Source organism: Bacillus sp. FSL R9-9410, from assembly GCF_038050385.1.
Classification (GTDB): domain Bacteria; phylum Bacillota; class Bacilli; order Bacillales; family Bacillaceae_G; genus Bacillus_A; species Bacillus_A cereus_U.
The window spans coordinates 3,340,821-3,571,506 of sequence record NZ_JBBOTV010000001.1; the positions used below are offsets into that span (position 1 = coordinate 3,340,821).

The window sequence follows — 230,686 nt, forward strand, 5'->3', positions numbered from 1 at the left end:
ATTGCTTGCTCATATGCTCTTTTTATTTTCTGAAGCATTTTTGCTGAACATTTTCGTTTCTCTGGATACATAACCATTCCCATAAACTTATTCCCAGCTCTATCTTTCCACATGTAATCCCAATGTGGCAATATGCCTTGTTTAAAATCCCCCATAATTCTCCTCTCCTTTATCTTCTCTATTTATGAACGTGGTGTTTCTGAATATGTATAAATTACCTGTCCACCGCGCTGTGCGTTCCCGATAATATGTTTAAAATCTTCTCGATTTACAACAACTTCTCTGAACGTATAAAATACATCTTTCGTCGCAACATACTCCTTTATTTCACCATTTTTCAGCTGATCCAAAATTGTATTTGCTAATTGTTCATCCATGTATTTCACCTCTCTGCAATAGTTTATTTTATCGCATCTTCTATAGGTCGACAACGGTAAAATTATCCCTTTATTATTATGTAATTCACTTTCATTATTTTTATATCTATATCACTTTATTATATTCGCACTAAATATCATATACTAACATAGCTACTTCTCTATATCAAACTTTTTGACACTCTGTATAACAAAGTTCCAAGCCACTGTTTGTTATTTTATTTTATGCTACAATATACACATAGAACTAGGAGGGATACTATGATTCGGAAAGCAAAAAAGACAGATGCGGTAGGAGTAGCACCTTTACTATATGACGCTCTGCACGAAATTGCTGAAAAAATCACTGGTAGCACAATTGAAGCAAAAGTAATACTAGGACTTGAAACATGGTTCGCAAAAGAAAATAATCGATTGAGCTATGAAAACTGTTTAGTGGCTGAACAAGATGGAAAGATAGTTGGGGTTATTGTCGTTTATCACGGTAGTGACACTGAACAACTTGATGCACCAATCGTACACTACTTAAGAGAACTACATGAAGACGAATCCATTACGTTAGAAAAAGAAGCTGAACTTGATGAGTATTATATTGACACGTTGTCAGTTTCAAATATGTACAGTGGACGTGGCATTGGCTCTAAATTAATCGATACAGCTGAACTTTATGCAACTGAAAAAGGGCATGAAAAAATCGCCTTACTTGTTAATTTAGAAAACAAACGCGCTTTTTCACTATATGAAAAACTTGGTTACAAAGAAGATAAAACCGTTATGCTCGTTGGTGAACCGTATGCCCATCTCATAAAACCATTACGGTCATTGGTTTCTATATCTTAAAAGGACAATTCTTTTTTACTTGTTATGTAGAGAAAGAGGCTGCCAAATGGACAGCCTCTTTTAAATTAATTTTGTATTTAATACATTTCCATCCATCGCCTCATGAAATGTATACGTTGTACATCCCCATGGCTTCCTATGGAAAATAGGCGAACCAGACCATCCCATTGCCCTCAGTTCAGTCCCAATCATCGCATTAAAATAACTATGACCTACAAGGGCAATACGTCCATGTACGAGCGCATAGCGGTGCAACATATTAGCAGCTTTCCTTGCTCTTTCTCGTACTTCCTTATAAGACTCAACCTCTTTACTATAACCAACTATCCATCGTGTACGTCCAATAAACATCCATACATTCGGTTTACATTTCAACCATTTTGGAGCATAAAAACTCGTTGGAATTTCAGCTTCCCTAAAAAGAGGATTTTGCACAAAAGATAGGGAATCCAATAACTCAGCCGCTGACTGTACAGCACGCCTTTGATCACTCGTTACAGCCAGTTTCGCTGATTCAATTGCCTCAATTGTTTCAATTGGTATAGGAGTTTCTTTTACTGTAGTCCCTAAATCATATTGCTTCATCCATTCACGAAATGAAATAATTGTCATTGGCTCTATAGTACCGTCCAAACGACCATGACGAATAAAAGAAATTCGCATTCTTTCCACTCCCCATTCATCACTTACGAACTATATTACGTACTATTTCTTATTGCCATCATACCATGCATAAAAAGAAAGTTATATATCCCCACCACTATCATGTGTTATCGAAGTGTGCACACCATCCAGTCCATCAAAATATGTAGTTGTTTCATGGTGACGCACTTTCTTTAACTGTATATATGAAAATAAAAATAATAAAATCGCTATAAAGCTCCCCACAATTTCAAACATCATTTTCCCGCCCCTAATTTCTCCCACTTTAGTAGGTTATTGTATCTTTCATTATACTCCTATATAAAGATGTATGCACTTTCATCATTCCTCTCCTAAACAATATTTTTTACATATTTCCTTACAAAAAGTGAATATTTTTCGAATTTTTACTTTGGAAACATTTACAAAGTAGTAAATATAGTTCAAAATAAGAGGAAATAAAAAAGCCCAAATTATTCTTTTTTTGGGAAAACTGGAACAAGGAGAGTTGCTTATGCAAATCGCAGAAACTGGAGATATCATTGAATTTAAAGGTGGAATGCAAGGCCGTGTTCAAAAGGTAAATCAAAACTCCGTTATTGTTGATATAACAATTATGGAGAATTTTAGAGAACTAGATATGGAACCTCTTACAGTTGTAAGCCATAAAAACTATACTGTCATTAATCAACATGCATAATATAATAGAAAGAAAGGATCTGTATATCATACAGATCCTTTCTTTCTATATTAACGATTATCGATCTTTTCTGGATATAAATCGTGATTCATCATACGGTGGTCTGCCATTTTCTCATACTTAGTTCCTGGGCGGCCGTAGTTACAGTAAGGATCGATTGAAATACCACCACGTGGTGTGAATTTCCCCCATACCTCAATATAGCGTGGATCCATTAATTTAATTAAATCATTCATAATAACGTTCATGCAATCTTCGTGGAAGTCACCATGATTTCGGAAGCTAAATAAATATAGCTTTAAAGATTTACTCTCTACCATTCTTTGTTCTGGAATGTAGCTAATATAAATTGTTGCAAAATCTGGTTGTCCTGTTTTCGGACATAAACTTGTAAATTCAGGACAATTGAATTTTACAAAGTAATCACGGTTTGGATGGTTATTATCAAATACCTCTAAAATTCCCGGGCTATATTCAAATAAATATTTTGTATTTTGATTTCCTAATAATGTTACATCTTTTAAATCTTCATCTAATCTTCCTGCCATTTTAAACATCCCTTCTCATTATACCCCTCGTTTATTTCCCCATACTAACGCATGAAGCTGAGGCAGTACTTTCGCATCATTCATTTCTTTACAATTCACAGCTTTTTCAATAAGCCACTCATATTTTTCTAATAGTTTTTTTATAAGCACCGCATCATCCACTGTTTTCGTATCATCATTTCCTACTTGTAAGAAAAATGGTACATTCGGATAACGCTCGTGCATCTTAACTGCATATTCAAAATCTTGATCATCGAATACTACTACTTTTAAACTAAAATCTTTCTCTGCTAGTTTATGAATAACAGAATCTAACATCTGAAAATCTGTTTTCATAGCTGAACTTGGTGGTTTTGGAGAAATCGTTACCTCATCAATTTGAAGCAACCAATCTTGCCATTTACTCCCTTGCGTTTCTACCGCTGTTCGCATTCCATTCTCCTTTAATATAGAAAGAAGAAATTGCATATTTTTCAGCAAAACAGGATTTCCACCCGAAATCGTAACATGAGAAAAATTTTCTCCACCAATTTCTACAAGCTCATTCCAAATGTCTTCCGGTGTCATTTGTTTAATTTGATCTTTGGCCGATCCATCCCATGTAAAAGCAGAATCACACCAAGCACAGCTATAATCACAGCCCGCTGTACGGATAAACATTGTCTTTTGCCCTACAACCATCCCTTCTCCTTGAATGGTCGGACCAAATATTTCTAAGACGGGGATTTTACTCATCGAGCATCCACTCCCGTCTTACTTCCGCATAACTAGTCGGCGTCTCAAAAAGACGAACAAATTCAACACGAGCTCCCTTGTATTCGTTCGCACGATTATCTTTCGTTAATGCTTCTGCCATCTTTTCATAAATCCAAACGACCATATTTTCAGCAGTCGTATTCATTTCTGGCAATGTTTCGTTTAAATAACGATGATCTAAATAAATTTCTATTTCATTTTTCCAAATCTCTTTTATATCGCCAAAGTCAATTGCAAGGCCTATTTCATTTACATATCCGCTAATTCCAAATACGACTTTATATGTGTGTCCATGTAAATTTTTACATTTCCCTTCATAGCAGTGTAAATGGTGCGCTGCGTCAAATGTAAATTCCTTGCTGACCATTACTCTTTTATTATGATATTTGAGTTGTTCACGCTGAATATCCTTGTCCATTTTTTGCAAATTTTCTACGATGCGAAATCCAAAAAAGTTATCCATTAGTTGCTCGCTCCTTCGCGTTCTTGTAGATACGTATCTAATCCTGCTTTACGAAGTTGACATGCTGGACATTCACCGCAACCATCTCCAATGATTCCGTTATAACATGTTAATGTTTTTTCTCTAACAAACTCAAATGCTCCAAGTTCATCAGATAATTTCCATGTCTCTGCTTTATCAATCCACATAAGTGGTGTATGAATAACAAACGGATAATCCATAGATAAATTTAATGTAACGTTTAATGATTTCACAAACACGTCACGACAATCTGGATAACCACTGAAATCAGTTTCACATACACCCGTTACAATATGACGTGCTCCAACTTGTTTTGCTAATACAGCCGCAAATGATAAAAATAGTAAATTTCGTCCATCTACAAATGTTGATGGCAATTCACCTTCTTCATGTGTAATCTCCATATCCGTTCTCGTTAACGCATTTGGAGCAAGTTGATTTAATAAACTCATATCTAGTACCGTATGTTTAATTCCTAACTCTTTCGCGATTTCCACTGCACAATCAATTTCTAACTTATGACGTTGATTGTAATTAAACGTTACAGCTTCCACTTCTGCAAACTGTTGTATTGCCCAAAATAAACATGTTGTACTATCTTGTCCACCACTAAAAACAACAACTGCTTTTTCTTTTTTCATTTCACTCATTCTCCTTCTCTACTACGAATAAGAAGAAAGAACGTTCTTGAACTGTCACAATAAAAAAACAAAACAATACCTAATGATATTGTTGTTTCCATAGTTTTTTATAGAGGGAGTTCGCGAACCTCTCCCATGCAGTGCACGGAATTTCTTCTTTCATTGACAAAGATTATTGTAACATATTGTATACTACCAGAAAAAATTTCTGATTTTTTCCGCTATTTCATATTTCATTTCTTTCATTTTATAGTATGATTAATTTAATGTTAGAAGAGAGGAGACATCCCACTGAAACTCTTTATTATTTATCTCTTTTTAAATATATTATCCATCCTTGTTACAATGCTTTTATATCATTTATTTTGGAATCAAAAAGGGAAACGCTCTCCTAAATTAAATTCAGCTATGTTTATTGTATTATGTTGCCTCGCTACCATACTATGTATCACTTTCGCAGCAAAAACAAACTATGGATTTCAATTTGATATGCGTCATATCGTATTAATTGTCGGTACATTAACAGGAGGTCCTATTGCCGGTGCTTCCATCTTAGCTGTATTAAACATATATCGCTTTTTATTAGGAGGGATAGGTGTTTTCCCATCCTTTATAGCTTCGGTTCTACTATTCATTGTTCTACTATTAACATACAAACTGTTTAACCGAAGTTCTAATCGTATAAAAATAGCACTCGCTATCTTTTACAGCCTCATATTCGGATTTGGCTGGATACCATTTTTCCTTTCAGAGGTTACAAATACGGCAGATTATATACCACATATTATCGTGTACGAACTATGTACGATGCTTGGTACAATCCTTATTTTATATTTGCTACACATATTACAAACGCAAGTTCGTCTCCAAAATGAACTTATGAATGCTGAAAAATTTCATTTAATCGGTGAAATGGCAGCTTCTATCTCTCATGAAATTCGCAACCCTTTAACTTCAACGAAAGGATTTTTGCAACTTTTACAGTCAGATACATGTTCTGAGAAGGAACGAAAATTATATATCGACATAGCCATTAATGGTATCGAACAAGCAAATCATGTTCTTACAGACTACTTAACTTTTGCAAAACCGAGTATTGAAAAAGAACAACAATTACAAGTAGAGGAAGAATTACTCCATGCGTTATCTTTAATTACACCTCTCGCCAATTTAACAAATGTTCGTATACATTACATAAAGCAAAGTACATCCTTCTTTATAGCTGGTGAAAAGCAAAAGCTGAACCAATGCTTATTAAATATTTTAAAAAACTGTATTGAGGCTATGCCTAACGGTGGTGACCTTATTCTTACATTAGTTCCAGATCATAAACATATACAATTATATATAAAAGATACAGGTATTGGTATGGATCAAGAACAAGTAAAACGCCTCGGGTCACCTTTCTACTCGACGAAAGAAAAAGGGACCGGACTCGGGATGATGGTCGTCTTCAGTGTTATTCAAGCAATGAATGGAAAGGTTGATATTATTAGTGAAAAAGGAACAGGTACAACATTTTTATTAACTTTCCCGATCATACAAAAAACGTGATGAAGTTCATCACGTTTTTTCTGTTCCTTCAACTAATTCTGCAAAAGCTTTCACCTTTCCATGCGGCTTTTGATTTTCTTTCCGAGCTTTCCAAGCGCGCTCTTCTTCTCTCTTTTTCTTTGACATACTTTTCAACTCCTTTTTCTCTTCCTCATGTAGTATTCCAAAATAAGAAATAAAACTATGCATGAGTAAAAAAGGAAAAGAAGCGGTTCGCCGCTTCTTTTCCTTTTTCCCGCTATTTGAGGGCAGCCCGATTGTTGCGGACTAATAATCAGTGATATGCCCCCTTGATTAAAGTTTCACTTTACCGCTGTAAAATTGCATGTTTCGCTTCTTTTAGCTGTGTAAGATGTCTTTGTTCGTGTAAATCCAGAAATTGAACCCATTGATATAAATTCAAATCATTAAAAATAGGATGTTTTAATCCATTTTCAAATAATTCTTTTTCATCTATCACACTATGAAGTGCATGAAATAATTCTTGTCGTGAATGTTCTAGTAATTGAATTCCTTGCAGTTTTTTCATTAATGTTTCTGTTGGTTTCATTTGTTGAGGAGCTTCTCGTTTATGCGTGCGATCAAGCGTAAGTTGGAGGTCTTTAAATGGAGCAAGTTTTCTTTCTTTTTTTTGCAAAGCATATACAAGGGCAGATGTGACAGACTGTTCAACTAAATGCAAATGATGCAAAATTTGAATAATACTCCATTTATCACGGCGTGGCTTTACATTCACCTCTGTATCATTTAACATTTCAATTTCTGATAACAGCGTGCTTCGTGTAGACTGTAATGAGTGGACTAAAGTTTCTAAACTAACATCCATATTAGATTGAAGCATAGTGCTTTCCCCCTTTTGTTGGTGAAAAGGGGCGCTCCCCATTAGAAACACCCCTCAAATAATTCTGAATTTTCTTTTATTATCTCATCATTCTTCCATTATGTCGATGTTAAACATGTGAAAAAAGTGCATGTTTTTTACAATTTTGTGTCGTCAACAGCACGTAACCACGCTTCAATTTCTGTAATTACACTTTTTACACACCCTTCAGCGAATGGTGATGTTAAATTTGCAACTTCTACTAATTCTAAGAATGATTTACTTCCACCTTGTTGACAAAGATTCACATAATCTTCCCAAGCCTCTTGTCTATTATCTCTTGCACGTTTCCAAAATTGCAGTGCACAAATTTGAGCTAACGTGTAGTCAATATAATAGAACGGTGAGCTATAAATATGGCCTTGACGTTGCCAGAAACCACCACGCTCTAAATAATCATTATCTTCATAATCACGATGTGGTAAATACTTCTTCTCTATGTTACGCCATGCTGACTTACGTTCTGCTGGCGATGCTTCTGGATTTTCATATACATAATGTTGATATTCATCTACAGATACACCGTACGGTAAAAATAGAAGTGCTGAACTTAAGTGTGAGAAGTAATATTTATCCGCATCTTCTTCAAAGAATAACTTCATCCATGGCCATGTAAAGAATTCCATACTCATTGAATGGATTTCACACGCTTCATATGTTGGCCAATTATATTCTGGAATTTCATACTTACGACTTTCATATACTTGGAAAGCATGACCAGCTTCATGTGTTAATACATCAATATCACCAGACGTTCCATTAAAGTTTGAGAAGATGAATGGTGCTTTATAATTCTCGATATATGTACAATATCCACCACCAGCTTTTCCTTTTTTCGCAACTAAATCTAATAAATCATTATCTAGCATGAAATTAAAAAATTCATCTGTTTCAGCTGATAATTCTTTATACATCGTTTTCCCGTGATTAATAATCCAATCGGCATCGCCTTTTGGAGTTGGATTACCTGTAGCAAACTCAAAGTTTTCATCATAATAAGCGAGCTTTTCTACACCAATGCGTGCTTTTTGTCTATTTCTTAACTCTGTTGCAACCGGAACGATATAATCTAATACTTGCTGACGATAGTTCGCTACCATTTCAGCATTATAATCTGTACGATACATTCTTGCATATCCTAATTCAACAAAGTTTTTAAAACCAAGTGTTTTTGCGATTTTCGTTCTCACTTTAACAAGCTCATCATAAATACGATCTAACTCTTCCTCATTCTCAGCTAAAAATCCGTAGTATGCTTCACTTGCTGCTTTACGTTCGCTTCTTTCTTTTCCTTGCATAAACGGAATAAGTTGCGATAATGTTCTCTCTTCTCCTGCAAAATCAATTTTTGCAGATGCTAATAACTGTGTATATTGTGAAGACAATTTATTCTCTAATTGTAAATCTTTCACTACTTCATCTGAATATGTTTTTAAATCACATTCAGCTAGAGCAAATAATTGCTTTCCATAATACGCTTCTAATTCTTCACGGAATGGAGAATTAATTAACGCCTTATAATATTTTGTTCCATAGCCTTGTACAACTGGTGAGTATTCATCAAAGAAATCTTGCTCTTCCTTATAAAAAGCATCTGTCGTATCAACAGAATGGCGAATGTAACAAAGATTCCCCATTGTACCAAAATCATTACGAATTTCATTAATTGAATTAATTACTTGTTGCTGTTCTTCAAGCGTTTTTGCCTTATCGAATTTTTCTAAAGCAACAATAAACTTCTCTTTTAATTCTTCAATATTTGGCCGTTTATATTCATAGTCTTTAAATGACATGAACGAGCCCCCTCTCCATTATATGCATCATTACTATAATTCAATGCTTACTTACAAATCTCCTCTTATTCTTCAGCAAAATGCGGTAGATGATGTCATGAATATATGCACACAAAAAAGCCTTGGATTTCTTTATCCAAAGCTTCTTTGGAACATATCATCATTTTTCATACTTTCCAATTTTTTTTAATAGATCAAGTAATTCATCCTTCTCATCCTTCGTTAACATTTCAAAAGACTGATGTATAACTTGCTCATGGCCTGGAAAAATAGAAGCAATAAAGCTCTCTCCAGACTCCGTTAATTGCGCATAAATAACACGCCTATCATTTGGGCATGGAATTCGTTTTACAAGCCCTTTTTTCTCTAGCTTATCTACAACGTATGTAATGCTGCCACTAGCTATTAAAATACGCTCACCGATTTGCTGAAGTGGTTGGCCTCCTTTATGATATAGTAATTCTAATACAGCAAACTCAGTTGGATTTAATCCGTTACTTTGTATGGATTTATTTGTAGTATCCATAACAGAACGATGTACACGGGATAGTGCAATAAATACTTTTAAAGATTGAGAAATGTCTTCTCGCTCATTATTTGATGTCATACCATTTCAACCCTTCACTTAAATTCTCCGCAACAAAAAGAAAAGCAACGTAGCGCTTCATTACAACTGCCGAATGAATATTCACTCATCCCTTTTCCTTTCCCTAATGTAATGCAAATGATTCTTGAATAAAAACATGACAATTTTAACATAGTTTATATATAATGATAATAAAAAAAGAAGGAGTACCAAATTTGAAAGTCAAATTACAAAGCATAGTTTTTTACATACTGCTTGTTATACTGCCAACGATAGGGATTGGTGCCACATTTTTTTCGTATCACACTTATCAAATGAAACAAGCAAACAAACTATCTGCTCACACTGTTCTCTTCTTATATAGAGACTATTTAGACCATCACCTTGGTGAAGCTATATCTGCCTTAGAAATGCTCGCAAAAGTCGTAGGGACCGAAACTGGAAACATCAATGGGATTAAACAAATTGTACATGATACCGATGGAAATGATGAACGTTTTTCTGGTCTATATTACGCTACGACAGATGGGATGATTACAATCGCATCCCAAGGCGATTCTCCGCCTATTGACGTTTCTGACCGCCAATACATCCACGATGCATTGCAATCTAAGAAAACAACTGTATCATCAGTTATTACAGATCGCGTTCTTGGGCATCAAGCTATTATGATTGCTTCTCCAATATTTAATAGACAAAAGGAACTCTCAGGCTTATTATTAGCAAGTTTACGATTTGACTACATTTCGGCCTCTTTAAATGCTATTAAACCACAATATCATTTCGAAGTGACTGATAAACATGATGTAGTTTTTCTAACCGATGATAATAACGAAACAAGCGACGGACATTCTAACATGCTTACTACCCCACTCCAAAGATTAAATTGGAAAGTCTCTGTTTCTCCGTTACCTATTCATCAACAAATTTTATACCAGTTAGTTTCAATAGAGTGTATAGCTACTTTATTTTTAATGTCTATTTTATTTTTACTTGCTCAATATATGTTATTAAAACGTCAAACAAAACTAGAAAGACAACAAAATGAACTACAAAAAATTGAATTGGTTGGAACTTTTGCAGCTAGTACAGCTCATGAAATCCGTAACCCTCTTACTGGAATTAAAGGCCTCGTTGCTCTGTTAAAAGAGAAATATAAAGATGAAAAGGATCAGTTCTACTTTTCCATAATCGAACAAGAAATAGAACGGATTAATGAAATTGTAAGCGAATTTCTTATTCTTGGAAAACCAACTGCCATCATTGAACAAACATATGATGTAAGAACGATTCTTAATGAGGTCGCATTAATTATCCAATCTGAAGCGAATCTACATAACATTGTATTTCATTTACATTTGCCAGACCATCCTGTTCATATACGTTGCTCAAAAGACCATATGAAACAAGTGGTTTTAAACATTACAAAAAATGCAATTGAAGCTATGGCTTCTGGTGATACATTAACCATTGTGGTAACAAACAACGAAAAACACGCACAATTGCAAATTATTGATACTGGAAAAGGGATTCCAAAACATATTCAAAAACACCTCTTTCATCCGTTCTTTACTAATAAAGATACTGGAACAGGTCTTGGGCTTGTTATATGTAAACGAATTGTAGAGATGTACAATGGGCATATATTTATTGATAGTAAAGAAAACAAAGGAACGACAGTTCATATAGAGATTCCATTACACATAGTATAATTATCCTTATCCTAAAAGGGTAATTATACTTATTTCATAAAACCAGCTACAAACATTCTCCAAAAATTGTTCGATTTCCCTTCATACCCAATTTGAAAAATAGGAACCTTTATAATTGAAAACCATTTCGGTGTTTGTTTTTCTTTGTAACGCTGATACTGTACGATAAGCTTGTCCAATTCTTGACTAACTTGAATTGTCTCCATACTATTTAACCCACTTGTTAATCCTAAATGAATCATTTCTTCACGTTTCATATGAATATCATGCGAAAGCTTTTCTAATGTGTACTTCCTTTTTACAGTAAACATCCATATCCCCCTTATTTTTCTTCCATACTCTCAACGCCTCTTCTACTTTAGCCCTTTAAACACTTAACCCTATTTGAATTTGAAGAATCAGAAAATTTAACATTTTCCCCCTGTAATTTACAAATCTTTACCCTCACTTTGAGAATTATTACAAATTATTCTATCTTTGTAAATACATTCGCAATAATAGACATTTTTTTCATCTTCTTTTTTGTAAATACTCAGTAAACAGTGGATTCTCTATTTTCAATGTACTTTTCTTCGACATTTTTTGTTTAATTTATGTAAAAACGCAAAACATAATGATGATTGATAAAGTGAAACTTGAATCAGTGGAGATTTTGTTCATCCCCCACTGATTATTAGCCTTCACCAATCGGGTGTTTACCGGCAGTGGATCTCCCACCTAACTTCTTTGCTCCAGCCGAATTTTGAGGTGGGAGTCTTACTGCCCGCAAATAGCAGGATAAAATAGAAAGGAAATATTTATATGCGCAAATATACTATTACATTTCTCGTCTTCACCCTGTTCATACCCTTCTTCTTCTTTCCTATTCAAGCAAATGCTCATACGAATAAGGTTGCTATTGTCATCGATGATTTCGGCAATAATATGAAAGGCACAGATAAGATGTTATCACTTCCTATTCCACTCACTGTTGCTGTTATGCCATTTCTTCCTTCTACTAAACAAGATGCAATAGCTGCCCATAAAAAAGGGCATGAAGTTATTATACATATGCCAATGGAACCAATTAGAGGAAAAAAAGAGTGGCTTGGACCAAAAGCGATTACAACAGATTTAAGCGATGAAGAAATAAACAACCGACTCGAACAAGCAATTCAAGAAATACCTCATGCAATAGGTATGAACAATCATATGGGATCAAAAGTAACCGCTGATGAAAGGATTGTACGTCTTATACTTTCTGCCTGTAAAAAACACGGTTTATTTTATTTAGATAGTAAAACAAACCCTAATAGTGTTGTCCCAAAAATCGGGAAAGAATTAGGCGTGCCTATTATTGAAAACCAATTATTTTTTGATGATGTATATACGGTAAGTCACATTTCAAAACAAGCACAATTACTCATAAAAAAAATCCAAGACAAACCCATTATGGTAGCTATCGGACACGTTGGGGCTCCAGGTGAAATTACATCACGTGTTATAGAAACTTCTATTCCTAAAATTCGTGAGCATGCAGACTTTATTTTTTTATCTGATTTAGTATTGTCTCCACCTTCTGTTTCAAAATAAGATTCATTTCTCACACTAAACAAGGTACCTATCTACATATAGCAGATAGGTACCTTGCTTAACTTAAATATAATCTACATGACTCACCCTAAATCCCTTTTTCTCTATCTTTTCAATTAATTGCTTTAATTTTTTTTCATTTAACTCATCCGATATATTTACGATAACACGGCGAATATATTGATCACCGTTATCAAGCGTAAACAGTCCACCGATATTATATGCTTTTAATAATGTCCCAAGCTCTTTAATTGTTCCCTTACAATCTTGTGTTGCAATTGTTAATATATAACCACCCGTCCGCATACCGAACGAATCCTCAATGACATCAAATACATTAGAATGTGTTAAAATGCCGACAAATTCATTATACTCATTTAAAACCGCTAAAAACGGGAGACGACGAATAACGTAAAAAGCTCTAAAAAAAGAATCCTTTTCAAAAATAAACGAATTTGGATTTTCCAGTACATCTTCTGTACTTACATCCTCTAATCTGCTATTACACTTCTTTTCTAAAAGATCTACTTTATAAATAATCCCCGTGAATTCCTTCTCATTTTCTGCTAATACAGGGATTGCGCGGAATCCCGTTTCATTCATAATTTGTAACGCCTTTTCACCAGAATCATTCGTTTTGCAAAATGTCACCTGCTGTTTTGGCAGAAAATGATATTTAACTCGCAAAATATGTTCCTCCTTACATGTCAACATGTAATCTATATATAATAAGGAGACCTATATTTTATGAGTGAAATTTCTTTTTAAAACGCTTTCATTTTTATGGAATGGTAATCTCTGTGAATACATCTTTATATAACAGAACTTTTTGCCCCTTTTATCATTAAAAGCTTTACGTGATAGTTCATTAAATACTCTATACCTTCCAACCATTTTTTCGCTTCTTCTGGGGTTTTCCCCCACACAATCATTCCGTAATTATGAACAAGGACTACTCCGCCACCTTCAATAAAGTTTGGAACATTATTTTCTAATAAATTAGCGAATTTCTTTTCATCTTCTACAATTGGAATTGTCATTTCTGTAATACCATCTTTTCCAAAAACACGTTCCACACTGCGTTTTTCGAATGTTACTTCTCCTTCTTTCCCATATAGCTCTGACATTAAATGACTATCTACAGTTTGCACTTGTAAAATGCATTCTGCACTACTTTTTTTATAAATATCCGCATGCATAAATGACTCTGTAGCTGGTTTTTCTTCGTTTTCAAATACTGGCTCACACATGCAATTTACGACAATAAAATCTTCTTCAGAAAATACCCCTTTATCTCTTCCCTCTACATTCACTAAAAATGTTAATGGCTCTTTTGACGTACACATCGATAAACTAATTTTTGTACCATAAAACCAATCGCGAAGTGCCAATTCTGCTTTCACATCTTTTAATTCGTTCCATTTCTTCAGAAAAAATAACATTTCGTCACCCCCGGCGTAATATTAATATAATGTTAAAATCCTTTCTATGTAAAAGGAATGTTTTTTGATTATTCTAAAAATTTAATTGAATTATCACACGAGAATACCTTTTTGTCAATACGGTTTCAGCACCTGTCGGAAAAATAGGCATATCACATGTAAGCACTCCTGTCTATTTCGCACCTGATTTTGTACATATAAAAAATACGTTATTCTTCTTATTAAAGAATAACGTATTTTTCTCATTTATTATTTTTTTATTGCCTTATACAGAAATTGCGCATATTGCTCCCGTGTTACGAAATCATCCCCTAAAAAGTTCCCATTCCCGTCACCTTTTGATATATTATTATCCACTAAAACTTTCACATATCCTTTTGCCCAATGACCTGTTGGTACGTCTGTAAAGTTCTCCAAATTATTTTCATTTTCCTTTAACTGAAATAATTTTTGTAATACTACTGACATCTCGTACCTAGTTAATACTCCTTCAGGACGAAACTTCCCTGTACCATCTCCTTGCATAATTCCAGCTTGTGCAACTGTAGCAATATCTTGCTCAAACATATGCCCTTTCGTATCAGTAAACATCTCTTTCTGCTCTACTTTATTTTCTAATTTCAAGTACCTTTGTACTAAAGACGCAACTTGTCCACGAGTAATATTATCCCCAAATCCAAATTGTCCATTTCCATATCCTTTAAAAATATTTTCTTTCGCTAAATAATTAATTGCTGCTTCTGACCAATGTCCTTTCGGCACATCTTTAAATTCTATTATTGCTTCTATTTCCTCGTCTTCTTTAGAAGTATTGTCCTCTTTACTTTCTACCACATTTTGAATAACAGATCCTGTAAAGAAGATTCCTGTATCTGCAAATGGGTCTTTCACACCAAATTCATATACTTTCTCACCTGGTGTACTCCACTTAACTACATCGTTACTATACATACCACCTTCACTCTTCAAACGAATTTTTGTAGAGATTTTACCATCTTTTTCGTATACAGGTACTTTCACTTCTTTATTTACTTCTGTTTCCTCTAAAAATACTTTTTGATTTTGAACATTGATGTAAGCTGTTTTACTTAGTTCTATAACTGGTCGAACATCGCGGATTTCATTTGCAACAAAACTTAAAAATACTAACTTTTTCAAATTACTAACTGGCGATAAGTCTGAAATATAATTTGCCTCTAAATCAAGTTTTTGTAAGTTTACTAGACTTGATAATGGAGTAATATCTTTTAACTCATTGTTAGGTAAGTTTAAAACTTTCAACTGTGTCATCTTACTTAGAGGAGTAGCATCTGTTATTTCATTTTTCCCTATCCATAACTCTTGTAATTGATTCAATTGATCAATACCTGATAAATCTTTAACTTTATTACGCGTTAATACTAAATCTTTTAACGGTAGCGCATAAAGCGGTTTAATATCTTCAATTTGATTTCCTGCTAAAGATAAGTATGTTACATTTTTTAGCTTACTTAACGGAGCAACATTCATAATTTTATTATTTGCTACATTCAAGTAATCTAGTTGTTCCATTTTCGCTAATTCTGTTATATCTTCAATTTGATTTCCTGCTAAATATAAACTTGTTACATTTTTCATTTCCGTTAGTGGTGCAACGTTCGTAATTTTATTATTACTTAAATCAAGAGAATCTAAATTATCCATCTTCACAAGTGGTGTTACATCTACAATTTCATTAGCGCGTAAAGCCAAATGTTTCAATTGCTTTAAGTTCGTAAAGAACGACGGATCTTTTATCTTCGCATTTGCAACTGTTAAAGATTTCAAATTTGGCATATATTTTAATGCACTATAATCAAGAATCTCATTCGTATTTAAAAACAAGTCCTTTACTTGTAATAACTCTTCTTTCGTAATTGGTGTATTTAAATCTTTTCTATTAAATACTTTTTTATTAACAAGTTCTCTTAGTTTCTTATCTGTTATCATGTTTTGACTATCAACTGGATTATCCGTTTCCGTATTGCCTGAATTAGAGTTATCATCTGGTTTCTCTGTTTCTTTGTCACCTAAAGTTGGATCTTTAATTTCAAATTGAATTTGATATTTGTGATCATATCCAATAGCCGGAATAAGTATATGCATTTGCATATTGTGCTTCTGCTCAAATTCGCCAATTTCAAATTGGACTACTTTCGTTCCATTTTTCCTCTTATCTTCTGATAATACTTTCACATCATGAAATACACCAGGTTGGTTTTTATCCTCTATTCTAAGATATTGAAAATAATCGCTATCTTGTACGGTTACAGTAACAATCTTTTTCCCATCTTCAATTGCTACTTTAGGATTTTTTATGTACTGAGAAACCATAGATGGCTCATCTTTTTGATCCTTATATATTTTAATCTCAGTATCATACGTGCGATCACTGGCTGCTGCTACCGACTGGTTTGCTTCAATTTTTATTGCTGCTAACGCTGGAGTAGAATACGCAGCAAATGGAATAGCTAATGTTGTTGCTACTACTAGAGCTTTAATATAACTTTTTTTCAAAATAATATCCCCTTATCTTATATATATTTCAATTGATAATTCATATCAATTACTAACACAATAAATGATAATGAATCTCATTATCATTGTCAATAGGAATATTACATTAAGTTTATATTCCCATAGATAAAAAATAAAAAACCCTTTACTCAAAGGGCTTTTTTACCTATCGTATGAAGGATTTCACTTTTTTCTTTTTCATTAATAACACCAATTTTTTGCAAAATGTTTGCATACAATACAAGTTTATTATATATCCGTTCTGACATACTTCCCCTTCTTTCCTTCGACCAACTTTTTTTGTATTGGTAAATTATATGAATGAGATGAGAAAATGTGTCCACTTTTTGCATAAATACAAATCTTTTATTTTGTTACTTGCTGATAGTAAAACTCCCACCTAAAAATTAGGTGGGAGTCTAGATGTATTCAATTCATTTAGCAAACTGTCCATTGAATATTATTCTTTTTAACTTCTTCTTCAAAACTATATGGCATTTTCTTATCACAAATAACATGTTGAATACGCGAAAATCCTGCTATTCGGTAGTTCCCTTTTACGCCTATCTTTGTATGATCACATAAAATATACGTTTTCTCTGATAATTTAATCATCGCTTCTGACAGTTTCGCTTTTTCTAATTCAAAGCTAGAAACCCCAAAGCTAGGTAACAATCCATCAATCGAAACGAATGCTTTATGAAAATGAAATTGATGAATTACTTGCTGCGAAATAGACCCCGACACACGTGAATGTTTTGGAGATACTTTCCCGCCTATAAATAAAACCTCACCGTGAAACATCTTTTTATTAATAGAAGATATTAATTGTGTCGCTACTGGAAAAGAGCTCGTAACAATCGTTAAATTTTTACGATGAACAAGATATGGCACCATTTGAAGTGGTGTACTTCCATCATCAATCGCAATAACATCTCCATCTTCCACAAACGTTGCTGCTTTATACCCAATTCTTTTCTTCGCTTCTATATGCAGCATCTCTCGTTCTAACATCGGCGCCTCTATTCCAGCTCCCGGAAGTTGAACGGCTCCACCATACACTTTCTTCAATTTTTTTTCACGATCTAATTCTTCTAAATACCGACGAATCGTCTCTGTTGATACTGCGAACTCTCTCGCTAATTCTGAAACTTTTACTTTCCCTTTAAACTCTACCTTCTCAAGAATCGTCCTCTTTCTCTCTTCACCTACTACAGACATAGCCTCACCCCATTTATATCTACCTCATAAACTGTCTTACTTATACAAAGTTATAAATTTCTTTTTCAGTGAAAATTTCTTCATGAATATGAATACCACGCTTTTCTAGTTCGTCAAAAATAATTTGTGGATTTTCAAAAGCTTCTTCAGGAGTAATAACACCGACTTTATTAACTACTCCTTTTGCAATTAACTCTGTAGCAACTCCAAATGGGATACCAACATTTCTTGTATAGGCTCTCAATTTCTCCCAACCTACTACAGAACCGTCAGATAGCGGATGTATATGGTGTAATACATGTCGCTGTTTTTGATTATTTTTCATACCTATTACTTCTACATGAAGTGCATAACCATAAAGCTCTGTTGCTTGCCCTTCTTTCGATTTTAATAGATACTTCGAAATACAATCCATAATACCAATTTCTTTACCGTTTATTTCAATTTGATCATTACGCAATATACCATAATCATATAAAGCACGAACGAGCTGCATATTTTGCTCTGGCCAAGTTCCTCTTGTTTCAATAAGCTGTACACCTTTATCTTCCAGTGCCTTCGCTAACGTAATCGTTTCTGAATGCGGGATGATATACTGCATTGTTTTTCCGTAAGGCGCTGGTAATTCAATTTCTCTTGGGCGCGCAAACGGAGGTACTTGCTTAAATTCACCATCTTCATACACTGTACGCGATGGTAAATGTGGATCATATTCATATGTCGTTGTTTCTGTAATTGATGCAGAAAAAGCAATCGGACGATATGAGCCATGGCTTACTCGAACTGACTCTACAGTATCTAGCTGATTTGCTGCATGCATAGCCATCATTTGCGTTACACCTGGCGTCATACCAAACCCAGGTAAACATGTTTTTCCGTTTTGAACAAATATAGAATGGGATTTATTTTCTTCACCAAATCCATTTAAGTTCACACCGTGACAGCCGGCATCTGCGATACAGCGAGTAGACAAGCCATTTAACTTTATCGTCGTGCCATCCATTACAATGTCATAGCCCTTCATTTTTGCAACCGTATCTTCATGGTTTGTCACGTCGACTTTCACAAAATCAACACGAGGATCGTTTAACCACTCTACTACTTTTCGGCCTTCCTCTTCATTAAAATCGGCTACCGTAATCGTCTCAAAAGATGAAAATTGAACTAAATCTAAAATTGCTTCACGACAAATTTTACCTGCTCCACCTAAGCAAAATACTTTCACCCTATAACAACCCCTTTAGCAATACTATCAACTAAGCGATTAATATCTTCTTCATGTACATCACCAATATTTCCAATGCGGAACGTATCTACTTTCGAAATTTTACCAGGATAAATAACAAATCCATACTGCTTTAATTCGTTATATAAGTGCTGAAATTCAAATCCTTCACCTGGATAAATGAAAGATGTAATAATAGGAGATTGATATTTTTCATCTACTAACGCTCGAAAACCAATTTCTTTCATTCTATTAACTAATAGTTTTTGATTGTTATAATAGCGATTGTAACGGGCTCTTACCCCGCCTTCTTCTTCTAATTCAAGCAATGCCTGATAGAAAGCACGTACAATATGGGTTGGTGAGGTAAAACGCCATTTCCCATTTTGCTCTTCCATCGTTTCCCACTGATCATATAAATCTAATGATAAAGAACGGGCTTGCCCTTTGTATTTCAATAATTCATCACGATTTGCGATGACAAAACCGAATCCGGGAACACCTTGAATACATTTATTCGCACTACTAATTAGAAAGTCAATTTGCAACTCAGCGATATCCATTTCAATACCACCGAAACTACTCATCGCATCAACCAGTGTAACTTTTCCGTATTGTTTTCCCAATTTACATACATCTACAATTGGATTAATAATACCTGTAGTTGTTTCACAATGAACAACTACAATATGCGTAATCTCTTTATCTTGTTGCAGTAACTTTTCTACTTCTGCAATATTAGTAGGCTCCCACTCTTCTGTTTGACTGAACACCACATCTATATGTAACATCTCTGCCATTTGTACAATCCGCTTACCGTACGCACCATTTGTACAAACTAGCAGCTTTCCGTTTCTAGGAATAACAGAACCAATTACTGCTTCAACCGCAAACGTACCGCTTCCCTGCATTAAAACTGTTGTGTACTTTTCTTCTTCCTTTGTCGCTAACGATACAAGCCTATTTCTTACATCTTGCACCATCGTGTTATATTCAACATCCCACGTACACCAATCGTATAACATAACTTCTTTTACAGTTTTTGTTGTCGTTAATGGTCCTGGCGTTAATAATAAATAGTGATTTTCATTCATGACCCTATGCCTCCTTTATGAAATAATAAGTTCTTGTTTCTCGATATGTTCAATTACGCTTTCGAGCTCCTGCATCGTTTCAATTGTAAAATGAGCCCCATTTTCAATGAAACGATTACGAACTACTTCTATTTTTTCACGAAGCTCTAACGGATCCATATTCTCAACTTCCTCTTCCGTTAAACCGAGCTCACTACTACCGAGGATTACACCAACTGTCCACATTCCAGCATTTCTGCCCTCTTTCATATCTGACACGGTGTCTCCAACTTTTATCATATGATTCATTGGATATACACCTAATTCCATCGCATTTTTATAACACATCCACGGATATGGACGACCTGCTGGAACATCATTTGGCGTCACAAGAAAATCAGGTTTATACCCTTGTATTTCTGCTTCTTTTGCAACAATGTCCATCATTTCTCTCGTATAACCAGTTGTTGATCCAATTTTAATACCTCTTTCACGTAGTGAAGAAACCACTACTTTTACTCCATCAATTGGTGTGGCATAGTACGGTAAAATAGCAAAGAGAATTTCTTCAAATTCTTCATACATCTCATTAATGTCTGCTTCTGTTGGTAATTGTCCGAAAACACGCTTCCACTCATTTGCAATACGAGGCATTTCTGTTAGTGCCCTTACATGATCTATTTTTAATAATCCCATTGGCTTACGTGCTTCTTCTGCTGTAATTTCAACACCGTGTTTATGAAAAATCTTCATGAATACTTCTAATGGTGCAAAACATCCGTAATCAACTGTCGTACCTGCCCAATCAAAAATAACTGCTTCAATTTTCATTCTATCCATCACCCTTCTTACTTATCTTTTTTGCCATTGTGACGTTCGGTTACGAAGTGCTTTCGTTCCCCATTCATATACAACTCTCACTACAATATTTGTAACAACAATAAGTACACTCATTGCAGCTGCTGGTGCTACATTTCCTGCATCATCCATATTTACAATTGATACAGCAGCTAGTTTAAAATCAGCCGCATATAAGAACACTACTGCCGATACAGTTACCATTGAATTTACGAAATAGTACATAACCATTTCTAAAATAGCTGGTAAACACATCGGTACCGTTACTCGAAAGAAAGTTTTATAGAATGGTACACTCATCGACTGTGAAACAAGTTCAAACTCTCGGTCCAGTTTCTTTAAAGCAGTCGTTGCGGTAACAAACGTTACAGAGTAAAAATGAATGATATTTACTAATATTAAAACAGCAATTGTGCCATATAAGGAATGAAACGGATTTGTTACTGAAAGTCCTAGAATTTGAATTGTTGGTTGACTGAAGAAAAAGACATATCCTAATCCAAGTACTAATCCAGGAATCGCTAACGGTACAATAGAGAAAAAGTAACCTACTTTTCTGAAAAAATGTAGCTGTTCTATTTTTTCAATCGCATAAGCGAACACAAATGTTAAAATCGCCCCGATAACTGCCGTAATAGCTGAGACAATTACACTATTTTTAAATGCTTCAATTCCGTCTCCTGTCAAACTTGAAAAATTAAAATGCTCAAGTGTAAAACTCATATTGTATGGCCATACTTTCACACTTGCAGCAATACCAACTGCCACAAATAAAAGAATGATCATAAAGGTGACTACGCTACAATATACGAATGAAATAACATCTCTTTTCTTATTATTTATTATTCTGTAAGGTACTGCTTTTGAAGATAAGAGATTCGCCTGTTTTCTTTGCGTAATACGATCAACTGCAAATGCGAAAATAGCTGGGATTAATAAAATCATTCCGACAGTTGCGCCCATGGACATATTTTGCTGTCCAATTACTTGCTTATATACGTCAGTAGCAAGTACGTTGTATTGTCCTCCAACAATTTTAGGTGCCCCAAAATCAGTGAAACTAAGTGTAAATACAACGAACATCGCACTAATTAATCCGTATTTCACACTAGGTAAAGTAACCGTAAGAAACTGTTTCACTTTACTTGCACCTAACATATTAGAAGCTTCATATAAACGATAATCAGAACCTTGGAGAGCAATTAATAAAATAAGGAATGCTTGCGGAAATGTATACATAACTTCAGCTATTACAATTCCTACTGGTCCATATAACGGTATTTGTATTCCTTCAAATAAACCAAACATCCCTTTTGTTATTAACCCTTGATTACCAAATAAATATGTAAGCGCAATACCGTGCATCATCGTTGGTGCGAATAATGGTAATAATGCTATGTATTGAAATACGCGCTTTCCAAAAACATTTGTACGAGCGATCGCATATGCGTAAACGAAAGCGAGTGTAACCGAAATAATTGTTGCAGCGCCCGAAATCCATATCGTATTTTGTAGTGATTGAACTAGCGTTGGTGTTGTGAAATATTTACTGAAATTCGCAACACCAACAAAAGCTCCTTCTTTATCATAAAAGGCTTGTGTAAACAGTTGTAATAAAGGCAATACAAGCATGATAAAAAATGAAAGAAGCATAACAATAATTAATAGTCTTTGTATCCACTCTTCTTTACCGATACGTCTCTTAATCTTTTTTTTCGTACTTTCTGCCTTAAAGTTTTCCAACATCTCCATCTATACAATGACCTTCTTTCCATATGACAACATATGATTTTCTGAGAAAGAGATTTGAATTGGTTTTCCTTTTCTAATAGCAGTTTCCTCTACTTCTGATGCCAATATATCCACTACAATTTTCTCATTATAAAGGTGTGTTTTCTCTTCTATGACCCGCACTTCCGTCCGGTACACAGACCCGCGAAATTCCATGCTTTCTACAACTGTTTTAATACCATTATTTTGTACAATAGTTACATGTTCAGGACGAATTGCATGTTCTTCGTTATTTTTCGAAAAGAAATTAATAGAACCAATAAAATCTGCCACAAACGGATTGGCTGGTCTTTGATAAATCTCCTCTGGTGTTCCAATCTGCATAATTTCCGCATGATTCATTACAACAATTTTATCAGCCATCGTTAATGCCTCTTCTTGATCATGCGTTACCATAATAGTTGTTACTCCCACTTTTTCCTGCAAATCACGCATTTCTCTGCGCAACTTTTCACGCACTTTTGCATCTAAAGCAGATAACGGCTCATCAAGTAACAAAATATCGGGAGACAGAGCGAGCGCACGTGCAAGTGCTACTCGCTGCTGCTGTCCACCAGACATTTGAGCAGGATATTTATCTTTTACATTCAGCAAATCAACAAGTTCTAACGCCAATAGCGCTTTCTCTTTTACTTCTGCTTTTCCATATTTTTTTGTCTTTAAGCCATATGCAATGTTTTCAAGTGCAGTTAAATTCGGAAATAATGCATACGATTGAAAAACCATTCCGAAATTCCTCTTTCCAGGTGATAATGCTGTAATATCTTTTCCATTCACAGCAATACTACCTGTTGTTGCCTCTTCTAGTCCTGCTAAAATTCTGAGCAACGTCGTTTTCCCACAACCACTTGGGCCTAATAAACAAACAAACTCATTTTTTTTCACAGTAAAAGAAATATCTTTTAACGCTGTAAATGCATCAAACTGTTTTTGAATGTGTTGAATTGATAAATATTCGCTCATTTTTCTCTCTCCCACTCACTTACTTTTTCGGTTCTGCTTTTTGGCCAAACTCTTTTTCCCATTTTTCTAAAATTTTATCACGATTTTCTGCTGCCCATTTAAAGTCATTCTTTTTATATAACTTTTCTGTCACATCTTTAGGGAATCCATCTGGAAGTTTATAATCATTTTTAATTGTCGCAAATCCATTTTTCTCGAAGTATAACTTCATTACATCATCTGTAATTGCCCAATCTAAAAATGCTTGTGCTAATTTATCATTTTTTGCATTATCTTTTTTAATAAGTGCGTTCGCTTCTACTTCCCAACCTAAGCCTTCTTTCGGCAGTACAACTTCAACTGGTGCACCTTTTTGTTTCTCTTTCAAAGCACTATAAACCATTGACACACCAACTGGATATTCACCTGCACCTGCTAGTTTCGCTGGTTTTGAACCTGAATGAGTATAAGTTGCCATATTATCATGAAGTTTCTTCATGTAATCCCAGCCCTTATCTTCTCCCATAATTTGTAACCATGCAGAAACTGTTAAAAATCCTGTTCCAGAAGAAGCCGGATGCGGCATAACTAGCGTTCCTTTATATTCTGGTTTCGTTAAATCTTCATATGATTCTGGCATCGGTAAATTTTTCTTCTTTAATTCTTCTTTATTTACAGCAATCCCCGTCATAAATGCCGTATTACCTACCCATTTTTCTGGTTGCTTATCATCTTTAAATTGCGGAAGAACACGATCTGCTCCTTTTGGAGAGTATCCTTTTAACATATCTTTTTTATCTAAAGCTAATAGACTAGACGCTGCAGTTCCCCATACAACATCTGCTTGTGTATTTTTTCCTTCAGCTAGCAATTTCGCTGTAATAACTCCAGTTGAATCACGAACAATGTTCAACTTCACGTCTGGGTACTTCTGTTTAAAAGAATCAAGATAAATCGGTACAAGCTCTTCTTCAATCGCTGTGTAAATAGTTAATGATCCAGATAATTTATCATCTTTCACTTTTGCTCCAGCACTTTCTTCTTTCTTTGCACCACACCCCATTAATAACGAAAATACCATTCCAGTTGCTACAGCCTTAAAGATTGTTTTTTTCACTGTCTCTCTCTCCTTTTACAAATCTTATGTACAACTCAAATATAAACAACTAGTGTAAAAGCAGTATTAAACCAACATTAATCTTTTGTTTGTTGTTTGTTTTTGTGTAATACGTTGCTACTTCTATGTTTTTTCGCATTTTTCCGCTAATATCAAACGTGAAATTTACAAATAATTAAAAAAACCTTTATAATCCCACAAAAAAATGAGGCGTTTGTAAAAAACGCCTCATTTTTGTTTACCTTTTTTTGAATTACGATTTGCGTACTTCGCACTATTTTCTCCTTCATACTCTAATGCAAATTCTGCATCTGGTAAGCTTTCTTTCGGAGTTTTATTATTATTAATTGCTGCATTTTGTTTTACTTTTCTTTTTACCAACATACTCACCTGCTCTCACGAAATAACTTTCTATTCTAGTTTGAAACAACTTACAGTAATTATTACTGGGAAGTGTTAACAAGTACATAAGAGCTTATAGATGGAAATACTACATACGAACAAGCCATTACAAAAAGGAGCGATTACTTTGAAAGAAAAAGAAACGATACAATCGCCAATTTTAGACGAGACGCTCCCACATCAAATGAATTTCCCATCATTTAAAGGCACAGGAAAACAAATGCAACAACCTTTTATTAATCAATACGATGTTGTAATTGGAGACAGTAAATACGATTCCACTAACAGTCCTCTTAATAATTGGAGTGATGAAATAGATCCTGCCGTTATGGCTGGAGAAGAATGGATCCATCCTACAAATGATATCGGATGGATCTCAGAAGAAAATCAAGACCTACTAAAAAACGAAGTTGATAACAAAAATGATGCTTTTATGCACCCTCAATTTGGAATTAACGATTAAAAAAACCATTCTACCTAACGTAGGTAGAATGGTCTCATACTATCCAATAATAATTCTCTCTTTCGGATATTTATAGCGAGGTGGTTGTTCTCTTCCACCACTAGCTAATATAAATGTTAAAATACCGACGCGTCCGATAAACATAAGTACAATGAGTACAAGTTTACCAACAGTTGTTAACTCTGGAGTAATACCTGTTGATAGTCCAGTCGTCCCGAAAGCAGAACAAACTTCAACTATTAAACTCATAAGTGGTACATTTTCCGTAATGGATAAAATAAATAGCGCTGATGCACATAATAAAATCCCCATTGTCATAACGACAGATGCTTTCAACACGTCCTCTTCATGTAGCTGACGTTTGAAAACACGGACTGTTCTCCCGCCCCTTGCAAATGTATATAACGATAATATACTAACAGCAAATGTTGTTGTACGTATCCCGCCCCCAACTGAACTTGGAGATGCTCCAATGAACATTAATATACTCATAAATAAAAGCGTTGGTTGGGATAATTCACGTATGTCCATTGTAGCGAGTCCACCACTTCGCGTCGTCACAGATTGGAATAATGTATAAAATACAGTTTCATGCCATGACTTTCCTACTAAAAAATGATTTCGTTCTAATAGAAAAATCATAATTGTTCCAACAGTAACGAGTGCAAAAAATGTCATTGTCGTCAATTTTGTAAATAATGAAAAGCGAAATAGTTGTTGTCGCCTTTTACTAAGGAATTGCTTTACTTCCATTAGCACTGGGAAACCGATAGCTCCTAAAATAATAAGCAACATATGAATCATTTGAACAATATAATCTTTTTTGTACGGAATAAGTGATTGTCCTGTTAAATCAAATCCTCCGTTCGTTGTTGCACTCACAGCGGCAAAGAAACCGTGAAAATAAGCTTCTTGCCAAGTCGGGAAATATAGTAAAAATCTTGTACCTAATAGTATTGCTCCAATGAGTTCTATTGAAATAATGACAATTATTATAGAGCGCATCAACTCTACAAGACCTGCCAAATTTCCTTGGTTATGATCTGCCATAATTAACCTTCTTCGCTGCAAACCAATCTTTTTACCCGTTATAATCCAAACGAATGTACCAAGTGCCATAATTCCTAATCCGCCTAATTGTAAAATCAGGGCTAAAACAATAATTCCTGCTGTTGTAAACGTATCTGAAATAGTAACAACAGACAGTCCTGTAACGCTTACAGCACTAACAGATGTAAACAGCGCATCTATAAATGTCCATTTCACGCCAGGCTTCGTAACAAATGGTAAACTAAGTAAAATCACCGATACAACTACCGCTAGTAAATAAAATACAACGATAAGTTGCACGGGACGTAACTTTTGTAAAAACTTTTTTATATCTCTCATTCCATCACTTCGCTACCTTTTTTCTATCGATTAAATAAAGAAAAATCATCACTTTCTTCATTTGTAAATAACTGCTGAAATAATTTCGCAAATACCATTCCATATACAGTTCCATTTCCCCCATACGGCAGTGCGTAATATAAATTATGTATGTTTTTATCTTCTTTTAAAATAGGAAGACCGTCATGACTGCCACCAAATGCTGCTGCCCAATAGTACTCTGCCTGTATATTTTTATACTGCGGGAACATTTCTTTTACAATGTTAATAAGGAGATTACGCTTATGCAATAATTTCGTATCGCCGATTTTTTGAATTTTCAGCGCCTCATCTAATCCGCCTACAATAATGCGATTTTGATACGTTCGACAATACAAATACGGACGTGCTGTTTCCCAAATTAATGATTGCTCATGCCAGCCTTCAAAATGATCTATCTTATTTGTCACAATGGCATAAGACGTTTCTACTGTTGTATTTTTTTCTTTCTTTCCAAAAATTGCTTCATAACCTGTCGCCATAATAATATTCTTTGCTACGATTTTATTTCCTGTATTCGTGTAACAAATTAAATCATTTTGGATTTGTTTAATATGTAATGCCTCTGTATGTTCATATATAGTAGTGCCCATTTGTTTCGCTTTATGCAAAAGACTATGCGCTAATAAATACGGATTCACTTCTGCATCACCGCTTGTATATAACGCTGCTTGTTTTGCAAATGAATAACGTTTCTTAATATCAGACTCTGTAAAATATTCAACCGGAAATCCATAATGACGTAACGTATTATATTCTTCTTGTAAAAATGAAATATCCTCATCTCTACTTGCATAATACAAACTATTTCGCGGAATAAAATGGGGATCAATATCGAGAGTTGGCACAACCTTCTCCATTGTTTGCAGCGCTTCATAACAAAGTCTATATGCTCGTACCCCTTTCTCTTCACCAAATGTATGAATAAGAGAGGTCAATGATTTATCATGAACAAATTGTAATAATCCTGTATTTGCAGCTGTGCTACCACATGCAATTGCTCTTTTTTCAATGAGCATAACACGCATTCCAATTTTAGCTAATGAATACGCTATATGAGCACCTGCTTCTCCACTTCCAATTACTAGCACATCACATATCATATCATTTCCTAACGTTGGATAACAAGGTACAGAAACTCCAGCACTCCAAAACAATTTACCAGTCATAAGCTTCATAATTATACTCCTACAATGTATTTTTCTCCTTCCTATGTTTCGTCATTTCCCATAAAAAAATCCAACTAACATACGCTAGTTGGATTTCTTCTCTTTAATTAGAACGCTCTTCAAGCCAATTCCCAACCGTCGGATATGTTTGCTTTACAGCCGTTCCACCATACACGATAGACATATGTCCTGTCGGCAAACATACATACTCTTTATCTGTGCTAGAAATATGATCAAGTAAAGCTTCTACTTGACATGGCAGAGCAATGTGATCACGTTTCGCAGAAATATTTAGGACATTCGCCTTAATATTTGCAAGGTCTACCTTTTGTCCGCGAATAACGAGTTCACCCTTCACTAATTTATTATTTTGATAAAAATCACGAATCCATTGTCTATAAGATTCACCTGGGAACGGAATACCATCGCCTACCCACTTTTGAACTAATTTCCAACTTTCGACGAAGCGCTCATTTTCTGAACGATCGACTAAAGCAACATATGGGCCGACAAAGTTTGTAATTGGTTTTAACATCTTATTTCCGAAATCAATCATTTCTGGCGGAATATTTCCGAATGTATCCACCGCTTTATCTAAATTGAAATATTTCTCATCTAATAAAGGACCGTATAATCCTGTTTCAGAGAAATCAAAAGGACTTGTCATAAAAATCAAGTTACGAATTGGCATGTCCGGATGAAGCGCTGCATAAATAGATGTTAACGTTCCACCCATGCAATAACCAAGTAAAGAAATCTCGTCCGATTTTGCAGTTCTCATTACCTTTTTCACTGCTTTTGCAATATAATCGAACACGAAATCATCAAATTTCAAATGACTATCTTCTAAACCAAATGTGCCCCAATCAAGCATATACACATCAAAACCACGATCTACTAAATATTCCACTAAACTATTACCTGGAGTTAAATCCATAATATACGGTTTATTAATAAGAGCGTATATTAATAAGATTGGAACTCTCTGTGTTTTTTCTTGTTTTGGAATGTAACGATAAAGCTTCGTTTTATTCTTCGTCCAAATAACCTCTTTCGGCGTTAAACCAACTTGTGGTTCTGGTTCGCGTAATAAAACTTCGCTCGCTCTTTTCACACGGCGATATGCTTTACGATATTCTTCTGGGTACAACTCCAATTGCTTTTCCCATTCCGTTACGAATGTAGTCATTTTTTCTATCTCCTTTTCGGTCAATTTCTTTCTAAAAAAAGAAGTGCATTCCTGCTATGGATATGCACTTTTTTCTTACTTCATTACATGTATAATCCGCCGTTAATGTTTAATTGCTGACCTGTGATATACGCACCGTCACGGCATAGATATACTACACCTCTTGCAATTTCATCAGCTTGACCAAAACGTTTTTTCGGGATTTTCGCAACGATTTTTTGACGCACTTCTTCTGGTACTTCTGCTACCATTTCAGTATCAATAAATCCTGGGCAAATTGCGTTTACAGTTACATTTGTTCTTGCAAGTTCTAACGCTAATGATTTTGTAAATCCTAACATACCTGCTTTTGCTGCTGAGTAGTTTGTTTGTCCAAATCCACCAGCTTGGCCAATAATAGACGAAATACTAATGATTCTACCTTCTTCTGCTTCCGATATGTATGGAAGTACAGCGCTTGTTGTATTAAATACACTGCTTAAGTTCACGTCAATTACGCGCTCCCAATCTTCACGATTTAACTTTTTGAATGTACGATCTCTTGTAATACCAGCATTATTAACAAGGATATCAACTTTACCAAAATGATTCACAGCTTCTTCTACAAGTCTGTTTGCATCTTCTACTTTAGAAACATCCGCTTGAACTGCATAAACATCATGTCCTTCTTTTCCTAATTCATTTACTAAGTTTTCAGCTGCTTCTTTACTGCTGTTATAGTTAATAACTACTTTTGCTCCCTCTTGTGCTAATGCTACTGTAATTGCTTTTCCAATTCCTTTTGCCCCACCTGTTACGATTGCTACTTTGCCATTTAATTGAACCATTTCTTTTCCCCCTTAAATGAATTTGTGAACGATTGTTATGAATCATTTTGGTACTCATACTAATTGAGTCCATATATTAATTATGTTTCGTTGTTTATATATGAAAAGAGATTCTCCCTCTCTCTTTTACACGTTATAAACAAACGCGATTATCATTTTTTATTTTCTGGCTTATTTACAGGCTTTACTTCTTCTTTTACAGGTACTTGTAGTTTAGCTAGTACTGCATTTTGCTTTTCTAGCAATTCTAAAATTTGATCAACTTTCGTTTCTAATGTGCGCATATCTTGTTTTACTTTCGTAACATCACGCTTTAATGTAGGAGCTTGTCCTAATGAATCCACTTTCTCTTCTAGAATTTCCTCGATGTTATCAACTTTATTTTCTAAGTTAATAACAAGCGTAGCTACTCTAGCGATATCCTCTCTCGTCGGCACATTCACCTGTTCTAAATAATTTTTTGTCGTATCATTTAATGCTTTCTGATAAAACAAATTCAAATCTAGAACGCTGCCCATCCAAGCAGAATATTCTTCTGTTTTAATTGTTTCATTGAGCGCTTTTCCCCAAAATGTTTCGGTTTGTTCATAAGCATTTTTCCATGCTTGCAATGGATCGAATTTTTGATCAATCACTTCGACTACACTCCCTTTTTCGTTTTTGAAACAATTCAACCTATTCACTATTTTCTAATATTCCGAATAGAAATTCAAGTATATATTTTATTTTTCTTTATTTTCCAACAAATGTATTGACATTAAAAACAGATAGGTGTAAATTGCACTTATAAGCAAAAAATTCCATCTAACTGATTCATGAGGTGATGCACAATCATGCTACATAATGAACCAGAACACCCAGAAAGTTTGGAAAAAAACCAAGCGAAACAACCAAACTCCATGCCAAAAAACTTCTTAGTTCCTTTCTTACTTCTCTGTCTAAAAGACTGGAGTCTTCATGGTTACAAACTTATTCAAATGCTAATGGACATCGGCTTTTCTTCTGTTGACCAAGGTAATGTGTATAGGACACTACGCAAATTAGAAAAAGAAAATCTTATTTCTTCTACTTGGGATACAAGCGAAGGCGGGCCAGCGAAACGAATTTATTCTTTAACAGAATATGGAGAGCAATATTTAACAACATGTGCGACTTCTTTTGAACATTATCAAAATATGTTGCGGACGTTTTTCACGTTATACACCAATGCATTCTTTCCATTTTCTACTTCTCCAGAAAAGGATGAAAAGGATTCTTCATCTTCACCTGGTGGTACAGCAGAGTAATCTGCGTTCATAATATGCAAAAAAACATTTGGAGGTCACACAATGGAAACTAAGCCATACGAATTAGTCGATGCATTTTGGAAAAACTGGTCTCAATCTCTTTCCCTCTTCTCTTCAGCTGGGAAGCAATTAGAGCAACTTACTTTAGAAACGTTAAAACAACAACAAGACGCTTTGCATAAATTAACATCAGGAGTAGATGAACTAGAAAAAGAACTACATCAATTCACTGCTCAGTTCAATAACCAATATACAGACTATGTGAAGCAATTAACTGGAAACTCCTTAAATGATCAAATTAACGAGTGGCAAGAAAAGTGGAATGAGCTTTCTAATCAAATGCACCAACTTACTGTTTCGCCTACGAAAACATCTTTGTCTATTCTTACTCAAACTAGCGGCCAATTTGAAGAAACAACAAAACACTTTATCGAACAACAACAGTCGCAGCGTGTAGAGGTTCAAAAACAGTTAGACGTTTTTTTGGGAGAGTTCAAGTCCAAACAACTAGAACTCGCAAAGCAGTTCGAGGAAAACTCAAAAAATCTATTTACTTCCATCAAGTAAGAAAAATGTGGCAACTAACTGCAGCACAAACAAAACTCTTTCTTCCTCCTACTACATCAAGATGGCTTACATTTTTCGATATGGAAAAGAAGGAGGACAAAATGAATCCATTTCAAGAAGCACAAACTGTTCCAGAGCTTCGTTACGATGAGATTCAAGTCGGTGATCAAGCATCACTTACAAAAAAAATTACGGATGAGGACGTTATCAATTTTGCAAAATTGACTGGAGATGTAAATCCTATTCACATTTTAGACTCTTTTGCAAAAACGACAATGTTCAAAGAACGTATTGCCCATGGCATGCTCGTTTCAAGTTTTATCTCTACCATTCTTGGAACGAAACTCCCTGGCAAAAATACGATTTATTTATCACAAAACGTTTCATTCCGTGCTCCTGTCAAAATCGGTGATACACTTCGCGTTGTGGCAGAAGTTATTAAAAAGCGGGACGATAAAAAAATCATCACATTGCAAACAAACATATATAATCAATCTGATGATATTGTCGTAGAAGGTACAGCGACAATACTGAAAAAAGAGTAGCAAATTTGCTACTCTTTTTTCTATCCAAGAACTTCTAATCACACCGTTTACTTCCGGGTATGAGTACGTCGTTTACACATAAAATAACATTACCAGATAGCACTTAGCTAAACTGGATTACTCTTTAAGGATGTGTATCAACATGGTGAAAACAAACAAATTACTAGTTCCGGGTGCAGAGCAAGCACTTGAACAATTCAAATATGAAATCGCACAAGAATTCGGTGTAAGCTTAGGATCTAATACAGCTTCTCGTTCTAACGGATCAGTTGGCGGTGAAGTAACGAAACGTCTTGTTGCTTTAGCTCAACAACAATTACGCGGATAACTATATAACCTATGGCTTAGAGGCAGATATTCTCTGCCTCTTTCTCTTTTAACATACATAATAGTGCTTCTCCACATACTAGTAAGAGCAAATCGAAAGGAACGATATGTGAAATGAAACGGATTAACATTAGCATGAGTCCTCCCCGTGTTCTTACTGTATCTTTTATTACGCTATCGATTATCGGTACATGCCTATTGAAATTGCCAATTGCTACAACAACGTCTATTTCATGGCTCGATGCCTTATTTACAACGGTTTCTGCTTGTACGGTTACAGGGCTTGGTGTTGTGGACACTGGTAAAGTATTTACCCTATTTGGCCAATGTGTCATTTTAACACTTATACAAGTTGGCGGGCTTGGCATTATGAGCTTTGCTGTTTTAATCGCAATTATGCTCGGCAGAAAAATCGGCCTTCAAAACCGGATTTTATTACAACAAGCATTAAACCAAACAAATGTCGGCGGAATAATTCGTCTTGCAAAAGCATTATTTTTATTTTCTTTTACTGTAGAATGTATCGCTACTTTATTTCTCTCCTTTGAATGGGTACCCAAATACGGGGTTGCCAAAGGGATATATTACAGCTTTTTTCATTCTATCTCAGCCTTTAACAATGCTGGATTTTCTGTGTGGAGCGATAATTTAATGTCGCACTCCCATAGTATTCTCGTCAATCTCGTTATTTCTTCCCTCATTATTTTAGGTGGGATTGGTTTTACGGTTATCGTAGATATAAAAAGAAAGAAAAACTTTAAAAACCTTACTTTACACTCAAAGCTTATGCTCTCTTCTACTCTTATCGTCAATATTATTGCTACAGTTTTTATTTTCACATTCGAGTTTCATAATTCAATTTCCATGAGAGGTTTTACACCATTTGAGGAAGGTATGGCTGCTTATTTTCAAGCGGTTTCAACGCGTACTGCCGGGTTTAATACTGTTGATATCTCTGCATTATCAAAACCTTCTCTTTTATTAATGATGCTTCTTATGTTTATTGGTGCTGGCAGTGCTTCTACTGGTGGCGGGATTAAGTTAACAACTTTTTTAATTATGTTTTTCGGCGTATTTAAATTTTTGCAAGAACAAGATGATATTGTCGTGTTTAAAAAATCCATTAAAGATGCGCTCATTGTCAAATCATTAACGATTACTATTATTTCAATTTCGTTTATTTTTCTTTCTATTTTAATTTTAAGCATCACTGAGAAAGTTTCTTTATTAATGAGTGCTTTTGAAGTATTTTCAGCATTTGGAACTGTCGGCCTTAGCATGAATTTGACGCCACACTTAACAATCATCGGCAAAACAATTATTATCTTTATGATGTTTTTTGGAAAGATGGGGCCTTTAACATTAGCCTTTTCATTTGCACGTAAAAAACAAAGAAAAATAAAATATCCCAACGAAGATATTTTAACAGGTTGACAACCGTATAATTTATCCATATAATGAGAATACAATAGCATATCTCCAAAGGGGAGTAGCGTCCAAGAACTATTTCTTGGAAACAAAGTCGTCATTACGTAGAACTTAGTTCTTCCGGCTTTGTTGGCATTTTCATTACATATGTCTAGCAAGACCTTTGCCTATCAACGGCAGAGGTCTTTTTTGTTTTCAAATTCCTTCCACCGTTGATACGCAGGAGTATGGGGAAACTAAACAGTGGGGAACTTCTTCACTTGTTTAGTCTTTATAGAAATGAGAGGAGAATGTACATGGATGTATCATTATTATTGGAGTATGGTTGGGTATTACTCATCCTAATTGCACTAGAGGGGATTTTAGCAGCTGATAACGCTCTCGTTCTCGCAATTATGGTAAAACATTTACCAGAAGAAAAACGAAAGAAAGCACTATTTTATGGATTAGCAGGAGCGTTCGTTTTCCGCTTCGGATCACTATTTATGATTTCGTTCCTAGTCGATGTATGGCAAGTGCAAGCAATTGGTGCGATTTATCTTATGTTTATCGCGGGGAATCACTTATTTAAAACGTATGTTAAAAAGAATACACATGAAGAAACAGAAGAAAAAGAAGCAAAGAAAAAACAAGAGAACTTTTGGTGGACTGTATTTAAAGTCGAAGTTGCTGATATCGCCTTCGCTGTTGATTCAATTTTAGCTGCTGTTGCATTAGCAGTGACTTTACCGAAAACAGGATTAGGTACGATTGGTAGTCTTGATACAGGTCAATTTATCGTTATCTTTACAGGTGGACTTATCGGATTAGTTATAATGCGATTTGCAGCAACTGCTTTCGTACAAATATTAAAACGTAAACCAGGACTTGAAACTGCAGCATTTTTAATTGTAGGTTGGGTTGGTGTGAAATTAACAGTTTATACGCTAGCACACCCTGCTTTAAATGTCCTTCCACATTCATTCCCAGAATCTACTCCGTGGAAGCTTACATTCTGGATTGTATTAATTGGAATCGCAGTTTGCGGTTGGTTCTTCTCGAAAGAAGTAGAAGTAAAAGTAGAAAAGAATTTAGACGAAAAAGCGCTGTAATTACAGCGCTTTTTCTTTTTCCCTCGTTCCAATCCCCTCTCTATTTTTAAAAAAATTCCATTATACTACCTTTTGTAAGCGCTTCCCCTCTGGATGTATGTCCTTTTTGTGAAACATTGCACAAACTTATTGAAACTATGAACAAATCCATGTACTTTATTTATATAAGGAGTATTTATAGACGATGTACTAAAGGAGCGTATTACTCATGCTAGAACAAGGATTAGATTACGTTGTAAAACTGGCTAAGAGCAAAAAGCAAATGCTAGATATAAATCCAATGCAATATTTCATTCGTGCTGCACTTGCTGGCATTTATATTGGATTTATTATTGTACTATGTTTCAAGTTAGGTAATTTCTTTCATATTGCAGATTCACCAGCAACATATTTAGCTTCCTCCATGTTTTTCGGAATTGCTCTGGTACTTATTATATATGGCGGCGCTGAATTATTTACTGGCAATACAATGTACTTCACAGTGGCAACTTTGAGAAAAGAAACAACTATTTCTGATACACTTCGCAACTGGATTGCTTGTTATGCAGGTAACTTAGCTGGCGCTTTATTCTTTGCCTTACTATTTTACGCAACTGGAATTTTCGAAGCAATTGATCACGGTCATTTAATGAATAAAGTTGTTGAAGGAAAGATGAATACACCTACTATGCAATTATTCTTTAAAGCAATTTTATGTAACTGGCTCGTATGTCTTGCTTGCTTCTTACCTTCTCAAGTAAAAGGTGACACAGCAAAAATAATGATGATGATGATGCTCGTTTTCACATTCTTCTTATCTGGTTACGAGCATAGCATTGCAAACTTATCATTGTTTGCCTTATCTTTAGTTTCACCACATCCTGATACAATTACTTTCGCTGGAGCTATTCATAACTTAATTCCAGTTACAATAGGTAACATTATTGGCGGATCGGTATTCGTCGGTATGGTATATCATTACTTAACAAAGAAAGCACCTGATGTTAAACAAGAGAAAACTGAATTAGTAGCAGCTCAAACAGAGGAAATTATTCCTTTACAAGCACATATGAAACATTAAAACCTCCAAAGTTTTACTTTGGAGGTTTTAGCTCCCTACATATTTCAAGGCAGATTCTGCTGTAGTTGCCAAAACATATCCGTACGTGCAACTTCTTTGATCATCCATATATACATTCATGTTCTATCTCCTCTTTATTTTGCACATGTGACCAACACATAACATATTGCCCCAAGGCTAATAAAAGGTCCAAACGGAATTGGAGTTTTTATTTTTATACGTTTTAACGCTATACCTATTCCGAAAAAACAAAGGCTAAAGCAAGATGCTAAAAATAAAGTTATAAAAATACCTTTCACTCCTATTATAAATCCGAGTAATGAAAGTAATTTTACATCACCTCCGCCAAGACCATCTGGGTAAATCCTTTGCATGCAATATAATAAAATGAATATAGTTCCACTACCAGCTATACTATCTATCCAAGTAACTAACGGTACAAAAATACATTCTAAAATAAGCAAAAGCCCAAACCAAATTAAAATACGATTAGGTATTAGCATATATACTAAATCTGTAACTGAAATAATAAGAAGTAAAGAAAAGAGCGATAAAATGATGATGAGCTCTCGTTCTATTCCAATTACATATACAGTAAGAAAAAATAAACTCCCTGTAACAAATTCAAATACTATGTACAAACTTGAGATTTTTCTTTTACAACTTGTACAACGCCCTTTTTGTATACAAAATGAAATGATTGGAATCAGTTCTTTCGGCTGTAACGTATACTTGCAGTAGTGACAATACGAACGCGGTGTAATAATAGATTCACCTACTGGAACCCTCATTGCGATTACCATAAAAAAAGAACCAAACACCATACCCACTAACAATGCATATAAATAAGTGAACATCCCTTCCTCTCCTTTCCAAAAGAACATAACAAAAAAAGGAGAGAACTTCTACTTCATATTATCTTTATTCTATTAAAAAAGCAGGCCGTTTTCCGGCCTGCTTTCCCCTATTTTATACGATGAAATATACTGCTTTTAATGGTCCATGTACTCCGACCACAAGATTCATTTCAATATCCGCTGAGTTACTTGGTCCTGTAATAAAGTTAATACAAGATGCGACTGCTTCACCTTTTTCCACACGAGAGTTCATATGTTGAACTGCTTGTGTAATACGAGGTACAAGTGTTTCACGTGGAATAATAGCAAAATATACAGTCGGTAAAAAGTGTAAAGAACGCCCTTGTCCTTTATGACTTTGTACAACAATCGTACCCGATTCCGCTAAAGTATAATCACTAAATGCGATTCCAATATTCGCTTTTTCCGCTATACGCATATTCTCTTCTTTTTTCTCAGGATCCCATATATTTACTTCAACATTTTGCTTTGGAAGCTCTTCTTTAAATAAAGAAGTCAATCCATAGGAATCAAAACGCTCATCTGCTGATAATATAATAGGTCCTCCGCCGTTTTCAACGATTACTTTTTGAATATCTTCACGTAAACAGTCGTTTGTCGTTTCCACAACAGTTGTATGAATGTTTGTACATTGATTTTTAAATACTTCTAACAGTTCTTCTTGTGAATAATCTTTTAACGTTTCTTCATTCACATTACTTTTCCATGCTGGACGTTCTACGCCTTCCGTTTTACGCGCGCGCCCAAGTTCTTTTGCGATATTATCTAGAAAGGACTCACGGTTTTGAATTAATCCTGTCATTATTTGTCCCCGCCTTTCTTATGATCTTTATACCAATCACGGAATCGTTCTTTACTTGGAGCCGGGAATTCACGAATATCCGTCCAGTTTTTAAGTGGTCCAACACCTTTTGATACACGGTTACCAGATGTAAATGGACTCATTGCTGCCGGTGCTATTTTTGATCCCATTTTATATAAAGCTGCTGAAGATGCGCCCATACTAAACATTTTCATTGCTAATTTCTCTGCAAGTGGGGCACGTCCTTCTTGCTCAACGATAACTTGACGATGTTTTAATAATAAATCATGTAACGGAATCTTTACTGGACAAGCTTCTGTACATGCTCCGCATAAACTAGATGCATAAGGAAGCTCTTTGTAATCGTCATACCCACCTAAAAGTGGTGTTAACACTGCACCAATTGGTCCTGAATAAATAGAACCATATGAATGTCCACCAACGTGACGATACACAGGACATACATTTACACAAGCAGCACAACGAATACATTGCAATATTGAACGGAATTCCGATCCAAGAATTTGAGAGCGTCCATTATCAACAACGACTAAATGAAACTCTTCTGGTCCATCTACCTCTTCCTCTTGAATTGGTCCTGCTACTGTTACATAACTTGTTAGCTTTTGACCTACTGCACTACGACATAGTAAACCAACTAAAACATCTAATTCTTCCATTGTCGGAACCATACGTTCCATACCCATTACTGCAATTTGTGTTTTCGGAATCGACATAACAAGATCGGCATTACCTTCGTTCGTTACTAAACAAAGAGAGCCCGTATTTGCAACAGCGAAGTTACAACCTGTCACACCAATTTCTGCATCCATAAATTTCTCACGAAGTTGTTTACGAACAAACTTTGTCATTTCGTATGGATCATCAGAATTTTCATATCCAAGTTTTTCTTTAAATACATCACGAATTTGCGTTCTGTTTTTATGAAGCGCAGGTGCAATAATATGTGATGGTGGATCGTTATCTACTTGTAAGATATACTCTCCTAAGTCACTCTCTAACACTTCACAACCAATCTCTTCAAGGGCATGATTCATACTAATTTCTTCAGTTACCATTGATTTTGATTTTACAACTTTCTTCGCTTGTTTCTTTTTTGCAACGTCTTGAATGTACTTTGCTGCATCCTCTTTCGTTTTCGCAAAGTAAACGTGACCGCCTCTTTTTGATACATTTTCACTTAACTGCATTAAGTAATAATCAAGATTTTCTAACGTATGTTGACGAATTTGTTCACCTAGTTCACGCCACTCTTCCCAGTTCCCTAACTCTTCAGCTGCTTTCAATCGATTTGTATATAAACGCGTTTGTGCAGAAGATACTGCGCCACGCATAAACGAATCTTGAATTCCATCGCCAACGCGATCATTAAATTTTTTCTCACTGATTTTCATAGACATAGCTTATGTTCCCCCTTCATGAGCGACTATTCAAGACCTCAGCAATATGCATTACTTTTACTTCTTTTCCTAAACGCTCAATACGTCCGCCAATGTTTAACAAACACCCACAATCTGCACCAATTAAATAATCAGCACCTGTTTCCATTACACTATCTACTTTTTCATCTACCATTTGCTCAGAAATTGGAGTCATCTTAACTGAAAACGTTCCCCCAAACCCACAACAATTTTGCACGTTTGGCAGTTCTCTCACAATTAATCCTTTTACGTTTGATAATAAAATTCCTGGTGCCTCTTTTACTCCAAGCAGGCGTGTCATATGACAAGATTTATGAATAGTAGCTATCCCTGGTAAACTTGCACCAACATCTGTAACTTTTAAAACATCTACAATAAATTGTGTGAATTCATATGTTTTATCAGCAACCTTTTGTGCACGTTTAGCCCACTTCGGATCATCTTTAAAAACATGCGGATACTCATGAAACATTGTCGCACAAGAGCCAGATGGCGTAACGATATATTCTGCATCTTCGAAAGTTTCAATCATATGTTTCATCGCTTCTTTTGCTGCTTCTACATGGCCGCTATTATATGCAGGCTGACCACAACAAACTTGTGCTTCTGGAAATTCAATTTCACAACCTAAACGCTCCAATACTTCAACTGTTGCTTTGCCGACGTTTGTTTCAAACATATCGACTATACAAGTAACAAATAAAGTAACTTTCATAACTATAATTCCCCCTCATTACAACTTCGCCAACAATCATATGGTCATCAGATGACTAAGATTAGAAGAAGTAGGCTCAACCATAGCCTATCCTCTCCCTCTTCTAAAGAAAACGTTTACTTAATCTCTCTCTATTTTATCAGAAAATTAGAATTTTAAAAGATTAAATTACGAATTTATGTCACTTTTACCTGTGACAATATGTTCTACATTTGTTAAATGATTTAGCATTGCTTGCTGCGCTAATTCCACATCTTGCTTTAACACCGCATTATATATAGATTGATGCTCTTCTAAAAGTCGTTCTGATGTTGTTTGTTCACCATATAAAATAATGCGTCTTGATTCACCAATCGTTTCGGCAATCATCTCTGAAACATGATTCATGAGCTCAAGTAAGATGTTATTATGCGAAGATTCTGCAATTCCCATATGAAAATGAAAGTCTGCTTTTTCGCCAGCCTTCTCATCTCCAATGCTCTTTGCCATTTCATCTAACCAATACTTCATATTTTGCAAATTAGCTTCCGTACGTTTTGCCGCTGCCGCTCGAACTGCCCCCACTTCGAGCACCTTACGTACTTCTAATAAATTCAAAATATCCTCTTTCTTCATTAATAACTTGTTATTTAGTGATTTTGTTAATGAAGAAGGATCGAAATTCCTTACATATGTACCTTCTCCTTGTTTCATTTCAATTAAGCCCATTGCTCTTAGCGCACTTAGCGCTTCACGAACAGCAGATCTGCCAACTTGAAACTGCTCAGCTAATTGATGAACAGGAAGTAGTTTGTCACCAGGTTTTAACGTACCATTTTTAATCATTGTTAAAATAGCTTCAGATACTTCTTCGTAAATTTTTTTCGGTTTAATAGATTTGTACTCCAGTTAAATCACCTCAGTATCTTCCAAACAACAATTGTAACGTTTTATAAGAACTTAGCATCCATAACTATTTTAGAACGAATTAGTAAGAAGTACAAATGTTTTGTTCATAAAATAGTCAAATTTTTGATATTAATTAATACATTTACGCGTAACTATTTACCTTCAATATGAAGAGCATATTCCAAAAGTTAGAATATGCTCTCCTCATCTTGTGCTTTTAATTTAATAATAACTGTCGTTCCCTTACCTTTTTCACTTTCTATTCTCCACTCACCATCATGTATATGAACAATTTGCCTAACAATTGCAAGACCTAAACCTGTTCCACCGTGTTGACGACTTCTCGCTTTATCTACTCGGTAAAAGCGTTCCCCGAGATTTTCTAAATGCTCTCTATCAATACCTATTCCTGTATCTTTTATGTGCAATTCACAATAATCATCGATTTGCTTTAATGTTATTATGATATCCCCGTTTTGATTTGTATAACGTATCGCATTATCTAACACATTATGAAGTACTTGTTGCATACGATCCTCATCAATCATTACGATAATTTCAGGATTTAAATTCGTTGAAATACGAATTTTTTTTTCTATAAACTGTAACTCGTACGTATCTAGTACATCTTCAATAAGCTGTGAAAAAACGATAGGTTGTTTCTTTAGGGGAAAGTGTTCCCCTTCTAGCTGTGCTAGATCTAATAAATCATGAACGAGGCGCTGCATGCGACCTGCTTCTTTATGAATAAGTTGCGTTACTTTTTCCTGCTGCGGCCCCTTCGCTACACCGTCTAAAATAGCTTCACTATATCCTTTAATATAACTAAGCGGTGTTCTAAGTTCATGCGAAACATTAGCTAAAAATTCCTTACGCTTTACATCTTCTGTTTCTAAGGAATTTGCCATTTTATTAAAAGCTTTTCCCAATCGTCCAATTTCATCTTCTGAAGAAATTGTAATCCGCTCTGAGAAATCTCCAGTAGCCAAATGATTTGCAACTCGTTCCATTTGCGAAAGTGGTCTCGTAATAGCGATAATAATTTTTCTACCAATCCATATTGTAATTAAAATCATTGCAAGTGCTAACGGCGCTAAAATAAGACCCATATCAAATATTAAGTCTTTTATACTTTTTAAAGGAATATAAGAGTATACAATACCAACTAATTTTTTATTATCTAAAACAGGGATGACAACACCCATAATATTACGATCAAAATGTTCTTCATACCCTATCTTTGTCACAGTTTTCCCATCTAATAGCGCCTGTCTATCCCCTTCACTTATAAGAGAATGATGGTGAACATCAAAAGGCAAACATGCGCTTAAATCACGCGGATTGTATACGAAAAGGACATCTGAACTAGATATTTGATCATATGCCCTTACTTTCTCTTCAAAAGTGGATACTCCTTCACGTTTATCATATTGCGTGGCAAGACGTTTCCCTTCCATTACTAATGAATCTTTTAAATTATCAACGTATAACTTTTCATATGAGTATAAAGATACAAAATAAAGAAAGGAAACTGTTACACATACTGCACATACTACTGTAAGCCAAAGCTTTTGTACCATCGTAAACATACGTTACACCTCAAATTTATAACCTACACCCCAAACGGTTTGAATGTAGTTTCCACTTTCTCCTAGCTTTAGACGCATCGTTTTCACATGCGTATCTACCGTTCTTGTACTTCCTGCATAATCATATCCCCACACCTTTTCAAGCAATTGTTCCCGGCTAAATACTTGTCCATTATGTTGGCAAAGAAAATATAGTAAATCGAACTCTTTTACCGTAAGAGGAATCGTCTCACCATTCGTCTCGACCCTCCTACTTTTTTCATTAATAAGAATCGGTCCAAATTGAATCTCTTCTTGCTGTTCTTGCTTTGTATATCGTCTTAAAACAGCTTCCATACGAGCAATTAGTTCCCCGGGACTAAATGGCTTTACAATATAATCATCTGCCCCCATCCGTAAGCCGTTCACCCTATTCCACTCTTCACCTTTTGCTGTTAAAAATATAATAGGTACATCCGACGTTTTTCGAATCTCTTTACAAACTAAAAGCCCATCCATCTCAGGCATCATAATATCTAGTACAACGAAATCGTAATGATCCGTCTCTAATTTTCGAAGTGCCTCTTTTCCATTTTCAGCTTCTCCCCACTCGTATCCGAAGTTATCTAAGTACATTCCGACAAGTTGCCTCATATCACTTTCGTCATCTACGACTAGCACGTTATATTTACTCATTGTCCTTCCCCTTCTCTCTCTATGAGTTGAAACGGTCCTTTTCCGACTTTAATTGTTTGTTTTATTTTCATATTCTTCATATCCATTACGCATACTTCATCGCTATCATAACTAGCTACATATCCTTCTGCACCGCTTTTCAAAAATGCAAATGGATTAGATCCTACTTCTGCAAATCCTACCTCTTGATACGTACTTGCATCAAACTTTCTAAGCGTATTTGAACCGTGACTTAGCGCATATACATACTTATCATCCTTTGTTATATTCACAGGCATAAACGGAGCATGTAAAGAACGCATCATCTCTCCGCTCTGTAAAGAATACACTAATACTTTCTCATTCACTTGACTTCCATCACCATGTCCACCAATCCATATTTCTTTCCCATCAGCGCTAACCGTCGCTCCTGTTGATGCTGGCGGAATCATAAAGGACTGTATCACTTCTTTTTTCTTTGTATCAATGGTCGTTAGTTTCGTATCATAAAAGTTTAGTACAGATAACTGGTTATGATGCTCTACCATCGTTATCGGCCCTTTTCCTGTTGAAACACTCCCTGTCTCTTTTCCTTTTATCGTAAAGAACCTTACCTTTTGTTCATTTTGATCGGCAGCAAATAATTGTTTTCCATCATCTGATGCGATAACATTAGCAATTCCTTTTCCAGTCTTATACTTGTCCACTTGTCTTCCTTCTGCTAGTGAATATACATACATATATTCTAATTGCTTACCATAAACGAGTATTTCCTCGCCATTTGGAAGTAGCGTAACCCCCGCAATCGGCTCATTTAATTCCCATGTTGTTAATAGCTTCTTTGTTTTTTTATCAATAAAACTAATACTACCTTCCTTTATATTCGTTGTTATAATAACACTTTTATCTTTAGCAATCGGTGTATACGAACTTCCTTGACACCCTACTAATAGAAATAAAAAACAGAGAAGAAAAACATACTTTCTCAAAAGATTCCCTCCATCTTCGGATGATTTCGTTATAATTGTAAAGTAACAAATAAATGTGTGGAAAATGTGAAATCTTCCTTTATTAATAAACTTACATATATAATGTACAACAAATAGAATTTGAGGTGTGCAAATTATGCTTTTTCCTGATTTAGCGAATAAAATTGTACGTGAAGTACGCAGATTAATTACTGAAAACATTATTATTATTAATATACAAGGCGTTATTATCGCAAGTACAGATGCGGAAAGAATCGGTCAATTTCATGAAGGTGCACTCCGCTGTGCGAAACAAAAGAGAACTGTCATTATTACAAAAGATGATGAACAACGACTGCAAGGTGTAAAAGCTGGGATGAATCTTCCTTTACTATTCCATGACGAAGTAATCGGCGTGATTGGAATTACAGGAGAACCTGAAAATATTTCACAATACGGAGAAATATTACGTAAGATGACCGAATTATTAATTCATGAAAACTACTTTTTAGAACAACTAGAACTTGAGCACCTTTCTTATGAAGCATTTGTCTTTGATTGGCTTCAAAATACAGACTGGTCTCCAAGTTTTCTCGATCGTGCCCAAACGCTTGGCATTGATTTATATAAGAAGAAACAACTTATTTTATTATCAATCGCCCAAGATAATACGATGCTCCAGCGTAAAATTTGGCAACATATGCGCAATATTGTAGCAAAAGAAAATTTATTTGTTCGCTGGGGAAATGATCGGTTTATTTTGTTTACCACAATGCAATCCAAAGAGCAAACCTTTCAATTTTTAAAACGGTTAAAAAAAGACTGTGAAACTTTATTTTCTATTACTTTATATATCGGGATTGGACAAACAGTTACGCCAAGCAATATGAACTTATCGTACGAACAAGCACTACGCGCCCTTTCAGTATCACTTGAAACGAAAGAAATTGTATTTAATGAAGATTTACGTTTAGAAATGTGCTTACAAGATATTTCTACTGAAACTCGGGAACAGTTTCTAGAGCGTACCATTGAAAACTTAGTATCATCTCCTGAGCTTATGCACACTTTACGTTTATTTATCGATTATAACCAATCTTATAAGCAGACAGCTGGGCAATTACATATACACATTAACACATTGCATTACAGGCTAAAAAAGATTGAAGAGCATACAGGACTTGACCCGAAACAATTCAAAGATTTAAATATTTTATACTTCGCACTCCTCTTATTAGATAATCATATAAAAAATAACGATAAAATATATTAATCTTTAGATGATTGTACATAGAAAGAATCCCCCAACTTTTTTATCATTATAACGAAAGCACTGTTACAACGTTTTTTATTATGACGAAATACGTTAACAGTTTGAGGGGGATTTCCAATGTTAGAAAAACAAATTATTGATTCATTCGTATCTATTGTTGGTGAAGATAATGTAGATACATCCAATATGGGGCGTTTAACTTATAGTTATGATGCCACTCCAAACTTCCAAGCGATGCCTGATGCAGTCATTGCTCCTCGTAATACAAATGAAATAGCTGAAGTGTTAAAAGTGTGTAACACTCATAAAATCCCTGTATATGTTCGCGGGTCTGGAACAAATCTTTGCGCTGGAACGTGTCCACTTGAAGGTGGTATCGTCCTTATTTTCCGCCATATGAACAATATTTTAGAAATTGACGAAGAGAATTTAACAATTACTGTACAAGCTGGTGTTATTACACTTGATATTATTAAAGCAGTAGAAGAAAAAGGTTTATTTTATCCACCAGATCCAAGCTCTATGAAAATTTCTACAATCGGCGGTAACATTAATGAAAACTCCGGCGGATTACGTGGTTTAAAATATGGCGTAACACGTGATTATGTAATGGGGCTTGAAATTGTCTTACCGAACGGCGATATCATTCGCACTGGCGGTAAATTAGCAAAAGATGTAGCTGGTTATGATTTAACTCGTTTATTTATTGGTTCTGAAGGAACACTTGGTGTTGTTACGGAAGCTATATTAAAACTTGTCCCTATGCCTGAAACGAAGAAAACGATGCTTGCGCTATATGAAGATATTAACGAAGCTGCTCGAGCTGTTTCTGCTATTATTGCAAATAAAATTATTCCGGCGACACTTGAGTTTTTAGATCAACCAACAATTGAAGTTGTAGAAGAGTTTGCACAAATCGGTTTACCAACTGACGTCAAAGCAATTTTATTAATTGAACAAGATGGCCCGCCCGAGGTTGTCAATCGAGATATTGAAAAAATGGCTAACGTTTGCCGTGCTATGAATGCGGTCGATGTTCGCGTTGCAAAAGATGAAGCCGAAGCAGATGCGCTTCGTACAGCACGCCGTAGTGCACTATCAGCACTTGCAAGACTAAAACCGACAACAATATTAGAAGATGCAACTGTACCACGTTCACAAATCGCTCCAATGGTTGAAGCAATTAATGCAATTGCAAAGAAATATAATATTCCTATTTGTACTTTTGGTCATGCTGGTGATGGTAATTTGCACCCAACTTGTATGACAGATGCCCGTAATGAAGAAGAAATGCACCGTGCTGAACAGGCTTTTGCTGAAATATTTGCGAAAGCGATTGAGCTTGGTGGTACGATTACCGGCGAACATGGTGTTGGCGCGATGAAAGCTCCTTATTTAGAAATGAAATTAGGTAAAGAAGGTATTGCTGCTATGCAAGGGATTAAACAAGCCTTCGACCCAAACAACATTATGAATCCTGGAAAGATGTTCGCGAAAGACTCTCGTAAAAGAGTGGTGGTTGAGCGATGACCACATTAAATAAAGAAAACATTCAAAAGGAATTTAAAGAACGATTAAGTGAAGATGAACTACTAAACTGTATGCGATGCGGTTTTTGTTTACCGACTTGTCCTACTTACATTCAATCTGGATATAAAGAATCACATTCACCACGCGGACGTATCGCCTTAATGAAAGCCGTCGCTGATGGTTTAATTGAGCCAGATGAAGATGTTGAAAATACATTAAATGTTTGCCTAGGCTGCCGTGCTTGTGAACCTGTTTGTCCATCTGGTGTGAATTATGGACATTTATTAGAAGAAGCTCGTGATATTATTAATCAAAATAAAAAGTTCTCAGTGCCCGTGAGAGCTGTTCGTAAAGTCGTTTTTGAAGGACTATTCCCGCATCAAAACCGAATGAGAACATTAACAGGGCTAATCGGATTTTACCAGCGTTCTGGTTTACAAACGCTAACACATAAAACAGGTATTATGAAGTTATTCCCTGAAACACTTGCAACGATAGATCTCGTTTTGCCAAAAGTTCCTAAAATGAAAGCAATGAAAGATCGTCCTGAATTTTTACCTGCTGAGGTGGCAAAGAAGAAACAAGTTGCATTCTTCACAGGTTGTTTAATGGATACGATGTTTTTAGAAACAAATAACGCAACGATGAAACTTCTTCAGTTAGCTGGTTGTGATATCGTTATTCCGAAAACACAAAGTTGCTGCGGGGCATTACATGGGCATGCTGGTGAAAAGAGTGGAGCGAAAGAATTAGCAAAACGAAATATAAAAGCATTCGAAGATTTAAACATCGACTATATTATTACCAATGCAGGTGGTTGCGGAGCTTATCTCGTAGATTATGATTATTTATTAAAAGATGACCCTAAGTGGGCTGAACAAGCAAAGCAATTTGTTTCTAAAATTAAAGATATTACTGCTATACTAGTAGAACTAGATTTCCATAAACGTAATGACTTACGACTTCCACCGCAAATCATTACGTATCAAGACTCTTGTCATTTACGCAATGTTATGCGAACATCTTCTGAACCTCGTATGTTACTAGAAGCCATCCAAGGCTCAACATATCGCGAAATGAAAGATGCGGACCGTTGCTGTGGTTCTGCTGGTATTTACAATATTGTTCATTCAGAGTTATCAATGGAATTTCTAGATTATAAAATGGACCGTGTGCATGAAACAGACGCGGCGACAATTGTTACTGCAAATCCAGGTTGTCTATTACAAATGAAATTAGGTATTGAACGAGAAGATCTTTCTCATAAAATGAGAGGAATTCACATTGTAGATTTATTATTAGAAGCAATTGAAACCAACTCGTAATAACTCGTAACATACGTAATAATAGGAAAACGGCTATCTCCTTCGTCTATGTAAAGAGATAGCCGCTTTTTTGTCTGCTACAACATTAAAAATATGTTACTTTATTATAAAAAAGAACAACAGAAACATTACAGTTTTGTAAAAATCAATCCAGTATATTCCTCAAAAAAATGTTCAAACCATTGATACAATAGGATTCTTTATTTTCCATTTAGGTAAATCTATCCAAAAACCCTCTCTTAAAACCAAGTATAAAAATGCAAAAATTCCTTTTATACTCTATGTTTCTCTTATTTCTTCCCTTTTCTTCTCTTAGGATAAATTAGGTAATTTCAAAGTCTATGAATTTTTTTCCATCTTTTTTCTCGCAAATTGTATGCTACGATGGATTTGTCAGTCAGACAGGCTGTCAAAAACAAATCGTGTGAAAACAAATTAAAACTTTATATAGGGGGACACACATCATGAAAAAGCGTGTTTTATTATCTGTAGCTGCTGCAACAGCTCTTACTTTAGGAGTATCATCTTTAGATGCACAAGCTGCAACAGTACAACCATCTAACATAAAGGTTCAAAATATTCAGCATTCAAAAGTAATGATGAAACAAATGAGCCAACAAGAATTACAAGCATTCTTACAATCTATGGGAGTTGAGTCATTAGCACAATGGAATCAAGGTCAATTCCAACAAGATTGCTTCATTCCTGGTCAACAGCCTACTGAAAATGTTGTAACTGAACAACCAACAGCTAAGCCAGAAGCTCAAAAGCCTGCTGAGGAAACACAAAAACCAGCTGAACAAAAGCCTGCTGAAGAAGTTGCTAAACCAGAAGCTCAAAAACCAGCTGAAAACAATAATACTCAAAACGAAACACAAAAACCTGCTGAGCAAAAGCCTGCTGAAGAAGCAAAATCTTTAAGCGAATTCGAACAACGTGTTGTTGAATTAACAAATGCAGAGCGTACAAAACAAGGCTTACCAGCATTACAAATCGATACTGAATTAAGCAAAGTAGCACGCATTAAGTCTGAAGATATGCAGAAAAACAACTACTTTGATCATAACAGCCCTACATACGGGTCTCCGTTTGACATGATGAAGAAGTTTGGTATTTCTTATAAATCTGCAGGTGAAAACATCGCCCAAGGTCAACGTACTCCAGAAGAAGTTGTACAAGCTTGGATGAACAGTGCTGGACACCGTGCAAACATCTTAAATAGTGGCTTCACTCATATCGGTGTTGGCTATGTAGAAAGCGGCAACTACTGGACACAACAATTTATTACGAAGTAAATAGAAAAAAGAGTCTTCTCCTAGAAGACTCTTTTTTATGTTTCATAGCTTTCTAATATGTATGCGTATAAAATGTAGAACATAAACAAAATAGATCCGCAGCTTATTACACTAATTAACAAATAAAATCCCCACTTCAGGCTCAAAAGCAATGAAAATAATATGCTACATGCCATCACTTGAAAGATTCGCCCACTGACTAAACGGATTTTTTGTAATTTGATCGGTTCTTTCTCTCTATCCTTCACCTTTTTAAACACTTTACTAAACATAAAAAGAAACATACTAATTCCAATCGTTAGTCCTGTCTGAAAGGATATAATACTTCCAATATTAATAAAGAGAATTAGTATATGGACAAACATCATAAATAAAGTAATACTCTTTATAAATCCACTTATAATGAAATGCTCTCCTTCGTTAAACTTATATATATTATGCGAAATAACATATATTAATCCATGTACAATAATAATAAGGACAGGAATAAATAATACGACGCCTTGTTTACTCATAAACTCGTTCGCTCCACCATTCTCGTTCCAATGCACAGCCATACGAGTTGGTAAATATGGATAAATACATAGAGTAAGTAAAAGACAAGCGAAAAATATCCCTAGCATATATTTATATTTGATCAAGTAATTCTCACCCCTCTTTTCTCTTAACGGCTTCGCCTCTTTTAGAGAAATCCCTGCAAAAATCTACCTTTTTCAACTTTAAACTTACACTTTACCCATTTTCTCTTTCAAATTTTTTCATTATATCGTTTAAATTTGTAGGGAAAGGTACGTCAACCGTGATCTCTTCTTTCGTAATCGGATGCAAAAAATTAATCTTCATCGCATGTAACGCTTGCCCGGACATATATGTTGTTTGCCCACCATATAATACATCCCCAACTAATGGATTTCCATTATAGCTCATATGAACGCGAATTTGATGCGTCCTACCGGTTTCTAACTGTAACGTTACGAGCGTCGCATCTTGTTTTTTAAAATATTTCTCTACTTTATAATACGTTATAGCTTGGTCTCCCTTTGGAGAAACACGGCGCCTTGTAGCATGATGTCGATCTCTTCCGATGGCCGCGTCAATTGTCCCCTGCTTCTTTTTTACTTTTCCTTCAACAAGTGCCGTATACGTTCTTTTAATTTTCCGTTCCATTAATAAACGATCCATAATTGCACCCGCAATTCTATGTTTTGCGAATACAACACCACCTGTCGTATCTTTATCTAACCTATGGATATGACGAACCTTCGTCTCTAAACCTTGCATTTGAAAATGAAAAGCAACAAGATTGGCAAGTGTTCCCGTCCCATTTTTTTCAGAAGGATGTGTATCCATTTGCTCGGGCTTATTTACAATGAGTACGTGATCGTCTTCAAACACTACATTTAATTCACCGTATTCCGGCTCTACGCCGTACTCCTCCTCCATAAACATATGAACTTGTAACTTATCTCCTTCTTTTAAAAGTTCATTCCATCTCCTCTGTTCTCCGTTAACCGTAACACCCTTTTCCATACGAAGCTGATGTAATAACTTTTTTGGTACTTCCCATTCTACTTTTAACAACGTATCAATACTTATACCATTCCACGTCGCTGGAACCGTGATTTCACACCATTCGCCCTTTTTCTTTGTTTCCATACTATAATCACCTTATTTCTATTGATTCTCTCATTGTAACGGAAAACATAATTTGATGCACCGTCAAAAATAGAGGACAGTCTTATAATCGACTGCCCCCCTCACGCTCTAAGCTTTTTCATTTCCTGCAACACTTCTTCAGCTTTTTGTTCATACAATAAATCTTTAAAGAAATCCGCCAATCGTTTATAGTCGTTGTATGTATCTAATAAGTCGTCTATTTTCTCTCCTTTCATAACTTGCTGCTTTTGCTTCATTTTTACTGGATAGCGATACCCCGATACTTCTTGTATTTTGTAATACTCATCCTCTACTTGAATAACTTTTACAATTTCCTCTTCTTCCGCATCCATCGTATACCCGTCAAATTCTCTAAGCAGTTCATAAATAATATGAGTCCATTCATCTTTTGGGTAAAACCCTTTCTCCAACCGATAACCGACAATGCGATACAAATGCCCATCTTTTTCAGTAAACTGTACTGTATCATTTAGCTTAAACTTAAAATAACGAAACATTGCCTTCACCTACTTGTATGTAATGTTCTTATCACATACTATTTGCAAAATGTAGGCTTTGCTATTCATAAAAAAACGCTCATCAATATGATGAGCGTTTTTCACGATGATTTTTCTCGTTTTTTTCGAAATGGCAGCCACCAATTCCAGTCTCCAAACAACTTCATCAAGCTTGGTACGAGCATTAGACGAATAATTGTTGCATCAAGAAATATCGCTAATGCCACACCAAGACCCATTTGCCTTACTGGTAAAATATCAGTAAATGCGAACGCACCAGTTACAACGATCATAATTAAAGCAGCTGACGTAATGATTCTACTTGTCGATACAAGCCCTTCTAACGTGGCCTGATCATTATCTCCTGTTTCTTCATAGAGCTCATGAATACGTGAAATAAGAAATACTTCATAATCCATGCTAAGCCCAAATACGAGGCCGAAAATGAAGATCGGTAATACAAATAAAACGGAACTCTCTTCTAATCCGAAATGACCACCTTCAAATAACCAAATAACAATTCCAATTGTTGCACTTAAACTAAGTACGTTCATAATAATAGCTTTAATTGGAATGAGTATAGAGCGGAATGCGAATAATAAAATAACAAAGGTTGATCCAAATATAACAGACATACCAATTGCAACTTTATCTTTAATTTCATCTTCTAACTCTTGCTGGAACGTTGTCATACCGCCCATATAATAAGTAACATCATTTTCTTTATAATTCTTTTTAAAATCACGAACCCATTGTTTTGCAGTTTCTGTACTTGGCTTCGTATCCAAAAAGACTTCCATTGTTGTTTTATTTCCTTTCGTATACGCTTCAAATACAGGAGCTATTTTCGCCGCTTCTGGCGACTGCAATATTCCAGCAACTTGATCTGCTTTCATTCCATTTAGCCCGTCATATACACTTTTCACCTTATATACTTGCTTATCATCTTTTAACTTTTGAACAACAGCTTCTATCTTTTGTAAACTTTCTTTTTCTGTTATATCTTTCTTCGTCTCTACTACTAATGTAACATCAGCGTGTGTTTGGACAGTTTTATTAAAGGCTTCTTCATACTTCTCAAATGCAACTCTCGTATCACTCTTTTCAGGTAAAGCTTCAACACCAGGAAACTGCAAGTTAGCTGTACGTAGCGGTAATAAACAAATAACAATAAATGTTATAACAACAATAATCATGACAACTGGATGCTTCATTACAAACTGTGCAAATTTACGCCATACCTTTGATGGCGTAGGCGCCGCCTGATTCTTTTTCAATATCTTTTTACCAATTAAAGATAATAGTGCCGGAAGAAGTGTGAGCGAAAACAAAATACTCATAATAACGACAATCATCCCGCTAATAGCCACAGACTGAATATAATCTATCTTAAAGAAAAATAAGCCTGATAAACCGACGAATACACATAACCCTGAAAATACGATAGCACGCCCTGCCGTTTGATACGTAATTGCTATCGCTTCTTTCACAGTTCTCTTCGCAACTTCTTCTCGAAAGCGATTTACAAATAACAGTGCGAAATCAATTGATAATGCGAGCCCAATCATCGGCGCAACATTTAACACGAAAATAGATAGCTCTTTTTCACTACCTATAAAATATAAAATCCCCATCGTACTAATTACACTTAGCGCGCCATTTATAATCGGTAAAATAGACGCAAGCAGACTACCAAATGAGAATAATAGTACGAGAAATGCAATAGGTAATCCAATCATCTCTGCTACTTTTAAATCATTTTGCGTTCTTTCATTAATCTCTTGATTAATTTTCGGATATCCTGTCGGTGTTACTTTTAATACGCTATTACTTTCCTTCTCGATTTTTCCGGCGAATTGTAATGTCTTTTCCATTCGTTCTTTATTTGTTTTCCCGGAAAATAAAATCGTCGCATAACCGATATCATCTTGTAACATCTCTTTATTTTGCATTGGATGATGGAAAGATTCGTATGTTTCCGTCTCTTGAATTTGATTTATTATCCCCTCTATACGCTTTTGGAAATCCTCATGCGAAGTATTCTTTTCCTTCTCAAAAACGAGTAAAAGTGTATCTTGAGATTGCTTAAAATCTTTATCTAAAATTTCTTTCGTCTTTTGATAATCCCCTTCTGTTTGGAAACCATCACCGCCCAATACTCCTGGAAGTTTTGGAGCAAAAATACCGAGCACTATCGCAAGTAGTAGTAATGCTACAATTACTGTATAACGAAATTGATACAAAAAAGTTCCTAACTTCCCCCACTTATCAATTTTATGTACATTTGTCTTCACACATTTTCACCTACTTTATATAATTTACTTATCATTTATACTGTATCACATCTCCCCATAAACAAAAAACGTCTAGAAAAACTATAATACTAGTTTTTCTAGACGTTTTTCTATCTCTCGTTATTAAGTCCCAATCTCTCGGTGAGTAAACGATGACAATAAATTGCAATGATTAACAAAATGCCCCCTGCGCAATAACCAGCTAAAATATCAGTTGGGTAATGAACATTTAAAATAACTCTACTTAATCCAATCAATATAATTAATATACCCATCGAAATCGTAATACCACATTTTCCAGCTGTACTTTTCAAATTCGCAGCAATGATATAGGCAAGAAAACCGAATGTTATGATAGATAGCATTGCATGTCCACTTGGGAAGCTATACCCAAGTGCGTCAAGTGCCTCATTTAATGATGGGCGGTCTCTTTTTGCAATTTCTTTTATCCCCTTATTAACAAGGTGTGTCGTTAATATAGCCATTGGATACACAATCATAGCAGCATAATAACGCTTTTTCCAAAAAACGAGCAAGCTTATAATTAGTGTCGTTATAACTCCAACTGCAGATCCTAGCTTTGTAAAGTAGGAGAAAAATGTAAGTGAGCTTTCCGTTTGTAATCCTTTTACCATATCACGTACGTATGTATCCATCATTGTAACACCACCTACATGTACCCTCCAAGCGATGATGCTAAATAGAACAAACAATAAAACGATACACATTAACTCATACTGATGTAACTTTTTCTTCAATCGATTTCCTCCTACTATGAAAAAATGCGATTTCTACTTTAGAAACCGCATTTCCTTACTTATTTACCTTTTGTTTTCAGCTCTGTCCAGTAGCGATCGTAGTCTTTTAACTTATCGTCTACATCAACAAGCCATTCTGTACGATCTAATTCTTCTTTTGTTAAGAAGATCATGTGATTATCACGATATTCTTTACTATGAAGAGGATGAGCTTTTTCATTTGGATTACTGTAACCAATTGACTCGTAGTTTTTCACACTTACTTTTTCATCTAATAAGTAGTTCATAAACTTCTCTGCAAGTTCTTTATTTTTCGCACCTTTTGGAATTGCTAACGTATCAGCCCAAATTGTGCCGCCTTCTTTTGGTACAACGTATCCTACATCTTTATTGTCTTTCGCGATGAATGCTGCGTCTCCAGACCAAACTGTCCCGATCCAAGCATCTTCTGTAATGAATTTTTGTTTAATGTTATCTGTATCGAATGCTAATAAGTTTGGAAGTAGCTTCTGTAAATCATTTGACGCTGTCTTTAACTGTGCATCCTCTTTCGTACTATTAGAGAAACCATTTTTCTTAAGTCCCATTCCTAATACTTCACGAGAATCGTTTAATAAAGTAACATGTCCTTTATATTTCTCGTTCCATAAATCATTCCAGCTTGTAGGTGCTTCTTTCACATACTTTTTATTGTATGCAATTCCTGTTACACCCCAAGTATATACTAAAGAATACTTATTCTCTGGATCAAACGCAGGTGTTTTAAAGTTAGAAACAAGATTCTCGATGTTCGGGATGTTCTTCTTATCTAAAGGTGCCAATAAGTCCATCTTCGCCATCGTTTTCACCATGTAATCAGACGGCTGAATCAAATCATATGTTGCGCCACCAGCTTGTAATTTCGCAAGCATTTCTTCATTACTTGCATATTTATCATAGTTAATTTTCACGTTATATTTCTTTTCAAAATCTCTTAAAACTTGCTCATCAAAATTGTCAGCCCAGCTATAAATGTTTAATTCTTCTTTTTTCTCACCGCAACCAGCAAGTACACCTGCAGCAAGACTGAAGCTAATTGCTATACCAGCTAATCTCTTCACTAATTTCATCGGTTTATTGCCTCCTCGTTCTTTCTATATCATTCGTATTATAAAGGAAGGTGTCCTCCAGAGTTTTCTTCACCGTCTGCACCTTTATTACGGAAGATTTCCGATAGCACCATTAATCCTACAATTACAACAATTAATATTGTAGAAAGAGCATTAATTTCAGGTGATACTCCGCGCTTAACCATACTATAAATGTATAATGGCAATGTTGTTGATCCTGGTCCTGATACGAAGAAACTAATTACAAAATCATCAATCGATAATGTGAATGTTAATAATGCGGCTGAAATAACTCCTGGTGCAATTGCTGGTAACGTTACATAACGAAACGTTTGCCACGGCGTTGCTCCTAAATCGTTTGCAGCCTCTTCTAAATCACGTCCCATACCAGAAAGACGTGCGGCTAAAATAACAACAACAAATGAAATACTGAATGTAATGTGTGCAATAATAATTGTTGTTTTTCCAAGTTCCATACCTAATTGACTAAATAGGATAAGTAAAGATAACCCCATTAAAATATCAGGAATTAAAATTGGTAAATATACAAGACCGTTAATGGCCCCTTCAAAACGATATTTGTAACGGTGCAATGCAATAGCAAAAATCACACCAAGAACTGTCGTCACAATTGTCGTTATAAGAGCAATCGTAATACTATTTACAAACGCATCAATAACATCTTGTTTTTGAAATAAATCTGTATACCAATGGAGTGTAAAGCCCTCCCATTCCGCATTAATGCGAGAATCGTTGAAGGAATATACCATTAAAACCATCATTGGAAAATACAAAAACAATAAGATTAACCAAGAATAAGAAACTAAAAACTTCTTCATTTTTGCCTATTCCCCTCCGTTTCCATCATATTTATATACTTTCGTTGCACGATAATATAAGTAAATTAACAGAACAGAGAATAGAACAACAATCATAGATAACGCAGAACCAAACGGCCAGTCACGTGAACCTAAGAATTGGTTTTGAATTACGTTTCCAATTAATGCTACTTTCGATCCACCCATAACGTCTGATACAACAAACATTCCGATAGACGAAACGAATACTAAAATAGAACCAGTGGTAATCCCTGACATCGTCATCGGTACTGTTACATTCCAAAATGCCTTTACTGGTGTTGCTCCTAAATCATAAGCTGCCTCTAGCTTACGCTTATCAAGCTGCTCAATTGCTGCATACACTGGTAAAATCATAAATGGTAATAAAGAATATACCATTCCGAGTATTACAGAAGGTGTATTGTATAACAGATTTAAAGGTTCACTAATAATACCTAGTTTCAATAGCAATGTGTTTACAAGTCCTTGTGAACGTAAAATAACAATCCATGCGTATGAACGAACAAGAAAGTTAATCCAGAACGGAATCGTTGCCAATAATAGAAGGATAGAACGATATTTACGATCAACAATTGTAATTGTATAGGCAAATGGATAACCGATTAATAAACATAGTACTGTCGTAATAACCGCAATTTTCACTGTTTCCCATAACGTCCCCATATATAATGGATCAAACACACGCACTATGTTATCTAATGTAAATTTCATTTCCACTGTCCCGTATGCTCCGCGCTGCATGAAGGCAAATGCTAATACGAACAGAAGTGGAATTAGGAAGAAGAGTAACAGCCATACGACTGTAGGTAATGCGAGTAATTTCCCTTTCTTCAATTTAAGGTCACCTCGTCCTCTTGCTCCCAGCCTACATATACATTATCTCCAATGCTCCACTGCGTTGCTTCTTCAGCAGTTTGGTATGCCATTAGTAATTCCGATGTTTTCTCCTCACGTACATATAGCTTTTCCATATTTCCAACAAATTCAATATCTTCAATATGCCCAAGGTGGTATTCTTTTAAAATTGGCTCTTCAACCGAGCGAACTTTTACATTTTCAGGGCGAACTGCTACGTAGTTTTCCCCATTTTTCACGATATTATTTTCACCGATGAACGTCGCAACAAACAATGTTTTCGGTTGATTGTAAATTTCTTTAGGCGTGCCAACTTGTTCGATATGCCCTTTATTCATAACGACAATACGATCACTCATACTCATCGCTTCTTCTTGATCGTGCGTTACATATATGAACGTAATTCCTAAATTACGTTGTAAGTTTTTCAATTCACGTTGCAAATCTTTTCTTAACTTAAAGTCAAGCGCTCCAAGTGGCTCATCTAATAGTAATACACGTGGGTTGTTTACAATTGCTCTTGCAATTGCTACACGCTGCTGCTGTCCACCAGAAAGCTTCGTAGGTTTACGATTACGGAACTCAAGTAACTGCGTTAAACGCATTGCCTCTTCCGCACGTTCTTTCTGTTCTGCTGCTGATACTTTTTGCATTTTCATACCGAAACAAATATTTTTTTCAACATTCATATGTGGGAATAGTGCGTAATGTTGGAACACTAAATTCATATGACGCTTGTATGGCGGCAAATCGTTAATCTTTTCATCATCTAATAAAAGATTCCCTTTAGTTAGCGTTTCAAATCCTGCGATCATACGAAGTAAAGTCGTTTTCCCGCAACCACTCGGTCCTAAAATTGTTAAAAATTCTCCTTCTTTAATATCTAAAGAAAGAGGGGGGATAATCACTTGATTTCCAAAATGTTTTTCTACTGCTTCAACTTTAATAATCTTTTTCATTTTCCCGTCCTATCTACCTTAAATTTTAATTTTTATATTCATGAATAAATATTTATGTTCTATAGACTATTTTTTGTTTCGATCCAAACAAAAATGGTTGTTTAGCAGCGTTCTCTTCTATTCTTTATGTAGTATGTTTGATTCATTTTTGCATGATACATATGTCGAACAGAAAAACCCCTTCAGTTGCGAAGGGGTTTTTATCATACGGCTACGCCTACTGATAAACACCATCATCATTTTAACAACTTTCGTATGAATTTTAAAGCACTTTTTGTAGAAGAGTAACGAATTTTCATATCGAATGCTGTAGATTGGGACAAAATGCTTTTATAATGGGAAAAAGTCCGAAAACTTTGTTCACCATGATAGCTGCCCAACCCACTACTTCCAACGCCCCCAAAAGGTAAATATGGCGTTGCAAGATGATATACGACATCATTTATACATCCTCCGCCATATGAAATATTACTCGTCACTTTCTTTTGCACTTTTCTATCTTCAGAAAATACATATAGCGCTAACGGCTTTGGATGGTGCTGAATCGTTTCAATTACCTCTTCTATTTTGTCATATTCTATAATTGGTAAAATCGGCCCAAAAATTTCATCTTCCATCACAGCACTTTGCCATGTAACATTCGTTAATACTGTAGGCTCGATGTGTAATGTTTCTTTCGTATAATTCCCGCCAATCACAGGTTTACCGTCTTGTAAAAATGTACATAAACGTTCGAAATGACGCTCACTCACAATTCGTACATAATTGTCATTTTGTAAAGCATCTTTTCCATATTGCTCTGCGATTTCATGTCGTAATGCCTCGATTAATTGCTCTTTCACTGAAGAATGAACGTACATATAATCAGGTGCTACACACGTCTGTCCAGCATTCAAAAACTTGCCCCAAACGATACGTCTTGCGGTTACATCTAGCTTTGCATCTTTATGTACAATACATGGACTTTTCCCGCCAAGTTCTAACGTAAGAGGCGTTAATTTTTTCGCCGCTGCTTCCATCACAACTTTTCCAACACCAACACTACCTGTAAAGAAAATATAGTCAAACGGTTCCTTTAAAAGTGCTGTGCTTTCCTCAGCACCGCCTTCTACTACCGATACAAGCTCTTCTGGGAATAATTCACCTAACATTCTCGTAAGCACTTTTGAAACGTTTGGCGTTAACTCTGACGGCTTTAAAACGACTGTATTACCAGCTGCCAACGCTCCTACGAGTGGTGCAATTGCTAATTGAAACGGATAGTTCCACGGTGCGATAATAAGCGTCACACCATACGGTTCTGGCACTACTTTCCCCTTCGATCCAAAATGAGTAAGAGCTGTGCGAACACGCTTTGGTTTACTCCAAGATGAAATATGCTTCATTTGAAAAGAAATCTCTTTTAGTACATATCCAATTTCTGTTGTAAATGATTCGTGAACTGATTTATTCAAATCTAATTTCAACGCTTGAAAAATCTCATCCTCAAAATGCTGAATCCCTTCATAAAGCTTCTTCAAATTATTCTTTCTCGTCTCTACACTTCTCGTATGTCCTTTATAAAAATATTCCTTTTGTTTATTTACAATAGAGGAAATACTCATTCACTCACCTTCTCCCACTATGTTTATTCCGCTATTAACGAGCAGTAAGACTCTCACCTCAAAATCCAGCGAATTCAAGGAAGTTAGGCGAGGTCGTGCTAATAATCAGTGGGGATGGACAAAACCCCCACCGATTAAAGTTTCACTTTATACAATTCTTTCGTTATTTATATAGACTTTATATGTAACAAATTTCTATTCGTAAAGTTACATTATATATGACTTTTTACTTTATATAAAATTCATTGCTCACAAAAAAACTACCGAAAGAACATCTCTCGGTAGTTTTACTGTATTAACGGTATAAACGAACAGCACCTGCAGAATTATCATCAGCTTGTCCTACTACTTCAAACTTCAGACCAAGCTTCGGTAAAATACGTCCTGCATCTGGAATCTGCTCATTAATATACTTTTTAGAGTCATCGAACTTCGGTACCCCTGGTAATCCATCGTATACGAATGTTCCACGCGTTGGAGATACAACTTTCCAAGCTGGCGTTTTGTCGAATGAGAACGCCGAATCAGCAATTTGGAATCGCGTACTGCTTGTAAATGTTGGTTTGCCATTTAAAGTTCCTGCAATTGCTTCTGGATGAGAGTCAACTACACCAAGGAAACCATGTCCCGGATGTATACCAACCCAGTTATCTGTGTAAGCTGAATCCGCATACCATACAACCATACCAGTGTTATATACTGGACCGCGAGCAAATTTCAATGCGTTATCTGAACCAGCATAGTTTCTCCACTCAACATAGTAGTTATGTTTTTTCTTATCCATTCCGTTAGATGCAACGAAACCGTCCAATTTGAATTGTGGTGTACCTTCTGCATCATCAGAGAATGCAACATTTCCATCTACAGTTAGTGACGCATTATCAAGTGTAAATCCATTTAACGCCAATCCACCGTCTGTAATATATTCAAATACTAGTTTCACTTTCTTACCTTTGAATTGACTTAAATCATATGATTTATCAACCCATTTTCCATTTGTCGTAGCTGCATTTCCACTATTTGCTTTCTCACCAATTCTTTCAATTAACGTTTTTTGACCGTCTTCTGTTACAGCGTGCACTTCAAGGAAATCGTACTCTGCTTCGATTTCATACAATGACTTATAATCGAATTTTGCAGTCGTTGCTTTCGTTAAATCGAATAGTGGCGTTTCCATCGTTGTATGAAGGTCATCACCTTTTGTGCTGTAGTAATACTGTTTACCAAATGCAGGCTGAATTCCTTTTACATCTTTATCTGGTAAGTTAACACGAATCAGACCTGGACGATCTGACTTCGTAACACTTTGGTCTAAGTATGTTGCAAGACCGATACCTTTATTTAATTTCTCGTAATCTACTTCTACGATATTCGCCCAGTTACCACCGATTGTTTTTTGGAAAAACTCTTTATTTTGTGGTGATAAACTCGTTGGCGTTGTTCCTGCGATTTTACCAGCCCAGCTTCCGCCACTCATAATAGACCAAGCTTCAACCGGTTCACCATCACCGCTATATTGTGTATCATACTCATCTGGAAGACCTAAATCATGGCCATATTCATGTGCGAATACACCAACCGCGCCATCTTCTGGTTCAATTGTGTAGTCGAATGCTGCCATATTTCCGCCCCAATATGGAACTTTCGCTTGTGTACCTTCAATTGCGAATGGTTTTGGTCCAACTGTCCAGCGATGTGACCAAATTGCATCATCGCCTAATTTACCGCCACCTGCTTCTTGTCCAACACCCGCATGAATAATCATTAAGTGATCGATTAAACCGTCCGGTTGATTTTGATTCCCATCACCATTTACATCATATTGATCGAACTGATCAAACTGTGATAAATCAAGTCCGCTATCTACAGCCGCTTTTAATGCATCTTTTACTAGATCACGTGGTCCTTTTGGTCCTTTATTATCATGACCTGTTGCTGCATCAGCACCGTAATCAGCTGCTTTACCAGGAACCGTTAACCATTTTGTAACAGTTCCGTCCACTGTGTAGCTACCACCAGATTGCTCTTCATAATATTGTTTAAACGTTTCAATTTTACTTCCATCATCTAGTGTAAAAGGTTCGTTACCAAATAACATTTTTTCATAATGCTCTTTATTAAAATCGTTGGAATACATGTAACCAGGCTCTTTATCAATATTGTTATGCTTGAAATCAGCGTACTCTACAAGTAAAACAAGTACTTTATCTTTACGAACTTCACCGTTATACTCTTTTTGCTTAGCAGGTGAAGTTGGTACTTTCCCATTTAAGCCTCCTCTAACTGGACCTGTTCCTGCTGTAGTCCCGTTTGCTGGCTGCTCTGATTTTTCTTTCGTGTCTGCTTTCGCATCTTTCACTTTCTTTAAAAAGTCAGATGCATCTTTCGTAAGTGGGTCCCCATTTGTCTCTTCTTTTCCAGGATTTTCTCCCTTTTTCTTCTCTACATATTTCTCAACAGCTTTCTTTGTTTCTGTCTCTGAAGCCGATGAATCAATTACCCCACGTTCTTTTAGCGCATTTGCTAATCTCTCTTCTGGGATTAAGTGATCATCAACTGGGCTTGTAGCTGTCTTGTTCTCAGGCTTTTCAGCATAAGCAGACTGGCCCCCAGCGCCTAATGATATGCCTAGAACAGCTGTCAAAGCAATTGTTGATAACACTTTAAATGGTTTCTTTTTCATCCCTTATTTCCTCCCCTAATATAAAATATGTATTACATATTTTATATTATTAAAAATTCAGTATTTTTTCAATATTTAGTCACATTATGTAATTTTTTTAATATATTTGTAAAAATCCCATAGTTAGCATACGAATATATCACAATTCATCAATGTTTTCAGAAAATATTGAAAAGTTTCGCCGAACACTTTATAATTTCTATTGAGGGAATTTAATGGGGATTTTATCTTTGTTTTATCTACACAATATTCGATAATTTGACATATAAAATATACAATTCGATTCAATTATCGTCTACTATGTAGCAGCAATTATGACCGATAATTAGGGAGGAATCACATTTGTACAAAGATAAGGCTGACTCACTAGATCAAGAATGGATTGATTTAATACTTGAAGCTCTAGATGCTGGCATTGCCCTGCAAGATATTGAACACTTTTTCCAACGTATGAAGCATACGAGCCAGGCTCAATAGCCTCGTTCTTTTTAACGAAGTTTATGTTATAATAATCACATCATAAGACGACTACATATTGATAGAAAGGTGCGCAAATATGATAGGAGAACGTATAAAACGCCTTCGTTTACAAAAAGGCATTTCACTAACAGAACTCGCCGAAAAAGCTGGTGTAGCTAAATCTTACATTAGTTCTATAGAACGGAATTTACAAAAAAACCCTTCCATTCAGTTTCTTGAAAAAATTTCAGCTGTTCTACAAATTCCAGTTGATACTTTACTTCACGATGAAACAACAACAGAAAGTCATCTAGACTCCGAATGGACACAACTCGTTAAAGATGCGATGAGCTCCGGTGTCTCAAAAGAACAGTTTCGTGAATTTCTCGAATTTACACAATGGAAGAAAAATCAACAATAATACATATGAAAGAGTGCTTAAAACAAGCACTTCTTTTTTTCTTTATAAAAAAAAGCGGGGAATCCCCGCTTTTTGATTTATTATTTTTCTTCGCCATCTGTTTGGCTTGCGTTGAATGTCCATTCTAAGTTCAATGAATCGCCTTGGAATTTGTTTTGATCTTTACCATCATCTTCGAATACAAATTGTACCCATAGATAGTCTTCTGAATTTGGTGCTAGACCACCATTCTCTGCCCACTCTGGAGCAAAGATGTCTTTAGCTAAAACATCTGGATCCACATTTTGTAAATCAGCTAAAGTTGTTTCATATACAGGCTCACTTTGTTTATCCCAGTTCCAAAGGAATTTCACTTTAATGTGCTTACCAAAGTCTTCACCAGCATTATCACCTTTTGCATCTGTAATAGTATACTTTGTCGCTAATTTAACGTCTTTAATTGCTAAAGTACCGTCGTTCTTTAATAAGAACTCTTTCTTAACAGAATCCCCTGGTTTTAAATCTTTAATATCTACAAGCGTTTTAGGGTTTAATGTAAGATCTAACGTCCCAGCTGCAAATGTATTGTTCGATACTTCTTTATCGCTAAAGTAAGCGAATGTTCCTCCACCAATTAAAGATAACCCCAATGCTGCTGATGCAACTCCCATACCTAATTTCTTTTTCAGACTCACAATCAATTCCCCCTAGCTGTTTTTTGTATTTTTATCTCTTATTTCAAAATAAGAGGTGTAACTAAAACTATATTAGCTTAGCTAATATTTGTTCTTTTTTTAAAACCTTAAGTTCATTATAACGAACAAACCTATATAAATACAACAATATTTTTTTAGTATTTTCAATTATTTTTATTTCTCAATATTGTTTTGATTTTTCAGATTTTTTAGCTCATTCCAACACATTTTCTATTAGAAGCACACGAGAGCAAGACAATAAGTGCGAGGATAAATACTCCCCCACACTTATATACATTATTCTCTTTCATGACAATCTCTAAGTTGTGCTAGCCACAATATTATTGGTTAGTTGAAGTAGCATTCTCATTAAATCACTTGCTCAGGCTACTTAGCTGTTTCTGTTTGTTTCTGTTCTTCTACCTTCTTTTTCTCTTCTGCTTTCTTTTGTTCTTCTATCTTCTTCTGTTCTTCTACTTTCTTTTGTTCTTCTATCTTCTTCTGTTCTTCTACTTTCTTCTGTTCTTCTATCTTCTTCTGTTCTTCTATCTTCTTCTGTTCTTCTATCTTCTTCTGTTCTTCTATCTTCTTCTGTTCTTCTGCTTTCTTCTGTTCTTCTGCTTTCTTCTGTTCTTCTGCTTTCTTCTGTTCTTCTACTTTCTTCTGTTCTTCTACTTTCTTTTGTTCTTCTGCTTTCTTCTGTTCTTCTACTTTCTTTTGCCCTTCCGCTTCAATTGCAACATTTAATTGTTGCTGGAGAGCCTGGATCTGTTCATCAATAGCTTGCAAGCTAACTTCTTTCTCAATATAATCGCGCTTCTCTTTTATACTGCGAAAGCCTTCATTCACATATAAAGCTACTTGCTGAATCGACTCATCTTTATTTCCCTTTAATTCTTCTTGTATTTGATTATAAGGAGTTTCTATTGCAGTATATACATTTTGTAAAGCTTCCTTCTCAGAAGTAATTTTCTCACGTCCTTGCTGCCATACTACAATTGCCTGTTCTATTTCTTCAATAGAAGTTGCTTTCAATTTCCCCTTCATTGTTCCATACTCATGCTCAATAAACTGTTTATGTTGCTCAGCTTGCTCTTTTAACGTATTAACTGTTTTCGGAAATATAATTGCTGTAGAAAGCGTCGCTTCTACTTTCGTTTCATGAATAAATGCCGCTTCTGTATGCGTCATGACTTGAGATCCTAAATAAAACGTAATAGAGCACACACACGGCAATATAAGCATCTTTTTTAAATTACGCGGTCTTTTCAGCATCTTAATCTCTCCCATCGAACAATACGTTCTTTATACAGAACATTATCTTTATTATAATAAAGAACTATACAAAATGATAGCCATATGCTAGAAAAATAGAAAAAGGGCTATCCATGTGATAGCCCTTTTTTATTATTATCTTGCTTCACCTTCTGTTTGTTGTGCATCAAACGTCCAAGTTAAATTTAGTTTATCGCCTTGGAATTCATTTTGGTCTTTTTTATTATCAACAAACTCGAATTTCACTGTAAATTTATCTGACTTACCTGCAGAAATACCTTTTTCATCCCAGAACCAAGCAGATAAATCATTGTCTACCGCTGTAAGTGTGTCACCCTTCAATTTATCTAGCGTTGTTTCTTTTACAATTGTTTCATGCTTATCTACATTTTTTAAGAATGTTACTTTAATATGTTTACCAAAATCATCTTTATTGTCGCCCTTCGCATCGGTTACTTTGTAATCTGTTTTTAGTAAAACTTTTTTAATGTCTAAAGAGCCTTTATTTTCTAGTTTAAAATCTCTTTTAATTGTATCGCCAGGCTTTAAATTCGATACATCAACAACTGTCGATGGGTTTGCCGCTAAATCAAGTGTACCAGCCGCAAATGTATTGTTTGACACTTCTTTGTCGCTAAAGAATGCAAATGTTCCTCCACCAACTAATGCTGCTCCTAGTACTGCTGATGCGATACCCATTCCTAATTTTTTCTTTAAAGTCATGTCCATATCCCCTTAATATATATATTTGTTAACTTCCTAAACGGAAAGTATAACCAAACGAACTAGACGGATTGTTCTACTTTTTTATCTTTCTTTTCTCCGTCAATGCTACGAATAGCGCCAAAAATAGAAATTGCGGAATAGCCAAGTAAAAAGACTCCAGGAATAATGAGAAGTAATGCTGCTCCCGCTTTTGAACTCGCATAATTCAGTCCATAACCAACGTATGGGACTGTAATATCTGCATACTTTCCGATTACATTCTCTGCAAGTACTGGTGCTAAATCTGGTCCGTTGTTGTTATCCCCTTTTGTTTCATACATTACTTTTCCATTTGTATCTTTCGCACCGATAATACGGTGAGTGATAATTTTGTCATCTTTCTCTTTAAACGTAATAACATCACCTTTTTTATATTTAGAACCATCTTTCGTTGGCTCTATCGCAATGATTGATCCTGTTAAAAATGTTGGTTCCATCGATCCTGAAAGAACGCTCTTAAATTGATATCCCATCACTGTTGGATCACCACCACTCGCTTTTGAAGAAATAACTACAAAAGCTAAACAAACCATTACCGCAAATAAAACAAATGAGATAACGTTGCTAATCACCTTCCAAATTAATTTCATCGTCTCTCTCCCTCTCCGTTGTTTTATATTATTTGAAGTATGCAACATTCATTTTCGTTCTTTAACAAGAACACAAGTAAATAATATAACGAACGATGCGGAAATGCAATAAGAAAATTTACAATTATTAGTTAAATTACTTTTGAAATGCATACAAAAAAGACCGTGACAAAATCTCATCACGGTCTACTAGCAATTTATTTTTCTTCTGATTTCATCCCTTGGTTATTTCGGCGCAGCACTACATATAAAATCGCTCCAAATAATACAATCGCACCTATTCCAACACTTATCACTTTCACATTCGATTCCTTTACTTCAGGTGCAACTGTATCTTTTTTAGGCATCGCAAAAGTAACATCTTCTTTCGAAAGAACATTTATAGTCGCAATCGTTTGATTATTTTTTATAATATCTACCGCACCAACTACTTCACCGCGATGAATTCCTTTTTGGTACAAAGCTTCTTTATCCACTGAATTAACCCGAAAAGCCGTTTTTACATTTTTCCCTTCATCTTTCTTTAACATAAGCTCAGCACTGTTTTCGAGCTCAGAATCAACATCTTTATTTAAATACGTTGTCTTTTGATGCCAACTATGTTTATCTAGTACCGTTTGCTTCGTAAATTGCCCGAAAGAATATTCCGTCATCTGCTTCAAATCTTCATAAATTTCAGGTCTTTGAGAAGCCATTACTACATTTATAATACGATTTCCATCCTTCTCATTTAATAAAACGAGCGTATTGCGCGCTTCATTCGTAAATCCTGTCTTACCACCAATGCTATATGGATTTTCAAAATAAGTAGACTTATTAAAAATAGAAACTGTTTGCCTAGATGTCGTAACCGTCGTTCTTTTCGTATTCATCGCTTGTAAAATTTCAGGATACTTTTGCACACCTCTCGTAATCATCGCCATATCATATGGCGTCGTATAATGATTTGGATCATGCAATCCATTTGGCGTTACAAAATGGCTATCTTTAGCCCCTAATTGCTTCGCCCTTTCATTCATCATATTGGCGAAATTTTCAACACTTCCTCCAATATGCTCCGCAATCGCATAGGACACATCATTCGCACTCAGCACCATTAAAATCATAAGTGCAGTATTTCTATTAATAGTCTCACCAGGTTGAAACTCAATTTGATAATTACTCTTCTCTTGATCTAATGCTAGTTGTGAAAACGTAAATTGATCCTCTGGCTTCGTATGCTCCATCAGTAAAATCGCCGTTAACACTTTCGTCATACTAGCAGGATACGCACGATGATGTGCATTTTTGTCGTACAACATATCTCCTGTTTTCGCATCAATCGTAGTCGCAAACTGACTAAAAACATTCGGCCCTTCCGCAGGTGGAGGTGCCACTTGCTCCGGATTTACTCCAATATTCGTCTCAGCATATAACGTCATAGGTGTCAAAAAAAATAAACAAATAACCATAATAAAAACCGAAATTTTCTTAAAATTTACCATATGACTCTCCCTTTTCACTTTACTTTCACATTCTATAAAATAACTCTACCAATCCATATGTAATTTGTATTAAATTGGAAGAATATTCACTATTTTTTACTATATCACACTTTTACGATAAGGAACATAAATATACAACAAAAAATAAGAAGGAATTACTCTTTCTTATCCTTCTCATCAATCAACGAATCTATTAACTTTTGCCCAGCTTCCTCAGCTGTAATCTCATCCGTCATACCCATAAACGACCAACCTTTAGAATCGACCCACTCAACGAACTCTTGTAAAAACTCATCATGCGTCACATCCACATCAAGAATCGAACCATCAATCGAAATCGTTCTATTTCTAGACACACGCATCTTAAACGTTTTTCTTACCATTACAATTATTCTCCCTCTACTCCTGAATATTTATAAATATCTTGTACTTCTTTTATACATGATTTCTTAAAAATTGTAAAAAGGATATATTGGCCAATTTGCATATTAAAAATGAAAATCTCTTATTATATAACCCTCACACTATATTCACTTAGTCATAAATTACGGAATACATCCATATAAAAAAACAAACCAACTTACATTCTATCACACCAACTACACTTGACTTTAGTACGATCAAATAGAATATATTAGAAAACACCTTAAAATGAGGAGGAACTCCATGGCGCGTTGTACGTATTGTAAAACGAAGTGGAAAATAAAAGATGTATGGTCGATACTCGTGACATTTGAAAAAGATTGTCCGTATTGTTTCGGACGGCAATATCTATCAAAGAAAACATTGAGCGCTATGCCAGAATTTATAAGCTTACCTTTACACTTCTTATTCCCTTTTCTTGTTGACTTAAGCGATGAAGGTTCTTTGGATTGGTATCGAAAATCATAATATAACCGGTTTATTCAAAATCCACTTTCAATTAAATGTTCTTCTTATATATTCCTTAATACACTACTAGCGTGATTCCAAATACTTTCCCTTTAAAAGATTACTATAAAATATTGTAAAATTTCAGTTAATTATATATAATTGCTTTAGCATAATGATTAAAGATGCTATTACATAAGCATTTTTGAAGATCCCGTAGCTCAGCAGGGAGAGCGCCACCTTGACAGGGTGGAGGTCGCTGGTTCGAACCCAGTCGGGATCATAAAACTCAAGAGTATCAAGGCTTGAGAGGACATTCTCAAAAGCTAAAACTGTGGAGGTCTCCATCAGACACCACAAGTTAAAAGAGGACTACTTCTAGTCAGCTAATCAGCTGGCTCAGAGGTAGTCCTCTTTTTTGTTTCTATAAAACTGAGAAAGGACTGATAAGAAAATGCTACTTAAGTTTGCTATGAAGGACTTTAAGGAGGAAAAAGAGTTCGCTAATCTGTCTCCTCGTACAATCCAATCTTATATGGCTACCATGCATGAGTTCCAAACGTTCTGCTCTGAGAGAGAACTGATAGATACACGAGATATTAGAGAAGCAACTGTTAAGAGCTACCTCATGTATTGTCAACGAACAAGAAAAAACAATGTAGTAACAAGAAACACAAAGCTTCATCACCTAAAGATATTCTTTAACTATTTACAACATGAGGACATTATCACTGAGAAAGAAAACCCTATTCGTAAAATGAAGCTGGCTAAAGAGGATATAAAAATTGAGGTATTCCAAGATGAACATATCAAACAAATGCTTCGCTACTATAGGAGACTTAAAGCAAGAAATAAAAGCTTTTACGCTTATCGAGATCACACTATTATTGTTTTCCTTTTAGGAACTGGCTCGAGGTTAGGGGAGCTTATCAATATACGCTGGAGTGAATTGGACTTAGTAAACCAAACCGTAACCCTATTTGGTAAAGCTCGAAAGCAGCAGACTGTCCCTCTCACGGACAAACTTGTAAAAGAACTTTGTGAGTACAAGGTATTTGCAGAACGTGAGCTAGGTAAAATCCCTGAGTACGTATTTACCACACGAGAAGGAAAACAAATGAGTCCTAATGGTATCAAACTCATATTTAAACGACTCAAAGCGGTAATGAACTTTACTGATGTTCGCTTATCAGCTCATACTTTCCGTCACACTTTTGCTCATCGTTGCTTAATGGCTGGTATGGATGTTTTCACTCTCCAAAGAATGCTGAGACATAGCAATTTGAGAATGACTGAGAGGTATCTTGCTCTTTGGGGAACTGCCTTGAAAGAGCAAAACGATAAGTTTAATCCACTTAATTCACTTGAGATTTAAAACAAATAAAAAGAGAGCCCTCCTAGTTTGGCGACCGGAAAGGACTCTCTTACAGCTACAGAAACTCGAAGGAGCTTCCTTGTTTGCTATTGTATCATGCTTATTGGTACTAGCTCAAGAGGTCTTCCTTCTTGATTATATAGGAGGAATAACTATGAAGGAATTACGTAAGTATCAATCGTTTAATTCAGTAGCTGAGATGGACAATTCTATTAGTGAATACCTGTCAGTGTACAAGCTTAAGGAGTCTGAATACACAGTACTATGGAAGATTGCTAGTTATAGTTGTAAATTTGTAGGAGTTAGCTACCTCAAAGTACAAACATTAGCTGATCTAGTACACTACTCTAAGCGTACTATTCAGCGTTGCCTAAAACGTTTATCCGAGTTAGGTATCATTACTCGGATAGAGAGTTTTAAACCTGTTAGAGGTGGTCATTCAGCATTCATTAATGTGATCAATCCCTTTGATAGTCACACTGTTTTGTCACCCCAAGAGGAAGCCGAGGAGCCTACCCCTGAGTGTACTGATGAGGTGCCAGCTCATACAGATACAATTCCTTCTAAAGCTAAAATATCTAATAATAAAACATACGTAGTGCACGAGTTAGGTATTAACCATTTAGTATCTGCTGGTGTTCCTATGGAGTTCGCTATCTCTACATTACCTTATTTCGATGTAACTAAAGTGTTCAAACTATGGAGTAAAGTATGTATGGCAACCAAGAAACATGCACCTGATTTAGTGGATACTTTAGAGATTGCTATCTCAAGTGTACAAGCCTCGGTATTGGCTTCAAAGGTTAAACGTGTACGTGATTTCACAGGCTACTTCTATGGAGTTCTGGCTCAGAAGTTATCTACTGCTCAGCGATCTCTTAAGTGCAAACTTTTCAACTTTCTCCAGTAGCATTACTGTAGGTAATAATCCCTGCTATCTGGTTGCTGTCCTATCTCGGTTAACCCCAGAGGTAGCATCTGTCCAGTAATGCTCGATGGGTTACACCTGTTAGCATTCAATCTGGTTATTGTCCGTTCTCTGTAGGTACAAGGATATGTACATTATAAATACCCTTTGAGCTGGCAACTAATCAGGTATATGCTCGATGAAATGCTGTATGAGACAGAAACGTCCTCTCAAAGAGATTTGTCGCTATGAAAAAAAGCTCCAGATTAACCCATACGAACTTATATAAGGACGACTAATACATTTGCATCTATGTAGGTTACCTGCTCAGCACGCGCCTTGTATGAGGTCTAGTGAATTTTACCTACTCGTGTGAAATAATCTAAAAAGTTTACAAATAAGTATTGACGGTTCAGGAACTTCTAATGTAGTATGTAATTAAGCCACTAAGGAAACGAGGTGAGCAAACAAAGTGGAAACTAAACAGCAACGATTCTACGGCAGGATCATGGAGTACTACGAGTTGGATAACATAGAGGATGCTAAGAGGATGTACAACGCATATAATCAGCTAAAGAAGATTGAGACTCCTCACAAGGCAACTATCGTAGACAACATGCTAACTCGTTTGTACGCCGGTAAGAAGATTATCGAGTAACGCAAAATAGCCCTACTCCCTCAAGTTTTGGCGAACTAGGAGTAAGGCTACGCAATTCAGTCGAACCTATAAGGCTCTTTCCTCCCTATGGTATCACGAGCAGGAATAGCTGTAAAGGTTCGACTCCACAGGAGGCGAATAAGTTGAAACTTAAAGATTGGGTTATGTCGACCTTGGTAGCTAGTGGCAGCATTACCTTTCTTTACGCAGTCGGTTACATCGTTTCACTCATGATTGTACACCTGTAGTATTACCTTTCTCGTGTAAACAAACAAAAACTAAAGGGAGAGATTATTTATGACAACAAACACTATTCAACCAACTAATTTAGATATCGTTATGGAGGAGATCGATACTCTAGTATCTAACTTCCAAGACTCACTTTCTCGTATCACTAATAAAGTTTGCAAAGTAGATACATTTCAACTAGGTCTTACGTATGTAGTTATCTTACACGCTGGCAAAATCTCTAAAACTCTTAGTTTTAATCTCAATGAATTAACCGAGGAGTTAAACCCAGAAGCAATCAATGATATATTTAACAGATAATAAACACCGAGCTGGCCCCCTGAGTCGGCTCTTTTGTTTTCCTCCTCAGGTTTACCATTACGGTAATTGAAATTATAAGTTTATAAAATCATGCTAACTCTGCTTTATTTATTTTGGAAGTCGGAATAAGATTCAACTCTAGTACCACCTTCAAAACAAACCTTTTCCCCTTGCTCCACGTCCCTTTGAATTAACCTTTTCATATGTGTGCTAAAATACATTTGCCTTTCCATATGATTGTATAAACGCCTGTCCAGCGGATCAAGCATATTAAACGCAACCGTTTTAACTTTCTTCATCTCAGTTATCTCCTAACAGTTATTTATATAGATCTACCACAGAACTTAATAACTCCTTGCGCTTGCTCAGGGGTTAACACAAATCCATCCTTTTTACTTCTCCCTTTTATATCTACAGCTAAATAGTTACCATTGAGAGGAGCAAAAGAAATTATTTCACCTTCCAAACCCAAAAGTTCAGCACTCTGCTTTTGCTCTAATTTTCTTATCACCTGTTGAGATTGACTAAGCAATAACTCAGTTTGTATAACTCCTCCCATTTCAGTTCGTATAGTGAAGCGAATTTTACTCCCTATTGATTCCACCTCAAGTCTCACATATCCATCTATAAAAACAATTGAATCAAACAAAACAAAACACCCCCTCACCTAGTACCACTTTCCAAATCTGATTATAGAGTAGTCAATCTAGAAAGAAAACACCTTTTGTAAAGTTGGTTTACTGTGGTAATACCCGATGTTTCAACTATCTATCTTCTCTATAAGGCCGTATCCCGCTTGCGCACCCTCCCTTTAGTTATAATTCTAGAGAGACAGACGAAAAGGTGACTTACACAAAAAAATACCGAGATAGCACTTCTACAGAGTTAGCCCTACCTAGTATCAACTAAGTAAAGATAATCTCCTCAAAAATGCTATCTCGGTATTGTACTTTCTAGATATACCTACATGAGTACGAACATGACAAGACACCCCAGTAGACCATACATGAGTAAGTAAAGCCACAGCGACCATCTCAGTTGGTTCTCTTTACGGTTATTTCTCATTAGCTACTATCTCCTCTACTTCCACATTTATTAGTTTTCCATCTATGGTGTATCTCAATTGGTTGTTATAACTCTTTGTGATATCACTATGGAGCCAGCTAACCCCACTGTCTGTCTCAGTGGTAAAGTTACTTAGGTATTCTTTGCCTCCACTAGTCCATCTAACATAACATCTATACTTACACATATAGCATTCCCCCTCGGATGGATTAGTTATCAAATAACATTGATGGATCAAACGTATTAGGATTCTCAATATTACCCTTAGACAAGCGGTACTTACGGGATAGTCCTAATTCGTCTATTAATCTAATATAGCGACTCTCGAAGTCTGCCATACTTACCTTCTCATTGACTGCATACTCCATAGTTACATTCTTACGTCTAGCCTTAATGAGGTTAATCAGAGCTAGGTCAAGTGTTTCTAAATCTAGCTTGTCCAACTCGTATTTCTCTTGATAGTGTTCGAACGTTTCTTTATACCATTGGTTCTCCTCCTCAGTTAGATCCGCTTTAAAGTCCTTCAGATACAACCCGTGAATGTAGTTACCTGGAGTTAGATTCTTTAACGCTTTCGCTTTCCCCTCAGGAGTGCGTGGCCCTCCAGTGGGATTATGAGGTCTAGCCATATTAATTTCCCTCCTTAGTTACACTGAATAGTAATACAGATACATTCGTTAGATTAATCTCCCTGTGCTTGTCTACCTCTATAGTGAACAATGAGCTAGATTCACTTTCTAGCCATTCTTTGAACTCCTGCAACTTAATATCTGAGAGCTGGACTTCTAGAGTGCCACCTGATGAGGTTACGATCTTTACTTTATTCATTTAGCCTACCTCCTATTTGATTCCTAATGATTTAACATACTGTTTGTATTCTTCCTCAAAGGATTTCTCTTCCCGAGCTATTGCCTCCATAGTCACCGAAAAGGCTTTGTATACTTCTTGAGGGCTGTACTTTAGGGGTTCTTCCTGCTCGGAGAATAGTTGAGCACCTTTTAGTTGCGGGAATGCTACAAGGCTTACTTCTCGAATCCGTGAGGGGTTGCCTTTCTGGTCAGTGTAGAATGAGATAGACACCTTCTTGGCTAATCCCTTTTGAACACGCTGTTTAATGGAGTCCTCGATAATACGAACGGTTCCCATCAGCTTTTCACCTACTACCTTCACGCTCTCGAGTAGTCCAACGGTATCTTTTGCACTCTCACTGTGGTCTAACTGGATTGGTATCATGTCCTCTTTGTTAAACGAGCTAGCCAAAGCATGCAAGTCCTTACTTGTGTAGTTTCGTCCTCTGTGTTTACCTGTGGAGAATAACTCTGCATCCTTCATTAGGTCTTGTCCTTCCTCGGAGAACGACTCCGTTAAATGACCTGTATTGTTAAACTTCATAAGTTGCATATATTTCACCTCATTAGTTTAAATAAAAATAGGGAGCAACCCATAATGGCTACTCCCTATTAGGTTGTACTAGGCAATAATATTTTTAAGTAAGTATACGCCTTTAGGATCCGTCACGTATGACTCTGTGAAGCGTAACGCTCTCACAACTGTAGTCATGTCCTCATCTTGGTTGTACTGGCTCGTAGATAATGGAACTGCATCAGCAATATCTCCGATAGCTCCACGTTGAACTAACAGTACATCCTTATCAGCGAACATTTCATCTACAATTAGGTCTAAACCTAAGAAGTTACCGCGGTAACCAGCCAATTGTTTTAAGTCCTGATTGATGTATTCTGGAGAAGCATCACTATTGTTAGAGATGATTCCAAAAGTAGCTGGAGAGACAACCATCGTGTCTAACACGTAGCCAAACTTTGCAGCTTCAACCTGTGCAGTCGTTAAATCACTACGAATAGCAATAGCGCCCTTAGTGGTCTGTCCCTTAGCTGATTGACCAGCAGTTACATCACTCCAGTATAAATCTGAGCCAGTACCTGTTTTAGTACGCTTGTTAATATTTGCATCATTTAGAATGCGATCATAAGTCATTGCGTTAACCATATTACTAACCGAGTTAGCAAGCTTATTGAACACTCGCTCAAAGTAACTGTCAGCTCCAAAGCGTTGTTGCTCGTACGAGATAGCAGCCTCTAAGCCATACTTACGGATTAAAGCAAGTTGCGCCTTCTCGCTGATACCAATACGTTTGAATCCTGAGCCTTCACCTACCTCAGGTACTTCTTCGTAAGCATAACGACCGTTAGCATCTGCATCAGCATCTTTGAAGAATTTAACTGATAGAGCATCAACTGAGGTTTTAGTCATAAGTAAGTCAGCGATCATCTTGCGACCTGCTAAGTCCTTAATACGACGATCTACAAATTGTTTCTTTAAATTGGAGTGTTGTCCTAAAATAATATCACTCATGTGTTTCCTCCTTGTATATCCTCTCATGAGAATATTTCCATTTAGTTGATTTGTTGGGATAACCGTAAGAGTACGGTCTCCGCTGGGGTTGGTAATGACGAAATAGTGCTACCCAGTAGCTAAGCCATTATAGAAGGAACAAATGAGGAAACCCTCAGGAGGTAAAACTCACTTATTCCCTCTATAACAACAACGAGACAGCAACCTCCGTAGGCTTGTCATTTCCTACTTCAGCAGTTGCCAGCTCATTGGTTATTGATTTCGTTTTACTTTAAATGCTTCTCAGTTGCTCTTGAGTGCTACCAATAATGAACTGTATATGCTCTAGACTCTGCTGAGAAAAATCGAACTTTCCAGCAAGCCAATTCTGAATCGTACATCTACCAAATCCCACCTTCACAGCAAAAGCTGTATTAGAGCACCCTGTGATTTCTTTATATTTGAGGTACCTCTCTCGAGTAGCCTGATTCATAGCAACCTTTACGTCTGCTTCCTCAACAGTTAATTTCTTAAATGGCATATTCATCACCCTTTACGGTTATTTGTCTAGCTATCTATTGGTCTATACTTGTGTAATTAAAAGAAGACTCCACCAGCTCGTACCAGTGGAGTTAGCCATAAGAGATGTTCCCCAACATCAAACCCTCAGGAGGTTACATATGGCTGATTTAATCTTAGGACTTTGGAGAGATTAGCTCTCCATTGCGATTACCGAGGAAGTGATTTTTCTCTCTGGAGGAGACTCGATAAGCGCAACGCAAAGTTAAAAAAGGTGATCTACCGAAGTTTTCCGTTCTCCAGTAGATCCAATGAAAGGAGATTAATACATGAGTAAAATGGGGAGGACAACTGCTGAGTAACTGAAGGGGGTAAGCTTCTCAGCAGTTCAGTGTGATATCCTCTAATTTGTTTCCTACATATATAGAGTAGTAAACCTACTACCAATTTTGTTTCCTTACCTAACTTAGGCTCTATTTTAGTAGGGGTCATTTTGCCACTTACTAAAATTTCTCTAATTTCTTTACCTTCTATCGACTTATAACCATCAAGCTCAATTTCTTCCTTGGGTTGTTGATATTTTCTTTAGGTGTGTTTTATCACTCAAGAAACCCATCACTTCTTTTTCACTGTTTGGCGATTGGCTTACGGGAAATCATTAACAACTCGTATATTCCGTCCTCGGTGAGGAACCATTGCTTATGGCTACTTCCGTCCACTCTATATATTGTATACAGTGCCTTTTCATCTTCGTCCTTCATTTTGAAACCATCTAGTCTAGGCGTAATATTTAGGGAGGGTACATCTTGTCCCCGTCCTTAGACAAACCAAAAAAAGCCAGCTCTCAGTGAGCCAGCCAAGTATAAATATTATCCTTTTTAGTCATTTTCCTTGGTTGTACTTTTATTGGTGTAACCTGAGCCAGTGCATTATCGAGAGAACCAAATTCAGACTCGATAGCTACAAACAACTGGGGACGATCTCTGGAGAACGCTACCTCGCTTATATTTTTACCGTAGTATTTCAATTCAGCTAGTATCTCTAGGATTATATCTTTCGAGTAAATGCTCATTTGTTTTCCTCCTTGGGGGGGTAATGTGGTGGGGTGTACCCTGTGGATCATTGGTAGGGGATTACTTTTTGAAGTTATCTTTAGAGAAGGAAGCCAGCTCGATAGCATCAGCCAGCTCTCTTATGTTTGGAGTTCTAAGCTTTTTACTAACTAGTTGTGGATTCAAGATGATTACCTTCTTAACGGAATTAATCTCCATTAGTAATCCTGCTCGTATTAACTTAGGGATAGCTCTCTTTGTGAAATCAGCTGAGCAACCAACCGAGAGAGCAATGTGTTTTCTACTCCATATTTCTAACTCTGATACATTCACCTCGTGAGGGTTGTCCACCAATATATGCAACTCATAATGGAAGTGACTAAGTAGTTTAAAGAAGAGCCCTAACTCCGAGAAGGTAATCTTTTTAGCTACCTCTAGGAGCTTACCTTTGTACACTTTTGTGAACATATCCTTACTCTCGTAGTTCCCTATATTGAAGAACTGCTCCCCTAGTGAGATAACTGTGTTGCGCCCCTGTTTAGTTCTAACAATGAGACTTAACTTCTCCAGCTCTGCTAAAATATTCTTTACTTGAGTTGGCTTCTTTCCGAGTAGCTCTGCTAGTTTGCTAGTGGAAAGTAACTCTGATTCTTTTCCTTCCTCACGATAATACAAGACTCCATTTTTACCTAACTTGGCAAACCCCAGCAGGAACATCATTACTCCTGAGTTCTCTAATGATAGGTAATCATTTACCTCTCTTATTTCATCTCTCACCATAGTAAACTGGGTATTACCTTCTTTGTAACTCTCCTTAGGTTTTCCTTTTCTCGCTTGCTTCTGAGCTGGACTAATGATGTCAGCTCCCGAGATTATCGCTTCCTCTACTGTCATTCCTCTTAGTTCATTGATCGTTAGTTGATTGCTCATTTGTTTACCTCCATTATTTTTATTTGACGAGACAGTTAACTATATGATATAATTATTAGTTTCTTATTTTCTATTTATATTGTATTACGTTTCAAAATAAGACACAAGATATATGTATAAATTCTTTCTTTTTTTACACATATAGTGTTATACACTGTAGAGGTTGTCCTCATTTTGGTGTATGAGACTGGCTCTATTAGCCCTTTTTGGTGTATGAGACTGGCTCTATTAATTTACCATCAACCTTACTCCCACAAGGGATTGAGCCTATTTTTGTTATTCGTTTCTCTGTATCTGTGTACCTACTAGGCTATCTCAGCAAGGACCTCTCCTGAGTCAAACTCCTTTGTCCGTCCTCGTTAGGCATAACAAAAGGAGGCAAACCTGATTGGCTGCCTCCTGGGATATTCCTAATTAGATTCTACTTTCTCAATACATAAATACAAAAACCTGAGACGGAGATCTATTAGGCTATTCTATCAAGGCTTGTCTATCTCGTTTACGAGAAGATTATAACCTGATAGCTTAACCTCTATTGCTGCTTCCTCATAGTTATTGTTTTAAAATCATTTAATACCTAATACCTATATGAGCTGGCATCTCTTAGTTTATCCTATCAGGGTTATTCTTTCCGATTCATCGGATAGTTACTACTTGATAGGTTACTCTTAGAGCTACTCCTCTTATAGACCTTTTTTATTTTTCTTTCTCTATGATTACCTATTGGTTATTCCTAATTAGGTATTTCTATCAAGTGGTACCTATCGAGTTAACTCTTTTTAGATATTGTAGTAAAACAACTACCTCAGGGGGCGTATACTGTGTATTTCACTCCTATGTATCAACACTTGAGGTAGACTATACGGTAACTTAGGAGTTAATTTCTACACCTTACTGGGTTTGTCTCATCTCACAAGTTAACTTAGGTAGTGATATGATGAGAGGTAGTAAAACTAACTCTCCGTTTAACGGATACTTCAAGTAGGTTGCCGACTCTAGTGGTTGCTATCTCATATATGAATATATTTAAATACCTTATGAGGACGACCTATGTTGAGCATAGTCCCTGAGTAATACCTGAGATAGCCGATCTCTGTAGGTGAAACTTAGGGGGTTGCTACTGGGGGCTGACTCTAGGGGTTCAACTTTGGGAGATAAATATTTTATAAAACCCTGTAGGTGTCCTGTTAGGTGGTTGCATCTTGCAACTCCCTAAGGCTCGATGTTGGGAGAAAACTTTTTAAATTTACTGCTGAGGTGGAAAACTCTAGGTGTACTGGCTCATGGGGTAAAACTTTGGGGTCGATTTTCCTAATAAATTTCTACTACATATGTTTACATGCGTATACGTACACCCCCCTACGCCTCCTGATTGTGAGAGCACCCACTGAGCACGCCACCACCAGAGGAGCTACTGACAGTCAGCCAACGAGAAAGCGACCAACAGGAATAGCCCTGAGAAGACCCAAGTTGCCCCGTGAGATACTTTACCCCTAGAGGTGGTACAAATTGGTTACTGACTCCACAGAGAAGCTCACAGGCGTTCCTGCTCGTTCATCCTCTCCACTGTTACATCTAACACGTATACGTCCTCTAGTTAACATAATACCGATTATACAAAGCTAACTATGAGTAGACTAAAGAGGTGTCAGCCTTAGAGCCACAAAGAGTTAGCTACCCCTAGTAGGTATTGACTGCATAATTATTGCTGTGTAGTAGGTTGTATATGAGTGTATACTTATGAGGTGGGAATGCAGTAACATCAACTAAGTGGGTAGTTATTATGCAGGATTCTATAAAGGGGTTATTACTTCCGAGGTGGGGATATGTAGCAGTTTACTATGGAGGTGTTCCTGCTCATGTGTACCTATAATAGTTATACTTTCATAACTGTTCGATATTGTAACTTGGGAGAAACGACCACAGAGAGGGGTGCGTGAAACCATTTAGTGTGAAGCATTATAGCTGGATCCATTAGTTTCCTACCTCCCCAGTTGATACTTTATAAGTTGTTCTCTTGTAGGTACTTACATGAAACACCCTAAATCGTATATTCGTTCCAGTTAATTTATTTTCAACATATAGAGTTTCGTATTTCTTATTAAAGTTAGCTATAAAGTTCATTGCATCAGCACCTATGAGAACGACTCTATCGTCACCGATATAAAACTCAATAGCAGCCTGAGCCTGATCTAGATTATCGTGCCAGTTAACCCACTTCTTAAACCACTTAAACATTTTATATTCCTCCTCTTATTTTTCATAAATAGTTATTCTATTTATTCCCAATTTTTCCCTATCAATACCACCTGAGACGGCACCTATTTTAGTCTCCTACTTTTGTCGAATACTAGCTCACAAGTTTTGTCTGAATAGTACACCTTGTTAGTTTGCTGTCTCAGTGAATCTATTAGTTAATAATCATTTACAATATCTCCCTTGAGAACGTTAACTCAAAAGCTAAAACTGTGGAGGTCGTAGCAAAAGAGGGTTGACTAAATATTAAAACTACTTTAGTATTTTCCGTAAGAAACTCTAACTGAAGTGGTTCTCAATGAGGATAATAACTTGAGAGCCTTGATACATATAAGTTTTACGGATCCCAAACCTCTACAGTCCACTGGGAAGTTCCCTTGACAGGGTGGAGGTCGCTGGTTCGAACCCAGTCGGGATCATATGAGAAACCCTTTGATAAGTCAAGGGGCTTTCTTTATGTAGCAAATCAATATATTATTTTTATAATAAATTTTTTATATACTGTTCAAGATTTGATCAATAGCTCTCTTTTGGTCAACGATTAATTTTTCATATGAAAATAAACTTATGATTTTAAATCTCTTATTAGATTTGATTCAATATTTTAGACAAAAAAGTTCAATCTTAGCTAGCTTTATTTTATTTGATTTACTGCTATTTATAATATCGTTCACCGTGATATAGCAAAGTGCGATTCTAAACTTGTAATATTCAACATGTCTTCAAAAACCAGTAAATATATCCTTTTCTTTCAACTTATATTCATTTCGATTGAAACATTGCGTAAGATTCTGTGAAACTTCCAGTTCATCAATCGCTAATATTATATTTATACCATTTCCCCTACTTCTTTTCCTCAATTTTTGAGAAAGACATAAATTATATCAATCATAGCTCTGCGTTGTTCGCCAGAACTCAATTCTTCACTCTTTTCTTGGGAGCTTTTTAAAGTTTTCTTTAAAAAATAGCCTAATACAATAATTTATATATAAAAATTATTGTAACAACAAAGAACTACATAGATTAACTATGTAGTCTTTTAAAATATGAATAAGCCAATCTTATTTTTCCCCTAACTTGATTGCCCTTTTGATATTACTAAATGCGCCTTTACCATATAATAATACGCCACCACGGTAAACACGACTCGTTAAACCAATCATCATACATATTGTTGCGATTAGAATCGCTAATGCAAGCGCAATCTCCCATACTGGGATATTGAGGAATCCAATTCGAACGAGCATAACAATAGGAGTAAAGAAAGGTATATAGCTAGTAATGGTAACAACCGTGCTGCTTGGATTTGACATTCCATAAAGTGCGATATACAAAGCAGCAATTAACATAAATGTCAGCGGCATAACAGCTTGAGAAGATTCCTCTATACGACTAATAACAGAGCCGAGTAGACAAGATAATGAGCCATATAATAAGAATCCTAATGTGAAGAATAGAATCCCATAAAACACTAGAGTAGGAGCAACAGAATTTAAATCAATACTATTTAAAATATCATTTTTCGAATCATTAATTGCTGTTTTATACCCTACAGTTGCGACCAAGCCCCAAATTATTATTTGTGTAATACCTGCCAATAATGTTGAGAAGAGCTTCGCATATAAATGTTTTGTAGGCGAAATACTTGAAACAACTAACTCCATGACACGAGAAGATTTCTCTGTTGCAACATCTGTAGCTAATTGTGCAGCATACAATAATATCATTACATAATTTAGCATGATAAAGGTATTAATTAAAATCCCTACACCCTCTGTATGTTTTCCATCTTTAACCTTATCTGATATAGTTTTGGTATGAATTTCTACTGGCGTTGTTAACACCTTTAATTCATCTTGTGATAGATTTAATTGCTGCGCGAAATTAGAAGATTGTATTTGAGATAAAATCGTTTGAACCTTACTAACATCTTGCTGATTTGTATCTGTCTCAGTTATATACGTAGCCTTTAGTTGCTTATTATCCAATTCCTCTACAACGATTGCATATGTATAATCACCATCTTTAACACCTGATTCTGCTTTTTGTTTATCCGTACTATGTTTAACATGTATCTTACTATCGACATTTTTAAACACTTGTTGAATTGTTGTATATAATTCTTCTTTTTCTGTAACAACGACAACTTGCTCTTCCTCGTTACCTACAAAATAGTTATAAATTTTTTCAAAATTCATCATTCCTATAATTAACATAGAAATCATGATTGTAATAACAATATATGATGTAGCTTTTACCTTAGATTTATAGTTTTGTAAAAAAATCGTCCAGAAACTATTCATGCTGTGCACCTACTTTCTCAATAAAGATGTCATTTAATGTAGGTTCCTCTACTGCGAATTTTTTAACAAAACCTAATTTCGTTATCTCTTTAAATAAAACATGCGAAACTTCTTCATATGAAATTTTAAGAGTAACTGCATTTTTACGTTTTTTCATACTTTCTACACCTTTTATTTCTTTCAAATGATCAAAGTCATGATCGCCAACGATTACAACATTCTTTTTACCAAATTCACTTTTAATTTTGGCAATGTCTCCTTGAACAACAGGTACTCCTTTGTTCATGATACAAATGTGTTGGCATAACTCTTCCACATGTTCCATACGATGTGAACTAAAAAGTATCGACGCCCCTTGTTTTTGCATATCAAGAACAGCTTCTTTTAACATTTCAACATTTACTGGATCTAAACCACTAAATGGTTCATCTAAAATTAAGAGTTCAGGCTTATGTATAATCGCTGTTATCAGCTGAATTTTTTGCTGATTCCCTTTTGAAAGTTCTCCTACCTTTTTGTTCAGATGCTCAGTAATATTAAAACGCTCCAGCCAATAGTGAAGTTCTTTTTCTGCATCTTTACTTTTCATGTTCTTTAATTTTGCAAAAAAGTTAACTTGTTCTTTGACAGTCATTTTCGCATAAAGCCCACGTTCTTCGGGTAAATACCCAATCTTATCCGTTACATCATAATTTATAGGCTTACCATTCCATGAAATGGTTCCGCTTGATTTCGATAAAAGGCCAAGTATCATTCGAAATGTAGTCGTTTTACCTGCTCCATTCCCGCCCAAGAATCCAAAAATTTCACCTTTTGGTATCTCAATATTCAAATTATTCACTGCAACATGCTCGTCAAATTTCTTTGTTAAATCTTTAATTAATAAACTCATTATCCACACCCTTAATTCCCAAGATGATTTATTTATACAATTGTATATCCATAGTCAACCACAATATTTTGCCCTCTGATGGCATCACTTTTATCAGACATTAAAAATAAGATGACATTTGTAACATCTGAAATTCTAACAATTTCCCTATATGGTATCTTTTTTCAATAACTTATTTCCTTCAAAAATCATTCATTACCAACAAATGTTATATTTATCATTATAAGGTTAGCATAAGATTTAGAATAACCAATATGTAATTTTGCATATTTTAATATTTTCATAAAGTATTTCTTCGAAAAAAATTTTCGTTATGTACTTTAAAACAACTTATAGGCACATTTAAGCTGCTCAATAGATAAATCATTCGTTTCTATTTTTTCAAAAGTTCCTGCTTTCCATCTCATACCGCTCACTACTCTCTATTAAAAATTTGTTTCTTCATTTATATTATAATACTTGTTTTAACATCGGTCTTACGATTCTATATTCGTCACCAAAAGGCTCCTTTATGATTAATGGCGAGTGATCATCTTTTTCTTCTTCAATCATTGTAAATATTTCTGTTTTTTCTTGTAATATATTAGATTCGCTATTTTTAGTAGGTTTTTTGCTTGTTTCAATTTTCTTCGTCACTTCTCCAAGTTTTTGCCCGGCTTCTTCTGCTTTGGCAGGTTCATTCGTAACGTAGTATTCATGCCCCTCCTATACTAATATAGGTGGAACTTGTTCTCATTTGTTACATATTATATAAGTAATACTAGCTATAGGTAGTATACATATCGCTACAAAGAGGATAGCTTTTTTATTCATTTACTATTCTCCTTATCTATCATTTCATTGGATTATATAATGTAAGGTATAGATAGCAAATGGATTTCATGGTTATTTTTAGTTTTATTTCTAAAAGAAAAACCTTACAAAAGTAAGGTTCCATTTTTAAGTTCTATAGTGACTGATTTATTAAAACGATCATTACGATAATCGCTATAAACATAACAACTAAACAGCCGATCATTTTATAAAATCCTCGTTTCGTTAACGTCCCGCCTTGAACGTCTTTACGAATGAATAGGAACACTGCTAAAAATAAAACGATCCCCATGCCAAAAGCGTACATCATTTGCATATGTTAATCTTCCTTTCTCTCTTACATCTTAATATCTTTTCGACAAAACAACAAACGAGATAAAGACTGTACTCATCGTTAATGCCATTAATATGTTCAATAGTTCAACCGCAGATAGTGTAATTACTTTTAAGTTTAAGCCAATAGAGAAAAGAAGATAATATGCCGTTAGCGCAAAAAAGCTGAAGAACATTCCTTTATAACGAATGAGTTTCATTCGCTCATCTTTTTCTTTAAATTGCGGGTGCAAGTAGCTTAGGCAAAAACACATGATCATCATTGCAAGTACTGTATAGGTTGGACTTGGCGGTGCAGAATGCGTCATTATACCTGCTAATATCATAGTTCCACTCATAATTAAAAAGATAATCCCCATAATTACAAAGTACTTTTGTGAATAATTCATCCTTTCTCCTCCTCTTCTTTTCCTTCATAAATAAACACATGTTCTATCGTTGTTTGAAATGTTTTCGCTATTTCAAATGCTAATGGAAGTGATGGATCATATTTCCCTTTTTCAATTGAGATAATGGTTTGTCTGGAAACTCCAAGTTTCTCAGCCAATTTTTCTTGAGATAGTCCAAATTTTTTTCGGTATTCGACCATTTTATTTTCCAAGGAAATTTCTCCCTCCTTCCTTATACTGAGTATATACGTAAAGGAAACTTTACGTCAAGGTTCCTTTACATCCATTAAATTATTTTGTGTTTTATTTATATAGAAGAAACTTTTTCAATTTCAGCATGTCTATTTTGAAATGAAACATGGAACAATGTATATATATCCGTTACTATATCTCCTCCCCGCTTTTGTGAAAATTTAATATCTCCATATTTGTTTTATCCTTTTAAAATATTTCATTCTTCTCTTTATTGGGTAAAATGCGCTATTGTTTTCACGTTGTTTTTCGCCATATTTATAGAAACTAACGGTTTATGAAGCATTTTTTATGTATAGCCACTTTTTTTGTAGAAATCCTTCATTTTCCTTTCAATATTTAACACTATCGATATAAAGTTTATGGTAAATTCATAATTTTTTATTTTTTAAACTATATTCCGTTATATTGTTGTATAATATCAATGAAAGCGCTTATTATTTCAATATACATAATTCGAACTAAACTTTATCGAAACATTCTGACAGTTATACTTATATTTAAATTCAACAATTATAGTTATTAATGTAGGTATACCAAATATATCCACCCCATTTTTTCGCGTAATTACTTTATAACATGAAAGATTAACTTGGGTGATAAGTTATTGTGAATGTTTTTTTACAAAACAGATAAGTAATAGTGTTTGGCATTATGTAAATTATTGTAATAACATAAGAGTAAAGAAAAACATTTACATTGATTATTGGTTCATCAATTATTGAAAAGAGCAAAATGCACCTTTTTGTATGGAAAAAGGATTATATGCATTGGGAGGTTTAAACAAATGACGAGGAAGAATACAACGACAAACCCTTGGGCCAAGTTCCATGGTCCGAACCTTGGTTATGTTATTGAACAGTATGATCTTTACGTAACTGGAGCAGGTTCTGTTGATCCGGAATTACAAGAGCTTTTTGAAATTTTTGGAGCTCCTTCGTTTCAAGATGATGTCGTAACAGGGGACAACACAGCAACACATTTTTCTCCTCAAAACACAGGGAACATTGAAAAGATTCTTAAAGTCGTTCAACTTGTTGAACAGATTCGTTCTTTCGGGCATACATTGGCTCACATTAATCCGATGGAAGATGCTGCAAATGGACAATCTCTTATCGAGAAAACAATGAACGAACTGAGCGATGCTGATTTGAAAGCGATTCCAGCTAAAACAGTATGGCAAGATGCACCAGAGGGTATTCACACTGCACTTGATGTAATTCATAGATTAAAAGACGTTTATACAAAATCTTTAGCTTATGAATTCTCACATATACAAGATAGTGAAGAACGCGCGTGGTTGCATCAAATGGTGGAATCAAATTCATTGCGTCAACCATTATCAAATAAAAAACGAACTGCTCTTTTAAAACGTTTAACTGCTGTTGAAGGTTTCGAGCAATTCTTGCATAAAACATTCGTTGGTCAAAAACGTTTCTCTATCGAGGGCGTTGATATGCTTGTACCTGTACTAGATGAAATTGTTTCGGAAGGTGCTAAAGGCGGCGTTGAAGATGTCATGATTGGTATGGCTCACCGTGGTCGTCTAAGCGTACTCGCTCACGTACTAGAAAAGCCATATAATCACATGTTTGCAGAATTCAAACATGCAAAAATAGAAGGTGCAGTGGCAAATGCTGGCTGGACTGGTGACGTGAAATACCATTTAGGTAGAGAACAAGTCGTTGGTAATGAAGAAGTTAGCACTCGTGTTACATTAGCAAATAATCCGAGTCATCTTGAGTTCGTTAACCCTGTTGTTGAAGGTTTCGCACGTGCAGCTCAAGAGAATCGTAAAAAATCTGGTCTTCCAGAACAAGATACTACAAAATCATTCGTAATTTTAGTTCATGGTGATGCTGCATTCCCTGGTCAAGGTGTTGTGTCTGAAACATTGAACTTAAGTAGATTGAATGCATACCAAACTGGCGGAACTATTCATGTTATCGCAAATAATGCAGTCGGCTTTACGACTGATAGCTATGATTCTCGTTCTACTAAATATTCAAGCGACCTTGCAAAAGGTTTCGATATTCCGATTGTTCACGTGAATGCAGATGATCCGGAAGCTTGTCTTGCTGCTGCAAACCTTGCGATCCAATATCGTACGCTGTTCAAAAAGGACTTCTTAATCGATTTAATCGGTTACCGCCGATATGGTCATAACGAAATGGATGATCCAGCAGTTACGCAACCACAAGTGTACAAAAAAATTAAAAATCACCCAACTGTAAGAGCAATTTATGCAGATCAATTACAATCTGCTGGCGTTCTGAATGCAGATGAGGTTGAAACAATTACTCAGTTTATACAAGAGGAATTAAAGGCTGAATACGCACAAGTGCCACCAGCTGATACGAGTGCTGCAACAATTCACGTTAAAGTTCCAGAGGTTGTTGCAAAAGGAATCCAGCCGATTGACACTGGTGTTTCAATTGACTCACTTCGTGCAATTAATGAAGGACTATTATCTTGGCCTGAAGGCTTTAACGTATATCCAAAAGTGAAGAAAATTCTTGAGCGCCGTAAAGATGCTCTTGAAGAGAACGGTAAAATTGAATGGGCACTTGCTGAATCGTTAGCATTCGCTTCTATTTTACAAGAAGGTACGCCAATTCGTTTAACTGGTCAAGATTCACAGCGTGGTACATTCGCGCATCGTCATATCGTATTACACGATACTGATACAAACGAAACATATTCACCATTACATCGTTTACCGAACATTAACGCATCATTCTCTGTTCATAACAGTCCGTTATCAGAAGCTGCTGTTGTCGGTTACGAATATGGTTATAACGTATTTGCTCCCGAAACTCTTGTGATGTGGGAAGCGCAATACGGTGACTTCTCAAATACTGCGCAAGCATTATTTGATCAATATGTTTCAGCAGGAAGAGCGAAATGGGGTCAAAAATCAGGTCTAGTTCTTCTATTACCACACGGTTATGAAGGTCAAGGACCGGAGCATTCTAGTGCACGTCCAGAGCGTTTCTTACAATTAGCTGCTGAGAACAACTGGACAGTTGCAAACTTAACAAGCGCGGCACAATACTTCCATATCTTGCGTCGTCAAGCATCTATCTTAGGAACAGAAGCTGTTCGACCGTTAATAATTATGACGCCGAAAAGCTTATTACGTCACCCACTTACACTTTCTACAGGTAGTGAGTTAAGTGAAGGACGTTTCCAACCTGCTTTAGAACAAGGAAACCTTGGTGCGAAACCAAGCAAAGTAAAACGTCTTGTTTTAAGTACAGGTAAAATGGCAATTGACTTAGCAGCAGAAATCGAAAGTGGTAAGCATGAGTACAGCCTGGATGAGGTTCATATGGTTCGTATCGAGCAGTTGTACCCATTCCCTGCTGAAAAAGTTCAATCTATTATTAAACGCTTTAAAAACTTAGAAGAAATCATTTGGGTTCAAGAAGAACCTCGTAATATGGGCGCATGGCATTACATGGCTCCAATTCTGTTCGAACTAGCTGGGGATAAAGTGAAAACAGGTTACATTGGACGCCCGGATCGTTCTAGCCCATCTGGTGGCGATCCATTCGCTCACAAAGCTGAGCAAGAATTAATCGTTGCACACGCTTTAGATGTGAAGTACAACTTCCGTCAAGATAAACAAGAAATTGAAGTTTTCAGCAACTGAAAGTAACAATGAGTTTTTCAGGCTCAGCTGTGGCAGATAGTCTGCCACAGCCGGGCTAACAAATGGAGATTACCGAAGATTAAAGAAGACAAAACACACCGTTAGGCAAATAAGGGGAGGACATTTAAAATGATCGAAATTAAAGTACCTGAGCTTGCAGAATCTATTTCAGAAGGAACTATCTCACAATGGCTTATCAACGTAGGCGACAAAGTTGAGAAAGGTAGCAGCGTTGTTGAGCTTGAGACTGACAAAGTCAATGTAGAAATCATTGCAGAAGATTCAGGTATTGTATCGAAGTTACTAGGCGAACCTGGAGATACAGTTGAAGTTGGCGCTACTATCGCAATTTTAGATGCAAACGGCGCAGCAGTTGCAGTAAGCACACCTGCTCCAGCTAATGAGCAACCAAAACAAGAAACTACTGAAGCACCGAAAGCAGCAGCTCCAAGTGCTGAACAAAATAAAGCGTTGCAAGGTTTACCAAATACAAATCGTCCTATCGCATCACCAGCTGCTCGCAAAATGGCTCGTGAATTAGGAATCGACTTAAACGACGTACGTAGTACAGATTTACTTGGACGTGTGAGACCACATGATGTACAAGCTCACGCTGCAGCTCCAAAAGAAGCACCAGCTGCTCCAAAACAAAGTCCGGCTCCAGTTGCAAAAACTGAATTCGAAAAACCAGTTGAGCGTGTGAAAATGTCCCGCCGCCGTCAAACAATTGCAAAACGTCTTGTAGAAGTTCAACAAACATCTGCAATGTTAACTACATTTAACGAAGTTGATATGAGTGCAATCATGGAATTACGTAAAGAACGCAAAGATGCTTTCGAGAAAAAACATGATGTACGTCTTGGCTTTATGTCATTCTTCACAAAAGCAGTTGTTGCAGCATTAAAACAATTCCCATTATTAAATGCTGAAATTCAAGGCGACGAGCTTATCATTAAAAAATTCTATGATATCGGTATTGCAGTAGCAGCTCCAGATGGATTAGTTGTTCCAGTTGTACGCGATGCTAACCAATTGAACTTCGCTGAAATTGAAAGCGAGATTCGTAATTTAGGTCTGAAAGCACGCGATAATAAACTTTCATTAAAAGAGCTACAAGGTGGTACATTTACAATTACAAACGGTGGCGTGTTCGGTTCTCTAATGTCGACACCAATCCTAAATAGTCCACAAGTAGGTATTCTAGGGATGCATAAAATCCAAGTACGTCCAGTTGCGATCGATAACGAGCGTATGGAAAACCGTCCAATGATGTACCTTGCACTATCTTACGATCACCGTATTGTTGATGGTAAAGAAGCAGTTAGCTTCCTTGTTGCTGTTAAAGATATGCTTGAAGATCCAAAATCATTATTATTAGAAGGTTGATAGATTATTAATCTATTAAAGGCTGTAGAATGAAACATTCTACAGCCTTTTTTATTGTATTCATACGGGACAAATCACACCACATAGACTAATAATGTATGCCTAAAGCGTAAGGGGGATAAACATGAATAACCTTCCAGCTCATGCAAAGCTTAAAGCAAATAAGGATACTTTCTTCCTCCCCGATTCAAACGGGGGTGTTTACTTTCGAAATAACTCCAGTTCATTCCGTATGGATGGTGATGGAATTTATGACTGGATTGAGAAATTAATGCCTATGTTTAACGGTAATCATTCTTTGACAGAAATAACCAATGGTCTCCCTCTCCCCTATCAAAATCGTGTATTTGAAATTGGAGAGATTTTATATGAAAATGGTTTCATTCGTGATGTAAGCCAAGATGCTCCCCACGAATTAAACAATGCATTACTCGACAGATACGCTTCGCAAATTGAGTTTTTAGAAGCTGATTCCCATTCAGGCGCTTTAAAATTCGAAAGGTACCGCGCAGCAAATGTGCTTATAATTGGTTCTGGCGATATGCTTACTTCCCTAGTTTCTTCTTTATTAGAATCTGGTTTACCTACATTTCATTACCTTGTTACAGATCGTGCTGAAACAAACTACAATCGAATTCATGAACTAAGCGAACGTGCATATGCAAATGATGACAATGTACTCATTCAAGAAATAGATATTGCAATTGATCGTCCTTTACATGAAGTATTCGAGCCTTTCGACTGGATTTTATACGTTTCCCAAAATGGAGATATTGAGAGTTTAAGAGCCATCCATACTATTTGTAGAGATGTTGGAAAAAATTTCATACCAGCTATTTGCTTATCAAGAATTGGTTTAGCTGGACCTGTCGTAACCGCAGATCGTGAAGAATGCTGGGAATCAGCTTGGCATCGTCTACACGAAACTACTTTACAAAGCGAAAATCCACCTGAACCTTTCTCACCAATTACATCTGCAATGTTAGCAAATATTATCGTTTTTGAGTTATTTAAACATGTCGCTGAAGATTCACACAGGCAGCATAATCCTCAATTCTTTTTATTAAACTTGGAAACACTTGAAGGAAAGTGGCACCCTTTCATAAAACATCTTCTCGCAACCGATGAAATCTTTACAATTGATACGGTGCAAAATCTTCAAGAAAACCTTGCCCATCGTTCCGGACAATATACTTCAACTGAACTTTTTCGTTTTTTTGATACATTAACTTCTAAAGAAGCTGGCATATTCCACATGTGGGATGAACAAGATTTACACCAATTGCCTTTATCACAGTGCTATATTCAAGTTGCAAATCCATTATCAGACGGACCTACCTCTCCCCTTCCTACTATAGCTTGCGGTGGATTAACTCATAATGAAGCACGCCGCGAAGCTGGTTTAACAGGAGTTGAAACATATGTAGCTGAAATGATTCATCGTCTTATCCCCGAACATACTGATATCGGTATTGGTGCTGGGGAAACGATGGCAGAAGGTGTATACCGAGCACTACAAAAACATTTAAATAATAAGTTATATGAACGCCAATCACATATGCTAGAAGAGATTACAGAGCTTGATTTAACCGAAATTCATGATAAACATTGTAGGTTTTACTACGATGCTCTCTCTACAATTCATGAAATACCTAAAGTAGGAATGAGTGAGGAGTTACTTGGTTTTCCTGTCGTTTGGATCGGTATAAATGATAGATGGTATGGTGCGGCAAATATTAATATAACACTCGCGTTAAGAAATGCTCTGCAACAAGCACTCCTTCATATTCAAAATGAAGAGATTCCTTATAAAGCTAATATGTTACCAGAATCATCCATTGTTTTATATAGTACGGATTCTGTTAGAGTAGCAATACAAGAAGAGGAAGAAGTTCCAGGCGTACAATCTCTACAAGTTGCTTTGCAAAATTTAGCGGAAAACAATTTTTATCCATTCGTTTTTGACTTAGCCATTGAGTCATTTTTAAGAGACAACTTAGACGGTGTATATGGGGTATTAATTGCAAAGGAGGATGACCAATGACTCAAAACATATTACTTATAGGAGATGGCCTACTCACAGACTATGTACATGAGCAATTGTGTAAGCAATATTCACCCATCCGCCAGCATACAATTACAGAAGCTCTTCCTGAAAACATTCATCTTGCTCTTGTCTTACATGACGGGTCTCCTTCTTCCGTACATCATGATGCTGAGCTTATCTTTCGCTCAAATAATATTCCGTGGCTTCGCGCGTTTACTTCGTTTGGTGAAGGTATTATCGGTCCTTACGTGCAGCCTTTTACAACTGGATGTTCCCACTGCGCTGATGGCCGCCGGTTTATAGCTGGCTTTGATCAAAAAGAAATGTGGGAACTACAACGGAAATATGCATTAAAAGCAGATAACGTGACGAGGCGTGATGTACGCGCCACCCAAAATGGAATGTTACAAATGTGCCAGCTCATTCATGCTGAAACAGAGAAAATATTAGCTCATGGATATTCTTCTTTAGAAAACGAACTCATTTTATTAGACCTACAAACGTTACAATGTAATCGGCATTCCTTTCTTCCAGATCCTCTCTGTCCGGTATGTAGCAATTTGTCTGATGATACAGCGGATGCAGCAGAACTTTCTTTACAACCGAGTTTAAAAACGAGCAACGAAGCGTATCGCTGCCGTTCGATTCATGAGCTAAACACATTTTTAACTAGAGACTATTTAGATTACCGGACTGGTATTTTAAACGGAAAAATGCAACATTCTTTATTACCGTTTGCTGATGTTATTATAAACATGCCGTTACTGTTCGGAAATGAAGGTGTCGCGGGCCGGACTCAGTCATTCGCACTTAGTGAAGCAACCGCTATTTTAGAAGGATTAGAACGCTATTGCGGTATGTCGCCTCGTGGAAAAAAAACAAATGTACATGGTAGTTTTCGTGAGCTAGAAGATATTGCACTGAATCCCCTCACACTTGGTGTACATACAAATGGACACTATAATCGTGATACCTTTCCGTTTAAACCGTTTGATCCTGATTATGAGCAAAGCTGGGTATGGGGATATTCTTTATTACAAAACCGACCACTTCTAGTTCCAGAATCAATCGCTTATTATAGCCTTGGTCATAGAGATGCTTTCGTATATGAAACATCAAATGGATGTGCCATTGGCGGTAGTTTAGAAGAGGCAATTTTTCATGGCATTTTAGAAATTGTAGAACGTGATGCCTTCTTACTCACTTGGTATGCCGAATTACCTCTTCCCCGCCTTGATCTTAGTTCAGCAAATGATACGGAATTACAATTAATGATCCAGCGGTTACACACGATTACCGGGTATGAATTACATGCTTTTAACGCGACGATGGAACATGGTATCCCTAGCCTATGGGTCATCGCAAAAAATACGCGTGAAAATGGAATGAACGTTGTTTGTGCAGGAGGCTCTCATTTAGATCCAATCCGAGCTCTAAAGAGTGCAATTCACGAAATAGCGGGCATGTTACTTATAGCAGATGAAGAGCTTGAACAAAAAAGAGAGAAATATGAAAACTGTTTACAAGATCCATATCTTGTTTCGCAAATGGAAGATCATAGTATGCTGTACGGATTGAAAGAAGCGGAAGAACGTCTTCACTTCCTTTTACGTGAAGATGCTCCGGTGCAAACGTTCCAAGAAATGAATGCATTACAATCATTTGATATGGATTTAACATCTGATCTTCATCAACTTTTAAACCGGCTACATCAATCTAGACTTGAAGTAATCGTTGTAGATCAAACAGTCCCCCTTATAGAAAAGAACGGCTTACATTGTGTAAAAGTAATTATTCCAGGCATGTTACCGATGACGTTCGGTCACCATCTCACTCGGGTTACAGGACTGGATAGAGTGTATACCGTACCGATGACACTTGGATATAGGGCTGAGCCTTTAACGAATGAAAGTTTAAACCCACATCCGCATCCGTTTCCATAATTCATAGCGAGGGGGAAATTTGATGCAACTGGATACTTTTTTACATCATCTCCATTTTTCTATTAATGAAATTATGTCGTCCGATAAAGAGATTGATTGGGAAGACGCACCACTTCCTTATAAATTATATCGAAATTTACCAGTCATCCCTCTCTCTTTAGAAATCCCTTTAACTTTGCGGAATTCTTCTACTAAACCTAACTTAGAGGAAATCGGTCATTATCTTTGGTACTCATTTGGTTTAACACAATTATGTCAGCCTACTACTAATCTAGAAAATAATAAAACAACGACTCTATTTCGAAGATTCATCCCTTCTGGGGGTGCTTTATATCCAAATGAATTATATATGTATTTAAAAATTGATCATTATCCAGACGGCATTTACCATTACGACGCCGCACATCACCGTCTTATCTTACTTCGCGAAGGAAATTTCGATTCTTATCTTACAGAAGCACTCGGCAATCGTTGCAACATACATTCATGTTTTGGTGCTGCATTCGTATCCACTATGTTTTGGAAAAACTTCTTTAAATACAATAACTTTTCGTATCGTCTGCAAGGATTAGATAGCGGTGTTCTCATCGGTCAATTACTTGAATGTGCAAAACAATTTGGTTATACAAATGGTGTATATTTTCAGTTTCTAGACCGGGCAATGAATCATTTACTTGGACTGTCAGAAGGTGAAGAAAGTGTATACGCAGTTATTCCTTTAAGTACAGAACCGAATACAGATTGGTTTCATGATGATCATCGTGAAAATAAAACTATTACTTCACATGACTTGTTGCAGCAAATCCCGCTGTTAACACATGAGCATTTCGTTCGTTCAAAACATGTAGATGACTATCCGATGATAAAAAAAATAAACGCGGCATCTATGATTGAATCAACAGAACACTTCCAAACATTTACCTGTGAAGAACGACAACAATATAGTGCACACGCTGTACAGCTACCTAAAGTGGAACGTTTATCATATGATTTTTTACAACTTTGTAAAAAACGATATTCACCTGATTCTGACTTCATTTTAACGAAATGGGATGCAGCCGAGCTCGCTACTCTACTACAAACAGCGAGCCTCTCCTTCCCTTATTACAACGACCTTGATGGCAAGTATGTAAATGAAAACGCACGCGTCTCTTTATATGGATGTTTTTATAACGTAAAAGACATAGAAAACGGCGCTTACGCTTATAACAGCAGGACACATTCCATACAGCCAATTCGGTACGGAGACCTTCGTTATTCGCTTCAATCTAGTATGACGATGGATAACGTAAATCTTTTTCAAGTACCACTTTGTCTACATGTAATCGGAAATAAAGATTACTATAAAAGTAAATTAGGTTATAGAGGATATCGAATTCATCAAATGGAAGCTGGCATGCTCGTTCATAAACTTGTTTTAGCTGCGAACGCTATGGGGATGGGCGGGCATCCGTTACTAAGTTTTGATACAAATTCATGCGATCAATTGTACGGGATTGATGCCGGAAATGAAACTTCACTCATTCAAATTCCAGTTGGGGCGTATCGGGCGCGGAATTGGCTAAAGGGGTATTTGCATAATTAGAAGCACGCCGATGGACGGCGTGCTTTTTTTACTAAATTAATTTAAAAATACTCTTAATTTGTCTTGCAAATAACCAGTTTTTCGTACCGTAGTTATCATTTAGACTATCTAAATTGATAGATTTCCCGTTAGCAAACTTTAATTCTAACGTTGTATTTTTATCATTTGTTTTTAAGTTACTATTTGTAATATCATCATACTTTAATTTTTCAATCTCAATATACTCTTCCTTCTCTTCTCCGATAACGACGTGATCTTGGAAGAAGAACAATACTTCTACTTTCTTACCGAAACAAAATACGTTTTTCGTATAAATTAATGTCGCATTATCAAGTCCGACACATACTTCTTTCATCTCTTCAACAACGTTTCCTAAGTTTTCTTCGTTTCTTGCATTTGATTCAGCAATCCATTCTTCGATTGTATTCATGTTAATTGCCATACTGTGCCCCCTGGTTCGTTCATTGCTTTATTAAAAAATAAATACTATATGACAATATAAGCGATACGTACTATGTTTTCAAGGGCGAACGGTATATTCAAAATAAAGTGAAACTTTATTTATTTCCCTTTCACAAAAAAATAGCACTTAAAAAAGTGCTATTCCGCTCGCCTTGCTGCTTGTTGAATTGGATCCCAAACGCTGTTATATGGGGGTGCGTAACTTAAATCGACATCTTCTAAATCGTGAATACTCATTTTATTGAAAAGCGCCATCGCGATAACATCAATACGTTTATCTACGCCCTCTTCTCCAATTACTTGACCGCCTAACAATTGTTTCGTATTGGCATGATATAGTAATTTCAAGTGAAGTGGCGAAGCACCTGGGTAATAGCCCGCCATATTTGTTGAATCTACTTTGACCGTCTTATACGGGATGTTTAACCCTTTCGCTTCTTTTTCATTTAAGCCTGTTCTTGCGAGCGTCAGATTCATAAATTTAATAATGCCTGTACCTAACGTACCTTTAAATGCTCTTCGTTTATCAACCATATTGAGTCCGGCAAGTCGCCCTTGTTTATTCGCAGTCGTTCCAAGCGGGATATGGTCATGCATTTCCTTTATTACATGGTAATGCGTTGCACAATCACCTGCTGCATATACGTCTTGTACATTCGTTTGCATATAAGCATTTACTTCAATTGCACCTTTAGGATTTTTACGTATATTTGTCCCTTCAAGAAAATCAGTATTTGACTGTACACCGACAGATACTAAAACGAGATCTGTTTTATACGTACCTTTATCTGTTTCAATTTGTTCGACTCTTTCTTTTCCTTTAAACGCTTTTACATTTTCATTTGTTAAAATTTCAATACTATGTTTATCTGCTTCTTTATGTATGTATTCCGCCATATCGGCATCATAAATTGTGCCAATGTGATCGTTTCGCTCAATCATTCTTACTTTCTTACCAAGTTCGACGAATGTTTCTGCCATCTCTAGACCAATCGCACCACCGCCAATAATCGTTACGTGCTCAACGCTATTTGTTTGTAATGTGTCTACTATACGCTCAGCATCCGGAATTGTTTTTAAAAGATGAACACCTTGTAAATCTTTACCTTCCCAATCCGGCATAACAGGGCGTACACCAGTCGCAATTAATAAACGGTCATATGAAAATTCAAATACATCTTTCGTCTTCGTATGTACTGCATATACAATTTTCTTTTCTGTATCTACTTTCGTTACTTCATGACGCACTTTCGCATCAATTCCATATTTATCACGAAACGTTTTTACATCGCGTGCAATTAACTTTTCAGTAGAGGCGATAACACCACTAATCACATACGGTAATCCGCACTGAGCGTATGAATAGATTTCACCTTTTTCTAACGTTACAACATTTGCAGTTTCATCGTTTCTAACAATTTGCATTGCTGCACTCATACCCGCTGCATCTCCGCCAATAATGACATAGTTCACTTTACCACTCCTTCTTTTTTACATACTCTTTACGATTTCCATATTTTATAAAAATAACACCTACTTCCATTTTATAGAAAGAGAATTCAATCTACAAATTTGGTGCACAAGACTATGCGTTACTAGGTATCCGTCGTGTCTTATAAACAAGATGTTTAATATGCTATAACAGTTACTATTGAAAGTAGGTGAAACATACATGTGCGCCGGCCTTCTCGCCCAGCTTCCAGAAGAACCGAAAGAACCGAAAGCCGCCATGCCACTTGACCAAGAATTTTCCATTAACGCAACACTTTATAGTGCTCGTGCTTGGTTATCTAATGATGAGACTTTCGCACAAACTATTTGGAAAGGCTCTCGCTTCGCTTCAGCATCACACGCTGGCAAGTCCATCTTACCAATTGGTACTGTTAAAATTGTAAACTTATCTGATGATACAATAACAGTTACTGCATCATCAGAATCAGATGATGCCCTCAAAATAGTCGTACCGCCTCATTCTGAAGGTGTTTTAACGTCCAGTTCTTTATCTGATGTGCAAGCTAGTACATCAGGAGGAGCAAGTAAAGTCACATTCCTCTTTCACATCTTCTTCTCAAGGGATCCTGGTCCAGCTAAACAACCATAGAAAAGGTACAGTAATACACACTGTACCTTTTTCATGCACTCTATTCTCTTGATTTAATCAGTTCAACATTATAAGATTCCACACTCGTTAACGTTCCTGTAAAATACGGATTTTCTCTGTACCAAGACTGTTTTGAAAAATATGTCCATGTTTTGCGTATATTTCATTTCTAGCAATTTTTAACTGTTCTTTCGATAAATATGTTAAGTCCGCACTCGTTAATTTTCGAATATCACTATTAGGGAAGATGAAACCATTATATACATACCCAGTCGTAGGCGGCGGGGTGACATTGTAAACAACTGTTTTTTCTACACTTTTCTTTTGAAATGGAAGATTATAAGCCGAAAGTGCCGTTACCGTTTCTACCTTTGTCGTTTCCCTTCCGGTTTCTCCATTTCGTTCTAAATAAATCGCCGCACTTCCATCAGTCGCTACCGGTCCCCACGTAATTTCTTCTCCGGTCAACGCTGTAACTGGCTTTTGATTCACGTATAATGTCGCACCAGGCGCATTCGTTTGAACTGTAATATATTGCCCTTGTAACGTTAAGTCTATCGTTACATTATTTTGACTTTGTTTCATAAGTACAACCTTTTCCTCACGTGATAGTTTTACATAGTCATTTTTATATTCGGATTGAAATACTTGAGTTCCTGGAAGAAACGGTCCATATTGCTTCTCAAACTTTTTATCATTTGTCTTATCAATTTCTTTTCCGTTCAATTTTAAAGATGTACCTTTTTCATTTGTAAGCAGAGTCGTATAATACGTCTTCGCTTTCAATTTAAACCGATCAAATATAACGAAATACTTCCCGTCTTTCGTTAAAGAAAAATCTGCTCTTTCTATTCCATCCCCTTGTTTTTCACCTTGCTTCAAATATTCTTTCAATTCATTCACGTAAGATGGATTTTCTTTTATATATGAAAATAGAGGCGTTAAACTCTCTCTCGTTACAATAACGGCTGGGTCATCTGTCGTGACGATCTCAGCTAATTTCTCCCCGTCCCTCTCTTGTAAAACAGTAATAATTCTCTCTACTTGCGATGATTGTGAGTAATATGAAGATCCATACGCATATAATCCGCCCAATACTATAATAAAAAATGTTAAAAGTGTAATTCCAATTATTGCCCCTTTGCTCATTTTCTGCTTCTTTACTACAGGATTCCCCCTCTTCGTCCCGCAGTTTTGACAGAATTGCACACTGTCTTCAAAATGAGTCCCACACTTTGTGCATACATTCATCCGTTCAACCACCTTTTCGTTAGAAGCCTGTTAATCCCCCGATAAAGGTTTGAATCATCGTTTTAATGTAAGACCAAAGCACGATAAAAGTTGCAATTCCGATTAAAACATTTGCGATAATAAGTGTATAAACAGGATCTACTCCGCCGTTGTCTAGTTTTAATATAGCTACAATTATGCTAACTCCCATATACGTTGTAGCCAGCCCTAGTAATATTGGTAAAAAAAAGATCAATAGGAAACTAAATAGAAAAGAAAGAACTAGTATAGCAATAGCTGGCGTCGCTATCGTTCCCCATATACCGAATGCTTCAAGAAACGAAAAAGATGATTTCATCATCTTACCACTTACAAAAATAATAAATCCGACAAATAAAGTTAAAATTAATAAAAAGAAAAAGACCATTACAGATTCTCCAAAGAAAGTAGGAGTAGTTATATCTGGTACTAATGTCCTCGTAACAGTCACCGCTGTGCTCATCATTCTATAAAAAATACATGCTACTAAAAAGCAAATAAGCACAAGACTTACAATTCCATTTCGCACTTCAATATTTCCACTTTTCATAATGGCCGATGGTGATTTAAAAGCACTTTTAAAGAACTGAAAATAGCCACTTGCAAATTGTTTCGCTTGTTCTACCGTTTCATTCGGGCGACTTTCCTTTACTTGTGCTGCGCGCGCTTGTTGCTGTCCTTCTTCCTGTGCACCACTTGCTACCACTTCTTCCGTTAACGAATGTCCACAATTCCCGCAAAACCTTGCTTCCGCTGCATTTTCTGTTTGACACGCCGGACATTTCATTCTCTCATCCCTCCTTAAGCATATACCTTATAGGGTGTTACAAATTCAATATATGACTTTGTACATAAAACATGACTACAAGAAAAAGAATATGAAATCCTTCTTTTAAACGAAACTATGTGTGCTAGTAATATAGAAAAATAATGTTATTATGAAACAGAGCAACTAACATTTTTAACAGATTGGATGAAGACAGTGGAATTTGTAAACTCGATTTTTCAAACACTCCTTACAAGCGTGATCCAATTATTTTCTTTAATTGGTGTCATCATTGTAATTGGATTTATATTAGGTTATTTAGAATCTCTCACACGAACGTATTGGTCGAGAGCTTTCGGAAGGAAAGGCTTTCTTTTGACTGCATGGATCGGTGTCCCTATTCATGAGCTTGGACATGCAATTATGTGTCTATTATTTCGTCATAAAATTGTAGCAACGCAGTTCTTCCCAACAGATACAAGTCAGGGAGCTTTAGGTTACGTACAACACCAATACAATCAAAAAAGTATATATCAACGAATTGGGAATTTCTTCATCGGAATCGGCCCTATCATTTCAGGCATTACTGCATTAATCCTTTTAATGCGCTATTTCGTACCAGAGTCATATTATGTATTTAATACAACTCTCGAAAAAACAATTGCCTCTACTTCTATTAATTTAGAAATGATCCAAAACATGCTCTTGTCGACATTCTTTTTATTGAAAAGCTTATTTACAATCAACAACTTATTGAACCCTTCTTTTTGGTTATTTTTATTTATCGCTATTTGTATTTCCGCACATATCGCTTTAAGTAAACCAGATATTAAAGGATCAATAGACGGTGTTATCGTCATGTTTATCATGTTATTTTTATTCAATATAATTACAGGACTTTTTCAGTACGACAGTAACCAACTCATCGGAAAAATGATGAAGTATAATATGTATCTCATCGCGTTTTCTAGTGTAGCGCTTCTTTTCTCTTGTATTTCTACACTTGTGAGTTTTGGGTTTTATAAAATGAGAGGAGGACGTTCGTTGTGAACGTCCTCCTCTATCTTTAGAAAATTATTTATCAGATTTAATAAGCTATTGAATCTGAATAGATGGTCCAATTACTTTGTTTTCTTCACCCGAATACGGTACAAGTGAATATTTACCCACCGCTAGATCAATTCCATCAAATCTACTAAAAGAAATACCGCCATCTTTATTCGATATAACTACCTCTTTAAATGTATGTGCTTCTCCAGATTCTGATTCGATTTTAAAATAAATACCTTCATTTGCACTTTGTGTCACATCATAATAAATCGTTGTGGAAATCGGCGTAGAAACTACTTTTTTAACAGTTACTTTATTGCCATCGTATAAAGCAATTGTTTCATTTAATTCAAACGTCTGCTTCTCTTTCATCAACTTAGCTTGCGATACTTCAATATCAAATATCCATGGTTGCTTAATTACAGTATCCCTGTTGAATGTATTATAAGTAATTTCGATTTGAAGTGCATCAGTTTCTGGCATTTCGCTAAAATCGACGGCACCGTAGATTGTAAACATAGAATCATTTACTTCAATTGACTGTGCATCCTTTGTATTAGAAAAGTCACGGCCATTTATTCGCACCTGTGGAATTAAAAATGTTTGATAATCAAAATTCACACCCTTTGCTGGCTCAAATGTTGAACTAATGAGCAGTTTATTCTCATCCACTAATACCTCATTTAAAGTCAGTTTACCGTATTTATTTTCAGCAGTTTTCCCAATAGCAGTCTTATACGATGAATAGTCTAGTGGTTGCTCTTCATCAATATATTTTTCAATCAATCCCGCAAAAAATGGTGTATTTGCTAAAGAAGATTGTCCAAGTGGCACTATAATACTGACAATTAGCATGCAAACTGCAGCGACTCCGAACAATTTTTTTGATTGTTTGTTTTTACGGAGCTTTTTTTTCACACGCTTTTCCCACTGCTTTTCCTCTATTTTGGTTAAGGAAACCTCCTCAAATTCTGTAATATCCAACTGAATGTCATTTAGCTCTTTATAAATAGACATGTCCTCACACCCCATTTTTAAAAATAAAAATCTGTTTGAGCTTTTTTCGTCCGCGTGACAGTTTGTTATGAATCCATGATTCTTTCACGTTAAGATGGGAAGCAATTTCACGAGACGGTACACCTTCTAAATAATACTTTTCAAAAATGTTTCGCTCCGTTGCTGACAGCTCATTGAGCAATTCCTGTACGTCTAAGAAATCATTTGATTTTCTTTGTTCTTGATACAGATGGTCATTAATCTCCGTACAGACAGTTTGTTGCTGATTTCTCGCATTTTTCCGCTGATAATCAATTGCTCGATATTTAGCAATGGCTGCTATCCATTGTTTAAACGTATTTTTACTTGGATCGAATGAATCGATATGAAACCAAATGGCTAATAATACATCATCTAAACATTCTTCATAATCCTGCTGATTACTATGTACATATCGTTTAATAATAGCGCTGAGTAAACCTCCATATGTTTGGATAATGAATGTAATGCTCTTTTCATTACGTTGTTTAATTTGTTGCACAACATTTTCTTCTGTTATCTTCAAAAATAGACCTCCTCGCACTGCTAATTGGTATCTACTTTCTAATACGAATGAAAAACAATAACCCTATCACTGTTTTGAAATATTGCGAACATAATCTCATCATAAGTACTACTCCCTCACAATCTTGACAATCCTTGTTCACGATAAGAAGAGCTAGTCCATTTAGAACTAGCTCTCCTAATCACTTCTCCCTCTTATAATCACAATGCTCAACCGGAACACGAGCATGCCCTTCTTCATCTGTACACCATGACTGTGACTGAAAGGCAAGAAAAATACCAATCCACTCTTCCTTCTTCTCAAAGTGAATCAATATCCCACCGTCTTGCCATTTGCCATCATCACCTTGCCATTTCTCTACATTCCCTTGATTCATATGAATATCGTGTATACCGTTTCCAGGTGTAAAATGAAAATACGAATCTGGAACCTTTTCTTCTGGTCCCCACCTTTCACCAAACGCATAAATAATCGCTTTCTCATCTATTGCTCGTTTTATATAACGTTCTATCTTTTCATTTAAATCATTATCAGATCCCGTTTTTTCAGCTGGCAAAGGAATCATTTGCTTCGAATCAAATAAATTACCTCTTACATAATCTAAAGCCACTTTCGGCTCATTGTTTTTCACTTCCGTAAAACCGAACGGTAATGTCGGTAAAATATGAATCGCCTCTGATCGAATATTGTTACTCGCAAAATATAAAACTTCCGACGGATAGCTTTGTGATTTCACGTTAATTGCAATGCGATAATTAACTCCTGCTTCGCCTTGTAAATGAACTTGATAATGAGGTGTTTTACCTTTTCCAATCTTTGATTGTATAACGATACCTTTTAACACACCATAGTTTTTTAAGGGCATACCTTTCATCTCCTATTCATTTAGTAGAAGCTTTTCATACTTAAGGCATTATCCATATAAAAAGAAAACCCTCCTTTGCCAGGAGGATTTTCTTATTTTTCCCCGCATTAACGGGCAGTAAGACTCCCACCAAAAAATCTAACTGGAGCCTAACTGCCCATAAAAGCCCGATTGGTGAAGCTAATAATTAGTGGGGTTGAAAAACACTCCCCACTAATTAAAGTTTCACTTTATCAACATATACCAAAAAATCACCTCTACGACTACAAGCAACACCGCACCAGAAATCATTAACGTCGTTTTCTTTAATAGTTCATTTTCACGATAAGGGATATTACATAAATAAGCACCAAGTGTAATCCGTGATGGGCAAGCGATTGTCGCTACTGATGATGCGGTGTTTTGAAGTGTTGTGACGTATTGCCACGGAAGTGCTACGTTTTGCGCTGTTTGCATTTGGAGTTTAATAAACATCGCATTTGATCCTGCGTTACTACCTGTTAAAAAGCCACCGATTCCTCCAATGAACGGAGCAACGAAAACGAAAAAGGTACCAAATGTTTCACCAGCTGTCTTTGCGAGTAATGAATGCATACCAGATGCCCCCATTAGCTCTGAAATCGCAATGAACATTGTCGTTGTAATTGCGAATGGAATCCATTGTTTTATCGTTTGCGAGATTGATTGTTTAATAATATTAGATGGAATGCGGAAGAAAATAATTGTAAATAAACAAGTCATGGCGAGCCAAAATCCTGGCGAATATAGTAGCTCTAGTTTGTAAGAATATGATTTTAAATCGAGAACTGCATATGACCTGAGCAGATCGTGTAATGCTGGAACGAGGCGGGAAAGTAAAATACAAACTGTTAAAAAGATATAAGGGCTAATAATTTTTATAATCGATATTTCCCTCTCCGTAGCTGCCGCATGCTCTGTTAGAAGTTTTTGCTCATTTTCCCCTTTTAATTTAATGATTAGAAAGCCAAATATAATGGTAACGATAGAACTTAATATTCCTGCTAGTTCAACACTTACGTATGCGTTAGAAAGATAGATTCCGAGAGAAAATAATAGAAAGAACCCTATCCCTTCCTTCCACTTTTCTATAACTGCCTGAAAGCCACCGACAACGTATAAAGAAAGGATGATAAAGTATGCGAAAATCGGGATGCTTAATAATGCTGTGTTTGTACCAAGAGTTGTGAGTGGCATGTTAATAAGCTGAGAACCGATAATCGTACCCGTTGCCATCGCGCCCCATGAACTTGCAAGTAGACCGATAAATGAAAGTAGCACAGCTTGAAACGGTTTATAACCGAGAGAAAGAAAAATAGGTGCTGCGACCATAAAACCAATTCCGAACCCACTCACTGACTCAATAAGTGGACAAATACCAAAACACATAAGAAGCATTTGTAATAATCGATCGCGCGTGACTTGTTCTAGAAATCGTGCTACTTGATCGATGTACCCCATTTTGTTCATGAGGTGAAATAAAAAAATACCGAAAAACAAAACGTATCCAACAATAAAACAAATTAACCAACCTTTAATCGTTGCGTGTACAGTTTCACTTATCCCTAATTGAAACGTTGGCGAGAGTAAAACAATTCCGACAGAAACGGCATAAGAGATTAATGATGCTCTTAATGACGTTTGTTTAAATAAAAATAAACAAATAAAAATCATCATAATCGGGATAAGTGCCAACAATATGGCCATGCTATCATCTCTTTTCGTAAAAAGTGCAATTTTTTTACTATTATATAACAGATGTTGTGATTTTCAATTATTTTTATCCCGCAGTAACGGGCAGTAAAACTCTCACCTCAAAATTCGGCTGGAGCAAAGAAGTTAGGTGGGAGTCGGGCTGCCCGTAAACGCCCGATTGGTGAAGGCTAATAATCAGTGGGGGATGAACACCCCCCACTGATTATAGTTTCACTTTATAACAGATTTAAAAAAGGAGCCAAGCGGCTCCTTTTTTTGAATAACTATTTTATCTTTTATCCTGAAAAACCGTCTGCTGCCCCAGCATCTTTTCTAAAACAGCAAACACAATATAAACACATACTACTTGCAATGCAACATTCCAAAATTTCATTAAAGAAAATGAATGTATCCACTGAAATAATTCATTTAGCATTACAACTGAAACGATAGTAAATACTCCTATAATAGCTGAAAATATACATACTTCTAAAATAGATTGCTCTTGTATTCGATTTAAACTGGAAAAGATGAATAAATATCCTAGAAATAGAGCCAGTAATTCTATTTTTGTCATGCTAATTAGCCAAGCGTATAGTGGCACGGTTAAAAGAAGATATAATAGTTTACGTCTTAGCATGCCTTCTCCCCCTCTAAGTTAGAAGTAATCTTTTGTATATTTTAACATTTTTTATATGAAACAAACAGAAGAGACTTACGCCTCTTCTGTTTGTTTGACTGCCCCTATTAACTCACATATTTCCTCTTGCTTTTCATTTTCTAACAGCTCAATGACTTTACTTCCAACGACAACACCGTCGCATATTGTAATCATTTCTTCTATTTGCTCTCGTGTGGAAATACCGAATCCTGCGACTACTGGTAAGTGGACATGTGATTTTACTTTTTCTAAGTAACTATGAATTTCGTTTTTAAAGTTTTGACGTACTCCTGTTACGCCCGCTACCGTAACGGCATAGACGAATCCTTGTGATTCCCTTGTGATTTTTTCGATTCGCTCAATTGAGCTCGTTACAGTTACGAGTGGAATTAATGCAATGTTTGCATCGCGAAGTAACGGTGCAATAATGTCTTGTTCTTCATACGGTAAGTCTGGAACGATAATGCCATCCACACCTGCTTCAAGACAGCTCTCGATGAAACGTTCTTTTCCGAATGCGAGTACTGGATTTAAATATGTCATGAGTACAAATGGAATTTGAACTTCCTGCCTCACTTCTACTAATGCATGAAAAATCCCTTTTAATGTTACACCGCTATCTAATGCTCGTTTTCCTGCCCTTTGAATAGTTGGACCGTCTGCGACTGGATCTGAAAACGGAATACCGATTTCAACGATGCTTGCTCCCGCTTCATCTAAAAAGCGGATTCTTTCTTTTAACTTTTCAAGTCCACCATCTCCGCCCATTACGTACGGAATAAATGCTTTCTTGCCATTTTCAAACGCTGCTGTAATTTTTTCTACTCCCATTTTTTACACCTCTTCCATATAACGTTTTATACTCTCTACATCTTTATCGCCGCGGCCAGATAAACAAATAACAAGTCCTTCGTCTTTCTTCATTTTCGGCGCTAGTTTTAAAGCATATGCAACAGCATGTGAGCTTTCTAACGCCGGGATAATCCCTTCTTTTTTCGTTAATAATTGAAACGCATCTAACGCTTCGTCATCTGTGATTGAATGATAAGAAACGCGTCCAATATCTTTTAGCAAACTATGTTCTGGTCCAACACCTGGATAATCTAATCCAGCTGAAATAGAGTGTGCTTCTTGAATTTGTCCTTCTTCATTTTGCAGAAGATACATCATCGATCCATGTAAAACACCGACGCTTCCTTTCGTTAAAGTCGCTGCGTGCTTTTCTGTATGAACGCCTTTTCCAGCTGCTTCTACGCCGTAAAGAGCAACTTCTTCATCGTGTACGAACGGATAAAACATTCCCATTGCGTTACTACCACCACCAATACAAGCAACGACTGCTTCTGGTAATTTCCCCTCTAACTCCTCGTATTGTTTTTTCGTTTCTTTTCCAATTACACTTTGAAAATCACGGACAATTTGCGGGAATGGATGTGGCCCGAGAACTGATCCCATAATGTAGTGCGTATCGTGTACATGTGAAACCCAGTAACGGAGCGCCTCGTTTACCGCATCTTTTAACGTGCCGCTACCTGCCGCTACGCTTTCTACTTTTGCTCCGAGTAATTCCATTCGGAACACGTTTAATTTTTGTCGTCTCACATCTTCTTCTCCCATGAAGATGACGCATTCTAAACCGAAAAGTGCACATACAGTAGCTGTTGCAACTCCGTGTTGTCCTGCTCCTGTTTCAGCGACAACTTTTTTCTTACCCATTCTTACCGCAAGAAGCGCCTGACCGATTGTATTGTTAATTTTATGAGCTCCCGTATGGTTCAAATCTTCACGCTTTAAATAAATCTTTGCTCCGCCGCAATACTTCGTCATATTTTCAGCGAAATAAAGCGGTGTTTCTCTTCCAACGTACGTTTGTAAATAATGATTTAATTCCTTTTGAAATGCTTCATCTTGCATCGCTTCTTTATATGCTTCTTCTAGCTCTAGTACGGATTGCATTAACGTTTCTGGAACGTATCGCCCCCCGTATATACCGTAATGACCTTTTTCATCTGGATATGTGTAGTTCATTTGGAACACTCCTTCGCTTTTTTAATAAATTGTTTTATTTTCTCCAAATCTTTCTTTCCTTCTGTCTCTACCCCGCTACTTACATCGACCATATATGGCTGAACGGTTTGAATTGCTTCTTCTATATTAAGGATGTTTAATCCGCCAGCTAATATCGTTTTCTCTCGCAACTCGTTTGGCATATGTGCGAGTAACTCCCATGAGAATGTCTTTCCGTTTCCTCCGTGGAACTTTTCTTTCGGGCTATCAAATAACAGATAATCTGTTTCATATTTTTTCGCACGTTCAATATCTTTCTCTAAAGCTACTCCTAACGCTTTTATAGACGGAATGTTCAATCTTCTAATGTGATGGTTGTCTTCATCCCCATGTAGTTGCACATGCGTTAACTCGCACTCCTCTACAATTTTCTGGATCACTTCTACCGATTCATTTACGAAAACACCAACCTTGAAAACGTGTGCTGGAATTTCCCCAATAATTTCTTTCGCTTGCTCTGGAGTGATTTGGCGTTTACTTTCTGCAAAAACGAATCCGATTGCATCTGCTCCGTATTCACACGCACTTTTCGCCGTTTCCATATCAGTGATGCCGCAAATCTTCACTTTCATATGCACACCTTACAGTCTTCAAAAAAGGTACTGATAGAAGATGATGTCATAAGCGCTTCTCCGACTAACACACCTTTTGCACCAGCTCGTTTGACGCGAATAATATCTTCTTTTGAATGAATACCACTTTCACTAATCCAAAGTAGATTTTCCTCATTCAGTCGTTTTCCGAGTTTTTCAGTTTGGCTTAAATCTACTTCAAACGTTTTTAAATTACGGTTATTAATTCCGATAACGTGCGGATTTAATCGGGTTGCAATTTCTAATTCCTGTTCATCATGAACTTCAACAATCGCTTCTAATCCCATTTCTAGTACGTAGTTATAAAGCTCTTTTAGCTTCTCTTTCGTTAACGCTGCAACGATTAATAAAATAAGATCTGCACCAGCTTCATAAGCTCTATCAATTTGAATCTTATCAATTATAAAATCTTTACATAAAAGAGGAATGTTACTTTCTGCTCTTGCAGTTTGTAAGTCGTGAAACGATCCTTTAAAAAATTGACCGTCTGTTAAAACCGAAACTGCTCCAGCGCCGCATTCTTCATATGTTTTTACTTGTTTTGGTACATCAACGTGTAAGTTTATATCGCCTTTTGATGGCGACGCTCGCTTCACCTCGGCGATTACAGTAAACTGCTCTAAAGCTTTTACAAGTGAGTATGTTTTCCTTTTTTCTTTCACTGGTGAATATGTTTCATATAACTCCGCAACTTCTACTTTCTTCTGCGCTACAATTTTGTCTAAAATCGTCCCCACTTTAATTCACCCTTTCTAATTTTTCATGACTCGCTGTAATTAATAAGTTTAATTTTTCTAATGCTTTTCCAGAATCAATGCTATGCGTTGCTAGTTTAATTCCTTCTTCAATCGTTTCCGCTTTTCCGTTTGCGAAAAGAGCAAGCCCTGCATTTAGTAAAACGGTATCGCGGTATACACTTTTTTCTCCACTCAATACTCCGAGCGTAATTTTTGCGTTTTCTTTTGAATTTCCGCCTCTAATTTCCTCATTTTTCACTCTTGAAAAACCGTAGTTTTCTGGTGCAATACTCATTTCAATTATTTCATTGTCTTTTAAAATAGCGACGCAGTTTTCTCCTTGTAAGGATGCTTCATCTAAAAATCCACTTCCGTTTACGACGAGCGCTTGTTTTCTGCCTAGTTTCTGCAATACTTCCGCTACCGGCAATAACATATCTCGTTTATAAATACCGACAAATTGTGTTTCTAAATTAACCGGATTCGTCAGCGGTCCAATTAAGTTAAAGATCGTCGGAACGTTTAATTCTTTTCTTATTTTCATAATGCGTCTTAATGCTGGATGCATCGCTGGTGCGAATAAGAAGGCAATCCCTACATTTTCTAATAAGGAGTCAATCTCACCTGGCGTACAACTAATGTTTACACCGAGTTCTTCTAATAAATCAGCACTTCCTGTTTTACTAGAAACAGCGCGGTTTCCATGTTTCGCAACCTTTACACCAGCTCCGGCAAGTACAAATGCCGATGTTGTACTAATATTGAATGTTTGCGCACCGTCACCACCCGTTCCGCAATTGTCCATCGCGCCTTTTATATGATTTGAAAACGGTAATGCCTTTTCGCGAAGAGCACGAACGAGACCGTATATTTCTTCTGCTGTTTCGCCTTTCGCTTTCAGCAATACTAAGAAAGCTGCAACTTCACTTTCCAATATGTTGTCACTTAATAAAAGAAGTCCCGCTTCATACATTTCCTCTTCTGTTAAATGTTGTCCCTCTACTAACTTTCGAAGATAACTGTTCATACTCTCTCCTCCTCTTTCACTTCTGCTAAAAAGGCACGTATTAACTTCCCGCCTTCTTCTGTTGCAATTGATTCTGGGTGAAACTGTAATCCGAAGAGCGGATAATAGTTGTGACGAACTGCCATGATTTCTCCGTCATCCATCGCTGTCGCGAGTATGTCAAAACACTGCGGCAAACTATTTTGCGCTGCGACGAGTGAATGGTAACGCATCGCTGTTAGCGGCTGCGTAACGTACGAAAAGATTGACGTTCCGTTATGTTTCACACGCGATGTTTTTCCGTGTTTAATGCGCTCTGCTCTAACAATTTCTCCTCCAAATGCGGATATAATTGCTTGATGGCCAAGGCAAATTCCTAAGATGGGAACGTTCTTATAAAAGTGACGAATAACATCGATACAAACCCCAGCATCTTCTGGTTTTCCAGGTCCTGGTGATAGCACAATTCCTTTCGGCCTCATCTCCTCTAATTGTTCAATTGTTATTTGATCATTTCTTACGACAACAATTTCTTCCTCGTACTCGCCTAATAGTTGATACAAGTTATATGTGAATGAATCATAATTATCGATCAGTACAATCATTTCATAACCTCCAAAAGCGCTCTCGCTTTATTTAATGTTTCTTCATATTCAGCTACAGGGTCTGAATCGTAGACGATACCCGCTCCTGCCTGAACGTACGCTTTCTCATCTTTCACAACCATCGTTCGAATTGCTAGCGCCATATCAAGGTTTCCTGAGAATGAAATATATCCAACTGCTCCGGCGTATACATTTCTTTTTTCATGCTCTAACGTATTAATAATTTCCATCGCCCTTATTTTCGGAGCTCCTGACACTGTACCAGCTGGTAAACAATACGCTAATGCATCAAATCCACTCATTTGTTTTCGCAATGTTCCGTAAACTTCGGATACAATGTGCATAACGTGAGAGTATTTCTCTACTTTCATATATTTATCTATCGTCACAGAGCCAATTTCACTTACTCTGCCAATATCATTCCGCCCTAGATCCACAAGCATCATATGCTCCGCCCGCTCTTTCTCATTTCCTAACAGTTCTTTTTCGATTTCCTCATCTTCCTGCTTCGTTTTCCCTCTCGGCCTCGTGCCGGCAATTGGATTTGTCATTACCTTATCATCTCTTACTGATAGTAAACTTTCTGGCGAAGAGCCTAGTACAACATAATCTTGAAAATCGATATAGAACATATATGGTGATGGATTCGCAATTCGAAGTTTCCTGTATAATGCGAACGGATCTCCTTTACACTCACTTTTTAATCGCTGGGATAATACAACTTGAAAAATATCTCCGGCCCGAATGTATTCTTTCGCTGTTTCTACCATTTCACAAAATTCTTTTTCCGTTACTGAAGAAGTGAATGATAAAGATGATATTACTTCACTCACCTTCTCTTCTTCTACATTTAGCACTTCCTCTTTGTATCGTTGCAATCTCTCGTATACTTCTTCATAAGAAGCTGATTCATCTTCCTTGCATACATATACAAACGATAGTTTTTGGCGTAAATGATCGTAAACGATAAACTCGCGATACAGTAAAAGGTGTACTTCTGGAATATTTAATGGATCATGTAAGTCTACTCCTATATTTTCATACTGCCGAATTACGTCGTAGCCGATATATCCAACTGCTCCCCCGCAAAACGGGAATGGACTGTCTACTTGCGCTGGTGCGATTACCTCTTCTAACAATTGCAGTACGTTACCTTGCAGCTTTTCTTTTTTCCCATACATCGTTCGCTCTACTTCTATACCAACACTTTTCACTTCTCCATAAGGATTACACCCTAAGTAAGAATAGCGCCCTTTATCTTGATGAAGCTGCGAGCTTTCTAGTAAAAACTTGTTCTTCCCCTTCATACGTCTATATAAAGAAATTGGCGTAATGCTATCTCCTTCTTCTTCAGCGATTACTAAAAATGTTTTTCCTTGTTCTTTTTGCTTCATAAATTCTTCTTTCGTCATCATGCCTTTCACCTCACTCTGAAAAATAAAAAAGTCCCCTACATATCGAAATATGTAGAGGACGATAAATTTACCGTGGTACCACCTCAGGTTGGACGCAAAAGCATCCCGCTTTATTCAGGTACAAAATATATACCTTATCCTTGTAACGGCGGAACCCGGGTTGCCTACTGAAAACAATTGTTCAGCATACCTCTCGTAAGCCCATTCCGTATATGGCACCGCACCGGGCTCCCACCTGTCCCCGGCTCTCTGAAACGTCTCCATTATACGTACTCTTCTTACTTAAACGATTTAACATATTTAATTTTTTGTACACAAAAAGGGAGTACTCATCCTATAGAAAGGACGGGTACTCCCGTGGTGCCACCTTAATTCGTTACGAATGTAACGCACTTTGCCGTATCAAAAAATAATACGTGTCTCTTGTATCGATGAGATCATGTCGCCAAAGCCTACTTCTTTCGTTTCGGTTTGGAAGCTCCGAAGCCCATTCCACATCAATCCCATACTGATTCGCACCAACCATCAGCTCTCTGACATGTTCATCATGTGTACTCTTCTTCATCAACGCTTGCATTTTTTTAAGTTGCACTCATTATATTCCTCGCATTTCTAATAAGTCAATACTTTTTCCGAAAAAAATATTTTTTCTTCGTTCAATATTATATTGACAAAACAACCTGTTTTTATGTAAAAATAATAAATACTCTATTAAGATTAAGGTTTTTTGCCAAAAAGTTATATATCCCAAAAGTAAAGAGCTGTCAAAAAACGCTTAAATTTCAGAAAATTCTTATTTGCGCATGGATTTTTCTGAATAATCATGATAGATTATAAATATGCAAAATGCATCAAAAGACATGACAAAAGGAAGGGGAACTACATGAGTACGCAGATGTTAACTTTAACTTCTATCTCTATTTACATGCTCGGGATGTTAGTAATCGGCTATTTCGCCTACAAACGAACGTCCAACTTAACAGATTATATGCTTGGCGGGCGTACACTAGGCCCCGCAGTAACAGCATTAAGTGCTGGAGCATCCGATATGAGTGGTTGGCTTTTAATGGGATTACCCGGTGCAATGTTTAGCGTTGGATTAAGTAGTAGTTGGATTGCGATCGGCCTAACACTAGGCGCATACGCAAACTGGCTTTATGTCGCTCCTCGCTTACGTACCTACTCTGAAATTGCAAACAACTCTATTACTATCCCAGAATTTTTGGAACACCGCTTCCACGACAAATCTCACATGCTACGCTTAGTATCCGGACTTGTTATTATGATTTTCTTTACTTTCTATGTAGCTTCAGGACTAGTTTCAGGCGCTGTATTATTTGAAAATTCATTTGGTATGAACTATCATGTTGGATTACTCATTGTAGCAGGCGTTGTTGTAGCTTACACACTATTTGGTGGTTTCTTAGCAGTAAGTTGGACAGATTTCGTGCAAGGAATCATTATGGTAATTGCTCTTATTCTTGTTCCTATTGTAACAATTATGAATTCAAACGGACTTGGACCTGCATTTGATACAATTCGATCTGTAGATCCAACACGTTTAGATATTTTTAAAGGTGCCTCTACTTTAGGAATGATTTCTTTATTCGCATGGGGCCTTGGTTATGTTGGACAACCTCATATTATCGTACGCTTTATGGCCATTTCGTCTGTAAAAGAAATTAAAAGCGCACGAAGAATTGGTATGAGCTGGATGATTTTCTCTGTTGTCGGAGCTATGTTTACTGGTCTTATCGGTATTGCTTACTATTCACAACAAGGTTTGACATTATCTAACCCAGAGACAATTTTCCTTGAACTTGGAAAAATTTTATTCCATCCACTTATTACTGGATTTTTATTAGCGGCTATTTTAGCAGCTATTATGAGCACAATCTCTTCTCAGCTTCTCGTTACTTCAAGTGCAGTAACAGAAGACTTATATAGAACATTCTTTAAGCGTGATGCTTCTGATAAAGAACTTGTATTTGTCGGTCGTATGGCTGTTCTTGGCGTTGCTTTAATTGGATGTGCATTAGCGCTTAAACAAAATGATACGATTTTAGCTCTTGTTGGATATGCTTGGGCTGGATTTGGTTCTTCATTTGGACCTGCTATTTTATTAAGCTTATATTGGAAACGTATGACGAAATGGGGCGCGCTTGCTGGTATGATTTCAGGTGCAGCCACAGTAATTATTTGGACACAGTTTACATTCTTAAAAGATTTCTTATATGAAATGATTCCTGGTTTCGCTATTAGTTTAATAGTGATCATAATTGTTAGTTTACTAACTAAACCTTCAAAAGAAGTTGAAGAGCAATTTGAGAATTTTGAAAAACAACATATTCATAATCTATAAAAAGAAAGCTCTGCTGTTACGATAACAGCAGAGCTTTCTTTTAACCGCAGTTCGACAATATTCTTCTCGAATTTAACAATTTCTTTATGTTCCGTTAAATTTACTATAACATTCTTCCTTTATATTATTAGTATCGACACCTATACAGAAAGGGGACTCCACAATGTTAGCACCTTTACAGCAACAAAATACAAGAAAATTTTCACCTATCACAAACACTTCTACTTCTCGTTTAAACATACAACCTAATCCGCCCAAAATTTCAATTGCTCCTTCTGTTATATCTGTAATTGGTATTCATATACAGAAAAATAAGCTTAAAATAAAAACCGGACAAAGTGCCGATTTATCAGCTTCCGTTTTGCCAATGCAGGCAAAGAATCAAGAGCTTATTTGGACAAATATGAATTCCGAAATCATCACCATCTATCCGAAAGGCGAGACAGTAACGATTACAGGAAAAAGTGCGGGAAGAGCAGTTGTTATTGTCACAACTGCTGAAGGAAAATTCCGCGACTTATGTGTCGTTCACGTACAACCTTATATGACAAATCCAAAGTGACATAAAGAGAGTGGATATGAATCCACTCTCTTACTTTATCCCGCTATTTGCGGGCAGTAAGACTCCCACCTCAAAATTCGGCTGGAGCAAAGAAGTTAGGTGGGAGTCGGGCTAATAGTGGGGGATGAACAAAACCCCCACTGATTAAAGTTTCACTTTATCTCAATCCCAGAATTTTTTCTTTTTAACAACAAAATAAATTCTTCTTTATTTCTTGGAGAAATAAGTTCTGTTTCATATGATCCGTATAGAATTTCTAATCGATCGAATGATAGTGCATGAGCTGCGATTGGATTTTTTGTATTGGAAATTCGTTTTATGTCTCGTATAAATATACGTTTTTTAACGGGACCTGATGTAATAGTAATCTCTTCTTCTCCTACAATATATTTTGTTGAAAACCAACTCCAAGAAAATAGTATTGCTAACGGAATTGTGAAAAACAGGAGGAAATATTCCTGCCCTGCAAATATTGGAGCGAAACAGGCGCCTAAAACAATGAAAAAGATTGGATATAACCATACATCTTTTTTTGATGGAAATTCCATTAAACTCCTCCTCTCTTGATTTAAGTCAATGAATTCCCCTCCTTCTCTTATTAAAATAAAAGTAATATTGAAATAGGAGGACGACATATGAATGAACGAAAGTTTGCCTTATTTGCTGGTACTTCTCTTCTTATTATGGCATTCGCTGCATTTTTTTCTTACGGTTTTGTTCACGGAAATCTCGTTGTACAAGGAGATTCGAGCACGACACTCCATAATATTCAAACTTCCAGTTCACTTTTCAAAGCAGAAATTTTTGGATGGATTATCATTTTCATTACGGATATTATCACCTCGTGGGCTCTTTATTTCTTTCTAAAACCTATCCATGCTAGCCTCTCATTACTAGCTACCTGTCTTCGTCTTATGTATACAGCTATACTTGGGATTGCTATATTCAATTTAACATTTGTATTACTTCTTTCAAAAAGCACAGTTGCTCATTCAGAAGCATATACAATGTTATTTCTAGAAGCTTTTGAATACATTTGGTCTGTAGGATTAATCATTTTCGGTTTACATCTTCTCACCTTAGGATACGTAACCTTTCAATCTAAAAACATACCGAAAACTATTAGTATATTACTGCTCATTGCTGCAATCGGCTATATCATCATTAACGTAATGAATACGATGTTTTCACAATATGATGCGATTATTTCCATTCTTAACGTTGTCTTTCCACTACCGATGATCGCAGGTGAACTAGGATTTAGTATATGGCTATTGCTTAGAGGTGGAAAAAACTCTACTGTTTGAGTCGTTTCTTAATTCTGCTTAATGATTCTGGCGTAATACCTAGATAACTTGCCAATTGATATTGAGGAACACGATGAATTAAATGAGGTCGTTTTTGTAATAATGATTTGTAGCGCTCTTCTGGTGTCGATGCAATAAATAATGTAAGTTCTTCTTGTACTTCACCAAAATTGTATTCAATCATTTGGCGCGTCATTTCTTCTAACTGTGAATATTTCTTATACATGTCCTTTTCACTATACAGATCGCCAACTACAACTATACAATCTTCTAGGCACGTTAACGTATGCGGGGATGATTTATCTTGTTTATGATGATTAAAATTTACGATTGCTTGTTCTTCTGTATAAAAATTTGATGTAACCTCTCTCCCTGCTTCATCTATACAGTGCTGCCTCACGCATCCTTTTAATACAAAATAACATTTAGACGGAACATCTCCTTGTCTTAGGAGCACTGTTCCTTTTTTATATTCTTCAATTTGTAATTCACTGAGGATCAGTTGCTGCTCTTCTTCACTTAATGTTGTAAAACTCTTCATATACTTCTTTAATATCTCTTCCATTTCTCTCCCCCTTCTTCACTTAAATTTCTATAAAACAAAAAGAGAAGTATCACAACTTCTCTTTTCTCCCCTAACATTATAATTCCTGTGTATACATCGGTTCGTTCACCACATTTTTTGCTGTTCGCTTTTGTTGCTGTAGTAAGAAAACAGATACACCAAACAATACGAGCATGCTACCGATAATTTGCATTGCATTTAATTTTTCTCCAAGTAAGAAGAACGCTAGTATAGATGCCCCAACTGGTTCTCCTAAAATGCTCATTGAAATCGTTGTTGCATTTACGTAATTTAATAACCAATTATTAATGACGTGTGACACTGTCGGTACAATCGCAAGTAAAAGAAAAATACTCCAATCCCACTTCGTATAGCCTGTAAATGGCACTTGAAGTATAACGTTATAAATCGCTATAAATATACCCGCGAAGGCAAATACAGTGAAACTATAAATCCAATGAGATACTTTCTTTACTGTCGTTTGTCCGATAAATAAATAACCAACAACTGCTATTACACTTAAAAAGGATAATATATCCCCATAAATTGCTTGCTCACTTAGCCCTAAATCTCCCCAGCCAATACACATTACGCCTAGTATCGCAATTCCCATCGTCGCAATTGCTGAATAGGTTGTTCTTTCTTTAAATAAGAAAAAACCTCCCACTAAAGATACGATTGGTTGAAGTGCTAAAATAATCGTCGAACTAGCAACTGTCGTATGCTTTAAGGATTCAAACCATAAAAGAAAATGAAGAGCTAAAAAGAAACCAGATCCAATTAAAAATCCCCAATCTTTCATTTGAATCCTACTAAACTCTTCCCGTTTTTTCCAAACGATAGGCAGCATAATAAGTACGATAATCCATAATCGATACATACTTAAAATTGAAGATGGTGCTGAGGACATCTTTGCAAAAACAGCTGCGAATGAAATTGCTATAATGGAAATTGCTAATGGTAGTGCGATTGATTTTTCTTGTTTCAAATCCTGTCTCCCCTCTCACCTGTAAAAAATCCCACTTCATTATATCCGTTTTCTTTCATAACTTAAATACTAATTTTTTAGATTCTTCGTACCATTATGGTAAAATAGAAATCAAGGCACCTATTAGTGATTATTTCTTTCCTTTTCACTACAAGCGTCGCTCTTACAATCATTACAGTAAATTTTTATTTAGGGGGATATACATGAATCAAACAATAGGGAGAATTGAAGAAATTTCATTTTTTAGTACATCACTTCAAGAGGAGCTTACACTTCTTGTTTATTTACCAGTAAATTACACACCTCTCCATAAGCATACGGTTGTTATTGCACAAGATGGTAGAGATTATTTTCAGCTCGGTAAAGCGCACCGTGTAATTGAGCGTCTTCGTGAAACTGAAGAAATCGACCGCACAATTATTGTCGGTATTCCATATAAAAATGTACACGATCGTAAGGAAAAATATTTCCCGAGCGATGTAAAGAATGCCGCTTACATTCGTTTCCTTGCTCATGAGCTTGCTCCATATATTGATGAAAATTATCCAACGTATCAAATGGGTAAAGGGCGCGTTTTAATTGGAGATTCTCTCGGCGGTACAGTTTCCTTCATGACCGCACTTATGTATCCGCATACATTTGGTAAGGTCGTTATGCAATCACCATTTGTTGATGAAACAGTCATGAACTTAGCAAAAGATTTCAAAAATCCGGGGGCGCTAGATCTTTATCACGTAATTGGGACCGAAGAAACAGCTGTCAAGCGTACAGACGGACAAGTATCTGATTTCGTAGAACCAAATCGCGAGTTAAATAAACTACTTACAGATAGAAATTTCATCACGCATTATGAAGAGTTTGAAGGGAATCACACATGGAAATATTGGCAAGCAGATTTACCGAAAGCATTTTCTCATATTCTATCAATGAAATAATAGAGAGCGGTATTCAGAATAATTTGATATAATAGATAAAGAGATTTATTCTCAAAATCTAACCAGACTTGCAAAGGGAGGAATTGGAACATGAAATTAGGAATTGTAATTTTCCCATCAAAAATGATTCAAGATAAAGCGAACGGATTGCGTAAACGTTATGATCCACATTACTCATTAGTTCCACCACATATTACATTGAAAACACCCTTTGAGACGCAAGATGATGAACAATTAGAATCGATTGTGAATGAGTTACATACAATCGCAAACAAAACGAACCCTTTCACCCTTCATGTTGGAAAAGTTGGTTCATTCGCACCTGTTAATAATGTTCTTTATTTTAAAGTAGAAAAAACACCTGAACTTACTTTCTTAAATGAAGAAATGCATAATGGTTTCTTTACACAAGAGCGCGAGTACTCTTTCGTACCCCATTTAACAATCGGTCAAAGCCTATCAGATGCAGAGCACGCTGATGTATTAGGTCGATTACGTATGAAAGATTTCTATTATGAGCAACCAATCGATCGTTTCCACCTTCTATATCAATTAGAAAACGGAACATGGACTGTACATGAAACATTCCATCTTGGAAAGGGGAACAACTAATTTGCACGCACAAATCGTACAAACAGACGAGCAGCTAAGTGATGCATTCTCTGTACGTAAACAGGTTTTTGTAGAAGAACAACGTGTTTCTTCTGAAGAAGAGTATGATGAATTTGAAGATACTTCGGCGCACGTTGTTGTATATGATAATGACATTCCAGTCGGTGCGGGCCGCTTTCGCATTGTTGATGGAGTTGGGAAAATGGAACGCATTTGCGTACTAGCCTCCCATCGCAAAAAAGGCATTGGCAAAATCATTATGGATGCACTTGAAGCGTATGCAAAAGAAGAGTCTCTACCGAAATTGAAACTCCATGCTCAAACACATGCTGAATTTTTCTATAAAAAGCTAGGATACGTGACGGCTTCTGATGTGTTTATGGAAGCAAATATCCCGCACGTCGTAATGATAAAAGAATTATAATTTTGTAGCAGGAGGTAGCCCCTCCTGTTTTTTACATTGCTATTTTCTTTTTCTTCCGCTAAAGTTAAATGTTGATGCTATAGTTTTGAAGGTGAATATATGACACAAGAAAAATTTTCACAAAAATCGTTAACACACGCTGGCATTCCGCAAGCGACGTATCATATTCCGAAAACATCTACCCATTTAATTAGGGAAGAAGATGCAGATGCGGCGTATTTCCGCGCTTTAGAACAGCAAGGTGTTTATTTAAATGAAAAACAGTTAGAAGCAGTGCAAACGACAGAAGGACCTGTTCTTACACTAGCTGGTGCTGGAAGTGGTAAAACATCTGTTTTAACAACTCGCGTTGGTTATTTAGTTAATGTAAAACATGTCCATCCGCGAAATATTTTGCTACTGACATTTACACAAAAAGCAGCTGAAGAAATTCGAAGCCGTGTAGCGAATTTACCCGGTATGAATCATGCCGCAAGTAACTATGTCGTTGCTGGTACATTCCACTCTGTCTTTTTAAAATTGCTTCGTAGTCAAGGATATAATCAGCAAATTTTAGCAAATGAAAAACATAAACAAATTATGATAAAGAAAATTTTGAAAGAATTGCGCTTAAAAGACGATTATGATGCCGAAACGATACTCGCTATGATTTCACTTGAGAAAAACAAATTGAATCGTCCGAAAGATGTAAAAGCGAAAACACCAGTTGAACAAGAGTTCAAAGAAGTATACGAACGTTTCGAAGAGGTAAAACAACGACACAATTATATCGATTTTGACGACATCTTATTAGAAATGTATTATATGTTAGAAAATAACGCTCCCCTGCTTACTCAATTACAAGAGCGTTTTCATTACATTGAAGTAGATGAGTTTCAAGATACGTCGTATGCACAATATGAAATTGTAAAATTGTTAGCCACGCCGAGAAATAATTTATTTATCGCAGGTGATGACGATCAAGCGATTTACGGCTGGCGAGGGGCAAGTCACCAAATTATTTTATCTTTTCCAAAGGAATTTGAAAATACAACGATTATCGCACTTAATACGAATTATCGATCTAATCCATTTATCGTCGGACTTGGAAATGAAGTTATTAAGCTCAATCAAGAACGTTTTGATAAAGAGCTATATTCTGTTCGTAACGATGGCATGCAGCCGTTTTATGCACGACCTGCGACAACTCTTGATGAAGCAAATCAAATTTTGCAACTCATTCAGGAAAAAGTAGATAGTGGTGAACGAAATTATAAAGATTTTTGTTTATTATATCGTACACATTCTGTAAGCCGTTCTTTACTTGATCAGCTTACAATTCACAAGATTCCATTTATTAAACATGGAGCGAGCCAATCGTTCTACGAACATTCTTTAATTAGGCCCGTATTAGATCACTTACGACTCGTACTAGAACCGTTCCGCCTCGAATCACTTTCAAATATATTACCAACAATGTATATTGGCCGTGATGAGTGCATTTCATTTATTGAACGTGAACAATGGAAATATGGTGAGGGCCGGTTCCCTTCCCTTCTTCATTTCCTATTACTAAACCCAAGCTTGAAACCTTTTCAAGTTAAAAAGGTAAATGAGCGAATCGATTTTATTAAGTTTATAAAAGAACTTGAACCGAAAAAAGCATTGAAAGAAATTATTCATGGTAAAGGAAAGTATTTAGAGTACTTACAAAGTAATGATCGTTCTTCCTTTACGATGCATAAGGACATACAAGAAGAAATGTTAGAAGAATTAATGGAATCAGCAACTCGCTTTACGGATATTCCAGCTTACTTACAATTTATTAATGAGGCCATTCAAGGTCAAAAAGAAATGGAAGCATTAAAAACAATGCCGCAAAAAGATGCTGTATCGCTTATGTCAATTCATAACGCGAAAGGCCTTGAGTTTCCATGCGTCTTTTTACTCGGAGCAAGCGATGGTATATTGCCGCATACTTCTTCTTTAAAAGATGCAAATGACCGTGTGACAGAGACTTCTGAAGCATTAGAAGAAGAACGACGATTACTCTATGTCGCCATTACACGCGCAAAAGAAGAACTTTACATTTCCTCCCCGCAATTTTTCAGAGGAAAGAAATTAGATATATCTCGTTTTTTATATACTGCGGGAAAAGATTTACCTGAAAAGACATCCATTAAATAATGGGTGTCTTTTTCCATATCAAGATATGTACATCCCCTCTATATAAATTCCCTGTTTCTATCCTGAGAATTAACGTAATATCAATCATATCCCGTTCATATTGTAATAGTGTATGTCAGAACTCACGATAAGGAGTGAACATAATGAGCTGCAATTGTAATGAAGATCATCATCACCATGATTGTGATTTTAACTGTGTATCAAATGTCGTTCGTTTTATACATGAACTACAAGAATGCGCAACTACAACATGCGGATCTGGTTGCGAAGTTCCATTTTTAGGAGCACATAACACTGCATCAGTAGCGAATACACGTCCTTTTATTTTATACACAAAAGCTGGAACACCTTTTGAAGCATTTGCACCATCTGCAAGCCTTACTAGCTGCCAATCTCCAATTTTCCGTGTAGAGAGTATAGATGATGATGACTGTGCTGTATTGCGTGTATTAACTGTAGTTTTAGGTGATGGTACCTCTGTACCACCTGGTGACGATCCAATCTGTACATTTTTAGCTGTACCAAATGCAAGATTAGTATCAACCTCCTCTTGTATTACTGTTGATTTAAGTTGCTTCTGCGCTATTCAATGCTTACGCGATGTTTCTATATAAAACTGAATACTAATTTAAGCATGGATTGGGTGGCAGATGATTCTGCCACCCAATCCATGCTTAAAAGGTATTATTATGTATTTTTTATAAAATTGGGAACTTGTCTAGAACATAGAACCTGTCCTTTTCATTAACTAGAAGTAGAAACAGATAAAGGAGTGAAAAACATGTTCTCTTCTGATTGCGAATTTAATAACATTGATTGTGAGGCGAAACCAGCTAGTACACTACCTGCCTTCGGTTTTGCTTTCAACGCTTCTGCACCTCAGTTCGCTTCACTATTCACACCACTACTATTACCTAGCGTAAGTCCAAACCCAAATATTACTGTTCCTGTAATAAATAATACAGTAAGTGTCGGAGACGGTATTCGAATTCAAGTAGCTGGTATTTATCAAATCAGTTATACATTAACGATCAGTCTTGATAACGTTCCTACTGCACCAGAAGCTGGTCGTTTCTTCTTATCATTAGGTACACCAGCTAACATTATTCCTGGATCAGGTACAGCGGTTCGCTCTAACGTTATTGGTACTGGTGAAGTAGACGTATCCAGTGGTGTTATTCTTATTAACTTAAACCCTGGTGACTTAATTCAAATTGTACCAGTTGAACTGCTTGGAACTGTAGACATCCGTGCTGCAGCATTAACAGTTGCACAAATTAGCTAGTAAAAAGCGGTATTTCTTAATTGAAATACCGCTTTTTATTTTTACAATAAAAAACACTCACCGTAACATGAGTGTTTCATTCTTCATATTGTTTTATTGTATTCTTCTTTTTCCCACAGTTGCATCCCTTTTTTTTCACAAACCCTTGTTGCTGTAACTGTTCTTGATATGCCTGTTGGTGTGCTTGTTGCTGTTGCTGTATGTTATACCACTGCTGTAGATCATATGAATTTCGCCTTGGATTATTGCTCACAGCAAACATCTCCTCTACTGTCAATTCTGTCTATTTACTATATGAACAACTCTTTATTTCCGTTCCCGCATCCTCTTAAACTCCGCTTTTTCTAACATCATGAAGATTTATCACGATTGGTGCGGGCTAATAACAAGCGGGCAATGCCCCCACTGATTAGAGTTTCACTTTATTATTCTCCCATAAAATATCCTGTAATTGTTTCAATGATCGCTGCTGCACCTGCAATGGCTAATAATGCTAGTACAGGCTCTGCAACAATAGGAATCCATTTATATAAAACTAATAAAAAAGCACTAACCCACACACCTGTACACCAATAGCAGCTTAATAATTCTCCAATCCACTTTCTTAATCCTTTCCCTTTCACCTTTGTAAAAGTCGATACACTTCCATCAGGCTCTGTAATCTCTAACTCATCAATAAACGGTCTTCGCAAAAAAGCTGTAATTTTATCATAAACAATAAGACGAGTTAACCTAAAAGCAGCTAGCGCAAAAATAAAAAATAAAAGCCAGCTTGTAAATAACATAATTCCACCTTCCCTATCCTCTTTAGCCTATTTAAAAAAAAAGGTCTTAAGATTGTGACCAAATCTCCCCCACTCCAATATCTTATTAATGTAAATACAAACAAGAAGATAAGGAGTGACATTAATGAGTTGTAACGAAAATAAACACCATAGCTCTTCTCACTGCGTAGTTGACGTCGTAAAATTCATCAATGAACTACAAGATTGCTCTAGTTCAACATGTGGTTCTGGTTGTGAAATCCCATTTTTAGGAGCACACAATACTGCAGCAGTAGCAAATACACGCCCTTTTATTTTATACACAAAAGCTGGAACGCCATTTGAAGCATTTGCACCATCTTCAAGCCTTACTAGCTGCCAATCTCCAATTTTCCGTGTAGAAAGCGTAGATGACGATAGCTGTGCTGTCCTACGTGTGTTAACTGTAGTATTAGGTGATGGGTCTCCTGTACCACCTAACGACGATCCAATTTGTACGTTTTTAGCTGTACCAAATGCAAGATTAATATCGACATCTACTTGCATTACTGTTGATTTAAGCTGTTTCTGTGCTATTCAGTGCTTACGCGACGTTTCTATAGTTAAGTAAACTAAAAAACTATTGGGGTGGTAGAAGCTTTCTACCACCTTTACATATTTAAAAACCGGCCATATCAATCGTTTTGATGTCTTCTATAGATAACCGAACATCTCTCATACTATTTGGTGGCATAATGGATACAATGCCATTACGATAAGATATAATCGATCCTATATATGAGACGGTAGTCGTTCTTATCCTACATCTTACTTTTGGAATGTAATGAGGACGATTTAATAAAAAATGAATTTTTTCTTCATTATTCATATCCTTAAAGGATTTATTGTAAGGGACCGTTCTCACTTGCTCTTCCTCTACTTTTTCTTCCACCTCCACTTGAGGCTCCTCTCGTGGTTCTTGTTTCTCTTGTTCTACCACTTCTTCCACAGCACTACTTACAATAGTTTCATTTCTATTACTTTGCTCTTTTTGATCCTCATCTTCAAAATTCGTTAAAATAATTCTTTTTATTTTCGGTGCAGCGAGTTCTAAATTTACTTGTGCAATATATAACAACGGTTTTCCAACTGTTGAACTTTTATTTTTATTCTTCACACTCGTCCCTCCCACTTCCATACGTAGCTGGATAAATCGTGTACTATTATAGTTATATTCATAACGTGGCTAGAACTTTCGTTAAAAATCGTTCTTTCTGGGAACAATTAAAAAGGACAGTCTCAACGTTTAGAGACTGTCCTTTAAAAATTAAAATTATATTTACCCTAGAATATGATATCCTGAATCAACATGAATGTTTTCACCTGTTACTCCGCGTGCTAAATCACTGAATAAGAATACTGCTGTATCTCCAACTTCTTCTGGAGTCGTCGCACGACGAAGTGGTGCGCGCTCCTCAATTTCTTTTAAGATTGAGTTAAAGTCGCCTACACCTTTCGCAGATAACGTACGAATTGGTCCTGCAGAAATAGCGTTAACGCGAATGCCATGTTGTCCTAAATCGTTCGCTAAATATTTCACGCTAGCTTCTAATGAAGCTTTCGCAACACCCATAACGTTATAGTTTTTCACAACGCGCTCGCCGCCAAGGTATGTTAAAGTTAAAATATTTCCGCCTTCTGTCATCACTTTCTTCGCTTCTCTTGCTACAGCTGTTAAAGAGAATGCACTAATATTTTGTGCAAGTAAAAATCCATCGCGAGAAGTATCTACAAATTCGCCTTTTAAATCATCACGATTTGCAAAAGCAATACAGTGTGCAACACCGTGAATTGTACCAACTTCTTGCTTAATAGTTTCAAAGCAAGCTGTAAGTTCCTCATCATTCGTTACATCACAAGGTAATACAAGTGATTCTTGTCCTTCTAATGTTTCCGCTAGTTCACGAACGTTTCTTTCTAAACGCTCTCCTGCATATGTGAATATTAATTTTGCACCTGCATTATGCAAAGAGCGAGCAATTCCCCATGCAATACTTCTTTGGTTCGCAACGCCCATAACAACAAATGTTTTCCCTTGTAATAGTTCCATGATATATCCTCCCAGAAATACTTATACTTGTTATTAGTACCTGATACTATAATTATAGTACCATAAAACCTCTTAAAGGCAAACAAAAAAGTCACTAACATAAATTTGTTAATGACTTTTTGTTTCTATAAAAAACCTTTCTAATCCTTCTTCCCAAGTAGGCATTTGTAAAAAACCATTTAATCGTAGCATGTTATGTTGAAAGATAGAATATTTTGGTCTCGCAGCCGCCGATCCGAATTCTTCAGTTGAAACAGGTAATACATTCACTTTCATATTTGCATACGAAAATATTTTTTGGGCAAATTCAAACCAAGAACATGATCCTCTATTAGATACGTGATACGTACCGTATAAAGAAGTGTGAATGAGCTTATTAATCATCATATTTAAATCTGCCACGTACGTAGGAGAGCCAATTTGATCCGCTACAACAGATATGTTTTCTCTCTCTTTTCCTAATCGTAGCATCGTTTTCACAAAATTATTTCCATACTTACCATACAACCACGATGTACGAACTATAAAATATTTATTATGTAACTCTTTTACGAACTGCTCTCCTGCAAATTTAGAAGCTCCATATATATTTATCGGTGCTGGATTATGAAATTCATGATAGCCATCCGGTTTGTCACCTGGAAATACATAATCGGTACTGACATACACTAACTTAGCCCCTACTAATTGTGAAGCAACCGCTACATTTCGAGCTCCAATCGCATTTATTAAGTAAGCAAGATCCTCTTCTTTCTCAGCACCATCTACCTTCGTATACGCTGCACAATGAACAATTGTATGTGGCTTTATTTCTTGTACCACTTGCTTAATTCGGGATATATTTGTTACATCTAATAACTTTTTATCAAATGGATATATGTCATATTCCTCAGAATTCAACTCTTCTTGTAGTTGCTTCCCTAGCTGACCGTTCGCTCCCGTTATGATAATCCGTTCTTTCATCTACATGCCCCTTACTTTTCTTTTAGTGGTTTCCACCAGTCCACATTGTTTTTATACCATTCCACCGTTTCTTTTAATCCTTGTTCGAACGTATACTTCGGTTCCCATTCAAACTCATTCTTCATTTTTTGTGCATCAATCGCATAACGACGGTCGTGACCTAAACGGTCTGTTACAAATTCAATATCTTTTTTCGTTTTTCCTAAAAGTTTTATAATTTGTTCCACAACATCTACATTTGTTTTTTCGTTATTTCCGCCGATATTATACACCTCTCCTACACATCCCTTATGCAAAACGGTGTCAATTGCACTACAATGATCCGTTACATGCAGCCAATCCCTTACATTCAATCCATCACCATATAATGGTAGTTTCTTTCCTTCAAGCGCATTCGTAACCATTAACGGAATTAATTTCTCAGGATATTGGTACGGTCCGTAGTTATTAGAACAACGCGTTATAATAACTGGTAATTGATACGTTTCATAATAAGATAAGGCTATCATGTCGCTACTCGCTTTACTTGAAGAATATGGACTATTAGGAGCTAGCGGGGTTTCCTCGGTAAACTTTCCTGTTTTCCCTAAAGAACCGTATACTTCATCTGTTGATACTTGCACGAGTTTAATATGTGAATATTTTTTCACTAACTCCAACAGCGTGACTGTACCTATTACATTCGTATCATAAAAAGGAATTGGGTTTTCAATACTACGATCCACATGTGATTCAGCTGCGAAATTTACAATTACTTGCACGTCACGTTCCTTAACAACATGTTCCAGCAGCTCTCCATTTTGGATTTTCCCTTTTACAAATGAGTAGTTAGGATTGTCTTGAATAGACTTTACATTATTTAAATTCCCGCTATATGTTAATGCATCGTAATTAATGATTTTATATGTTTCATAGTTTTTTAACATATAGTGAATGAAATTACTTCCAATAAATCCAGCTCCACCTGTAACTAATATATTCATAAACAACTCTCCTACTTAAAAACTATCTTCATATTCCTGAAGTAATGGTAATATTCGATCCTTATCGGACAAGATAGGATTTGTTACCGGCCATGGAATTGATAATTCTTTATCTTCCCAAAGCAAACCGGAATCGTGATTAGCACTATAATACTCATCTACTTTATACATAACAATTGTATGAGGTACAATTGTACAAAAACCATGAGCAAATCCTTTCGGCACTAATAATTGCCTATGATTATCTGCGCTTAAAATATAACCTCTCCACTTTTTAAATGTAGGTGAATCTTTTCGCAAATCAACGATAACATCATATATTGCACCTTGCATAACTTGAATGAGTTTCGTTTGTGCTTTCGGATTTTTTTGAAAGTGTAGCCCTCGAATCGTCCCCGAATGCGCTGAATAAGATACGTTATCTTGCACAAATGAATGCGTAATCCCTAACGTTTCTAGCATCTTCTTATTATAACTTTCAGTAAAAAAACCTCGCTCGTCTTCAAACAATCTCGGTTCTAACAATTTCGCATCGGTAAAATTTGTTTCTACAACTTTCATATTTTCACCTATTCTCCATTAAACTGTTTCCCAAAGTTTATATCCCGCGCTAACGTATTCGCTCTTTGAAGAGAAGCATGCGTTCCCGCATCAGTCCACCAGCCGCTCATTTCATTATAAGTAAGTACTCCTCGTTTTAAATACCAATTATTTATATCTGTAATTTCAAGTTCCCCTCTTGCGGAAGGTTTTAATTCTTTTATATAAGAAAAGACTTTCGAATCATACAAATAAATTCCCGTAACAGCATAAGAACTTTTCGGCTCATTCGGCTTTTCTTCAATTTCAATTATTTTTCGGCCTTGAATATGCGCTACACCAAATCGCTCGGGATCTTCTACAGATTGAAGCAGCACTTTAGCCCCTTCTTTTTGACTTGCAAACTCTTCAACATACGGGCGAATATCATCTGAAAAGATATTATCTCCTAATATAACTATCATCCGATCATTTCCTACGAAATCTTCACAAAGTCCTAGCGCCTGCGCAATCCCGCCCGCCTTATCTTGCACACGATACGTAAAGGACACACCAAATTCTTGACCACTTCCTAGGAAGCTCACAACATCTCCCATATGCTCTTTACCGGTAATAATCATAATATCTGTAATTTCACATCGCTTCAGCTTATATACCGCATGATAAATCATCGGATACCGCCCAACGGGAAGTAAATGTTTATTTGTTACTTTCGTTATTGGATATAATCTCGACCCTGTCCCGCCTGCTAAAATAATCCCTTTCATCCTTCATCTCTCCCTTATGATGGAGATAGCACATCTTTATAATGTTCCACAAAAATTTCCCGGTATTTCTCATATGTATCCGCATCAAACTCATCTCCGTTGTAATGAATACACCATAAATTTGCTTGATTAGGGATACCAATTAAATATCCAGCCTTTTGAAATTCTAAAGACTGTGACACATCATAGAAATGGAATCCTTGAAACAAATCCTCTCGCCACGGAATATCATACTGCGTTGCCATGAGTAAACCATCGATTGCTTGCACTGACATAAAAGATTGATCTCCATAAAACCCCTGATCCAAATTTAATAATTGATAATTCCGTCTTCTGTACTCAATCACTTTCCCTACTAAATTTTTCCCTTCCCACCATATCCCGTTACTCGGTAAAAACTGAGCACCAGCTACTCCAATTAAACCAAGCTTTTCATTTTCTTTAAAAAGAGAAATGAGGGTACAAAACATATCACGATTAATAAGGTAAGTATCTTGATGTATATATACTTTATATTTCGCCGGATATGAAAGTGCTCGATTGTACGCACTTGCCATACTTTTCGCATCTCGTATCGGAAAAATTTGCACTACATAGCCAGGGGGAACAACAATGTTTCTTATTTGCCTTTCGCATTGCTCGAAAAGCTCTTCATTATTTACACAAACAACGACTAATATTGTATGATCTTTCATTTTGTAGCCCTCTATTCTTCCTTATTCACATCTGACATATAGTTCTCTACAAATACTTTTCTATACTTTTCATAGTTCGTCATATTTACATCGAAATGATAATGAATACACCAAGCATCACGCTGCACAGGGACACCGACTGTATACCCAGCTTTTTTAAATTCAAAAGATTGGGATACATCATAAAAATCAAACCCATCAAATAAGTCCTCTCGCCACGGAATATCATATTGTGTCGCCATCAATAAACCGTCAATACATTCCACAGGAATAAATGTTTTCGATTCATGAAATGGTTGCTCTAAACTTGCCATATAAAACAAATCGTTCATATAACCAATGACTTTCCCGACAATCCCACGCCCTTCGTTCCATACACCATTTGGAGGAACATATTGGGATCCAACCATCCCAATCATCCCAAGATGTTCATGCTCCTCAAATAATTGAATTAATCCGTATAGAAAGGCTCCATTTATAATAAAGACATCTTGGTGTAAATACACTTTATACTTCGCTGGATGTGAAATGGCTTGATTGTATCCGCTCGTCATACTTTTTGCATTTCGAATCGGCATAAATTGTATAGTATACCCAGGAGGTACTGCCAATTTCAATATATGTCGCGCACATTGTGCATACAATTTCCGATCATTTATACATGTAACAAATAGTATTGTTTTTTCTGCAGCACTCATAATTGTGATTTTTCTGCTTCAATAATATATTGAAATACAACTGTCTCAGCCATGAAGCCACTTCCAAGACGATACTTTTTACAAATTCCATATAACTCTTCAATAAGTGGCTCATATATTTTATGATCAACATATACACGATCTACTTTACTAATAGAATATCCTGCTTTTAAAAACATTCTTAGCATTTCATTAAAAGTAAAGAAACGAATATGCGTTTTATCTAATAAGCCATATTCTGTATACGTCCAATTTCCAGCGAGTAAGGGAGCTAATACTGAAATGTGCGCAACGTTTGGTATGCTAGCTAAAATCACACCATTTTCTTTTATATATGGCTTTACTTTCTTTATGACAGCCCACGGATCAAATAAATGCTCTAATACATCCCCGAATATGACACAATCAAATTGTTCCTTCTCATAAGGAAGATCCATTGTTTCTATATCACCTAAAATAACATGATCTAGTTTTTCTTTCGCTTTTTCGGCAGCCTCTGGGAACGCCTCAATTCCTGATACACGTGCTCCATTTTCTTTTATAGCCGCTCCTAATGCACCGCTCGAGCAACCAATATCAAGAACTTCTTGCCATTCCTTTTTTATATGCTTGAATAAATTAGGATTTATCGCATTATAATAATGTTTAGATTTTTCTTCGTATAAAGAACTTTTCTCCCGATTCATTTCACACACTCCTTATGCAAATTGAATTTGAAATATAAACAAAAGATATTCTACAAAGGATGCCATCTCTATTGGTTGCATTACCGATACTCTAATATATAGCCATTCTACTATCATTAGAATAACGACAAGTCATTTCCTAAAAATAGAACAAATTACATTTTATATTGTTTATCATAGACGCCTCTAAAATATTTACGGTTATATTCAATCGCAGCATTATTCGGAACATAAGAAGCTGCCAATTCATTATAATAATAAGCTTTATCTTGATCTCCTAATCTGCTATAACAAATACACATTTGTAAATATGGAATCCACGTATAACTAGCCGGACTGTGAAAAGGACTATCCTCTGCTAGCGGCACTTCAGTTGCTAGCTTAAACCAAAATATCGCTTCATTATACTTTTGTTGTTCCATATATATATATCCTATTCTTGTACAATTCTCTCCTCTAGGAATACCATAACGAAACGACTTCGTACAAGTTTCAACTGCCTTCTCCCAGTCTCCTAACTTCGCATAACAATCTCCTAACTTACCACATGCATAAATTTTCTCTTCATGCCATCCTTCCTCTTGATTAAGAAATGTTTCATACAGAAGAACCGCATCGTCGTATTTTTGATTATCCATAGATTCATTACCGTAATAAAATAAATCTCTCGGGCTTAATTCTTCTCCAGCTGCTACAGCATTTTGAAAAATTTTCAAATTACGATTCGTTATTTCTTTTTCTTTCTTATGTGTAATGGCGACATTACTATTGTAAATCTCACCAGAAACAGCTAAATACTCATGCACCTTTCCAAACCATTGAAATTGTTTTTCACGCTTTACAAGTCGATATCTTCTTGTGCAATATAAAGGTTTCCCATTAGAATCCATTACAAGATAATAAGGCATAGAAACAGCGTCAACTTTACCATCTAACTCTCGTTTTAATGTTTTCAGTGATTCTTGAGCTTCCTCTAATAACACATCATCAGCATCTAACCATAATATATATTCTTGCGTTGCTTTTGAAAACGCAAAATTTCTAGCTGCCGCAAAATCATCAACCCACGGAAAATCGTGTATGTTAGAAGTGTATTTTGCTACAATTTCCTTCGTTCGATCAGTGGATCCTGTATCAACTACAATAATTTCATCAACAATTTTTTCTACCGCGTCCAAACATCGATCTATTGTATTTTCCTCATCGCGAACAATCATACATAGACTAATTGTAATTCCTTGCTTGTTCAACATAATCACCCTCTTCCAACTCAATCATATGTTATACATACAATAAACTTTCCATTTTTTTAACTTGTTCAAGCTATTTAAGATTTCTTTTTAATAATTCAAATGTCCGTGTCATTTTCTTGCGATTTTGCATCTACTATATAATGAAAGCTTTATGGAGGTGAATTTATGTCAAATAATAATTATTCAGATGGCTTAAATCCTGATGAATTCTTATCAGCTAGTGCATTTGATCCTAATCTTGTAGGTCCAACTTTACCACCAATACCACCGTTTACACTTCCAACCGGACCTACTGGACCTACTGGGCCTACTGGACCTACTGGACCTACCGTACCGACTGGGCCAACTGGGCCTACTGGACCGACTGGACCGACTGGGCCGACTGGGCCGACTGGGCCGACTGGGCCGACTGGAGACACTGGTACAACTGGTACAACTGGCGCGACTGGCGCAACTGGCGCAACTGGACCGACTGGGCCGACTGGAGACACTGGCGCAACTGGACCGACTGGGCCGACTGGAGACACTGGCGCAACTGGACCGACTGGGCCGACTGGAGACACTGGTGCCACTGGACCGACTGGGCCGACTGGGCCGACTGGGCCGACTGGACCATCTGGATTAGGACTTCCAGCAGGATTGTATGCATTTAACTCTGCTACAATTTCTTTAGCTCTTGGAATTAATGATCCTGTACCGTTTAACACGGTTGGATCTCAGTTTGGTACAGCAATTTCTCAATTAGACGCTGATACTTTCATCATAAGTGAAACTGGATTCTATAAAATTACTGTTATCGCATATACTGCAGCAGTAAGTATATTAGGTAGCCTCGCAATTCAAGTGAACGGCGTTAATATACCTGGCGCTGGAACAAGTTTAATCTCACTTGGAGCGCCTCTCGTTATCCAGGCAATTACACAAATTACAATAACTCCATCAATGGTTGAAGCTGTTGTTACAGGACTCGGATTATCTCTAGCTCTTGGTACAAGTGCATCCATTATCATTGAAAAAATCGCTTGATTTTTTACTTAGCAGTAAAACTGATATCAGTTTTACTGCTTTTTCAATTATGAATTCATTCATGAAACCAGCACTATCCACATAATCATATTGTTGTATGACATTTCGCAGGAGGCACCTAAATGGAAAATAAATTTGCTGTTCAGCTTTATCTCGAGTTGTTAAAGAAAACAATTTTATTTGAAATATGGCTAGAGTATGAGCCATATTTACCTGCTTCATTACATATTTCTAAGGAACTTCCATATGAACCAGTTACCGTACCACTTCCTTTATTCATTAAGCAATATGCTGAAAACCATAACTTGAAAATTGTGAAACCAGATGTTTTAAAAAGTGAACGTCAAGATGGGATGGATTGGCCAAGAGCAGCACACAGTATGATCGGCCGGGAACGAATGAATCAATTACATGAAGCATTAGAAACAGTTGTCCGTGAAAATATAGAAGGTGATTTTATTGAAACAGGTGTGTGGCGCGGGGGATCGTGCATTTTTATGAATGGTTTTTTACAAGCAAACAACATTACTGATCGTAATGTCTGGGTTGCTGATTCATTTGAAGGTTTGCCAACACCGAATTTAGAACAATACCCGAGAGATTTCGGCGATTACTTACACAGCTTTGATTATTTACGTGTTTCTTTAGAACAAGTACAAGAAAACTTTAGAAAATACGATTTATTAAATGACCAGGTAAAGTTTTTAAAAGGTTGGTTTAAAGATACTTTACCGTCAGCACCGATAGAAAAAATTGCGATTGCTCGCCTTGACGGTGATATGTATGAATCAACGATGGATGGTCTTGTAAACTTATACGATAAAGTTTCAACAGGCGGCTATATTATTATTGATGATTACGGATTACCAGCATGTGCAGATGCTGTAACAGACTTTAGAAATCAAAGAAACTTAAAAGCACCTATTACTAAAATCGATGTATTCGGGGTTTATTGGCGAAAAGAATAGGGCGAAACTTTATTCAGTTAGGGTTTCTCCACCTCACACTAATTATTAGCCTTCGCCAATAGCATGATAAATAAAAACAAAAGCTCCCATTACTATTTCCAGTTGTTCTAGGGAGCTTTTTACATATCGCAACAGTTCTAATATCGTTTTTCCTCCCACTATAAAATGTTAGCTGCATATTAAAAATGTTGGTTCCCTATTTACTACAAGGAAGGAGTGAAATTATGAGCGAGCTTGAAAAAAAAATCGCATTAATCCCACCTCCCGAACTCGTCCAATATGTAGGTGGCGACTTTCAAAAGGTTGGAAAAGAATTCATAAAGCATTTTATTCAAATTGGTAGTTTAAAATCCAATGAAACAGTGTTAGATGTAGGTTGTGGTGTCGGTCGAATGGCGGTTCCATTAATGAATTACTTAGGTGATGATGGAGCTTATTATGGATTTGATTTATTTAAAGATGGCATTACATGGTGCAAAAATAATATTTCAGCTGCCCGTAGCAATTTCCATTTTGAACACGTTGATATATATAATCAATTCTACAACCCAGAAGGAAAAGAAGATGCTTCTCAATACAAATTTCCATATGAAGACGATTCATTCGATTTTATTTTTTTAACTTCTGTATTTACCCACCTCCTTCCGAAAGAATTAGAACATTACGTATCTGAGATTGTACGTGTTCTAAAAAAAGATGGGAGATGTTTTATTACCTTCTTTCTTATTAACCCTGAATCATCCTATTACTTAAATTCAGGGCTAAGTACATTAGGTTTTTATCATCAAATTGAAAATTGTTATGTTGTGAATAAAGATATTCCTAATTTCGCAGTTGCCTATCCTGAAGAAGATATCCGCATCTTATTAAATAAACATGGCTTAGAGGTAATCAATAAACCGCATTATGGTTTATGGTGCGGCAGAAATGAGTATACAAGTTATCAAGATATCGTTCTTACAAAAAAAGCTTCTGAAAGGTAGTTTCGTATGAATAATAAAAAAAAATCACCTCTCGTTTCCATCCTTATTCCCACTTATAATCGACCACATTATTTCAAAATTGCTCTAGAAAGTGCATTAGCACAAACTTATCCAAACATTGAAATTATTATAGGAGACGATAGTACAAATGATGAGACAGAAATCTTAATAAATGAACAGTATTTACCTAATTATAAAAACATAACATACATTCGAAACACCACTACTTTAGGACAATTTCATAACGATCTTATGCTCTTAGAGAAATCTAATGGGGAGTATATAAATTTTTTAATGGACGATGATGTGTTTTATAATCATAAAATACAAAAAATGATGGCTTATTTTGAGCAAGATACAAATAAAAATCTCGCTCTTATAACTTCTTATCGAGTACGTATTGATGATCACGGAAATTTAATTGGAGATGCTCATCCAACACAAAGATTATATAGCGAAGACATTCAATTAAACGGAATATTTTTAGGCGACTGGATGTTAAAAGGTGGGCATAACATTATCGGTGAGCCTACAACTATTCTGTTTAGAAAACAGTTACTCACTGAACCTTTCGGCACGCTAAAAGGGAGGCACTATTCTTGTAGTGTCGATATGGCATCATGGATTTCCTTACTTTCTAAAGGAGACGCAGTATACATATCCGAACCTTTAAGCCAATTTCGCTACCACACTGGGCAACAAATACACAGCAAGCTTCTTGAAGGATCTGAGGATTTTACGCACCTCGTTATAACTTCAAAAGAATACGGATTTTTACAAGATAATACAGATTATAGACTAGGTCTAATTAGCGCTTATAAATGGTGTAAAAGTTCCTTAGAATATTATAGCCAGCTACCAAACCTCATTCCAGATGCACATGTACGTCTTTCCCATTGTTTGGACATAATTATAAAAGAGTTACATCATTAGTCTATTCTGTGAAAATAAAATGTGTGATCTGTACGTGAATAATGCGTATAGTTCATACATTCTTTTTAAACTATGTGATGCACCAACTAAAACCCACTAATATAGAGCAGTAGAAAGGAATTCATACAGTGAAAGATCCGAACACTCAATATCAAATAGACTACATATTAATATTCATTTTATTTGCCATTGGGATTGTTAGTTGCTTTGCTATCGCAAGTGCACAAGCTTCTTTACCACCATTTTTACAAAACGTAAATTTTGTATTAAAACAAATCCAATGGTATGCCATTGGATTTATCGCCATTGGTGTTATTATGGTTATTGATTTCGATCGCTATAAACAAATTGCTTGGTATTTATATAGCTTTGCACTCATACTTCTAATTGGCCTAGAACTTCAAGTTCCTGGCGCCGTTACAATTAAAGGGGCTACCGCGTGGTACAGACTTCCAGGCATCGGAAACTTTCAGCCTTCTGAAATTATGAAATTATTTTTGATTATCGTCGTTGGACGAATTATAGCGAATCATAATGAAAAATACCTTTTTCGGACAACTCGTGAAGATTTCATTTTACTTTTAAAAATATTTGCAGCTAGTTTACCTCCACTACTTCTAATCGCAAAAGAACCTGATTTAGGAAACACAATGGTCATTTCAGCGATGCTTGCAACAATGGTTTTAGTTTCTGGTATACGTTGGCGCTTTATCCTCGGATTAACCTCCGGTATTTTCGCCATAGGCTCTACCTTAACATATATTTATTTCACGCATACAGAGTTCTTTAAAGAGCACATTCTAAAAGAATATCAATTAAATCGCTTCTATGGTTGGCTTGCACCTTATAAATATGACGCACAAGGATACCAATTAAGACAAGCATTTTTAGCTACTGGATCAGGAGAGATGCAAGGAAAAGGATGGGAAAATAGACAAGTATATTTTCCAGAGCCACATACAGATTTTATTTTTACAAATATCGCTGAACAATTCGGTTTTTTAGGAGCAAGTGTTATTATTTCATTTTTTTTCTTACTCATTTACCGAATGATCCATATCGCTTTAGAAAGCAATGAACCTTTCGGTAGTTATATTTGCGCTGGTACAATTGGAATGTTTACGTTCCAAGTATTCCAAAATATTGGGATGACAATTGGTTTACTCCCTATTACAGGAATAACGTTACCGCTTATGAGCTACGGCGGGAGTTCACTGCTCACATATATGGTTGCTATTGGATTTATTTTAAACGTACGCTCAAGAACTAAAATCTTTATGTTTAAATGAACCATATCGAAAAACGGTATGGTTTTTTTCTATGTCCATTTTAGATATACTAATGAAAAAATGAGCTGGAGGTTTAAATATGAAATATGACATTATAGGTGATATTCACGGATGCTTCCAAGAGTTTCAAGATTTAACAACGAAATTAGGGTATAGCTGGGATAGTGGTATCCCAATTCATAACGCAAAACGAAGGCTTGCATTCGTTGGTGATATTACAGACCGAGGTCCTCATTCATTACGGATGATTGAAATTGTATGGGAGCTCGTAATAAATAGAAAAGATGCTTATTATGCTCCAGGGAATCACTGTAATAAACTGTATCGTTTCTTCCTTGGACGTAATGTTACAATCGCTCATGGGCTCGAAACAACTGTTGCAGAATATGAAGCATTGCCTTCTAATAAGCAACAAATAATAAAAGAAAAATTCATTACTCTTTACGAACAATCACCGCTATATCACATACTGGATGAAAAAAAATTAACCGTCTGTCACGCTGGTATTCGGCAAGATTACATAGGAAGACAAGATAAAAAAGTACAAACCTTTGTATTATATGGTGATATGACCGGCGAAAAACACCCTGACGGCTCACCTGTCCGCCGAGATTGGGCGAAAGAGTATAAGGGTGAAACTTGGATTGTTTATGGACATACACCTGTCAATGAACCTCGCTTTGTGAATCATACAGTCAATATTGATACTGGTGCTGTATTTGGTGGTAAACTAACTGGACTACGTTACCCTGAGTTGGAGACCGTTTCTGTCCCTTCTTCCCTACCTTTTGTCCCTGAAAAGTTCCGCCCAATTTCATAAAGTGAAACTTTAATCAGTGGGGGTTTTGTTCATCCCCCATTGATTATTAGCCCGCACCAATCGGGATAAATACCTCTACTTAATACAATTCACGATTTGCAGAAGATCATGGTGTTTTCTAGACATATTCCACACTAAAACTAGATAAAGCAATTAAAAAAAGATTCAATAAAGTGCATCTTTTTTTAATTGCACGGCATATACTGTCGCAGGAGGTGACGGAATGAAGAAAAAATCTTCTAAACAAAAAAGAAAATTCCACCCTTTATACCATCCCATGTATGGAATTAACAACTGGTGCAGTATTCGAGCTGCAGCTATAGAAGAAATAGAAGAACAAGAGTCATCAAAAAAAAGCAAACCGAGAGAAAAATATGTCTCTTTAGAAAATGCTGTTATGAGGCGAATTATAGATAGCAGGAAAATAAAAGCAAAACAAAAAAAGAAGCTCGCTTCTAATAATGATGAACCTGTGCTTAATTCGGAAAAGATACAAGAAAATATAGAAGAAAACATTCCTGCAGCAATAAAGGAAAAAGTACAACCAGAAATTCCAGCTACTATTATAAATCAAGTAAAAAAAATAAAAGAAGCATTAATCTTGGGCAACGATGTACAAATAGAAGGATCCGCCCCTATTCAGGCTCCTGTACCTACACCTATAAAAAAAGAAAATAACAAAGGAGCTCGTCACGCATATAAAGAAGGACTTCACTCTAAAGCTGATGGAATCGCTTCACATGCAGAAGGGCTTCTTACACATGCAACGGGTCCCTTTTCTCATGCAGAAGGGACAAAAACAAAGGCAACTGGACATAGTTCGCATAGCGAAGGAAGTGAAACGACAGCAGGCGGCTCTTATTCTCATGCAGAAGGAAAACATGCAATTGCTTTGGGCGAAGCAGCACATGCAGAAGGAACCGCAACTATCGCTAACGGATTCTCATCTCATGCGGAAGGAAATCATACATCAACAGCTAATTTTGCAGGCAGCCATATTATGGGTAAATTTGGTACAGCAGAAGAAGCTTATTCCTGGTTTATCGCAAATGGGACAAATGACACTGATTATAATATAGGTGCCAAATGGCTTGCCCATAACGGAGAAATGTATATCGATGGTGCCTCTTACAATGCGGGCGGTACTGATTTTGCACAAATGTTTGAGACAGCAGATCATAGCCCTATTGATATCGGTTATTTCATTACATTTAGTGGCGAAGAAAAAATTCGAAAAGCTACTTCTAATGATACATTCATATTAGGCATATCTAGCGCTACTCCTGCTCTCATAGGAAATAGCGGTGCTTTAAGTTGGCAAAAACGCTATAAAACAGATAGCTTCGGAAAACGTCAATATACGCGTACGGATACGCAAGAAATACGACCTCTTTTAAATAAAGAATGGGATCCAGCTTGTAAGTATATATCAAGAAGAGACCGTACTGAGTGGCTTCCTGTCGGATTAATTGGACAAATGTTAGTACGTGATGACGGCACTTGCGAAACACACGGATATTGTCGTCCGAATGATGACGGCATTGCCACAAAAGCTGAAAGTGGCTTTTTCGTTATAAAACGTACTGGTGAAAATCAAATTTTAATATTATTTCGCTAAAAAAAGGGAACAAAATTCTTTTTATGATAAGAATTTTGTTCCCTTTTAATTGTTATGTAAAGCGTATTGCATATCATCTGGGATACTTACGGTAAAAGTCATTCCCTTTTCTAAAATAGGATGATAAAACGTCAACGATGTACTATGAAGCGCTTGACGTTTTATCACATCTCTTCGGCCGCCGTATAGATCATCCCCAAGTAGCGGATGTCCTATATATGCCATATGTACACGAATTTGATGTGTTCTTCCCGTCTCGAGCTCAAGCGATACATGCGTCTTATCGGAAGAACTCTCCATCACTCTAAAATGAGTGACAGCTCTTTGACCATCTTCACAGACCGTTCGCTCGATAATACTATCCGCTTTTCGTCCAATTGGCGCATCAATCGTTCCTACTTCTTCTAAAATAGTCCCATGAACAATCGCCTCATACGTTCGTTTCACCCCTTTTTGTTGATGCTGCTTTGATAAAAGGTGGTGAACAAATCTATTTTTCGCAATTAACATAAGCCCTGAAGTATCACGGTCTAACCTCGTCACAATGTGCACCGTACTTGCAAGATTTTGTTTATCATAATGATGTAAAAGAGCGTTTGCAACACTTCCTGACGGGTGCTCCCTAGACGGAATCGTCGACATATTTGCTTCTTTATTTATAACAAGAACCGCTTCATCTTCATATACGATACATAAAGGGATCTCTTCCACTTCCATCCCTTCACTTCTTTCCTCCACTGGAAAAAAGATTTGTAACTCTTCACCAGCTTGTAACTTGTGACGAACACTCGTGTGTTGACCGTTTACTTCAATTGCTCCCCCGCGGAACTTTATATCCGTTAAAGCAGCTTTCGAAATCCCTTTTGTTTTCAAAAATTCTCTAACTAAAGTTCCCTCTTCAGCCAGCCCTATATCCCATTTCAATGTAAATCTGTTCAAATATATAAACCCTCTCTATTTATCTGCAACAAACGAGTCACGAACACGTTTCCAGAATGGGAACGGACGGAAACGAACAAATCGTACTTTCTCGTTTGCAACGCGATACTGAATTGATTTCACATCTTGATGAACCATCGTCAAATGATCCACCGTAATTTGCAAGTTCATTCCTGCAGCCGGCTTTAAAACGCATGTATGATGCTTCGGCAGTACGAGCGGCGAACCTACCGTACGAAATACACGATTGTTAATAGATGCCATTTCTGCAATTTGAATCGCTTCAATAGAAGGGTGAATAATTGCTCCGCCAAGCGCCTTATTATACGCGGTACTTCCTGAAGGAGTAGAAATACAAAGACCATCTCCGCGAAACGTTTCGAAATACTCTCCGCGTATTTCTACTTCTGTTACTAATGTACCTTCTGCACTTTTTACAGTCGCTTCATTCATCGCCAAATACTGCGACTCTTTACTACCATTCACATAGCGAATAATCACTTCTAAAAGTGGATATTCAACCACTTGGAACGGTGTTTTAGCGATTGCAATCACCAACTTCTCTACTTCCGTCGGTAACCAATCTGCATAGAAACCTAAATGTCCTGTATGTACACCAACAAATGCGGTTTCATCTAATCGATTATAGTAACGATGGAATGCATATAAAAGTGTTCCATCTCCCCCAACAGAAATTACAATATCAGGTTCCTTTTCATCCATTGTAAACCCAAAATCTAGCAAGTATTCTTTCATCGTACTTGCTAGTGTATCTGATGATTGATCTCCCTTTGACATAATTGTAAATTTCATCGCCCAACACCCTTTAGTTTATGATTCAGAATCTTTCGTTTCCTGCTTTCGTGAAAAGACCTTTTGCGCTTCTTGAATTTCAAGACGAATGGAAGACATTTCTTCATCTAATAAAAACGCCGCTTCCGCTGCACGTTGTAAGCGTATTTTAATATCTTCAGGAAAACGTCCACTATATTTGTAATTTAAAGAATGCTCAATCGTTGCCCAAAAATTCATTGCTAACGTGCGAATTTGAATTTCAACTAACACTTTTTTCTCCCCCTGTATCGTTTGAACAGGATAACTAATGACAACGTGGTAAGAGCGGTAGCCGCTATCTTTCTTTTGCGTTACATAATCACGTTCTTCCACAATTTCAAAATCATTTCGTTTTCGAAGATACTCTACAACAGGCTTAATCTCATCTACGAATTGACACATCATTCGAAGGCCCGCGACGTCCTGCATATCTTCTCTAATTCGGTCTAGCGGTACACTTCTCTTCTCCGCTTTATCAATAATACTTGCAACCGACTTTACCCTTCCTGTTACAAACTCAATTGGAGAATGCTCCGTTAACATTGCAAATTGAGTACGCATTCCTTTTAGTTTCACTTTCAGCTCCGCCACCGCTTGGTGATACGGCGCTAAAAATTCTTCCCAATTACGATTCATTTCAACCACCACCAAAATCAATCCATTTACTTATAGAAACACTTTTTCTACAGCAGTTACTAGTTCTTCTCCGTAATTTGCATTACCTTCAATATTTTCAACTAAATATTCTACTTCTTCTTTTAATCCTTCTAATTCTATTTCAACATCATTCACGTGAATAAACATCGCTGTATCTTTATTCATCGCTTCATGTATTGCTTCCCAGCATGTATGCGGAATACTTACATAAATGAAAGATGATTCGTTTTCTAAGATATATAAAAATGATAAATTGTCTGAGTCTACAAGTACGTGATTACGCGCACTTAACTCCTTTACCTCTATTTCAGTATTTTCCGCACAAAAAATAAGCGCATTCTCTCTCATTTCTACGCTCTTAACTTGAATTTTATTTTGCATGCTCGAACTCCTCCATCTCAACTTCCTGTCTTACTTAACAGTATTATTGTATCATAACATGGACGCAAACAAATAAAACATTGAACCAAATTTGTGAAAAAGCGATAATGTGGAAAGAATTATTTTTTCAAAAGGAGCGTATATAATGACACAAGAAATTGAAATTGAATTTAAAAATATGGTTACAGAGGAAGAATTCCAAACATTATGCAAATCTTTTTCTATTGAAGCATTTACAAAACAAGTAAATCATTACTTTGAAACACCTCAATTTTCTTTAAAAGATGCAGGCTCTGCACTTCGTATTCGTCATAAAGATGGAACTTATACATTAACATTAAAACAACCTGCTGAAATTGGTTTATTAGAAACTCATCAGTCTGTAACAGAAAAAGAAGCAAAACTTATGATGGAAACAAACACACTCCTTCAAGGAACTGTAATGGATCAGTTACACAAATTACAAATTCCCGTTTCCTCTTTAACTTATATGGGTAGTTTAACAACAGAAAGAGCTGAAACATTATTTGAAGGCGGAACGCTTGTCTTTGATCATAGTTTCTATTACAATCACGATGATTATGAAATTGAATACGAAGTGCAAGATGAAAAGACCGGTAAAGCAGCATTTATAAGATTATTAAAGCAACATAACGTACCAGTTCGTCATACAAACAACAAAGTAAAACGCTTTTTCCTTGCCAAACAAAACGAAGAGCGCTAAAGTAAAATTTCCATCAGTGCAGAAGTGATTTACTGGTGGCTATGTTTCACCTTTTTTGGAAAGTGAAGATTTATTAGCAACATATAGAATAAGCAAAGAATGTTATGAAGGCTGTTTAGTTGCCCTTCATAACATTCCATTGCTACAATAGATATACATTTCATGGAAAAAGGAGTTTATAAAGGATGAGCAAGCAACCGATGACACCATTTGAAGCAATTGGCGGTGAACAATGCATTGCAACATTAGTGGATACATTTTATTCCTATGTCAGTGAACACCCTGACTTATCTCCGATCTTCCCGGATGATTTAACAGAAACTGCTAGGAAGCAGAAACAATTTTTAACACAATATTTAGGTGGTCCTAATTTATACACTGAAGAACATGGGCATCCTATGCTAAGAGCACGCCATCTTCCGTTTGAGATTACTCCAAAACGCGCAGAAGCTTGGCTATCATGTATGGAGCAAGCAATGGATGATACAGGAGTGCACGGTCATATAAGAGAGTTTGTTTTTGAACGTTTAGCATTAACTGCTCAACATATGGTCAATACTCCAAATGAAACAGGTGAAGTGTAATGGATAAGCAGGAAGCAAAGCATATAAATATGCCTTCTCCTTCCACATGCGAGCATAAATCTGTAGAAGCATATTTATTTATTGATCCACTTTGTAAAGATTGCTGGGATATCGAGCCATTTATTATTAAACTATGGCTTGAGTATGGGAAATACTTCTCTATTCGTCATATCGTAACAGGAAAAGTGGACGGAGCAAACGCTTCCTCACACAAATGGAATAAACCTGCTAATATTCGATTTGTGTGGGAAAAAACAACAAGTTTACAAGGTTTTTCATGTGATGGAAAAGTACATATGCAAGAGGCATCGTCAACACCATATTTAGTTTCGATGGCAATTAAGGCGGCGGAATTGCAAGGCCGAAAAGCAGGTTCGAAATTTTTGCGAAAACTCCAAGAATACATTCTTCTTGAAAATGTATCAAACCCTGACTGTGAATTATTGCTTACATGCGCTAAAGATAGTGGCATTGATGTAGAGGAATTTAAAAAAGACCTACACTCAGTTAGCGCAAAAAAAGCTTTCCAATGCGACCTAAAATTCACAAATGAGATGCATATTACAGAAATACCTTCCCTCCTATTTTTTCATGCAAATTCAGATGAGGAAGGTATTAAAATCGCGGGAATTTATTCCTATGATGTATACGTACAGCTATTAAAAGAACTTATAAAATGCGAGATTGAGCCAGAGCCATTACCTCCTTTAGAAGTATTACTAGAAGCAACACAATTTATTTCTTCAAAGGAAATCTCATTTATATATGACTGCCCTCAACAAGAAATAGAGCGTGAACTAAAGAAATTACAACTAAAACGAAAAGTACAAATGATTGAAGTGAAGTGCGAGCGTTATTGGAAATGGATAGCAAAAGAAAAAGACCTGGTGTAAACACCAGGTCTTTTTCTTTACGGCTTATAAAAATATTAAAGGGGATGGGAGAAATTTTCACGTTCAAACAAAGGGGTATATGTTTGTATGTGAATTCGTTCACGCTTATTATATTACAAGATTCGACGCCAAATGACAACCCCTTTTGTCGAATTTCACATTTTTGTCACATTCTAAACGTTTTCATTCTTGAATAAGCTATAAAAAAAGCAATTTAGGAGGTTTCCTTATGAAAAAGTCTCATATATTTCTTATCTTTCTATGTGTTATTGTTTCTTTTTTCTTGTATATCCTCTCTCTATTACAAGCTTTTCCTAAAATTATTGCCTTCCCTCTTTTATTCGGAGTTATCGTCATCGCTGTCTCTTATTTCAACTATAGAAAACGATTTAAAGGATTTTAACTACAAAAATAAGTCGTGAAAATCCCTTCCAATATAGAAAAAGTAAAAAAATCACCTTAATCATTCGACAAATATCGACAAGATGTACTTTTGAGAAAATGTTTCAAACAAAAAAGACGAGGATAAAATCCCTCGTCTTTTCTCATTATTTCTCTTCAAACAATAGCGCTTCTAATTCATTTAACTTCTCTTCAAATACTTGTAATGCTTCTTTTACAGGTTCTGGCGATGCCATATCTACTCCTGCTTTTTTCAACACTTCAATTGGATAATCAGAGCTTCCAGCTTTTAAGAATTCGTTAATGTAACGTTCTACTGCTGGTTGTCCCTCTTCTAAAATTTGTTTTGACAAAGCTGTCGCTGCACTAAATCCTGTTGCGTATTGATATACGTAATAGTTGTAATAGAAGTGCGGAATACGAGACCACTCTAAACCGATTTCTTTATCGATTACTAAAGCGTCCCCGAAATATTTCTTATTTAAATCGTAGTAAATCTCCGTTAACATATCTGGCGTAGCCGCATCTCCTTCTTGTACTTTTTTATGAATGATATGCTCGAACTCTGCAAACATTGTTTGACGGAATACAGTACCACGGAATCCTTCTAAATAGTGATTTAATAAATATAGACGCTCTTTCTTATCTTCTGTCGTCTTCAATAAGTAATCATTTAGAAGCGCTTCATTACAAGTTGATGCTACTTCTGCAACGAAGATTGAATAATCACCATATACGTGCGGTTGTGTCTTCCTTGTATAGTAACTATGCACTGAATGACCAAACTCATGAGCAAGTGTAAATAAATTATTTACATTATCATGCCAGTTCATTAAAATATACGGATTTGTTCCGTATGCACCAGATGAATATGCTCCGCTTCGTTTTCCTTTATTCTCATATACATCTACCCAGCGATTTTCATATGCTTCTTTTAAAATTTCAACATATTCATCACCAAGTACATTTAAAGATTTCAATAACATTTCTTGCGCTTCTTCATACTTCACATTCATTTTCACTTCTGGTACAAGTGGTGTATATAAATCGTACATATGAAGCTCATCAAGACCTAGAGCACGCTTACGAATATCAATGTATCGATGTAGTAAGTGTAAATTATCATTTACCGATTCAATAAGTTGATCATACACCGCCTCAGGAATATTATTATTACTTAATGCAGCTTGACGTGCAGAATCGTATTTACGAACGCGCGCATTGAAATTATTACGTTTCACAGCCCCGCTTAGCGTACTTGCAAATGTGTTCTTATATTTCCCGTATGTTTCATGTACAGCTTTGAATGCATCTTCGCGTACACGACGATCATCACTTTCTAAAAATTGAATGTAACGACCATGTGTTATTTCTACCTCTTCTCCATCCTCACCTTTAATAGATGGGAATTTCAAATCCGCATTATTCAACATACCGAATGTATTACTTGATGCACTCATCACTTCAGATGCTTCTGCTAATAATGCTTCTTCTGCCTCAGATAATACGTGCGGACGTTGACGTGTAATTTCTTCTAATGCATGCTCATATACACTTAGTTCTCGATTTTCTTGTAAGAAAGTTTGCAATGTATCTTCTGAAATAGATAAAATTTCAGGTACGATATAAGCTGTGCTACTAGATACTTGTGAGTATAAATTTGTTGCGCGATCATTTAATGCTTGATACACAGAGTTTGTTGTATCTTGATCGTAACGCATATGTGCATATGTATATAACTTACCTAATCGCATTGAAATTTCATCTTCATATTGCAATGCCTCAAGCAAATTGTCTGCAGAGTCGCCAAGCTTCCCTTTAAATTCAGTTAACTTTGGCAATAGCTCTTTAATAGCTTGGAATTCTTTGTCCCATTCTGCATCTGTTTGGAAAATATCTTCTAATCGCCATGTGTTTGCTTCTTCAATCTCATTGCGATTTGGTAATGATTTTACTGTATTTTGTTCAGCCATTCTTTAAGCCCTCCTTATAATATCTCTACTTAAGTACAATTCGATTTTTCTTATGTAATTCCTTCACGATCAGTCTTTATTATATCCCCTTTTCCCTCTCTCATGTTGTACTTTGTCTCAAATAGAGATAGTGCATGCGCTAAGCAAATTGCATCATATTTCATAATTTCTTCCTCTGTTTTTACCAATACAATATCTCTTATTTTCCGATACTTATTAATACCTATTTTTATTAATACACCTACATAACATAAAAATGTCATATACTCCGCAACTGCTACCTTCCATATATGTTGTGCAAAATACGGAAGTAGACGCCTCTTCGTATACTTTGCTACATAGTTACATACGTATTGCAGAGAAATATACTCCCCTACCTTAAGCATACCTATACACTTCATATAAAGAGAAGCTTGCCATATAAATGGATTTGTTTGAAAAGCAAACGCGGATGGGAGCGGAACACCAATTTCAGAAGGAAAACTCGCTGGGGTACACTTATATTGATATAAGAGGCGGAGTAGTGACTTATGATTATAATTCCAGATAGATAGAGCGTTTTGCCGAAAATGGTTCTTTTTTTTCTTCCATTCTTGTCCTAATACCTCTTTCCGGAAAGGAACGGGAGAAAAGAGCATGTCAACGGTAGTCGTATCGGTTGGTAAACAAATAGTATGCGAGAAAGAAACATTTGTAGAAAACGGAGTGATAAATGCGCATTTCATAAACGATTTTTGTTTCGGACAAAAGAAAATAAGAAATGGCTGAGGATAAGGTTGTAAGGAGAACGCCATAAGGGCGGAGAATGTCATCCAATAGGCGGATTGCTTTTTCAACTGATTTCCACCGATTATCCAGATGACTTGTATACTAGCTTGCCAATACGAATATGTTCGCTTATAAAGCTGCTCTACGGAGAGATTTGCACATTGATATTCAATCGCAATTTTTCTATCCGCTCTCTCTACGTAAACATCTGGCCGTTGCTGGATTACCGGCAGATAATGCTCTATATCTACATGAAAATCTTGACGTTTTAACCATCTATATAACAATTCTTTACCGTGCATATGATACATAGATTCTGCTTCATAAAAGGTAAGACATGAATCCACTTTCTTATGAGCAAAATGCCAGCTCTTCTGTTTTCCTAATTTCATTTGCACTTCTTTTCCGCAAGCTGTACAAAAGAATTTTTCTCGTTTACGCATTTCGCGTAAACGCTCTTCATCCCGGTTATATAATAGATGAATCTTTTCTCCGTTTTCTCTCCTTGCAATAAACATCACAATCACACCCTTTCAACTCCTTGTATTCTACAATTTACTACAAATTCCTCTCAAAAAAAGAGATGTCCTAAATTAGGACATCTCTTTCTATAATAAAGGTGATAATAACCGATACGTCGATTCAACAATCCGCCTATGAAGACGTCTCTTATGAAATCGGTCAACATGAATTTCACTTGATTCTTCTAAATCGTCTTTAAAATCTTGAACGAGCTTTCGAATGCTATCTGTATCATACAAAAAGGCATTTACTTCAAAGTTTAAATGAAAACTTCTCATATCCATATTAGCTGTCCCAATTGATGCGAGATCAGAATCCACGATAACGACTTTACTATGAAGAAAACCTTTTTCATATTCATATATTTTTACTCCTGCATCTAATAACTCCGGAAAGTACGATCTTGATGCATAAAAGACAGTCCGCTTATCTGGCTTACTTGGCATTAACAAACGGACATCAATACCAGCAAGTGCAGCTACTTTTAATGCAGATAAAATATCATCATCTGGAATAAAGTATGGTGTTGCGATCCAAATCGATTTCCTAGCTGAAGCAATCATTGCAAAATATAAATGTTTAATTGTTTCCCATTTATTATCTGGTCCACCTCCAACAAGTTGGACTCCGCCCCAATGATCACCCTCAACTGCTTCCACTTGTAAATATTCAGGTGCTAATACCGCCTCACCAGTCATATAAAACCAGTCTTGAAGGAAAATCAGCTGTAAACTTTGAACTGCTTCACCGCGTAAATATAAATGCGTGTCTCGCCAAAAACCGAAATATTTATCCTTCCCTAAATACTCATCACCAATATTTAATCCACCTACAAACCCTTCATTTCCATCTATAATAACGATTTTCCGGTGGTTTCGATAATTAATTTTATCGTTTAAAATCGGAAAACGCACAGGGAAAAATGGAATCATTTCTACTCCTGCATCATTCAATTCTTCAATATACGAATTTGATAATTTAAAGCTTCCAACCGCGTCGTATAAAAAACGAACGACAACGCCTTCTTTTGATTTTTTTATTAAAATATCTTTAATTTCTGTACCGAGCTTGTCATCACGCACAATGTAATACTCCATATGAATATGGTGTTTCGCCCGATTTAACCCATCTAAAATTGCCTGAAACGTTTCGTCTCCATTTGTTAATGTCCTCGTTTCAGTTTGAAATGAAATATTTAAAGCACCCAATCGATCGGCTAAACGAAATAACAATTCTTGATGCTTATGATTTCGTAAAATCCGTTCTTCGTAATCTTCGTGTCCCTTATATTGTAAAAACGCCTGTTCATCGAGTAATGCCTTCTTTTGGAACATTCTTTTTCTGCGAAAGTTTTGTCCAAATAAAAGATAAGCAAAGAAACCGAACACTGGAAAAATACCTAGTACGATTAACCACGTAAGTGTTTTTGACGGATGGCGGTTTTCTAAGAAAATAACACATCCAATTAAAAATGCGGAAACCGTAAATAAAATACTAATAATACCTAAAATAGAAAAATCCTTTATCCCCATGACATCCGAATAAAATGCTACATCAATAAACATGCGTAATGAAACAAATAATGCGAACAGTAGTAGAAAAAAGAAAAGTAGTTTTAGTGTATTTTTCATCTCTTACCCCCTAAATAAGAAAGCCTTCCTATTCTTCATAAAAAAAGCCGATTTCATACTATAGAAATCGGCCTACATTTTAGGAGGGAAATTGTTGCGAATTGTCTCAAGCGCACGCTCTTTCACAACCTGTTTCCCATACTCACTTACACGGTGAATCGTTAAAGTAGATTCTTCTCCATATTCTAAAACAATACTTAAAATACGATCAATCTCTTCTTCATCATGTAGCACTTCATCAAATTCCACATATACATAATAGCGGTCCTCAAATGAATGCAATTCATCTTTTATATCTTCAAAGATAAGACGATGACTTAATGAAATGACATCTTCAAAATCATTAAACTTGATTAAAAAGCCAAACGTACCATCTTCATTAAAGCTTGTTCCTACTTGTTCTTCTACCTCTTCCACTAATTCTTGCTGGAATAATGATTCGATGCCTTCATCTAGAGGAATGTCTATAATTTTATCCACACCTATTGGTAGTTCCAGCTTTTGTCCATCCTTTGAAAGCTCCGCTTTCGTTACAAGTACTTCAATCCCCTTATCGACTGCTTGCACTTGAATCCATAACGGTCCATCGACAAAGAAATCATCATGATCACGAGCTTCGTCCATCATCTCCCAAAAGAGCTCTTCACTTCGTTCGCGATCATACCAAATTTCTTCACGGTTAAACCCTCTGTCCTCTATATCAATGTACGTAATAAAAAATTTCATCGTATGGTCATTAATTCTTTCAATATCCAAAATACAACTCTCCCTTCCTGCTTGGAATTGTTATGAAGGGATTCCCCACTCATATGACAAAACAATAGATTCTTGTACTCTCATTTTATGATAAGATTCTCCAGAATGGAAATAAAATCGATTTATTTTACAAAAATAGTTATATACCTATCTGTATTCGACCGTTTACATAAAGTGAAACGTTAATCAGTATTTTTTTCATCCTCCACTGATGATTAGCTCGCACCAATCGGGATAAATATACCATTATACCAATTCACTGTTCACAAAAAATTTGGACATACATTCCCATATTCCCCCGTACACTGTAATAAAGTGAAACTTCTATTAGAGGTGATTATTTTGTCCCCGGGGGGCGCGGGATCAAAACTAGACAAACTTTCTTCACCACATACATATATTTCGCTTATTAAAACATCATAAATGGAGGCAGACGAATGGACTTAGAGTTTTTAACATCTGTACTAATGATTGTCGGTATCGATGTTGTACTAGGTGGCGATAACGCAATTGTCATCGCACTAGCTAGCCGAAATTTACCTGAAGCAAAACGAAATAAAGCCATTTTGATTGGTACTATGTTAGCAATTGTGCTACGAATTCTCCTCACAATACTAGCTGTCTATTTACTTGATATCCCATTTTTACAACTCACCGGCGGAATTTTACTCACATTAATTGCGGTCAATTTACTCACTGATAATAACAACGATCTTTCTTCTATCAAAGGAAAAACGACTTTATTCCAAGCTGTGCGTACAATTGTATTCGCGGATCTCGTTATGGGGTTTGACAATGTTATTGCCATTGCAGGAGCAGCTCACGGAAGACTTTCACTCGTAATTATCGGTTTATTCATTTCTATCCCGATTATCATTTGGGGAAGCAAACTTATTTTAATACTCATGGAACGCTTTCCATTTCTCATTTATTGCGGAGCAGCAGTTCTCGCCTATACAGCAGGAAAAATGATTACACATGAAGACAGACTTGCAACGTTTTTTCATCATAATCCTAGTTTTACCGCAAGTATCCCTTATTTGTTCATTTTCACGATTTTATGCATAGGCTTTATCGTTCAACAAGTGCGATTACGTAATGTTAAACAGTAAAAAAAAAACCTTCTACTCTATAATAGGTAGAAGGTTTTCATATTATTATAATTAATTTACAAGACGCTGTGCTTCACGTAATTGGAACGTTCTTACTGTACGTGGTAAGAAACGACGGATTTCGTCTTCGTTGTAACCTACTTGAAGGCGTTTTTCGTCAATCATAATTGGACGACGTAAAATACCTGGATAGTCACGAATCATCTTATATAAATCTTGAAGTGGTAAAGACTCTAAGTTCACATTCAATTCTTGGAAAACTTTTGAACGAGTAGAAATAATCTCATCCGTTCCGCTTTCTGTCATACGTAAAATCTCTTTGATCTCATCAATCGTTAATGGATCTGAGAAAATATTACGTTCTGTATAAGGAATATGATTTTCCTCTAGCCATAATTTCGCCTTTCTACAAGACGTACAGCTTGGAGAACTATATAATGTTACCATACAAAGCTCACTCTCCTTAAAGAGTACAAATTCTGTACTAATTACAGTTTAAATTTCTAACTTCCGCAATTTTTTGCGATAACTTGTCTTATAGCAAAGTAAAAAATCGCAATTCATGTAAGCAACAACAATTACTTTTAATAAGTAACTTCTATAATCATTATACAATAGTTTTTGCAAGAAATATACAGTTAATTTACTGCTAGTTGAGAAAAATTCTCCGTGTACTCCACTGCTATGCAACATGATTACACTCATTAAAACTGTCCTTTAACAACGCTCTTCAACCCTTTTGATACTTGCTTTCTACAATAATTTTCACTTGATATACAATTACAGTTTCATAATCTTCCCCATTAGAAAGAGAGCGTTTTCTTACCTTTTCCCGACAAAACAATTGAGAAATGTAAGACTCTAAAGATTAGAAACGAAAAGAACATCTGTTCTTATTTTAACAAATCTCCCCGCTCATGTCTATATGCTTTCTAAAGTAAATCGAATATTTTTCTGACATTTCTTTCTTTTTTGCCATTTATCTCATACAATAAAAATACAGACAGGCAAAGGGGGAATTTGCATATGATCGCTTTCTTTACTGATTTTATCATTGTTGCTACCCTCATCATCGGAATAACAGCATTGATTGGTGTCATTACAAATAGCATCGGTGAAAAACTCTTTGGTGGGAAAGAAAAAATGAAGTTTGTTAACAAAAGTTTAGATGTACAATCTGGCTGGAACCAAGTTGGCGGAAAAGGCATTTATAAAAAACGTACGTACTAAAAAAAAGCAGGTAATCACCTGCTTTTTTTGTTATTTCTCTACTGATGCCCATTTGAAGCTTACTTCCCCGCCGTATTTATGGTTGTACATATCTTTAATTGTTTCTCTTTGTAAATATGCTCTACCACGTTGATATACTGGAACAATCGCAGCGTCATCAAGTAACATTTTTTCTGCTTCTAATAAGTTTTTCCAGCGAGCATTTACGTCACTTCCGTCTTTTTTCGCTTTCATAATAATCTCATCGTACTTCGGATTAGAATACTTCATTTTATTTTGAGATCCGTCAGTTACAAACATATCAAGATATGTAACTGGATCCGGGAAGTCTGCACTCCATCCAGAGAATGACATTACATAATCGCCAGCATCTTCTAATTTTAGTTTTTGCGCGAATGGTTGTTGTTTAATTTTCACTGTTAATCCTGGTAAATTCTTTTCTAATTCGCCTTTTAAATATTCACCAGTTTTCTTCGATAATTCAACATCTTCATTTAATAGCTCTAATTCAATTTCGTTTTTACCAAGCTCTTTTTTACCAGTTTCCCAATACTTTTTCGCTTCTTTTACATTTGGTTTTATAATATCTCCATTTTCAGCACGGAAGTCTTGTTTATCCGGTCCTTTAATGAAATTATCAGGAATTAATCCCGTCGCTGGCTTAGAACCGTTATTTAATAATGTATCAACGAATGGTTTACGGTCAAAACCAAGTGAAATTGCTTTACGAATATTTTTATTTGCTAAAGCTGGGTCTTTTTGATTTAAGCGAAGGAAGAATACAGATGTATCTTCTACCGTTTTGAAATCTGGTTTTCCTTTATATTTATCGATGAACTCTGCTAATAACGTTGCTCGATCAACTGCGTTTGTTTCATATAAATTAATTGGTGTAGACGTATCTTTTACAATATTAAAGTTTACTTCCTCAAGCTTCACTTCTTTATTGTCCCAATATGATGCGCTCTTTGTCATTTTGAAGCTACGTTCATGTTGCCAATCACTTAATGTAAATGGACCGTTATAAAGTGTTGTATTTGCTTCTAAACCAAACTTCGTCCCTTGCTCTTTCACATACTTTTCATTAACAGGATAGAAGATTGGATAGACCATTAAATCAACAAGATATGGAATAGAATTATCTAATTCTACTTCTAATGTATGATCATCAATTGCTTTCACGCCTAATTGGTCTGGACTCATCTCTTTTTTATTAATTTTCTCAGCATTTTTTATATCGTACATAATGTACGCCGATTTCGCAGCTGTATCTGGATTAATTGCTCTTTGCCATGCATACACGAAATCTTTCGCCGTTACAGGGTCACCATTTGACCATTTTGCATCTTCACGTAATTTGAATGTATACTTTTTACCGTCTTCTGACTTTTGGAATTCTTTCGCTACACCTGGAACTAATTTATCATCTTTCCCAAGGCGGTATAGACCTTCCATCGTATTGTTCATTACTTTTGAAGAAACTGCATCAGCTGATAACGCTGGGTCCATCGTTGGAATTTCTTGTGTTTCAATTAAGTTAATAACTTGCTTCGCACCGCTTTTCCCGCTATCCCCTTTTGCGTTCGCTTGCGGTTCATCTTTTTGGTAGCCACATGCCCCTAAAATCATGCTCATTGCTACTGTTGATGCTACAAAAACTGGTATCTTTTTTTTCATACTTTCACCCTCCAAAAAAATGTTAGCCCTTTCATTTTCAAACAGAAAGAAATTTATATATGTTCTAATAATTCATATTATACACACAAACATATTCTTTGTATATTTATATTTCTATTTTATTAAAATTTTCTGTTAACAATTTGTGTATTTGTAAACGTTTCAAACTGCGTTTTTATTGAACTAAAGTGTTAAAAATGCAAAATTTTATACTTTTCTAAATTATCAGAGAAAAACAAATTTTATATCCTATAATATCTTACGCATAATTATTCTTCCTTTTCTGTCATAAAATGAAGGTTTATTCATATTGAAAATATGTAGGCTAAAATAAGTGCAAAGGATATGAAAGTGTGTTACGATACACTTTGCTAAAAATAGATATCGGTAAAGAGGGGACGGACATGACAGCAATTCACTCAAAAAACGGGTCAACAGAGAAATTAAGTTTATTCTTATTAACATGGCCTATTTTTCTAGAAGTTTTTCTTTTTATGCTGATGGGGATCGCTGATACTTTCATGTTAAGTGCATTATCAGACGATGCTGTATCTGGGGTTGGTGCAGCGAATCAATACCTTCATATCGCGATTTTAGTACTAGAAGTCATCGGGAATGGTGCAGCTATCGTTGTATCCCAATACCTCGGTTCTAAACGCTTTATGGAAGCATCAAAAATATCAGCATTAGCAGTAACATTAAATTTAGGAGTCGGGCTCGTTATAAGCGCCGGTTTTCTTTTATTCTCAAAACATATGATGATGGCAATGAACTTACAAGGCGATGTATTAACGTATGCACAAAGCTATCTATCCATCGTCGGAGGAGCTATTTTCCTTCAAGCTATTATTAACTCATTAGCCGCAATTATCCGCGTTCACGGCTTTACAAAGCAAGCAATGTTTGTTTCGCTTGGAATGAATATTATTCATATCGCCGGAAACTACGTACTTATTTTCGGAAAATTCGGTTTCCCTGAACTTGGTGTGCAAGGGGCCGCGATTTCTTCCGCTGTCAGCCGGTTAATCGCACTTATCGTTTTCTTCTGGTTACTGTATCGCGTTATGGAATACCGTGTGAAATTACAATATTACTTCACTTTATCAAAAGAATACGTTGGCAAAATTTTGAAGATTGGCATTCCATCTGCATTCGAACAAGTCATGTATCAAGCTTGTCAAATTGTCTTCTTATATTACGCAACATACTTAGGTACGGAATCATTAGCAGCAAGACAATATGCTACTAACATTTCCATGTTCACTTATTTATTCGCCATTGCTATCGGTATGGGAACAGCTATTATCGTTGGACGCCTAGTTGGCGGAAATGAAAAGGATGAAGCTTACACACGCGTATGGAAAAGTGTACAATGGGCGATTGGTGTAACTTTATTTATGGTCATTCTCGTTGTTACATTCCGCACACAATTAATGGGACTATTTACGGATAACCCTCATATTATCTCTCTAGGGGCAAGCGTTCTTTTACTAAGTGTACTACTGGAAACAGGACGGACGATGAACATCGTCATCATTAATTCACTTCGTGCAGCTGGCGATGCAAAATATCCTGTTTTAATCGGCGCATTCTCCATGGTGTTAATGAGCTTACCACTCGGTTACTTTTTCGCCTTCCATTTAGACATGGGGCTCGTTGGTATTTGGCTAGCGATTGCTATCGACGAATGGACGCGAGCGATTATTATGTTCTTCCGCTGGAGAAGTAGATCGTGGGAAAATTATGCACTTGTTAAACCTGATGAACAAGAAGATAGTGCTTCTGTTCAAGCGCGATAAAATAAAAGTGTTTCTAAATGAAAAAAGGCGGCTGATTTCAGTCGCCTTTTTCTTCATTCTTGGAAACTCTTACTTCGCTGTCTTTAAACAGAAAAAGAACTTGGATAAAATCTCTTTATACTAAATTAAGTTTAAATAGTATAAAAAAGTAGAGCCATCCTTCTGTAATAGAAGAATGGCTCTACTTTTTTATTGATAGATTTCTTTATATTTCTTATACTCTGCTTCAGAACATAATACAAAATGTCCTGGGCGAATTTCGCGCATTGTTGGTGCTTCACTACCATAATCATGCTGCGATGGGTCGTATACGATACGTTTACGATTGCGCTCATAATCTGGATCTGGAAGTGGAATTGCTGATAGTAGTGATTTTGTATATGGATGCATTGGATTCGCATATAACTCTTCACTTGTTGTCAGCTCAACGATTTGACCACGGTACATTACACCAATGCGATCACTAATGTATTTTACCATCGATAAATCATGGGCGATGAATAAGTATGTTAAACCTTTTTCTCTTTGTAACTGTTTCAGTAAGTTTACAACTTGCGCCTGAATCGATACGTCAAGTGCTGAGATTGGTTCATCAGCAATGATAAATTCAGGTTCTACAGCTAGCGCACGAGCGATACCGATACGTTGACGTTGTCCACCTGAGAATTCATGTGGGAAACGGTTCGCGTGCTCTTTATTTAAACCAACTGTATTTAACAGCTCGTGAACACGGTCCATACGCTCTTTTTTGCCTTTTGCTAGTCCGTGAATATCAATACCTTCTGCGATAATATCCCCTACTGTCATACGAGGATTTAATGATGCATATGGATCTTGGAAAATCATTTGCATTTTACGGTTGAACTTCTTAAGTTCTGTGCGTGATTTTTTCCCATGTACATTTTCACCATCGAACAACACTTCACCGGCAGTTGCATCGTATAAACGAATGATCGTTCTTCCAGTTGTTGACTTACCACAACCAGATTCTCCTACAAGTCCAAATGTTTCACCGCGGTAAATATCAAATGAAATATCATTAACTGCTTTAACAACACCACCACTCACATCAAAGTGTTGTTTCACATTTTTCACTTCAATTAATTTCTCACGTTGTTTAGTCATGTTGTTCACCTGCTTTCATTTGAAGAATACGTTTTTCAACAACTGCTGGTGGTTTTACTTCTGGCGCTTGCTCATGAAGTAACCAAGTTGCCGCATAATGTGTGTCACTTATTTTAAATAAAGGTGGTTCCATTTCAAAATCAATTTTCAGCGCCTGCGGGTTACGTGGTGCAAAAGCATCACCCTTTGGCGGTTTTAATAAGTCTGGAGGCGTTCCTGGAATCGCATATAGCTCGTCCTCTGAACCATCTAAGCTTGGCATAGATGCGATTAAGCCCCATGTGTATGGATGTTTTGGATTGTAGAAAATTTCATCAACAGTTCCAATTTCAACAACTTTACCAGCGTACATAACCGCAACTCGGTCTGCAACGTTTGCCACTACACCTAAGTCATGCGTAATGAAAATGATTGCTGCTTCTGTTTTTTGCTGAATGTCCTTCATAAGTTCTAAAATCTGCGCCTGAATTGTAACGTCTAGCGCTGTTGTCGGCTCATCGGCAATTAATAATTTTGGATTACAAGCTAACGCCATCGCAATAACTACACGCTGTCTCATACCACCTGAGAATTGGTGAGGATATTGTTTTAAGCGTGCTTCTGGATTTGGAATACCTACAAGGTCGATTAATTCTACAGCAACTTTACGTGCATCTGCTCTACTCATCCCTTGGTGTTTAATAAGACCTTCCATAATCTGATTACCAATTGTCATCGTTGGATTTAATGATGTCATTGGATCTTGGAAAATCATCGCAATATCTTTACCGCGTACTTGCTGCATTTCTTTTTCTGTTAGTTTCGTTAAGTCACGACCTTCAAATATGATTTCACCGTTTTTAATACGTCCTGGAGGATTCGGAATTAATCCCATTAACGCTTTAGAAGTAACTGATTTACCAGAACCAGATTCTCCTACAATCGCTAATGTCTCTCCTTTTTTTAAATCAAAAGTAACACCGCGTACAGCTTGTACTTCACCTGCATGTGTATCAAAGGAGACTTGCAAATCTTTTACCTCTAGCAATGTTTTCATTTTTACTTCTCCCCTCTTTTACTTACGCATTTTTGGATCTAACGCGTCGCGTAATCCGTCTGCAATTAAGTTAAATGCTAAGATTAACATACTGATGACAACCGCTGGGATGAACATCATATGTGGATACGTTTGAATTGATTTATAACCATCATTTACAAGAGAACCAAGTGATGCGAATGGTGGCTGAATGCCTAGTCCGATGAAGCTTAAGAATGCTTCACCAAATACTGCCGTTGGAATTGTAAACATTGTCATTACGATAATTGGTCCCATTACGTTCGGAATTAAGTGCTTCACGATTAACTGTGTATTTGTTGCACCTAATGTACGAGATGCTAATACATATTCTTGGTTTTTTAATTTTAGGATTTGTCCACGAACGATACGCGACATCCCTATCCAACCTGTAATTGCCATCGCGAGTGTAATCGACCAAATACCTGACCCCATAATGATTACCATTAAAATAACGATGATTAAGTATGGAATACCGTTAATAATCTCCATAATACGTTGCATAATATTATCTACTCTGCCGCCGTAGAAGGCTGAAATACCTCCGTATGCAACCCCGATTACTAAGTCAATTGCTGCTGCTAATAGAGCGATATATAATGATACGCGCGTACCTTCCCAAGTTCTTGTCCATAAATCACGGCCAAGATCATCTGTACCAAACCAGAAGTACTCTTTAATATCACGTTTTTCATATTGGTCAACACCATATTGATCAGTACCGTCAAATGGTAACCAATGAACATTTTCAATCACTGGAATTTTCGGTGGCATTTTCGCACGACCTAAATCTTGCTCTTTATAAGAATGCTTACTTATCATTGGTCCTATAACTGCTAGTAGTACAATAAGCATTAATAATACGAAACCAAACATGGCACCTTTATGTTGGAACAAACGTCTTCTTACATCTTGCCAAAACGTTAAGCTTGGACGGGCAATGACTTCATTATCAACATTACTTTGATTGGCTTGTTGAAATAAATCTGGAGATAATTTTTGTACATCTTTCATCATTTTTTCCCTCCCGCTAAACGAATACGAGGATCAATAATTCCGTATAAAATATCGACAATGAAAATAACTAAGATGAAAATCGCACTATAGAAAATTGTAGTTCCCATAATAACTGTATAGTCATTTACTGTAATCGACTTAACGAATTGTTCCCCAAGTCCAGGTACAGCGTAAATTTGCTCAATAACTAGTGTCCCTGTAATTAATCCTGCAACCATTGGTCCTAAAATTGTTACAACTGGAATTAATGCGTTACGAAGTGCGTGCTTGATAATGATAACGCCTTGGCTAATTCCTTTCGCTTTCGCTGTTAAAATGTAGTCAGCTTGCATAACCTCAATTAACTCTGCACGAGCGAAACGTGCGATTGTTGCGATAACTGCCATCGATAAAGCAATTGTAGGCATTACTGTAAACTCCGGTCCCTTCCAGAATGCTACTGGGAACCAACCAAGTTTTACCCCTACGAAATATTGTAGTAATGCGGCGAATACGAATGATGGTACCGACATCCCGAGTACGGAAATAATTGTCGCCCCATAATCGACCCACGTATTGTTCCGAAGTGCCGCAACGATTCCTAAAATTAAACCGATAAATGTTCCTAATATAATCGCTTGTAAACCAAGTTGTGCTGATGGTCCAATACGATCCACAATCATATCTGTTACTGGGCGGTTATCATACTGGAATGATACCCCTAAATCACCTTTTGCTAAGTTACCTAAGTAACGTGCATATTGAACTGGCACTGGATCATTTAAACCATATTTTTCAAGAATGATTTCTTTTTGTGCCGGTGATAACTTCTCCTGGTTTTTCAGCGGAGAACCCGGAAGTAATTTCATCAAGAAGAAAGTCAGTGTAGTAATTAAAAATAATGTCAAAGCCATGTACACGAAACGTTTTAATACGTAACGTCCCATAGTCAAGCACCTCCCCGTTTTTCTCAAAAGCAATAAGATAGTTTGAAATATTCTTACTTTTATTTTTTTAAAATAAGAGCACATGCCCATCATAGGCATATACCCTTGTAAACGATGGAAAAAAGATTATTTTTGTTCAACAGATGCCCATTTGTAAGTTAATTTACCACCGTAGTTAATCGGGATAATATCTTTTACAGCACCTTTTACTACATACGCTGAACCTTTTTGATAGACTGGAGCAATAACTGCATCCTCTTTAATTAACATCTTCTCTACCTCTAAAAGGTTGTTCCAGCGAGCCTGTAAATCTTTTGTATCTGTTTTTGCTTTTAGAATTAGTTCATCATATTTCGGATTAGAATATCCTGTTTTGTTTTGTGAACCATTCGTAACAAACATATCTAAATATGAGACTGGATCTGGGAAATCTGGACCCCAAACACCAAACGCCATATCATATTCCTGAGAGTCTTCTAACTTATTTTTTTGTGCGAATGGCTGCTGTTTAATTTTGATTGATAAACCAGGTAAGTTCTTTTCCATCTCACCTTTTAAGAATTCGCCAATTTTTTTCGCATCTTCATTATCGAAGCTTAAGAATTCTAATTCGATTTTATCAGTGCCAAGCTCTTTCTTCGCTGTTTCCCAAAGTTTTTTCGCTTCTTTTGAATCCGTTTCAACTAGCTTTCCATTTTCAGCACGGAAGTCTTTTTTATTCGGACCTTCAGCGAAATCTTTTCCAACAAATCCGTAAGCACCAATTGCGCCGTTGTTTAAAATAACTTTTGCAATGTTATCACGGTCAAAGGACATTGAAATTGCTTTTCTTAAGTTTTTATTACTCAAATACTTATTATTTTGATTAAATCTTAAGTAGGCAACTCCTGCTTCTTGTCGTGTTTGGAACTCTGGAGTTTGTCTAAATTTATCAACAAATTCCGATGTTAGAGCCGCACGATCAATCGCATTTGTCTCATATAAATTTACATCAGTCGATGTGTTTTTCACAATATTGAAATTTATTTCTTCGATTTTAACCGTCTTGTTATCCCAATATGATGGGTTCTTCTTAAATTGGAAGCTTTGTTCATGTTTCCAATCACTCATAACGAATGGCCCGTTATATAATGTTGTATTTGCCTCTAAACCAAACTTATCACCTTGTGATTTCACAAAGTTCTCATTTAGTGGGTAAAACACCGGATAAACCGTTAAATCAATAAAGTAAGGAACGGGATTGTCTAATTCCACTTCTAATGTATAATCATCAATCGCTTTTACACCTAATTGGTCAGCAGGTAATTCTTTTTTATGAATTTTTTCTGCATTTTTAATATCGAACATAATGTACGAATACGTCGCTTTTGTATCTGGATTTACTGCTCTTTTCCATGAATACACAAAGTCTTTCGCTGTTACAGGTTCCCCATTCGACCATTTCGCATTTTTTCTTAATTTAAATATGTATTTCTTCCCATCATCTAGCTTTTGGACATCTTCAGCAATCCCAGGCATTCTCTTTTGATCTTTGCCAGTACGATATAAACCTTCCATCGTATTATTTAATGCTGTTGAAGATGCAGAATCTGATGCTAACGATGCATCCATCGATGGAATTTCAGATAACTCTGTTAAATTAAGAATCTGTTTTCCGTTACTACTACTAGTAGTATTTTCTTTTCCTTTTGCTTTAGCGTCCTCTTTCTGGTAGCTACACGCGCCAAGCAACATACTTGCAGTTAAAGTTGATGCAAGTAATAACGGTATCTTTTTCTTCATGTTGTGTTGCCTCCCCTAATTGCACTTCCTGTACCCTCACTTGTAGAAAATTAGAATTGAAAGAATAATCTCCAAGTTTCTACAATTTTCATTATACATATAATTAGACGATTGTGAATATAGTTTTTTATTTTTTTGTTAAAATTTTTAATAAAATATTTATATTTTATTTTTTTTGTAAAGGAATACGTTAACATTGCTACCATCATCTTGAAATTAGCGCTTTAATTGCGTATAATTTTCAAAAAATTATTTATATTACTTATTATAGCTTTTATAGTATAATAATTCTAGTAATATTTTGACGGAGGGGAATATTTTGAATAAAGTTTTTTTTCATACTTGTATACTATTTTTGGTTGCGATAATCGCTTCTAGTGTGGGCGCATTCCTCGTTTCATCTCAATTTTTGTTGAATTTTGTCAACATCTCATTCTATATTGCATTGTTTTTTATTCTTATAGGTGGTTTTTTATTCATATTTCAAAATGGATTTTTTAACGTAACAATTTACGCATTCCAAAGAGTATTTGGTACGAATAAAAAAATCGAATCTTTAATTGAAGAAGCAGAGGAACCTATCGATAAGAAAGAACGTATTTATAAAACATATTCATTCAAATGGACGTATCCGATTTGTATTACCGGTATCGTACTTGGGTTGTTCTCGGTCCTCATTAGCTTTACTATTTTGATGTAGTTTGCAAACACTGCTCCATATGATATAATAATCAGCAAAACATTTTGTTATAAAACTTTAGTTCTTTCATATTAAAAGGGCTCAGTTAACAATAAATTTATATGTATGCGATGATAAAGAAGAGTACATATTGGGGCAATTTCAGAGAGCTTGTGGGTGGTGTGAACAAGTAATTGTACAGTATGGAATGGGCTTTTGAGCACCAAACCGAACCGAAAGTAGTAGGCTTTGGCGTTATATCCAGACGTTATTATGGATCTTGAGAGATTTCACAGCTGTGAAATAATTAGGGTGGTACCGCGGTCCATTCGTCCCTATGTAATTTGGGATGAATGGGCTTTTTTGTATGCCTTCTCTTCCCCATCGCACATTCAATTTTAGGAGGAATTACTTATGTCAGTTATCTTTTCTGGTATTCAGCCAAGCGGAACAATTACACTTGGAAACTATTTAGGAGCTATGAAGCAATTTACAGAGCTTCAAAACGAACACGACTGTTATTTCTGTATTGTAAACCAACATGCGATTACAGTACCTCAAGACCCTGCAATGCTTCGCAAAAATATCCGCAGTCTTGCTGCGCTATACGTTGCATGCGGCATCGATCCTGAAAAAGCTACTTTATTTGTACAATCAGAAGTACCAGCACACGCTCAACTAGGATGGATTATGCAATCCGTTGCTTACGTTGGAGAATTAGAACGTATGACACAATATAAAGACAAAGCTTCAGGAAGAGATTCAGTTCCAGCTGGATTACTTACATACCCACCATTAATGGCTGCTGACATTTTACTTTACAACACAGAAATCGTGCCTGTTGGTGATGACCAAAAGCAACATATGGAATTAACACGTGATCTAGCAGAGCGTTTCAACAAACGCTTCCGTGAAGTGTTCACAGTTCCTGAAATTCGTATTCCAAAAGTAGGAGCTCGCGTTATGTCATTAACAGAACCTACGAAAAAAATGAGTAAATCTGATCCAAATCCAAAATCAATGATCAGTATGCTTGATGAGCCAAAAACAATCGAAAAGAAAATAAAAAGTGCCGTAACTGACTCTGAAGGCATCGTTAAATTTGATAAAGAGAACAAACCTGGAATCTCTAACTTATTAACAATTTACTCTTCATTCTCAGGAAAAACAGTAGAAGAAATAGAAGCAATGTACGAAGGAAAAGGATACGGCGACTTCAAAGGTGACCTAGCACAAGTAGTCGTAGAAGCAATTCGTCCAATCCAAGACAAATATAACGAACTAATCAACTCCCCAGAACTAGACGAAATTCTAGACAAAGGTGCCGAAAAAGCAAACCGCGTTGCATTCAAACAACTACGCAAAGTAGAAAATGCAATGGGATTAAGTAGAAAACGTAGGTAACATATAAAGCGGAAGCGGCTCGTTCAGAATGTGAGGGGGATGGAGCTCCTGACGTAGAGGCGCTTTTTGCCTCGCAGGAAGGCGCGAAGCCACCGAACATTCTTGCCGCTGGAGCTAGATTTCACATAAAGCGGAAGCGGCTCGTTCAGCTCTGACTGGCTAAGGTTCTTTCGTATAAAAGGCGCTTTTTGCCTTCTTATGCGGAAGGTTCTTAGACACGAAGAGCTTGCCACCTCCATAAAAAAAACCGCCAATTGGCGGTTTTTTTCAATTTACCTTCTGCTCATTTTCCATTTCCCATAACTTTTCAAAAAACGGCTGTCCTTTTACAAGGCGCTCACATAATTGCTCGTGCTTCTCAGACCATCCAGTTTTCGCTTCATCATAAAGTTTAGCCCAAACATCTTCAAACTCCATATGTTGGACCATTCCGTACGCTGATGGATCCCACTCTGTGAACCAATAGCGAATTTCAGCTGGATTTTTCGTTGTATGTAATTGATCTAATGCCATAAATAATAATTGTTTTAACTGTCTTTCTTTACGAGTTAGGCCGTTCATAATGAAAGGTGACGGCGATAAAATATGATGTTCTTTTTCAATCTCTTCCACTTGGAACTCATACTTTTCTTCTTGCACATTTTCTACCATCTCATATACCATCTGTTCTTGGCGAGGTATAAGCCTACTTTTTCTAATTGGCACATTATAGCCGATTGAATCAATCGCAATAATTCCTTTTCCATCTGTAACTACAAAACAATATTCTTGTTGCAAACGTTCGTGATTTTTACGAATATAAGCCTTATGATATACGTCTTCCAATAATTTTTGCGGAAGCTCTAATAATTCGTTCTCGATGTAATGATATAATGTGGCATCTACTTTTAATAATGGCACTTGATCTAATAGCTCAATCGTATCATCTTTCCGCCATTCGTAAAAATGACAAACATTATACCCATTTTCTTCACCTTCAAACCAATTTACCCATACATCATGTAGATATAACATTCACTACCCCTCACTTCACTACTGTTTGTACCAATCATTATGTTCATTTTTGCTTAACTTTATTCCACTTAAGGAAATATATTCTAATTATTATTTTTTCTTCTATAATATAAAAAAACAGGAGCGTTACCTCCTGTTTTTCATGAAACATGAAATGTATTTGCTTTATTCAATATTTCTTTCGCATCTATAGATAATAAAGAAAGTGTATTTTCTCCTTCAAATGCTACACAGTCTTTCACAATATGAAATCCAAGTGCATAGCCAAGCATTTTCGGATACGAGTGCAGTCCATTTAATAAAACATCATGCTCCCTCGTACCTCTCTTTACATCTATTCGTTCTTGTATTGAATTTCTCCAATAATAAATAGCATCTTCTTTTGAAATGTAAGTAGTCCATGGTGCACATCTTTTTTCTGTATACCTTTCATACACAGCTTGCTCAGCTAACCCTTCCATAATCATCGTATCAAGTAATGTATACTCTGTTTCCTTCGTCTCAATTTGATGTAATCTACATATATGGTGGTATTCATGCGTTAATAAAGCTTTTAGTTCCTCTACTGAATTACGTCCACATACGAATAAGAAAATAACGTGACGCATAGATAAACCAGCCTTCCCGTTATATTCCTCTTGTACCGTTCGATTATATGAATCTGATAATAAAATAAAGATAGGGACATCTGGACCTTTTAGCCAACTTTTCAATTTTTCATACTCCATGCTAAGTTCTTTCCAAATTTCTTTCTTCTCTAACTCTTTAATTTCCTGCTCCCCCCGCATTACTGGGCGATACATACCTTTAGAGATTAAAAAGCGATACAGCCTCTCTTTTGGCAATGGAATATACTTTGTAAATTTCTCACAAAGCTTTTCTGGGCGTCCATAATACAGATGTAACCATTCTGCCGTTTCAACAACCCCCACCCTTCATCCCTCCTTTTCTTATGTATATGCAAAAAAAGAAAGGAACGTAAAGCTGATAAAAAATAAATAAGGTGTTTTTTCGTAACAAACTACGAAAAAACACCTTATTTCATCTATTATTTATACGATTTAAATACTAAAACTGCGTTATGACCACCGAATCCTAGTGAATTACTTAATACCGCGTTTACTTCTTGATGTCTCGCTGTATTTGGTACGTAATCTAAATCACATTCTGGATCTGGTGTTTCATAGTTAATCGTCGGAGGAATTACTCCGTCTGTAATTGATTTAATAGAGAAGATCGCTTCAACAGCACCAGCTGCTCCTAATAAATGACCTGTCATTGATTTCGTTGAGCTAATCGCTACTTTATATGCATGCTCACCGAAAGTTTCTTTAATTGCCATCGTTTCATACTTTTCATTTGCATCTGTACTTGTACCATGTGCATTAATGTAATCAATATCTTCTGGCTCTAGACCTGCATCAGCTAAAGCTTGACGCATCGCACGAACTCCGCCTTCACCGCCAGGAGCAGGCATTGTAATATGGAACGCATCACCAGTTGCACCATAGCCAGCAATTTCCGCATAAATGTGAGCACCACGTGCTAATGCATGCTCTAATTCTTCAAGAATAAGAATTCCTGATCCTTCACCCATTACGAAACCACTACGGTTTTTATCAAATGGGCGGCAAGCCGTTGCTGGATCTTCATTGAATGTTAATGCTTTCGCTGAACTAAATCCAGCGAATGCCATGCTTGTTAACGGCGCTTCTGCTCCGCCTGTTATCATCGCATCAGCATCACCGCGCTGAATTACTTTAAACGCATCACCAATTGAGTTTGCTCCAGATGCACAAGCTGTTACAGAGCAAGTATTAATTCCTTTCGCTCCTGTAGCGATTGACACTTGACCTGCTGCCATATCTGGAATCATCATTGGTACGAAGAACGGGCTCACGCGGCGCGGACCTTTTTCAGTAAAAATCTTAAATTGTTCTTCGTATGTTTCCATACCACCAATACCAGAACCAACCCATACACCAATGCGTGGTGCATTTTCTTCTGTAATTTCAAGCTTCGCATCTGCAACTGCCATTTTCGCTGCTGCTACTGCATATTGCGTAAAGCGGTCCATACGGCGCGCTTCTTTTTTATCTATATATTTTTCGACTTCAAAGTCGTTAATTTCTGCTGCTACTTTTGCAGGAATTTGTTCTGAATCTATTCTTGTAAGTCTTCCGATTCCGGATACACCGTTTTTAATGTTTTCCCAAGCTGTTTCAACATCTGTTCCGATCGGTGTAACAGCTCCTAGCCCTGTGATTACGACCCTCTTTTTTTCCATACAAAATACACTCCTTTTTTTCTCTCAGTCCTTATTTACCCCAACGAAGAGCTACTGCTCCCCATGTTAACCCGCCGCCAAAACCGACTAGTATAATTAAATCACCATCTTGAATACGTCCATTTTGCAATTCCTCTACCATTGCAATTGGAATTGAAGAAGCCGATGTATTACCGAACTTTTCAATTGTCATACTCATTTTTTCTTTCGGTAAATTTAATCTTTCTCTTGCAGATTCCATAATACGAATATTCGCTTGATGTGGTACTAAGAAGTCCACATCCTCTTTCGTAAGTCCCGCTTTTTCTAACACGCGAAGACAGGAATCACCAAGTTGGCGAACAGCAAATTTAAAGACTTCTCTGCCGTTCATCATAACATACTCGTCTTGATAAAGATGCTTACCGCCACTTCCGTCCGCTCCTAATTCAAAGGAAAGTACACCTTTTCCTTCTGAAACAGCTCCCATTACCACAGCACCTGCTCCGTCCCCAAATAGTACTGCTGTATTTCGGTCATTCCAGTCTACAATTTTAGATAATTTGTCACTACCAACTACTAATACATTTTTATAAGTTCCTGTTTGAATAAATTGCTGCGCTGTAATCATTCCGTACATAAAGCCAGCACACGCTGCACTTAAATCCATCGCGGCTGCGTGTTTTGCGCCAATTGCTTCTTGGATTACACAGGCTACTGCTGGGAATGCGCGATCTGGCGTTACTGTTGCCACTAAAATAAGATCGATATCCTCTCCGCTAATCCCTGCATCTTCAAGTGCTTTTTTAGAAGCCTCTACCGCCATATATGAAGTATCTATTGTATCATCGGCAATGCGTCTTTCTGCAATTCCCGTTCTCGTACGAATCCATTCATCAGATGTATCTACGATTTTCTCTAAATCGTGATTTGTGACTACTTTTTCTGGCACATATCTTCCGACCCCTAAAATGCCCACGTTCACATCGCAGCCCTCCATTTTATATCAATTATTATGACTTGGTACTAATTTTAAAACATAAATGTACTTTTGTCTAGAATATATTTCAACTAAAAAAATAAGACAGCGTATTACTAACTTTATTTTTCATTAAAAGAAACAGAAAAATTCCTGTCCTTTCAAAATACAAATTATTCCATACACTTACCCTTACTCCGCTCGAAATAAAAAAAGGCCCCAACCGCTTCTATCCACAGTTCGAGCCTCTCTCTCATCAAAAAAGAAGGTTTTGTTTTTCAGTTTTATTCTTTATCCGCTTTCCTTCAAAACCAAGGCGTTCTCCTCATAACCTTTCCCTTTAACCTCATCATCCCTCTGGTCTTACCTTCGCTCGAGACTAAAAAAGGCCCCAACCGCTTCTATCCACGGCTCGAGCCTCTCTCCCCTCAAAAAAGAAGATTTTGTTTTTCAGTTTTATTCTTTATCCGCTTTCCCAAGCTCATATGCTTCGCCCATTACTTTCATCAATAGCTCTAACACCGGCTGTGCTTTCTCCATATCAAGCGCAATTCCATTAGAATCTAAAATTGCCTTAGCTTCTGGTAAATGCTTCATTGCGATTTGTAAAAATTGCATACTTTTTTCGTTCATGTAATCTCTTCCTCTCCATTAAAGCTTTCATTCCATTATCCATACAATAGTTTAACACGTGCGCTACCCTTCGTATAACTCTTTATATTTTTTCATATGTGCCAATTGTTTATTTAAACCGAATTCTACAGGTGTATTTTTTTGAATAGAAATAACATCTACAGCTTCATCTCTTACTTCCATATTTTTGTTATTTACTTTATCATCTGCATGTAAAAGACTCATACCTTTTTCCCATAACTCTTCTTTTCCACTAAGTAAATTATATATACCGAGGTGTTTTACATTCATTCCATTTTCCCATAAATATTCACATACATCTTCAATGTAAAGTAAATCGCTTCCTTTTTCTCCATTTATACAACGGCACTCTTTGTCATCAAGTTCTGATAAAATAAGCTGATGATACATCATAAACGACGGTTGCCACGGCCCATATAATGTAGGAACTCGATATGCACTATATTGTAATTCACCTTTTTTCAACCCTTCTTCCACCTTCGAAAATAGACGTTTGTTTTCGGATTCTTCAGTGCTTCCTATTTCAATAGAAGAAATTAGATTTAACTTTACTTTATTTTTTTCACACATCCTTACGATCCGTTTTAAATATTGTAATATGACCCTTTCATTCCGAAATCCACTTTGCTGATTCGGCTCATACAAGCAAAAATAAACTGTATCGAAACTTTCTTCCTCTACCGATCGCCATCCGTCTTCATCCCTTATAGAATAGTACGTAAATAACGCATTTCGCCCAATCAACAATAATTTCTCTTCATTAATTTTTGTCATACTATCAAATTCATCAAAATCAAGACCATATACTTCTACTTCTTCTGCAATCATTTTATTCACAAGGTGATAACCTACAAACGTAAGTGCACCTATAATCAGCACGCGTTTCATACCACCAACCCTTTCCCCTTGAAACAAATAGCTCCTCATTTATGTATATGGGAGCTTCACAATTCTTCTTCATATTTTTTAAAGAAATCAGTCGTTTGTCTAACCATTTTATATTTCACATCTTGCAGATGGAATAAAACAGAAGTATCGCATTGATTGAATTGCCTCATTTTCTCGTATTTACGTAACAATTGTTTTCTTCCTCTTTTTTCCTGTGTTGAGACAAAAATTTTAACAGGTACACAAGACGGAAGAAGTGCAAATGATTTCTTATTTATTTTTGATTCTAATTCTTCTTCTTTGGAATCATACGCCACACTTAATTCCTTCACTAATCTTTTGTAAAAAAACTTATGCTCTTTCTCAAACTCCACATATTCTGGTAAATCTAAACACGGATTTAACATAACGACAGAACGTATACATTCAGGGTATTTGTTCATCATCTCCAGTGCTACAAGCGCTCCCATACCATCTGCCATAATGTGCATTTTCGCATTCAATGTCTCTTTTCTTAGAACGACATCATACAAACGTTTTGCTAAACGAACAGCTCGGTCGTTCCCCCAATGCCTTCCGTATAAGTTAGATGAAAAGACCGTATAGCCTTTTTCAATAAGGCCCTGTAAAAAATAAGCTCTTCCTGCATGCTGTGTCCATAAACTTGTACCATTCTCAATAAAATAGTTATAATCTCCTAGGAGCATAACAGAAAATCCATTTGGCTTTTCCGGTAAATAAATTACACATGGTTCTTTTTCTAAATAAAAAAAACGTTCCGTAATACTCATTTTTCCCCCGCCTTATTTTCTAAACGTATAAAAGTACTCTTTTATAATGTATGAACAGAATGCAAATTTGCGTTGAAAAATCTACAAATATTTTTCTATATTCTTTTTTCAATTGTGTTACAATAAGGACAGATTGAACGAATAGAGGTGTAAAATATGCGTTTCATTTGGGCATTAATTTGGTCGTTCGCGCTTGTACATATGATGAGCTACGTAATCGGCTCTATGACTGGCGGTACATACGATTTTAACCAAGCGTCTATTTTCTCAGTTGTTCTTGCGGTATTAGTATTAGCGATTGCAGCTGCGATTCCAAACGAGCCAGTAGAACAACACTAAAAAGAGTCCGGATTTTATCCGAACTCTTTTTTTACTTTACATGAACGACTAATTCGTTATTTTCAACATCGACCACTACGTGACTATTGTCCGTAATCGTTCCTGCAATTAATTCTCTCGCTAATTTCGTTTCAACTTGACGCTGTACGTATCGTTTTAACGGACGAGCTCCGTACAGTGGATCGAATCCAGCTTCTACAACAAATTCTTTTGCAGATTCCGTCAATTCTAATGATATGTGGCGATCTGCTAAACGCCCTTGTAATTCTTGTACAATCTTATCAACAATACCTTTAATTTCGTTCCTTGTAAGAGGTTTGAATAAAATAATTTCATCGACACGGTTTAAGAATTCTGGTCGGAAATGTCCTCTTAATTGTCCCATTACAAGTTCTCTTGATTCCTCTTTAATAGAACCATCTTCTTCTAGCCCTTCTAATAAGTGAGCAGATCCAATATTTGAAGTCATAATAATAACCGTATTTTTAAAGTCTACTGTACGTCCTTGTGAATCTGTAATGCGTCCATCGTCTAACATTTGTAATAAAATGTTGAATACTTCTGGATGTGCTTTTTCGATTTCATCTAACAAAATAACAGAATATGGTTTACGTCTTACTGCTTCTGTTAATTGTCCGCCTTCTTCATATCCAACATATCCAGGAGGCGCACCAATTAAGCGTGACACTGCATGTTTCTCCATATACTCAGACATATCGATACGAATCATTTGCTCTTCACTGTCAAATAACGTTTGCGCTAACGTTTTTGCAAGCTCAGTTTTACCAACACCTGTAGGGCCTAAGAAAATGAATGAACCAATTGGACGATTCGGATCTTTAATGCCAGCGCGAGCACGAAGAACTGCGTCTGATACAAGGCTTACCGCTTCCTCTTGACCGATAACACGCTCTGATAAAATTTGTTCAAGACGTAATAATTTCTCCCGTTCACCTTCAACGAGTTTTGCGACAGGAATACCAGTCCACCTTGAAACAATGTCTGCAATTTCTTCTTCACTTACTTCCTCGCGTAATAAACGATTCTCTTGTTTATTATGTGCACCCATCTCTTCCGCTTCTTTTAACTCTTTTTCGATAGCTGGAATTTTCCCGTGGCGAAGCTCAGCTGCTTTATTTAAATCGTAATTTCCTTCTGCTTCTTCTAACTCACGGCGCAAGCGCTCTAAATGTTCACGTAAGTCACGCACTTTATGAATGTCTTCTTTTTCTTTCTCCCATTTCGCTCTCATACTACTTGCAACTTCTTTTAAATCCGATAATTCACGTTGCAATGTTTTTAGGCGCTCTTGACTACCTAAGTCCTTTTCTTTCCCAAGAGCAGCTTCTTCAATTTCCAGCTGCATAATGCGGCGCGTTACTTCATCTAATTCTGTTGGCATAGAATCAATTTCTGTTCGAATTGTTGCACAAGCTTCATCAACAAGATCAATTGCTTTATCAGGCAAGAAACGATCTGAAATATATCGATCTGATAAAACAGATGCCGCTACAATCGCGCGGTCATGAATATTTACACCGTGATAAATTTCAAAACGCTCTTTTAAACCACGTAAAATGGAAATTGTATCCTCAACAGTTGGCTCTTCTGCTAATACTTGTTGGAAACGTCTTTCTAACGCTGGATCTTTCTCAATATATTTACGGTATTCATCTAGCGTTGTTGCCCCGATACAATGCAGTTCACCACGTGCTAGCATTGGTTTTAACATATTTCCTGCATCCATCGCTCCTTCTGTTTTACCAGCGCCGACGATTGTATGAAGTTCATCAATGAATAATAAAATGCGGCCTTCACTCTTTTTAATTTCATTTAATACAGCTTGCAGACGCTCTTCAAACTCACCGCGGAATTTTGCTCCGGCCACAAGTGCACTCATATCTAAAGCGAAAATTGTTCTATCTTTTAATCCTTCTGGGACATCTTTTTTCACAATACGCTGTGCTAATCCTTCAACAATTGCTGTTTTACCAACACCTGGTTCCCCGATTAAAACGGGGTTATTTTTCGTTTTACGTGAAAGAATACGGATCACGCGGCGAATTTCACTATCTCTACCAATTACAGGATCAATTTTCCCCGCTCTTACTTCCGCCACTAAATCACGACCATATTTTTCTAACGCTTCATAAGTTGCTTCTGGATTTTGACTAGTCACTCTTTGATTCCCCCGAACTGTCATTAAAGACTGTAATAAGTTATCTTTCGTAATATGAAATTTTGTGAATACTTGATTTATATCGCCTTTTTCTTCAGAAAAAGCAAGTAATACATGTTCGACTGAAATGTAGTCATCTTGCAATTTCTCCGCTTCTTTTCCCGCTCTTACAAGCAGTTGTTGCAAAGCACCTGTTACATATAATTTCCCTGCCTCTGCCCCGCTTCCAGTTACAGAAGGCTTTTTCTTAATTAAACTTTCTACACCTTGTTTTAACGCTTCTATATCGACATTCATTTTTTGAAAAATACGTACTGTTAATCCGTCTTGCTGCTCTAATAACGTAAGCAATAGATGAACAGTATCTACTTCTTGATGATGATGAGATACCGCTAAAGATTGAGCACTCATAATCGCTTCCTGTGTTTTCGTTGTCATTTGATTTAAGTCCATCTTTACAGCCCTCCAAATGTTTGACTTTCTTTGACCTTTGATTTGATTATACGCCAACTGACTTTTTTATACAATGATTTTGCTTATGTAGCTCAAACTTATTATTGGAAAAAGAAAAAAGTAACATTCATTTTCCTAATCAAAAAAGCCGCAATAACGATTGCGGCTTCTGTTACGGTTTTCTTTTATATGTCCACTGACGGTTATGATTTGCGTTCTCCGGAAACCTTTCCCCGGCAGTTAATTTCACCATTTGTGGATCTTTCACCATACTTCCCGTTTCACCAATTTCTACGTAAATGCCATCATTTGGCGCCTTTTGCCCTGAACGAAACCTGCGATTTTGTCCCATTTTCATTCTCCTTCCATGACGTCTTGCCTCATTAGTATATCCATTTTAAAAGAAAGCTTTTCTGTCATGTTTAGGAAACAGTACTACCGTTTATCCATGTACATATATATAATTACACAACCTTAAGCAGGAATTATTGGTATATTTGTTGAAAAAAAGAAACCAACCTAAGTTTAGGCCAGTTCCAAAGGAGAGTCAAACATATACGAGAAGATTACATGTTCATTATAAGTCGCATCATTCAAACAATGTAACCCTTTTCACAAATTGTACATAATGAAAGAAACATTGTTTGAACTTTCTAAAAAGATATTGACTTTCTCCTGATTTCCAATGAGAAATAGTAGACACCACAGCGCTTCGCGACGTAAGATGAATATATAGTGAAACTTTCATCTACAGTAGTTTCACCCAGTCTAACCTCTTATTTCTGCATATTAAAAACGGAAATACAGATAGAATCAAAAAAAATATTATAAGAGGTGAAATTATGAACAAACAACATTTAATCGCATTAGACTTAGACGGAACTTTATTAACAGACAACAAAATAATTTCTCCAAGAACGAAAAACACAATTGCAAAAGCAAAAGAACAAGGACATATTGTTGTTATTTCAACAGGGCGTCCATTCCGCGCTAGTTACGATTATTATAAAGAGCTTAGCCTTAACACACCAATCGTAAACTTTAATGGAGCTTACGTGCATCACCCTCTTGATTCAAGTTGGGGAACACATCACTCTCCTCTTGAACTTTCAACAGCGCAAGAAATCGTCCGAGCTTGCTTTGATTTCGGCGTGAAAAATGTCTATGCTGAAGTCATCGATGATGTGTATGTCCGTGAAATTGATGAAGATAAAAAACATATTTTTGAATTCGGTTCTCCAAAGATTTTCACAGGAGATTTATTAAATACTTTAAACGACCATCCAACTTGCTTATTAATCGATGCACATGACGAGCACTCTGCTGCAATTCGCCAACATTTAACAGATATGCATGCTGAAGTCATCGACCATAGAAAATGGGGTGCGCCTTGGCCAATTATTGAAATTGTAAAAAGCGGATTAAATAAAGCTGTCGGATTACAAAAAATTTCAGGACATTATAATATTCCTAAAGAGCGAATTATTGCTTTTGGTGATGAGGATAACGACTTTGAAATGATCGAATTTGCTGGTCATGGAATCGCAATGGGTAATGCAATTCCTGAATTAAAATCACTCGCAAATCATACGACATTAACGAATGAAGAAGATGGTATCGCTCTATATTTAGAAGAGGTTCTTGGATTGTAATCTAAAAATTCCCTGCTTATAGTTTCTCGCCAAACGCTCATACTATTATTAGACGCAAAAGTCAGCGCGTCAATTGTTTTCAGCTAAATAAAGGGGGTTTTTCGAATGGGTAAAAAGAACAAATCAAAACGTTTTATCCAGCAAGGAGCCGATGCTGTTATGAAGCATGATGCAAGATTCCCGTACAGAGGTACATTAGCTGAGGCAGAAAAAGCGAGAAGTAACTCTTCGTTTGGAGGGGTTTAATGGGAAACTTACTATTCCAACAAGCTAGAGACGCTGTTTCAAGTGCCGTTTCTTGTTCAAGTGGCGCTGAACAACAGGAACTCGTTTATAGGGCAAAAAACTCTTTGCACTCTGCTTATGCAAACTCTTCAACTGCTGAAAAAGTTCAGCTACGTGAAATGCAGGAGCAATTGCAAAACATTACGAATTCGCATTAAAAAAGAGGACCAGCTTTGGTCCTCTTTAATCTTTTCGAAATAACCCAAACACTCCGACCGTTTGCAGTATATTTGTAAATGCACCTGGGTCCACTTGTTTAATAATCCTCTCTAATTCGTACAACTCGTAACGAGTAATAACAATCATTAACATTTCTTTATTTTCATTTGTATAAGCACCTGTTGCTGGTATAGTTGTAATCCCTCTCACTAAGCGAGAGTAAATCGCTTTTCGCACATCTGCCCCGTTCTTTGTAACAATTAATGCCGTAATCTTCACATGACGGGTATGAATCGCATCAATAATTCTCGTTGATATATACAAAGTGACTAAAGTATATAATGCTTTTTCCCATCCATACACATAGCCAGCAGCGATAATGATAAGTGCATTAAAGAAGAAAAAATACGTGCCGACAGGCTTATCTTTTATCTTTGATAAAATCATAGCGATAATATCTAGGCCACCTGTAGAAGTACCCCACTTTAAAGCAACTCCTACCCCAATCGCTGAAATAATACCACCAAAAATCGCATTCAATATGATATCGTCCGAAACCGCTCTAACTGGGATAATTTCTAAAAACAAAGTCATAAATATAACGCAAAGAAAACTAAAAAACGTAAAAGCCTTTCCAACCTTTTTCCATGCTAAAATAACGACGGGAATATTAAATAAACTAAACAATACACCCGTAGATATATGAATGGATAAAAAGTCACCTAATACTTGCGATAATAATTGAGACAATCCAGCAAAGCCACTCGCATATACTTTCGCTGGTGTTAAAAATAAATTCATTCCAATTGCATTTAATAAACCTGCAATAATTACAACGATTAGCTTCTTAATAAGTTCAGTATAATTCAGCTTCAAATCCATTTCTAATCCACCTTTAGTATTCATGAATGCACCGCTATACATAGTCTTTACGAAAAAGGAAATGATAAACATACAACGTTTAGAAATGGAGTTGATACATATGCCACATACGAGCGATAACGACAAAAAAGCACGCGATAATAATGCAAAGCGCACTCAAAAAAATGAACAAGAGCAAAAAAATATTCAGCAAGGAAAACGTGCATATTCTAAGAAAACCGATCACCTTTGATTACATCGTACATCAACGTTAATGTTGATGTACTTTTTTTACATTTTACAGGGAAAAAACATTAAAAATTCACTTCATGTTCACTTCTATATTCTACAATAGCGATAACATATTCAGATGAGGTGTTAGCATGAAAGGAAAAATCACATTCATTATCACTGCACTAATAAGTATATTAATGCTATCTGCTTGCGGACAAAAAAATGACTCGGCCACAATCGCTACAACAACAAACTCAACCATTACGAAGAGCGATTTCGAAAAACAATTGAAAGATCGATACGGAAAAGACACGCTATACGAAATGGTAGCACAAGATGTTATTACTAAAAAATATAAAGTATCTGATGATGCAGTAGATAAAGAAGTAGAAAAGGCAAAAGATCAATATGGAGAACAATTCAAAGCAACACTAGAAAATAATCGTTTAAAAGATGAAGAAGATTTCAAAAACCAAATTAAATTCAAACTTTCGTTGAATGAAGCGATTAAACAAAGCGTTACAGAAAAAGATGTGAAAGACCACTATAAACCAGAAATTAAAGCTAGCCATATTTTAGTAAGTGACGAAAATGAAGCGAAAGAAATAAAGAAGAAATTAGATACCGGCACTTCATTTGAAGAATTAGCGAAACAAGAGTCTCAAGATATATTATCAAAAGATAATGGCGGAGACCTCGGATACTTCGGGGCAGGCAAAATGACACCTGAATTTGAAAAAGCTGCCTACAAATTAAAGGTTGGACAAATTAGCAATCCCGTTAAATCACCAAACGGCTATCACATTATTAAACTAACTGATAAAAAAGATTTAGAACCTTACGATAAAGTGAAAGACTCTATACGTAAAGACTTAGAAGAAGAACGTATTGCCGACCCTTCCTTCGGTCAAAAATTATTACAAGATGAATTAAAAAAGGCGAATATTAAAATAAACGATAGTGATTTGAAAGATACATTTTCTCATCTTTTTGGGAAAGGGAACTAAAAAAAGCACGATCTTATTTTTTCAAATAAGGTCGTGCTTTTTATTCTTTCATTAATACTTTCAGCTTTTTCTTCAGACTTTTATAATGCCAATTGATGTGATCTAGCTCTATCTCTACTTCAATTAATATGTCTATTAAGTCATCTTTATTTTGCTGAAAATTCACCATACTCTCAAGCAACTTTTCAAACTTTTGACTACTCTCATATATATCATTTAAATCCGTCGCTAATATTTCACGTTCTTTTTCGGAGGATAATATGGAAAGACGGTTTATTAATTGTTCCAGTACATTATCTTGCACTTCCGTACCTCCGTTTCAATATCTCATCTATTCTTTCTTAATCTCTTGTAACTAAAAGCATACAAAATTCAACTGAAGCTATTAGGGGCACCATACCCAAAAAAGAAAACTGTACATTTAGACATACAATTGACGCATTTCAATTTATTCCCTGTACGTTAAGGAATTAGTTTGTATATTTGTGGAGATATACGAGACAGGTGTGAATTTAGGGGAATCCAATATTTTCTATTCAAATATGATAGAATGGAAATATATCCAAAAGGAGGAACAACAAATGAACTCAAACACAAAACAGTTTATTTATGATATCCAGCAAAGAAAGAACAATTATATGGAAAATGTATTAATAGCAATACAACACCCTAAAAAAGAGCAATCTGAACAGGTCATTCAAAATATAGTAGAGAAGATGGATATGATGATTAGTTTAGTTACTACTTATATGAGGATTGAATTAGGATCTACGGAAGAATTAGAAGCACTTCAGGAAGAAATCATTCATGCTCAAGCATATATTCAAAAACGAAAATTTGAAGAAACACAGAGATAAAACCCTGTATTTTTATTTGGGCGTCTATGACGCCAATCTGTTATAAATCAAACTAGATGTAATTTGATCATTGTTTTGGCATAATCCATACAATTTGTTGAATACGTACAATATGCGGCACCTTATCTTCAATGAGCAAATGATCTGGTTTCACATTCTTTAACTTTCCTCTTACATTACCTCTTACAGTTTCAATAACCACATGTTTACCAATTACCGATTGTAATGTCTGATATACGTAGGGATTAGGTACACTTACCATATTTTGTTCACTAAAGTCATTTGCCTCTAAATAACTCATTCTATAGGACTCCTTTCTAACTTACATTTTTTCTCTTACTATATGATATAAATCTTATAACTATGCTAGAAGGATAATTCATTATAGGAACGAAAATAATATTTTAATAAGGTGCATTTTCTATTCCTAAATTGCTAAAAAATTATTTATATAAGGTTACTTTGACTAGTTAATAGGTGATTATATAGGGATATTTTGAATGTACATCCAGGCTGTTCCTTTCAAGATATGTATCATTTTAAATACGCCCTTTATTAAAATAGTGCTCATACATTTTTTGAGATTCTTTAGTAATACGTGCGTTAAGTAAAATTGCTAACAATAAAAACACTCCATATTTTCCCCCTGTAGCTCCTATGATAATCACACTACTACAAACAAGCACAATTAATAGGATAAACGAAACTAAATAAATACAGTCATAATTCTTTGACATTTTCTCGTATTTTATGCGTTCTTTCCTTGCATCCATCTAAATTATCCATTTCACTATAAAATAAATCCCTACCTTAAAAAGAAAAATCTATCCATTTAAATAATTAGTTTGTTTTTTTAGCAACTAATGTATATAACATGAAAAGAAATCCTACCAATATTAAGCTTTCCACTATGATAATCCCGACCCTCTCCTTCCTTTTAACCCCCAACACATCAGATGAAAATTATGTATATCCCATATTAACTGCAGCAAACAAAAAGGATCTTCCCTTCTCGTAAAGGCTGATCCTTTTCTTCGTTCATTCAACTATTTCTAGCTATTCTTGATTAATTAGAATAACAGCTGGTCCATCTACACGAATTCCACCAACTTCGATTTTTTCATAAGGCTCAACTGTAATAGAAATGATTCCTTCTCGCTTCTTTAATTCATTACTTAATTCTTTTGTTAACATTTTTTTCATGTGTGCACTCCTTCTTACTACTTAATTTATTATTGTTATGTAAATGAAATTAAAAATGGTTTCCTGGTCTGGAAACCATTTTTTGTAGTTGACCATATGGTGTTACCAGTTTGCTTATCAATTTTACGTAAAGAAGATAAACAATTACTATTCACTGTATCAGTAGATGTAAGAAATTCTTAAAGATAGCGGTGAGATTGATTGTTTTTTCTTCTAGAAATAATGACTTAGATAGTATATTACCTAAAACAATGAAAGCCCTACCTCTCTTTCATCCTTACGGCTCCTTGTCCGTGCCAGTGTGAATCAGGATTGCAAAAATCAAGTGACTATTTAATCGAGTTATTTGATGCAACTTCGAACGTTCGTAAAAGAAATTTAAAAATAAAAATGGATTAGATTGAAGTAATAACAAAAGAGGTTCCTACTCTAAAAGTGAGTTGAAGAAGTTGAATGTCTTTGAAATGATTTACTTTTAATAATAATCATATTCCCGAAAAATTCAGGATATTTTCGGGGGATGTAATACATTATCTATAATGAATCTTAACAGAAACTTTTTATTTGATTTTCAGTGATTCCTTTAATTAATCCTAGTTCACTAATCAAAAATTCATGTGCGTTATCCAACATTTTTTTTTCGCTTGTATTAAGTGCCTTTTCTTTCTTCATACGCATTAAATCACGTACAACTTCAGCACCTTCTTGTATTTCACCCGTTTTTATTTTGTCCGTGTTCACTTTATACCTTTGTTTCCACGGCAATAATCTATCTGATTCTCCATGCTGAAAAATGTGTATAATGTGTTTTAATGCAAGTATATCAGTAACTGGGCGTATACTCGAACTCAATATTTTACCCATAGGAATCATGACTTGCATATTACTGATTGACATTTTTATAACATAATACCGTTGTTTTTTCCCTGAGAATTCTTTTTCTTCTATGGCTTCAATTATACCTGCTCCGTGCATTGGATAAACAATGTTATCGCCAATTTGAAACATATAATCCACCTCCATATATGGTAACCTTGTTAAGCTTAACATATATGTGATTTTTTATCAAATATTTAATAATATCATGAATTTATTTTTAGTGTCAATACCTTTTTCTTCAAAAATAAAATTTAGTAAAAACAGCACCAAATTTATAGGGAGCGTGTCGGATTTCGAATAAAGGGAAGGGGGATTTTCCCGCGTATATTCTGAAACCTCTACTAATTAACGTAGATCAGTTTTCCCTTGAAAACGACCAAATCGATCCCGTATTTTTTTCAATCTTGTGTGGTACTCCAAAATCTCAATTCTTGCTTTTTCAGCTAGAGGTGCAATTGGTCTTAAATCTTTTAACCCCCAATAATCAACCACTACATCAAGTACTTGATCAAAATATTGTAGTGGTCCATAGTTAGCTTCTTTTGCAATCACGGCCATTCTATTTTCAAAATCAGGCATGACAGCACCTGGCATTTTAAAATTCATAATTACATTGGCAATATGATAGCAATAATTAGGTTCCAATTCCAAATGTGTTCGAATGACGTCTCGATAAAACGCATAATGAAGAGTTTCATCTTTTGCAAGACGGCGTAATAATGTAGCAAGATCTGGATCGTGCTTACTTGCAACCTTAGCTACATTATTGTAAAACACCATCGTTGCAAGTTCTTGTAACGTCGTATACGTCATTGCTTCGATTGGTGTATGAAAATCAGGCTCAAATCCACCCTCAACGACTGACTTTCTTAATTCATGTATTCGTTTAGGGTTCACACTTCGAGTGAGTAGTAAATATGTCTCCAATAAATTCGAATGTTGATCCTCTTCTGAAGTCCAAGTATGAATAAAGTCTGTAATAATAGAAAGGGAACCTTTAAAAGTCGCAGATAAATACGTTGTAAACCATGGTAAATTCACTTCTGTTAATAAAGCTGTTTCGATGGCTGTAATTACACCAGAAGGAAGAGTAACTTGACTTTCATCCCAAGGAACTCTTTTAAAGTCCATTCCCTTATCCCATGGTAAAAACTCATGATAACCCCAGTCTATCTTCTGCGCTCTTATTTTATGTTGTTCATACAGTTCTTTTAAACGTGGTTCTAATCTGAAATCTAAATCATTTGTTAGCATCTATAAGTGCCCCCTTTTCTTATCATAGATAGTCATTCTATTTTTACATTCATTTTTATCCTTAAAAATTTTCTACAAATAAATATTACTTTCCTTTTTTTAAGTCAAACATAACAAATTTGTAACAAAACTCTTTAAGAGCACTATATTTTTATATGATTATTTCATATCAAAAGGGAAACTGTTACATATATTGTCTTTTTTTATAAAAGGGGTTCTGAGGCATACGGTATGTTGCTTAGCCTAAATAAAATAAAAAAAAACGATCCTCAGTAAATAGAGAATAATATTCATGGATGAAGATACTCGTCATGTTGTAAATCTTGGTGATTATAAAAAGGTGCATACCCATAAAGAATCGTTTTATAATAAAGATTGATAAACAATTAATCTTTCATGCGTTTTCGCTACTTTCTAATTTTGTTATTAGCAGCAAAAACTTAAAAGATTAATGGCGTTTTATACACACTAACAATTTATTTAGATATAAGATATTAGATTAAGAACTTGGAAAATATATACAGTTGATGAGATAGCCTTAAACGACAATTCCCAACAAAATCACTGTACATTGGCTATGATGAGTTAGACCGAATTTTTGGAAACAGTATACAATACAAAGGAAAGAGGCGATAAACATGCAGTCAACGGAATCGTATATGAAGGAAAGACAACGTAGAGAAAAAATAGAAATAATATTTAATCACAGGGTAAAAGGAGAGAGTTATTTTCATGGTTCTTCCTATCAATGGAAAAACATTGTATATCAAAATTATAATAAGATACAACAAAAAGAGTTGGAAATTGAACAACTCATTTCGAAAATGGAAAAATCAGGAGTTCGTTTTGCGCAGCACCGCTCGCTCATACACTATCCCATCATTGATTTTGTAAAATATATAGCTAAGATTTATAAGGAAACCCTCGAAATACAATAATCATATTTAAAGGAAACCTTTATAAAATGTTTATTTTCGAAACTTTGTTAACTAAAAGCCCAAAAACTCATTTTAATATTCTTTTTATTCGAAATACTCTTCGTTCTTGTTATAATAAAAACCATAACGTATTCTAGTCGTTTGTATATCTTCAGATTTTGTGAATTTTATTACATCTTATTTACTTTTTATCTACTTTATAATAAAAAAAAGAACCATCTCTTCTCTTAAAAACTTAGAGAAAAAATGGCTCTTTTTCCATTCACTTTACTTCTTAAAGTAAGTCCAGCCTTCTTCTTGGTAAATCTTTTCTTCTTTCATCAGTTTACCAAGTGCACGCTTAAATGCAGCCTTACTCATATTGAAGCGTTCTTTAATGTCTTCTGGGTTGCTCTTATCCCAAAACGGCATCGCTCCGCCTCGTTCTTCCATATATGCATAAAGTACTGCTGCATCATCTTCCATTCCTTCTTCTTTACGAGGAAGAAGTGAAATGTTGATTGTACCGTCATCTTTTACGTCAATGATACGACCTGTTACGCGCTCACCGATGCGGACTTGTTCTTTTCTTTCTGTATGGTGTAAGAAAGCACGGAAATGCTCGTCAGTTAGTATGAATGAACCAACTTGAAGTGAGCGATACACACGTCCATTTACGTTTTTATTACGCATAGATGGCGTTGCATCTACGATAATTTCTTGCATATCACTATCTCTTGCCGGAAGAGCAATTAAACGATCACGATTCGTTAATTTTAACGTACAATATAATTCGTCGCCTTCCTCAGGCCATACTGGCATATAAATTGGAAACTCATCAAGTGGAATTAGTATATCTTTTGATACACCAATATCAACAAACACACCTAAACTAGGAATAACTTCTACAACCTTTACCCAATTCCAGTCATGTGTTGTAATAATTGGTTCCTTCATTGTTGCTGAAATACGATTTTGGTGATCAAGGTATAAGAATACATCAATCGTATCGCCTTCTGCAATTTCTCCAGCTAATTCGTTTTTATGTAGGAAGATTTCTTCCTCTTCGTTTCCAACCATATATCCGATTTCCGTTTCGCGTAAAACAGTTACCTGTTCAATCGATCCTAATTGCAAATACATATTTTTTAATTCCCTTCTATATATATAAAGTTATCTTTTTTATCATTCCAAACAAAAGTTAATTATAACACGATTTTTCCTTTATTTGTCCAACTGCCCAAAATTCACTATAATTAAATAAAGACTTTATCTATAGGACTATATTACCCTACGGATGATCCGTCAAAACACTTAAGTTGCAACACTCTATCTAATCGATGTATTTTCCGCTATACTTTAATATGTATATTACATAGCCTATTTAGGTGCATTAAAAGATAGAAATTTATTTGGAGGTGCTAACTATGGCAAAAGAGAGTTCTTTTGACATCGTTTCGAAAGTAGAATTACCTGAAGTAACAAACGCAATTAACATCGCATTAAAGGAAATCCAAAACCGATATGACTTTAAAGGTAGTAAAAGTGATATTAAATTAGAAAAAGAAGTACTTGTTTTAACTTCTGATGATGAGTTCAAATTAGACCAAGTAAAAGACGTTCTAATTTCTAAACTTGTAAAACGTAACGTTCCAATTAAAAACTTGGACTACGGAAAAGTTGAAACTGCATCTGGTAACACTGTTCGCCAACGTGCAACTCTGCAACAAGGTATCGATAAAGATAACGCGAAAAAAATCAACAACATCATTAAAGAAATGAAATTAAAAGTGAAAACACAAGTTCAAGATGACCAAGTACGCGTAACAGCGAAAAGCCGTGATGACTTACAAGCAGTAATCGCAGCCGTTCGCAGCGTTGACTTGCCAATCGACGTACAATTCATTAACTACCGCTAAAAAGAAAACCTCCTCTATTCAGAGGAGGTTTTCTACTTATTAAGAGCAAAAGAGAGCCCCTTCATTTCCTCCTCTTTTTAACCGCAATTAAAAATGCAATAAATAATACATTCACACCGACTATTAAGGAGATAAATAACCAATTCACACCTGTTTCTTCGCTAACTTTATAAACATTCGATTCTTCGCGCTTTAAAACAAGATAAAATTTTCCGTTTTCTTCTCTTATAATTTCGTCTTCTAACAATCCTCTTAACTCTTGTTTTTCACCAATTGTACTTACAGGTAAGGGAACTTTTTGTGTTTCTTTCGTATTATTAATCGCTACTAGTGTTACTTCATCTTTATACTTTCGTTTTAATATACTCATTCCATCTTTATCATATAGAAGTTCAAACGTACCACGTCGTAAAGATGGTCTCGTTTGTCTAATTTCACCTAACTTCGTTATGTGCTGCATAAACTTTTCATCAGATTTGAAATCCATTAATCGTCTATTATCTGGAGCATCTCCCCCATCTAATGCGATTTCAGTTCCGTAATAAAAATTCGGTATCCCCGGGGATGTTAATAAGTAAGTGATCGCTAGTTTTAAACGAGACGGCGGGTAATACATGTTTTCTTTTGCAATACGCGCAAATCGCTTTGTTTCTTGATTATCTAAAAACGTAGCGAATTCCTCTTCTTTTCCGCTCACATCATATAACGGTTTCACAGACATATCTGCTTTTGAAAATGACTCTACTATTTTTTTATAGTACTCATTATCTTCCTTTGTCATAATGTGAAAATCTTTCTTTACCTTCTGCAAATCCTTTTGCACTTCATCCCAAAAAGCACGTGGCTTTTTTTCACTATGTATCACATAACTTCCGTCTAAATCGACTTCTTTTATCCACCATTTCATCGAGTCTATTAATTGTTGTTCATTTTCTTCATACGGAAATTGAAAGGTAACTTTCATTCCTTTTTTGTGAGCCTCATTTACAAGTTCTTTCACATCATTTTCTGTTCCGAAATGTTCATTTACTTTTTGAAAGTTTCGAACGCCTAATCCATCATACTTTTCACTTTCAAAAAGCGGCGAAAGCATAATAGTAGTAAATCCCATTTCTTTTATGTAATCCAATCTTTTTATAATCCCTCGTATATCTCCGCCCTGATATCCTTCTAAATTACCAACGTCTAACTGTTTGTCATTTTTCGGTTCTCCGTTATTGAAGCGATCAATCATAATGGAATATATAACTTCATCTCGCCATTCCCTTTTTTCTTCCGCAAAAGTATGTACTGGTACAAACAAAATAACAGCTAAACAAAAACAAATGAATAGTTCCTTAGTCCATATTTTTTTCACACGCATCCCCCAAACTTCCAATTGTAAGAATATTATACCAATTTTTAGAGCAAATCGCATAGGTTGATTTTCCCCCGCTATTTGCGGGCAGTAAGACTCCCACCTCGAAATTCGGCGAGTGCGAGGAAGTTAGGCGGGAGATAACTGCCCGTAAAAGCCCGATTGGTTCAGCTAATAATCAGTGGGGGGATGGACAAAACCCCCACTGATTAAAGTTTCACTTTACCTCTCCAAAATACATCATGTTAGGTTTTCTAACATTTCCGGAAAAAGTTTTCTGAATTTTTAGTTGATTTTTCTTTTTATTTCGAATATGATATGAAACATAACAAGTAGATGTTATATTTTATAACATCATAGGAGGAGAGAGAATGAATACGGGAGATACAGTTTTTATTTTTGTAACGACAGTAATGGTTATGTTGATGACACCAGGATTGGCACTTTTTTATGGAGGTATGGTTCGCAGTAAAAACGTACTCAGCACAACAATGCACAGTTATAGCGCAATGGCTATCGTTTCGATTCAATGGATTGTTATCGGTTATTCTTTATCATTCGGACCAGATTGGCACGGACTTATTGGCAATCTCGATTGGTTCGGTCTAAACGGAGTTACCTACGCACCAAATCCAGACTACTCATCTACTATTCCTCACAATTTATTTATGATGTTCCAACTCATGTTCGCTATTTTAACTCCCGCTTTAATTTCAGGTGCATTCGCCGAAAGAATGCGATTTTCTGCCTTTCTTATTTTTATCCTTCTTTGGACAACAATCGTTTACAATCCTGTCGCTCATTGGGTATGGGGCGTTGGTGGATGGCTGAGAGAACTCGGCGCGTTAGACTTCGCTGGTGGTAATGTCGTTCATATCACATCTGGCGTTGCTGGTCTTGTATTAGCTATTTTCCTTGGAAAACGAAAAAACATAAGCGGTACCTCTCCTCATCATTTACCATTTACAATGTTAGGCGCAGGCTTACTCTAGTTCGGCTGGTTCGGTTTTAACGTCGGTAGTGCATTATCTTTAAATGACGTAGCTTTAACTGCATTTATTAATACAAATATAGCCGCTGCTGCTTCAGCTCTAACTTGGATGCTTTCTGAATGGTTCTTCCAATCAAAACCGACTGCAATGGGAGCTGCTTGCGGGGTTGTTTCTGGTTTAGTCGCCATTACGCCGGCTTGTGGATTCGTCACACCTTTCTCCGCTCTTCTTATCGGAGCAATCGGCGGTATATTATGCTTCGGCGCTGTCTTCTTCTTAAAAAACAAATTCGGATACGATGATACACTCGATGCCTTTGGATGCCACGGCATCGGAGGAACTTGGGGCGGTATTGCAACTGGACTATTTGCAACAACTACCGTAAACGGTGATGGCGCTAACGGATTATTTTACGGAAACGCCACTCTCCTTTTCAAACAACTTGTAGCAATCGGCGCAACATATGCATTCACGATCATAATGACGTACGCCATTATTAAAGCCATTAACTTCTTCCTCCCTGTTCGTGTCGATGAGCACGAAGAACAAATGGGGCTTGATATTTCGATGCACGGGGAAAAAGCTTACGATTATACTGAGCGAGTGAACTAAAAAAGAGATGCAATCTACTACTGATAGATTGCATCTCTTTTTATCGTACTTGTTGGCTGTATACCCCGACCTGTATCAATATAAATATATCAGCGATTCTTCGGATATATCGACGATTTTTTAAATATATCAGCGATTCTTTCAATATATCGACGTTTCGACACAACATATCGATTTACCAACAAATTCCGACATGTTTTAAACGTAAAATACCCCGCGTAGCTTACGAATCACCGTACTTACTTTTGTTCAAGCTTAATATAATAAGAAACGCAACCGCTATTACAGCTAAAAAGCGAACTGGATTAAACGGCGTTCCAACCGTTTCATTTAATCGGTGATAAATAAAAGGGATCACCTCAAGCACCATTAACCCCATCGCAATTTGAAACGTCTCAGCCATCGCTTTATTTTTTATAAACGTGGCGCGCTCATCACCTTGTTTCCCGATTGCTATAAACATCTTTACAATAGCAAACACTATAAACAAAAAGACACTTAACGCAATAATAAAAATAGCAACATTAATGAAATACACCTCTTGTATGTAAAACTTATTTGACAATAGTATAACATCTTTTACATAAAAAGACGACCGAAAATTCTTCCAGTCGTCTTTTCCTATTTATCCCGCATTAACGGGCAGTAAGATCCCCCACCTCAAAATTCAGCGAAAACAAAGAAGTTAGGTGAGGGATCAACTGCCCGTAAAAGCCCGATTGGTGAGGGCTAATAATCAGTGGGGATGACCTCCCCACTGATTAAAGTTTCACTTTATTTCGGAGCATTCCCTACATACTGCGTAATATCAACATTTAATGCCCTTGCTAAACGCATTCCGTAGTCATGATCTGCACGGAAGAAGTTGCAAATAGCTAGTAATTTCGTGCGTTCATTTACATCTCTTAAGTCATTTGTTAAATTCGCAATTAAGTTGTCTTGCTCTTCTTTAGAGAATGAACGGTAACGCTCACCTGCTTGTTTGAAGTCATTTGGTTTCTCAATTTTTTCACGAGATACATAGCCTTCTACTTTCATAGTTGAATCGCGGTAAGCTGGATCTTCAACTGGATTTTCAGTATGACGGCTCGGTTCGTAGTTTATTGTAGATGGGTTTTGATCCACTTGCATCGCACCATCACGTTGTTGGTTACGAACAGCTGCGTATGGGCAGTTTACAGGAATTTGTAAATAGTTTGCACCAAGACGATAACGCTGTGTATCTGGGTAAGAGAATAAACGACCTTGTAATAATTTATCTTCAGATGGTTCAATACCATTTACAGTTGCACTTGGAGTAAACGCCGCTTGTTCTACTTCCGCAAAGAAGTTTTTCGGGTTACGATTTAACGTCATTGTCCCTACTTCAATTAATGGGAAGCGATCTTCCGGCCATACTTTCGTTGGATCTAGTGGATCGAAATCTAAAGAGTCCGTTTCATCTATTTGCATTACTTGTACGTGTAAATCCCATTTTGGGTAGTTTCCTTTTTCGATTGCATCGAATAAGTCACGAGTTGCATGATTGAAGTCTTTACCTTGCACTTGCTCGACTTCTTTTGCACTTAAGTTACGCACAGCTTGCTGTGGTTTCCAATGATATTTAATGTAAACGATTTTACCTTCTTCATTAATCCATTTAAATGAATGTACGCCGAAACCTTCCATTTCACGATAGTTTGCCGGTGTACCATAATCAGAAAATACCCATGTCATCATATGTGTAGATTCTGGAGTTAACGTCATGAAATCCCAGTAACGATCTGGTGTTTGAACATTTGTATCAGGTGCTGGCTTTAAAGAATGCACCATGTCAGGGAATTTAATGGCATCACGAATGAAGAAAACAGGTAAATGGTTACCTACGATATCGTAGTTTCCTTCTTCTGTATAAAATTTAACAGCAAACCCGCGCGGATCACGAGCTGTCTCTGGAGAACCTTGGCCATGAATAACCGTTGAAAAACGAACGAATACAGGTGTTTCAGTTCCTTCATTTTGTAAAAACGCTGCTTTCGTATATTGCTTCATGCTGTTTTTCGTTACGAATACACCGTGAGCACCTGCACCACGTGCATGCACAACACGCTCAGGAATACGTTCACGATCAAAGTGAGCAAGTTTTTCTACTAAATGATAGTCTTCTAACAATACCGGTCCACGGCGACCAGCTGTACGAGAGTTTTGGTTATCTCCAACTGGAGCACCTTGGTTTGTTGTTAAGCGATTATTGGGATTCATCAAGGGGGATCCTCCTCTTTCTTTCTTAGTAATTATTATTTGTTTAAATTTATTATAAAATAATTATTATTCAAAAGTGAATTCTTGTCAACTATTTCCTTCATTTTTTTGGAAACCATTTCAGCTAAACAATCGATAAATACAGATTGTGCATTCGGCATATTTGGTCTGAAATATGCGGCATTTAATTCCTCAGTTACAACTTTACATTCATAATCGTTGTCATATAAAGTGAATCTTTAATCAGTGGGGGTTTTGTTCATCCCCACTGATTATTAGCCCGCAAACAGCGGGATAAAACTTCTAAATGGGGCAATATGTTTTAAACCTAAGTAACAAAAAAATTCATACTCTATAAACATTTTATTCATTGAATCTGTTAATTTATGCGCCTGCTCTTTCGTTATTTTCGCAAGCGGTGAAATTCCACCAATTGCTTTATACCATCCGATTAAATTTTGGAGCGCTTCTTCAGACGGCTTACACCCGTGACGAATGTGAGTACTCCGGCGTTCCATACGCCATCACAAGCAAACCTATTTTCTTCTTCGTCCTCTATATAACACCTCAATTTTGGAAATGAGAATTTTTTTCAAGAACATTTGTTTCCAAGTATAACAAGTAATAATAAGTACGTCAAAATAATAATTATAAATAAGTAATATTTCTAATATGATTTTTAATTTTATATGACACTTTATTTAATAAAAAAGCGGCTTACATATATGTTGTAAGCCGCCCTTTCCCCTATTCTTTAATATTTACCCCATACTCTTTAAACCAAACATGAATTTGCGCTAAATGAGCTAAAAGTTGAGGACCTGTCATTAATTGCCCATACCAAGGTTTTTGAAATGCACTGCCACCAGACTCGATCAATCCGCCCAATTGCTCTTTATCGAACAATTCATGCAAGATTGAGCCTTTATCCGTTAATAAATCTTGGAGCCATACTGTGACTGCTTTCGTATAGTGCGGATTATGTGTTTTCGGATACGGACTTTTCTTTCTATACAATATATCATTTGGAAGTAATCCTTCTAACGCCTTACGCAATAGACCTTTTTCGCGGTTTTTATACATTTTCATTTCCCAAGGAATATTCCACGCATATTCGACAAGTCGGTGGTCCGCAAATGGAACGCGTACTTCTAAGCTTGCCCCCATACTCATACGGTCTTTTCTGTCTAATAATGTTGTCATAAACCATACCATGTTTAAATAAAATAATTGTCGTCTCTTCGCTTCTAATGGGCTTTCTCCCTCTAAAATAGGAACTTCTTGAATGGATTCTTCATAGCGTTGTTGTACATATTGTTGTAAATTTAATTTATTTCTCCATTCTTTCTTCAGAAGTTGTTCACGCGCTTCTGTAGAACGCATCCACGGAAATGCACTTGATTGTAAATCATCTTCTCTATAAAACCACGGATAACCGCCGAATATTTCATCTGCACATTCTCCAGATAAACCGACGACAAAATCTTGTTTTATTTCACGGCAAAACCATAATAATGAAGAATCAATATCTGCCATACCAGGCAAATCGCGAACGAGTACTGCTTCTGTTAAATACTGTGCTAGTTGTTCATTAGAAATGACGCAGCGATGGTGGATTGTTTGAAATGTCTCTGTCATTAAATTAATAAATGGAGCATCTGAATTCGGCTGAAACGCATTCGCTTTAAAGTATTTTTCGTTATCTTCATAGTCAACAGAATACGTGTGTAATTGCCCTTTCCCTGATCTTTCATACTCTTTTGCAGCTATTGCTGTTATAGCACTTGAATCTACACCGCCTGATAAAAAAGTGCATAGTGGTACGTCAGAAACTAATTGTCTCGTAATCGCATCTTGTAATAAAAAACGAGTTTTCTCTACTGTTTCTTCAAATGAATCTTCATGTTTTTTACTTTCCACATTCCAATATCTCCATATGCATAAACCATCTTTTGAGAACGTCATTGCATGACCCGGGCGCAGTTCTTGAATACCAGCATATATACCGTGACCAGGTGTTCTAGATGGTCCAAGGCCGAATATTTCCGATAATCCTTCTAACGTTACTTCCGCCTTCACATCTGGATGCGCCAGTATCGCTTTTAATTCTGAACCAAATAATAATCGTCCGCTATCATATTTATAAAAAAGCGGTTTTACACCTAATCTATCTCTCGCAATAAAGACTCGTTCATTTTTCTCATCCCATACTGCAAACGCATATATACCGTTTAAATGATCAACACATTCTTCTTTCCATTCAATATAAGATGCCAATAGTACTTCTGTATCGGAATGCCCTTTAAATGTATAACCTCTTCTTAATAACTCTTTGCGAATATCTTCTGTATTGTAGAGCTCTCCGTTATAGCAAATCGCATAACTCGTTTCGTTTTTTAAACAAGTCATGGGTTGTTTACCACCTTCAGGATCTACAACGATTAACCGTTTATGCCCAAATGCGACGTTCCCTTTAATCCAAACTTTATTATCATCTGGACCGCGTTTCGCTAGCGTTTCCGCCATCTTCGTCACGATGTCCCTTTCCCCTTCTAATGAGCGTTTATAATCCACCCATCCTGTAATCCCGCACATAAGAATCATCCTTCCTAATCTAATATCTGTTTCTGAACGTGCAGTAATCCCCACCCTATGAGTGCGGATACATAAAAACAACAAACTTGACGATAACTAACTATCCATATATGGAATAGCAGTTTCACAGTGTAAAGCGTGTTTTATTGTATGCCCATCTATCTTTAGGTGTGTCTAGTTATAAAGAACGTACGAACTGTCCATAACAAGAATAACTATTTCTATAAAAGGAGAAATGAACTATGATACAACGCAAACATATTTTGTATAACCAACCGCGCGCTCATACAGTCGGTAATGTAGAATATATAAACAAAGAATGGGTATTCTTTGATGATGAAAATGATGAGGCTTTTCTATTAGAAGATATTGCTGAAGATGGTTTTGAAATTTTATATAACAACAATTGGCTACCAGCTCGTTTTTATGAACAAGACATATTACAAATTGCAAATGAACAACATTCTCTCCAAAACGGGGAAATGATACGAATTCGAAAAAAATTACTTCTTAGCTATAATGAATGGCTTGAGGAATTACCTGACTCTGTCTTTACATTATTAACCGAATCATTGCAATCACTTAATTACTCTTTATATGATTGCATGTATTGTCATAATTATTTATCCTTCTTGCCAAAAGAGGAAGCATGCGAAGGAGTAAATATTCTTTTATTCGATAACGACGAAATGATTTGTACATTGCAGCATCATTTTGTACGCCACTCTTCCTCTAATAAAAATATTTTGCGATTTACGAAAGTAAACGGAGAAGAGTTGCATATTGATGCGACATAAAATAAAAACCACCTTATCTCCCAAATATTTGAGATCATAAGGTGGTTTTTTTATTTGAATACGTACCAGCCGATCGGTAATTTCAGTCCAAGATAAAATACCGCTACTAGCGCGATAATAAATAGTCCCCAAACTGCCCCTGTTTTCTTGTTCTTGCTCATTTTCACAAGAACCATTTCCATACCGCCGATAACTAAAATACCAGCTAACATTTTCATGCCGTACCACATGTGCATGCTACCTGTTGCCGTCTTCACAATACTCATGTACAACATGACACCTGTCACAATAATGATAATGTACATAAGGCGAAGCCCCATATGTACACCTTTACCTTTTCTTCCTGCTGAATAAAGTGAATACGCAACGAAGAATAAAATTAATCCTAACGCCCATGCTGTAATATGCATATGTACCATCGTATCCCTGCCTCCTCTTTTCACACTTTTTCACTTTATATGATAACATGTTCATTTATTTTCAGGAAATGTTTCGCTTTTTTATATTTAAATGATATAATATTTAGAGTATTTACAAACTTCTTGTAATAACAAAAGGGGGAACAATCATGATTCAAACTAAGGATATTATCGAACTTACAGACACATACGGGGCAAATAACTACCATCCACTTCCAATCGTTATTTCTAAAGCAGAAGGCGTTTGGGTAGAAGATCCTGAAGGAAACCGCTATATGGACTTACTAAGTGCATATTCTGCAGTAAACCAAGGTCATCGTCATCCAAAAATCATTAACGCTTTAATTGACCAAGCTAATCGAGTTACGTTAACTTCTCGTGCTTTCCATAGCGATCAATTAGGTCCTTGGTACGAAAAAGTTGCGAAACTAACAAATAAAAATATGGTACTTCCTATGAATACAGGCGCAGAGGCTGTTGAAACTGCAATTAAAACAGCTCGTCGCTGGGCTTACGATGTGAAAAAGGTAGAGGCAAACCGTGCAGAAATCATCGTTTGTGAAGATAACTTCCACGGACGTACAATGGGTGCTGTTTCTATGTCATCAAACGAAGAGTACAAGCGCGGCTTCGGTCCAATGCTTCCTGGCATTATTGTAATTCCTTACGGTGATTTAGAAGCGTTAAAAGCTGCGATTACACCAAATACAGCTGCATTCATTTTAGAGCCAATCCAAGGTGAAGCAGGAATTAACATTCCACCAGCTGGTTTCTTAACAGAAGCTTTTGAAGTATGTAAAAAAGAAAACGTTTTATTCGTAGCAGATGAAATCCAAACAGGCTTAGGCCGTACTGGTAAAGTATTTGCTTGCGACTGGGACAATGTAACTCCTGACATGTACATACTTGGTAAAGCACTTGGCGGCGGCGTATTCCCAATCTCTTGTGTTGCAGCAAACAGCGACATTTTAGGCGTATTCGAGCCAGGTTCTCACGGTTCTACATTCGGTGGTAATCCACTTGCATGTGCTGTTTCTATCGCATCTCTTGAAGTATTAGAAGAAGAAAAATTAACAGAGCGTTCTCTTCAATTAGGAGAAAAACTAGTTGGGCAATTAAAAGAAATTGATAACCCAATGATTACTGACATTCGCGGTAAAGGTTTATTCATCGGCATCGAATTAAACGAGCCAGCTCGTCCTTACTGTGAACAACTAAAAGCAGCTGGTCTATTATGTAAAGAAACACACGAAAACGTAATTCGTATTGCACCACCTCTAGTAATCTCTGAAGAAGATTTAGAGTGGGCATTCCAAAAAATTAAAGCTGTACTATCTTAATCGTAGTGAGGTTGTCCTAAATATAGGACAACCTCTTTCTTTTTTTAGTAATTTACCGTAAAATAAAATTGAATATTCTGTTTTTGTTAAAAAGGGGGGTAACTGCATGCTATTGAAATACGGTAAACACATTAACTATTTAGCTACAATTTTTATTTCTATGACATTCATCGGCTTCATATTATCTACAACTTTACTCAGTCATTATTCAACTCCTAATACATTCACACTACTTAAAACATTATTTTGGACTGCTGTTTTCCTTACAATTATCGGTTTTGGCCGTGAGAGAAGCGCACTTGCAGTTATGCTAATTGGAATTTGCACTTTAGCGTTAATCGGATTGTATATTTTCGCCATTATAGATTACTCCGTTAATCCACGCCCATAGAAAAGAGCTATCTTTTCACAAGATAGCTCTTTTTTCATTTCACTATATTTCTTAGCGTACCAATTCCCTCTACTGTAACAACAACTTCATCACCAGCATGCAAAAATTTCGGTGGTGTAAAACCTTTACCAACACCAGCTGGCGTCCCTGTTGCAATGATATCTCCTGGCTCTAATGTCATACCTTTACTTATAGTTGAAATAATTTCTTCTACTGAAAAAATCATTTCTCTCGTATTTGAAGTTTGCCTTACTTCTCCATTTACCACTGTTTCAATGTGTAATTCATTCGGCGTTCTAACCATCGATTTATGAATTAAATACGGTCCCATCGGACAAAATGTATCGAAACTTTTCCCTAGGAAAAATTGTTTATGTTTTCTTTGAATATCCCGAGCAGTTACATCATTTATAACTGTATATCCAAAAACATGATCAAGAGCTTTTTCTATTTTTATTTGTTTCCCTCGTTTACCGATAACGATTGCTAGTTCACCTTCGTAATCAAGTTCATTCGTTGCGTGAGGGTGACCATTAATTTGCTCATCAATTCCGATAACTGTTGTTGGCGCCTTTGTAAAAATCATTATATTTTCAGGGATAGACTCTTCTCCGCCCATTTCTACCGCATGCTCACGATAGTTCTTTCCAACACAAAGAATATTTTTTCTCGGCCTTGGAATCGGTGCTAATATTTTCACCTCTGCTAACGGATAATACGCCGATCCCGCATTTTCCTTCGCCCAATTTACAATGTCGCATACTTTCTCAAGACATTCGCTTCCTCTCTCAATACACTCTAACATGGTAATAGGGATAGTAACCTTTTCCCCTTTTTGTCTTTGCGCTTCTCTTAAATGTAATACTTTTTCTTCCTCTTCATCCACAATACCTACAAATACCTTTTCTTCTTTCTTCGCCGTTACAAAACGCAACATTTCCACTCTCCATCCTAAAACTCATACCCTTTAATTGTATTCGCATCCTTAAGAAAAAAACCTTCTCCCGCACGCTAATTTTTACAATATTCCTCCCTCCTTATATTCGTTCCTCATCCGTTATTTGACATAAAATGTAGAAATTATACTTTTTTTAGCGAAGATGTTTCTTTTTTATGGAATTTTTGTATAATATGTACTACATATATACATAAAATTTATTGAGAGATGGAGCCGATTTCAATGTTTGAGCAAGCTATCGAAAAAAAACGCGAAAAAATGATCTATTTTGCTGAACGCTACGGAATGACTTCTCAAAAAACAGTAGATTGTAGCCAAGAACTGGACAGGCTCTTAAATGTTGTTTGGCCTATACATACAGATTGCACACATACTCAAATGTTCGAAACACATACGCAATAACGTATGTGTTTCTTTTATTTCAAAAAAATACACATTTTATTGAAAACGCCCATACAATAGTAGAAAAGAAAATTTTAAAAATGAAAGGTGTTTTGTATGCCAGCTATGGTCGGACATATTCGTATCGTTAATATTGGATCAAGTGGTATTTTTCATATTGGAGATGTATTTGCGATTAGGCCTATTAGTTATTCACGCGCTTTTGCCGGAGCAGGTTCATTTAATGTTGGGGATAACGTCTCTGTCTACAATTATCAAAGCTCAACGACTGTCAATGATTCAGATGTAATTGATCAAGCAATAATCGGTTCGAACTAAAGGAGGCGATTGCATTGAATTTTTATGTGAACCAAAGTATCATCATTAACAGCATTAAAATCGATAGCATTACGACCTCTTCCGTTTTTCAAATTGGAACTGCAGGTAGTATTAAGGCTCTTTCTAAATTCTCAAATACTGGCGGATTTACAGAACCTCTTCGCCCTTTACATGCGAAAGGACAAATTATTTCTATTAAACCTTCAACTAGTTCTTCTTAGACCACCATTATCATAAATATATAGCAGGAATATACCCTCCCTATTGAAAAGGAGGTTTCACAAAATGAATCAAGATATATACACTTACCTACACCAACTTCAGCAAGCTCTCCAAATACAGCAGCAAACTATTCTAAATCTTGAAGAGCAAGTTCGCCTACTACAAGAAGAGCTTAATGAGTTAAAAAGTCGTCCCTCCTCTTCTATAGGAAAAGTGGAATATAAATTCGATCAATTAAAAGTAGAAAATTTAAACGGCACTTTAAATATTGGCTTGAATCCATTTTCAACAAAAGAGCAACAAATTGAAGATTTTCAAGTAGATACAGAAACACTAAAAGTAAATCCTGAAACAGAAATAAATCCAGACTTTTATCAAGGTATCCTTCAAGAAATGCATCGCTATTTAGATGAAGAAGCATATAGTCGCATTCTCCATTTTGAACAAGAAGAGAGAACGCCGCTTGATGAGATGTATCGACAAATGATGGTGGATGACATAAAAAAACAGATGGAACATAGACTTCCATATTATTTATCACAAGTTCAATCGTATGAGGGTATTTCCTCAGATCCCGATTATTTACGAGACGTCATTATTCAAGCAATGAAACAAGATATTGACAAAGCCTTTCTTTCCTTTATTCAACACATACCGGGCAATTTTCGAAAGGAGTAAGTATGTATGAATTTAAATGTTGTGAACCGCGAGTTAAAAGTAGGGCAGATTAAAATGACCGGGGTTTCTTCTTCCGCATTATTTTTAATTGGAGATGCAAACCTTCTCATCCTTTCTTCTATTCTTGATACGCCATTCGAATCCGTTACAGAGGGGCCATTTGTACCATTAGTAACAGATGTCCCTCCGACTCCAGGTTGAGGTGAGGAAAAATTATGCTCCGTCATATTTCAGTTGTACAAAATGTTTCTATCATTTCTATGGGGGTTGCAGCCGTCTTTCAAGTCGGGGATGCTAATCAAATAGAATTAAAAAATAGAGCACTTATCGTTCATCGAGAAATCCCTTGTTATATAAAAGGTGAAGGTCGTTTTGATGCGTTTGAAATCTTTACAGATGAATACATTACAATTCCAAAGCGAACAACAGATGTAAAAATGAATATTGTAAATGAGTGCCCTTTTATTGAAGTAAATGATGTTCACTTGCGAACAATTTTAAATTCCGCGTGCTTCCAAATCGGCAATGTTGACTATGTTTTTAATAATTCTCGCACGCTACAAATCCGCCAATTTATTACTGATGAACCTTCCTCTAAATAATTCATATAGTAATTAAAAAGCTTAGTAAAGTAGGTGGATGGTATGCCTTCGGTTGTAGGAAATCTTGTCGTTCAAAACAGTAACGGCTCTTTCAACTTAGGAGATTTTTATAACGTGTCTCCGAAAGAAAATACGAAAGCTTATAACGGATCTGGGGCTTCCAATGTCGGATTTGTCGTCAACACTTTTAGCGGCGTTAGCGCAACAAATACATTTGATTCTGATGTAGCAGACCAAGATCAAATTGGAACAGCGTAAAAAAGAAACAGCCTTAGCTCTATATTGTGTAGAGCTAGGGCTGTTTCTTCTATTAAAGATAACTTTAATTCAAGCTTATATTCTTTTAATATAGCATTTTTCCTTCTTTATATGCATTTTGATATGTCTCATCATTTATCTGTGTAACATCAGTATGGAACAGTTCCTCCCTAACAGCATCGAATAACTCCTTACATATGTTAGGAAATTCACTTTCCCATCTTTCTCTTTCATCCAACTCCATCAGTGATTCAACAATAACAAGATAAATATTCGGAAATTGCCTCTCAATCTTAGGAGCGTACTTTAGAAATCCCTTTAAATACATATCAAAATGATGACAATCATACTCCTGAGTGCCTGTATAAAATGGAAATCCACTTTCATCTTTCCACTCTAGGAGAATTCCCCAAAATGCTAACAATGAACCTGATCGATATCTCAATTTACTATCATTAAAGTGTTTATAATAAGGGTATAACAATCTATCGCACCAATCTAAATCGATCATACCACCCATATCTTTTATTTCATTACGTAATAAATCTAATTTCTCTTTAATGGGATCCATGCACATTCCCCTTCAATTGTTTATTTCCAAACAGATATATACCTCTTATGATATTTACTCTCTTTATAAAATGAAAATAAATTTATTATATTTTAAAAGCTCAAACAAGCACAACCCCGTTCTAAATTTAGGACGGGGTTAAATTTATAGCAATAAAGTCATTTGAAAATCTAAGTTTTATTCAAAAAATAGCGTCCTTTTCTAGAATAAAGGAATAGATGTATTTATACAAAAGTTGAATATTTTACAGAATTTCAGAATCCTAATTTTTAGCACCTTACATATTTACGTTTGAACCCGAGTCTTCCTCTATCAAGTTCTTTATGAATACTTTCGTAAGCATTTAGAAAACTGCTTTTCTTATTGTCCCGTTTTAGTTCTACAATGCCTACTTCCTTTGCTGTTTCAACTGCCTTTTCATGTAGCGGCACATATGAAATCCCCACGGTGTTTAGAAAATTATTCATAGCGGATTTCGTTCGTTCTGGCGCATCGTGAATTGTATTTTTCACAACTTCTAGCATATTGGCAATCTTACTTTCGGAAAATTCATTGTCTTTTCGATTCCCTAAAAGCCAGCAGTAGCAACTCCATCCCGCTGACATTCTTAGTTCGTCACCACTTGCAATCCATTTATCAGCCACGTCTTGTGCAAAAGCTGATTCAGCTAAAGTTACTGCCACAACATAATCGGACAGCATATAAAAGTACGCCCCAGCCAGCCAACGATCAAAATCCGATTCATTCATAGCTTTTGGGTCTGCGATAATGCCTGCAAAGTACATCGCATCGTAGTTACCTGTGGCATACAGCTCTTCAGCTAAACTTTGATTTATTTTTATTTTCTTTGCAATTGGTTTCATAGCACCTGTAGCTACGCCAAAAAGTGGATCCTTTGCACCATTAGATATGTATATTTTTTTAGTTCGTTCCTTACCGAGCGTTTCAAGCTCTTGCATTACTGTTTCAAAATCCATCATGTTGCACTTCCTTCCTTAATATTATAATCCATTCGCTTATATAAACTAATCATTAGTGAAGATGCTACTCCCCGCTAATGATTAGTTTTTCTTTATTTAAATGATAATCCCTTATCTTCTAAAGCCGTTCTCAATTTAGGTAAAGATGCTGGCCCTATACCGTGCAGTTTCAAAACTTCTTTTTCACTGTACTTTGAAAGTTCTGCTTCAGTCGTTATTCCATGGTGCTCTAACGCTCGTCTTGCTGGTGCTGAAAGAAGAGAAAGAAAGCCTTTTTTTGGCTTCCTCTCTTTCACACAGGTTGGGCAAGTTGGACAATCGCTACTTTTGTAGTACTCGTGTCCTTGATCACAAGTTCTTAACGTCGCCATAATCCATAACCCCTCTCTAAGCTCTATTCCTCAATATTTACAACATGATTCCCATCAAAGAAGTATAAACATTTCTCTTTCACAGGATGTTTTAAGCTTTTCTCGAGTGCTTTTGCATATAGTGAAAGCTGCACTTTGTATCGGTCTTCTAAAGTTGGTTTCGCTTGATCAAATCCGCCTAGGAACTTTCCTTCAATCGTATCTGTTTTAAAGTCGATTAAAGTAATTCCATCTTCCTCTTCGATCATGCAGTCGATAACCCCTTGGACAAGTATTGATTCGCCTTTCTTCCCTTGCCAATCTTGATACGCCTCTTCTGCTGCAAGCATCATCGTAAATGGTACTTCACGCTCAACACTTTTTGCTGCTAATACCCTTTTACCTAAGTCACTGTCAAAGAATGAAATTACTTTTTCAATCGCTATTTCTTCAGCTTGTTCAAATGTTAATAGTTCTTTATTTACCATTCTTGCAATTTGCTCTTGAAGAACTTCAATCGTAATTGGTTTCTTCAAATCTACATGCTGCATAACGGCATGGACTGCTGTCCCTCGCTCTGCGTACGTTAGTCCTTTTTTCTCCATAAAGCGTGGACGTGTTTTAATTGGTGCACGAAGTTTTTTAATAAAGGCGTTATCGCTACCTTCTTCAGATTGATAATTTCTCTTTATTTCTGTAACAGACTGTTTCGCACGGTGAGATGTTGCGTCCTCATACCCGTATTTCCACATTAATCTGTCGTACACTTCTTCTTTCCGTTCACTTTCTAACGGAACAGCTTTTTTATCGCGAAGCGCTTCTAATAACTCTTGTTTCTCTTCTTGAACTGGTTCTGGTGCAAGTAGATCTTTTCCTTCAACAACTTCTACTTTCCAGCTAGCACTATATTCATAAATTTCACCTGGAATATTTCCTTGTCCTAATTCAAGCAGCATTTCACTATCACGGTGTCTATATAATGAAGGTGCAATCCAGTCTAAATAACATGACGCTCCGGCACGTATATGGTCTGGTAATAACCATTCACTATGCTCTCTTGCATCGAGCCATTTTTCCATTTCTTTATTTGCATCTTTAACCGTTCCAATTAAAATTAACTTCTCTTTTGCACGTGTTAACGCTACGTATAGTACGCGCATTTCTTCCGCAATTAATTCCATCTTCATTTTACGCTTAATCGCTAGTTGCGATAATGTCGTATATTTAATTCGTTTACGAGGATCGATAAATTGTGAACCGAAACCGAAATCTTTATGAAGTAAGAAACGCTTCATTAAATCTTGTGTATTAAAACGGCGACCAAGTCCAGCTACAAATACGACTGGGAACTCTAGCCCTTTACTTTTATGAATCGTCATAATGCGAACAACATCTTCTTGTTCTCCAAGAGCTCTCGCCGTTCCCATATCATCTCCGCGTTCTAAAATACGCTCAATAAAACGTAAGAAGCGGAATAATCCTCTAAACGATGTTGCTTCATATTGTCTTGCGCGGTCATATAGTACGCGTAAGTTTGCCTGCCTTTGCTTTCCGGCTGGTAAACCGCCGACAAAGTCGTAATAGCCTGTCTCACCGTACACTTTCCAAATTAAATCGGAAAGCGATTGTTGACGCGCAAATTCACGCCACCCTTGCAGTAAGTTATAAAACCACTCTAATTTATCATGCAGTTCTTGTTCTTCTTCAAGCGGCGCTCCCTTTAAGAATGAGCTCATCACTTCATAAAACGAGCCTTTCTTTCCGTGAGCACGAAGCGTCGCAAGTTCTTCGTCGTTTAGTCCAACGATCGGTGAACGAAGTACAGCTGCAAGCGGAATATCTTGCACCGGATTATCAATAACGCGGAATACGTTCATCATAATATTTACTTCTGTCGCTTCAAAGTAACCAGTCGCAAGGTCAGCATATACTGGAATTCCTTGTAGTTTTAACTCTTCCATAATTTGCGGCGCCCATGGCATGGAGCGAAGTAAAATAACGAAATCACGGTATTGTACAGGGCGCATACTATCCGTTTTACGATCATACACTTCATAATCTGAATCAACCATCGCTTTAATACGCTGCGCCATAAGACGAGCTTCAAGCTGCGCTTTTTCTACTTCGGCACCTTCTTCACCGTCTTGCACTTCTTCCTCAGTTTGCTGAATGCATAGTAGTTCTGCCGCTACATCTTCACCTGCTGGATAGCTAGCACCTAGCTTTAATTCAGCGTCAGCATCATAATCGATTTCTCCGACTTCTTCGCCCATAATTTGTTTGAAGATAAAGTTCGTACCTGCTAGCACTTCATGACGGCTACGGAAGTTTTTCGCTAAGTCAATCTTCATTCCGCCGTCCAATCCTTCTTGTGTGAAACGTTTATATTTTCCTAAGAATAAACCAGGCTCTGCTAGTCGGAAACGATAGATTGACTGTTTTACGTCACCAACCATGAACAAGTTTCCTTCACTCTCAGAATCTTTCGTTACAAATTTAATAATTGATTCCTGTACGAAATTCGTATCTTGATATTCATCGACTAGTACTTCAGCAAATTTATTACGATATTGAAGTGCTACTGCTGACGGCTTCATTTCACCGTCTTCACTTTGCTCACTTAAAATTTGCAAACAGAAATGCTCTAAATCTGTGAAATCGACCATTCCTTTATCTCGCTTAATCGCTTGGAAACGCTCTGTAAATACTTTTACAAGCTTCACGAGTTTTTCTAATACAGGATGCATATCTTGAAAATCTCGTAAGAAACTTTCAGGTCTGCGGCTAAATAGCTCTTCCTGTAATTTCTTCACTTCATCTTTCGCTTTATTACGAAGAGAATCTACTTGTTTTACAACATCTTCATTGTAATCACTTTTCTTAATACGCTTTAATGTTTGCCACGATACATTTTGCATCGCTTCATAAACGCTTGTCCACGACCCACGAGCTGCTGATGATAACATTCCAAGTAAAGCTAAATCCGCTTGTAAAATTTCAACGCGAGGCGCTGGACCATCAGGAAGCATTGCGAGTTCAGTCGCCTTACGAATATGCTTTTCCGCTGTTTCAAGCTGAAACTTCACATCTTCTAATAAGTAAGAAGCGTACACTAAATCTTCAATCGTCTTTCCTTCAACGTCGTATGCTTCTACTAATTTATCAAGCCACTTCTCCGGGTTTGGATGTGCTCTTGATTCTGTATGAAGCGCTAAAATCATTCGTTGTAAGTCATCGTCACTACGGTCACTCGTATAACGATCAACTAATTCAAAGAAAATACTATTATCTTCGATTCCATATTCTTCTTCTAATATGTCATCTAGCACTTCTTCTTTTAATAACTCATTTTCTGTTTGGTTCCCAATACGAAAACGAGGATCGACATCAAGCATGTAATAATATCCTCTAATAACTTGTAAACAAAATGAATGAATGGTAGAAATGGAAGCTTTATTTAATAAGCTAAGCTGCTTTCTTATATGCTGTGAACCTGTCCCATCAATTAATACTTTTTCTAACGCTTCCCCAATTCGATTTTTCATTTCTTGCGCCGCTGCATTCGTAAATGTTACAACGAGCAGGCGGTCGACATCGACTGGATTTTCCTCACTTATAATCTTTTTAATAATACGTTCAACTAATACCGCTGTTTTCCCTGATCCAGCTGCCGCTGCGACTAAAATATCACGTCCGTTCGCTACAACCGCTTTCCACTGGTCATCTGTCCATTGACTACCTTCTGGTTTCTGAGGCCAATTTTCTATCATTCTCCGCCAACCTCCTCTCTAATTTTCTCCATTGCTTCGCTATCTTTCATATCTTTTAACGTACGGAATTGATTATCTTCAAGTGATTCATCAAATTGACAAACCGATTTGAAGTTACAGAACGTACATGCCGCTTTATTCCCCTTTTTGTAAGGAGCAATATCGATAACACCTTCTGTAATGTCTTTTCCGATATTTTCAAACGAGTGGTGTACATATTTTTGAAGTACGTTAAACTCTTGTTCACTTGCAATGCTAGAACGCGCACTAAAACTACCATCTTTTTTCAGACCAGCAGAAATAATATCAGAGCTTCCTGTTGAAAGTTTATTATCCATTAAACGAACAACGTCAGCATCTCCTAGTACGAGCCCTTTCATTTTAAATTTCTTTAAAATTTCTTTCTCAATTTCTTCTTCAGATGCATCGCCTTTCATCTCAACAATCGGGTTATGAATATGGAAATACAATACACCCGCCGGTGATGCAGTACTGCCCTTTTTCATCCACGTATGTGCATTTGAAGTAACAACATCTAAATACGTTAACATTTGAAGTGCGAGTCCGTAATACACTTCTGTTAAATCTAACGCTTTCGAGCTTGATTTATAATCAATAATACGAAGGAACGTACCACTCTCATCTTCCGCCTTATCAACACGGTCAATACGGCCAACTACTTCCATCTTCACACCATTTGGTAACGCAAATTCCATTGGCGGAAGCGATCCAGTCCCGCCCATACCGAACGGTACTTCTAAATCAACTGGTACAAAGCCACTCGACTTCGCATGTTCACGAAGAATAAGTGATGTACGGAAAATGATTTGTTGTAGTTTTTGTTTTAAATAGAAATGACGGTTCGAACTTAATAAAATTTGTCTTTGTAATAATGGTGCAATTTCTTCTATTACTAAAGCAGAAAGGTGCTCACACTCTTTTATTGATAAATCCGCCCAAGTACGATTTTCACGTAATAGCTTGTCTGCAATTCTCTTCAGCGCTGCATGGAATAGTTCACCGATATCTGGCGCATCAAGTTTGAAAATATCACGCTCTCTTAGCGATAAACCGTGCTGAGCAAAATGAGCGTACGCACAGCGATTAAATAGTTCCATACGAGAAACGCTTCCCTTAATTGTATCTCCATATAAATCCCTACTTACATCTGTACTTAGTTTCTGTGCACGATTTCGGTAGAATAAACTTGATAACACACGGCTACTTTTTTGCTTCCATTCATCTGAAGTAACGTAGAAGTTATATACGTCCCACCAAAAGTCTAAATTGCCTTCAAATCCGTAGCGCTTCCACGTTTGCAGTTGCTGCATGACGTAAGACAAAGTTACTTCTGGCGTTGCTACATATGAAATTTGTTCCGAACGTGATAAGTCATTTACATCATTCGTAATAAACGATTCTTTCACATCAGGGAACATTCTTTTTATTTTCTTAATAAAACTAGAAGCAAGTAACGTCTTTCCTTCTTCATCCGCAAGCGGACAGGAAATGTATAACTTCTCAGATGCTCTCGTCACCATTTGATACATAACGAACTGTTCTTCTAATAAAGTTTGTCTCGTCGTTGGTGCTAATTCGATACCTGCAGCGGTGAGAACATTTCTTTCCTCATCAGAAAGCATACCTTCATCCATGGGCGCTGCTGGAATCACTCCTTCATTTACGCCAATAATGAACGCCGCTTTAACATCTGATAATCTAGAATGATCAATATTAGCAACTAACACTTGATCTAGTGACGGCGGAATGTTCGCAAATTGAAGTGCCTCAAGACCCGTCGTCATTACATCAGTAAACATAGACAGAGACATCTTCTCTTCGCCAAGCATCTCAACGAACGTATCAAGAAGGCTCATCACTTCTTCCCATACTTGCTCATGGTCTGTCGCAAATAAGAAATCTCCGCTTTCTTCTGCACGAATACGTAATGCCTCTAGTTTTTTCGGAACGTCAAGCTCCTCTAAAAATAAATATACCGCTTCGCACATTTGCATAACTGTTCCAGCACGCTTCAGTCTTTTTTGCATACGAATAACTGGCGTTCTTACAACGTCGCGAAGTCGATTTATTTTCTCTTCCATTTCACGCTCACTGTCTGTTATCATTTCGCTCGCATCATCAAGAGAACGATAACGACGATACATCCACGGATCTTCAGAAGTCCATCTCTTCCCTTGTACACCGTACGCTAAACAGTAGTTTTCGAACTCATCCATCTCTTCGCGCATCGCTTCTTTTCTTACGTCTAGTGGATATAAAAGTTCTGTTTTCACACAGCGGAACACTGCATCATAACGCCAATTCCCGCTAATAATCTCTAAAGCCGAACGAATACATTCTACTAGCGGATGATGTGACATCGGGCGTTTTTCATCGATGAAATGCGGGATATTATAATCCGTAAATAACGTTCGCATTACATCGTAATAACTTTCTCCGTTACGAAGAAGGACTGCGATATCTCGGTAACGATAGTCTTCAGTCGCCACAAGTCTTCGAATTTCACGAGCAACACCTTCTACTTCAGCTCGTAAATTAGCTGCTGTACTAATTGTCACACTCGCTTCACCGTGAAACTTTTCATTTGGACGCGCTTCATAATGCATTTCTAAATGCGCTAATGCTTGCGAATGAAAACGCGGCTGTCCCATAAGTGGAATTGTTTTTTCAACTTCTATTTTCTCTTCACGCGCTACTTGTTTTATTCTTTCATACGTTAACGTCGTTTCATAAAATAAATCTAGTTCATTCACTGGCTGCGCTAACGTTTTTTCATCTATCGTTAATGTTATTGTTACTCTAGTTCCTAATCTCATTAGCCCTCTAACAATTTCTAGCTCTTGAGGAGAAAATGAATGGAATCCATCTATATAAATTTCCGCGCCTTTTACATACTCAGAGTCTGAAAGCTTCTCAATTAATAATTGTAAGTAGTCTTCTGAATCTAAATATTTTCCGATTAAAGCACGTTCAAAATCATCATATAGTAACTGTAAATCATACACTTTATTCGCTAATAGCTTTTGCTCTGCACTACTGCTATGCGCGTCTAATTGTTGCCACATTTCATATACGTTAGAAGGCGTCACATTGTAACGTTTAAACTCCGCAATCATACTACCAAGATGTTCAAAGAAACCGTTTTGCTCCGCTGCTTTTTGAAACACAGATAGTCCATCTTTACGAGACTCTACAATTTTACGAAGCAACATATGTACACCAGCTTCATCAATATGAAGACGACTCGCTCCGCCAACTTCTTGCAGCACCTTCCAAGCTAATCGCGAAAAACTAAAAACTTGCGCCCGAATAGAACCTCTTACATCTTCGCTACCAATTAACGCCTGCTGCGTTTGGAATGTCATCTGTTCTGGCACAAGATATAATATTGTTTTCCCTCTTGGGCGCTGTTTCAACTCTTCTTGCACTTCGTGTAAACAAAGTGTACTTTTTCCACTTCCAGCTCTACCAATCACAAATCGAAGTGACATGTAACCCCACCTTTCACTTACATAACGAACGTTAGTTTGCTACCATAATTGTATTATAGGACACGAAAAAAGACAAACTGAGCTGTTTGTCTTTTCCTATACTTCATTTTATTATATCAGCCTTTTGAAAAATTCGTTTGTACCTCTCGAATCGGCCAATATCGTAAATCAACTTTACCGACAACTGTATCAGCTTTCACAAAGCCAAAGTGCCTACTATCCCAGCTACCAAGGCGGTTGTCACCAACTACAAAAATAGAACCAGGTGGTACAAACTTTTCTTCCGTTAACTCTTCTAGTTTAAAATCGCCTGTTAATTGCCGTCCATTTGTCTCTTTCTTATACGTCTCTAAATAAGGTTCCTCCACGAATTGTCCGTTTATATATAGTTTATCATGCTTATATTCGATATGATCCCCAGGTAAACCGATAACCCGCTTTACATAGTCCTCTTTTTTATTCGCATGAAAAACGACGACATCAAATCGATTCAAGTCCCCTACTTGATAACTCACCTTATTCACAACGAGCATATTTCCATCTTGCAATGTCGGCATCATTGACTTCCCCTCCACAACGTACGTTGAAAAGAAAAACGTTCGAAAAAATACAGCTAATAGTACACCAATTAAAATTGTTCTTATCCACTCTAGCCCTTCTTTTTTCAAAGTTTTCTTCATTCGCTTCTCCCCTCGCCCTTTAATAATGAAGCTTTTCTTTACAAAGAAGACTTTTCCTAATGTAATTCTAACTTTACTTCAATTTTTTTACCGACATACCATAAAATAAAAATAACAACGCCAACAATAACCGATTTCACCGGCTTATGAATAAATGACACTAAATCATGACCGATATACGTTAAAATAAAGATCATCACAAGCTTTCCGAATGCTAATGCTAGTCCAAACTGCTTTACGCTAACGCGAGACAAACCAGCTACAACGTTTATAAGCGCAGATGGTGTAAACGGAAAACAAAATATAACAAAGATTGGCGCGAATCCTTTTCTTTCAATCCATCCCATCGCTTTTCGCACTCTCTCATGCTTATTTACAAAAGAAAAGAAACGACTTCGTCCAAAGCTACGAATAATGAAAAATACAAGCATTGCACCAATTACTGACCCAAGCCATGAATAAAGAAAACCGAACCAAAAGCCAAATGCAACAGCATTCGCCAACACAAACACAATGAGTGGCAATGCCGGAATAAGCGCCTCTATCATCGGTAAGCCAATACCGAGAAGCGGTCCGAACGCACGATAACTTTCAACAATATGATCCATATTTTCTGGTGAAAAATACTCTTTGATTGTCTGAAAATCCATTCTACACTTTACTCCTTTATCCTAATTATTACCTCTACTGTATCATTGCTTAAATGAAAGAGGAAATGGTAGATATGACATATGGAGATGTATTTATTAAAGTTTCCATATCTTTCGTTAGAATTCCTTCCTTATCACGCTATGATAATCTTTCAATATTCGACAACGTTTGTTATACGTTTGGTTTTTTGAGGAACAATATTTTTTGATGATTTTCTGAATACATCGACCACAATTTGATTTTTATCAGCGATTTTTCAAATTTATCGATCACAACTCAATTTTTATCAGCGATTTCTCGAATTTATCGACCACAACTCAATTTTTATCGGCAATTTTTCGAATTTATCGACTTTCCGACAAAAACGGACAAATAAAAAGGATGGGGGTCTCCCCATCCTTTCACACTTCGCTTTCCTTCACAAAATACACTTTCTCATATGCTGGTGTTAATTTAGATTCTTCATTTTTATCGATCTCTTTAAAGCAAGGATTCCCTTGTTTTTTCTTACGGTCTTCATATTCTGTCCGCAATTTCGCTGTACGATTTTGCTGATTTTCAAAGCTACTTTTTGACATTTCTAGTTTCACAGCGAAACCATTTATAAATCTAATAATAAGATTTCCATCTTTTAATTCTTTATTACCTTCAATATGAAAATGAGACAACCACGCACACTCTTTTCGAGAATAAGAATACGTAGGGAAAAAATAAAGTTGATCTGTCGGGCTAATTGCGATAGGAGCTTTATGTGTAATACGAGTTAACTCCTTCGTTCCTTCTTTTCTTCCAAAGAAACTAGAACCATGTTTCCGGCAACTTCTCTCTATAATATCAAGAGGCTTTTGAAATACGAAAAAAGAATCTTCCATTTCAACAATTCGCGTAACAACTTTCTTTTCTCCTAGAACAACAGGAAGTAAGGCCATTGTATTTTTACTTATAACATAGTTTTCGACATAACGTTCTACTTTACTTTCCATAGTCTACTATCTGCTACTAAAAATATAGACAAATGTATATCCTTAGAGTATGTAGTTTTTGCATGCTAAGAATATTTTCATCTATATCCACTCTTTTGTTAGTAACAGATTTTTCACCTCTCTTTTTTAAATTTTCGATCGCTATTTAATTTCCCTTCTTCATTTCCCTTTTATAGTAGCATCTACGAAAAGGAAATGGTTTACATTCTACGATTCTTTACAAATACTTATAATAAATCAACCACACTATAAATTAATTAATAATAATATAAGAATAATAAAGAAACAAATTATATAAAAAGAGGATTCTATATACGAAAAAAGAATTTATATTATTTGTAATATGTTTAACAAATTATATTTCCCATATAATTACAGTGATTAATTTTGCTATAATTAAAATATAAAGTGAAACTTTAATCAGTGGGTGTTTTGTTCATCCCCCACTGATTATTAGCCTTTACCAATCGGGCTTTTACGGGCAGCAGGGCTCCCACCTAACTTCTTTGCTCCACCTGAATTTTGAGGTGGGAGTTTTACTGCCCACAAATAGCGGGATAAATCAAATATACGGAGGTCTCTCATGGAAGAAAAGCAAGATCATCCAACAATTCAAATGAAAAATAGTAGCATTGTTATCGTAAAAAATTCAGCGAGTATTATATTCGGTTTATTTTTTATTTTACTGTTCTTCGCGAAGCCTTTTCGTAAATCTAAATGTCCAGAATGTAAGAAACGTGAAAAGAAAAAAGCTGTGAAAGAACACTAAAAGGCCTTCCTTTACGGAAAGCCTTTTTACATACTGATTATCAGTTCATATTCAACAAAAAAAAGGATGGCATAAGCCATCCTTTTTTCTATAATAAACTATAAAATTATAGTTTGATTACGTTTTTAGCTTGAGGTCCACGGTTGCCATCTTCGATTTCGAAGCTAACTTTTTGGCCTTCTTCTAAAGATTTGAAACCGTCAGTTTCGATTGCAGAGAAATGTACGAATACATCGTTTTCGCCTGGAACTTCGATGAAACCGAAGCCTTTTTCGTTGTTAAACCATTTTACTTGTCCTGTAACTGTCATAATTATTTCCTCCTAAGAAAATACATTTTATTATTTAGTCTTCATGTATAAAAAAAGAATCCACACATTATCAAATACGAAACATAAACTAGTTCTCACATACTTTTTCCCGTTTGTTTTCGGCATTTGATAATATATGGATTGCTTAATTTAATTATTCAACTGGTATTATCATAGCATACTTAAAATAGAATGTACAATCCTTTTTGAAAATAAAATTTCTAAATTTTAGTATTTCTTATACAATATAATCACACCTATTCTAATAAGGAGGCGTATATGGCAGAAATAATCCCTGAAAAAACATTAAAGAGAATTGAAAAAGATATTGAAAATAACAACCTTGGAAAAGCAAGAGATAGATTACACGGACTGATCGCTACTTATCCGAATGAATTAGAACTTAGAAAAAAACTCGGTGATATTTACTTTACATTACAATACCCAGAAATGGCTGGACGGTATTGGTATCTTGAAAAAGAGAAAACAGATGTTATGCACGCGGCATGTCTACAATTTGAACAATCGATGGGAAACGATCCTTATCATATTGTACGTGCTTTAAAATTCAAAGGAGATCATGACGTTATTACAGGACTACACACCGAACATCCTTTACAGCCATTGCAGAAAAAAGTGGTAGAAGAACTAATTGATGATTATGAAGAAACATGGAAAGACAAACTATTTACATGGGGCTGTCTAGCATTATTCGCATTCCTTCTTTTTACTGCTATCGTTGGTATATTCACTATATTAGATTGGATATTTTAAATAGAAGTAGATGCCTATAACAGGCACCTACTTCTATCATTATTTCGTAAACTGTTCTTCTTCCGTAGATCCTTTTAAAGCAGTCGTTGATGAAGTACCGCCCGTAATTACTTGTGCTACTTCATCAAAGTATCCTGTTCCTACTTCGCGTTGATGGCGCGTTGCAGAGTAACCATCTTTTTCTGCTGCGAACTCTGCCTGTTGTAATTCAGAGTACGCTGCCATGCCGCGCTCTTTATAACCACGCGCTAATTCAAACATGCCGTAATTTAATGAATGGAATCCAGCAAGCGTTACGAACTGGAATTTATAACCGTACGATGCAATTTCTTTTTGGAAGCTTGCAATCGTTTTTTCATCTAGTTTTTGTTTCCAGTTAAATGAAGGGGAACAGTTGTAAGCGAGTAGCTTCCCTGGATATTTCTTATGAATTGCGTCCGCAAAGCGTTTTGCATCTTCTAAATTTGGCTCCGACGTTTCACACCAAACGAGATCTGCATACGGCGCATACGCTAAACCACGTGCAATTGCTTGATCAAGACCTGCTTTCGTACGATAAAACCCTTCTGGCGTTCTTTCACCTGTAATAAACTCTTGATCAACTGGATCGATATCGCTCGTAATTAAATCTGCCGCATCTGCATCTGTTCTTGCGACGATAATTGTTGGTACGCCCATTACATCCGCAGCAAGACGTGCCGAAATTAAATTACGCACCGCTGTTTGCGTCGGTAATAATACTTTTCCGCCTAAATGCCCGCATTTTTTCTCTGAAGATAATTGGTCTTCAAAGTGCACACCAGATGCACCCGCTTCAATCATCCCTTTCATTAATTCGAATACGTTTAACTGTCCACCGAACCCAGCTTCAGCATCCGCCACAATTGGGACGAAATAATCCGTATCACCGCTACCTTCCATATGCTGAATTTGATCAGCACGTTGAAGTGTTTGGTTAATTCGCTTTACAACAGCTGGTACACTGTTCGCTGGGTATAAGCTTTGGTCAGGATACATATGTCCAGAAAGGTTCGCATCTGCCGCTACTTGCCAACCGCTTAAATAAATTGCTTTTAATCCAGCCTTCACTTGTTGCATCGCTTGGTTTCCTGTTAATGCCCCAAGTGCATTAATATAATCTTCTGTATGAAGTGATTTCCAAAGCTTCTCTGCACCGCAGCGCGCTAACGTATGTTCAATATCAATCGATCCGCGCAAACGAATTACATCTTCAGCTGTATATGGACGTGTGATCCCTTTCCAGCGTGTATCTAATTCCCAGCTTTCTTGCAATTTATCAATTCTTTCGTTTTTCATATGTTCCATCCCCTTTTCTTGTTTCTTATAAAATTTCATAACCAGGTAATGTTAAAAACGGCATGAACTCATTATTACGAACAAGGTTTGTAAACAGTTTTGTAGCTTCTTCAAATCTCCCTTTCTTAAATGCTTCCTTACCAATCTCTCTTTCTATTTTTGCTAGTTCTTCTTCTTTCAATTCTTCCATCAATTTAAAAGTGATATCACGGCCATCACTTAGCTTCCCGCCCTCATGACGAATCCACTGCCATACTTGTGCTCTTGATATTTCCGCTGTTGCCGCATCTTCCATTAAGTTATAAATAGGAGCTGCTCCTCTCCCGCTTAACCAAGATGCAATATATTGAATACCGACATTAATATTCGTGCGAAGACCACCTTCTGTAATCGTTCCCATCGGTACTTTTAATAAATCCTTTTCTGTTACACGTATTTCTTCACGCTTTCTAAAAATTTGATTTGGCGTTTTCATTATGTGATTAAATACTTCCATTGCAACCGGTACAAGTCCCGGGTGGGCAACCCAAGTCCCGTCATGACCATCTAAAGCTTCGCGCTCCTTATCAGCACGCACTTTCTCGAAAGCCGCCTCATTTGCTTCTGGATCATTTTTAATTGGAATTTGCGCTGCCATTCCTCCGATTGCTGGCGCGTTACGACGATGACACGTTTGAATAACTTTCAAAGAATACGCGCGCATAAACGGCGCTGTCATCGTGACTTGCGCTCTATCCGGAAGTAAAAAAATATTATGATTACGGAAACTCTTTAAGAAACTAAATATATAATCCCATCGCCCGCAGTTTAAACCAGCAGAATGATCTCTTAGTTCATACAGAATTTCATCCATTTCAAATGAAGCGTGAATCGTTTCTATTAACACAGTCGCTTTAATCGTTCCATTCGGAATGCCGATATACTTTTGAGCAAATACGAAAACATCATTCCATAATCTTGCCTCTAAGTAACTTTCCATTTTCGGTAAGTAAAAGTACGGGCCACTTCCTTTTGCTAAAAGCACCTTCGCATTATGGAAAAAGTACAAGCCAAAATCTACTAAACTACCAGACATGTTCTTGCCGTCAACTTGCATATGTTTTTCTTCTAAATGCCACCCTCTCGGACGCACAATTAATACAGCTGTTTTACTATTTAAACGATATTCTTTTCCGTTTTCATTTTTATGTGAAATCGTTCCCTCACTCGCATCTCGTAAGTTAATTTGACCTTCGACAGCATTTCTCCAAGTTGGTGCATTCGAATCTTCAAAGTCTGCCATAAAAAGATGTGCTCCTGAATTTAAAGCATTAATGACCATCTTTCTATCCACCGGTCCAGTAATCTCCACGCGGCGATCCTCTAAATCTTTCGGAAGCTGAGCAATTGTCCAATCACCTTCACGTATGCTTTTTGTTTCCTCTAAAAACTTCGGAAACTCTCCCGCATCAATTCGTTTTTGTTTCTCCACACGCTTTTGTAAAAGTTCCGTGCGGCGTTCATTGAAATTTTCATGTAGTTCCTTTAAAAAACTAAGCGCCTCAGGTGTCAATATTTCGTTGTACGCTGGTAACATTTCTCCAACGAGTGTAACCCGTGAAGTTTGCGTCGACATATTAGCATCCCCTTCTCAAACTGTTTTATAACAGATTTAATTTTATGTTTTATATTATATAACAAATCTTCAGAAAAGGAAGTTTTTTTTGAAAATTTAATGGTTTTTTTACAAAACTGTGTTTATTCATTATGATTTCAACGAAAAAAAGAGCCAGTGTTATATAACACTGGCTCTTTTTTATAAATTATTGTTGCTGATCATTTAAAATTGCTTTGTATAGGAACTGTGCATATTGTTCACGTGTTACTTTCATACCTGGTGCAAAGTTACCTGAACCATCACCTGCTGAAATACCATTTGAACCTACTGCATTAATTGCCTTAGCTGCCCAATGTCCTGCTGGTACATCTTTAAATCCTGGTGTACCTTTTACTTGTAAATCAAATGTTTCCGTTAAAATTTGTGCCATTTCTGCACGTGTTAACGTATCTTTTGGTCTGAAGTTTCCACTACCATCACCTTTAAAGATTTCTAATTCTGTTAATGCTAAAATTTCAATTGGGAACATTGTTGAGTTATCATCAACGATATCTTTATATGTACTTACAAACTCATGATTTTCATCAAAGTATTGGTCCCCATCAATTGTACGGTAAATTAACGCCGCTACTTGCTCACGTGTTACATTATCACCAAAACCGAATCTTCCATCTCCATAACCAGCAATAATTCCCCAGTCTGCTAGATTTTGGATTGCTTTATAAGACCAATGCCCTTGCGGTACATCTTTAAATGTAACAGATGCAGCTTGTTGTTGTTGTTTCACAGCTACTTCCGCATTTGCTGTAGTACCTTGTGTGCTTAATCCAATTCCACCCATAATTGTTAAAGCTGTTGCTACTTTTAATATCTTTTTCTTCACTTTGTTCTCTCCCTAAAAACATATTTTTTTCTAATATAAAGAATTCACGGAAAAGTAACAATACACTTATCCATATAATGTTTGTCTAATTTGTGAATCATATTTCATATACTTCTCTTTACACTTAGTTAACAATAAAGTTACTAAATCGTACTTTTTTCCCGTAAAAAGTAACTACAATTAACCTGTTTTTTCCATAAATAGTAATCATCGAACAATGAACAGTAGAATAAATATACAGATAAACAATTTAAAATAAGAAAAAAGCGCGTAATTCTCGCGCTTTTTTAAAAAAATATGATATACTAATATAATTTTAATTTTCTTGTACTATATTATTTTTTACTTCCGTTTCATGTTATTCATCTTTCAAATACAAATTAGTAATAGCTTTATTTAAAAATGTTGCATATTGCTCACGTGTTACAACTTTATTTGGTTCAAACTTTCCATTCCCTGTTCCTACTATAACATTATTAGCTTGTAGTGCACTAATTGCATTTTTCGCCCAGTAATTATTTGGTACATCTTTAAATGTATGCTGTTGCTGTGCTTCAAATGAAAATGTCTGTGTAAGAACTTGTGCTACTTCTGCACGTGTTATTGTTTCTCTAGGTCTAAAGTTCCCCTTCTCATCACCTTTAAAAATGCCACGTTCTGTTAATGCCAAAATTTCATCCGGAAACATTGTTGACCTTTCAGAAATATCTTTATAAGGATTTTTTAACGGTCCTTCATGCTTTATATTAAGTGCGCGATACAGTACTGCCGCCACTTGTTCACGGCTTACATTATCACCTACACCAAACTTTCCATTCCCATAGCCCAGCATAACTTTATGATACGCCACTTCCATAATATATTCATATGCCCAATAGTCTACTGGAACATCATCAAATACAATCATTTCTGGATACTCTTCTGCTTTTATGTTAGGTACACTTGCACTTACCAATAATCCACCCATAATAGTCGCTGCGGCCATTATACGTAACATTTTTTTCTTCATTGTCCTCTCTCCTTCATTTCCACTTTATTAAAAGTGGAAAATAATAGACTAAATTCTTTTCCCATATTACATATGCTGCATTTGCAAACCGTATGTAATATATTGCATTTTTAACATCTATTATTTTGAAGATTACTAGGTGAGCCAATTCGCTCTCAATTCCAATTGGTATTCTGAATCGCATGCAAATCATTTGAAGAAATATTCTTATCTTTGCGCTCTAGTTTCTCTCTTTGATTTTCAAAAAGGATAAACAAAAGCTTTTGCAAAGATGTTATATATACAATATTCTACTATCTACTAATCAATTCCTTCACTTATAAAAATTTCACTTTATAGACAAAAAAAGCGCAAATATCATATTTGCGCTTTTTTCGAGCTTCATAGATTAATCGTTTGCGTAGAACCTATGAATTGCATTATTTAAGAACTTTGCATACTATTCACGAGTTACAAGTTTTTCTGGCTCAAATAAAGTGAAACTTTAATCAGTTGGGGTTTTGTTCATCCCCCACTGATTATTAGCTCTCACCAATCGGGCGTTTACGGGCAGCAGGGCTTCCACCTAACTTCTTTGCTCCATCTAAATTTTGAGGTGGGAGTTTTATTGCCCACAAATAGCGGGATAAACCATTACCAGTTCCAACTATAGCTTTATTAGATTGTAAGGTGCTTATCGCATCTTTAGCCCAATGGTTTTCTGGTATGTCAGTAAATGTATGTTTTTCTTTCACTTAGAAAACCTTTATTTCTAAAAACTTCACCTTTCAGACAAAAAAGTACAAGTATAATCTACTTGTACTTTTTTATACTCTTATTTATTCCCATTTCCCTGGTGAATTATAAATTGCTTGTTGTAGAAACTTAGCGAATTGCCCACGTGTAACGAGCATTTCAGGCTCGAACTTACCATCTCCGGTTCCTACTACGACTTTATTAGACTGCAATGCACTAATTGCATCTCTTGCCCAATAGTTTTCTAGTATATCTGTAAATGTATGCGGATGCTTTGCTTTTAACGTATATGCTTTCGTTAAAATTTGTGCTAATTCTGCGCGAGTCAATGTTGCTTTCGGACGGAAATTCCCATTTTCGTCTCCTTTAAAAATACCAAGGCTTGTTAAATGTAAAATTTCGTAAGGGAACATTGTTGATTTCCCACTAATATCTCCATATGGATTCTCTTCAAATGGACTTCTTTTTAAATTGAGTGCGCGATGTAGTACTGCTGCTGCTTGTTCACGTGTTATATTATCTTCTACCCCAAACTTACCGTTTCCATATCCATACATAATACGGTGATATACTAAATTCATAATTTCATTATAAGCCCAATGATCATTTGCTAAATCATCAAATTCTAGCATAATATCAGGTGGAGGTGGAGATTGTTGAATTCCATCTGTATTTGCTGAAACAATATTACCGCTAACAAATATCCCCCCTATTAAAGTTAATGATGTCGCTATCTTTAATAACTTTTTCATCTCTCTCATCCACCTCTTCCTTTATTTTCCCACTTTTATATTGTACAAAAAATAAGAAAATTCTCAATACGTTAGGAGGTAATTTTTCACACTTCATAATACGTATTTTCTTTTACCACCACTTTTTCATCCTTCGTTTTTCGAAAAGTAAACGCCATCCCTACAAATATTAGGACAATCCCTACAATTTGCATACTAGTCGGTCTAAATCCGGTAAAGACTGTATCTAATAGTATTGCAACCGCAGGATCTAAAAACACTAATACCGAAATTAATCTCGTCGATAAATCTCTTAAGCTGTCAAAAAATAAGTAATATACAAATCCCGTATGTATAAGTCCTGTCGCTGTGATCATCATCCAGTTCATCTCTGTTAATCCTTGAAACTTCCCGAAGTCTACGAATGGTAGCAATAAAAATATACCCAAAAAAGTTTGTAAAAATGTCATCGCATATGCACTCGTATGCTTAATTCCTTTTCCGAGCAACGTTGTAAATGCATAAAATAAAGCTGCAAGAAGCGCCCACACCATTCCAGACGACATGAGTTTCTCAAGCGACATACTTCCATCTACCCCAGCTACTAAAACTGTACCGATGAAACATATGGTAATGGACAGAACCGCAAATGCTGTTAACCTCTCTTTAAATACAATACTACCAATCATTAATACGATGATCGGTGCAAGATGATATACAGAAATCGCAATTGTAATCGACATGACTTCAAACGCTTTAAATAAAAACACCCAGTTAAAAACGAGAAATACGCCACACGCTAATATTTGTACAATTTCTTTTTTATTCCATTTCTCATTTTTATATTGTCCTGTTGCAAACCAACATAGCGTTAAAAATAAAGTCGCACAAATACACCGAATAAATACTAATTCAAAAGATGGTAAACCCGTTTGGACAGAAAAAAATCCAATCGATCCGAAAATAGACATCGAAAGGATCATTTTTATAGCCGGCATTGATTTTGAATGAAACAATTTTCTCCTCCCCCTACAATCATCTCTTTATAAACTAAAAATTCTAAAAACATTACATATCATTATATATCACAATTGAAAAACTGTAAAAAAATAGAATGTAAAAAGTAGAATTCACATCAAATCTTCATAATAGAAAAATCATCCTTTATTTCTTATAAAGGATGATTTTTCTATTATTTATTCAGAGGAATTTCACTATATATAAACTTAAATATACTATTTTTGAAGAGTAAATTGTGAAACAATCTGCTTTAATCCTCCTGCTACGCTATGCAGATGCTCAATTGAAACTGAGATTTCTTGAACTGATTTTTCTTGCTGGTGAATAGACTCTTTTACCCTATCAGTTCGATCAGATGATCTTTGGGAAATTTGAGCCATGTCTTCTGCAGAAGCAGAAATCTCCTCACTACTCGCTGCAATTTCATCTGTAGACATAGATACAGTTTGAATTTGATTAGATACTTGCTGCACTTTTTCAGTGATTTTTCCAAATACTTTTTCTGTATTCATCACTACTTGTGTACCTGCCTGTACCTCATTATCTACTTTCCCCATCATGTCTACCGTATGGTTCGTTGTTCCCATAACTTGAATAATAAGTTTCTCAATTTGTTTTGCAGAATCACTAGATTGTTCTGCTAATTTTCTTACTTCATCTGCCACAATTGCAAATCCTCTACCACTTTCTCCAGCACGTGCAGCCTCAATTGCGGCATTTAATGCTAATAAGTTAATCTGAGAGGTAATACCTTGCATAACATCAATAATTTTAACAATCTCTTCTGATTGTTCCTTCATAGTCTCCACTTGTTTGACACCGCTATGTACTGAATTTTGGATTGTATCCATCTGTTGAATCATTTGTTTCATTAATTTGTTACCACTCTCTGCATCTAATGCTGATTGAGCAGACAATTCATTTACAGAGGATGATGTATTTACTATACTCTGCATTCCTTGTGTCAACTCTTCCATCGCACCCGCAGTTTGCTCCATTGCTTGCATTTGACTCTCTGCACCATTTGCAACTTCTTCAATATCTATAGTGATTTTCTTCGCTGCACCACTAGATACTTCCGATGCAGATACTACTCCGTCTGCATGTTGGAATAAAAGCTGAATATTATTATCTACTTCTTGCATATTTGCTCTTAGCCCTGCAATCATCTCGTTAAAATCACTTACTAATAAGCCCAATTCATCTTTAGCATTATAATCACCATATACAGTTAGATCTCCTTCTTTTGCTCTTTCCATCATACGACTAACCGTTTGTAAAGGAGCAACTATAAGCTTGCTAATAATATAACTTACTATACATATAACGATTGTAGTAACTACTGCAAGAATGATAAAAGTAATAACGGACTGATCTATCATTTTTTGAGAATCTTTAAATACTTGATCAGCTAAGTTTGAAACATATGCTTCTAGATCTACCGCATAACTAGCTAACTCCACTCCCTTTGGTTTTAATTCCTTATGAAATTCGTTTACCAGCTGGGGTTCGTTTGTCACCTTCGCTTTTTCAAACAACTTTTTATATGTATCCATATAACTTGGCAAAGATTTCTTCATCTTCTGAAACAGTTCATCCTCTTGCTTACTTAAATTAACGCCATCATCATATTCTTTTAATAAAGAATCATATTTCTTTAGATCCTTTTCAACATTACCAATAATCCCCTCTTTATTTGTCCCCTCATTTTGTGACACTGTAATTAATTCTAGTAAGTTATATTCTAGTGAATTTTGTGTACGAAGCATCCCTTCTAATAAAATTGCTGAATTTTGATAATCATCTACGACAATTTCCGTATCATACTTAATCTGATTAATTGAATTAACTGCTACACAACTCATAATTACCATGCCCAAAACTGCTAATGAGATAAGCGAGAGTAATTTATGTTTCACTTTTAAATTTTGTAAAAAATACATATTTCCACCTTTATTCCTTTATATATAGATTTTTAGAATTTTATAGCTTATTATTTACAAAATCACAATAAAAAGCAATGATAAATATTCCCAATACCAAACTTATATTTCTATAAAAAAGAAGTAGCATAATCGCTACTTCTTGTTTTTTTGTTTTTCATATTGTTCAAATGTATGAATTCTTTCAAAAATTGGCGGATGTGTGTATAAGAAAAATTTCACTAACGCAGGCGGATTCACTTGGCTTAAGCTTGTTTTTGATAAATATTGAAAAGTTTTCACACCAGACTTCCCATCTTTCGTCATATTTAAAGCATATTGATCTGCCGCTCGTTCTTCTATACGTGAAACGTAGTTTGTTGCTGGTTGTGATGCAAAAGATAATACAGAGGAAATTAAGAAAAATAAAGGTAAAATCGAGAAACATGCCATTTTTGAAATTTTCAGCGTATCTCCCCATTTTCGAATACACAAATTTAAAATTCGACTAATTACATACATACCTATAAACGATAGTAAAATATAACTCCCAACGCCCCAATATATATGTTTCATAACATAATGTCCCATTTCATGAGCCATTATAAATAAAATCTCTTTATCTTTTAATTGCTTAAGCGTTGTATCCCACATTACAATACGCGAGTTAAGGCCAATTCCTGTTACGTACGCATTTAACGAATTCGTTTTTTCCGACATATTTACTTCATATACGTGTTTAGCTGGAATATCAGCTTTATCTGCCATTGTCAAAATTTTCGTTTCTAATTCTTTATTTTTTAGCGTCGAGAAATCATTGTAAAGTGGATCAATAATAACAGGTTGCACGAACGTTAAAAAAATCGTAAACGGAACAGAGAGTGCCCATCCTACTAGCCACCATCTCTTCGGGAATTTACGGATAAGCCATAAAAGAACAGTAACGATAAGTAACATAGTCGCGTAATTCACCCAAAAATCGATAACGTGATCTTTTACCCAGCTTTGTGTACTTTGCGTAGAGATTCCGTAATCAACAGAGACTTTACGCCCAATCCATTGCATCGGTAATGCAAGAATTGTTGTCAATAATGATAAATAGAAGAAATAAATCGCAACTTGTAAGACATTTATTTTGGTCGTTTCCTTCGACCATTTCTCAAACTTTTTTGAAATACCGAGCACGAGTACAAATAATAAAATAATCCATTCAAGAGGCGTCGCTAAAAAGAACAATAAATTTTTCACACGCGAATAATCTTGGCTTAGCGTAAGCTCTCTTGCATTCATAAAAGTTTCTGGATCCGCACTCGTACCTTTATACATGTCCGGAATGAGTTCATGATTCCATCCAAATAAATACCAATATATAAGCAACGCAAATCCAACGTACAAAAAAAGCGACCACCCAATAACTTTCCTCACGCTATTCCCTCCTCTATGCTGCCTGTCTATTATTATTGTAAGTTCGTACATGCTAAATTAGAACAAGCTAATCGTGAGAATTGCTCGAGAACCTTCTACTTACATAAAAAAACTCTTCTACATAAGAAGAGTTTCACCTACCTTTAGACACTTTATTCGGTTCATAATCTGGGATAAGAAATGCACTGGCAAACCGCCTTTTAGATAAAATAAAGAGCCTCTCCTTAAGGAAGTACATCTATTAACAAACTAAAATCTTGCAAAGAAAATGAACTATATTTCATAATACCTTGTACAGTTAGAAGTAAAATAAGACCCATCACACACATATAATTAATACTTTCTTCATGCTTTTTCTCAGCAACTACTCCGCCCGTTATGCATAAAATCCCTAATAAATGGAGCGCTAAATACATAAAAAAGTAAGCTTCCTCCCAGCGAAGAACAACATTTACTGTCGTAATCAATACTAAACTCAGTACAATCAAATAAAAAAACTTATTTGACGATATTGTTTCATTCATATAATTTTATACATCCCTTTCAAATTTCGAATTAATAATGATTTAGTTTTCATAAAATAAAAGTCCCCATCACTTTCTCAAACATTTTATGAGCCCTAACATAATTCACTTCATTTTTTACATACTGTCTGAATATGCGCTTCATCATTTCTTCTATAATAAAGCTGACTATTATTAATGTCCCTAACACGATAAAAAGAAAAATAATATTTCCTGTATCATTATTGATGGAAAAGTACTTATATCTAATAGAAGTACAATAATCTATCATTTCCTTCAATATTTTCTCAAACATCTTCTCTACCTTACTTATCTCCTGCTATACTCGAAAAGCTCTTTTCCCTCTCCGCATATATAACAGGCACTTCTTTACTCCAATATTTGCGATTCACAAATAAAAAGATGAGCACTAAGTTTAATCCTGTCATAAAAATAATTAATCCTGGAAAGAATGTCGTATAGTTCGAAAAATCGGCAAAACTCATTATCTTTTCTCTACTTACTAAAAAAGAAGAACTAAGCACAAGCGCATTGTTTAACATATGAATAGCAATTGGCATGAGTAAGCTTTTCGTACGAATATATACAATTGATAGTACGATGCTAAACACAACTGCACCAAGGAAATCAACATGTAAGCACCCAAATAAAAGTGCTACAACGACCATTGCTATACTAGTACCCCATTTTGCCGCAAAACGCTGCAGTAAAAACCCTCGAAAAACAAACTCTCCGACAATAGGCGCGATAAATACAACCATAATAAATTGAAATACATATCCCCCGGTACTATCTATAATCGGTTCATGCAAGGCATTCATAATAAAATCTGGTGTAATCCATGCAAAGCTGTACATATATAAAATAAGATAGCCGTAACTAAACATACAAAGCATAATCGCGATGTACAAAACTTGCACTAGGTTAAATGTTTCGTTTCTATTAATAAATAATGAAAATGAAACACGATGCTTTCTATATCCGTAAAAAATCCATATTATTGGAAGGATATAAAATATAAGCATATTTATAAAAGATGAATTTTGTATATGAAATGTACTTTCTAGCAATTCATTACTGCTTCGTGCTATTAAAATTAATAGTGCAAATACAATTAAAAAATATCTAGCTCGCATCGTTTGAAACGGATTCACATTCATCTCCTCCCCATGTTACTTTTATCATATCATTTGAATCTTAATTTTTTGTGAAAGAAAACCTTAAAATTTCCTTAAAAATTCCATAAGTTACAAAAAGATGATATGATATTCGAGGAAATTAGGAGGGATTCATATGTATCACGCAAATATTCTACTCATTGATGATGAAACAGCAATTTTACAATTACTAACTACCATTCTTGAAAAAGAAGGTTTTTCTCATATTACAACTGCAACATCTGCGGAAATAGCCTTATCTCTCACCGAGCAAAACAATTATGATTTAATTATTTTAGATGTAATGCTTCCTGGACAATCCGGTTTTGACATTTGTCCAATCATTCGCCAAAAAACGGATTGCCCTATCTTCTTCCTAACAGCAAAAACATCTGATGTAGATAAAATTTCCGGATTTTCATACGGTGCGGATGATTACATTACGAAACCATTTAATCCACTAGAAGTAGTCGCTCGTATGAAAGCTCAACTCCGAAGACATATGAAACAAAACATACAAGAACAAAGAATATACTCCTTTTCTTTTGGGAGATTTGAAATTGATCAACATTCTGCGGAACTAACAGTAGATGGAAACGTTGTCGAATGTTCCGCTCAACTCTTTCAACTACTACTATTCTTTTGTGAGAATCCGAACTACGTATTTTCGAAGGAAGAATTATATGAAAAAGTTTGGGGAGCACCTGCCTATAATGGAGATGATAATACTGTTATGGTTCATATTCGAAAACTACGTGAAAAAATTGAACAAGATCCAAGTAAACCAGAATACATAAAAACAGTTCGTGGACTTGGCTATAAGTTCATTACAAAGTAGGGTGATGATATGAATCTTAATAAACGGCTTATCATCCAATTTATACTGCAACACGTTTTTGTTTTAGTTACATTACTTATTGCTGTAGTCGCTGCTTTCACTTATTTAATTTTTCTTGTTACTAGTATTTCATACGAACCTAACATTCCGGATTCTGATAGTTTTACAATTTCAAGATATATCTCTTCAGAAGATGGCGATATTACGTTAAAAACTGAAGTAAAAGATTTAATTAAAGAGAAAAATGATTGGATTCAGATTGTAGAGGAAAATGGAAAAGTCCTCTATCAATTTAATACACCAAGTGATGTCCCAACTTCTTATACAAAAACATCTTTACTCGCACATATACAGAATCATATAGAAAGCCCTTATACATTTACATATTGGGAAATTGGAGTAGAAGAAAAGAACGTACTTGTTATTTACGGTGGTATGTTAAAAAGTAATGCATTACTAAAAACAATTCAGAAAGAACACCCTTCTGTATCTACAGATTCGTTCACATTAACGGAACAAGAAAAACAGTTACTCTCTAAAGAAAAAGCAACGCTGCAAATATTTAATCATAATGGCGAAGAGGTTTTTTCCTATCCAACTGGAAAGAAAAAAACACTTTCAACAATACAGACTGCTCTTAACGAAAAAGAACCGTGGAATCATAAAGAAAACACGTCTAGCTTTTACGATGCAAATAGCGGTCAGCTTCTCGTCGTTACAGCAAAAAATGAACGCTACTACCCAGATGACGAAATTGAGGATGTATTTACTAAGAAGTTTCTAATCGGATGCGGATTAATCCTTCTTATCGTCTTTGTTTATTTAGTCATTCTTTCAATTTGGTATGGAAATAAGTTTGGAAAGCCTCTATTACATACGATGCGCTGGCTTAAAAATATCGCTGGTGGAAAATATGAAGAGCCTGTTAGTAAAAAAGGAAAACCTATTCGATTCCGGCGCTCCGGTAAAGAAAAATGGTCATTCCGTCTGTTTAAAGATGTTACGAACTCACTAGAGCACCTTTCTATTACTTTGAAAAAGAATGATGCAATGAGACAAGTTTTGCAGCAAACACGTGAAGAATGGATTACTGGTCTAACACATGATTTAAAAACACCGCTTAGCTCTATATACGGCTATGCATTATTATTAGAATCGAAGCAGTATAATTGGACGGATCCAGATATTCAGCAATTTGGCCTTGTAATGAAAGAAAAGTCACAATATATGACTACATTAATTGACGACTTAAGCTTAACGTATCAATTAAGAAGTAATGCCCTTCCCGGACAGCATGTAAATGTTGAAATTAACCAATTCGTTCAAAAAGTACTACTGCAATTTATTAATAATCCAACGCTGCAAAATCAAAATATTGAATTTGTACCAAGTTCAAGCAAAATCCAATATTTTATTGAAGAAAAATGGTTCCAGCGTATTATCGAAAACTTATTAGCAAACGCTGTAAAACATAATAATGAAACGACAAACGTAATCGTAAAACTTTCGCAAAATGTAAATTCATTTACACTATCTATTTCAGATAATGGAAAAGGTATGGATGATAAAACGAAAGAACTTCTATTCGAAAGGTATTACAGAGGAACGAATACAGAAGAAAGTAACATCGGAACTGGACTTGGCCTCGCCATTACAAAAC

238 protein-coding genes, 1 tRNA gene, 7 pseudogenes, 2 riboswitches and 3 other annotated features (2 of these 251 only partly in view) are annotated in these 230,686 nt (G+C 36.1%); of the genes and pseudogenes, 81 read left to right on the plus strand and 165 right to left on the minus strand.

Features of this window, described 5'->3' with window-relative positions; translation table 11 throughout:
• A protein-coding gene (locus MKX77_RS17390) for a hypothetical protein (RefSeq protein ID WP_215555673.1) crosses the window boundary here: on the minus strand, positions 1-155 show its 5' end (the start). It extends 163 nt beyond the left edge of the window; 155 of the gene's 318 nt are visible here — the first part of the coding sequence; it begins with the start codon at positions 153-155; its stop codon lies off the left edge, out of view.
• A gap of 27 nt (positions 156-182) precedes the next feature.
• Complete coding sequence (locus tag MKX77_RS17395) at positions 183-377, minus strand: abortive phage infection protein (protein ID WP_113936983.1); 195 nt, start codon at positions 375-377, stop codon at positions 183-185.
• A gap of 261 nt (positions 378-638) precedes the next feature.
• Between MKX77_RS17395 and MKX77_RS17400 the strand changes: the two genes are divergently transcribed.
• Positions 639-1,217, plus strand: a complete 579-nt coding sequence (locus MKX77_RS17400; protein WP_341307325.1) for a GNAT family N-acetyltransferase — start codon at positions 639-641, stop codon at positions 1,215-1,217.
• A 60-nt stretch (positions 1,218-1,277) separates the two neighbouring features.
• Here the strand turns inward: MKX77_RS17400 and MKX77_RS17405 are convergent, their stop codons facing one another.
• On the minus strand, positions 1,278-1,880 hold the full coding sequence (locus tag MKX77_RS17405; RefSeq protein WP_341307326.1) for a histidine phosphatase family protein: 603 nt from the start codon (positions 1,878-1,880) through the stop codon (positions 1,278-1,280).
• An 81-nt stretch (positions 1,881-1,961) separates the two neighbouring features.
• Positions 1,962-2,120 (minus strand): hypothetical protein, encoded by a 159-nt coding sequence (locus MKX77_RS17410; protein ID WP_002086806.1) that lies wholly within the window; start codon positions 2,118-2,120, stop codon positions 1,962-1,964.
• A gap of 253 nt (positions 2,121-2,373) precedes the next feature.
• Here MKX77_RS17410 and MKX77_RS17415 point away from each other — a divergent pair, with 253 nt between their 5' ends.
• The gene (locus tag MKX77_RS17415; protein WP_002064385.1) at positions 2,374-2,559 is read left to right on the plus strand and encodes a YkvS family protein; all 186 of its coding nucleotides are present in this window, start codon (positions 2,374-2,376) and stop codon (positions 2,557-2,559) included.
• 50 nt (positions 2,560-2,609) lie between these two features.
• On the opposite strand, the gene queF is transcribed toward MKX77_RS17415, so the two are convergent.
• From queF to queC, 4 genes are read right to left on the minus strand one after another with little or no spacing between them, the layout of a single operon-like run.
• The gene (queF, locus tag MKX77_RS17420; RefSeq protein ID WP_341307327.1) at positions 2,610-3,107 is read right to left on the minus strand and encodes a preQ(1) synthase; all 498 of its coding nucleotides are present in this window, start codon (positions 3,105-3,107) and stop codon (positions 2,610-2,612) included.
• Positions 3,108-3,125: 18 nt separating this feature from the next.
• Entirely contained in the window at positions 3,126-3,842 is a 717-nt protein-coding gene (gene queE / locus MKX77_RS17425) for a 7-carboxy-7-deazaguanine synthase QueE (RefSeq protein WP_341307328.1), read from the minus strand.
• Positions 3,835-4,326, minus strand: a complete 492-nt coding sequence (gene queD, locus MKX77_RS17430) for a 6-carboxytetrahydropterin synthase QueD (RefSeq protein WP_002011526.1) — start codon at positions 4,324-4,326, stop codon at positions 3,835-3,837. The genes queE and queD overlap by 8 nt, the downstream gene beginning before the upstream one ends.
• Entirely contained in the window at positions 4,326-4,988 is a 663-nt protein-coding gene (gene queC / locus MKX77_RS17435; protein WP_002158728.1) for a 7-cyano-7-deazaguanine synthase QueC, read from the minus strand. Before queC ends, queD begins: the two co-directional genes overlap by 1 nt.
• A gap of 93 nt (positions 4,989-5,081) precedes the next feature.
• Positions 5,082-5,125, minus strand: a riboswitch (PreQ1 riboswitch).
• Between the two features lie 208 nt (positions 5,126-5,333).
• Here queC and MKX77_RS17440 point away from each other — a divergent pair.
• Positions 5,334-6,542 (plus strand): ATP-binding protein, encoded by a 1,209-nt coding sequence (locus tag MKX77_RS17440; RefSeq protein WP_341307329.1) that lies wholly within the window; start codon positions 5,334-5,336, stop codon positions 6,540-6,542.
• A 9-nt stretch (positions 6,543-6,551) separates the two neighbouring features.
• Here the strand turns inward: MKX77_RS17440 and MKX77_RS17445 are convergent, their stop codons facing one another.
• The 4 genes from MKX77_RS17445 to MKX77_RS17460 form a co-directional block, all read right to left on the minus strand.
• Positions 6,552-6,668 carry a DUF6254 family protein gene (locus tag MKX77_RS17445; RefSeq protein WP_000038354.1) on the minus strand — a complete coding sequence of 39 codons (117 nt, stop codon included), beginning with the start codon at positions 6,666-6,668 and terminating at the stop codon, positions 6,552-6,554.
• Positions 6,669-6,849: 181 nt separating this feature from the next.
• A complete protein-coding gene (locus MKX77_RS17450) occupies positions 6,850-7,383 on the minus strand; it encodes a DinB family protein (protein WP_002149622.1) in 534 nt (177 codons plus the stop codon).
• 137 nt (positions 7,384-7,520) lie between these two features.
• Positions 7,521-9,215, minus strand: coding sequence for a M3 family oligoendopeptidase (locus tag MKX77_RS17455; protein ID WP_341307330.1), 1,695 nt, complete (start codon positions 9,213-9,215; stop codon positions 7,521-7,523).
• Positions 9,216-9,375: 160 nt separating this feature from the next.
• Positions 9,376-9,822, minus strand: a complete 447-nt coding sequence (locus MKX77_RS17460; protein ID WP_000203343.1) for a MarR family winged helix-turn-helix transcriptional regulator — start codon at positions 9,820-9,822, stop codon at positions 9,376-9,378.
• A 194-nt stretch (positions 9,823-10,016) separates the two neighbouring features.
• Here MKX77_RS17460 and MKX77_RS17465 point away from each other — a divergent pair, with 194 nt between their 5' ends.
• Positions 10,017-11,513 (plus strand): DUF3149 domain-containing protein, encoded by a 1,497-nt coding sequence (locus MKX77_RS17465; protein WP_215555664.1) that lies wholly within the window; start codon positions 10,017-10,019, stop codon positions 11,511-11,513.
• A 29-nt stretch (positions 11,514-11,542) separates the two neighbouring features.
• Here MKX77_RS17465 and MKX77_RS17470 read toward each other — a convergent pair whose 3' ends face one another.
• Positions 11,543-11,824, minus strand: coding sequence for an aspartyl-phosphate phosphatase Spo0E family protein (locus MKX77_RS17470; RefSeq protein ID WP_002011543.1), 282 nt, complete (start codon positions 11,822-11,824; stop codon positions 11,543-11,545).
• A 490-nt stretch (positions 11,825-12,314) separates the two neighbouring features.
• Between MKX77_RS17470 and MKX77_RS17475 the strand changes: the two genes are divergently transcribed.
• A complete protein-coding gene (locus tag MKX77_RS17475; protein WP_215555663.1) occupies positions 12,315-13,085 on the plus strand; it encodes a divergent polysaccharide deacetylase family protein in 771 nt (256 codons plus the stop codon).
• Positions 13,086-13,148: 63 nt separating this feature from the next.
• Here MKX77_RS17475 and cbpA read toward each other — a convergent pair whose 3' ends face one another.
• The 11 genes from cbpA to MKX77_RS17530 all read right to left on the minus strand — a co-directional run bounded on the left by cbpA (position 13,149) and on the right by MKX77_RS17530 (position 25,673).
• Positions 13,149-13,772 carry a cyclic di-AMP binding protein CbpA gene (cbpA, locus tag MKX77_RS17480; protein WP_002140932.1) on the minus strand — a complete coding sequence of 208 codons (624 nt, stop codon included), beginning with the start codon at positions 13,770-13,772 and terminating at the stop codon, positions 13,149-13,151.
• Between the two features lie 125 nt (positions 13,773-13,897).
• Complete coding sequence (locus MKX77_RS17485) at positions 13,898-14,527, minus strand: class II aldolase/adducin family protein (RefSeq protein ID WP_098778423.1); 630 nt, start codon at positions 14,525-14,527, stop codon at positions 13,898-13,900.
• Positions 14,528-14,776: 249 nt separating this feature from the next.
• Complete coding sequence (locus tag MKX77_RS17490; RefSeq protein ID WP_341307331.1) at positions 14,777-17,062, minus strand: NEAT domain-containing leucine-rich repeat protein; 2,286 nt, start codon at positions 17,060-17,062, stop codon at positions 14,777-14,779.
• Positions 17,063-17,500: 438 nt separating this feature from the next.
• Entirely contained in the window at positions 17,501-18,283 is a 783-nt protein-coding gene (locus MKX77_RS17495) for a DeoR/GlpR family DNA-binding transcription regulator (RefSeq protein ID WP_215555660.1), read from the minus strand.
• Positions 18,284-18,323: 40 nt separating this feature from the next.
• The gene (locus MKX77_RS17500) at positions 18,324-19,508 is read right to left on the minus strand and encodes a saccharopine dehydrogenase family protein (RefSeq protein WP_341307332.1); all 1,185 of its coding nucleotides are present in this window, start codon (positions 19,506-19,508) and stop codon (positions 18,324-18,326) included.
• Positions 19,505-20,602, minus strand: a complete 1,098-nt coding sequence (phnW, locus tag MKX77_RS17505; RefSeq protein WP_341307333.1) for a 2-aminoethylphosphonate--pyruvate transaminase — start codon at positions 20,600-20,602, stop codon at positions 19,505-19,507. Before phnW ends, MKX77_RS17500 begins: the two co-directional genes overlap by 4 nt.
• 15 nt (positions 20,603-20,617) lie before the next feature.
• The gene (gene phnX / locus MKX77_RS17510; protein WP_341307334.1) at positions 20,618-21,412 is read right to left on the minus strand and encodes a phosphonoacetaldehyde hydrolase; all 795 of its coding nucleotides are present in this window, start codon (positions 21,410-21,412) and stop codon (positions 20,618-20,620) included.
• A gap of 21 nt (positions 21,413-21,433) precedes the next feature.
• Positions 21,434-23,191, minus strand: coding sequence for a putative 2-aminoethylphosphonate ABC transporter permease subunit (locus tag MKX77_RS17515; RefSeq protein WP_341307335.1), 1,758 nt, complete (start codon positions 23,189-23,191; stop codon positions 21,434-21,436).
• On the minus strand, positions 23,192-24,193 hold the full coding sequence (locus MKX77_RS17520; protein ID WP_341307336.1) for a putative 2-aminoethylphosphonate ABC transporter ATP-binding protein: 1,002 nt from the start codon (positions 24,191-24,193) through the stop codon (positions 23,192-23,194).
• Between the two features lie 19 nt (positions 24,194-24,212).
• Entirely contained in the window at positions 24,213-25,289 is a 1,077-nt protein-coding gene (locus tag MKX77_RS17525) for a putative 2-aminoethylphosphonate ABC transporter substrate-binding protein (protein ID WP_002201253.1), read from the minus strand.
• A 228-nt stretch (positions 25,290-25,517) separates the two neighbouring features.
• Positions 25,518-25,673, minus strand: a complete 156-nt coding sequence (locus MKX77_RS17530) for a hypothetical protein (RefSeq protein WP_002011566.1) — start codon at positions 25,671-25,673, stop codon at positions 25,518-25,520.
• Positions 25,674-25,770: 97 nt separating this feature from the next.
• On the opposite strand from MKX77_RS17530, the gene MKX77_RS17535 reads away from it, so the two are divergent.
• Positions 25,771-26,154 (plus strand): DUF3905 domain-containing protein, encoded by a 384-nt coding sequence (locus MKX77_RS17535; RefSeq protein ID WP_341307337.1) that lies wholly within the window; start codon positions 25,771-25,773, stop codon positions 26,152-26,154.
• Positions 26,155-26,193: 39 nt separating this feature from the next.
• Here MKX77_RS17535 and MKX77_RS17540 read toward each other — a convergent pair whose 3' ends face one another.
• The 5 genes from MKX77_RS17540 to phaR form a co-directional block, all read right to left on the minus strand.
• On the minus strand, positions 26,194-27,543 hold the full coding sequence (locus MKX77_RS17540; RefSeq protein ID WP_341307338.1) for a TrkH family potassium uptake protein: 1,350 nt from the start codon (positions 27,541-27,543) through the stop codon (positions 26,194-26,196).
• A 23-nt stretch (positions 27,544-27,566) separates the two neighbouring features.
• Complete coding sequence (locus tag MKX77_RS17545; protein ID WP_341307339.1) at positions 27,567-28,760, minus strand: NAD(P)/FAD-dependent oxidoreductase; 1,194 nt, start codon at positions 28,758-28,760, stop codon at positions 27,567-27,569.
• A 94-nt stretch (positions 28,761-28,854) separates the two neighbouring features.
• On the minus strand, positions 28,855-29,940 hold the full coding sequence (phaC, locus tag MKX77_RS17550) for a class III poly(R)-hydroxyalkanoic acid synthase subunit PhaC (RefSeq protein WP_002011573.1): 1,086 nt from the start codon (positions 29,938-29,940) through the stop codon (positions 28,855-28,857).
• 83 nt (positions 29,941-30,023) lie between these two features.
• Positions 30,024-30,767: an acetoacetyl-CoA reductase gene (locus tag MKX77_RS17555; protein WP_215555652.1), complete on the minus strand. Its 744-nt coding sequence runs from the start codon at positions 30,765-30,767 to the stop codon at positions 30,024-30,026.
• A gap of 152 nt (positions 30,768-30,919) precedes the next feature.
• Positions 30,920-31,402 carry a polyhydroxyalkanoic acid synthase subunit PhaR gene (gene phaR, locus MKX77_RS17560; protein WP_000566956.1) on the minus strand — a complete coding sequence of 161 codons (483 nt, stop codon included), beginning with the start codon at positions 31,400-31,402 and terminating at the stop codon, positions 30,920-30,922.
• A gap of 198 nt (positions 31,403-31,600) precedes the next feature.
• Between phaR and phaQ the strand changes: the two genes are divergently transcribed.
• The 7 genes from phaQ (at position 31,601) to MKX77_RS17595 (ending at position 37,071) form a co-directional block, all read left to right on the plus strand.
• Entirely contained in the window at positions 31,601-32,053 is a 453-nt protein-coding gene (gene phaQ, locus MKX77_RS17565) for a poly-beta-hydroxybutyrate-responsive repressor (protein ID WP_000903018.1), read from the plus strand.
• A gap of 42 nt (positions 32,054-32,095) precedes the next feature.
• Positions 32,096-32,620, plus strand: coding sequence for a polyhydroxyalkanoic acid inclusion protein PhaP (phaP, locus tag MKX77_RS17570; protein ID WP_215555651.1), 525 nt, complete (start codon positions 32,096-32,098; stop codon positions 32,618-32,620).
• Between the two features lie 101 nt (positions 32,621-32,721).
• Complete coding sequence (locus MKX77_RS17575) at positions 32,722-33,165, plus strand: MaoC family dehydratase (protein WP_001067911.1); 444 nt, start codon at positions 32,722-32,724, stop codon at positions 33,163-33,165.
• A gap of 142 nt (positions 33,166-33,307) precedes the next feature.
• Positions 33,308-33,493 (plus strand): alpha/beta-type small acid-soluble spore protein, encoded by a 186-nt coding sequence (locus MKX77_RS17580; RefSeq protein WP_000241212.1) that lies wholly within the window; start codon positions 33,308-33,310, stop codon positions 33,491-33,493.
• A 113-nt stretch (positions 33,494-33,606) separates the two neighbouring features.
• Positions 33,607-34,926, plus strand: a complete 1,320-nt coding sequence (locus MKX77_RS17585; RefSeq protein WP_215555650.1) for a TrkH family potassium uptake protein — start codon at positions 33,607-33,609, stop codon at positions 34,924-34,926.
• 38 nt (positions 34,927-34,964) lie between these two features.
• Positions 34,965-35,137: riboswitch (yybP-ykoY riboswitch) on the plus strand.
• Between the two features lie 79 nt (positions 35,138-35,216).
• The gene (locus MKX77_RS17590) at positions 35,217-36,011 is read left to right on the plus strand and encodes a TerC family protein (RefSeq protein ID WP_215555649.1); all 795 of its coding nucleotides are present in this window, start codon (positions 35,217-35,219) and stop codon (positions 36,009-36,011) included.
• A 208-nt stretch (positions 36,012-36,219) separates the two neighbouring features.
• Positions 36,220-37,071 carry a formate/nitrite transporter family protein gene (locus tag MKX77_RS17595; RefSeq protein WP_341307340.1) on the plus strand — a complete coding sequence of 284 codons (852 nt, stop codon included), beginning with the start codon at positions 36,220-36,222 and terminating at the stop codon, positions 37,069-37,071.
• A 36-nt stretch (positions 37,072-37,107) separates the two neighbouring features.
• On the opposite strand, the pseudogene MKX77_RS30695 reads toward MKX77_RS17595, so the two are convergent.
• The 9 genes and pseudogenes from MKX77_RS30695 to MKX77_RS17635 form a co-directional block, all read right to left on the minus strand.
• A pseudogene (locus tag MKX77_RS30695) lies at positions 37,108-37,191 on the minus strand (cyclic-phosphate processing receiver domain-containing protein); the annotation flags it as partial.
• Between the two features lie 14 nt (positions 37,192-37,205).
• On the minus strand, positions 37,206-37,928 hold the full coding sequence (locus MKX77_RS17600) for a prepilin peptidase (protein WP_341307341.1): 723 nt from the start codon (positions 37,926-37,928) through the stop codon (positions 37,206-37,208).
• Between the two features lie 112 nt (positions 37,929-38,040).
• Positions 38,041-38,751 carry a LutC/YkgG family protein gene (locus tag MKX77_RS17605; RefSeq protein WP_341307342.1) on the minus strand — a complete coding sequence of 237 codons (711 nt, stop codon included), beginning with the start codon at positions 38,749-38,751 and terminating at the stop codon, positions 38,041-38,043.
• Positions 38,751-40,172: a LutB/LldF family L-lactate oxidation iron-sulfur protein gene (locus MKX77_RS17610; RefSeq protein ID WP_002158757.1), complete on the minus strand. Its 1,422-nt coding sequence runs from the start codon at positions 40,170-40,172 to the stop codon at positions 38,751-38,753. The genes MKX77_RS17605 and MKX77_RS17610 overlap by 1 nt, the downstream gene beginning before the upstream one ends.
• A 16-nt stretch (positions 40,173-40,188) precedes the next feature.
• The gene (locus MKX77_RS17615; protein ID WP_215555645.1) at positions 40,189-40,908 is read right to left on the minus strand and encodes a (Fe-S)-binding protein; all 720 of its coding nucleotides are present in this window, start codon (positions 40,906-40,908) and stop codon (positions 40,189-40,191) included.
• 168 nt (positions 40,909-41,076) lie between these two features.
• On the minus strand, positions 41,077-41,766 hold the full coding sequence (locus MKX77_RS17620; protein ID WP_341307977.1) for a FadR/GntR family transcriptional regulator: 690 nt from the start codon (positions 41,764-41,766) through the stop codon (positions 41,077-41,079).
• Between the two features lie 218 nt (positions 41,767-41,984).
• Positions 41,985-43,385, minus strand: a complete 1,401-nt coding sequence (locus tag MKX77_RS17625; RefSeq protein WP_215555644.1) for a sensor histidine kinase — start codon at positions 43,383-43,385, stop codon at positions 41,985-41,987.
• A 3-nt stretch (positions 43,386-43,388) separates the two neighbouring features.
• On the minus strand, positions 43,389-44,060 hold the full coding sequence (locus MKX77_RS17630; RefSeq protein WP_341307343.1) for a response regulator transcription factor: 672 nt from the start codon (positions 44,058-44,060) through the stop codon (positions 43,389-43,391).
• Positions 44,057-45,028, minus strand: coding sequence for a YncE family protein (locus MKX77_RS17635; protein ID WP_341307344.1), 972 nt, complete (start codon positions 45,026-45,028; stop codon positions 44,057-44,059). Before MKX77_RS17635 ends, MKX77_RS17630 begins: the two co-directional genes overlap by 4 nt.
• A gap of 136 nt (positions 45,029-45,164) precedes the next feature.
• Here MKX77_RS17635 and MKX77_RS17640 point away from each other — a divergent pair, with 136 nt between their 5' ends.
• From MKX77_RS17640 to MKX77_RS17655, 4 genes are all read left to right on the plus strand, one after another.
• Positions 45,165-46,280: a CdaR family transcriptional regulator gene (locus MKX77_RS17640; RefSeq protein ID WP_341307345.1), complete on the plus strand. Its 1,116-nt coding sequence runs from the start codon at positions 45,165-45,167 to the stop codon at positions 46,278-46,280.
• A gap of 117 nt (positions 46,281-46,397) precedes the next feature.
• Positions 46,398-47,810 (plus strand): glycolate oxidase subunit GlcD, encoded by a 1,413-nt coding sequence (glcD, locus tag MKX77_RS17645; protein ID WP_341307346.1) that lies wholly within the window; start codon positions 46,398-46,400, stop codon positions 47,808-47,810.
• Positions 47,807-49,135, plus strand: a complete 1,329-nt coding sequence (locus MKX77_RS17650; protein WP_341307347.1) for a (Fe-S)-binding protein — start codon at positions 47,807-47,809, stop codon at positions 49,133-49,135. The genes glcD and MKX77_RS17650 overlap by 4 nt, the downstream gene beginning before the upstream one ends.
• A 464-nt stretch (positions 49,136-49,599) precedes the next feature.
• The gene (locus MKX77_RS17655; protein WP_341307348.1) at positions 49,600-50,430 is read left to right on the plus strand and encodes a CAP domain-containing protein; all 831 of its coding nucleotides are present in this window, start codon (positions 49,600-49,602) and stop codon (positions 50,428-50,430) included.
• 35 nt (positions 50,431-50,465) lie between these two features.
• Here the strand turns inward: MKX77_RS17655 and MKX77_RS17660 are convergent, their stop codons facing one another.
• From MKX77_RS17660 to inhA1, 11 genes are all read right to left on the minus strand, one after another.
• Positions 50,466-51,071 (minus strand): DUF1648 domain-containing protein, encoded by a 606-nt coding sequence (locus MKX77_RS17660; protein ID WP_341307349.1) that lies wholly within the window; start codon positions 51,069-51,071, stop codon positions 50,466-50,468.
• A 91-nt stretch (positions 51,072-51,162) separates the two neighbouring features.
• Positions 51,163-52,086, minus strand: a complete 924-nt coding sequence (locus MKX77_RS17665; protein WP_341307350.1) for an RluA family pseudouridine synthase — start codon at positions 52,084-52,086, stop codon at positions 51,163-51,165.
• A gap of 101 nt (positions 52,087-52,187) precedes the next feature.
• Positions 52,188-52,604 (minus strand): histidinol dehydrogenase, encoded by a 417-nt coding sequence (locus MKX77_RS17670; RefSeq protein ID WP_341307351.1) that lies wholly within the window; start codon positions 52,602-52,604, stop codon positions 52,188-52,190.
• 101 nt (positions 52,605-52,705) lie between these two features.
• A complete protein-coding gene (locus MKX77_RS17675; protein WP_341307352.1) occupies positions 52,706-54,898 on the minus strand; it encodes an MMPL family transporter in 2,193 nt (730 codons plus the stop codon).
• A gap of 110 nt (positions 54,899-55,008) precedes the next feature.
• The gene (locus MKX77_RS17680; protein WP_341307353.1) at positions 55,009-55,656 is read right to left on the minus strand and encodes a phosphatase PAP2 family protein; all 648 of its coding nucleotides are present in this window, start codon (positions 55,654-55,656) and stop codon (positions 55,009-55,011) included.
• Between the two features lie 59 nt (positions 55,657-55,715).
• Positions 55,716-56,765 carry a spermidine/putrescine ABC transporter substrate-binding protein PotD gene (gene potD / locus MKX77_RS17685; RefSeq protein WP_341307354.1) on the minus strand — a complete coding sequence of 350 codons (1,050 nt, stop codon included), beginning with the start codon at positions 56,763-56,765 and terminating at the stop codon, positions 55,716-55,718.
• A 38-nt stretch (positions 56,766-56,803) separates the two neighbouring features.
• On the minus strand, positions 56,804-57,604 hold the full coding sequence (gene potC, locus MKX77_RS17690; RefSeq protein WP_215555633.1) for a spermidine/putrescine ABC transporter permease PotC: 801 nt from the start codon (positions 57,602-57,604) through the stop codon (positions 56,804-56,806).
• 6 nt (positions 57,605-57,610) lie between these two features.
• Positions 57,611-58,459 (minus strand): spermidine/putrescine ABC transporter permease PotB, encoded by an 849-nt coding sequence (potB, locus tag MKX77_RS17695; RefSeq protein WP_113733596.1) that lies wholly within the window; start codon positions 58,457-58,459, stop codon positions 57,611-57,613.
• Entirely contained in the window at positions 58,456-59,439 is a 984-nt protein-coding gene (potA, locus tag MKX77_RS17700) for a spermidine/putrescine ABC transporter ATP-binding protein PotA (protein ID WP_341307355.1), read from the minus strand. The genes potB and potA overlap by 4 nt, the downstream gene beginning before the upstream one ends.
• Positions 59,440-59,675: 236 nt before the next feature.
• Positions 59,676-61,043: an aldehyde dehydrogenase gene (locus MKX77_RS17705; protein WP_341307356.1), complete on the minus strand. Its 1,368-nt coding sequence runs from the start codon at positions 61,041-61,043 to the stop codon at positions 59,676-59,678.
• A gap of 295 nt (positions 61,044-61,338) precedes the next feature.
• Positions 61,339-63,726 carry a M6 family metalloprotease immune inhibitor InhA1 gene (inhA1, locus tag MKX77_RS17710; RefSeq protein WP_341307357.1) on the minus strand — a complete coding sequence of 796 codons (2,388 nt, stop codon included), beginning with the start codon at positions 63,724-63,726 and terminating at the stop codon, positions 61,339-61,341.
• Between the two features lie 342 nt (positions 63,727-64,068).
• On the opposite strand from inhA1, the gene MKX77_RS17715 reads away from it, so the two are divergent.
• Complete coding sequence (locus tag MKX77_RS17715) at positions 64,069-64,203, plus strand: anti-repressor SinI family protein (RefSeq protein ID WP_002011474.1); 135 nt, start codon at positions 64,069-64,071, stop codon at positions 64,201-64,203.
• 79 nt (positions 64,204-64,282) lie between these two features.
• Complete coding sequence (locus MKX77_RS17720) at positions 64,283-64,606, plus strand: helix-turn-helix domain-containing protein (RefSeq protein WP_002064339.1); 324 nt, start codon at positions 64,283-64,285, stop codon at positions 64,604-64,606.
• Between the two features lie 80 nt (positions 64,607-64,686).
• Here the strand turns inward: MKX77_RS17720 and calY are convergent, their stop codons facing one another.
• From calY to MKX77_RS17750, 6 genes are all read right to left on the minus strand, one after another.
• A complete protein-coding gene (gene calY / locus MKX77_RS17725) occupies positions 64,687-65,280 on the minus strand; it encodes a biofilm matrix protein CalY (RefSeq protein WP_341307358.1) in 594 nt (197 codons plus the stop codon).
• 387 nt (positions 65,281-65,667) lie between these two features.
• A complete protein-coding gene (locus MKX77_RS17730; RefSeq protein WP_341307359.1) occupies positions 65,668-66,555 on the minus strand; it encodes a DUF4047 domain-containing protein in 888 nt (295 codons plus the stop codon).
• A 135-nt stretch (positions 66,556-66,690) separates the two neighbouring features.
• The gene (locus MKX77_RS17735; protein WP_215555628.1) at positions 66,691-67,278 is read right to left on the minus strand and encodes a CalY family protein; all 588 of its coding nucleotides are present in this window, start codon (positions 67,276-67,278) and stop codon (positions 66,691-66,693) included.
• 62 nt (positions 67,279-67,340) lie between these two features.
• Positions 67,341-67,910: a signal peptidase I SipW gene (gene sipW / locus MKX77_RS17740; protein WP_341307360.1), complete on the minus strand. Its 570-nt coding sequence runs from the start codon at positions 67,908-67,910 to the stop codon at positions 67,341-67,343.
• Positions 67,911-68,107: 197 nt separating this feature from the next.
• A complete protein-coding gene (locus MKX77_RS17745) occupies positions 68,108-69,394 on the minus strand; it encodes a D-alanyl-D-alanine carboxypeptidase family protein (protein WP_341307361.1) in 1,287 nt (428 codons plus the stop codon).
• Between the two features lie 155 nt (positions 69,395-69,549).
• The gene (locus MKX77_RS17750; protein WP_002064332.1) at positions 69,550-69,777 is read right to left on the minus strand and encodes a hypothetical protein; all 228 of its coding nucleotides are present in this window, start codon (positions 69,775-69,777) and stop codon (positions 69,550-69,552) included.
• A gap of 283 nt (positions 69,778-70,060) precedes the next feature.
• Here MKX77_RS17750 and MKX77_RS17755 point away from each other — a divergent pair, with 283 nt between their 5' ends.
• The 5 genes from MKX77_RS17755 (at position 70,061) to MKX77_RS17775 (ending at position 73,753) form a co-directional block, all read left to right on the plus strand.
• On the plus strand, positions 70,061-70,285 hold the full coding sequence (locus MKX77_RS17755; RefSeq protein ID WP_341307362.1) for a hypothetical protein: 225 nt from the start codon (positions 70,061-70,063) through the stop codon (positions 70,283-70,285).
• Between the two features lie 189 nt (positions 70,286-70,474).
• Positions 70,475-70,547: transfer RNA gene (locus MKX77_RS17760), tRNA-Val, on the plus strand.
• A gap of 171 nt (positions 70,548-70,718) precedes the next feature.
• Positions 70,719-71,639: a tyrosine-type recombinase/integrase gene (locus tag MKX77_RS17765; protein ID WP_341307363.1), complete on the plus strand. Its 921-nt coding sequence runs from the start codon at positions 70,719-70,721 to the stop codon at positions 71,637-71,639.
• Positions 71,640-71,793: 154 nt separating this feature from the next.
• Entirely contained in the window at positions 71,794-72,549 is a 756-nt protein-coding gene (locus tag MKX77_RS17770; protein ID WP_341307364.1) for a helix-turn-helix domain-containing protein, read from the plus strand.
• Positions 72,550-73,501: 952 nt separating this feature from the next.
• Positions 73,502-73,753: a hypothetical protein gene (locus MKX77_RS17775; RefSeq protein ID WP_341307365.1), complete on the plus strand. Its 252-nt coding sequence runs from the start codon at positions 73,502-73,504 to the stop codon at positions 73,751-73,753.
• A gap of 104 nt (positions 73,754-73,857) precedes the next feature.
• Here MKX77_RS17775 and MKX77_RS17780 read toward each other — a convergent pair whose 3' ends face one another.
• From MKX77_RS17780 to MKX77_RS17855, 17 genes and pseudogenes are all read right to left on the minus strand, one after another.
• Positions 73,858-74,052 carry a hypothetical protein gene (locus MKX77_RS17780; RefSeq protein WP_341307366.1) on the minus strand — a complete coding sequence of 65 codons (195 nt, stop codon included), beginning with the start codon at positions 74,050-74,052 and terminating at the stop codon, positions 73,858-73,860.
• 23 nt (positions 74,053-74,075) lie between these two features.
• On the minus strand, positions 74,076-74,402 hold the full coding sequence (locus MKX77_RS17785; RefSeq protein ID WP_341307367.1) for a hypothetical protein: 327 nt from the start codon (positions 74,400-74,402) through the stop codon (positions 74,076-74,078).
• Positions 74,403-75,027: 625 nt separating this feature from the next.
• Complete coding sequence (locus MKX77_RS17790) at positions 75,028-75,447, minus strand: hypothetical protein (RefSeq protein WP_105586639.1); 420 nt, start codon at positions 75,445-75,447, stop codon at positions 75,028-75,030.
• Between the two features lies 1 nt (position 75,448).
• Positions 75,449-75,646: a hypothetical protein gene (locus tag MKX77_RS17795; protein WP_341307368.1), complete on the minus strand. Its 198-nt coding sequence runs from the start codon at positions 75,644-75,646 to the stop codon at positions 75,449-75,451.
• A 12-nt stretch (positions 75,647-75,658) separates the two neighbouring features.
• Positions 75,659-76,219 carry a hypothetical protein gene (locus MKX77_RS17800; protein WP_341307369.1) on the minus strand — a complete coding sequence of 187 codons (561 nt, stop codon included), beginning with the start codon at positions 76,217-76,219 and terminating at the stop codon, positions 75,659-75,661.
• Between the two features lie 69 nt (positions 76,220-76,288).
• Positions 76,289-77,191, minus strand: a complete 903-nt coding sequence (locus MKX77_RS17805; RefSeq protein ID WP_341307370.1) for a phage major capsid protein — start codon at positions 77,189-77,191, stop codon at positions 76,289-76,291.
• A gap of 271 nt (positions 77,192-77,462) precedes the next feature.
• A complete protein-coding gene (locus MKX77_RS17810; RefSeq protein ID WP_341307371.1) occupies positions 77,463-77,711 on the minus strand; it encodes a hypothetical protein in 249 nt (82 codons plus the stop codon).
• A gap of 822 nt (positions 77,712-78,533) precedes the next feature.
• The gene (locus tag MKX77_RS17815; protein WP_341307372.1) at positions 78,534-78,761 is read right to left on the minus strand and encodes a hypothetical protein; all 228 of its coding nucleotides are present in this window, start codon (positions 78,759-78,761) and stop codon (positions 78,534-78,536) included.
• Positions 78,762-78,822: 61 nt separating this feature from the next.
• Positions 78,823-79,671, minus strand: coding sequence for a hypothetical protein (locus tag MKX77_RS17820; RefSeq protein WP_341307373.1), 849 nt, complete (start codon positions 79,669-79,671; stop codon positions 78,823-78,825).
• A 1,974-nt stretch (positions 79,672-81,645) separates the two neighbouring features.
• Complete coding sequence (locus MKX77_RS17825) at positions 81,646-81,909, minus strand: hypothetical protein (RefSeq protein ID WP_002158815.1); 264 nt, start codon at positions 81,907-81,909, stop codon at positions 81,646-81,648.
• Positions 81,910-82,988: 1,079 nt separating this feature from the next.
• Positions 82,989-84,230, minus strand: coding sequence for an ABC transporter permease (locus MKX77_RS17830; RefSeq protein WP_341307374.1), 1,242 nt, complete (start codon positions 84,228-84,230; stop codon positions 82,989-82,991).
• Complete coding sequence (locus MKX77_RS17835; protein ID WP_341307375.1) at positions 84,223-85,122, minus strand: ABC transporter ATP-binding protein; 900 nt, start codon at positions 85,120-85,122, stop codon at positions 84,223-84,225. Before MKX77_RS17835 ends, MKX77_RS17830 begins: the two co-directional genes overlap by 8 nt.
• A gap of 32 nt (positions 85,123-85,154) precedes the next feature.
• Positions 85,155-85,280, minus strand: coding sequence for an SDR family oxidoreductase (locus tag MKX77_RS30700; protein WP_445819117.1), 126 nt, complete (start codon positions 85,278-85,280; stop codon positions 85,155-85,157).
• A gap of 292 nt (positions 85,281-85,572) precedes the next feature.
• A pseudogene (locus MKX77_RS17840) lies at positions 85,573-85,935 on the minus strand (hypothetical protein).
• Positions 85,936-86,068: 133 nt separating this feature from the next.
• Positions 86,069-86,251, minus strand: coding sequence for a DUF3976 domain-containing protein (locus MKX77_RS17845; RefSeq protein ID WP_341307376.1), 183 nt, complete (start codon positions 86,249-86,251; stop codon positions 86,069-86,071).
• Between the two features lie 28 nt (positions 86,252-86,279).
• A complete protein-coding gene (locus tag MKX77_RS17850; protein WP_341307377.1) occupies positions 86,280-86,657 on the minus strand; it encodes a permease in 378 nt (125 codons plus the stop codon).
• Positions 86,654-86,869, minus strand: coding sequence for a helix-turn-helix transcriptional regulator (locus MKX77_RS17855; RefSeq protein ID WP_002011455.1), 216 nt, complete (start codon positions 86,867-86,869; stop codon positions 86,654-86,656). The genes MKX77_RS17850 and MKX77_RS17855 overlap by 4 nt, the downstream gene beginning before the upstream one ends.
• Positions 86,870-87,696: 827 nt before the next feature.
• Here MKX77_RS17855 and odhA point away from each other — a divergent pair.
• The 5 genes from odhA to MKX77_RS17880 all read left to right on the plus strand — a co-directional run bounded on the left by odhA (position 87,697) and on the right by MKX77_RS17880 (position 97,525).
• Positions 87,697-90,564 (plus strand): 2-oxoglutarate dehydrogenase E1 component, encoded by a 2,868-nt coding sequence (odhA, locus tag MKX77_RS17860; RefSeq protein ID WP_341307378.1) that lies wholly within the window; start codon positions 87,697-87,699, stop codon positions 90,562-90,564.
• A 129-nt stretch (positions 90,565-90,693) separates the two neighbouring features.
• Positions 90,694-91,950 (plus strand): 2-oxoglutarate dehydrogenase complex dihydrolipoyllysine-residue succinyltransferase, encoded by a 1,257-nt coding sequence (gene odhB / locus MKX77_RS17865; RefSeq protein WP_341307379.1) that lies wholly within the window; start codon positions 90,694-90,696, stop codon positions 91,948-91,950.
• 124 nt (positions 91,951-92,074) lie between these two features.
• Complete coding sequence (locus MKX77_RS17870; protein WP_341307380.1) at positions 92,075-93,994, plus strand: putative thiazole-containing bacteriocin maturation protein; 1,920 nt, start codon at positions 92,075-92,077, stop codon at positions 93,992-93,994.
• Positions 93,991-95,940, plus strand: a complete 1,950-nt coding sequence (locus MKX77_RS17875; RefSeq protein WP_341307381.1) for a TOMM precursor leader peptide-binding protein — start codon at positions 93,991-93,993, stop codon at positions 95,938-95,940. Before MKX77_RS17870 ends, MKX77_RS17875 begins: the two co-directional genes overlap by 4 nt.
• 22 nt (positions 95,941-95,962) lie before the next feature.
• On the plus strand, positions 95,963-97,525 hold the full coding sequence (locus MKX77_RS17880) for a SagB family peptide dehydrogenase (RefSeq protein WP_341307382.1): 1,563 nt from the start codon (positions 95,963-95,965) through the stop codon (positions 97,523-97,525).
• A gap of 31 nt (positions 97,526-97,556) precedes the next feature.
• Here the strand turns inward: MKX77_RS17880 and MKX77_RS17885 are convergent, their stop codons facing one another.
• Positions 97,557-97,967, minus strand: a complete 411-nt coding sequence (locus tag MKX77_RS17885; RefSeq protein WP_341307383.1) for a DUF3908 family protein — start codon at positions 97,965-97,967, stop codon at positions 97,557-97,559.
• Positions 97,968-98,125: 158 nt separating this feature from the next.
• Positions 98,126-99,460, minus strand: coding sequence for an FAD-dependent oxidoreductase (locus MKX77_RS17890; RefSeq protein WP_341307384.1), 1,335 nt, complete (start codon positions 99,458-99,460; stop codon positions 98,126-98,128).
• Positions 99,461-99,659: 199 nt separating this feature from the next.
• Here MKX77_RS17890 and MKX77_RS17895 point away from each other — a divergent pair, with 199 nt between their 5' ends.
• Positions 99,660-100,088 (plus strand): hypothetical protein, encoded by a 429-nt coding sequence (locus MKX77_RS17895; protein WP_341307385.1) that lies wholly within the window; start codon positions 99,660-99,662, stop codon positions 100,086-100,088.
• Between the two features lie 40 nt (positions 100,089-100,128).
• Here MKX77_RS17895 and MKX77_RS17900 read toward each other — a convergent pair.
• Both MKX77_RS17900 and MKX77_RS17905 read right to left on the minus strand, forming a co-directional pair.
• A pseudogene (locus MKX77_RS17900) lies at positions 100,129-101,339 on the minus strand (TcaA 3rd/4th domain-containing protein).
• A gap of 19 nt (positions 101,340-101,358) precedes the next feature.
• The gene (locus tag MKX77_RS17905; RefSeq protein ID WP_341307386.1) at positions 101,359-102,144 is read right to left on the minus strand and encodes a zinc ribbon domain-containing protein; all 786 of its coding nucleotides are present in this window, start codon (positions 102,142-102,144) and stop codon (positions 101,359-101,361) included.
• A gap of 195 nt (positions 102,145-102,339) precedes the next feature.
• Here MKX77_RS17905 and MKX77_RS17910 point away from each other — a divergent pair, with 195 nt between their 5' ends.
• Positions 102,340-103,173 carry a hypothetical protein gene (locus tag MKX77_RS17910; protein WP_341307387.1) on the plus strand — a complete coding sequence of 278 codons (834 nt, stop codon included), beginning with the start codon at positions 102,340-102,342 and terminating at the stop codon, positions 103,171-103,173.
• 45 nt (positions 103,174-103,218) lie between these two features.
• Here the strand turns inward: MKX77_RS17910 and MKX77_RS17915 are convergent, their stop codons facing one another.
• The 12 genes from MKX77_RS17915 to trpE form a co-directional block, all read right to left on the minus strand.
• Complete coding sequence (locus MKX77_RS17915) at positions 103,219-104,190, minus strand: DUF4179 domain-containing protein (RefSeq protein ID WP_341307388.1); 972 nt, start codon at positions 104,188-104,190, stop codon at positions 103,219-103,221.
• 4 nt (positions 104,191-104,194) lie between these two features.
• On the minus strand, positions 104,195-104,734 hold the full coding sequence (locus MKX77_RS17920) for a sigma-70 family RNA polymerase sigma factor (protein WP_341307389.1): 540 nt from the start codon (positions 104,732-104,734) through the stop codon (positions 104,195-104,197).
• A 181-nt stretch (positions 104,735-104,915) separates the two neighbouring features.
• Positions 104,916-105,599, minus strand: a complete 684-nt coding sequence (locus MKX77_RS17925; RefSeq protein WP_341307390.1) for a YukJ family protein — start codon at positions 105,597-105,599, stop codon at positions 104,916-104,918.
• Positions 105,600-105,824: 225 nt separating this feature from the next.
• Positions 105,825-107,324, minus strand: a complete 1,500-nt coding sequence (locus tag MKX77_RS17930; RefSeq protein WP_341307391.1) for an L-lactate permease — start codon at positions 107,322-107,324, stop codon at positions 105,825-105,827.
• Positions 107,325-107,601: 277 nt separating this feature from the next.
• Positions 107,602-107,952 carry a DUF4029 domain-containing protein gene (locus tag MKX77_RS17935; RefSeq protein WP_215555608.1) on the minus strand — a complete coding sequence of 117 codons (351 nt, stop codon included), beginning with the start codon at positions 107,950-107,952 and terminating at the stop codon, positions 107,602-107,604.
• 75 nt (positions 107,953-108,027) lie between these two features.
• Entirely contained in the window at positions 108,028-108,804 is a 777-nt protein-coding gene (trpA, locus tag MKX77_RS17940; RefSeq protein ID WP_215555607.1) for a tryptophan synthase subunit alpha, read from the minus strand.
• A gap of 3 nt (positions 108,805-108,807) precedes the next feature.
• Positions 108,808-110,001, minus strand: coding sequence for a tryptophan synthase subunit beta (gene trpB / locus MKX77_RS17945; RefSeq protein WP_341307392.1), 1,194 nt, complete (start codon positions 109,999-110,001; stop codon positions 108,808-108,810).
• Complete coding sequence (locus MKX77_RS17950; protein WP_341307393.1) at positions 109,998-110,612, minus strand: phosphoribosylanthranilate isomerase; 615 nt, start codon at positions 110,610-110,612, stop codon at positions 109,998-110,000. Before MKX77_RS17950 ends, trpB begins: the two co-directional genes overlap by 4 nt.
• Positions 110,609-111,370 (minus strand): indole-3-glycerol phosphate synthase TrpC, encoded by a 762-nt coding sequence (gene trpC, locus MKX77_RS17955; RefSeq protein WP_341307394.1) that lies wholly within the window; start codon positions 111,368-111,370, stop codon positions 110,609-110,611. The genes MKX77_RS17950 and trpC overlap by 4 nt, the downstream gene beginning before the upstream one ends.
• Before the next feature lies 1 nt (position 111,371).
• Positions 111,372-112,397, minus strand: a complete 1,026-nt coding sequence (gene trpD / locus MKX77_RS17960; RefSeq protein WP_341307395.1) for an anthranilate phosphoribosyltransferase — start codon at positions 112,395-112,397, stop codon at positions 111,372-111,374.
• On the minus strand, positions 112,394-112,981 hold the full coding sequence (locus tag MKX77_RS17965) for an anthranilate synthase component II (RefSeq protein WP_341307396.1): 588 nt from the start codon (positions 112,979-112,981) through the stop codon (positions 112,394-112,396). The genes trpD and MKX77_RS17965 overlap by 4 nt, the downstream gene beginning before the upstream one ends.
• On the minus strand, positions 112,978-114,396 hold the full coding sequence (gene trpE, locus MKX77_RS17970) for an anthranilate synthase component I (protein ID WP_341307397.1): 1,419 nt from the start codon (positions 114,394-114,396) through the stop codon (positions 112,978-112,980). The genes MKX77_RS17965 and trpE overlap by 4 nt, the downstream gene beginning before the upstream one ends.
• A 51-nt stretch (positions 114,397-114,447) precedes the next feature.
• Positions 114,448-114,692 (minus strand) — a binding site (T-box leader).
• Positions 114,693-114,734: 42 nt separating this feature from the next.
• Positions 114,735-114,973 (minus strand) — a binding site (T-box leader).
• A gap of 306 nt (positions 114,974-115,279) precedes the next feature.
• Between trpE and putP the strand changes: the two genes are divergently transcribed.
• Positions 115,280-116,758, plus strand: coding sequence for a sodium/proline symporter PutP (gene putP, locus MKX77_RS17975; protein ID WP_341307398.1), 1,479 nt, complete (start codon positions 115,280-115,282; stop codon positions 116,756-116,758).
• Between the two features lie 163 nt (positions 116,759-116,921).
• Positions 116,922-117,320: an Ig-like domain-containing protein gene (locus tag MKX77_RS17980; protein WP_341307399.1), complete on the plus strand. Its 399-nt coding sequence runs from the start codon at positions 116,922-116,924 to the stop codon at positions 117,318-117,320.
• Between the two features lie 152 nt (positions 117,321-117,472).
• Here the strand turns inward: MKX77_RS17980 and MKX77_RS17985 are convergent, their stop codons facing one another.
• A complete protein-coding gene (locus MKX77_RS17985) occupies positions 117,473-117,868 on the minus strand; it encodes a PH domain-containing protein (protein ID WP_341307400.1) in 396 nt (131 codons plus the stop codon).
• 87 nt (positions 117,869-117,955) lie between these two features.
• Here MKX77_RS17985 and MKX77_RS17990 point away from each other — a divergent pair, with 87 nt between their 5' ends.
• Complete coding sequence (locus MKX77_RS17990; protein ID WP_341307401.1) at positions 117,956-118,627, plus strand: DUF4386 domain-containing protein; 672 nt, start codon at positions 117,956-117,958, stop codon at positions 118,625-118,627.
• On the opposite strand, the gene MKX77_RS17995 is transcribed toward MKX77_RS17990, so the two are convergent.
• Both MKX77_RS17995 and MKX77_RS18000 read right to left on the minus strand, forming a co-directional pair.
• Positions 118,617-119,192 (minus strand): Crp/Fnr family transcriptional regulator, encoded by a 576-nt coding sequence (locus MKX77_RS17995; RefSeq protein ID WP_341307402.1) that lies wholly within the window; start codon positions 119,190-119,192, stop codon positions 118,617-118,619. The genes MKX77_RS17990 and MKX77_RS17995 overlap by 11 nt on opposite strands.
• Before the next feature lie 76 nt (positions 119,193-119,268).
• Positions 119,269-120,180 (minus strand): DMT family transporter, encoded by a 912-nt coding sequence (locus MKX77_RS18000; RefSeq protein WP_341307403.1) that lies wholly within the window; start codon positions 120,178-120,180, stop codon positions 119,269-119,271.
• 203 nt (positions 120,181-120,383) lie between these two features.
• On the opposite strand from MKX77_RS18000, the gene MKX77_RS18005 reads away from it, so the two are divergent.
• From MKX77_RS18005 to exsF, 6 genes are all read left to right on the plus strand, one after another.
• The gene (locus MKX77_RS18005; protein WP_199675218.1) at positions 120,384-121,115 is read left to right on the plus strand and encodes an alpha/beta hydrolase; all 732 of its coding nucleotides are present in this window, start codon (positions 120,384-120,386) and stop codon (positions 121,113-121,115) included.
• A gap of 90 nt (positions 121,116-121,205) precedes the next feature.
• Positions 121,206-121,727, plus strand: a complete 522-nt coding sequence (locus MKX77_RS18010; RefSeq protein ID WP_215555595.1) for a YjcG family protein — start codon at positions 121,206-121,208, stop codon at positions 121,725-121,727.
• A 1-nt stretch (position 121,728) separates the two neighbouring features.
• The gene (locus MKX77_RS18015; protein WP_341307404.1) at positions 121,729-122,151 is read left to right on the plus strand and encodes a GNAT family N-acetyltransferase; all 423 of its coding nucleotides are present in this window, start codon (positions 121,729-121,731) and stop codon (positions 122,149-122,151) included.
• A 99-nt stretch (positions 122,152-122,250) separates the two neighbouring features.
• Complete coding sequence (locus tag MKX77_RS18020) at positions 122,251-124,317, plus strand: ATP-dependent helicase (protein ID WP_341307405.1); 2,067 nt, start codon at positions 122,251-122,253, stop codon at positions 124,315-124,317.
• 143 nt (positions 124,318-124,460) lie between these two features.
• Positions 124,461-124,931 (plus strand): spore coat protein CotY, encoded by a 471-nt coding sequence (cotY, locus tag MKX77_RS18025; protein WP_113769138.1) that lies wholly within the window; start codon positions 124,461-124,463, stop codon positions 124,929-124,931.
• A gap of 167 nt (positions 124,932-125,098) precedes the next feature.
• The gene (exsF, locus tag MKX77_RS18030) at positions 125,099-125,602 is read left to right on the plus strand and encodes an exosporium protein ExsF (RefSeq protein WP_002011391.1); all 504 of its coding nucleotides are present in this window, start codon (positions 125,099-125,101) and stop codon (positions 125,600-125,602) included.
• A 76-nt stretch (positions 125,603-125,678) separates the two neighbouring features.
• Here exsF and MKX77_RS18035 read toward each other — a convergent pair whose 3' ends face one another.
• Together MKX77_RS18035 and MKX77_RS18040 are read right to left on the minus strand one after the other, a co-directional pair.
• Positions 125,679-125,864, minus strand: a complete 186-nt coding sequence (locus MKX77_RS18035) for a hypothetical protein (protein WP_061674949.1) — start codon at positions 125,862-125,864, stop codon at positions 125,679-125,681.
• 163 nt (positions 125,865-126,027) lie between these two features.
• On the minus strand, positions 126,028-126,387 hold the full coding sequence (locus MKX77_RS18040; protein ID WP_000899658.1) for a DUF1360 domain-containing protein: 360 nt from the start codon (positions 126,385-126,387) through the stop codon (positions 126,028-126,030).
• 124 nt (positions 126,388-126,511) lie between these two features.
• Here MKX77_RS18040 and exsY point away from each other — a divergent pair, with 124 nt between their 5' ends.
• Positions 126,512-126,976, plus strand: a complete 465-nt coding sequence (exsY, locus tag MKX77_RS18045) for an exosporium assembly protein ExsY (RefSeq protein ID WP_002086941.1) — start codon at positions 126,512-126,514, stop codon at positions 126,974-126,976.
• 48 nt (positions 126,977-127,024) lie between these two features.
• Here the strand turns inward: exsY and MKX77_RS18050 are convergent, their stop codons facing one another.
• From MKX77_RS18050 to MKX77_RS18095, 10 genes are all read right to left on the minus strand, one after another.
• Entirely contained in the window at positions 127,025-127,543 is a 519-nt protein-coding gene (locus MKX77_RS18050; RefSeq protein WP_341307406.1) for a CotO family spore coat protein, read from the minus strand.
• 141 nt (positions 127,544-127,684) lie between these two features.
• Positions 127,685-128,455 (minus strand): enoyl-ACP reductase FabI, encoded by a 771-nt coding sequence (fabI, locus tag MKX77_RS18055; RefSeq protein WP_002011384.1) that lies wholly within the window; start codon positions 128,453-128,455, stop codon positions 127,685-127,687.
• Between the two features lie 108 nt (positions 128,456-128,563).
• Positions 128,564-129,418 (minus strand): dTDP-4-dehydrorhamnose reductase, encoded by an 855-nt coding sequence (rfbD, locus tag MKX77_RS18060; protein ID WP_341307407.1) that lies wholly within the window; start codon positions 129,416-129,418, stop codon positions 128,564-128,566.
• 11 nt (positions 129,419-129,429) lie between these two features.
• Entirely contained in the window at positions 129,430-130,401 is a 972-nt protein-coding gene (gene rfbB / locus MKX77_RS18065) for a dTDP-glucose 4,6-dehydratase (RefSeq protein ID WP_341307408.1), read from the minus strand.
• Positions 130,402-130,416: 15 nt separating this feature from the next.
• Positions 130,417-130,962 carry a dTDP-4-dehydrorhamnose 3,5-epimerase gene (gene rfbC, locus MKX77_RS18070; RefSeq protein WP_341307409.1) on the minus strand — a complete coding sequence of 182 codons (546 nt, stop codon included), beginning with the start codon at positions 130,960-130,962 and terminating at the stop codon, positions 130,417-130,419.
• 8 nt (positions 130,963-130,970) lie between these two features.
• Positions 130,971-131,708, minus strand: coding sequence for a sugar phosphate nucleotidyltransferase (locus MKX77_RS18075; protein ID WP_341307410.1), 738 nt, complete (start codon positions 131,706-131,708; stop codon positions 130,971-130,973).
• A gap of 14 nt (positions 131,709-131,722) precedes the next feature.
• A complete protein-coding gene (locus MKX77_RS18080) occupies positions 131,723-132,403 on the minus strand; it encodes a glycosyltransferase family protein (RefSeq protein ID WP_341307411.1) in 681 nt (226 codons plus the stop codon).
• Between the two features lie 11 nt (positions 132,404-132,414).
• A complete protein-coding gene (locus tag MKX77_RS18085) occupies positions 132,415-133,101 on the minus strand; it encodes a glycosyltransferase family protein (RefSeq protein WP_002140852.1) in 687 nt (228 codons plus the stop codon).
• Complete coding sequence (locus MKX77_RS18090; protein WP_341307412.1) at positions 133,098-133,787, minus strand: class I SAM-dependent methyltransferase; 690 nt, start codon at positions 133,785-133,787, stop codon at positions 133,098-133,100. The genes MKX77_RS18085 and MKX77_RS18090 overlap by 4 nt, the downstream gene beginning before the upstream one ends.
• Positions 133,788-133,942: 155 nt before the next feature.
• Entirely contained in the window at positions 133,943-135,040 is a 1,098-nt protein-coding gene (locus MKX77_RS18095; RefSeq protein ID WP_002064275.1) for a tetratricopeptide repeat-containing glycosyltransferase family 2 protein, read from the minus strand.
• A 165-nt stretch (positions 135,041-135,205) separates the two neighbouring features.
• Here MKX77_RS18095 and MKX77_RS18100 point away from each other — a divergent pair, with 165 nt between their 5' ends.
• The 7 genes from MKX77_RS18100 (at position 135,206) to MKX77_RS18130 (ending at position 142,677) form a co-directional block, all read left to right on the plus strand.
• A complete protein-coding gene (locus MKX77_RS18100; RefSeq protein ID WP_341307413.1) occupies positions 135,206-136,066 on the plus strand; it encodes a BclA C-terminal domain-containing protein in 861 nt (286 codons plus the stop codon).
• 122 nt (positions 136,067-136,188) lie between these two features.
• Positions 136,189-137,034 (plus strand): TylF/MycF family methyltransferase, encoded by an 846-nt coding sequence (locus MKX77_RS18105; protein ID WP_341307414.1) that lies wholly within the window; start codon positions 136,189-136,191, stop codon positions 137,032-137,034.
• A gap of 224 nt (positions 137,035-137,258) precedes the next feature.
• Positions 137,259-138,017: a class I SAM-dependent methyltransferase gene (locus MKX77_RS18110; RefSeq protein WP_341307415.1), complete on the plus strand. Its 759-nt coding sequence runs from the start codon at positions 137,259-137,261 to the stop codon at positions 138,015-138,017.
• A 6-nt stretch (positions 138,018-138,023) separates the two neighbouring features.
• Positions 138,024-138,950, plus strand: coding sequence for a glycosyltransferase family 2 protein (locus MKX77_RS18115; protein ID WP_215574588.1), 927 nt, complete (start codon positions 138,024-138,026; stop codon positions 138,948-138,950).
• Between the two features lie 128 nt (positions 138,951-139,078).
• Positions 139,079-140,239 carry an FtsW/RodA/SpoVE family cell cycle protein gene (locus MKX77_RS18120; RefSeq protein WP_063217374.1) on the plus strand — a complete coding sequence of 387 codons (1,161 nt, stop codon included), beginning with the start codon at positions 139,079-139,081 and terminating at the stop codon, positions 140,237-140,239.
• Between the two features lie 79 nt (positions 140,240-140,318).
• Positions 140,319-141,059 (plus strand): bis(5'-nucleosyl)-tetraphosphatase PrpE, encoded by a 741-nt coding sequence (gene prpE / locus MKX77_RS18125; RefSeq protein WP_341307416.1) that lies wholly within the window; start codon positions 140,319-140,321, stop codon positions 141,057-141,059.
• Between the two features lie 223 nt (positions 141,060-141,282).
• A complete protein-coding gene (locus tag MKX77_RS18130) occupies positions 141,283-142,677 on the plus strand; it encodes a peptidase G2 autoproteolytic cleavage domain-containing protein (protein WP_341307417.1) in 1,395 nt (464 codons plus the stop codon).
• Between the two features lie 45 nt (positions 142,678-142,722).
• Here MKX77_RS18130 and MKX77_RS18135 read toward each other — a convergent pair whose 3' ends face one another.
• Genes MKX77_RS18135 through MKX77_RS18150 form a run of 4 tightly spaced genes read right to left on the minus strand, consistent with a single transcriptional unit; the run spans position 142,723 to position 145,488 of the window.
• Entirely contained in the window at positions 142,723-143,616 is an 894-nt protein-coding gene (locus tag MKX77_RS18135) for an RluA family pseudouridine synthase (RefSeq protein ID WP_341307418.1), read from the minus strand.
• Between the two features lie 15 nt (positions 143,617-143,631).
• Positions 143,632-144,429: an NAD kinase gene (locus MKX77_RS18140; RefSeq protein ID WP_000673196.1), complete on the minus strand. Its 798-nt coding sequence runs from the start codon at positions 144,427-144,429 to the stop codon at positions 143,632-143,634.
• Positions 144,430-144,447: 18 nt separating this feature from the next.
• Positions 144,448-145,086, minus strand: coding sequence for a GTP pyrophosphokinase (locus tag MKX77_RS18145; RefSeq protein ID WP_215555579.1), 639 nt, complete (start codon positions 145,084-145,086; stop codon positions 144,448-144,450).
• 30 nt (positions 145,087-145,116) lie between these two features.
• Positions 145,117-145,488 carry a UPF0738 family protein gene (locus tag MKX77_RS18150; protein WP_215555578.1) on the minus strand — a complete coding sequence of 124 codons (372 nt, stop codon included), beginning with the start codon at positions 145,486-145,488 and terminating at the stop codon, positions 145,117-145,119.
• 145 nt (positions 145,489-145,633) lie between these two features.
• Here MKX77_RS18150 and MKX77_RS18155 point away from each other — a divergent pair, with 145 nt between their 5' ends.
• The 4 genes from MKX77_RS18155 to MKX77_RS18170 all read left to right on the plus strand — a co-directional run bounded on the left by MKX77_RS18155 (position 145,634) and on the right by MKX77_RS18170 (position 148,092).
• Positions 145,634-146,212, plus strand: a complete 579-nt coding sequence (locus tag MKX77_RS18155) for a CYTH domain-containing protein (RefSeq protein ID WP_341307419.1) — start codon at positions 145,634-145,636, stop codon at positions 146,210-146,212.
• Positions 146,213-146,397: 185 nt separating this feature from the next.
• The gene (locus MKX77_RS18160; RefSeq protein ID WP_000043388.1) at positions 146,398-146,796 is read left to right on the plus strand and encodes a globin domain-containing protein; all 399 of its coding nucleotides are present in this window, start codon (positions 146,398-146,400) and stop codon (positions 146,794-146,796) included.
• Positions 146,796-147,689: a ClpXP adapter SpxH family protein gene (locus MKX77_RS18165; protein WP_215555576.1), complete on the plus strand. Its 894-nt coding sequence runs from the start codon at positions 146,796-146,798 to the stop codon at positions 147,687-147,689. The genes MKX77_RS18160 and MKX77_RS18165 overlap by 1 nt, the downstream gene beginning before the upstream one ends.
• A gap of 229 nt (positions 147,690-147,918) precedes the next feature.
• Positions 147,919-148,092 (plus strand): hypothetical protein, encoded by a 174-nt coding sequence (locus tag MKX77_RS18170; protein ID WP_000748141.1) that lies wholly within the window; start codon positions 147,919-147,921, stop codon positions 148,090-148,092.
• A gap of 145 nt (positions 148,093-148,237) precedes the next feature.
• Here MKX77_RS18170 and pepF read toward each other — a convergent pair whose 3' ends face one another.
• The 4 genes from pepF to mecA form a co-directional block, all read right to left on the minus strand.
• Positions 148,238-150,064, minus strand: a complete 1,827-nt coding sequence (pepF, locus tag MKX77_RS18175) for an oligoendopeptidase F (RefSeq protein ID WP_341307420.1) — start codon at positions 150,062-150,064, stop codon at positions 148,238-148,240.
• A 50-nt stretch (positions 150,065-150,114) separates the two neighbouring features.
• Positions 150,115-151,350: a competence protein CoiA gene (locus MKX77_RS18180; protein ID WP_215556569.1), complete on the minus strand. Its 1,236-nt coding sequence runs from the start codon at positions 151,348-151,350 to the stop codon at positions 150,115-150,117.
• A gap of 90 nt (positions 151,351-151,440) precedes the next feature.
• Positions 151,441-152,985 carry a cardiolipin synthase gene (locus MKX77_RS18185; RefSeq protein WP_215555574.1) on the minus strand — a complete coding sequence of 515 codons (1,545 nt, stop codon included), beginning with the start codon at positions 152,983-152,985 and terminating at the stop codon, positions 151,441-151,443.
• A gap of 72 nt (positions 152,986-153,057) precedes the next feature.
• Positions 153,058-153,741: an adaptor protein MecA gene (mecA, locus tag MKX77_RS18190; RefSeq protein WP_002158885.1), complete on the minus strand. Its 684-nt coding sequence runs from the start codon at positions 153,739-153,741 to the stop codon at positions 153,058-153,060.
• Positions 153,742-154,178: 437 nt separating this feature from the next.
• Between mecA and MKX77_RS18195 the strand changes: the two genes are divergently transcribed.
• Entirely contained in the window at positions 154,179-154,853 is a 675-nt protein-coding gene (locus MKX77_RS18195) for a TerC family protein (protein WP_215555572.1), read from the plus strand.
• Positions 154,854-154,904: 51 nt separating this feature from the next.
• Here MKX77_RS18195 and spx read toward each other — a convergent pair whose 3' ends face one another.
• The gene (gene spx / locus MKX77_RS18200; protein ID WP_002011348.1) at positions 154,905-155,300 is read right to left on the minus strand and encodes a transcriptional regulator Spx; all 396 of its coding nucleotides are present in this window, start codon (positions 155,298-155,300) and stop codon (positions 154,905-154,907) included.
• Between the two features lie 579 nt (positions 155,301-155,879).
• Between spx and MKX77_RS18205 the strand changes: the two genes are divergently transcribed.
• Positions 155,880-156,083, plus strand: a complete 204-nt coding sequence (locus MKX77_RS18205; RefSeq protein WP_000559981.1) for a hypothetical protein — start codon at positions 155,880-155,882, stop codon at positions 156,081-156,083.
• Between the two features lie 30 nt (positions 156,084-156,113).
• On the opposite strand, the gene MKX77_RS18210 is transcribed toward MKX77_RS18205, so the two are convergent.
• Complete coding sequence (locus tag MKX77_RS18210; protein ID WP_341307421.1) at positions 156,114-157,760, minus strand: peptide ABC transporter substrate-binding protein; 1,647 nt, start codon at positions 157,758-157,760, stop codon at positions 156,114-156,116.
• Positions 157,761-158,113: 353 nt separating this feature from the next.
• Between MKX77_RS18210 and MKX77_RS18215 the strand changes: the two genes are divergently transcribed.
• A complete protein-coding gene (locus tag MKX77_RS18215) occupies positions 158,114-159,559 on the plus strand; it encodes an MATE family efflux transporter (protein ID WP_341307422.1) in 1,446 nt (481 codons plus the stop codon).
• 189 nt (positions 159,560-159,748) lie between these two features.
• Here MKX77_RS18215 and MKX77_RS18220 read toward each other — a convergent pair whose 3' ends face one another.
• The 5 genes from MKX77_RS18220 to MKX77_RS18240 all read right to left on the minus strand — a co-directional run bounded on the left by MKX77_RS18220 (position 159,749) and on the right by MKX77_RS18240 (position 165,463).
• Positions 159,749-160,684 carry an ABC transporter ATP-binding protein gene (locus tag MKX77_RS18220; RefSeq protein ID WP_215555569.1) on the minus strand — a complete coding sequence of 312 codons (936 nt, stop codon included), beginning with the start codon at positions 160,682-160,684 and terminating at the stop codon, positions 159,749-159,751.
• The gene (locus MKX77_RS18225; RefSeq protein ID WP_341307423.1) at positions 160,677-161,720 is read right to left on the minus strand and encodes an ABC transporter ATP-binding protein; all 1,044 of its coding nucleotides are present in this window, start codon (positions 161,718-161,720) and stop codon (positions 160,677-160,679) included. Before MKX77_RS18225 ends, MKX77_RS18220 begins: the two co-directional genes overlap by 8 nt.
• 18 nt (positions 161,721-161,738) lie before the next feature.
• Complete coding sequence (gene opp3C / locus MKX77_RS18230) at positions 161,739-162,755, minus strand: oligopeptide ABC transporter permease (RefSeq protein ID WP_341307424.1); 1,017 nt, start codon at positions 162,753-162,755, stop codon at positions 161,739-161,741.
• A complete protein-coding gene (gene opp3b / locus MKX77_RS18235) occupies positions 162,752-163,681 on the minus strand; it encodes an oligopeptide ABC transporter permease (protein ID WP_000534165.1) in 930 nt (309 codons plus the stop codon). The genes opp3C and opp3b overlap by 4 nt, the downstream gene beginning before the upstream one ends.
• A gap of 126 nt (positions 163,682-163,807) precedes the next feature.
• The gene (locus MKX77_RS18240) at positions 163,808-165,463 is read right to left on the minus strand and encodes a peptide ABC transporter substrate-binding protein (protein ID WP_341307425.1); all 1,656 of its coding nucleotides are present in this window, start codon (positions 165,461-165,463) and stop codon (positions 163,808-163,810) included.
• A 319-nt stretch (positions 165,464-165,782) separates the two neighbouring features.
• On the opposite strand from MKX77_RS18240, the gene MKX77_RS18245 reads away from it, so the two are divergent.
• A complete protein-coding gene (locus MKX77_RS18245) occupies positions 165,783-166,163 on the plus strand; it encodes a DUF3899 domain-containing protein (RefSeq protein WP_215555565.1) in 381 nt (126 codons plus the stop codon).
• 101 nt (positions 166,164-166,264) lie between these two features.
• Positions 166,265-166,482, plus strand: a binding site (T-box leader).
• 74 nt (positions 166,483-166,556) lie between these two features.
• A complete protein-coding gene (gene trpS, locus MKX77_RS18250) occupies positions 166,557-167,546 on the plus strand; it encodes a tryptophan--tRNA ligase (RefSeq protein ID WP_215555564.1) in 990 nt (329 codons plus the stop codon).
• A gap of 267 nt (positions 167,547-167,813) precedes the next feature.
• On the opposite strand, the gene MKX77_RS18255 is transcribed toward trpS, so the two are convergent.
• From MKX77_RS18255 to MKX77_RS18285, 7 genes are all read right to left on the minus strand, one after another.
• Positions 167,814-168,560, minus strand: a complete 747-nt coding sequence (locus MKX77_RS18255) for a YjbA family protein (protein ID WP_215555563.1) — start codon at positions 168,558-168,560, stop codon at positions 167,814-167,816.
• A gap of 140 nt (positions 168,561-168,700) precedes the next feature.
• Positions 168,701-169,492, minus strand: a complete 792-nt coding sequence (locus MKX77_RS18260; RefSeq protein ID WP_002149838.1) for a DUF2268 domain-containing protein — start codon at positions 169,490-169,492, stop codon at positions 168,701-168,703.
• Between the two features lie 116 nt (positions 169,493-169,608).
• Complete coding sequence (fabF, locus tag MKX77_RS18265) at positions 169,609-170,847, minus strand: beta-ketoacyl-ACP synthase II (protein ID WP_215555562.1); 1,239 nt, start codon at positions 170,845-170,847, stop codon at positions 169,609-169,611.
• A 31-nt stretch (positions 170,848-170,878) separates the two neighbouring features.
• The gene (gene fabH / locus MKX77_RS18270; RefSeq protein ID WP_215555561.1) at positions 170,879-171,811 is read right to left on the minus strand and encodes a beta-ketoacyl-ACP synthase III; all 933 of its coding nucleotides are present in this window, start codon (positions 171,809-171,811) and stop codon (positions 170,879-170,881) included.
• A 450-nt stretch (positions 171,812-172,261) separates the two neighbouring features.
• Positions 172,262-172,438 (minus strand): ComZ family protein, encoded by a 177-nt coding sequence (locus MKX77_RS18275; protein WP_002011319.1) that lies wholly within the window; start codon positions 172,436-172,438, stop codon positions 172,262-172,264.
• A gap of 63 nt (positions 172,439-172,501) precedes the next feature.
• On the minus strand, positions 172,502-173,374 hold the full coding sequence (locus tag MKX77_RS18280) for an NAD(P)-dependent oxidoreductase (RefSeq protein WP_341307426.1): 873 nt from the start codon (positions 173,372-173,374) through the stop codon (positions 172,502-172,504).
• 29 nt (positions 173,375-173,403) lie between these two features.
• Positions 173,404-174,138, minus strand: coding sequence for an alpha/beta hydrolase (locus MKX77_RS18285; protein ID WP_215555559.1), 735 nt, complete (start codon positions 174,136-174,138; stop codon positions 173,404-173,406).
• A gap of 156 nt (positions 174,139-174,294) precedes the next feature.
• Between MKX77_RS18285 and MKX77_RS18290 the strand changes: the two genes are divergently transcribed.
• Positions 174,295-174,477, plus strand: a complete 183-nt coding sequence (locus MKX77_RS18290) for a YjzD family protein (RefSeq protein ID WP_001211111.1) — start codon at positions 174,295-174,297, stop codon at positions 174,475-174,477.
• A 31-nt stretch (positions 174,478-174,508) separates the two neighbouring features.
• Here the strand turns inward: MKX77_RS18290 and clpB are convergent, their stop codons facing one another.
• Together clpB and MKX77_RS18300 are read right to left on the minus strand one after the other, a co-directional pair.
• Positions 174,509-177,109 (minus strand): ATP-dependent chaperone ClpB, encoded by a 2,601-nt coding sequence (gene clpB / locus MKX77_RS18295; RefSeq protein ID WP_215555558.1) that lies wholly within the window; start codon positions 177,107-177,109, stop codon positions 174,509-174,511.
• Positions 177,110-177,281: 172 nt separating this feature from the next.
• Complete coding sequence (locus MKX77_RS18300) at positions 177,282-177,461, minus strand: YjzC family protein (protein ID WP_002117000.1); 180 nt, start codon at positions 177,459-177,461, stop codon at positions 177,282-177,284.
• A gap of 490 nt (positions 177,462-177,951) precedes the next feature.
• Here MKX77_RS18300 and MKX77_RS18305 point away from each other — a divergent pair, with 490 nt between their 5' ends.
• From MKX77_RS18305 to MKX77_RS18315, 3 genes are all read left to right on the plus strand, one after another.
• Positions 177,952-178,761 (plus strand): Cof-type HAD-IIB family hydrolase, encoded by an 810-nt coding sequence (locus MKX77_RS18305; protein WP_002201383.1) that lies wholly within the window; start codon positions 177,952-177,954, stop codon positions 178,759-178,761.
• A gap of 105 nt (positions 178,762-178,866) precedes the next feature.
• Complete coding sequence (locus tag MKX77_RS18310) at positions 178,867-179,007, plus strand: hypothetical protein (protein ID WP_000516816.1); 141 nt, start codon at positions 178,867-178,869, stop codon at positions 179,005-179,007.
• Positions 179,007-179,204: a DUF3813 domain-containing protein gene (locus tag MKX77_RS18315; protein WP_002011309.1), complete on the plus strand. Its 198-nt coding sequence runs from the start codon at positions 179,007-179,009 to the stop codon at positions 179,202-179,204. Before MKX77_RS18310 ends, MKX77_RS18315 begins: the two co-directional genes overlap by 1 nt.
• 25 nt (positions 179,205-179,229) lie before the next feature.
• Here MKX77_RS18315 and MKX77_RS18320 read toward each other — a convergent pair whose 3' ends face one another.
• Positions 179,230-180,087 carry a YitT family protein gene (locus MKX77_RS18320; RefSeq protein WP_341307427.1) on the minus strand — a complete coding sequence of 286 codons (858 nt, stop codon included), beginning with the start codon at positions 180,085-180,087 and terminating at the stop codon, positions 179,230-179,232.
• 100 nt (positions 180,088-180,187) lie between these two features.
• On the opposite strand from MKX77_RS18320, the gene MKX77_RS18325 reads away from it, so the two are divergent.
• Entirely contained in the window at positions 180,188-180,319 is a 132-nt protein-coding gene (locus MKX77_RS18325; protein ID WP_001120851.1) for a DUF3941 domain-containing protein, read from the plus strand.
• Positions 180,320-180,449: 130 nt separating this feature from the next.
• A complete protein-coding gene (gene prsA, locus MKX77_RS18330; protein WP_341307428.1) occupies positions 180,450-181,307 on the plus strand; it encodes a peptidylprolyl isomerase PrsA in 858 nt (285 codons plus the stop codon).
• Positions 181,308-181,347: 40 nt separating this feature from the next.
• Here the strand turns inward: prsA and MKX77_RS18335 are convergent, their stop codons facing one another.
• Positions 181,348-181,611, minus strand: a complete 264-nt coding sequence (locus MKX77_RS18335) for a hypothetical protein (protein ID WP_215555555.1) — start codon at positions 181,609-181,611, stop codon at positions 181,348-181,350.
• 277 nt (positions 181,612-181,888) lie between these two features.
• On the opposite strand from MKX77_RS18335, the gene MKX77_RS18340 reads away from it, so the two are divergent.
• Complete coding sequence (locus MKX77_RS18340; protein WP_215555554.1) at positions 181,889-182,164, plus strand: hypothetical protein; 276 nt, start codon at positions 181,889-181,891, stop codon at positions 182,162-182,164.
• A 67-nt stretch (positions 182,165-182,231) separates the two neighbouring features.
• On the opposite strand, the gene MKX77_RS18345 is transcribed toward MKX77_RS18340, so the two are convergent.
• The 5 genes from MKX77_RS18345 to MKX77_RS18365 form a co-directional block, all read right to left on the minus strand.
• Positions 182,232-182,465, minus strand: coding sequence for a YuzF family protein (locus MKX77_RS18345; RefSeq protein WP_215555553.1), 234 nt, complete (start codon positions 182,463-182,465; stop codon positions 182,232-182,234).
• Positions 182,466-182,703: 238 nt separating this feature from the next.
• Positions 182,704-182,937, minus strand: coding sequence for a hypothetical protein (locus MKX77_RS18350; RefSeq protein WP_215555552.1), 234 nt, complete (start codon positions 182,935-182,937; stop codon positions 182,704-182,706).
• A gap of 283 nt (positions 182,938-183,220) precedes the next feature.
• Entirely contained in the window at positions 183,221-183,367 is a 147-nt protein-coding gene (locus MKX77_RS18355) for a BC1881 family protein (RefSeq protein ID WP_000738547.1), read from the minus strand.
• A 546-nt stretch (positions 183,368-183,913) separates the two neighbouring features.
• Positions 183,914-184,375: a CarD family transcriptional regulator gene (locus tag MKX77_RS18360; RefSeq protein ID WP_215555551.1), complete on the minus strand. Its 462-nt coding sequence runs from the start codon at positions 184,373-184,375 to the stop codon at positions 183,914-183,916.
• Positions 184,376-184,591: 216 nt separating this feature from the next.
• Positions 184,592-185,500 (minus strand): acyl-ACP desaturase, encoded by a 909-nt coding sequence (locus MKX77_RS18365; RefSeq protein WP_215555550.1) that lies wholly within the window; start codon positions 185,498-185,500, stop codon positions 184,592-184,594.
• Positions 185,501-186,138: 638 nt separating this feature from the next.
• Between MKX77_RS18365 and MKX77_RS18370 the strand changes: the two genes are divergently transcribed.
• The gene (locus MKX77_RS18370) at positions 186,139-186,438 is read left to right on the plus strand and encodes a hypothetical protein (RefSeq protein WP_016104161.1); all 300 of its coding nucleotides are present in this window, start codon (positions 186,139-186,141) and stop codon (positions 186,436-186,438) included.
• A gap of 267 nt (positions 186,439-186,705) precedes the next feature.
• Here the strand turns inward: MKX77_RS18370 and MKX77_RS18375 are convergent, their stop codons facing one another.
• The gene (locus MKX77_RS18375) at positions 186,706-187,560 is read right to left on the minus strand and encodes a CvfB family protein (protein ID WP_002158901.1); all 855 of its coding nucleotides are present in this window, start codon (positions 187,558-187,560) and stop codon (positions 186,706-186,708) included.
• A gap of 284 nt (positions 187,561-187,844) precedes the next feature.
• Here MKX77_RS18375 and MKX77_RS18380 point away from each other — a divergent pair, with 284 nt between their 5' ends.
• Entirely contained in the window at positions 187,845-188,336 is a 492-nt protein-coding gene (locus tag MKX77_RS18380) for a YajQ family cyclic di-GMP-binding protein (protein WP_002030284.1), read from the plus strand.
• Positions 188,337-188,397: 61 nt separating this feature from the next.
• Here the strand turns inward: MKX77_RS18380 and MKX77_RS18385 are convergent, their stop codons facing one another.
• Positions 188,398-189,753 (minus strand): alpha-amylase family glycosyl hydrolase, encoded by a 1,356-nt coding sequence (locus MKX77_RS18385; protein ID WP_341307429.1) that lies wholly within the window; start codon positions 189,751-189,753, stop codon positions 188,398-188,400.
• A gap of 311 nt (positions 189,754-190,064) precedes the next feature.
• Here MKX77_RS18385 and MKX77_RS18390 point away from each other — a divergent pair.
• Positions 190,065-191,297 (plus strand): annotated as a pseudogene (locus tag MKX77_RS18390) (ammonium transporter).
• Positions 191,298-191,520: 223 nt separating this feature from the next.
• Here MKX77_RS18390 and MKX77_RS18395 read toward each other — a convergent pair.
• From MKX77_RS18395 to asnB, 4 genes and pseudogenes are all read right to left on the minus strand, one after another.
• Positions 191,521-191,826, minus strand: coding sequence for a hypothetical protein (locus tag MKX77_RS18395; RefSeq protein ID WP_341307978.1), 306 nt, complete (start codon positions 191,824-191,826; stop codon positions 191,521-191,523).
• Between the two features lie 245 nt (positions 191,827-192,071).
• Positions 192,072-193,538 (minus strand): catalase KatB, encoded by a 1,467-nt coding sequence (katB, locus tag MKX77_RS18400; RefSeq protein ID WP_341307430.1) that lies wholly within the window; start codon positions 193,536-193,538, stop codon positions 192,072-192,074.
• Positions 193,539-193,573: 35 nt separating this feature from the next.
• Positions 193,574-194,063, minus strand: a pseudogene (locus MKX77_RS18405) (hypothetical protein).
• 222 nt (positions 194,064-194,285) lie between these two features.
• Positions 194,286-196,133 (minus strand): asparagine synthase (glutamine-hydrolyzing), encoded by a 1,848-nt coding sequence (asnB, locus tag MKX77_RS18410; RefSeq protein WP_341307431.1) that lies wholly within the window; start codon positions 196,131-196,133, stop codon positions 194,286-194,288.
• 242 nt (positions 196,134-196,375) lie between these two features.
• On the opposite strand from asnB, the gene MKX77_RS18415 reads away from it, so the two are divergent.
• Positions 196,376-196,930, plus strand: a complete 555-nt coding sequence (locus MKX77_RS18415; protein ID WP_002140810.1) for a DUF2777 domain-containing protein — start codon at positions 196,376-196,378, stop codon at positions 196,928-196,930.
• A gap of 50 nt (positions 196,931-196,980) precedes the next feature.
• On the opposite strand, the gene MKX77_RS18420 is transcribed toward MKX77_RS18415, so the two are convergent.
• Entirely contained in the window at positions 196,981-197,349 is a 369-nt protein-coding gene (locus MKX77_RS18420) for a YisL family protein (RefSeq protein WP_341307432.1), read from the minus strand.
• A 149-nt stretch (positions 197,350-197,498) separates the two neighbouring features.
• Here MKX77_RS18420 and rocD point away from each other — a divergent pair, with 149 nt between their 5' ends.
• Positions 197,499-198,689 (plus strand): ornithine aminotransferase, encoded by a 1,191-nt coding sequence (rocD, locus tag MKX77_RS18425; protein ID WP_215555543.1) that lies wholly within the window; start codon positions 197,499-197,501, stop codon positions 198,687-198,689.
• Between the two features lie 106 nt (positions 198,690-198,795).
• The gene (locus MKX77_RS18430) at positions 198,796-199,080 is read left to right on the plus strand and encodes a hypothetical protein (RefSeq protein WP_341307433.1); all 285 of its coding nucleotides are present in this window, start codon (positions 198,796-198,798) and stop codon (positions 199,078-199,080) included.
• 34 nt (positions 199,081-199,114) lie between these two features.
• Here MKX77_RS18430 and MKX77_RS18435 read toward each other — a convergent pair whose 3' ends face one another.
• On the minus strand, positions 199,115-200,017 hold the full coding sequence (locus MKX77_RS18435) for a fumarylacetoacetate hydrolase family protein (RefSeq protein ID WP_341307434.1): 903 nt from the start codon (positions 200,015-200,017) through the stop codon (positions 199,115-199,117).
• Positions 200,018-200,260: 243 nt separating this feature from the next.
• On the opposite strand from MKX77_RS18435, the gene MKX77_RS18440 reads away from it, so the two are divergent.
• The 7 genes from MKX77_RS18440 to gerPF all read left to right on the plus strand — a co-directional run bounded on the left by MKX77_RS18440 (position 200,261) and on the right by gerPF (position 202,518).
• Positions 200,261-200,440: an aspartyl-phosphate phosphatase Spo0E family protein gene (locus MKX77_RS18440; protein ID WP_002087032.1), complete on the plus strand. Its 180-nt coding sequence runs from the start codon at positions 200,261-200,263 to the stop codon at positions 200,438-200,440.
• A 96-nt stretch (positions 200,441-200,536) separates the two neighbouring features.
• Positions 200,537-200,758 (plus strand): spore germination protein GerPA, encoded by a 222-nt coding sequence (gene gerPA / locus MKX77_RS18445; RefSeq protein ID WP_001111190.1) that lies wholly within the window; start codon positions 200,537-200,539, stop codon positions 200,756-200,758.
• A gap of 14 nt (positions 200,759-200,772) precedes the next feature.
• Positions 200,773-200,979: a spore germination protein GerPB gene (gene gerPB, locus MKX77_RS18450; protein WP_001012507.1), complete on the plus strand. Its 207-nt coding sequence runs from the start codon at positions 200,773-200,775 to the stop codon at positions 200,977-200,979.
• Positions 200,980-201,043: 64 nt separating this feature from the next.
• Positions 201,044-201,658 (plus strand): spore germination protein GerPC, encoded by a 615-nt coding sequence (locus MKX77_RS18455; protein WP_215555540.1) that lies wholly within the window; start codon positions 201,044-201,046, stop codon positions 201,656-201,658.
• Between the two features lie 6 nt (positions 201,659-201,664).
• Positions 201,665-201,859, plus strand: coding sequence for a spore germination protein GerPD (gene gerPD / locus MKX77_RS18460; protein ID WP_002087035.1), 195 nt, complete (start codon positions 201,665-201,667; stop codon positions 201,857-201,859).
• 14 nt (positions 201,860-201,873) lie between these two features.
• Complete coding sequence (locus tag MKX77_RS18465) at positions 201,874-202,260, plus strand: spore germination protein GerPE (RefSeq protein ID WP_215555539.1); 387 nt, start codon at positions 201,874-201,876, stop codon at positions 202,258-202,260.
• A 42-nt stretch (positions 202,261-202,302) separates the two neighbouring features.
• The gene (gerPF, locus tag MKX77_RS18470) at positions 202,303-202,518 is read left to right on the plus strand and encodes a spore germination protein GerPF (protein ID WP_001141570.1); all 216 of its coding nucleotides are present in this window, start codon (positions 202,303-202,305) and stop codon (positions 202,516-202,518) included.
• Positions 202,519-202,603: 85 nt separating this feature from the next.
• Here the strand turns inward: gerPF and MKX77_RS18475 are convergent, their stop codons facing one another.
• The 9 genes and pseudogenes from MKX77_RS18475 to MKX77_RS18515 form a co-directional block, all read right to left on the minus strand.
• The gene (locus MKX77_RS18475) at positions 202,604-203,089 is read right to left on the minus strand and encodes a hypothetical protein (RefSeq protein ID WP_215555538.1); all 486 of its coding nucleotides are present in this window, start codon (positions 203,087-203,089) and stop codon (positions 202,604-202,606) included.
• A gap of 269 nt (positions 203,090-203,358) precedes the next feature.
• Entirely contained in the window at positions 203,359-204,066 is a 708-nt protein-coding gene (locus tag MKX77_RS18480; protein ID WP_341307979.1) for a DNA alkylation repair protein, read from the minus strand.
• A 95-nt stretch (positions 204,067-204,161) separates the two neighbouring features.
• The gene (locus MKX77_RS18485) at positions 204,162-204,440 is read right to left on the minus strand and encodes an RNA polymerase alpha subunit C-terminal domain-containing protein (RefSeq protein ID WP_341307435.1); all 279 of its coding nucleotides are present in this window, start codon (positions 204,438-204,440) and stop codon (positions 204,162-204,164) included.
• A gap of 23 nt (positions 204,441-204,463) precedes the next feature.
• Positions 204,464-208,189: a helicase-exonuclease AddAB subunit AddA gene (gene addA / locus MKX77_RS18490; protein WP_341307436.1), complete on the minus strand. Its 3,726-nt coding sequence runs from the start codon at positions 208,187-208,189 to the stop codon at positions 204,464-204,466.
• A complete protein-coding gene (addB, locus tag MKX77_RS18495) occupies positions 208,186-211,701 on the minus strand; it encodes a helicase-exonuclease AddAB subunit AddB (protein ID WP_341307437.1) in 3,516 nt (1,171 codons plus the stop codon). Before addB ends, addA begins: the two co-directional genes overlap by 4 nt.
• Positions 211,702-211,817: 116 nt before the next feature.
• Positions 211,818-212,381, minus strand: a complete 564-nt coding sequence (gene lepB / locus MKX77_RS18500) for a signal peptidase I (RefSeq protein ID WP_341307438.1) — start codon at positions 212,379-212,381, stop codon at positions 211,818-211,820.
• A 56-nt stretch (positions 212,382-212,437) separates the two neighbouring features.
• Positions 212,438-213,031 (minus strand): TVP38/TMEM64 family protein, encoded by a 594-nt coding sequence (locus MKX77_RS18505; RefSeq protein WP_002158925.1) that lies wholly within the window; start codon positions 213,029-213,031, stop codon positions 212,438-212,440.
• Positions 213,032-213,433: 402 nt separating this feature from the next.
• Positions 213,434-214,015: a competence protein ComK gene (locus MKX77_RS18510; RefSeq protein WP_215555532.1), complete on the minus strand. Its 582-nt coding sequence runs from the start codon at positions 214,013-214,015 to the stop codon at positions 213,434-213,436.
• A gap of 49 nt (positions 214,016-214,064) precedes the next feature.
• Positions 214,065-214,151 (minus strand): annotated as a pseudogene (locus MKX77_RS18515) (RNA-guided endonuclease TnpB family protein); the annotation flags it as partial.
• A 447-nt stretch (positions 214,152-214,598) separates the two neighbouring features.
• Here MKX77_RS18515 and MKX77_RS18520 point away from each other — a divergent pair.
• The gene (locus MKX77_RS18520; protein WP_002011281.1) at positions 214,599-214,784 is read left to right on the plus strand and encodes a hypothetical protein; all 186 of its coding nucleotides are present in this window, start codon (positions 214,599-214,601) and stop codon (positions 214,782-214,784) included.
• Between the two features lie 106 nt (positions 214,785-214,890).
• Here the strand turns inward: MKX77_RS18520 and cspA are convergent, their stop codons facing one another.
• The gene (gene cspA, locus MKX77_RS18525; protein ID WP_002011282.1) at positions 214,891-215,094 is read right to left on the minus strand and encodes an RNA chaperone/antiterminator CspA; all 204 of its coding nucleotides are present in this window, start codon (positions 215,092-215,094) and stop codon (positions 214,891-214,893) included.
• A 279-nt stretch (positions 215,095-215,373) separates the two neighbouring features.
• Between cspA and MKX77_RS18530 the strand changes: the two genes are divergently transcribed.
• Positions 215,374-215,868, plus strand: coding sequence for a DUF6584 family protein (locus MKX77_RS18530; RefSeq protein ID WP_341307439.1), 495 nt, complete (start codon positions 215,374-215,376; stop codon positions 215,866-215,868).
• A 39-nt stretch (positions 215,869-215,907) separates the two neighbouring features.
• On the opposite strand, the gene aceA is transcribed toward MKX77_RS18530, so the two are convergent.
• The 13 genes and pseudogenes from aceA to MKX77_RS18590 form a co-directional block, all read right to left on the minus strand.
• Positions 215,908-217,185 carry an isocitrate lyase gene (aceA, locus tag MKX77_RS18535; RefSeq protein WP_002149914.1) on the minus strand — a complete coding sequence of 426 codons (1,278 nt, stop codon included), beginning with the start codon at positions 217,183-217,185 and terminating at the stop codon, positions 215,908-215,910.
• Between the two features lie 25 nt (positions 217,186-217,210).
• Complete coding sequence (aceB, locus tag MKX77_RS18540; RefSeq protein ID WP_215555530.1) at positions 217,211-218,800, minus strand: malate synthase A; 1,590 nt, start codon at positions 218,798-218,800, stop codon at positions 217,211-217,213.
• Between the two features lie 187 nt (positions 218,801-218,987).
• Complete coding sequence (locus MKX77_RS18545; protein WP_341307440.1) at positions 218,988-219,665, minus strand: S-layer homology domain-containing protein; 678 nt, start codon at positions 219,663-219,665, stop codon at positions 218,988-218,990.
• Positions 219,666-220,023: 358 nt separating this feature from the next.
• A complete protein-coding gene (locus tag MKX77_RS18550; protein ID WP_215555528.1) occupies positions 220,024-220,674 on the minus strand; it encodes an S-layer homology domain-containing protein in 651 nt (216 codons plus the stop codon).
• A 521-nt stretch (positions 220,675-221,195) separates the two neighbouring features.
• Positions 221,196-221,408 (minus strand): S-layer homology domain-containing protein, encoded by a 213-nt coding sequence (locus MKX77_RS30705; protein ID WP_002125868.1) that lies wholly within the window; start codon positions 221,406-221,408, stop codon positions 221,196-221,198.
• Positions 221,409-221,492: 84 nt separating this feature from the next.
• On the minus strand, positions 221,493-222,170 hold the full coding sequence (locus tag MKX77_RS18560; RefSeq protein ID WP_002011235.1) for an S-layer homology domain-containing protein: 678 nt from the start codon (positions 222,168-222,170) through the stop codon (positions 221,493-221,495).
• A 77-nt stretch (positions 222,171-222,247) separates the two neighbouring features.
• Positions 222,248-223,156: a DMT family transporter gene (locus tag MKX77_RS18565; protein ID WP_131246095.1), complete on the minus strand. Its 909-nt coding sequence runs from the start codon at positions 223,154-223,156 to the stop codon at positions 222,248-222,250.
• 219 nt (positions 223,157-223,375) lie between these two features.
• Positions 223,376-224,329, minus strand: coding sequence for a methyl-accepting chemotaxis protein (locus tag MKX77_RS30710; RefSeq protein WP_427279057.1), 954 nt, complete (start codon positions 224,327-224,329; stop codon positions 223,376-223,378).
• Positions 224,324-225,103, minus strand: a pseudogene (locus MKX77_RS30715) (MCP four helix bundle domain-containing protein); the annotation flags it as partial. The gene MKX77_RS30710 and the pseudogene MKX77_RS30715, both read right to left, overlap by 6 nt.
• 135 nt (positions 225,104-225,238) lie before the next feature.
• Positions 225,239-226,507 carry a M48 family metallopeptidase gene (locus tag MKX77_RS18575; protein ID WP_341307441.1) on the minus strand — a complete coding sequence of 423 codons (1,269 nt, stop codon included), beginning with the start codon at positions 226,505-226,507 and terminating at the stop codon, positions 225,239-225,241.
• A gap of 224 nt (positions 226,508-226,731) precedes the next feature.
• A complete protein-coding gene (locus tag MKX77_RS18580; RefSeq protein WP_001006056.1) occupies positions 226,732-227,031 on the minus strand; it encodes a hypothetical protein in 300 nt (99 codons plus the stop codon).
• A gap of 49 nt (positions 227,032-227,080) precedes the next feature.
• Positions 227,081-227,326: a hypothetical protein gene (locus tag MKX77_RS18585; RefSeq protein WP_002125861.1), complete on the minus strand. Its 246-nt coding sequence runs from the start codon at positions 227,324-227,326 to the stop codon at positions 227,081-227,083.
• Positions 227,327-227,336: 10 nt separating this feature from the next.
• A complete protein-coding gene (locus MKX77_RS18590) occupies positions 227,337-228,185 on the minus strand; it encodes a CPBP family intramembrane glutamic endopeptidase (RefSeq protein ID WP_341307442.1) in 849 nt (282 codons plus the stop codon).
• Between the two features lie 139 nt (positions 228,186-228,324).
• Here MKX77_RS18590 and MKX77_RS18595 point away from each other — a divergent pair, with 139 nt between their 5' ends.
• Positions 228,325-229,026, plus strand: coding sequence for a response regulator transcription factor (locus MKX77_RS18595; RefSeq protein WP_002064182.1), 702 nt, complete (start codon positions 228,325-228,327; stop codon positions 229,024-229,026).
• Between the two features lie 9 nt (positions 229,027-229,035).
• A protein-coding gene (locus tag MKX77_RS18600; protein WP_341307443.1) for an ATP-binding response regulator crosses the window boundary here: on the plus strand, positions 229,036-230,686 show its 5' portion. Its footprint extends 92 nt past the window's final position; the window shows 1,651 of its 1,743 coding nt (coding positions 1-1,651); its start codon is at positions 229,036-229,038; its stop codon lies beyond the right edge, outside the window.

Excerpts from the sequence above, each read along its gene's own strand:
- MKX77_RS17395 (WP_113936983.1), bottom strand. The coding sequence starts at position 377 with ATGGATGAACAATTAGCAAATACAATTTTGGATCAGCTGAAAAATGGT.
- MKX77_RS17400 (WP_341307325.1), top strand. The coding sequence starts at position 639 with ATGATTCGGAAAGCAAAAAAGACAGATGCGGTAGGAGTAGCACCTTTA.
- MKX77_RS17405 (WP_341307326.1), bottom strand. The coding sequence starts at position 1,880 with ATGCGAATTTCTTTTATTCGTCATGGTCGTTTGGACGGTACTATAGAG.
- MKX77_RS17410 (WP_002086806.1), bottom strand. The coding sequence starts at position 2,120 with ATGATGTTTGAAATTGTGGGGAGCTTTATAGCGATTTTATTATTTTTA.
- MKX77_RS17415 (WP_002064385.1), top strand. The coding sequence starts at position 2,374 with ATGCAAATCGCAGAAACTGGAGATATCATTGAATTTAAAGGTGGAATG.
- queF (WP_341307327.1), bottom strand. The coding sequence starts at position 3,107 with ATGGCAGGAAGATTAGATGAAGATTTAAAAGATGTAACATTATTAGGA.
- queE (WP_341307328.1), bottom strand. The coding sequence starts at position 3,842 with ATGAGTAAAATCCCCGTCTTAGAAATATTTGGTCCGACCATTCAAGGA.
- queD (WP_002011526.1), bottom strand. The coding sequence starts at position 4,326 with ATGGATAACTTTTTTGGATTTCGCATCGTAGAAAATTTGCAAAAAATG.
- queC (WP_002158728.1), bottom strand. The coding sequence starts at position 4,988 with ATGAAAAAAGAAAAAGCAGTTGTTGTTTTTAGTGGTGGACAAGATAGT.
- MKX77_RS17440 (WP_341307329.1), top strand. The coding sequence starts at position 5,334 with ATGCTTTTATATCATTTATTTTGGAATCAAAAAGGGAAACGCTCTCCT.
- MKX77_RS17445 (WP_000038354.1), bottom strand. The coding sequence starts at position 6,668 with ATGTCAAAGAAAAAGAGAGAAGAAGAGCGCGCTTGGAAAGCTCGGAAA.
- MKX77_RS17450 (WP_002149622.1), bottom strand. The coding sequence starts at position 7,383 with ATGCTTCAATCTAATATGGATGTTAGTTTAGAAACTTTAGTCCACTCA.
- MKX77_RS17455 (WP_341307330.1), bottom strand. The coding sequence starts at position 9,215 with ATGTCATTTAAAGACTATGAATATAAACGGCCAAATATTGAAGAATTA.
- MKX77_RS17460 (WP_000203343.1), bottom strand. The coding sequence starts at position 9,822 with ATGACATCAAATAATGAGCGAGAAGACATTTCTCAATCTTTAAAAGTA.
- MKX77_RS17470 (WP_002011543.1), bottom strand. The coding sequence starts at position 11,824 with ATGTTTACTGTAAAAAGGAAGTACACATTAGAAAAGCTTTCGCATGAT.
- MKX77_RS17475 (WP_215555663.1), top strand. The coding sequence starts at position 12,315 with ATGCGCAAATATACTATTACATTTCTCGTCTTCACCCTGTTCATACCC.
- MKX77_RS17485 (WP_098778423.1), bottom strand. The coding sequence starts at position 14,527 with ATGTTATTTTTTCTGAAGAAATGGAACGAATTAAAAGATGTGAAAGCA.
- MKX77_RS17495 (WP_215555660.1), bottom strand. The coding sequence starts at position 18,283 with ATGTCTGTAGTAGGTGAAGAGAGAAAGAGGACGATTCTTGAGAAGGTA.
- phnW (WP_341307333.1), bottom strand. The coding sequence starts at position 20,602 with ATGAATGAAAATCACTATTTATTATTAACGCCAGGACCATTAACGACA.
- phnX (WP_341307334.1), bottom strand. The coding sequence starts at position 21,412 with ATGAAAATTGAAGCAGTTATTTTTGATTGGGCAGGTACGACAGTTGAT.
- MKX77_RS17515 (WP_341307335.1), bottom strand. The coding sequence starts at position 23,191 with ATGGAGATGTTGGAAAACTTTAAGGCAGAAAGTACGAAAAAAAAGATT.
- MKX77_RS17520 (WP_341307336.1), bottom strand. The coding sequence starts at position 24,193 with ATGAGCGAATATTTATCAATTCAACACATTCAAAAACAGTTTGATGCA.
- MKX77_RS17530 (WP_002011566.1), bottom strand. The coding sequence starts at position 25,673 with ATGTTGGTAAAAAGAAAAGTAAAACAAAATGCAGCAATTAATAATAAT.
- MKX77_RS17535 (WP_341307337.1), top strand. The coding sequence starts at position 25,771 with ATGGAAATACTACATACGAACAAGCCATTACAAAAAGGAGCGATTACT.
- MKX77_RS17540 (WP_341307338.1), bottom strand. The coding sequence starts at position 27,543 with ATGAGAGATATAAAAAAGTTTTTACAAAAGTTACGTCCCGTGCAACTT.
- MKX77_RS17545 (WP_341307339.1), bottom strand. The coding sequence starts at position 28,760 with ATGAAGCTTATGACTGGTAAATTGTTTTGGAGTGCTGGAGTTTCTGTA.
- phaC (WP_002011573.1), bottom strand. The coding sequence starts at position 29,940 with ATGACTACATTCGTAACGGAATGGGAAAAGCAATTGGAGTTGTACCCA.
- MKX77_RS17555 (WP_215555652.1), bottom strand. The coding sequence starts at position 30,767 with ATGGTTCAATTAAATGGCAAAGTAGCAATCGTAACAGGTGGGGCAAAA.
- phaQ (WP_000903018.1), top strand. The coding sequence starts at position 31,601 with ATGCTACATAATGAACCAGAACACCCAGAAAGTTTGGAAAAAAACCAA.
- phaP (WP_215555651.1), top strand. The coding sequence starts at position 32,096 with ATGGAAACTAAGCCATACGAATTAGTCGATGCATTTTGGAAAAACTGG.
- MKX77_RS17575 (WP_001067911.1), top strand. The coding sequence starts at position 32,722 with ATGAATCCATTTCAAGAAGCACAAACTGTTCCAGAGCTTCGTTACGAT.
- MKX77_RS17580 (WP_000241212.1), top strand. The coding sequence starts at position 33,308 with ATGGTGAAAACAAACAAATTACTAGTTCCGGGTGCAGAGCAAGCACTT.
- MKX77_RS17585 (WP_215555650.1), top strand. The coding sequence starts at position 33,607 with ATGAAACGGATTAACATTAGCATGAGTCCTCCCCGTGTTCTTACTGTA.
- MKX77_RS17590 (WP_215555649.1), top strand. The coding sequence starts at position 35,217 with ATGGATGTATCATTATTATTGGAGTATGGTTGGGTATTACTCATCCTA.
- MKX77_RS17595 (WP_341307340.1), top strand. The coding sequence starts at position 36,220 with ATGCTAGAACAAGGATTAGATTACGTTGTAAAACTGGCTAAGAGCAAA.
- MKX77_RS17600 (WP_341307341.1), bottom strand. The coding sequence starts at position 37,928 with ATGTTCACTTATTTATATGCATTGTTAGTGGGTATGGTGTTTGGTTCT.
- MKX77_RS17605 (WP_341307342.1), bottom strand. The coding sequence starts at position 38,751 with ATGACAGGATTAATTCAAAACCGTGAGTCCTTTCTAGATAATATCGCA.
- MKX77_RS17610 (WP_002158757.1), bottom strand. The coding sequence starts at position 40,172 with ATGTCTATGAAAATCAGTGAGAAAAAATTTAATGATCGCGTTGGCGAT.
- MKX77_RS17615 (WP_215555645.1), bottom strand. The coding sequence starts at position 40,908 with ATGAAAGTTACTTTATTTGTTACTTGTATAGTCGATATGTTTGAAACA.
- MKX77_RS17625 (WP_215555644.1), bottom strand. The coding sequence starts at position 43,385 with ATGTTTACGATGGTACAAAAGCTTTGGCTTACAGTAGTATGTGCAGTA.
- MKX77_RS17630 (WP_341307343.1), bottom strand. The coding sequence starts at position 44,060 with ATGAGTAAATATAACGTGCTAGTCGTAGATGACGAAAGTGATATGAGG.
- MKX77_RS17640 (WP_341307345.1), top strand. The coding sequence starts at position 45,165 with ATGCTTTTTCCTGATTTAGCGAATAAAATTGTACGTGAAGTACGCAGA.
- glcD (WP_341307346.1), top strand. The coding sequence starts at position 46,398 with ATGTTAGAAAAACAAATTATTGATTCATTCGTATCTATTGTTGGTGAA.
- MKX77_RS17650 (WP_341307347.1), top strand. The coding sequence starts at position 47,807 with ATGACCACATTAAATAAAGAAAACATTCAAAAGGAATTTAAAGAACGA.
- MKX77_RS17655 (WP_341307348.1), top strand. The coding sequence starts at position 49,600 with ATGAAAAAGCGTGTTTTATTATCTGTAGCTGCTGCAACAGCTCTTACT.
- MKX77_RS17665 (WP_341307350.1), bottom strand. The coding sequence starts at position 52,086 with ATGGAAACAAAGAAAAAGGGCGAATGGTGTGAAATCACGGTTCCAGCG.
- MKX77_RS17670 (WP_341307351.1), bottom strand. The coding sequence starts at position 52,604 with ATGTTTCGTTATTTTAAGTTTAAGCTAAATGATACAGTACAGTTTACT.
- potD (WP_341307354.1), bottom strand. The coding sequence starts at position 56,765 with ATGAAATTAGTGAAGAGATTAGCTGGTATAGCAATTAGCTTCAGTCTT.
- potC (WP_215555633.1), bottom strand. The coding sequence starts at position 57,604 with ATGAAGAAGTTTTTAGTTTCTTATTCTTGGTTAATCTTATTGTTTTTG.
- potA (WP_341307355.1), bottom strand. The coding sequence starts at position 59,439 with ATGAAAAAGATTATTAAAGTTGAAGCAGTAGAAAAACATTTTGGAAAT.
- MKX77_RS17705 (WP_341307356.1), bottom strand. The coding sequence starts at position 61,043 with ATGAGTATTTCCTCTATTGTAAATAAACAAAAGGAATATTTTTATAAA.
- inhA1 (WP_341307357.1), bottom strand. The coding sequence starts at position 63,726 with ATGAAAAAGAAACCATTTAAAGTGTTATCAACAATTGCTTTGACAGCT.
- MKX77_RS17720 (WP_002064339.1), top strand. The coding sequence starts at position 64,283 with ATGATAGGAGAACGTATAAAACGCCTTCGTTTACAAAAAGGCATTTCA.
- MKX77_RS17730 (WP_341307359.1), bottom strand. The coding sequence starts at position 66,555 with ATGCTGAAAAGACCGCGTAATTTAAAAAAGATGCTTATATTGCCGTGT.
- MKX77_RS17735 (WP_215555628.1), bottom strand. The coding sequence starts at position 67,278 with ATGACTTTAAAGAAAAAATTAGGAATGGGTATCGCATCAGCAGTACTA.
- sipW (WP_341307360.1), bottom strand. The coding sequence starts at position 67,910 with ATGAAATTAATTTGGAAGGTGATTAGCAACGTTATCTCATTTGTTTTA.
- MKX77_RS17745 (WP_341307361.1), bottom strand. The coding sequence starts at position 69,394 with ATGGTAAATTTTAAGAAAATTTCGGTTTTTATTATGGTTATTTGTTTA.
- MKX77_RS17750 (WP_002064332.1), bottom strand. The coding sequence starts at position 69,777 with ATGGTAAGAAAAACGTTTAAGATGCGTGTGTCTAGAAATAGAACGATT.
- MKX77_RS17755 (WP_341307362.1), top strand. The coding sequence starts at position 70,061 with ATGGCGCGTTGTACGTATTGTAAAACGAAGTGGAAAATAAAAGATGTA.
- MKX77_RS17765 (WP_341307363.1), top strand. The coding sequence starts at position 70,719 with ATGCTACTTAAGTTTGCTATGAAGGACTTTAAGGAGGAAAAAGAGTTC.
- MKX77_RS17770 (WP_341307364.1), top strand. The coding sequence starts at position 71,794 with ATGAAGGAATTACGTAAGTATCAATCGTTTAATTCAGTAGCTGAGATG.
- MKX77_RS17775 (WP_341307365.1), top strand. The coding sequence starts at position 73,502 with ATGACAACAAACACTATTCAACCAACTAATTTAGATATCGTTATGGAG.
- MKX77_RS17780 (WP_341307366.1), bottom strand. The coding sequence starts at position 74,052 with ATGAAGAAAGTTAAAACGGTTGCGTTTAATATGCTTGATCCGCTGGAC.
- MKX77_RS17790 (WP_105586639.1), bottom strand. The coding sequence starts at position 75,447 with ATGGCTAGACCTCATAATCCCACTGGAGGGCCACGCACTCCTGAGGGG.
- MKX77_RS17795 (WP_341307368.1), bottom strand. The coding sequence starts at position 75,646 with ATGAATAAAGTAAAGATCGTAACCTCATCAGGTGGCACTCTAGAAGTC.
- MKX77_RS17800 (WP_341307369.1), bottom strand. The coding sequence starts at position 76,219 with ATGCAACTTATGAAGTTTAACAATACAGGTCATTTAACGGAGTCGTTC.
- MKX77_RS17805 (WP_341307370.1), bottom strand. The coding sequence starts at position 77,191 with ATGAGTGATATTATTTTAGGACAACACTCCAATTTAAAGAAACAATTT.
- MKX77_RS17810 (WP_341307371.1), bottom strand. The coding sequence starts at position 77,711 with ATGCCATTTAAGAAATTAACTGTTGAGGAAGCAGACGTAAAGGTTGCT.
- MKX77_RS17815 (WP_341307372.1), bottom strand. The coding sequence starts at position 78,761 with ATGAGCATTTACTCGAAAGATATAATCCTAGAGATACTAGCTGAATTG.
- MKX77_RS17820 (WP_341307373.1), bottom strand. The coding sequence starts at position 79,671 with ATGAGCAATCAACTAACGATCAATGAACTAAGAGGAATGACAGTAGAG.
- MKX77_RS17825 (WP_002158815.1), bottom strand. The coding sequence starts at position 81,909 with ATGTTTAAGTGGTTTAAGAAGTGGGTTAACTGGCACGATAATCTAGAT.
- MKX77_RS17830 (WP_341307374.1), bottom strand. The coding sequence starts at position 84,230 with ATGAATAGTTTCTGGACGATTTTTTTACAAAACTATAAATCTAAGGTA.
- MKX77_RS17835 (WP_341307375.1), bottom strand. The coding sequence starts at position 85,122 with ATGAGTTTATTAATTAAAGATTTAACAAAGAAATTTGACGAGCATGTT.
- MKX77_RS17845 (WP_341307376.1), bottom strand. The coding sequence starts at position 86,251 with ATGCAAATGATGTACGCTTTTGGCATGGGGATCGTTTTATTTTTAGCA.
- MKX77_RS17850 (WP_341307377.1), bottom strand. The coding sequence starts at position 86,657 with ATGAATTATTCACAAAAGTACTTTGTAATTATGGGGATTATCTTTTTA.
- odhA (WP_341307378.1), top strand. The coding sequence starts at position 87,697 with ATGACGAGGAAGAATACAACGACAAACCCTTGGGCCAAGTTCCATGGT.
- odhB (WP_341307379.1), top strand. The coding sequence starts at position 90,694 with ATGATCGAAATTAAAGTACCTGAGCTTGCAGAATCTATTTCAGAAGGA.
- MKX77_RS17870 (WP_341307380.1), top strand. The coding sequence starts at position 92,075 with ATGAATAACCTTCCAGCTCATGCAAAGCTTAAAGCAAATAAGGATACT.
- MKX77_RS17875 (WP_341307381.1), top strand. The coding sequence starts at position 93,991 with ATGACTCAAAACATATTACTTATAGGAGATGGCCTACTCACAGACTAT.
- MKX77_RS17880 (WP_341307382.1), top strand. The coding sequence starts at position 95,963 with ATGCAACTGGATACTTTTTTACATCATCTCCATTTTTCTATTAATGAA.
- MKX77_RS17885 (WP_341307383.1), bottom strand. The coding sequence starts at position 97,967 with ATGGCAATTAACATGAATACAATCGAAGAATGGATTGCTGAATCAAAT.
- MKX77_RS17895 (WP_341307385.1), top strand. The coding sequence starts at position 99,660 with ATGTGCGCCGGCCTTCTCGCCCAGCTTCCAGAAGAACCGAAAGAACCG.
- MKX77_RS17905 (WP_341307386.1), bottom strand. The coding sequence starts at position 102,144 with ATGAAATGTCCGGCGTGTCAAACAGAAAATGCAGCGGAAGCAAGGTTT.
- MKX77_RS17915 (WP_341307388.1), bottom strand. The coding sequence starts at position 104,190 with ATGTCTATTTATAAAGAGCTAAATGACATTCAGTTGGATATTACAGAA.
- MKX77_RS17925 (WP_341307390.1), bottom strand. The coding sequence starts at position 105,599 with ATGCCCTTAAAAAACTATGGTGTGTTAAAAGGTATCGTTATACAATCA.
- MKX77_RS17930 (WP_341307391.1), bottom strand. The coding sequence starts at position 107,324 with ATGGCCATATTGTTGGCACTTATCCCGATTATGATGATTTTTATTTGT.
- MKX77_RS17935 (WP_215555608.1), bottom strand. The coding sequence starts at position 107,952 with ATGCTAAGACGTAAACTATTATATCTTCTTTTAACCGTGCCACTATAC.
- trpA (WP_215555607.1), bottom strand. The coding sequence starts at position 108,804 with ATGGGAGTAGAAAAAATTACAGCAGCGTTTGAAAATGGCAAGAAAGCA.
- trpB (WP_341307392.1), bottom strand. The coding sequence starts at position 110,001 with ATGAACTACACATATCCAGATGAAAAAGGTCATTACGGTATATACGGG.
- MKX77_RS17950 (WP_341307393.1), bottom strand. The coding sequence starts at position 110,612 with ATGAAAGTGAAGATTTGCGGCATCACTGATATGGAAACGGCGAAAAGT.
- trpD (WP_341307395.1), bottom strand. The coding sequence starts at position 112,397 with ATGAACAGTTATCTTCGAAAGTTAGTAGAGGGACAACATTTAACAGAA.
- MKX77_RS17965 (WP_341307396.1), bottom strand. The coding sequence starts at position 112,981 with ATGATTGTACTGATCGATAATTATGATTCATTCACATATAACTTGTAT.
- trpE (WP_341307397.1), bottom strand. The coding sequence starts at position 114,396 with ATGATGACGAAAGAAGAATTTATGAAGCAAAAAGAACAAGGAAAAACA.
- putP (WP_341307398.1), top strand. The coding sequence starts at position 115,280 with ATGAGTACGCAGATGTTAACTTTAACTTCTATCTCTATTTACATGCTC.
- MKX77_RS17980 (WP_341307399.1), top strand. The coding sequence starts at position 116,922 with ATGTTAGCACCTTTACAGCAACAAAATACAAGAAAATTTTCACCTATC.
- MKX77_RS17985 (WP_341307400.1), bottom strand. The coding sequence starts at position 117,868 with ATGGAATTTCCATCAAAAAAAGATGTATGGTTATATCCAATCTTTTTC.
- MKX77_RS17990 (WP_341307401.1), top strand. The coding sequence starts at position 117,956 with ATGAATGAACGAAAGTTTGCCTTATTTGCTGGTACTTCTCTTCTTATT.
- MKX77_RS17995 (WP_341307402.1), bottom strand. The coding sequence starts at position 119,192 with ATGGAAGAGATATTAAAGAAGTATATGAAGAGTTTTACAACATTAAGT.
- MKX77_RS18005 (WP_199675218.1), top strand. The coding sequence starts at position 120,384 with ATGAATCAAACAATAGGGAGAATTGAAGAAATTTCATTTTTTAGTACA.
- MKX77_RS18010 (WP_215555595.1), top strand. The coding sequence starts at position 121,206 with ATGAAATTAGGAATTGTAATTTTCCCATCAAAAATGATTCAAGATAAA.
- MKX77_RS18020 (WP_341307405.1), top strand. The coding sequence starts at position 122,251 with ATGACACAAGAAAAATTTTCACAAAAATCGTTAACACACGCTGGCATT.
- cotY (WP_113769138.1), top strand. The coding sequence starts at position 124,461 with ATGAGCTGCAATTGTAATGAAGATCATCATCACCATGATTGTGATTTT.
- exsF (WP_002011391.1), top strand. The coding sequence starts at position 125,099 with ATGTTCTCTTCTGATTGCGAATTTAATAACATTGATTGTGAGGCGAAA.
- MKX77_RS18035 (WP_061674949.1), bottom strand. The coding sequence starts at position 125,864 with ATGTTTGCTGTGAGCAATAATCCAAGGCGAAATTCATATGATCTACAG.
- MKX77_RS18040 (WP_000899658.1), bottom strand. The coding sequence starts at position 126,387 with ATGTTATTTACAAGCTGGCTTTTATTTTTTATTTTTGCGCTAGCTGCT.
- exsY (WP_002086941.1), top strand. The coding sequence starts at position 126,512 with ATGAGTTGTAACGAAAATAAACACCATAGCTCTTCTCACTGCGTAGTT.
- MKX77_RS18050 (WP_341307406.1), bottom strand. The coding sequence starts at position 127,543 with ATGGAAGTGGGAGGGACGAGTGTGAAGAATAAAAATAAAAGTTCAACA.
- fabI (WP_002011384.1), bottom strand. The coding sequence starts at position 128,455 with ATGGAACTATTACAAGGGAAAACATTTGTTGTTATGGGCGTTGCGAAC.
- rfbD (WP_341307407.1), bottom strand. The coding sequence starts at position 129,418 with ATGAAAGAACGGATTATCATAACGGGAGCGAACGGTCAGCTAGGGAAG.
- rfbB (WP_341307408.1), bottom strand. The coding sequence starts at position 130,401 with ATGAATATATTAGTTACAGGTGGAGCTGGATTTATTGGAAGTAATTTC.
- rfbC (WP_341307409.1), bottom strand. The coding sequence starts at position 130,962 with ATGAAAGTTGTAGAAACAAATTTTACCGATGCGAAATTGTTAGAACCG.
- MKX77_RS18075 (WP_341307410.1), bottom strand. The coding sequence starts at position 131,708 with ATGAAAGGGATTATTTTAGCAGGCGGGACAGGGTCGAGATTATATCCA.
- MKX77_RS18080 (WP_341307411.1), bottom strand. The coding sequence starts at position 132,403 with ATGAAAGATCATACAATATTAGTCGTTGTTTGTGTAAATAATGAAGAG.
- MKX77_RS18085 (WP_002140852.1), bottom strand. The coding sequence starts at position 133,101 with ATGAGTGCTGCAGAAAAAACAATACTATTTGTTACATGTATAAATGAT.
- MKX77_RS18090 (WP_341307412.1), bottom strand. The coding sequence starts at position 133,787 with ATGAATCGGGAGAAAAGTTCTTTATACGAAGAAAAATCTAAACATTAT.
- MKX77_RS18095 (WP_002064275.1), bottom strand. The coding sequence starts at position 135,040 with ATGTTGAACAAGCAAGGAATTACAATTAGTCTATGTATGATTGTTCGC.
- MKX77_RS18100 (WP_341307413.1), top strand. The coding sequence starts at position 135,206 with ATGTCAAATAATAATTATTCAGATGGCTTAAATCCTGATGAATTCTTA.
- MKX77_RS18105 (WP_341307414.1), top strand. The coding sequence starts at position 136,189 with ATGGAAAATAAATTTGCTGTTCAGCTTTATCTCGAGTTGTTAAAGAAA.
- MKX77_RS18110 (WP_341307415.1), top strand. The coding sequence starts at position 137,259 with ATGAGCGAGCTTGAAAAAAAAATCGCATTAATCCCACCTCCCGAACTC.
- MKX77_RS18115 (WP_215574588.1), top strand. The coding sequence starts at position 138,024 with ATGAATAATAAAAAAAAATCACCTCTCGTTTCCATCCTTATTCCCACT.
- prpE (WP_341307416.1), top strand. The coding sequence starts at position 140,319 with ATGAAATATGACATTATAGGTGATATTCACGGATGCTTCCAAGAGTTT.
- MKX77_RS18130 (WP_341307417.1), top strand. The coding sequence starts at position 141,283 with ATGAAGAAAAAATCTTCTAAACAAAAAAGAAAATTCCACCCTTTATAC.
- MKX77_RS18140 (WP_000673196.1), bottom strand. The coding sequence starts at position 144,429 with ATGAAATTTACAATTATGTCAAAGGGAGATCAATCATCAGATACACTA.
- MKX77_RS18145 (WP_215555579.1), bottom strand. The coding sequence starts at position 145,086 with ATGAATCGTAATTGGGAAGAATTTTTAGCGCCGTATCACCAAGCGGTG.
- MKX77_RS18150 (WP_215555578.1), bottom strand. The coding sequence starts at position 145,488 with ATGCAAAATAAAATTCAAGTTAAGAGCGTAGAAATGAGAGAGAATGCG.
- MKX77_RS18155 (WP_341307419.1), top strand. The coding sequence starts at position 145,634 with ATGACACAAGAAATTGAAATTGAATTTAAAAATATGGTTACAGAGGAA.
- MKX77_RS18160 (WP_000043388.1), top strand. The coding sequence starts at position 146,398 with ATGAGCAAGCAACCGATGACACCATTTGAAGCAATTGGCGGTGAACAA.
- MKX77_RS18165 (WP_215555576.1), top strand. The coding sequence starts at position 146,796 with ATGGATAAGCAGGAAGCAAAGCATATAAATATGCCTTCTCCTTCCACA.
- MKX77_RS18170 (WP_000748141.1), top strand. The coding sequence starts at position 147,919 with ATGAAAAAGTCTCATATATTTCTTATCTTTCTATGTGTTATTGTTTCT.
- pepF (WP_341307420.1), bottom strand. The coding sequence starts at position 150,064 with ATGGCTGAACAAAATACAGTAAAATCATTACCAAATCGCAATGAGATT.
- MKX77_RS18180 (WP_215556569.1), bottom strand. The coding sequence starts at position 151,350 with ATGTTTATTGCAAGGAGAGAAAACGGAGAAAAGATTCATCTATTATAT.
- MKX77_RS18185 (WP_215555574.1), bottom strand. The coding sequence starts at position 152,985 with ATGAAAAATACACTAAAACTACTTTTCTTTTTTCTACTACTGTTCGCA.
- MKX77_RS18195 (WP_215555572.1), top strand. The coding sequence starts at position 154,179 with ATGGACTTAGAGTTTTTAACATCTGTACTAATGATTGTCGGTATCGAT.
- spx (WP_002011348.1), bottom strand. The coding sequence starts at position 155,300 with ATGGTAACATTATATAGTTCTCCAAGCTGTACGTCTTGTAGAAAGGCG.
- MKX77_RS18205 (WP_000559981.1), top strand. The coding sequence starts at position 155,880 with ATGATCGCTTTCTTTACTGATTTTATCATTGTTGCTACCCTCATCATC.
- MKX77_RS18210 (WP_341307421.1), bottom strand. The coding sequence starts at position 157,760 with ATGAAAAAAAAGATACCAGTTTTTGTAGCATCAACAGTAGCAATGAGC.
- MKX77_RS18220 (WP_215555569.1), bottom strand. The coding sequence starts at position 160,684 with ATGACTAAACAACGTGAGAAATTAATTGAAGTGAAAAATGTGAAACAA.
- MKX77_RS18225 (WP_341307423.1), bottom strand. The coding sequence starts at position 161,720 with ATGAAAACATTGCTAGAGGTAAAAGATTTGCAAGTCTCCTTTGATACA.
- opp3C (WP_341307424.1), bottom strand. The coding sequence starts at position 162,755 with ATGATGAAAGATGTACAAAAATTATCTCCAGATTTATTTCAACAAGCC.
- opp3b (WP_000534165.1), bottom strand. The coding sequence starts at position 163,681 with ATGGGACGTTACGTATTAAAACGTTTCGTGTACATGGCTTTGACATTA.
- MKX77_RS18240 (WP_341307425.1), bottom strand. The coding sequence starts at position 165,463 with ATGAAGAAAAAGATACCGTTATTACTTGCATCAACTTTAACTGCAAGT.
- trpS (WP_215555564.1), top strand. The coding sequence starts at position 166,557 with ATGTCAGTTATCTTTTCTGGTATTCAGCCAAGCGGAACAATTACACTT.
- MKX77_RS18255 (WP_215555563.1), bottom strand. The coding sequence starts at position 168,560 with ATGTTATATCTACATGATGTATGGGTAAATTGGTTTGAAGGTGAAGAA.
- fabF (WP_215555562.1), bottom strand. The coding sequence starts at position 170,847 with ATGGAAAAAAAGAGGGTCGTAATCACAGGGCTAGGAGCTGTTACACCG.
- MKX77_RS18275 (WP_002011319.1), bottom strand. The coding sequence starts at position 172,438 with ATGAACGAAAAAAGTATGCAATTTTTACAAATCGCAATGAAGCATTTA.
- MKX77_RS18285 (WP_215555559.1), bottom strand. The coding sequence starts at position 174,138 with ATGAGTATTACGGAACGTTTTTTTTATTTAGAAAAAGAACCATGTGTA.
- MKX77_RS18290 (WP_001211111.1), top strand. The coding sequence starts at position 174,295 with ATGCGTTTCATTTGGGCATTAATTTGGTCGTTCGCGCTTGTACATATG.
- clpB (WP_215555558.1), bottom strand. The coding sequence starts at position 177,109 with ATGGACTTAAATCAAATGACAACGAAAACACAGGAAGCGATTATGAGT.
- MKX77_RS18300 (WP_002117000.1), bottom strand. The coding sequence starts at position 177,461 with ATGGGACAAAATCGCAGGTTTCGTTCAGGGCAAAAGGCGCCAAATGAT.
- MKX77_RS18305 (WP_002201383.1), top strand. The coding sequence starts at position 177,952 with ATGAACAAACAACATTTAATCGCATTAGACTTAGACGGAACTTTATTA.
- MKX77_RS18310 (WP_000516816.1), top strand. The coding sequence starts at position 178,867 with ATGGGTAAAAAGAACAAATCAAAACGTTTTATCCAGCAAGGAGCCGAT.
- MKX77_RS18315 (WP_002011309.1), top strand. The coding sequence starts at position 179,007 with ATGGGAAACTTACTATTCCAACAAGCTAGAGACGCTGTTTCAAGTGCC.
- MKX77_RS18320 (WP_341307427.1), bottom strand. The coding sequence starts at position 180,087 with ATGGATTTGAAGCTGAATTATACTGAACTTATTAAGAAGCTAATCGTT.
- MKX77_RS18325 (WP_001120851.1), top strand. The coding sequence starts at position 180,188 with ATGCCACATACGAGCGATAACGACAAAAAAGCACGCGATAATAATGCA.
- prsA (WP_341307428.1), top strand. The coding sequence starts at position 180,450 with ATGAAAGGAAAAATCACATTCATTATCACTGCACTAATAAGTATATTA.
- MKX77_RS18340 (WP_215555554.1), top strand. The coding sequence starts at position 181,889 with ATGAACTCAAACACAAAACAGTTTATTTATGATATCCAGCAAAGAAAG.
- MKX77_RS18345 (WP_215555553.1), bottom strand. The coding sequence starts at position 182,465 with ATGAGTTATTTAGAGGCAAATGACTTTAGTGAACAAAATATGGTAAGT.
- MKX77_RS18350 (WP_215555552.1), bottom strand. The coding sequence starts at position 182,937 with ATGGATGCAAGGAAAGAACGCATAAAATACGAGAAAATGTCAAAGAAT.
- MKX77_RS18355 (WP_000738547.1), bottom strand. The coding sequence starts at position 183,367 with ATGAAAAAAATGTTAACAAAAGAATTAAGTAATGAATTAAAGAAGCGA.
- MKX77_RS18360 (WP_215555551.1), bottom strand. The coding sequence starts at position 184,375 with ATGTTTCAAATTGGCGATAACATTGTTTATCCAATGCACGGAGCAGGT.
- MKX77_RS18365 (WP_215555550.1), bottom strand. The coding sequence starts at position 185,500 with ATGCTAACAAATGATTTAGATTTCAGATTAGAACCACGTTTAAAAGAA.
- MKX77_RS18370 (WP_016104161.1), top strand. The coding sequence starts at position 186,139 with ATGCAGTCAACGGAATCGTATATGAAGGAAAGACAACGTAGAGAAAAA.
- MKX77_RS18375 (WP_002158901.1), bottom strand. The coding sequence starts at position 187,560 with ATGTATTTGCAATTAGGATCGATTGAACAGGTAACTGTTTTACGCGAA.
- MKX77_RS18380 (WP_002030284.1), top strand. The coding sequence starts at position 187,845 with ATGGCAAAAGAGAGTTCTTTTGACATCGTTTCGAAAGTAGAATTACCT.
- MKX77_RS18385 (WP_341307429.1), bottom strand. The coding sequence starts at position 189,753 with ATGCGATTTGCTCTAAAAATTGGTATAATATTCTTACAATTGGAAGTT.
- katB (WP_341307430.1), bottom strand. The coding sequence starts at position 193,538 with ATGAATCCCAATAATCGCTTAACAACAAACCAAGGTGCTCCAGTTGGA.
- asnB (WP_341307431.1), bottom strand. The coding sequence starts at position 196,133 with ATGTGCGGGATTACAGGATGGGTGGATTATAAACGCTCATTAGAAGGG.
- MKX77_RS18415 (WP_002140810.1), top strand. The coding sequence starts at position 196,376 with ATGATACAACGCAAACATATTTTGTATAACCAACCGCGCGCTCATACA.
- MKX77_RS18420 (WP_341307432.1), bottom strand. The coding sequence starts at position 197,349 with ATGGTACATATGCATATTACAGCATGGGCGTTAGGATTAATTTTATTC.
- rocD (WP_215555543.1), top strand. The coding sequence starts at position 197,499 with ATGATTCAAACTAAGGATATTATCGAACTTACAGACACATACGGGGCA.
- MKX77_RS18430 (WP_341307433.1), top strand. The coding sequence starts at position 198,796 with ATGCTATTGAAATACGGTAAACACATTAACTATTTAGCTACAATTTTT.
- MKX77_RS18435 (WP_341307434.1), bottom strand. The coding sequence starts at position 200,017 with ATGTTGCGTTTTGTAACGGCGAAGAAAGAAGAAAAGGTATTTGTAGGT.
- MKX77_RS18440 (WP_002087032.1), top strand. The coding sequence starts at position 200,261 with ATGTTTGAGCAAGCTATCGAAAAAAAACGCGAAAAAATGATCTATTTT.
- gerPA (WP_001111190.1), top strand. The coding sequence starts at position 200,537 with ATGCCAGCTATGGTCGGACATATTCGTATCGTTAATATTGGATCAAGT.
- MKX77_RS18455 (WP_215555540.1), top strand. The coding sequence starts at position 201,044 with ATGAATCAAGATATATACACTTACCTACACCAACTTCAGCAAGCTCTC.
- gerPD (WP_002087035.1), top strand. The coding sequence starts at position 201,665 with ATGAATTTAAATGTTGTGAACCGCGAGTTAAAAGTAGGGCAGATTAAA.
- MKX77_RS18465 (WP_215555539.1), top strand. The coding sequence starts at position 201,874 with ATGCTCCGTCATATTTCAGTTGTACAAAATGTTTCTATCATTTCTATG.
- gerPF (WP_001141570.1), top strand. The coding sequence starts at position 202,303 with ATGCCTTCGGTTGTAGGAAATCTTGTCGTTCAAAACAGTAACGGCTCT.
- MKX77_RS18475 (WP_215555538.1), bottom strand. The coding sequence starts at position 203,089 with ATGGATCCCATTAAAGAGAAATTAGATTTATTACGTAATGAAATAAAA.
- MKX77_RS18480 (WP_341307979.1), bottom strand. The coding sequence starts at position 204,066 with ATGGATTTTGAAACAGTAATGCAAGAGCTTGAAACGCTCGGTAAGGAA.
- MKX77_RS18485 (WP_341307435.1), bottom strand. The coding sequence starts at position 204,440 with ATGGCGACGTTAAGAACTTGTGATCAAGGACACGAGTACTACAAAAGT.
- addA (WP_341307436.1), bottom strand. The coding sequence starts at position 208,189 with ATGATAGAAAATTGGCCTCAGAAACCAGAAGGTAGTCAATGGACAGAT.
- addB (WP_341307437.1), bottom strand. The coding sequence starts at position 211,701 with ATGTCACTTCGATTTGTGATTGGTAGAGCTGGAAGTGGAAAAAGTACA.
- lepB (WP_341307438.1), bottom strand. The coding sequence starts at position 212,381 with ATGAAGAAAACTTTGAAAAAAGAAGGGCTAGAGTGGATAAGAACAATT.
- MKX77_RS18505 (WP_002158925.1), bottom strand. The coding sequence starts at position 213,031 with ATGGATTTTCAGACAATCAAAGAGTATTTTTCACCAGAAAATATGGAT.
- MKX77_RS18510 (WP_215555532.1), bottom strand. The coding sequence starts at position 214,015 with ATGGAAAGTAAAGTAGAACGTTATGTCGAAAACTATGTTATAAGTAAA.
- MKX77_RS18520 (WP_002011281.1), top strand. The coding sequence starts at position 214,599 with ATGGAAGAAAAGCAAGATCATCCAACAATTCAAATGAAAAATAGTAGC.
- cspA (WP_002011282.1), bottom strand. The coding sequence starts at position 215,094 with ATGACAGTTACAGGACAAGTAAAATGGTTTAACAACGAAAAAGGCTTC.
- MKX77_RS18530 (WP_341307439.1), top strand. The coding sequence starts at position 215,374 with ATGGCAGAAATAATCCCTGAAAAAACATTAAAGAGAATTGAAAAAGAT.
- aceA (WP_002149914.1), bottom strand. The coding sequence starts at position 217,185 with ATGAAAAACGAAAGAATTGATAAATTGCAAGAAAGCTGGGAATTAGAT.
- aceB (WP_215555530.1), bottom strand. The coding sequence starts at position 218,800 with ATGTCGACGCAAACTTCACGGGTTACACTCGTTGGAGAAATGTTACCA.
- MKX77_RS18550 (WP_215555528.1), bottom strand. The coding sequence starts at position 220,674 with ATGAAGAAAAAAATGTTACGTATAATGGCCGCAGCGACTATTATGGGT.
- MKX77_RS18560 (WP_002011235.1), bottom strand. The coding sequence starts at position 222,170 with ATGAGAGAGATGAAAAAGTTATTAAAGATAGCGACATCATTAACTTTA.
- MKX77_RS30710 (WP_427279057.1), bottom strand. The coding sequence starts at position 224,329 with ATGATTGCAGGGCTAAGAGCAAATATGCAAGAAGTAGATAATAATATT.
- MKX77_RS18580 (WP_001006056.1), bottom strand. The coding sequence starts at position 227,031 with ATGAATGAAACAATATCGTCAAATAAGTTTTTTTATTTGATTGTACTG.
- MKX77_RS18585 (WP_002125861.1), bottom strand. The coding sequence starts at position 227,326 with ATGTTTGAGAAAATATTGAAGGAAATGATAGATTATTGTACTTCTATT.
- MKX77_RS18595 (WP_002064182.1), top strand. The coding sequence starts at position 228,325 with ATGTATCACGCAAATATTCTACTCATTGATGATGAAACAGCAATTTTA.